A 230,686-nucleotide genomic window follows, 5' to 3' on the forward strand; every position below is an offset into this window, starting at 1 on the left:
CCCCCCGCGTCCCACCCCGGCGGCGCGCCTCCCCTCGGCCGAGGGAAGGCGCGCCGCCGTGCGTCGTGCGGGTCACTGCGCGCCGATCGCCTCCAGCATGTTCAGCCGGGCGGCCCGACGGGCCGGCCAGAGCGCGGCCAGCACGCCCACGACCAGCGCGATCAGCAGGAACAGCCCGAGCCGTCCCCAGGGCAGCACCATCTCGTAGGTCGGGAAGGACGTGCCGGCCATCTTGCCGCCGGACCAGGCGAGGAAGATGCCCACACCGATACCGAGCACCGCCCCGAACAGCGAGATGACCACCGACTCCAGCCGGACCATCTGCTTGATGCCGCTGCGGGCCAGTCCGATCGCCCGCAGCATCCCGATCTCGCGGGTCCGCTCGAAGACCGACATGGCCAGGGTGTTGACGACGCCGACCACCGCGATGACCAGGGCCATGGCCAGCAGTCCCATGACCATGTTCATGATCATGTCGATCTCCCCGGCGGTCTCCCGGCGCAGATCGGCGTGGTCCTGGACCTTCAGCAGCGGACTGTCGCCGAGCGCGTGCCGGATGCCCTCGGCGATCGTCTCGGAGCCGCCGCCGTCGGCCTTCACCAGCAGCGTGTCGTTCTTGGGCCGCGGCAGGTGCGGGGTCACCAGCGACATATCGGCGAAGGACGTACCGACCACCGGGTTGTCCTGGTAGACCGCGGCGACCTTCAGCTTCGTCTCCTTGCCGGTGTCGGACGCCTTTTCGGTGAACTCCACCGTGACCTGGTCACCGGCCTTCCAGTGGTGCTCCTCGGCCTCCTTCTGCGAGACGGCGATACCGCCGGCCCGGACCGCGTCCAGTGAGCCCTGGGTGAAGGTCAGGTCGGTGACGGCCGGGAGCTGCGCGAGGTCGGTGCCGACCAGGTGGCCGAAGCCGTCGCCGGTCTTGAAGAACGCCCCGCGCAGCGGCACCATCACCCGCACGCCCGGCACCTGCGCCACCTTCTTGGACAGCTCGGGGTCCAGACCGGTCATGGAGCTGCTGTTCGCGATCTTGTAGTCGGCCGTCAGGCCGGTCGCCGCCATCTTGTCCATGCCCCGCTGCGCCGACTCCCCGACGACCGTCATACCGGTGATCAGGGTGAGCCCGATCATCAGCGCCGACGCGGTCGCGGCCGTGCGGCGCGGATTGCGCAGCGCGTTCTCCTTGGCCAGCTTGCCGCTGATGCCGAAGAGCCGGGTGGTGATGCGGCCGGCCAGTGAGACCAGCGGACGGGAAAGCAGCGGCGCGAGGATGATCATGCCGATCAGCGTCAGCATCGAGCCGGCCATGGCGATCGACAGATTGTCGCCGATGGCGTCGAGGGTGGAGAGGTAGAGCATCACCGCCACGCCGACGCCGGTGACGAGCAGTCCGAGGGAGTTGCGGAAGACCAGGCTGCGCGGTGCGGGGGGCGCCTCGACGGTGTTCAGCGCCTCCACCGGGGCGATCTTCGCGGCCTTGCGGGACGGCAGCCACGCGGCCAGTACGGTCACCACGACTCCCACCGCCAGCGTGTAGGCCACCGTGGCCGGCCGGACGACGACCGGGCCGTCCGGGAAGTGCGCGCCGTTGGCGTCGAGCACCGCCCGCAGGCCCACCGCGATACCGGCGCCCAGCGCGAAACCGATGGCGGACGAGACGAGCCCCAGCAGCCCCGCCTCGGCCAGCACCGAGCGGACGACCTGCCGGCGCGAGGCACCGATCGCCCGCATCAGCGCGATCTCGCGGCTGCGCTGGGAGATCAGCATGGTGAAGGTGTTGGCGATGAGGAAGACGCCGACGAACAGGGCGATACCGGCGAAGGTCAGCAGGGTCTTGCTCATCGCGCTGTTCTGCGCGGTGACCATCTTGGCCTGCTGGGCGGCCAGTTCGGCGCCGCTGATCGCCCTGGCCCGGTCCTTGGGCAGCAGCGCCCGGACCTGTGCGGTCAGCGCCCGCTGGTCGGTGCCGGGATGCGCCGTCACCACCAGCTCGTCGAACTGGCCGGGGTGCAGGAACAGCCGCTGCGCGGTGGCGGTGTCGAAGAGCGCCAGGTTGCCGCCCGCGGTCACCTCCGGGTCGTCGGTGGTGACGATGCCGACCAGCTTCTTCGTCAGCACCGGGCCGTCGGTGGCGAACCGCACCGTGTCGCCGATCCGGTAGCCGGCGGCCTTCGCGGTGGACTGGGCCAGCGCCATCTCGTCCGCGGCGGCGGGCCCCCGGCCCTGCGCCAGCGGATAGCGGGCGTCCCGGCCGTCCTTGCCCGGCTGGTAGTTGACGGCGCGGTTCCGCCAGTCGTCGCCGACCGGCCGGCCGTCCTTGTCGGCGAGGGTCGCCGATCCGGTGACGTCGGACCGCACGTTCCGCACACCGGGCAGTGCGCGGATGCGGTCGGACAGCTTCTTGTCGAGGGCGGTGGTCCGTTTGCCGTCCGCGTTCTCGTCGGCGACGCCGGTCCGGACGGTCTCGACCGAGACGGCCACGTCCTTGAGGTTCCTGGTGGAGGCGTTCTTGGCGGCCTCGCCGATGGTGTCGCTGAAGATGAGGGTGCCGGCGACGAAAGCGGTGCCCAGCAGGACCGCGAGCGCGGTCATCATCAGGCGGGCCTTGTGCGCGAGGACATTGCGCAGAGCGGTACGCAGCATGGTGGTGGTGTCAGTCCTGGGGTGCGGTTACTCGGGATACGGCAGGGTGGCGGGCGCGGTGCCCGGTGTCTGGGGCGCCGGCGTCAGTTCGTCCGGCCCTTGGCGTCGAACAGCCGCATCCGGTCCAGCACCGCGTCGGCGGTCGGCTCGTACAGCTCCTCGACGATCCGGCCGTCGGCGAGGAAGACCACCCGGTCCGCGTATCCGGCGGCGACCGGGTCGTGGGTGACCATCACCACGGTCTGGTCCATCGCCCGCACCGACTCCCGCAGGAAGCCCAGGACTTCGGAGCCGGAGCGGGAGTCGAGATTGCCGGTCGGCTCGTCGGCGAAGATGATCTCCGGCTGGGCGGCCAGTGCCCGCGCCACGGCCACCCGCTGCTGCTGGCCGCCGGAGAGCTGCGCGGGCCGGTGCGTCAGCCGGCCGGACAGGCCCACGGTCTCGATGACGGCGTCCAGCCACTGCCGGTCGGGCTTGCGGCCGGCGATGTCCATCGGCAGCGTGATGTTCTCCAGAGCGGTCAGCGTGGGCAGCAGATTGAACGCCTGGAAGATGAAACCGATCTTGTCGCGGCGCAGCCGGGTCAGCTGCTTGTCGCCCAGCGACGCCAGCTCGACCTCGCCGATCCGGGCGGAGCCGCCGGATATCGAGTCCAGACCGGCCATGCAGTGCATCAGCGTGGACTTGCCGGACCCGGACGGGCCCATGATCGCCGTGAACCGGGCCTTGCCGAACTCGACGGAGACCGAGTCCAGCGCGACCACCCGGGTCTCGTCCCGGCCGTAGACCTTGCTCAGGTCCGTCGCACGGGCGGCGACGGCCGCGGTGGCTCGGGCGGGGGCGGGCGAGCCGGGGAAGGCGGTCGCGTGGGACACGGGGGACTCCTGGAGGGGGGACGGAAGGTGAGATCCCCATTCTCGGCCGCGCGGGGTGCCGGGCACCTCGGCCGCAGGGACCGAAAGCCGGACCGGCCGAAAGTCCGACCGGGCCCGCCGCCGTCATCCCCTGGGGGGACCCGCGTCCGACCTTTGGCCGACGGGCCGTCATCGGTGCGGCGTACGGGATCAGCCCTTCACCGCGCCGCCGAGCGCGAATCCGCCGCCCAGCCGCCGGGAGATCAGGAGGTACAGCAGGAGCACCGGCGTCGAGTACAGGAGGGAGAAGGCGGCGAGTTCACCGAAGGCGATGCCCTGGTAGTTGCCGAAGAAGGTGAAGATGCTGACGGACGCGGGCAGTTGCTCGGGGGAGAGCAGCAGCATGAAGGGGACGAAGAAATTGCCCCACATCATGATGAACGTGTAGACGGTCACGACCCCGAACCCGGGGCCCATCAGCGGCAGGACGATCCGCAGCAGCGTCTGCGCCCAGGAGGCGCCGTCCGTCCAGGCCGCCTCCTCCAGCGCCCTGGGCACCCCGTCCATGAAGTTCTTCAGCAGCCAGATGGCGAACGGGAGCTGGGCGGTGGCCAGGAAGAGCGCGGTGCCGTACATCGTGTCGATCAGATCGACCTGGACGAACAGTCCGTAGACCGGGACCATGAGCGCGGTGACCGGCAGACAGGTCGAGAACAGGACGGTCAGCAGGTACGGGCGGCTGAAGCGGGCCCGGAAGCGGGACAGCGGATAGGCGGCCAGCGCCGCGCAGACCATCGTGACCGACGTCGCGCCGCCGCACAGCAGCAGGCTGTTGAGCATCGGCGTGAAGGTGATCTCGTCGGTCAGCACCGCCGCGAAGTTGGCCACACCGGGCGCCTCCGGCAGCCGTACCCGCAGCGTCGCACCGGTGTCCAGCGACGACAGCACCAGCCAGGCCAGCGGGACGGCGAAGGCCGCGGCGGTGGTCAGCAGCGCGGCGTCGGCGGCGAGGCGGTGGCGGGTGGCGCGGGACGGGCGGCGGGGCATCAGACCTCCTCGCGCAGCAGCCGCAGCGAGACCACCGAGAACAGCGCGCCCACCACGAGCAGCAGCAGCGCCACCGCGGTGCCGTAGCCGATCAGGGACTTCATGAACGCCTGGTCGTACATGAACACCGGCAGCGTCTGGCTGCGGTCGCCGGGGCCGCCGCGGGTCATCGTCCAGATGAGCCCGAAGACGGAGAGCGTCTGGAGGGTGTTGAGCATCAGATTGGTGCCGATGGAGCGGCGGATCATCGGCAGCGTGATGTGCCACAGCCGCCGCAGCCCGCCCGCGCCGTCGACCTCCGCGGACTCGGTGACCTCCTGGGGGATCCCGGCCAGCGCCGCCGAGTAGATCAGCATCGAGAAGGCGGTGCCGCGCCAGACGTTGGCGAACGACACGGCGAGGATCGGGAGCGTGAACAGCCAGTTCTGGGTGGGCAGATGGAGCCAGGCGAGGAGGGCGTTGAGGGTCCCGCGCCGTTCGAAGAAGGTGTAGAGCAGAAAGCCCGCGACGATCTCCGGGAGCACCCAGGCGGTGATCACCACCGCACCGGTGACCGCGCGTACCGGCCGCGAGGCGCGCCGCAGCAGACCGGCCAGCGCGAGGCCCAGGGTGTTCTGGCCGAGGAGCGAGGAGAGCACGGTGAACACCAGCGTCAGCACCACCGCGTTGCGGAAGGCGGGGTCGGCCACGGCGTGCCGGAAGTTGGCCAGGCCGACGAAGGACGCCGACTCCTGGCCGGTCAGCTGGGTGTCGGTGAGGGCGAGGTAGCAGCAGTAGCCGACCGGCCCGGCGAGGAAGAGCAGCAGCAGGACGGTGGCCGGGGCGAGCGGGGACCAGCGCAGCAGACCCCTGCGGACGGCCGCGGGGCGGGGCGCCGGGGCCGGGCGCGCGGTCCGCGGGACGGCGCCGGTCATGGCCTGGCGACGACGTGGCCGCCGGTGAGGGACGCCAGCCGGCCGTCGTACTCCGCGGCCGCCCGCCGCGGAGTGGCCTCGCCCGCGGTGACCGCCTCCATCGCCTCGCCGATCGCCGCGGACACCTTGGGGTAGTCGGGCAGCGCGGGCCGGTACCGGCTGACCTTGACCAGACCGGTGAAGAAGCCGATGCCCGGTACCGACGACAGATAGCGCGGGTCGGCGGCGACATCCTTGCGTACCGCGATCTGCGCGCCCCGCACGCACCATTCGAGGGCGTTGGACCGCGACTGGAAGGTCTCGATCAGCTGCCAGGCCAGCTCCGGCTGCCGGGCCCTGCTCGGCACCGACCACGTCCAGCCGCCGGCCAGGCTGACGGTGCCGGGCGGGGCGCCGTGCTGGGTGGGGAAGGGGGCCTGGCCGAGCGTCGTGGACCACGCGGGCCAAGGTCTGCCGCCGCCGGCGGGCTGCCACTGCTGGCCCAGCCACGAGCCGTCGAGGTCGATGGCGAGCTTCTCCTCGGGCAGCAGTTCGGCGGCGACCCGGGTCTGGATGCTGGGGCTGAGCGCGTCGGACACCTCGGGGCCCAGGTGCTCCCGGTAGACCGTGTCGAGGAAGGCCAGGCTGTCCCGGAAGCCCTTGGTGCCGGTGACCCAATTGCCGCTGACCGGGTCGTGGAGCTGCTGCCCGCCGGTGCCGTAGAGCAGCATCTCGAAGCCCTGCATGACGGCGGCCTCGCCCGCGCTCTTGCCGGTGAAGACGTTCAGCGGGATGACGCCGGGCACCTTCCGCTTGACCGTCCGGGCCGCGTCCAGCACCTCGTCCCAGGTCCGGGGCCGCCAGTCGGCGGGCAGTCCGGCCCGCCGGAAGATCTTCTTGTTGAACCACAGCCCGCGGGTGTCCGTACCGTCCGGGACGCCGTAGGTGCGGCCGTCCGGCCCCTTCGCCGCGTTCTTCGCGGCCGGTTCGAACTGCCCCCACTGGTCCCAGGCGTTGAGGTGGCCGTCCAGGGGCCGCAGCAGCCCGGCCCGGATGTCGGAGTTGATCAGGAAGGTGTCCTCGTAGACCAGGTCGGGCGCGGTCTTCGGGGAGCGCATCATCTGCTGGATCTTGGTGTAGTAGTCGTTCTCCGCGGCCTGGACCGGGATGAGCCGGACCTTCTTGCCGGGGTGGGACCGCTCGAACTGCCGCGCCATGAGCCGGACGTAGTCGTCCCGGACCGTGACCTTGCCGTTGGTGTCCTTGACGAAGGCGACCTTGACGGTGTCGCGGTCGCTCCCGGACCCGCTGCCGCAGGCGGTGAGCGTACCGGCGGCCAGAATGGCGGCGGTGAGCAGAGTCAGCGGGGCGGTGGGGCGCACGGCACGACCTCCAACTGGCCACGAAGGGCCGCTCGGTGACCGTAGGTCAGCCGTCGGGGCGGGTCAATGGCCCGACCAGCGGTAGCGCAGTTCGGGTCGGCCCACCTGGCCGTACTGCGGGGCGCGGGCGGCCCGGCCGGTCTCCACCAGGTGTTCGAGATAGCGGCGGGCGGTGATCCGGGAGATCCCGACGCCGGCCGCCGCCTCGGCCGCGGTCAGACCGCCGGCGGCGGCGCGCAGTCCGTCGGTCACCACCCGCAGGGTGGCCGCGGTCAGCCCCTTGGGCAGCGCGGCCGGCCGCGGTGAGCGCAGTGCGGCGATCGCCCGGTCCACCTCGTCCTGACCGCTGGCCTCGCCCGCGGTGGCGCGGAAATCGGCGTAGCGGGCGAGCCGTTCGCGCAGGGTGGCGAAGGTGAACGGCTTCAGCACGTACTGCACGACGCCGAGCGAGACACCCTCGCGCACCATCGCCAGATCGCGGGCCGAGGTCACCGCGATGACATCGGCGCTCTGCCCGGCCGCGCGCAGCGTCCGCACCAGGTGCAGTCCGTGGCCGTCGGGCAGGTAGAGGTCGAGCAGCAGCAGATCGACGGGGTGCTGGTCGAGGTGGCGGCGGGCGTCGCCGCCGGAGTGCACGGTGCCGCAGACGGCGAAGCCGGGCACCCGTCTGACGTACAGGGCGTGCGCGTCGGCGGCGACGGGGTCGTCCTCGACGACGAGGACGCGGATGTCGGGAGTGGTCACCGGGCCCATCCTCTCGCAGGGGTCCCGCCACCGGCGCAGGCCGGTCCGGCCGCGCGCGTCATACCGTCACCCGCGCGTGCAGCGGCAGCCGGACGGTGAACCGCGCGCCGCCCTCCGGGGCGCGGTCGAGGGTGACGGTGCCGCCGTTGCGCCGTACGGCCTGCTGGACGAGGGCGAGCCCGAGGCCGCGGTCGCGCGCGGCTCCGGCCGTGGCGGCGCCCGCCGTGGCGGCTGTGGCGTCCCGGGTGCTCGGCTTGGTGCTCCAGCCCCGCCGGAAGACCTCCTCGGCGGCGCCGTCGGCCACCCCCGGCCCGTTGTCCGCGACGCGCAGCAGCAGCTCACCGCCGGCCGCCCGCGCGGTGACCCGCACCTGCGGCGGCGGGGAGGCGGCGGTGTGCTCCTGGGTCGGCGCGGCGGCGTCGATGGCGTTGTCGACGAGGTTGCCCAGCACCGTCACCAGATCGCGGGCGGGCAGACCGGGCGGCAGCAGCCCGTCGTCGATGCGGCTGTCCGGGGTCAGCGTCAGCTCGACGCCGTGCTCGTTGGCCTGTGCGGCCTTGCCGAGCAGCAGCGCGGCGAGCACCGGTTCGGCGACCGCGCCGACGACCTGGTCGGTCAGCGCCTGGGCCAGCTCCAGCTCCGCCGTCGCGAAGTCCACGGCCTCCTCGGCCCGGCCCAGTTCGATCAGCGAGACCACGGTGTGCAGCCGGTTGGCGGCCTCGTGGGCCTGCGAGCGCAGCGCCTCCGCGAAACCGCGTACGGAGTCCAACTCCCCTGACAGGGACTGGAGTTCGGTGTGATCGCGGAGGGTGACGACGCTGCCGCGGTGCTCGCCGCCGCAGACCGGCGCGCTGTTGACGACGAGGACCCGCTCGGCGGTGAGATGGAGTTCGTCGACGCGCGGGCCGGGCGCCGCCAGCGCCTCGGTGAGCGCCTCGGGCAGCCCCAGTCCGGCCACGGAACGGCCCACCACCTCGCCGGAGAGCCCGAGCAGCTCCCGCCCGCCGTCGTTGATCAGGGCCACCCGGCGCCGCCCGTCCAGCATCAGCAGCCCCTCACGCACCGCGTGCAGCGCCGCATGGTGATAGTCGTGCATCCGGCTCAGCTCGGCGGCGTTCATCCCGTGCGTATGCCGCCGCAGCCGCGCGTTGATGACATACGTCCCGGCGCCGCCGAGCACCAGCGCGGCCGCCGCCACCCCGACCAGCGCCAGCACCTGGTCGCGCAGTTCGGCGCTGATCGTCTCGACGGTGATCCCGGAACTGACCAGCGCGATGATCCGGCCGCCCTGCGCCGGGTCGCGGACCGGCGCGACGACCCGTACGGACGGACCGAGCACCCCCCGGTACGTCTCGGCGAAGACCTCACCGCGCAGCGCGGGCCCGGTGTGCCCGAGGTACTTCGCGCCGACCGCGGACGGCTCCGGATGGGTCCAGCGCGTCCCGTCCGGGGCCATCACCACGACGAAGTTGACGCCCGCGTCGCGCTCCAGGCGGGTGGCGTACGGCTGGAGCGCGGCGGCCGGATCCGCCGAGCGGGCCGCCGCCACGACGGCCGGGGAGTCGGCGACGGCGCAGGCGGCCGCGGTCACCTGGCGCCGCGCGGTGGCCGCCGCCTGCCGGTCCGCGCTGACGTACGCGAACACCACACAGCCCGCGACGACCACGGCCACCAGCACGACCTGCATGGCGAAGAGCTGCCCGGCGAGGCTGCGGGGGCCGCGCAGCCGGCGGAGCGGTCGGAGTCGGGGTCGGGCGAGGGGCATGAAGAACAGTCTGCACGGTCACTTTTACGTGAACGAAATGCACGTAAGGGTGACGGGCGCCACAGTGACGTGCATAGTCGCCGGGACTTTGCTGTGCGCCGGAGCCGCTGAGCCGCACACCGTCGCAGAGCCGTAGACCGAGGAGGCAGCCGTGGCTGCACAGACCCCGCCGTCCGGGGAGACCACCGAGGAGACCGCGCCCAGGAAGCGGGACCGCACCCATTACCTGTACCTCGCGGTGATCGGCGCGGTACTGCTCGGCATCGCCGTGGGCTTCGTCGCCCCGGGCGTAGCCGTCGAACTGAAGCCGCTCGGCACCGGGTTCGTGAACCTCATCAAGATGATGATCTCGCCGGTCATCTTCTGCACCATCGTGCTGGGTGTCGGCTCGGTCCGTAAGGCGGCCAAGGTCGGTGCGGTGGGCGGACTGGCCCTCGGCTACTTCATGGTGATGTCCACCGTCGCGCTGGCGATCGGTCTGGTCGTCGGCAACATCCTGGAGCCCGGCTCCGGGCTGCATCTGACCGAGGCCGTCCGGCACGCGGGCCAGGCCCAGACGGCGGGCGGCGGCGAGAGCACCGCGGAGTTCCTGCTCGGCATGATCCCGACCACGCTGGTCTCCGCCTTCACCGGCGGGCAGGTGCTCCAGACGCTGCTGGTGGCGCTGCTGGTCGGCTTCGGTCTCCAGGCCCTGGGCACGGCGGGCGAGCCGGTCCTGCGCGGCATCGGGCACCTCCAGAAGCTGGTCTTCCGGGTGCTCGCGATGATCATGTGGGTGGCGCCGGTGGGTGCCTTCGGCGCGATGGCCGCGGTGGTCGGCGCGACCGGTCTGGACGCGCTGAAGTCCCTGGCCGTCATCATGATCGGCTTCTATGTCACCTGTCTGCTGTTCGTGGTCGTGGTGCTCGGCACGCTGCTGCGGCTGGTCGCCGGCGTCAACGTCTTCCAGCTGCTGAAGTACCTGGGGCGGGAGTTCCTGCTGATCCTGTCCACGTCCTCCTCGGAGTCGGCGCTGCCCCGGCTGATCGCCAAGATGGAACACCTGGGCGTCAGCAAGCCGGTGGTCGGCATCACCGTCCCGACCGGCTACAGCTTCAACCTCGACGGCACCGCCATCTACCTGACGATGTCCTCGCTGTTCGTGGCCGAGGCGATGGGCAAACCGCTGCCGGTCGGCCAGCAGATCTCGCTGCTGGTCTTCATGATCATCGCGTCGAAGGGCGCGGCGGGCGTCACCGGCGCGGGCCTGGCGACGCTGGCCGGCGGTCTGCAGTCGCACCGCCCGGAACTGGTGGACGGCGTCGGCCTGATCGTCGGCATCGACCGCTTCATGAGCGAGGCACGGGCGCTGACCAACTTCGCGGGCAACGCGGTCGCCACGGTCCTGATCGGCACCTGGACCAAGGAGATCGACAAGGCCAGGGTGAGCGAGGTACTCGCCGGCCATCTGCCGTTCGACGAGAAGACGCTCGCCGCGGACGGCCACGGGCCCGCGGAGGCGCCGGCCGCCGAGGTGCCCGCACCGCGCACCGGCGACGCCAAGGCGACCGCCCAGGTCTGACCGCGGGGCCGCACCGCTGACGGCGGGCCGTGCGCGGCGGGCCGGAACGGAACGGCGGGCGAAGGGGCGGGTGCCGGTGGGCGCCCGCCCCTCCGCCGTACCGCGGTGCCCGGCCGGCGCCGGGCACCGCCCTCAGACCGGCCGCAGCCAGAGCGTGGCCAGCGGCGGCAGCACGGGGGTCAGCGAGGCGTCCCGGCCGTGCCAGGGCACCGGCTCGGCCGTCAGCGGGCCGGGGTTGGCGACACCGCTGCCGCCGTAGCGCGGGGCGTCGGTGTTGAGGACCTCGCGCCAGACCGGGAGATGGCCGGGGACGCCGAGCCGGTAGCCGGGGCGTACGACGGGGGAGAAGTTGGCGACCGCGAGCAGCGGGGAGCCGTCGGCGGCGAAGCGGAGGAAGGCGAAGACGTTGTCCTCCCGGGCGTCGCCGTCGAGCCAGCAGAACCCGCCCGGGTCGGTGTCCCGCTCCCACAGCGCGGGCGCGGCGGCGTAGCCGCGGTTCAGATCGCGGACCAGATCGCGCACGCCCCGGTGGTCCGGCTCCGCCCCGTACGAGGGGTCCAGCAGCCACCAGTCCGGGCCGTGGCGCTCCGCCCACTCCGCACCCTGCGCGAACTCCTGCCCCATGAAGAGGAGTTGCTTGCCCGGGTGGGACCACATGTAGCCCAGATAGGCACGGTGGGTGGCCCGCCGCTGCCACCAGTCACCCGGCATCTTCGACACCAGGGAACGCTTGCCGTGCACCACCTCGTCGTGCGAGATCGGCAGCACATAGTTCTCCGAGTACGCGTAGACCATGGAGAAGGTCATCTCGTGGTGGTGGTACTTGCGGTGCACCGGCTCCTTGGCGACATAGCCGAGGGAGTCGTGCATCCAGCCCATGTTCCACTTCAGCCCGAAGCCCAGCCCGCCGAAACCGCCGGGGCCGACGTGGTGCGTGGCCCGGGTGACGCCGTCCCAGGCGGTGGACTCCTCGGCGATGGTGACGACGCCGGGACAGCGGCGGTAGACGGTCGCGTTCATCTCCTGGAGGAAGGCGACCGCGTCGAGGTTCTCCCGCCCGCCGTGCGCGTTCGGCGTCCAGCCGCCCTCCTCGCGCGAGTAGTCGAGGTAGAGCATCGAGGCGACGGCGTCCACCCGCAGCCCGTCGATATGGAACTCCGCGCACCAGTACACCGCGTTGGCGACCAGGAAGTTCCGCACCTCGGCGCGGCCGTAGTCGAACTCCAGCGTGCCCCAGTCCGGATGCGCGGCCCGCGCCGGGTCCGGATGCTCGTACAGCGGCCGTCCGTCGAACTCCGCCAGCGCCCAGTCGTCGCGCGGGAAGTGCGCCGGCACCCAGTCCATCAGCACGCCGATACCGGCCCGGTGCAGCGCCTCCACCAGGAACCGGAAGTCGTCGGGGGTGCCCAGCCTGGCCGTGGGCGCGTAGAACCCGGTCACCTGATAGCCCCAGGAGCCGCCGAAGGGGTGCTCGGCGAGCGGCATCAGCTCGACGTGTGTGAACCCCAAGTCCGTTACATAAGCGGGGAGTTGATCGGCCAGCTGCCGGTAGTTCAGACCGGGCCGCCAGGAGGGCAGGTGCACCTCGTAGACGGAGAACGGCGCCTCGTGCACCGGGCGCGCACCGCGCCGCGCCATCCAGTCCGCGTCCCGCCAGCGGTGGTGCGAAGCGGTCACGACCGAGGCGTTGGCCGGCGGGCACTCCGTACGGCGGGCCATCGGATCGGCGCGCAGGCTCCGTGCACCGTCCGGCCGGACGATCTCGAACTTGTACAGCTCGCCCTCGCCGACGTCCGGGACGAACAGCTCCCAGACACCGGACGAGCCCAGCGACCGCATCGGGAAGGCGGTGCCGTCCCAGTGGTTGAAGTCCCCGACGACCCGGACACCTCGGGCGTTGGGCGCCCAGACGGTGAAACGGGTACCGGTCACGCCCTGGTGGACCATGATCCGCGCGCCGAGCGCCTCCCACAGCTGCTCATGGCGGCCCTCGCCGAGCAGATGCAGATCCAGCTCGCCGAGCGCGGGCAGGAAACGGTACGGGTCCTCCGCCGTGACGGTGGTGTCCGCGTACTCCACCAGCAGCTCGTACTCCGGGATGCCGCGCAGCGGCAGCACCCCGGCGAAGAGCCCGTCGCCCTCGGGGTGCAGGGCGGCGCGCAGCCCCTTCGCCAGGACGGTGACGCTCTTCGCGTACGGCCGCAGGGTCCGCAGGAGCAGCCCGCCGCGTACGGGGTGCGCGCCCAGCAGCGCGTGCGGATCGTGGTGCGTCCCGCCGAGCAGCCGGCGCCGGTCCTCGTCGGCCGGCGGGGCGGCGGTCCGTACACCGTGGCCACTGCCCCGGGATCCGGCCGGGCGGGCGGGCCGGCCGGTGCGGGGGGCCGCGGTGGCCGCGTCCCGCGGCGCGGGCGGCCGGTCGGCCGTCACCGGCTCGGCGGCGGTGGCGGTGGCGGCGGGTTCGGCCGCCGTGGCGGGTGCGGGCGTGCTGCGGCGGGACGGCGGTCGGGCGGTCACGAGAGGTGCCTCCTCGGGCGGTGCGGTGCATCGGTCGGATCGGGCGCGGACGGTGGCGGTCGGGGCGGCGGTGGCGAGACCGGGACGACGGGGTCCGGCGGTGCGACGGCCCGCGGCGGGCCCGTCACCCGCGTCCGTCGGACCGGGTGGACCCCGCGGCTCCCCGGGGCCCGCCGGACCCCGTCGTCCCGGTCGCCTCCGCAGGCCCCACCGTCCCCGCCGCCCCGGTGGCGCCGCCCCGCGCGGCGATGTCGTCCCCGGCCGTCGCCAGCCGCCGGATGGCGGCCATCGGGACGGGCAGCCAGTCCGGCCGGTGCCGGGCCTCGTAGAGCACCTCGTAGACGGCCTTGTCGGTCTCGTAGGCGCGCATCAGCTCGGGGGCGGCGCGGGGATCGTGTCCACCGGCCTCGGCGTACCCCAGGCAGAAGGCCGCGCGGGTGCGCCGCGCCCACTCCAGCGACCAGGCATCGCCGCCGCCCGGCCCGCTGCGCGCCGCGTAGTCGAAGGAGCGCAGCATCGCCGCGACATCGCGCAGCGCCTGCTGGGGCCGGCGCCGCTCGGCCGGCGGCCGGGCCGGTTCGCCCTCGAAGTCGATCAGCGACCAGCGGCCCGCGCCCGCCGAACGCAGCGTCTGGCCCAGATGCAGATCGCCGTGGATGCGCTGGGCGGCCCAGCCGCGCCCGTCGTGGCCGACCGTGGCGAGCGCGTCGAAGGCGGTCCGCAGCCGGGCGCGGTAGGGCGCGAGGACGGGGACCGCGCGGGCGGTGGCGTCCAGCCGCTCGGTCATCTGCGCGGCCATCGCGGCCAGCTGCGGACGGTGCAGTTCGGTGGTCGGCAGCACCTGGGCCAGCGCGGTGTGCACCTCCGCGGTGGCGTGGCCCAGCGCCCGCGCCGAGCCGGTGAAGTCGGCCCGGACGGCCAGCGCGTGCAGGGCCAGCTGCCAGCCGTCCGCGGAGCCCGGCAGGAACGGCTGGAGGACCCCCAGCGTGGTCGTCTCGCCGCACTCCTCCGCGCCCGCCGCCTCGAACCAGGCGGCGGGCGCCGGCACCCGCGCGCAGCGGGCACCGGCGAGCGCCCGCGGCAGCTCCAGATCCGGGTTGACGCCGGGCGCGATCCGCCGGAACACCTTGAGGATGAACGTATCGCCGTAGACGATCGAGGAGTTGGACTGCTCGACGGCGATCGGCCGGGCCGGCAGCCCGGAGGGGATGGCGGCGCCCGGTTCGTGGCAGAACCGCAGTGCGCCGAGCCGGCCGGGCACCCGCAGCCGCTCCAGCAGCAGCCCGCAGAGCCGGTTGTCCAGCAGCGCGTCGTAGACGGTGCGGCCGCGCAGCGGTCCGTCGGCCGGGCGGCCGATCGCCGCGGGCGCCAGCTGCGGCGGCAGCGCGGGGTGCACCCCCAGCAGGAGCTGGTAGCAGTCACCGGCGGCCGGCCGGTCGGGCTGCCCGGACTGCCGGGTGCGGACGAGCAGCTGGAGCAGGCCCGGTGCGCCGCCGTCGCTCACGCACGGCAGCAGTTCGGTGGCGGAGACCAGGGTGAAGCCGGTGAGCTGCTGTCCCTTGCCGGCGAACCAGCGCTGGCGCGGCACCCAGGCGGCGAGCAGCGGGGCGAGCGAGGAGAGCAGATCCGGTGCGAGGACGAGCGGACGATCAGGGGTGTTGCGGGTGGCACGGGTCGAGGCGGTGTCCGACATGGGCGTCGCGTCCTTTCCCCGGGCACACGACAGATAGCGCAAAGTGTCCCGGAATGCGGCCTTGACTGTGCGGCGGCGCGGTGGGGGTACCCCCAGAAGGTGGAGCAGCGGGCGGCGAGCGCCCGGCGGGCGGTGGTGTGTGCGGTGCCCCTACCCGGCCGGCCCGGAGCCGGGGCGGCGGTCGGTGGCCCGCCCGGCTCGTGCGGCGGTAGGGAGACTGCCCGAACGAAAGGTCAAAAAACGCCCGTACGCGCCGCGCGGCCGCGTACGGGCGGATTTCTCGGTGCCCGCGCCCGGTCAGCGCGCGCCGGTGATCTGTCCGGTGTTCTGCCGCAGCCGGAACCAGTAGAACCCGTGGCCCGCCAGGGTCAGCAGATACGGCAGTTCGCCGATCGCCGGAAAGCGCACGCCGCCGATCAGCTCCACCGGATGGCGGCCGCTGAACGCCCGGAGATCGAGTTCCGTCGGCTGCGCGAAGCGCGAGAAGTTGTGCACGCACAGCACCAGGTCGTCGTCCGCGGCCCCGCCGCCCGCCGGAGCCTCCCGCAGGAAGGCCAGTACCGCCGGATTGGTGGAGGGCAGTTCGGTGTAGCTGCCGAGCCCGAACGCCGGGTTCTGCTTACGGATCTCGATCATCCGGCGGGTCCAGTGCAGCAGCGAGGAGGGCGAACTCATCGCGGCCTCGACGTTGGTGACCTGGTAGCCGTAGACGGGATCCATGATGGTCGGCAGGAACAGCCGGCCCGGGTCGCAGGAGGAGAAACCGGCGTTGCGGTCCGGCGTCCACTGCATCGGCGTGCGCACCGCGTCGCGGTCGCCGAGCCAGATGTTGTCACCCATGCCGATCTCGTCGCCGTAATACAGAATCGGCGAGCCCGGGAGCGAGAGCAGCAGGGCCGTGAAGAGTTCGATCTGGTTGCGGTCGTTGTCGAGGAGCGGGGCGAGCCGCCGCCGGATGCCGATATTGGCGCGCATCCGCGGGTCCTTGGCGTATTCCGCGTACATGTAGTCGCGCTCTTCGTCCGTGACCATTTCGAGGGTCAGCTCGTCGTGGTTGCGCAGGAAGATGCCCCACTGGCAGCCGGCCGGGATCGCCGGGGTCTTGGCGAGGACTTCCGAGACCGGGTAACGCGATTCGCGGCGGACCGCCATGAAGATCCGCGGCATGACCGGGAAGTGGAACGCCATATGGCATTCGTCGCCGCCGACGGCGTAATCGCCGAAGTAGTCGACGACGTCCTCCGGCCATTGATTGGCCTCGGCGAGCAGCACCGTGTCCGGATAATGCACGTCGATCTCGGCCCGGACCCGCTTGAGGAAGGCGTGCGAGGCGGGCAGATTCTCGCAGTTGGTGCCCTCCTCGGCGTAGAGGTACGGCACCGCGTCCAGCCGGAAGCCGTCGATGCCCAGGTCGAGCCAGAACCGCAGGGCGGAGATCATCTCCTCCTGGACGGCGGGGTTCTCGTAGTTGAGATCCGGCTGGTGGGAGAAGAACCGGTGCCAGTAGTACTGCTTGCGCACCGGGTCGAAGGTCCAGTTGGACGCCTCGGTGTCGACGAAGATGATCCGGGCGTCGGCGTACTGCTTGTCGTCGTCCGCCCAGACGTAGTAGTCGCCGTACGGACCTTGTGGGTCGGTACGCGACTCCTGGAACCAGGGGTGCTGGTCGCTGGTGTGATTCATCACCATGTCGATGATGACCCGCATACCGCGCTGGTGGGCGGCGTCCACGAATTCCACGAAGTCGGCCAGATCGCCGAATTCGGGCAGGACCGCGGTGTAGTCGGCGACGTCATAGCCGCCGTCCCGCAACGGGGAGGTGAAGAAGGGCGGCAGCCAGAGGCAGTCCACCCCGAGCCATTGCAGATAGTCGAGTTTCGCCGTGATGCCCTTGAGGTCGCCGATGCCGTCGCCATTGCTGTCCTGGAAAGAGCGCACCAGGACTTCGTAGAAGACGGCCCGTTTGAACCAGTCGGGATCGCGGTCCTTCTGCGGAGTGTCCTCGAAGGTATCGGGAACAGGCTCATTGACGATCAATTGGGTGACCCTCCGATCGGTGAGGACGGTCGCAGCGACAGCACATGAGCGGGCGCGAGAGAGCGGCCCGGCTCCAGGCGCACATAGTTGTCCCTGCCCCAGTGGTAGGTGTCGCCGGTGAGCTCGTCGCGCACCGGGACGGACTCGTGCCGGCCGAGGCCGAGTTCCGGCATGTCCAACGACACCGTCGCCTCGTGGGTGTGGTGCGGGTCGAGGTTGACCACGGTGAGGACCGTGTCGGCCGCGGCGCCGTGCCCCTCGCGTTTGGAGAACGCGAGCACGGCGTCGTTGTCGGTCCGGTGGAAGTGCAGGGAGCGCAGTTGCTGGAGCGCGGGGTGCCGGCGGCGGATGCGGTTGAGCGTGGTGATCAGCGGTGCGATGGTCCGCCCCGAGCGGGCCGCCGCCGCCCAGTCACGGGGCCGCAGCTGGTACTTCTCCGAGTCGAGGTACTCCTCGCTGCCGGCCTGCACGGGCGTCGCCTCGCACAGCTCGTACCCGGCGTAGACCCCCCACGTCGGGGAGAGCGTGGCGGCCAGCACGGCGCGCACCTCGAAGGCGGTCCGGCCGCCCTCCTGGAGGTAGGCGTGCAGGATGTCCGGGGTGTTCACGAAGAAGTTCGGCCGCAGATACGCGGCGCAGTCGCCGGACAACTCGGTGAGGTAGTCGGTCAGCTCCTGCTTGGTGGTACGCCAGGTGAAGTACGTGTACGACTGCTGGAAGCCGATCTGCGCGAGGGTGTGCAGCATCGCGGGGCGGGTGAACGCCTCGGCGAGGAAGAGCACATCCGGGTCGGTGCGGTTGATGTCGGCGATCACCTTCTCCCAGAACGGCACCGGTTTGGTGTGCGGATTGTCCACGCGGAAGATCCGGACGCCCCGGGCCATCCAGAAGCGCAGCACCCGCTCCGTCTCGCGGACCAGCCCGCCGAAGTCGGCGTCGAAGGAGAGCGGGTGGATGTCCTGGTACTTCTTCGGCGGGTTCTCGGCGTGGGCGACGGAGCCGTCCGGACGGTGGTGGAACCACTCGGGGTGCCGTGTGACCCAGGGGTGGTCGGGGGAGCACTGGAGCGCGAAGTCCAGGGCCACCTCCATCCGCAGGTCGCGGGCGGTACGGACGAAGTGGCCGAAGTCCTCGAAGGTGCCCAGGTCCGGGTGGAGGGTGTCGTGGCCGCCCGCCGCGGAGCCGATGGCCCAGGGGGAGCCGACGTCGCCGGGCCCGGCGGAGAGCGCGTTGTTGGGGCCCTTGCGAAAGGCGGTGCCGATGGGGTGGACGGGCGGCAGATAGACCACGTCGAAGCCCATGGCGGCGACGGCGGGCAGCCGTTCCGCGGCGGTGCGCAGGGTGCCGCTGACGAGGGTGCCGTCCGGTCCGGCGGCGGCGCCCTCCGAGCGCGGGAAGAGCTCGTACCACGAGCCGTACAGCGCCCGGCGGCGTTCGACGGTCAGCGGCATCGGGCGTGAGGCGGTGAGCAGTTCGCGCAGCGGATGGCGCGCCAGTGCGTCGGTGACCTCGGGGGAGAGCGCCACGGCGAGCCGGGTGGCGGCGGGCAGCCGGCCGTCGCGCAGGGCGTCCGCCGCGCCCAGCACCGCCTCGCGGCCCTCGCTCTTGGGGACGCCGGCGGCGGCCCGCTCGTGGAGCCGCGCGCCCTCGGCGAGTACCAGCTCGGTGTCGAGACCGGCCGGAATCTTGATCCGGGCGTGCCGCTGCCAGGTGGTGACCGGGTCGGACCACGCCTCGACGGTGTACGTCCAGCGGCCCTCGACGCCGGGGACGGCCGTGGCGCACCAGCGGTCGGTACCGGGTGCCGCCTCCCGCATCGGCGTCCAGGGGCCGCAGCGCCCGGCGGGGTCGCGCAGCACCAGGTTCGCGGCGACCGCGTCGTGGCCTTCGCGGAAGACGGTGGCCGAGACGTCGAAGGACTCGCCCACCACCGCCTTCACCGGGCGGCGGCCGCAATCGATCTGCGGGCGGATGTCCAGGACAGGGATGCGACCGATCATGGGCTCACCAGAGGTAAATAGCGCTTTGCCGGGTTTTGTCCTTTGTATCCGCTGTATCCGCTCCACGGCAGGGGGGCGAGGTGCGGGCATGGGGGCTCCTGTCCGCTTTCACTCGGTTGGCGGGTGGGTGCGGCGGGCCGGGCCGGCGCGGGCGGATCGCAGGCGGGAGGCGGCGTACCGGCCGGACCTTCCCGCGGGCGGTACGCCGGGCGATCCGGCGGCGGGTGAACTACCCGTCCGTCGCCGGGGGCCCGCCGGGATCCGTCGGGGGCAGGCCCCGGGGGACGTGCGGGCGGTGAGGGCGCAGCGGTGTCATGGACGACATTCCCCTCCTCAACTCGTGGTGATCACAACGGAGTTGCGGTGTGCGGGTGTCCGTACCGCGCCGGGGCCCGTCGGCGCCACATCGCAGCCTCTCGCCACGACGGAGCCCGTACAAGACCGCATGAGGGGGTGGAATCGGCCATATCGCCGGTGCGGCCGACCCCGGGGCCGGCGGCGGCCCGCCGCCATCGCCGGCTTCCCGCCCGGGTCCGGCAGCACGGCCGTGCTGCCGGACCCGGTACGCCGGCGGCCTCGGGCGGCCGCACGGCGACCACCTCAAGGCCGCCGGCGACCTCGGCGTACCGCTGATCGGCGTGCGGCCGCTCCACCGGCACGGCGCTTCCGCCGGTCGCTGTCCCGGGAGGCCGGCAGCGGGAGCGCTACCCGGTCCTCGACCCGGACGAGCTGCCCCGGCCGACGCCGCGGGAGCTCGACGGCGGGCCCGCGCGCGGCACGCTCGCCCTGCCCGGCGGGCGCCGGCCGCACGCGGCCGTCCGGCAGGCCCTGGTCGGCCGGGTCCCGCTGCCGCTCGACTCCGAGATGGCGGAGAACGGCCCCGCCGGGCGCGGGATCACCGAGGGGCTCCACGGCGGCGGCCGCGCACACCGGCTGCGCCAGGAGATGCCGCTGGGCACCGGCGGCGTCCGAACCGTCCACGCGTACCGCCGGCTCACCGGCCACCCGGCGCCCGAGGTCTTCCGCACCCACGAGGGCCACACCGGATTCCCCGGCCGGGAACGCATCCGCGCACTCCGCCACCGCCTGCCGCTGATGGACCGCCGTGGCCACGGCCGTTCGCCCTGCCGCCCCGGTGTCGCGCGGCGACAACGCGGTGGGCGCCGACGGCATCATCGGTCTGCCCGGCGACGGCGGCCATCTGGCCGGGCTCGCCTGCGACGGGGTGAGCGCGCCGCGCGCCGCCGCCTCCTCGACGGCCGGACGTCCCCGCTGGGCCGCCGGCATCCCGCCGGCGCCGCCGGCCGCCGTGCCCTGGCCGAAGCCGCTGGTCCCCGGTGACCGGGCCGGCGCGCCCGCGCGCTACCGGGAGTGCGCCGGTGAACCGCTCCTCGCCACCGTCGAGTTGCTCGCCGGGGCGCTGGGCGCGGACCCTCTCGTGGCGCCCGGCCGCCACCCGCACACCCGGCCGCCGGCGGTCGTCGGCGCGACGCTACGGGGACTGTGGGTGCGGGTGGCGGAGCGGGCGGGGTGCGGCGCGGGCGGGGCCGTGCTCAGACCCGCTGAAAGCGGAACAGCTGCCGGGCGTTGTCCTTGGTGCGACAGGTGTACTGGACGATGAGCGCGTTGTTGGCCCGGCTGCCCCCGCGTACTTCCAGGCACTTGTCGTTGAATGTCTTGATGCGGTAATTGCCGCCGCCGGCGCTCACGATTTTGAATTTCTCCGTGTAGTTGTCCTGCGAGCGGCAGTTGTACTGGACGATGGGCGTGTTGTCGGCCCTGCTCCGGTTCTGGATCTCCAGGCACTTGTCGTCGAAAACCCTGATCGTGGAGGTGCCGTTCCCGGCCGACCGGACGGTGAATTTCTCGCTGTAGTTGTCGGTCGTGTGGCAGTTGAACTGGATGATGCGCGAGTTGTTGGCCGTGCTGCGGTTGAGCACCTCGAAGCATTTGCCGCTGAACGTCTTGATCAGGTAGGTGCCGTTGGCGATCGCCGCGGCCGTCGCCGTGGGGCGCGCCGCCGGGACTGCCACGGCCTGCGGTACCGCCATGAGCGACGTCGCGACGGTGGCGCCCGCCAGCGCGGCGCCGGTGACGGCCCTGCGGGTCCGGGGTCGAATGCGCATCCGGTGTCCTCCCACTCTCGACGGGTGCGGCCTCCGGTTCTTCCGGCGTTTCCGAAAGGGTGGAGGATCGGCACACTGACTGCCGAAAACGTTCCCACTTCCGTCCGAGTGGCTGACAGTGAGAATTTCTGGATTCGTCCGAAAGGATTATGGTGCGGGGCGGTATGTTCGAAAATGCCGACAGTTGTGGGGTGGCATCCGTAAGGCGGTATCCGTAACGCAACACCCGTAACGCCGATATCCGCAATGCCACATCGGTAACGCCGGTATCGGCAGCGCTGACATCCGTCACGCCAACACCCGGAATGCCGAAAGGCGGTGTCCGGAAGGAGAGGGTGGCGGCCGGGGAAATTCCCTGGCCGCCACCGCTTCCTTCCGGACACCGCCCGTCGCTCGGGGCGGGTCGCCCCGGAGCGCTCACCGCTCGGTCGGACTCGGTTCGGCGCTGCGTCAGTTGACGGCCACGCCGGTCCACGCCGACTCGACGCCCTTGACCTCGGCGCTGTCCGCGCCGTAGAGGTCGGTGGCGGCCTTGACGGTCGCCTCGCGGGCCGCCTTGTAGTCGGTGTTCGAGGTCATGTACTCGGTCAGGGCCTTGAACCAGATCTTCTCGGCCTTGTCGCGGCCGATGCCGGTGACCGTGGAGCCGTCCGCCGTCGGGCTGTCGTAGTGGACGCCGTTGAGGTCCTTCGCGCCGCTGCCCTCGGACAGCAGGTAGAAGAAGTGGTTGGCGACACCCGAGGAGTAGTGCGGGTCGAGGTTGCCGGTGTTGGAGTCCCAGTTGTCCTGCGACTGGCCGTCCTTGCTGGGCTTGTCCATGTAGCGCAGCGGGGTGCCGTCGCCGTTGATGTTGAGCTGCTCCCCGATGAGGTAGTTACCGGGGTGCGCCGGGTTGTTGGCGTAGAACTCGACGGAGGTGCCGAAGATGTCCGAGGTGCCCTCGTTGAGGCCGCCGGACTCGCCGCTGTAGGTGAGGTTGGCGGTGGCCGAGGTCACGCCGTGCGACATCTCGTGGCCCGCCACGTCGAGGGCGGTCAGCGGGGCGGCGTTGCCCGCGCCGTCGCCGTACGTCATGCAGAAGCAGCTGTCGTCCCAGAACGCGTTGACGTAGTTGTCGCCGTAGTGGACGCGCGAGGAGGCGCCGACGCCGTCACCCTTGATGCCGGTGCGGCCGTGCACGTTCTTGTAGTAGTCCCAGGTCTCGGCCGCGCCGTAGTGGGCGTCGACGGCCGCGGTCTGCGGGTTGTCGGGCTTGCCGTTGCCCCAGTTGTCGTCGGGGGAGGTGAAGGGCGTGCCGTTGCCGGACGAGCCGTTCGACAGGTTGGTGGTGATGTGGCCGCCGCGCCCGCCGTCGGTCAGCGTGTAGCCGCTGCCCTGCTTGGTGGTGCCCAGGTCGACGGTGCCGCTGTACTCGCTCTCGCCCTTGCCGGTGTGGATCGCGTCGAACTGGAACAGCTTCTTGCCGCTGTTGGCGTCGGTGATGACGTGCAGCTTGCTGGGCGTGCCGTCCTTCCGGACGCTGTTGACGACGGTCTCGTACGCGAGCACCGGCGTGCCGGAGGCGGCCCAGACGACCTTGCGGGCGGTCTGCGCGGCGGCCTTCTTGGCGCCGATGGTCTTCGTCGCGACGCCCTGCGCGGACTGCTGCGCGGCCTGCGGGGCGATCTTCGGGGTCGTCGACGCCACCTTGACGGACTTCTGGGTCGCCTTGGTGGTGCTCTTGATCGCGCCGCCCTTGGCGGTGTGCACGACCATGTCGCCGCCCAGGACCGGCAGTCCGGCGTAGGTGCGCTCGTAGCGGGTGTGCGTGGTGCCGTCGACGTCCTTGATCACGTCCTTGACGACCAGCTTCTCCTGGGCGCCGAGGCCGAGCTCCTGGGCGGTCTGCGCCTTGGTGGCGGTCGCGTCACGGAGCAGTTCGGCGCGGTGCGAGGCGCTGAGCTTGAGCGGCGAGCCGCCCTTCTCGGCGGGCTGCGCACCGGCGGTGCCGGTGGTGACGCCGGCGGCCAGCAGGGCCGCGGCGGCGACGACGACGGTTCCGGTCACACGGGTCTTGCGGGAAATGCGGGGGGTCACGGTTCTCCTTCAACTTTGCCAAGAGGTGGGGGGTGCAAAGCGATGCGGGTGTGACGTGCGTCGGGAAGACTGCCATTTCGAACGCGTGCATGTCAGGAGGGTGTTCGAAGGTTGGCTGAAAATCGTCCGTAGGATGGAGATCCGTGTCCGTATAACGGAGCTGGGCGCCGCCCCCGGAGATCCGGGAACGACGCCCAACTGGGGTGCTGACCAGCTCAGTTGTGAGCAGTGGCCGATATCTGCCACACGTCGGTGAAGCCTGGGTGACGCCGCACGGTCAGAAGGTCAGCTTCCAGCCGTTGATGTAGCCCGAGTCGCCCGCGTAGACGTCCTGGGCCCGCAGCTTCCAGGTCCCGCTCGCGGCCTTGGCGGACGCGTTGACGGTGTACGTCGCCTTGACGTTGGCCGCGGAGTCGAACGGGCTGGAGTTCTTCAGCAGGTAGGCGGTGCCGTCCGGGGAGACCAGGTGCACGATCAGGTCGCCGCGGTAGGGGTGGACGATGTCCACGGTCACCTTCAGCGCGCTGGGCGCGTTGCCGCTGCGGCTGACGGTGATCGGGGAGGTGACCGCCGCGCCCGCGTCCGGGATCGACACCTTCACGTTGCTCTCGAAGACGTTGCTGCCGCCGGCCGCGTTGACCGTCCAGCTGAAGTCCGCGGAGCCGGTCTTCTTCGCCGCGTCGGTGACCGTGACCTTCACGCTGCTGCTGCCGGCCGTGGTGTGCGTGCCGGAGATCAGACCGGTGTTCGCGTCGATCGAGAGCCCGGCGGGCAGCCCGGTCGCCGCGTACGACAGCGAGCCCGCGGTGCCGCTGCTCGCCTTGATCTGGAGGCTGGCCGCCTGGCCGACCGTGCTGGTCTGGCTGCCGGGGTTGGTGACGGTGACCGCGCCGCCGTCCGGGACGCGCGAGCCGACGTTGACCGCCGCCCAGGTGTTGGCGACCGTGTTGTACGTCGCGCTGCCCTGGCCGAAGAGGTCGGCGGCCGCGGACAGCGTGGCGGTGCGCGCCGCCGCGTAGTTGGTGTTGGCGCTCATGTACTGGCTGAGGGCCTTGAACCAGACCTTCTCGGCGTTGGCCCGCCCGATGCCGGGCACGGGCTGGTTGTCGTAGGTCGGGCTGTCGTAGTGGACGCCGTTGATGTCCTTCGCGCCGCTGCCCTCGGACAGCAGGTAGAAGAAGTGGTTGGCGACACCCGAGGAGTAGTGGACGTCCTTGTTGCCGACGGTGCTCGACCAGTAGTCGGCCGACAGGCCGTCCTTGGAGGGCTTGTCCATGTAGCGCAGCGGGGTGCCGTCGCCGTTGATGTCGATCTTCTCGCCGATGAGGTAGTCACCGGGGTCCGCCGGGTTGTTGGCGTAGAACTCCACGGCCGTACCGAAGATGTCGGACGTCGCCTCGTTCAGACCGCCGGACTCACCGCTGTAGTTGAGGCCCGCGGTGGCCGAGGTCACGCCGTGCGACATCTCGTGGCCCGCCACGTCCAGGGCGGTCAGCGGACGGGCGTTGCCGCTGCCGTCGCCGTACGTCATGCAGAAGCAGCTGTCGTCCCAGAACGCGTTGACGTAGCTGTTGCCGTAGTGGACGCGGGAGTACGCGCCGACGCCGTCACCCTTGATGCCGGTGCGGCCGTGCACGTTCTTGTAGTAGTCCCAGGTCTCCTGCGCGCCGTAGGCCGCGTCGACGCCGGCGGTCTGCGCGTTCTGCGGGGTGCCGTCGCCCCATTCATCGGTGGAGTTGGTGAACAGGCTGCCGGTGCCGGACGAGCCGTGGTTGAGGTTGTACGTCTTGTGGTTGCCGCGCGTGGTGTCGGTCAGCGTGAACGACGGCGCGGAGCCGGAGGTGCCGATCGTCACCTGGCCGCTGTACTCGCTGTGCCCGACGCCGTTCTCGATGCCCTGGTACTCGAAGATCTTGGCACCGGTCGTGGCGTCCGTGATGACGTGCAGCTGGTTGGGCGTGCCGTCGTCCTGGAGCCCGCCGACCACGGTCTCGTACGCGAGCACCGGCTTGCCGTCGGCGGCCCAGATCACCTTGTGCGGCGCCGTGGCGGCCTCGGTCTGCTTCGACCCCTGCGCCTGCGCCGACTTGACGGCCTTCGTCTCGGCGATGGCCGGGGCGATCTTCGCGGTGGTGCCGGTGACCTTGATCTGCGCCTGTACGGACTTGGTGATGCCCTTGACCGCGCCGGTCTTGTTCTCGTGCACGACCAGGTCGCCGCCGAGGACGGGCAGCCCGTCGTAGGTGCGCTCGTAGCGGGTGTGCGTGGTGCCGTCGACGTCCTTCGAGACGTCCTTGACGACCAGCTTTTCCTTGGCACCGAGGTTCAGCCGCTGGGCGGTCTGCGCGGTGGTGGCGCCGGCTTCCCGTATCAGCTCCGCACGCTGGGACGGGGAGAGCTTGGCGGGCAGGGCGCCGGCGGCGGGCGCGGCGTGCGCGGTGCCCGGTGGCGGGGCGGCCGCCGTGCCGGTGCCGGCCTGTACGCCGACGGCCAGCATCGCCGTGGCGGCGACCAGTGCGCTGGTCGCTACGGCGCGTCTATGGGGGGTGCGTCTCACGCTGACTCCTTCTGCGGTGGCCGGCACTGCGGCGCGCGGCCGAGGGGGACCGGGCGGCGAAGCGGCCGTCCGGGCAGAGCGAGGCAGAACACATGGAGCGTGTGGGGGGAGACGGATCCGGTGGAGCGAGTGGGGCAGGAGAATCCGGTGGAACTGGTGGAAACGGCGGAACTGACGGAACCGGTGGAGCGACTGCCGCGAGGAGTGAGGCTGTGGGGGCCGTGCGGCAGTTGCGGGGAAGAGTGCCATCCTTGACGCGTTCTTGTCAGGCACCCTTCAACTATTTGGCCGGAAACTGTCCGTTGACCGGAAGGCGTGTCCGTATGACGGACGGCGTGCGGCCGGGGGCGATGTCGTCAACGGCGCGGTGGGACGGGCCTGGTCACGGGTGCGGTGGGAGCGGCTCCCGTAACGGATGGTGCGCGAGGTGAGGGGTTACGGGAGGGGGCGGCTGTCGTCCGGGCGGTCGAGGCGTTCGCCGTGCCAGGAGCGCCACAGGGCGGCATACGCCCCGTCGGCCGCCACCAGCTCGTCATGGGTGCCGAGTTCGGTCAGCCGGCCGCCCTCCATCACGGCCACCCGGTCCGCATCGTGCGCGGTGTGCAGCCGGTGCGCGATGGCGATGACCGTACGGCCCGCCAGGACGGCGGCCAGCGCGCGCTCCGTACGCCGCGCCGTCCGCGGGTCGAGCAGCGCCGTCGCCTCGTCCAGGATCACGGTGTGCGGATCCGCCAGCACCACGCGGGCCAGCGCCAGTTGCTGGGACTGTGAGCCGTCGGGGTGGTGGCCGTCGGCGCCCAGCTCGGTGTCCAGACCGGCCGGCAGCTCCTCGGCCCAGTCGGCCCCGACGGCGGCGAGCGCGGCGCGCAGCTCCTCGTCACCGGCGCCGGGCGCGGCGATCCGCAGATTGTCCCGGACGGTGCCCAGGAACACGTGGTGCTCCTGGGTGACGAGGACGACCTGCCGGCGCAGCACATCGGGGGCCAGACCGGCGATCGGCACCCGCCCGACCGTCACCGAACCGGTGCGCGGTGCGTCGATGCCCGCGAGCAGCCTGCCGAGGGTGGACTTGCCCGCGCCGGAGGGCCCGACCAGCGCGATCCGCTCGCCGGGGCGCACGGTCAGATCGACGCCGCGCAGGACGTCGCGGGCGGCGGTCCCGGCCGTGGTGTGAGGGGTTGTGCCGCCGATGGTTGTGCCGCCGGTGGCTGCTGTGGTGCCGGTGGTCGCGGTGCCGGCCGGGGGACCGGTGGCCGTGGCGCCGGTGGTGGATTCGGCGGCCGTGGCGCCCGCCGCGTCAAGGGCGCCGGCACCGGCCCGATCGCCGCCGCCCGGGACGTCGTACGCGTAGTGCACACCGGTGACGTCGATGCGGTCGTCGACGGGGGTGGCGGAGGAGGCGCCCGCGGGGGACGCCGCGGCGGGCGCCGGGAGCGGGAGCGCGGCCCCGGGAGCCCCGCCCAGCCCCTCGACCCGGGCGAAGGCGGCACCGCTGCTCTGTATCTGCTCGACCCAGTACAGGATCGAGTCCAGCGGCGCCGACAACTGCCGCAGATACAGCGCCGCGGAGACGACCACGCCCAGGCTCGGCGCGCCCGGCCCGTGCAGGAGCCCGCCCACCAGCAGCGCGCCGACCACCGGCAGGGCGTACGAGGTCTCCACGGCGGGGAAGAGCACGCTGCGCAGGAAGAGCGTGCGCAGACGGGTGCGGCGGAACTCCTCGATCGCCGCCCGGCTCGCCGCGGTCCGGCGCTCCTGCAAGCCGAGGGCCTCGATCGTCCGCGCGCCCGCCGCGTTCGCCGCGAGCATCTCGGCGAGCGCCGAATTGGCCGCGCCCTCGGCCAGGTGCGCGGTGCGCGCACGGCGCAGATACCACCGGGTGGCGAACAGAATGCCCAGCAGCCCCAGACTGCACGCACCGAGGCGCGGATCGAGCACCACGACCGCGCCGAGCACGAACACCACCTGGACCGCGGCGATGAACACCTCGGGCGCGGCATCGCGCAACGTCTGCCCGACCTTCGTGACATCCGTCGTGCCGCGGGCGGCCAGATCGCCCGTACCGGCCCGCTCCACGGTCGCGGCGGGCAGCGCGAGCACCCGGTCGACGAACTGCTCGCGGACCCGCGCCACGGTCCGCTCGCCGAAGCGGTATCCGACATACCGGGCGTAGCGCGCGAGCAGCAGCTGCGCCAGCGCACAGACCAGGATGACCAGCGCCAGCCGGTCCACGGTGGCCACCGTGCCACCGGTCCGCACCACGTCGATGATCCGGCCGAGCAGCCAGGGCCCGACGAGTCCGGCGCCGGCGGCCAGCGCGTTGAGCAGGAGTATGAGGGCGAAGGCACGGCCGTCCAGCCGGATCAGCCGGGCCGCCGCCCGCCGGGTACCGGCCGCATCGGCCACGGGCAGCGCGCCGCCGGTCGGTGAACTCATCGGACACCGTCCCGGGGCGCCGGTGCGCGGGGGGCGGACACGGCGGAGGGGGCGAGGGCGCTGTCCGTCGTGTCCGCCGTGTCCGCCGCGTCCGCGTCGCCTCGGCCCTCGCCCTCGCACCCGCGCTCGCCTCGGCTCCCGCTCTCGCTGTCGTCCTCTCCACGGGACACCAGCCGGCGGTATCCGGGCTCCGCGGTGAGGAGTTCGCGATGGCTGCCGACGGCGGCGACCTGGCCGTCGACCAGGTAGTACACGGTGTCCGCACGGTCCAGCAGGAGCGGCGACGTGCTGGTGACGACGGTCGTACGGCCGGCCCGCGCGGTGTGCAGCCGGGCCGCGACACCCGCCTCCGTGTGCGCGTCCACCGCGGAGGTCGGTTCGACCGCGAGCAGCACCTCGGGGTCGGCCAGCAGTGCCCGTACCAGGCGGAGGCGCTGCCGCTGACCGCCGGAGAGATTGCGGCCCTGCGCCTCGACCGCCGAGTCGAGCCCGCCCGGCAGCCCGCGGACGATGTCCTGGGCCATGGCCGTGTGGAGGGCGCGATGGATTGCCTCCTCCGTCCGGTTCCGCCGTCCGGAAACCACCTCGCGCAGCGTCCCGGCGAACAGGTCCGCCTCGTTGTCCGCGACCAGGATCCGGTCGCGGAGCCGCGCCAGGGCGATCTCGTCGAGGCGTACGGCACCCCAGGTCGCCGCCGACTCCGCGAACCCGCCGAGCCGGTCGAGCACCGCCGCGGACGCCGCGGGCCGGCCGCCGGCCAGCGCGGTCAACGACCCGGGCAACACCTCGACACCGGACACCGGATCGCGCAGCACGGCAGCCATTTCGGGGCCCGCCCCGTCGCGGGTCCCGCCTCCCGGGCCGTCCACGGAATCTGACGTCGCGGAACCGGCGGCTCCGGCATCCGGCTCGCTGGAACCCGAGGTCACAGAGTCTGACGTCACGGAATCCGCGGTCATGGAATCCGCGGTCACGGAACCCGACGTCAGAGGACCCGCGGCCACGGAATTCGGAGCCCCGGAAACGTGCTCCCCGGGGCCCGGGGTCCCGGAAGCCGGTTCCGTGGCTTCCGGCTGTACGGACCCGGGCTTCGCGGAGTCTGGTCGTACGGAGCCGGGCGTCGTGGCTCCTGGCCGCGGAGAGGCCGGCGTCCCGGAACCCGCCCGTGCGGACCCCGGTTCCGTGGCTTCCAGCCGTACGGCCCCCGGCTCCGCGGAATCCGGCCGCATCGAATCCGGCCGCATCGAATCCGGCCGCACCGAATCCGGCCGTACGGCTGCCGGCCGTACCGAATCCGGCTCCAGCCCCAGGAACCGCACCACCCGCCGGGCGGCGACCAGCCCCCGGGTCAGGTCATAGCCGCCCTCGATGAGGAACGTCACCGGCGCCACCAGTTCCGCCGTGTACCCGTAGACCGCGACCAACTCGCCCACGGTGATGGTCCCCTGGGCCGCCATCCGCGCCGCGAGCCAGGTCACCACGGCGAGAAAGAGCGCCGGCAGACCGACCCCGAGCGCCTGGATCCAGCTCGCCACCGCCCCGACCCGGTAGCCCTCCGACCGGAGCGACCGCGAATCGTGCCGGTAACGTGCCGCGAACACGTCTTTGCCGCCGAGCCCGTTGAGGACGCGCAACCCGCCGACCAGGTCCGTGAGCCGGGCGGCGAGCCCGCTCTGTCGCTCCCGGTACCGCGTCTCCACACCCGCCAGCCGGCCCAGCAGCGGCCCCACCAGCACCGCGAGCAACGGCACGCCCAGCAGCACCGTCGCGGCGAGCAGCGGGGAGACGTTCAGCAGCAGGACGGCGACGACCACATACGCGAGGACCGCCCCGACGCCCGGACCGGTGATGGTCAGTGTCTGGCTGATGACCCCGACATCGCCGATGCCGATCGTGACGACCTCCCCGGCCGTCACCTTGCGCGGCAGCGCGGCGCCCAGCCGCATCGTCTGCGCCACCAGGGCCCGCACCGTACGGATGGAGGCGTCCATCCGGATTCTGGTCATCGTGCGATGCCGCATGATCCCCAGCCAGGCGTTCAGCGCACCGACGGCCAGCAGCACCGCGATCCAGCCGAGCAGCGTCGCCGTCCGGCCGGGCGTCAGCCCGTCGTCGATGGCGCGCGACAGCACGTACGGGGGCAGCATCAGCGCGACCATCCACAGACTGCCGAGCGTCGCCCCGCGCCCGACGCGCCACCACTGACTGACAATCAGCCACCACAGATACCGTCCGGCGCTGCGATGGCCGGGTATATCCGGGCCCGTCGACGCGTCTGCCATGCCTGCACCCTAAGGGGGCCGTGCGACAGACAGGGGTGCAGGGTGCCGGGCGCGGATGAGAGTGTGGACACGGGCGGGCCCGCCGCGTGTGCGAGACGCGGCGGGCCCATCCGCACGTCACAGGTCAGCGGACCGTGACGACCTTGCGCCAGGAACCAGTCGTACGGCCTGGTGATATGGCGTAGAGACGGGTCAGCGGACCGTGGCGGTCTGGACGGCCGAGGTCCGCTCCTTCACCGGGTGCTCGTCGTGCGCCCCCTGGTAGCCGTACAGCACGGCGCGGAACTGCAGAGTGCCGCGGTGCTGCGCCTTCACCGAGGTGCTGACCTTGGCGTCTTCTCCGGCGGCGATCAGCTTGCCGCACTCGATGGCGCGCCAGGCCCCCTTGCCGTCGATGCGCTCCTCGACACAGGTCAGCAGGTACGGCGCCGCGTCGTCGCTGCCGGCGGCGGCCACCTTGACCGTCTGGCCGACGGCCACGGTGCGCGGCGTCACGGTGATGTCGATGTTCCCCTTGGCGAAGGCGGGAACCGTGGCCAGGACGACCGCGGCCGCTCCGACGGCGCCGACGGTGGCCAGGCGCAGAGAGCGTCGCTTCGTGTTGAACATGCTGCTCCATCCCTTTCTTCGGGATTGTCAACTTCCATCCTGATTACCGGAGTTGCCCGGCAATCGGTGCACTGTCGACGGAGAAGACGGTACGTCCCGGGAGGGCGTTGCCTCCCCGTTCGTCACGGACTCGTAAAGGCGGCAGGACGGATGCGGGCCCGTCGGGGAACGCATCCGGCCACGGACGCCCGCCGAAGTGACGGGGTAGTGACCGGAAGTCAGGGGTCTGTCTGACCGACAACTACCGCCCCTGACCGGCGACTTCCGACCCTGAACGACAACTACCGACCCTGACGGGCAACTTCCGCCCGTCACCGGTGCTCGTGATCAGTCGGATCGGCGGGGGTTCCGCTCACCGGGCTGCGTCCCGGCGGGCGCGGCCGTGAGGTAACGGGTGAGCATGGCGACGAGTGCGTTCTCGACACGGAGCGATTCCACCCCGCGGTCCGGTCGTTCGCCCCCAACACACCGTTCGAGGCGGTGTGCGCGCGGTCGGCGCAGACGATCCAGGTGCCTGCCGATGAATCGCTGCTGGAGGCCCTGATCCACGCCGGGCACCCTGTGGCATCCGGGTGCCGCGAAGGCGTCTGCGGCAGCTGCGAACTCACCGTCGTCGCCGGCGAACCCGAACACCGGGACGACATCGGCGCCCCCCCCCAGGCCGCATGTACGCCTGTGTATCCAGGGCCCTGTCCCCTCGGCTCGTCCTGGACCTCTGACCTGAACGACACGCCGGCGGAACGGAACGGGCGAAAGCGCTGCCCAAGGTGCAGGCGCCCGCTCCGTACCGACAAGAGCTGCACCTGACAACTGCGGAACTTAACCGCTGCTAGTGATCACCAGGGTTTGCCCGGACGGTGCTCACGGGCACGCGGAATTGCTCACGAAACAGCGGATCCTGGCCCCTCGTTCTCACCTCAGCTCTCACCCCACGCTCTCGCGCCACGCCTGGTGCAGGTCGGCGAAGCGGCCGCGGGCGGTGATCAGTTCGGCCGGCGGGCCGTCCTCGACTATCCGGCCCCCGGACATGACCAGGACCCGGTCGGCGATCTCCACCGTCGACAGCCGGTGGGCGATCACCACGGCCGTACGGCCGCGCAGCACGGTGGTCATGGCGCGCTGCACCGCCCGCTCGCCTGGGATGTCCAGTGAGCTGGTCGCCTCGTCCAGTATGAGGACGGCCGGGTCGGCGAGCAGCGCCCGCGCGAAGCCGACCAACTGCCGCTGACCGGCGGATATGCGGCCACCGCGCTTGCGGACGTCGGTGTCGTAGCCGTCCGGCAGGCCGGCGATGAAGTCATGCGCGCCGATCGCCCGCGCGGCGCGCTCGATCTCCTCGCGGGTGGCGTCCGGACGGCCGATGGCGATGTTCTCGGCGACCGTGCCGGAGAACAGGAACGCCTCCTGGGTGACCATCACCACGCCGCGGCGCAGTTCGGCGGCGGACAGCTCGCGCAGATCGACGCCGTCGAGGAGGACCCGGCCCTCGGTGGGGTCGTAGAACCGGGCCAGCAGTTTGGCGATGGTGGACTTGCCCGCGCCGGTGGCGCCCACCACGGCGACGGTGGTGCCGGCCGCGAGGGTCAGATCGAAGCGCGGCAACACCTCGCCGCCGGTGCGGTAGGCGAACCGGACACCGTGGAAGGCGACCTCACGGCCGGGCCGGGCAGCGGCCACGGCCGGCAGCGCGACCGGTTCGGCGGGCTCCGGGACGGTGGGCCGCTGGGCGAGCAGCCCGGCGATCTTCTCCAGTGAAGCGGCCGCCGCCTGGTAGGAGTTGAGGAACATCCCCAGCCGGTCGATGGGGTCGTACAGGCGGCGCAGATAGAGCACCGAGGCGGCCAGCACACCGAGCGCGAGTCCGCCGGAGGCGACGCGGTACGCGCCCCACAGGACGATCGCCGCGACCGCGATATTGGCCACCAGCCGGGAGGAGACGACATACCGCGCCATCTCCAGGAGCGTGTCGCCGTTGACCCGCTCGTGGTGGCGGTTGAGCCCGGCGAACGCGGCGTCGTTCGGCCGCTCGCGGCGGAACGCCTGCACCGGGCGGATGCCGTTGAGCGTCTCGCCGAACTTCACGATGACGGCGGCGATGGCCGTCGACTTCGTGCTGTACAGCCGCTGCGACCGGCGCTGGTACGAGCGGATCAGGAAGTAGAGCGGTCCGGCGGAGACGACCGCCGCGGCGCCGAAGCCCCAGTCCAGCCAGATCAGGGTCACCGTGATGTAGACGGCCGAGAGGATGACCGTGAGCAGTTCCTGCAATCCCTCGTCGAGGAGTTCGCGCAGCGACTCGACGTCCGTGGTGGCCCGGGATATCAGCCGGCCGGACGTATAGCGCTCGTGGAAGTCCAGGCTGAGGGTCTGCGCATGGCGGAAGATCCGGCCGCGGAGATCGAGCAGGACGTCCTGGCTGACCCGGGCCGCGACCTGGATGAAGGCGAACTGCAACGCGCCGGACGCCGCGGCGCAGAGCGCGGCCACCACCGCCACGGTGATCAGCGGCCCGTAGTCGTCCGCCCGCAGCGCGGGTACCGCGCGGTCGATGGCGTACGCGACCAGCAGAGGACTGGCCTGCACCGCGGCCTGCTGGAGCAGCAGCACGGCGGCCGCCACGCCGACGCGGCGTGAGTGCGGCGCCAGCAACGCCCGCAACAGGGAGCGCGAGGCGCCCTTGGGCGTGGGCAGCAGGTCCTGCTCGAACGCGTCGGAGGTGCGGGACGCGGCAGCGGCGGCGCCGGGTGCGGCGGGCGTGCGGGACCCGTCGATGGGGGAGGGCGGGACCGCGGGCGGGGTGCGGTCCTCGTGGTCGTCGGCCGGCAGACCGGTCGCGGTCGTCGTCATCGGACGCTCTCCCCCTCGCGTCGGCTCGTCCGACAGTGGTCCGGATCGGTACGGGCGGGGCCGGTACGGTCTGTATCGGCAGGGCCCGAACCGGTGCGGCCGGGGCCGGCAGGGCCTGGATCGGTACGGCCGGTAGGGCCTGGACCGCCGCGACCGGGATCGCCGTGGTCGTGGTCGCTGTGGTCCGGATCGCCGTGGCCGGGATCGTGTGCGTCGCGCCGGGCATCGGGGCGCGGGCCGTTCCGGTCCGTGGCCGGGCGCTCCCGGTCGTCGCTCCGGTCCGGCTCGCCGGACATCAGCGTGGCGTACTCGGGGTTGTCCCGCAGCAGTTCGTGATGGGTGCCGACGGCCGTGATCCGGCCGTCGGAGAGCAGCGCCACCCGGTCGGCGAGCAGGACCGTGGACGGCCGGTGGGCGACGACCAGGGCGGTGGTGGTGGCCAGGACCTGGCGCAGGGCCGCCTCCACCAGCGCCTCGGTGTGGACGTCGAGGGCGGAGAGCGGATCGTCGAGGATCAGGAAACGCGGCCGGCCGGCCACGGCGCGGGCCAGTGCGAGCCGCTGCCGCTGCCCGCCGGACAGGCTCATGCCCTGCTCGCCGACCTGGGTGTCGGCGCCCTCGGGCAGCGCTCGGACGAACCCGTCGGCCTGGGCCACCGCCAGCGCCCGCAGCAGATCGGCCTCCTGGAGGTCGTCGCCGCCCATCAGGACGTTCTCCGCGGCGGTGGCGGAGAACAGGGTCGGCTCCTCGAAGGCGACCGCGACCAGCGTCCGCACCTCGTCCCGCGTGAGCGTCGTGAGGTCCTGGCCGTCGAGGACGATCCGGCCGGCGGTGGGGTCGTACAGCCGCGGCACCAGCGCGGTCAGCGTGGTCTTCCCGCTGCCGGTCGCCCCGACCAGCGCCATCGTCTCGCCGGGCCGGATGTGCAGATCGATGCTCCGGAGCGTCGGCGGGGCGTCCGGCGGGGTGTCGGGGTAGCGGAACTCGACGCCTTCGAAGACCATCCCGCCGCGGTACCGGTCAGGGCTGTCGCCTGTGTTGTCGCCGGGGTCGTTGCCGGAGCGAGGGGCGCTGTCCGTGCCAGGGGCGTCATCGGGGGTGTCCGCAGTGGTGCCGGCAGCGCCGCCGGTGGTGACGGGCCGTCCACCGGCACCGTCCGTACGGCCGTCCGGAGCGCCGCCGCGGGCCGGCCGCACGGCCTCGGCCGGACCCGCCGGCTCGGCCGCCCCCTCCGCCGCTGCCCCCTGCGCCGTCTCCTCGGCCGTCCGCTCGTCCAGCACCTCGAAGTACCGGTCGGCGGCCGTCGCCGCCTCGTTGCTCATGGCCAGCAGGAAGCCGATCGATTCGACCGGCCAGCGCAGTGCGAGCGCGGTCGACAGGAACGCGACCAGGGTGCCCGCGGACAGTTCGCCGTCGGCCACCTGGACCGTGCCGAGCACCAGAGCGGCGGCGATCGCGATCTCCGGCAGCAGGGTGACCACGCACCAGATCGAGGCCAGCAGCCGGGCCTTGCGCAGTTCGGTCGTCCGGACGTCGCGGGTCAGCTTCCGGAAGGCGCGGGCCTGGCTGCGGTGCCGTCCGAAGCCCTTGACGATCCGGATGCCGAGCACCGACTCCTCGACCACCGTCGTCAGATCGCCGAGCTGGTCCTGGGCCCGGCGCGTCGCGACCGCGTACTTCGCCTCGAAGACCGAGCACATCACCATCAGCGGCAGCGCCGGTACCAGCAGCACCAGTCCCAGGGACCAGTGCTGGACCAGCAGGAACGCACAACCCACCAGCACCGTCACGCCGTTGACCAGCAGGAACGTCAGCGGGAAGGTGAAGAACATGCGCAGCAGCTGGAGATCCGTGGTGGCGCGCGACAGCAGCTGTCCGGACGCCCAGCGGTCGTGGAAGGCGACCGGCAGTCGCTGGACGCGGCGGTACAGCGCCTCGCGCATCGCCGCCTCGACCCCGGCCAGTGGCCGCGCCACCAGCCAGCGGCGTATCCCGAACAGCACCGCCTCCGCGAGGCCGAGCAGCAGCAGATACCCGCCGCCCAGCCACACCCCGCCCGGATCGCGCGCCGTCACCGGCCCGTCCACCAGCCACTTGAGCACCAGCGGGATGACCAGCCCGATACAGGACGCGACGACCGCCACGAACGCGGCCGTGAAGAACCGCGTCCGCACCGGCCGGAGGAACGGCCACAGCCGCAGCAACGAGCGCACCGCGGAGTGCCGCGGCGGCAACTCGGTCGGACGGGCCGGGCCGGTCGGGCCGGTAGGGGCAGTCGGGTCGGGCAGGTCGGTCTGCGAGGTGGTCCGCGCGGTCTCTGTCATCACCCGCGAGCGTACGGCGCGCCACTGACAATGCCCACGCGATTTCGGCGCCCGCACCACCGCGCTGCGGTCCCCGCACGCTCCGGACCTGGGACGTCCCCCAGGGCGGACGGGCGCCGTAACCCCCGCCGCCCGCCCTGTCGTTGGCGCGTTCCGGGTCAGCCGGGCACGGCCCGGAACAGCTGCACCGACCGGCCGGGGACGGTGATCGCGCCCCCCGCCGCCGACCGCGGGCCCGCCGGTCCCGGCTGCTCCTCCCGCGCGGTGTCGACGACGAGTTCGTACTCCCGGGCCCAGGGCGGACCGGGGAGGGTGACGGTACGGGGCCGGGCGCCGGCGTGCAGGACGGCCAGGAAGCTGTCGTCGACGATGCGGGCGCCCCGGGCGTCGCGCTGGGGGATGTCGTTGCCGGAGAGGTACATGCCCAGCGTGGCGCCGGGGGCGTACCAGTCCTGCTCGGTCATCTCCGTGCCGGCCGCGGTGAACCACGCCAGGTCGCGCAGCCCGCCCTGCCCCTGCGGGCGGCCGGAGAAGAAGGCGCGGCGGCGGAGCACGGGGTGGGCCCGGCGCAGCGCGATCAGACGGGCGGTGAGGCCGGCCAGCGGGCGCCACCGCGGGTCGTCGAGGAGGGACCAGTCCAGCCAACTGGTGGCGTTGTCCTGGCAGTAGGCGTTGTTGTTGCCGTGCTGGGTGCGGCCCATCTCGTCGCCGGCGACGAGCATCGGGACGCCGGTGGACAGCAGGAGGGTGGTGAGGAGGTTGCGCAGCTGGCGGCGGCGCAGGGCGGTGACGGCCGGATCGTCGGTCTCGCCCTCGGCGCCGCAGTTCCAGGCCCGGTTGTCGTCGGTTCCGTCCCGGTTGCCCTCGCCGTTGTCCGCGTTCCGTTTGTGCTCGTAGGAGACCAGGTCGCGGAGGGTGAAGCCATCGTGGGCGGTGATGAAATTGACCGACGCGTACGGGCGGCGGCCGCCCCACGCGTACAGATCGCTCGATCCGGAGAGGCGGTAGCCCAGGTCGCGTACGTCGCGCTGGGCGCCGCGCCAGAAGTCGCGGACCGTGTCGCGGTAGCGGTCGTTCCACTCCGTCCACAGGGGCGGGAAGGCGCCGACCTGGTAGCCGCCGGCGCCCACGTCCCAGGGTTCGGCGATCAGTTTGACGCGGCGCAGCACCGGGTCCTGGGCGATGACGGCGAGGAACGGGGAGAGCATGTCGACGTCGTGCAGGGACCGGGCCAGCGCCGCCGCGAGGTCGAAGCGGAAGCCGTCCACGCCCATGTCGGTCACCCAGTAGCGCAGCGAATCGGTGATCAGGCGGAGGACGTTGGGCTGGACGACGTGCAGGGTGTTGCCGCAGCCGGTGTAGTCGGCGTAGCGCCGGGCGTCCTCCTGGAGGCGGTAGTGGCCGCGGTTGTCGATGCCCCGTAGGGAGAGCGTCGGGCCCCGTTCACCGGCCTCCGCGGTGTGGTTGTAGACCACGTCCAGGATGACCTCGATACCGGCGTCGTGCAGGGCCCGCACCATCCGTTTGAACTCGCCGACCTGCTGGCCGCGGGTGCCGGTGGCGGCGTACCCGGCGTGTGGCGCGAAGTAGCCGATGGAGTTGTAGCCCCAGTAGTTGCGCAGCCCCCGGCGCACCAGATGGTCCTCGTGCGCGAACTGGTGGACGGGCAGCAGCTCGACGGCGGTGATGCCGAGCCCGGTGAGATGGTCCAGCGCGGCGGGGTGGGCCAGCCCCGCGTAGGTGCCGCGCAGCCGCTCCGGGATGCCGGGGTGGCGCATCGTGAAGCCGCGCACATGGAGTTCGTAGAGGACGGAATCCGGCCACGGGGTCTTGGGCCGGTGGTCGTCCCGCCACTCGTCGTCGGCGCCGTCGGCTCCGTCCTCGCCGGGGGCGCCGCCGACCACGACGCCCTTGGGGACGTACGGTGCCGAGTCGCGGTCGTCGCGCACCGTGTCGGCGACCTGCTGCTGCGGCCAGTCGCGGACGTGCCCGTACAGCTCTGCCGGGAGCGCGGGCCGGCCGCCCGTCCGCTCCGGGCGCGCGCCGAAGTCGCCGTCCACGGCCCGTGCGTACGGGTCCAGAAGCAGCTTCGCCGGATTCCAGCGGGCGCCGGTCCACGGGTCCCAGCGGCCGTGCACCCGGTAGCCGTAGCGCTGCCCGGGGCGCACGCCGGGCAGGAAGCCGTGCCAGATCTCGTGCGTCAGCTCGGTCAGCGGATGGCGCGTCTCGTGCGCCGCGTCGTCGAAGAGACAGAGCTCCACGGCCTCGGCGCCGCCCGCCCACAGGGCGAAGTTGGTGCCCGCGACACCGTCCGGGCCGGTGCGGAAACGGGCCCCGAGGGGCGTCGGGCTGCCGGGGCGGACGGTGGCGGGCGGCCCGGTCGACGGGTCCGGCGGGCCGCTGTGCCCCGGTCCGCCGCGCCGCCGGTGGCCGTCCGGCCCGCGCTGCCCGTCCCGCCGGTCCGGTCCGTCCTGTACTGCCTCCTGCTCGGGTGCGCTCGACACGTGCCAGCCTCCCGCGGCTCATGGCTCGGTCGGGCGGCGGCGCGCGCCCGGCGTCCCGGCCCGGCCCGCGCCGCCGCCCTCCCCGTTGTTCTGCCCGCAACCGGCCGTCGCCGCACGCTTCACCGGGGCGGGGCGTCCGCTGCTCCATCCGGGACCCGCTAAAACGTGACATACCATCAAGTGAACGGATGATCCGTCACAATTCGGTCATGACCGGCCATGAGCAGGACCGACCGCAGGACCACCCCGGCGACCGCCCCTGGGGCCATCCCCGTGAGGGCCTCGGCGGCGGCCCGGACGACCGCCCCGGTTCCCGGCCGGCGGCCCGGCCCCCGCGCACGGTGCCGCGCCGCGCCCGTACGGCCGTCGTGCTCGTCATCGCGCTCGTGGGGATGGTGGCGGGCGGCTGCGGGATCGCGGAGGTGGTCGCCGGGGTCCTGGGCTCCCAGGAGGAGATCATCGTCGCCCCGGACGACGGCGCGCAGGGTGTGCGGCGCAGGGAGCGGTTCGAGGTCCGGGTGGCGGACGGGCGGCTGGAGCGGGTCGAGGCCAGGCGGACCGGGGGCGACGGCCAGGAACCCGTCGCGGGCCGGATCTCGCCGGACGGGCGGAGCTGGCGGCCGGCGCCCGGCCCGCTCGACATCGGCGCGCGGTACACCGTCGACGCGGTGGCGGTGAACGGCGAGGGCCGCCGCGTGGCCCGTCACACCACCTTCAGCACCACCATGCCCCCGCACCGCTTCATCGGCTTCTTCAAGCCCGAGAACAACGCCACGGTCGGCACCGGCATGATCGTCTCGCTGGAGTTCAACCGGCGCATCGCCGACCGCGCGGCCGTGGAGCGGGCCATCACGGTCACCGCGGATCCCCGCGTCGAGATCGCCGCCCACTGGTTCGGCGCCCGGCGGCTGGACTTCCGGCCGCGCGAGCCCTGGCGGCCGGGCACCCAGGTCACGGTGGACCTGCGGCTGCGGAACCTCAAGGCCGGGCCGGGCGCCTACGGGACGCAGCGCAAGACGGTCCACTTCCGGATCGGCCGGGACCAGACCAGCGTCGTCGATGTCGCGGCGCACACCCTGACGGTGCGGCGCTCCGGCCGGGTGACGGAGCGGCTGCCGGTCACCGCGGGGGACACCGACAACCCCACCTACAACGGGAAGATGGTGATCCTGGAGCGCCACAAGGTGACGCGGATGGACGGGAAGACCGTGGGCTTCGGCGGTGAGTACGACATCAAGGACGTACCGCACGCGATGCGGCTCAGCTCGTCCGGCACCTTCCTGCACGGCAACTACTGGACGGAGCCGGACGTCTTCGGGGACGACAACACCAGCCACGGCTGTATCGGCCTGCCCGACACCAAGGGCGGCGGCCGGGACACCCCGGCCGGCCGGTTCTTCGGCCAGTCGCTGATCGGCGACATCGTGGAAGTACGCAACTCCGGGGAACGCACGGTCGCGCCGGACAACGGTCTCGGCGGCTGGAACATGCCGTGGCAGCAGTGGCGGGCCGGCACCGCCCTGGGCTGATCCCGGCGCGCCGGGCCCGATGCGCCGGACCGGGCGCGGGAACCGGTCGGTTCCGGTCGGCCCGCGGGCGATTCCGGCTGCCGACCGCACACGCGGGAGTCACTTCACGCGCCGGGGACTGAACGCCGCCCCCGGCGGGGAGTTGAGTGTCAGTGCGGTGTGGTTATCTAACGGCAAGCGCGCGGCCGCAGGTGTCCGCGCGCGGGGGAGTGCGGGCCGTGCGAGGGGAAAAGGGGCCAGGTGTGAACGTGCAGCCGATACCGGGGGAGCAGGCTCGCCGGCGGCGCAGACCGTGGCGGGGCGGGGGTCCGTTGGCGTTGGCGCTGGGCTCCGTGCTGCTGCTGGTGAGCGCGTGCGGCGGCGGTGACGGCGCCGCCGGGAAGCAGCCGGCCGGCAAGGCCGGGGACCGCGCCGCCTCGCAGGCCGCCGTGGTGATAGAGCCCAAGAACGGCGCGGACGGCGTCGCCACCAGCGGCGCGCTCAAGGTGACCGCCCGGCAGGGCCGGCTCACGTCCGTCAAGGTCAAGGACGCCAAGGGCACCGAGATCGAGGGGAAGACGGCCGGCGGCGGCACCCTGTGGCAGCCGAACGGCCACCTCGGCGCCTCGACCACCTACACCGTCGACGCCATAGCGGTGGACGGCCAGGGCCGCGAGGCCGCCGAGCACACCCGCTTCACCACCCTCGTCCCCAAGAACACCTTCATCGGCCAGTACACCCCCGAGAACGGCCAGCGGGTCGGCGTCGGGATGCCGGTCTCGATCCGCTTCACCCGCGGCATCACGGACCCCAAGGCGGTCGAGGACGCCGTCAAGGTCACGGCCGAGCCGCCGGTACCGGTCGAAGGCCACTGGTTCGGCAACGACCGGCTGGACTTCCGCCCCGAGAAGTACTGGGCGGCCGGCACCAAGGTCACGCTCAAGCTCGGCCTCAACGGTGTCGAGGGCCGCCCCGGTGTCTACGGCACCCAGACCAAGGAGGTCTCGTTCACCATCGGCCGCAGCCAGGTGAGCACCGTGGACGCCGCGTCGAAGATGATGACCGTGGTCCGCGACGGCAGGACGGTCAAGACCATCCCGGTCAGCGCGGGCGCGCCGGGCACCGAGACCTACAACGGCCAGATGGTGATCAGCGAGAAGCACGCGGTGACGCGGATGAACGGCGAGACCGTCGGCTTCGGCGGCGAGTACGACATCAAGGACGTACCGCACGCGATGCGGCTCAGCTCGTCCGGCACCTTCATCCACGGCAACTACTGGTCGGGCAAGCAGACGTTCGGCGAGCGGAACGCCAGCCACGGCTGTGTGGGCCTGTTCGACCAGCGCGGCGGCGGCGACAGTGCCACCCCGGCCGCCTGGTTCTACGACAACTCCCTGCTCGGCGACGTCGTCATCGTCAAGAACTCGCACGACAGGACGATCCGGCCGGACAACGGTTTCAGCGGCTGGAACCTCCCCTGGGCACAGTGGAAGGCGGGCCGCTAGGGGAAGGCGGCGGGGAGCGGCGCACTCCGGCCGGAGTGCGCCGCTCCCCGCCGCGTTAACGGGTACTAACCTTCCCTGTATGACTGTGAATTTCGAGGTCGCCGAGGGCGTCGGCACCATCCGCCTGGACCGCCCGCCGATGAACGCACTGGACACCGCCACCCAGGACCGGCTGCGCGAGCTGGCCGCGGAGGCCACCCGCCGCGACGATGTGCGCGCCGTCGTGATCTGGGGCGGCGAGAAGGTGTTCGCGGCCGGCGCGGACATCAAGGAAATGCAGGCCATGGACCATCCGGCCATGGTCCTGCGCTCCTCGGCATTGCAGGAGTCCTTCACCGCCGTCGCCCGGATCCCCAAGCCGGTGGTCGCCGCGATCAACGGCTACGCGCTGGGGGGCGGCTGCGAGTTGGCGCTCTGCGCCGACTTCCGGATCGCCGCCGACACCGCCAAAATCGGCCAACCTGAGATTCTGCTCGGTCTGATCCCGGGTGCCGGCGGCACCCAGCGGCTGGCCCGGCTGGTGGGTCCCGCCAAGGCCAAGGACCTGATCTTCACCGGCCGTCAGGTGAAGGCCGAGGAGGCGCTCGCCCTCGGTCTGGTCGACCGGGTGGTGCCGGCCGCCGAGGTCTACGCGCAGGCGCACGCCTGGGCGGCGCGGCTGGCGGCCGGTCCGGCGCTGGCGCTGCGGGCCGCCAAGGAATGCGTCGACGCGGGCCTGGAGACGGACCTCGACACCGGTCTGACCATCGAACGCACCTGGTTCGCGGGGCTGTTCGCGACCGAGGACCGGGAGACGGGTATGCGCAGCTTCGTCGAGGAAGGGCCCGGTAAGGCCAAGTTCCGCTGAGAAAGCCGGGGTTGACGGTGCGGACGCGGTTTTGGCCGGGATGCGATGCCTCGTGTGGGGGAATTGCGGAAAGCTTAATGGGGCCTTAAGGGAACCTTGTCCGCGCTCGCTGACGATCATTCGAACACGCGAGGTTGTCGCAGGTCAGCGGTCCGCACCGGAAGCCTGAAGCGCCGCTGGCATATGTCCCGAGCGGGTGCGGGTGCCCCTGCTCCGGGGCCGGGCATTCCGTCGGTTCCGCTCCCGTGGGGGCAGGTAGCAGCCATGATGGGGGGCATGGCGGGCCTCGAAGGAATGGAGCGGCCGCGGCCGCGGTGCGGCACGGCCGCTGCACACCGGGAACTCCCCGGAGCGGACAGGGATACGACGCCGACTCGGGGCGGCCCGGTGTCCGCGGCGCTCGATCTGGTCGGCGATCCGACCCTCGACGAGGTCCGGCTGCCCTCACGTCCGGAGTCGGCCGGTACCGCCCGCCGGCTGACCGCCTCCGTCCTCCTGGAACAGTGGTCCCTCTCGCCCCAGCTGGCCGAGCACGCCGTGCTGCTGGTCTCGGAGCTGGTGGGCAACGCCGTGCGGCACACCGGCGCCCGCACCTTCGGGCTGCGGATGCTCCGCCGCCGTGGCTGGATCCGTATCGAGGTGCGCGATCCGTCCCGCGGGCTGCCGTGCCTGATGCCGGTCCACGAGATGGACACGAGCGGGCGCGGCCTCTTCCTCGTCGACAAGCTCTCCGACCGCTGGGGCGTGGATCTGCTGCCGCGCGGCAAGACGACCTGGTTCGAGATGCGGGTCACGGACCGGTAGCGCCCCTCGCCCGTCCGGCGCGGTCCCGGAAACGGGTCCGGGGCCCTCCCGCGGGGTGGCGCGGACGGGGCCCCGGTGCCGACCTCCGGCGGGCGGAAGGGGTGTGCCCGCGGGGTCGTGTACGACTGGCCCGGGTCAAGGGGGTCGCTCGGATCGACTATCGCAGGTCGGCCGCGACCTGGCCAAAGGTGCGATTACGGACACATGTGGCGGTAATGCCAATAATGGGTGCGCGATCCAAGGTGAGCTACGCCACCAGCCTTTCAAATGCCGGTTAGGTAATCGATTCCTTTGATGGTTATGCGGAGGAAGCGCGGGAGGACGGGTCGGTGGGCGGCCGGTGCCCGGCACGTCCGGTGAACGCGGTGACCGCGCCCCTCGCGCAGCGCGCGCTGAATGGCCGGTCCGTGCTCCGGTCGCGCGGTGGCGGTCCGTAGGATGGGCTGTTCATGCTCGCGCGCCGCTTCGGGAGGGAGGAGGGCAGATGCGCCCGGTGTGCCGGTCGGCCGTGCTGACCCCGCTGCTCCTCCTCGCCGTCACCTTCGCACCGCTGCTCTGCCGGATCGGCGGTGACCAGCTGTGGTCGGCGGCGGGCCGGTCGGCCACGGCCGCGTGGACGCAGCCCCCGGCGGCCGGCGCCCCCTCCGGTACGGAGGCCGGCGGGCCGCGCCACGTGGCCGCACCCGTCGCCGTCGCCGAGGCGCCGAAGAAGTGCTCCGGCCGGCATGCGCCGGGGCCCGATGAATCCGTTCCGCTGCCCGCCCAGCACCGCGCCGAGCCGCTCGCCCCCGCCGCCGTCGGCTCGGTGCCGCTCGCCGCGGACGTACCCGCGCAGTTCGCGCTCGCCCGGCCGCCCACGGACGGCGCGCCCGCCACCGACCACCTCGCGCTCCTCCCCGTACTGCGGATATAGGCCGCCGCCCCGACGCACCCGGCTCTGTTTTCCCCTTTCCGTACGTCTGGAGCTTCCGCATGTCCGCTTCCGCCTCTCCCACCCGCAAAATCGCCGCCATCGGCGCGGTGCTCGCGCTCATCGTGGCGGTGATCGCCATCGGCGTCGCCGTCGGCAAGGCCGTCGAGGGAAACCGCGACGATGCCGCGCCGGCCGCCACCGGCACCGGCACACCCGAGGCCGCCGCCTCCGTACCGCCCGAGGAGGACGCCGGTCAGCAGCGGATGTACGAGGAGTACGCCAAGCTGACCAGCCGCCGGGTGGCCGGTGACCCGCTGGCGATCGGCAAGAAGGACGCCCCGGTGGTCCTGGTCGAATACGCCGACTACCAGTGCTCGTTCTGCGGGCGCTTCACCCGCGAGACCCAGCCGGAGCTGGTCAAGAAGTTCGTCGACGCGGGCACGTTGCGCATCGAGTTCCGCAACTTCACCATCTACGGTGCCGACTCCGAGCGGGCCGCCCGCGCCTCCTGGGCCGCCGGGCAGCAGGGCAAGTTCTGGCAGCTGCACGACGAGCTGTACGCCAAGACCCGCAAGGGCGACGCGCTGGCCGAGGACAAGCTCGTCGAGATGGCCCGCACGAGCGGCGTCCCGGACCTCGACAAGTTCCGCAGCGACCTCAAGAGCGCGGACGCCGAGCGCGCCCTGAAGAAGGACCAGGACGAGGGCTACCAGCTCGGTGTCCAGTCCACGCCGTCCTTCCTGGTCAACGGCCGGCCGATCGCCGGCGCCCAGCCCACCGGCACCTTCGAGCAGGTCGTCAAGGAGGCCGCGGCGACCGCGGCGAAGAAGACCGAGGGGGCCGCGAAGTGACCGATATCGGCTACCTCGCCGCCTTTCTCGGCGGCACCCTCGCGCTGCTCAGCCCGTGCAGTGCGCTGCTGCTGCCGGCGTTCTTCGCGTACTCCCTCTCGCACCCGGGCAAACTGCTCGCCCGCACCGGTGTGTTCTACCTGGGGCTGGCCACCACGCTGGTCCCGCTCGGCGCGGCCAGCACGGCGGCCAGCCGGCTGTTCAACGGCCACCGCGATCTGCTGATCGCCGTCGGCGGCTGGGTCGTCATCGCGATGGGCGTCGCCCAGATCCTGGGCCTGGGGTTCGCCTCCCGGCGCGCCCAGGCGGCCGCCGCCAAGATCACCCCGAGGTCGGCCGTCTCCACCTTCCTCCTCGGCTGCGTCTACGGCCTCGCGGGCTTCTGCGCAGGCCCGATCCTCGGCGCGGTGCTGACCGTGACGGCGGTCAGCGGCTCGCCGGTCTACGGCGCCTCGATGCTCGCCGTCTACGCGTTCGGCATGGCGCTGCCGCTGTTCGTGCTCGCGCTGCTGTGGGACCGCTTCAAGCTCGGCACCCGCGGCTGGCTGCGCGGCCGGGAGATCACCCTCGGGAAGCTGCGGCTGCACACCACGTCCACCCTGTCCGGCGTCTTCTTCATCGGTATCGGCGTGCTGTTCCTGCTCTTCAACGGGACCAGCGCCCTGCCCGGGATCCTGGACGCGGACGCCGAAGTCGGTGTCGAGGAGTGGGTACGGGACTTCGGCAACGGCGTACCGGACTTCGTGCTGATCGCGGTGGTCGCGCTCGTCGTCGCCGCGGTGCTCGGCCGTATCGCGCTGCGGCCGCAGAAGAAGCCGCGGGACTGACCGGCCGCGGACGGGGCGCCGTGGGCAGCCGGGCGGGCGCGCCGCCGGACCGGGACGGGGCCGGGGGACGGGACCCCGCCCCGGTGCCCGCGCCCCCGCTACGCGCTCTGCCGCCAGTGGCGCCGGAAGCGTGGATGGGGCTGCGGGCGCGGGCGGTGGGCGTCGGCCCGGCGGCGGCGGTCGTTGCACAGCAGACATCTGCCGTAGCCCGGCGGGAGGGGATCCTCCGGGTCGCCGTACAAGGGGTCCACCGCGCCGTGCGGATGCACGGCGCAGCCCGTCGGGCCGGTCTCGGCGCCCAGCGAACTGGCGGCGGTCAGGGCTCGCCGGAGGACGTCGACGAGCTGGTCGGCGTCGCGCCGGGTGGGCTCGGCTCGGAGGGCCGAGGCGATATCGGATGCGGTGGTCAGCGCGGTCTGGAGTTCGCGCAGGTGTGCGTAACCCATGCCTCGGAGCGTAGGCGGCCCCACTGACAGTTGATCTTCCGATCGCACTTCGCGGCTTCCCATGGCCTCATGCATGCCCGTTCCCACCCACGGTTTAGCACCGAAACGGTGACCGCCCCCTTACCGGCACATGACATGTGGGGATGGTGGCTTCGTTGCCGGCAGTGGCAGTGGCAGTGGCAGTGGCAGTGGCAGTGGCAGTGGCGTGCTCGTGCCTGGCTGCGGCGTCGGAAGTGCGACCAGCGGAGGCGGTGCTCGCCGGGATGGCAGCGGGGCGTGCTGCGAGGCGTACGGGCGCCGCCGCATGAGGGCGCCCCGTACGCCGTCGCCTCACGTCGCGTTCAGGGCCACCGTCGGGTGGCGCGGGAGGCACGGATCGCCGGACAGAGGCCCGCGGCCACGCCGATCGGGAGGGTGGCGGCCAGGCCGCCCGCCAGGGACCGGAGCGGGACGACCGCCGTCCACCCCTGGACGTGCGCGAAGCCGTATGTCGCCGCCGCGCCCGGCAGCGCGCCCGCCGCCCCGCCCAGGCCCGACAGCAGCAGCGACCCGGTCAGGAACTGGAGCCGGATCGCGTTGCGGGTCGCGCCCGGCGAGCGGCGCAGGCCGATCTCCTGGCGGCGCTCCAGGATGGAGATGACCACCGTGTTGGCGACGCCGACACCGCCGACCAGGAGGGCCACCGCGCCCAGGCCGAGCATCAGGGTCGTCAGGCCCTCGTCGGTGGCGGCCTTGGCGGCCGGCGCGCCCGAGGGACGGGAGACCTTGACGCCCGCCTCGTTGCCGGGGCTGATGGTGCGCGCCAGGACGGCCCGTACGTCCTCCACCGAGGCGTCCGTGGAGCGCTCGAAGACGGGTGGTGGGGTGGCCGTCGTACCCGGCGACCCGGACGGTGCCCGTGGTGGGCTTGTCGAGGGTGCCCAGGACGTGGAGCATCGTCGACTTCCCGGAGCCGGACGGGCCGACGACGGCGAGCAGTCCGCCCTCCTCGACGGTGAGGTTCACCCCGCGCAGGGCCTGGATGCCGCCGGGATAGGACTTGGTGGCGTCCCGCAGTTCGATCACCGGAGCCGGCGTCATGACTTCGCCACTCCGACCTGAGGCGGGCCGGCGAGTTCACGGCGGCACCCCACCGCCTCCCCCTCCTCGGCCTACGACCCCGCCGACCGTGCCCCGCAGGTCCGTCAGCACACCGCCAAGGCGGGCATCGAGCCGCAGCTGTTGACGGCCAGGTCAGGCACATGCGGGCCTGGCCGGAGGAGCGGCACGTCGCCCAGGTGCCGGCCACCAAGGTCAACGAGACCGTGACCACCACCGACGGCAGGGACGCCGAGGTCCGCGACCTGGCCGACAGCCTGCCGCGGCAGGCAGGGAAGCGGGTCTCCGCCGGTGCGGGCGCGCACGGCCAGCGGCTCTACGGCTGGGCCCGGACCGCGATCCGTCCGCTCCGGGAGGACGGCTTCGGGCACGGGGTCCCGGCCCGTCGCGGCATCGGCGACCCCACCGAGATCTCCTGCCATGTCTGCTGAGAGGGCGGACAGGGAGCAGGCGCGCGGTCCGGGGCGGCCACGGTGTGGCGGCCCCGGGGGAGCGGGCGGCACCCGGTCCCGGTGCGGTCAGGGCGCGACCGGGAGCGCGCGCTTGTGGTCGGTGAGGCGGTAGCGGCGGACTATCGTCCGGAAGGCGGTGTCGGTGACCGGCCCGCCCTCCAGGAAGTCGTCGATCTCGTCATAGCTCACGCCGAGCGCGTCCTCGTCGGGCTTGCCCGGGTCGAGCGTCTCCAGGTCGGCCGTCGGGACCTTCGTGACCAGCTCGGCCGGGGCGCCGAGGGCCGCCGCCACGGCCCGTACCCGGCGCTTGGTCAGCCCGCCCAGCGGCACCACGTCGGCCGCGCCGTCGCCGAACTTCGTGAAGAAGCCGGAGACCGCCTCGGCCGCGTGGTCGGTGCCCACGACCAGCCCTTCGTGGGCGCCCGCGACCGCGTACTGCGCGATCATGCGCTGGCGGGCCTTGATGTTCCCCTGGACGAAGTCCCGGTGATGGGCGTCGCGGAAGGCGACACCGCCGACCACCGCCGCCTCCAGCGCCGCGTCGCTCGCCGGGCGGATGTCCACGGTCAGCACCCGGTCGGCGCGGATGAAGTCCAGCGCCAGCTGGGCGTCCTTCTCGTCGGCCTGGACGCCGTACGGCAGCCGCATCGCGAAGAACGTGGCCGCGTGCCCGGTGGCGCGGGCCCGCTCCACCGCGAGCTGGCAGAGCCGGCCCGCGGTCGTGGAGTCGACGCCGCCGCTGATGCCCAGGACCAGGGAGCGCAGGCCCGTGGACGTCAGCCGGTCCGTGAGGAAGGCCACCCGGCGCTCGATCTCCCGCTCGGCGTCGAAGGACGCACTCACCTGGAGATCCCGGGCGATCTCCTGTTGCAGGGCCTTGGACGCCGGGTCGGTCACGGCCGCTCCTCCTGGTTCTCGGTCCGCGTGCCGGCGGACCGGGTGGTGCCGGTGGTTCCGTAAGACCTTATGCCGGGTGTGCCCACGACTTGAGGGCGGCCTTGCTCGTGAAGTCCGCCACATTCTTGTCCAGCGGCTGGTCGGTGTACTGGTGGATGCGCCAGTTCGCCTTGATCCGCGGCTTCCCGGCGGTGACGTAGTCGGCGATCCACAGGCCGTCGGCGGCATAGGAGGTGCTGTCGCGGTTGAGCCAGAAGTCGCGGTTGCAGTAGAGCAGGGCGCGGTGCGTGGGCCGCAGCCGCTTGACCTCCTTGAGGAACTGGTCCTTCTCCGCATTGCTCGCCGCCGTCCCCGAGCCGGTGGTCTCCCAGTCGGCGGCCAGGAGGTCGCCCTGGACGGAGGCGCACTTCTCGACGAAGTACGCGGCCTGCGCCGCGATGTTCCCGGGCCACAGGAAATGGTAGAAACCGACCACGCACCCCGCGTTACGGGCCTTCGCGGCCTGGGCGGACTGGTTCGGATTCACATAGGAACGGCCTTCGGTGGCCTTGACGAACACGAAGTCCAACCCCTCCGCGGAATATGAGGTGTTGTACGAGCTGACATCGACACCATGCAGCATGAGCGGCCTCCTGCCGATCGGACCTGCGATTTCGAAGCGTCATCTGCGTCGCAGCAGTTCAGCATGTTCAGGACCGGAGACGCCGGAAAGTGCTGCGGAAGTTCCTTGTATCAGAGGCGGGTTGGGGAATGCGGAGCGATTTTCGGGACTCCGGTGAGCCTCAGGGGACAGCAGTGGCCGCCGGGGCCACAGGGGCCGATGGGAGCTGTGGCCGCGGTGGGGTATGTGCCGTGCGTGGTTCCCGGTGAGGTGTGGTGGCCGCCGCCGCGGGGGCGAGGTAGGCGAGCCAGCCGCCCGTACGGGGGAGCGGGTGTGCGGTCCAGGCGCGGGCGTAGGCGGGTGGCGCGGGCGCGGTGCCGGGGCCCGCGCCCGCGGTGAGGACGGCCGTCGGCTCGTGCGCGGCCCGGCGCAGCAGCGCCCGCGGGGTGATCGACCGGTTGTTGCCCTCGGTGTCGGCGGAGGCGCAGCCCGCGTGGTAGCCGACCGGCTGCGCGTGCGGGCCCACGACCAGGCAGGGCGGGCGCAGCCCGAGCCGGCGGAGGGTGCGGGCGGCCTGCCGGTAGCGGTCGGCGACCACCGCGGCCTGCGCCGAGGTACCGGTCAACACCGCTGCCTGGCTGACCAGATGGAGCGCCAGGACGGCCCCGATCACGAGGCCGGCAGGGGTGAGCGCGCCGATACGTACCGTCCCGGTGGCGCGCCGGTTCCTCGTCCGGCGGCGACCGCGCGCGGCGGGCGCGGGATGCGTGGTGGCGGCGGACCGGCGGGCGTGGGAGTGACGGACCGCGCCCGCCGCCAGCGCTGCGACCGGCGGCGCCAGCAGCGCGTACGCGGGGAGCAGGAAACGCGGCGCCGAGTAGTCGAGGAGCAGCAGATACGGGACCGCGACGGAGGCCGCGCAGACCAGCGGCACGGCCGTGACCGCGAGCGGGCGGCCGCGGCGCACCGCGACCAGCAGCGCGGCCGCGGCGAGCGGCGGCAGCGCCAGCCACCACAGGGCCAGCGCGGGCTGGTGCAGCGTGTAGTGGTCACACGGGCGGCAGAGCAGCGGCCCGTTGAGGCTGCGCAGCGCCGCACCGGCACCCGCGCCGAAACCGTGGTGCAGCCCCATGCCGCCCTCGGTGGCGCTGGAGACGCGCAGCCGCCCGGCGATCCCGCCGAACCGGGCGTATGCCTCCGCCACCCACTGTGCCCCGCCGAGCGCCGGACCGCCGAGCAGCGCGGGCAGCGCCGGGCGCAGGCGCCGTACGCACACCGCCGTCACCAGCAGCGGCAGCGTGACCCAGCCGGTGTCGGGGGTACGCAGCAGGGCGCAGCAGGCGAGCGTGCCGGCCAGCCACCACCGGGCGCGCGGCTCGTCCGGCACCCGCAGGAACCAGCCGACCGCCGCCACCGCGCCCAGCGCCACCCAGAGGTTGGGCATCGCCTGGGAGCCGCTCAGCTCGGTGATCCACAGCCCGGCGAAGAGCAGTGCGGCGAGCGCGGCGGTACGGCGGCCGAGCAGCGGGGCCCAGCCGCGGAACGCGCCGTACAGCGCGGCGGCGGAGGCGACCGCGAGCACACCGCGCAGCAGCGGCACGGAGGGGGAGACGGCGGTGATCGGGGCCACCAGGTAGCTGATGCCGCGCGAACGGGGCGCGCTGAAGAACGCGGCCGGAGTGCGCGGGTCGCTCTGCGACACATACACCGACTCGTCCCAGCCGAGCGCCGGCTGCGTGGGGAGGACCACGAGGAACTGGACGAGGGCGTAGCCGAGCGCGATGAGCGCCGGCCAGGGGACGGTGGTGGGACGTGCGGCCGGCCGGGCGGGGCGTGGTGCGCGGACGGCACGCAGGGCGTGCGGGGCGCACAGCGTACGCAGCGCGTGCCAGGCGTGGACGACCGGTGAGGCGGAAGTGGCGGATCGGATGGATACGGAGGCGGATACGGAGGCGGATACGGCGGCGGATACGGCGGCGGCGGGTGGGATCCGTGCTGAGGTCACTGTCGTCCCTCTGGAGTTCCTGGGATTCCGGTGATTCCGGGAACGTCCGTTGTCCCAGGCATCGGCCGCCGCGTCACGTACCGCCTCGCGCCCTCCACGGGTGCGTACCGGCGGCGGGCCCGGTCCGGTCCTCCCGGCCGGAATGGGCCCGTCGGTCGCGGGGCCGCTCAGCGGGGCGTCGAGGCGGCCTCGGAGTCGTACCGGGGCACCGCGAGATGACGCCGTCCGCACCGCCGCAGCAGACCGCGGACGCGGGCGCGGGCCTGCCCGAGCGCACGCTGCCCGGCCCGGCGGTGGCGCGTCGTCCGCAGCTCCCGGAACAGGAGCCGGTAGCGCTCGACGATCGGTTCCGGGTCGTAGCGACCGGACCCCTCCAGTGCGGCGCGGGCCATCCGGCGGCGGCGTGCCGGGTCCTCGATCAGGTCGATCAGGCCGCCGGCCAGCGCCCGCCCGTCGCCGCGCGGCACCAGCAGCCCGTCCGTACCGTGCCGGATGATCTCGGCCGGACCGAGCGGACAGTCGGTGCTGACGACGGGCACACCGCAGCGCATCGCCTCGACGATCGTCATGCCGAACGATTCGGCGTCCGAGGCCGACGCGACGATGGACGCCTCGGCGAACTCCGTCTCGATCGGCGACCGCGGGCCGGTCAGCTCCGCCCGGCCGGCGAGTCCGAGTCCGTCGATCAGCCCCTGGAGCCGGGTGCGTTCGGCACCGCCGCCGTGGATGCGCAGCCGCCAGTCCGGGTGTTTGACGGTGACCGCGGAGAACGCCTCGATGAGCAGGTCGAAGCGTTTGCCGCGAGCCAGCCGGCCGGCCGCGGCGATCACCTTCGCGGTGCCGTCGGACGGCGGTCCGGCCGGCGCCGGCACGATGTTGGGCACGGCCAGTACGCGTACGCCGGGCAGCGGCATCCGCGCCCGGTAGACGGCGGCATCGGCCTCGGTGGTGGTGACCACGGCGTCCAGCGTCCGGTAGTGGCGGGCGAGTTCGGCCCGCAGCTGCTTGCTGTGCGCGTCGTGCCGCAGGTGCTCCTGGGCGATCCGCAGCGCCCGGCGCGGCCCGAAGCTGGCGAGGTAGACATTGATGCCCGGCCGGGTGCCGATCAGGACGTCCGCGTCGCTGGCCCGCAGATACCGCGCGGCCCGGACGTCGACCAGCCGGCTGTACTGGTGGTGCCGTTTCTCGGCCGCCGGGAAGTCCAGCGCGGGCTCGCTGAAGAGCGGATCCGCCATATCGTCGCTGCCGACCCGGATGTCCACCAGCGGCACCAGCCGCACCCGGGGATCCACGGTGAACCGCGGTACCTCGCGATGCCGCAGCATCGAGACGATCTCGACGTCGTGCCGTCCGGCGAGGGCGGCGGCGAGGTTGAGCGTGGTGCGGATGGTGCCGCCGATGGCATAGGCGTTGTGCAGCAGGAGGGCGATCTTGAGGCGCGGGGCGGTGGCGGGGGTGGTCGCCGTCGCGGGTGCGGGGACGGGGACGGGGACGGGGACAGGGACCGCTGAGTGTGCCGTGTCCGGTGAGTGCGTCGTGTGCGGTGTGCCGGGGGTGCCGGGCGTACCGGGGGTGCCGGGCGTGTGCGGTGTGTGCTGCGTGTGGTCCGTGCTCTTCATGCGGTGTCTTCCCGAGGCGCGCCGAGTCGTTCCGGCCGGCCGGTGCCCATGCCACGACAGGCCGCCGCGGCCGGCCCGGCCGGCACGGGGCAACCGTGACGTCACGGGGTAAGCCCACGGCGTGGCCCGGGTGAGAGCCCGGTAAGAAAGCCATGGCGGTACCGGCCGCCCGGCGCCGCCCGGTCCGGGCCTTGGCAGACTTGCCGGGTGACCTATGCCGTACTGCTCGCCGAGGACGACCGCCCCATCCGCACCGCGCTGGAGCGTGCCCTGACCCTGGAGGGGTACCGGGTCACCGCCGTCGCGGACGGGATCCAGGCGCTCGCCACCGCGCACCTTGAGCGCCCCGATGTGATCCTGCTGGACGTGATGATGCCCGGTATCGACGGGCTCCAGGTGTGCCAGGTGCTGCGGGCGGAACAGGACCGCACCCCGATCCTCATGCTGACCGCCCGCGTCGACACGGCGGACCGGATCGCCGGGCTGGACGCCGGCGCCGACGACTACGTCGTCAAACCGTTCGAGGTGGAGGAGGTGTTCGCCCGGTTGCGGGCGCTGCTGCGGCGTACGGCACCGGCGGGACGGGCGGGCGCCGACGGGCCGGCCGGTACGGCGGACTCGGGTACCGGTGCGGGCGACGGTGCCGGCGCTGGTGCCGGTGCCGGTGGGAAAGGCGGGAACGGCGGGAACGGCGAGGCGTACGACACCAGAGCGGTGGACAGCGGCGTCGTCGAGGCGGCCGATCTGCGGATCGACGGTCTGTCCCGGCGGGCCTGGCGCGGACCGCGCGAACTGGAGCTGACCAGGACCGAGTTCGAGCTGCTCGAACTGCTGGCGCGCAATGCCGGGATCGTCCTGGACCACTCGACGATCTACGACCGGATCTGGGGATACGACTTCGGCCCCGGCTCGAAGAACCTCGCGGTGTACGTGGGCTATCTGCGGCGCAAGGTCGATGTGCCGGGCCGCCGGCCGCTGATCCACACGGTGCGTGGCGTCGGCTACGTCCTGCGGGAGGACTGACGTGCCGGGGAGCGGGGGACGGCTCGCGCACCTCGTCCGCCGGCGGCGCGGCCGGCCGGGCGGCCGGCTGGGCACCTGGCTGCGGACCCGTAGACCCGCCAGCCTGCGGACCGCGTTCGCGGTGGCCTTCGCCTCGATGGCCGCCGCGGTGACCGTACTCGTCGGCTTCCTCAGCTACGACGCGGCGGCCCGGCTGGTGCGGGTGGACGAGCGGTCGGTGTTCTCCGAGGTGGTCGCGGAGCTGCGGACCCAGGTGCAGGAGCAGCCGCACCGGCCGGTGGACTACGTACGCTCCGACCCCGACCACGTCGGGCCGCGCGATGTCCTCGCCCGGCCGCACCGCACCGACGTCCAGGTCCTGGGCCCCGACGGGCGGACCGTGGACCGCGGGCGCCCGGCCCTCCCGGTCGGCGACGAGGACCGGGCGATCGCCGCGGCCGCGGCGGCGGGCCACTGTCTGGAGCGGGAGGCGGACATCGGCGACGAGGCGTACCACGTCGCGACCGTCGCGCTCGGCGGTGGCCGCGGGGCGGTGCAGGTCGCCCAGAAGTTCAGCGAGACCGAGGCCATGCTCTCCGACCTCCAGTGGCGCACCGCCCTGTGGGCGGCGGCCGTCACCGTGCTGGCCGGGACCGCCGGCTGGTGGCTGGCGCGCCGGATCACCCGTCGGCTGGTCCGGCTCACCGCGGTCGCCGAGAACGTGGCGGAGCACGGCCGGCTGGACGTACCGGTCCCGGTCGCGGGCCGGGACGAGGTCGCCCGGCTCGGGCGCGCCTTCGACGACATGCTCGGCCGGCTGGCGAGTTCGGTCCGGGACCAGCAGCGGCTCGTGCAGGACGCGGGGCACGAACTGCGCACCCCGCTGACCTCGCTGCGGACGAACATCTCGCTGCTGAAGCGGTTCGACGAACTGCCCCCGGACGCGCGCGCGGAACTCCTCGCCGACCTGACGGGCGAATCCCGCGCACTGACCGACCTGGTCAACGAACTGGTGGAGCTGGCGGCCGGACAGCGGGACGGCGGCCCGCTGACCGAGGTACGCCTGGCCGATGTGGCGCAGGCCGCGGCGGCACCGGCCCGCCGGCGCACCGGCCGCGAGATCACCGTGCGGACCGAGCGCCCGGCGGTGGTCGGCGGCCGGCCCGTCGCGCTGCACCGGGCGCTCGCCAACCTGCTGGAGAACGCCGCCAAGTTCGACCCGGGCGGGACGGAGCCGATCGAGGTCGTGGTCACCGGTGCCCGGATCGAGGTCCTCGACCGGGGACCGGGCATCGCGGAGTCCGACCGCACCCGCGTCTTCGACCGCTTCTACCGCGCCCCGGCCGCCCGCGGCCTGCCCGGCTCCGGCCTCGGCCTGGCGATCGTCCGCGATATCGCCACCGCCCACGGCGGCCACGCCTTCGCCACCCACCGGCCGGGCGGCGGTGCCACCTTCGGCTTCACGGTGGGGACGGAGACAGCGGCGAGGACGGAACCGGGGTGGGACACGGGACGGGGGAGCAGAACCGGGACGGGGCGGGACGTGGGGGCGGGGCCGAGGTAGCGCGCCGCCCCGTCTCCCTGCCTCCCGTTCTCTGCCCTATCTCCCGGTGTCCCCCTGGGCCGTCTCCACCGAGTTGTGCAGGTCGGCCGCGGCGTCCACGGCGGCGGCCGTGGAGCAGGCGACGCAGGCGAGCACGGCCGCGGCGACCAGGCGAAGGCCGCGGGAGCGGAGGCGTATCGGCGGGTGGCCGGGGGCCGCGGCGGGAGTCAGGAGCGCGGCCACCCGGCGGGGGACCGGACCGGCCGTCGCGGCGAGGGCGGTGCCGGGCCGGTGCCGCGCCGTCTCGTGCGGGCGGGCGGCCAGCGCGGCGCGGCCGATGGCGCGGGCGGTGAGCCGGCGGTCGCCGACCCGGGCGGCGGCCGATTCGTCCGCCCAGCGCTCCAGCGCGTAGGCCAGCGGCGCGCGCAGCCCGCGGAGCAGCGGATGGCAGGCCGAGGCCAGTGCGACGGTGAGCAGGAAGAGGTGGTGGCGGCCCGTGAGATGGGCGCGCTCATGGGCGAAGAGCGCCTCCCGCTCGGCCGGCGGCAGGGCCCGCAGCATCCCGGCGGTGACCACCACCCGGTCCGGGCGGCCCGGCAGGGCGTAGGCGTCGGGGGCGCTGTCCGGGAGCACGCACAGATCACCCGCGGCGGTGTGCGCGTCGGCGGCGCGGCGGGCGGCCCGCAGTTCGGTGCGGTGGCGGCGGGCGCGGCGGCCGACGGCGGCGGCGCAGCCGGCCAGTGCGGCGCCGGCGGCACAGGCCACGGGGACGGTCACGGCCGGTTCGCCGCCGAGCAGCGGCAGCGAGAGATGGCCGAGCGCGGCGACCGGGGGCAGCCGCAGCGCACCGGCGGCCAGCAGCAGGCCGAGCGCCGCGGTCGTGCACGCGGCCAGTGCGGCGGCGCAGCCCGTCAGCAGCCAGGCGGCGGCGCGCGGCGGCAGTGACTCCGCCAGCCGGCGGGCGGCCGGCACGGCGAGCAGCGGCATCAGCAGCGGAATCCAGGCGGCGAAGATCACGGGGCGGCGCCGGGGCCGGGCAGGGGCGCGGCGGCCGGTCCCGCCGCACGGGGCGGCGCCGCGGCGGGCGGTCCGTCCGGTGCGGGGCCGTCCGGTTCGTCCAGGAGGGAGCGGAGCAACTGCTCGTCCTCCGTGGTCAGTTGTGAGACGAAGCGGGCGAGCGCGGTGCCGCGGTCGTCCTGTTTGTCGAGCTCGCTGCGCATCCGGCGGGCGGTGAGCCCGGCGGAGTCGTGTATCGGCGAGTAGACATAGCCGCGGCCGGCCCGGGAGCGGGACACCGCGCCCTTGCCGTGCAGCCGGGTGAGGATCGTCGTGACGGTCGTACGGGCGAGCGGGGTGCCCAGTGCACTCTGCACCCCGGCGGGGCTCAGCGGGCCTTCGGCCGACCAGAGCGCCGCGAGCACGCTCGCCTCCAGCTCGCCGGCGGGGCGCCGCTGCGCGGGTGGTGTCTCCGACACGGAACGCCCGCCACCTTTCTTTCGTCTACAGTTCCGTAGACCGTCTACGCGACTGTAGTCGGCCGGGCCGGTCGTTCGGCAGGCCCGGAACCCATTATGGGAGGGCCCACTGACATGCCCGCAGCCGCAGCGGACCTATCGGTGACAGCCGTCACCCAGGCCGTCAATGTCCTGGACGCCGGCTCGTTGCTCGCGGCGTTCGGCGCGCTCGGCGTCGCCGTCGTGCTGTTCGCCGAGACCGGCCTGCTGGTCGGCTTCTTCCTGCCGGGCGACTCCCTGCTGTTCACCGCGGGACTGCTCTGCGCCCCGGGCGCGGGCGGCGCCGTGCACCTCTCGCTGCCGCAGGTCCTGACGGCCGCCGCCGTCGGCACGCTCGCCGGATCCCAGACCGGCTACTGGATCGGCAGGCGCGGTGGCCGCGCCCTCCTGGCCCGCGGCCGCGCCCACCGGCTGCGGGCGGGACTGACCCGGGCCGAGGAGTATCTGGCGCGCTACGGACATGCCAAGGCCATCGTGCTCGCCCGCTTCGTCCCCGTCGTGCGGACCGTGCTGAACCCGCTGGCGGGCGCCCTCGGCGTGCCCGCCCGCACCTTCGCCCTCTGGCAGACCGCCGGCGGCCTGATCTGGACCTTCGGCCTGACCCTCGCCGGATACGCGCTGGGTGCGTCCATCCCCAACGTCGACCGCTATCTGCTGCCGCTGGTCGCCCTCGTGGTGATCGCGTCGCTGACCCCGCTCGCCGTCGAGGTGCTGCGGTCCCGCCGGCGGCCGGCGGCGCAGCCCGACCCGTCGGCCCCGCCGCCCTCCTGAACCACCGATCCGCCCGTATCCGAAGTCCCCGGAACATCCGTAACACTGGTACCGGCATCAGCACCGACCCGGCACCGTATCCCCACCGATCCGCCAAGGAGACCCCCAGTGACCACCCTCGCCCTCGGCGGAGCCTCGATCGACGGCGGCCTGTACACCTGGATCACCGATCTCGCACAGCGCGCCCCGCACGTCCTGAACACCCTGGTCTCCTACTGGACCGACTACGGACTGGGGCTCTTCGCGGTCCTGATGCTGATCGGCTGGTGGCGGGCCCGGCACGCCGGATCCACCGCCATGGCGATGGCGCTGGCCGCCCCCGTCGCCGTCGTCGTCGCCTATGTCGCCAACGACGTGATCAAGAGCTTCTTCAACGAACAGCGGCCCTGCCAGACGCTCCACACGGTCACCGTCGAAGCGTGTCCGGCGCTCGGTGACTGGTCGTTCCCCAGCAACCACTCGGCCATCGCGGCCGCCGCCGCGGTCGCCATAGTCCTGTGCGGCCGCCGGCTCGGATGGATCGCGGTCCCGGCCGCGCTCCTGATGGCGGCCTCGCGGATCTGGGTCGGCGCGCACTACCCGCACGACGTCGTCGTGGGTCTGCTCATCGGCGCCCTCGTCGCGTGGCCGCTCACCCTGCTCGCCCGCCGTGCGGCGCCCGCCGTCGACCGCCTCTCGGCCACCCGGCTGCGTCCCCTGGTGGCGGCGCGGTGACACCGAAGGGGCGGGCACCGGGGGCGGCGGGCGGCCGGACGCACCGTACCGGCCCGCTCGTAGCCCTCGCGGTGGTCTGCGCGGCGCTGTTCGCCGCCGTGTCCGTCGTCGTCGCCGTACGCGACGGAGCCCCGCTGCCCGCCGAACAGGCCGCCCACGACTGGGCCACGGCGCACCGGGGGCAGCCGTGGCGCTCCCTGGCCCGGGTATTCACGGCGACCGGCACCGGCCTGGTGCCGTACCTGATGGCGGTGCTCGCCGGACTGCTGGCCGGCCGGGGCGCGCTCGGCCGCCTCCACGCGGTGATCTGCGCCGTCGGCGCGCTGGCCGTCGGCCAGGCGATCCGTTACGGCCTGATGGAACTGATCGCCCGCCCGCGCCCGTCGGCCGCCGACTGGGCCGGGCCCGCCTCCGGCTTCTCGTTCCCCTCCGGCCACTCCACCACCGCGGTACTGGCGGCCGGAATCCTGGCCTGGGGCGTCCGGCGGTACGCCCGCCGCGGCACCGCCCGCCTCTGGTGCGCGCTGCTCGCCCTCTGGGCCGTCGCCATCGGCGCCACCCGTGTCTATCTGGGCGTCCACTGGCCGGGCGACGTCCTGGCCGGCTGGCTGCTCGCCACCGCCGTCCTGGCCCTCGCCCTCCTCGCGGAACCCTTCGTGTACTCCCGCCGCGCCACCGCCCGGCACCCGGGCACCCCTTCCCCGTAAAGCGGGCGAGTTCCCCACAAGCCGGGTGCGTGGCGGCCGGCACCGCTCCCACAATTCGAACGCTGATAACACTTATGGCCATGAATCGATGAGGATCGGTCCAGTTCTTTCCCAATGCGGCATGGCAGTGGTCCCTGCCGAGTAGCACTGTCCTGTGTTCCGGCGACCGGCAGCAACGGCCGCCGGCACCCGCACCGACAGCGAGCACGTGAGGCAGCGCCATCTGGGGGACAGCAACGATGGACCATCAGCTCCACGGCCCGATGGACGGGCCCCGCGACCAGCTGGAGCGCCGCGGCCCGGACAGCCGTGACCCGGACCGCCGCGACCCGGACCGTCGTGACGCGGCCGTTTCACCTGGTCCGGCCGGGCCGCGGGTCCCGGCTGACCCGGCCGACCCGGCCGACCCGACTGACCCGACTGACCCGACTGACCCGGCCGAAGCGCCCGTAACGTCCGACCAATCCGTAACGTCCGACCGGCCCGCAACGTGGGACCGGCCCGCGCCACTCACCCCGTCCCTGCCACGAGCCCCGTCCGCGCCGCTCGCTCCGTCCGTGTCACTGGCCCCGGAAGGCCGCTGTGCCGCCGCGGCGGACAAGGACCCGACGCCGTGCGACGGCCCGCCTGACGCCGCCACCATCGTGGACCGGCACGGCCGGGAGGCGGCCGGCTGCGTCCACCACTGCGCCCGCCTCCTGGCCGGCCTCGACGGCGCCCGCGTCCACCCGTTCGTCGCGGCGGCCCGCGCCCTGGACATCTACTCCCGGGCCCGCGAACTCCCGCCGTTCGCCTGGGAGATCGGCCGGTAACCGGCCGCGCGGTACCCGCCCGCCCCCGTACCGCCGCCGCTCCGCGCCGGATTGTCAGTGGGGTCTTCTAGCCTTTCGGCATGACGAGATCCAGCAACGGCCGGAGCGGTGATCGGGACGGCGTCCGGAGCGGCGATCGGGGCGGCATCCGGAACGGCGAGCGGGACGACGGGCAGGGAGGTGTCCGGGCCGACGATCCGCGTGCGCCGGATCCACAGGAAGACGCCGTCTCCGGGGTCCAGAGGTTCTACGCCCGCTCCGCGGCGGTGCTGGCCGAGCGGTACGAGAGCGTGAGCTTCGAGACGGTCCATCGCGACGTCCTGCATCTGCTGCCCGGCGCACCGGCCAGGGCCGCGGACATCGGGGCCGGCACGGGTCGCGACGCCGCGGCGCTGGCCCGGCGCGGCTATGACGTGGTGGCCGTCGAGCCCGTCCGGGAGCTGCGCCAGGTGGCCCGGCGGCTGCACGACGACGTGCCCGTCGCATGGCTGCCGGGAGCACTCCCGGCGCTGACGCCGCTGACCGGGTCGTTCGACCTGATCCTCCTCTCCGCGGTGTGGATGCATCTGGACGAGGCCGAGCGTGAGCCGGCCATGCGCCGGCTGCACGACCTGCTGGCCCCGTCGGGGCGGCTGTTCGTCTCGCTGCGGCACGGGCCGCTGCCCGAGGACCGGCGGATGTTCGACGTGTCCGCCGAGGAAACCGCCGCGACGGCCGGGCGCTGCGGCCTGCGGGTGATCCACACCGGCGCCAACGGCGATGAGCTCGGCCGGGACGAGGTGCACTGGAGCCGGCTGGTCCTGGAGAAGGGGCGGATATGACGGGAAGCGAGTTCTACCGAGTGGAGCCGTCCGCCCGCTCGTCGTGGCGGCTGGCGGTGCTGATGGGCGCCAACTCCCGTACGTACAAGTTCGCGCTGGGCGCCGCCCTCCTGGACCTCGCCCGGCAGGGGCACGCCGAGGTGCCGTTGCGCGATCTCGCGGTCCCCTACGCCATGAGCCTGGTCGAGCACGCCGCGCGGGCCCCGCAGGCGTCCGAGAGGACACCGGTCGGCGCGGCGGATTTCCTGGCCGTCGTCGCCGCCGAGAGCGCGGAGTCACGGCGGCTCGGCACCCCCACCGACCGGCTGCTGGACGCGGCGGTGCGTTCCCTGCCCGGGATGGTGCTGCAGAAGTTCCACAACCTGCGGGGCATCCCCGAACCCCGGCACCGTTTCTACGAAGTGACGGGCAGTGCGGGGAGTGCGGGCGGCTCCCGCGGTCCGGGGCGCCGGATCGTGCGGCTCACCGACGACCTGCACCGGGTGGCGCGGTCGGAGCAGGCCGCGGGACTCCGGGCGGAACTGGGGGCGCGGTGGAGCATCGTCGAGAACTCCTTCGCCACGGGCATCGGCCGCAGCCTCATCGCCGACGGGTTCACCGTCGACCGGGCGGCCTCGGTGCTCACCGACACCCAGCGGCGGCGGTCCGTGGCCGGGGTGACCGAGGCCGTCATCGGCTTTCAGCACGGCCGCTGCCTGACCTGCGGAGATGACATCACGCCGGAGTGCAGGACCGTCGTCGACCATGTCTTTCCGTACGCCCTCATGAAGCGCTACGGCAGCGTTTCGGGCTGGTCCGGCCCCGATCTGGACCAACTGTGGAACCTCGCCCCCGCCCACGAGACGTGCAACAGCGTGAAGAGCGACCGACTGCCCACCGACGACGAACTCCGGCGGCTCGCCCGCCGCAATACGGCGATCATGGAGTCCCCGGTTCCGCTCAAACGGACGCTTCAGCTCAGCCTGGCGGCCCCGGGCAACGGCCGCGGCCCCGGCGGCTGGCCGGAGTTCCTGCGCGAGGTGCGCGGACTGGTCTCCTGACGGCGGGGGCACACACCGCCTCCTACGACGAACCGGACCGCGTCACCCGGCGCGGAGACACCGCCCTCACCCACGGCGGCGGCTCCGACAACCTGCCCGGCGACGGCGCCCTCGGGCCTGCCCCCGGTCAAGGTCACCGGGCTGGGGAGAAGGCGGTGATCAGACGGGCTCATGCGACGCGGCGGACCGGAATCCCCCCTGGCGGGGAGCGGCCCGGAGCGATCGATCCCCTCGGGGACATCCCCACAACCTCACAGGGACGTTTCAGGGACTTCCCCCGCCCATCCCAGGGAGGTTCCAGGGACTCTCCACCGCGTGGGCGGAGCAGGCCCCGACAGCGCTGAAAGAAGCGAAAGCACTGGTCAGGGCCTGTCCCCTCAGCACTCGATGATGTTCACCGCCAGCCCGCCCCGGGCGGTCTCCTTGTATTTGACGCTCATGTCGGCGCCGGTCTCCTTCATGGTCTTGATGACCTTGTCGAGGGAGACGTGATGGCGGCCGTCGCCGCGCAGGGCCATGCGGGCGGCGGTGATGGCCTTGACTGCGGCCATGCCGTTGCGTTCGATGCACGGGATCTGGACGAGGCCGCCGACCGGGTCGCAGGTCAGGCCCAGGTTGTGTTCCATGCCGATCTCGGCGGCGTTCTCGACCTGTTCGGGGGAGCCGCCGAGCACCTCGGCCAGGCCGCCGGCGGCCATCGAGCAGGCGGAGCCGACCTCGCCCTGGCAGCCGACCTCGGCGCCGGAGATGGAGGCGTTCTCCTTGAAGAGCATGCCGATCGCGCCCGCGGCGAGCAGGAAGCGGACGACACCGTCCTCGTCCGCGCCGGGCACGAAGTTGATGTAGTAGTGCAGGACGGCCGGGATGATGCCGGCCGCGCCGTTGGTGGGCGCGGTGACGACCCGGCCACCGGCCGCGTTCTCCTCGTTGACGGCCATGGCGTAGAGGGTGACCCACTCCATCGCGTGCGCCAGCGGGTCGCCCTCGGAGCGCAGCTGGCGGGCGGAGTGCGCGGCCCGCCGGCGGACCTTCAGACCGCCCGGCAGGATGCCCTCCTGGGACATGCCGCGGGCGACGCAGGACTGCATGACCTGCCAGATCTCCAGCAGCCCCGTGCGGATCTCCGCCTCGGTGCGCCACGCCTTCTCGTTCTCCAGCATCAGCGCGGCGATGGACAGACCGGATTCCCGGGAGAGCCGCAGCAGCTCGTCGCCGGTGCGGAAGGGGTGCGTCAGGACGGTGTCGTCGAGTTTGATGCGGTCCTCGCCGACCGCGTCCTCGTCGACGACGAAGCCGCCGCCCACCGAGTAGTACGTCTTCTCCAGCAGCGGGGCGCCGGTCGCGTCGTACGCGTAGAGCGTCATGCCGTTGGCGTGGTACGGCAGGAAGCGGCGGCGGTGCAGGATCAGCTCGGTCGACTCGTCGAAGTCGATCTCGTGGTCGGTGCCTATCTCCGCGCCCAGCAGCCGCAGCCGCTTGGTCGTGCGGATCCGCTCGACCTCCTCGTCGGCGCGCGTCACGTCGACGGTGCGCGGGGAGTGGCCCTCCAGGCCGAGGAGGACGGCCTTGGGGGTGCCGTGGCCGTGGCCGGTGGCGCCGAGCGAACCGAACAGCTCGGCGCGCACCGAGGCCGTCTGGGCGAGCAGACCGTCCTTCTTGAGGCGTCCGACGAACATCCGGGCGGCACGCATCGGGCCGACGGTGTGCGAGCTGGACGGCCCGATGCCGATGGAGAAGAGGTCGAACACGGAGATGGCCACGGTGGCGGACTCCCTTGTCTGCTCGTGGTGGACGGTGGAGCAATGGGGCAGGAAGGTACGTTTCTGCGCCGACTGTCGAGCGTAACCCGGAGACGGCACAGGCCGTCAGACGGAGGTCTTCGGGCGGCCGTCGCCGGGGGAAACGGAGGGTGCCGGCGCGGCCTCGCCGGTCACGGCCGGAGCGGTGGCCCTGCCGTCCGCGGCCGGTGCGGCGTCCGCGCCGTCGATGACCGGGTCCGGGCCCGGCAGACCCGCCTGGTGGGCCTTGACCCCGGCGCGGACCGCCCAGAAGTAGAAGGCCAGGGCCGAGAGGGCGACGAGGGCGATGTCCAGGCCGCCGGGGATGGTGCCCCGGCCGCCGAACTCGGTGCTGCCGAGCGCCGAGAGCAGCGCCATCCACAGCAGGAAGGCGACCATCCACCAGGCGGGGGCGAACTGCCGGCGCAGGTTCCGCTCGCCCTTGCGGCGCAGGACGATCGCGGCGATCGGTACGGAGACCAGCGTGAGCAGCGCGACCTTGCCGGTGTCGGGCCACTTGGACCAGTACAGGGCGCAGGCGGCGAAGGCGAAGGTGACCGGGCAGAGGATCTTGGCGGCGGGCAGCCGGAAGGGGCGCGGGAGCTCCGGTTTGGTCTGCCGGAAGACGCCGACCGCGATCGGGCCGATGAGGTACGAGATGACCATGGCGGCCGAGATCACGCTGGCCAGGGCCTGCCAGCTGTGGCCGACGGTGACCAGCAGAAGGAAGGAGAAGCCGAGGTTGAGCCACATCGCGGGGCGCGCGGTGCCGTACTTGGGGTGCACGGCGGCCAGCTTCTTGGGGAAGAAGCCGGTCTCGGAGAGGTTCTTGACCATGTACGCGGCGGACGCGACGTTGGCGATGTTGGAGCCGGCCGGCGAGATGAACGCGCCGAACTGGAGCATCGTGACGACCCAGTGCAGCATCAGCAGCTTGGCGAGGTCGGCGAAGGGCGAGCTGAAGTTCACGCCCTGCCAGCCGCCGGCCTGGGCGAGCTGCTCGGGCGGTACGGCGCCCAGGAAGGCGGTCTGCAACGCCAGGTAGATCACCAGGCCCAGCGAGAGCGCGCCGACCAGGGCGATCGGGATGGCCCGGCCGGGGTTTTTGGCGGCGCCGCCGAGATTGACCACGGCCTGGAAGCCGTTGAAGGCGAAGACGACACCGGAGGTGGTGACGGCGGTGAGCACCGCGGGCCAGCCGTACGGGGCGAAGCCGCCCTGCGAGGTGAAGTTGGAGGTGTGGAAGCCGGACGCGATCAGGGCGATCACGGCGAGTACCGGGATCGCGAACTTGATCAGGGTGAGGAAGGTGTTGGCGCGGGCCAGCAGCTGTACCGACCAGTAGCAGGTCAGCCAGAGCGCGACGGTCAGGAGCAGCGCGACGCCCACGCCGGCGGTGGTCAGCTGGTGGCCGGCCGGGTCGACCAGGCCCTGGGCCCAGCCGAAGTTCCAGGACGCCATGTACTGGGTGGCGGCGATCGACTCGATCGGGATCAGTGAGGCGACCGCGATCCACACCGCCCAGCCGGTGATGAAGCCGAGCACCGGACCGTGCGAGATATGGCCGTAGCGGGCCATGCCGCCGGGTATCGGATAGGCGGAGCCGACCTCCGCGTAGGACATGGCGATCATGCCGATGAAGACCGCGCCGATCACCCAGGCCGCCAGGGCCGCCGGGCCTGCCACCTGGGCAGCGGCGCCGGCGCCGAAGAGCCAGCCGGAGCCGAAGATCGAGCCGATGCCGATCATGATCAAGGCGAAGAGGCTGAGCCCCTTCCGGTTGCCCGCGCTCATGTCCATGGAGTGCGTGTCCGTCCTGATGTCGTGGAAAAGCCGCTCGTCATTGAGTGGCTACTGCCACCTTATTTGCTGAAAAATCGCAAAAAGCCAGGCAGACGGGCCGCGAGCCCGGGACCAACGGCCCCGGGCCCGCGGCCCGTTCGTCCCGCACCCGCCGGCTTTCCGGCGGGCTCCCGCGGTCACCTCGTGAAACGTGTCACAGTGACGGGTACAGCGGGTGCTTGTCGGCGAGGGCGGTGACCCGGGCCTTGAGCGACTCGGCGTCGTACGCCGGCTTCAGCGCCTCGGCGATGATGTCCGCCACCTCGCGGAAGTCCTCGTCCTGGAAGCCACGGGTGGCCAGCGCCGGGGTGCCGATCCGCAGACCCGAGGTGACCATCGGCGGCCGCGGGTCGTTCGGGATGGCGTTGCGGTTGACGGTGATGCCGACCTCGTGGAGCCGGTCCTCGGCCTGCCGGCCGTCCAGCTCGCTGTTGCGCAGGTCGACCAGGACGAGGTGGACGTCCGTACCGCCGGAGAGGACGGAGACACCGGCCTCCGTCACATCGGACCGCATCAGCCGCTCGGCGAGGATGCGGGCGCCGTCCAGGGTGCGCTGCTGGCGCTCCTTGAACTCCTCGGTCGCCGCGACCTTGAAGGACACCGCCTTCGCCGCGATGACGTGCTCCAGCGGACCGCCCTGCTGGCCCGGGAAGACCGCCGAGTTGATCTTCTTGGCGAGCTCCTGGGTGGAGAGGATCACGCCACCGCGCGGACCGCCGAGGGTCTTGTGCGTGGTGGTCGTGACGACATGCGCGTGCGGTACGGGGGAGGGGTGCAGCCCCGCCGCGACCAGACCGGCGAAGTGCGCCATGTCGACCATCAGGTACGCGCCGACCTCGTCCGCGATCCGGCGGAAGGCGGCGAAGTCCAGCTGGCGCGGGTACGCGGACCAGCCGGCCACGATCAGCTTCGGGCGGTGCTCCTTGGCGAGCCGCTCGACCTCGTCCATGTCGACCAGGTTCGACTTCTCGTCGACGTGGTAGGGCACCACGTTGTAGAGCTTGCCGGAGAAGTTGATCTTCATGCCGTGGGTGAGGTGCCCGCCGTGCGCGAGGTTCAGGCCCAGGATGGTGTCGCCCGGCTTGATCAGCGCGAACATCGCGGCCGCGTTGGCCTGCGCGCCCGAGTGCGGCTGGACATTGGCGGCCTCGGCGCCGAAGAGCGCCTTGATCCGGTCGATGGCGATCTGCTCGACGACGTCGACGTGCTCGCAGCCGCCGTAGTAGCGGCGGCCCGGGTAGCCCTCGGCGTACTTGTTGGTGAGGACGGAGCCCTGGGCCTCCATGACGGCGACCGGAGCGAAGTTCTCCGACGCGATCATTTCGAGGGTGGACTGCTGACGGTGGAGCTCGGCGTCGACGGCGGCGGCGACGTCGGGGTCGAGCTCATGGAGGGAGCTGTTGAGAAGCGACATGAGTCTTTCCTGGAGGGTCAGGGGGCGCGAAGCGCTTCCACGTGGGCGGTGGCGGATGGCCGGCGGAGCGGTCTCAGCCGGCGGTGAAGGCGGTGTACTCGTCGGCCGTGAGCAGATCGTCCGGCTCGCCGGTGAGCTTCACCTTGAACAGCCAGCCGCCCTCGAACGGAGCGGAGTTCACCAGCGAGGGGTCGCCGACGACCTCCTCGTTGACCTCGGTGACCTCGCCGTCGACGGGCGAGTAGAGATCGCTGACCGACTTGGTCGACTCCAGCTCACCGCAGGTCTCGCCCGCCGTGACCGTCGTACCGACCTCGGGAAGGTCCACGTAGACGACGTCGCCGAGCGCGTTGGAGGCGTGCTCGGTGATGCCGACCGTCGAGACGCCCTCCGCGGCGTCCGACAGCCACTCGTGCTCCTTGCTGTAGCGCAGCTGCTGGGGGTTGCTCATGTCTTGATTCTCCTGTACGCGGTGGTGTGATCGTGAAAGGGGTCTTGCCCAGTGAGACGCGTCGGGCGCGCCGGCGCCGCCGCGCACGCGCGCGGGGGTTCGGCGCCGGGCGCTACTTCTGCCGCTTGTAGAAGGGCAGCGCGACGACGTCGTACGCCTCATGGCTGCCGCGGATGTCCACGGCGACGCCCTCGGTGCCCGGTTCGGCGTACGCCGCGTCGACATACGCGATGGCGATCGGCTTCCCGAGGGTGGGGGAGGGGGCCCCGGAGGTGACCTCGCCGATGACGGTGCCGTCGGCCGCGACGACCTCGTAGCCGGCGCGCGGCACCCGGCGGCCCTCCGCGATCAGGCCGACGAGCTTGCGCGGCGGGCTGACCTCGGCGCGCGCGGCGGCCGCCGCCAGCGCGTCCCGGCCCACGAAGGCACCGCCGTTGGTGGTCTTCTCGAACTTCACGACCCGGCCGAGGCCCGCGTCGAACGGCGTGGTCGCGGTGGTCAGCTCGTGCCCGTACAGCGGCATGCCCGCCTCCAGGCGCAGCGTGTCCCGGCAGGACAGGCCGCACGGGACGAGACCGGCGTCCTTGCCCGCCACGGTCAGCGCCGCCCACAGCGCGGCCGCGTCGGCGGGCCGCACGAACAGCTCGAAACCGTCCTCGCCGGTGTATCCGGTACGGGCGATCAGCGCGTCCACCCCGGCGACCGTACCGGGCAGACCCGCGTAGTACTTGAGGCCGTCCAGATCGGCGTCCGTCAGCGACTTGAGGATGCCGGGGGACTCGGGGCCCTGCACCGCGAGCAGCGCGTACGCGTCCCGGTCGTCGCGGATCGCCGCGTCGAAGCCGCCGGCCCGCGCGGTCAGCGCGTCCAGCACCACCTGGGCGTTCGAGGCGTTGGCGACGACCATGAACTCCAGGTCGGCGAGGCGGTAGACGATCAGGTCGTCGAGGATGCCGCCCGCCGCGTCGCAGATCATCGTGTAGCGGGCGCGGCCGGGCCTGACGCCGCCGATGTTGCCCACCAGCGCGTAGTCGAGCAGGTCGGCGGCCTGCGGGCCGGTGACGGTGATCTCGCCCATGTGGGAGAGGTCGAAGAGGCCGGCGCGGGTGCGGACGGCGACATGCTCGTCGCGCTCACTGGCGTAGCGCAGCGGCATGTCCCAGCCCGCGAAGTCGGTCATGGTCGCGCCGAGCGCGCGGTGCGTGGCGTCCAGCGCGGTACGACGGGGGGCATCAGTCATGGTTCCGGGCTCCCAGGCAAGGGTGACAAGACGTTCTCCCCATCTGTCATCGGAACCTGAGAGGTTCACCGGGAGTCCGTGACCGGAACCTGGTTTGCACCTTGGGTGGAGCCGCCCCTTCAGCCGGGCAGTGACTCGCTTTTCAGATCTGCCTCGCCCGCGCGGTATAGGGGCCTGAGAGATTCAAGGGAGGACTTGCTCCTTCGGCGCCCCGCCGTGGCGGCCGGGGACTCTCCCGCGCGGATTCAAGCGGCCGGTATGCAGTTGGCCGTGCACGGATGAGCACTCGTGTGCACGTGGCGCCGACATCATTGCACGGGATCGCCGGATGCAGGAGACCTGGCCGCCACCCCGCCCGGGACGGCGGCGGATCGGTGAATCGCCGTACCGGACATTGCCTTTTCTTTACACTCAGCGGCAGGGGACGGATCCGCTCCGGACCCCACCGGACGGGGAGGGCGAACACGGTGCACCAGGAAGCCGCCTGCGCGACCACGGCGGGAGCCGCGCCACTGCCCCCGGCCCGGCGCGCCCCCGCACCCCCGGCCGCCGGCGGACCCGCGGACGGCGCCGGGGTCCTGGACCTGAGGGGACTGCGCGCGGCCCGGCGCGCGGCCGGACTGCGCTTCCCCGCGGGCGCCCTCGTGGTGTTCTCCGGTCTGCCCGGCAGCGGCAAGAGCACCCTGATGCGCCGCGCCGTACCGCCCCTGGACCGGCGCGGCAGGGCGGTGCACCGCATCGACTCGCAGGACGTCCGCGCCCGCTGGGCGCGCGGCCGGCTGCGCCCGCTGCCGTACGTCCTCTACCGGCCGCTGGTCCGGGCCGCCCACTACCTCGCGCTGCGCCGCGCGCTGCGCTCCGGCGGCAGCGTGGTGGTGCACGACTGCGGGACGCTGGTGTGGGTGCGGCGCTGGATCGCGCGGGCGGCCGGCCGCGGCGGCCGCGGGCTGCATCTGGTGCTGCTCGATGTGCCGCCCGAGGCGGCGCGGTCCGGCCAGCGGGCCCGGGGGCGCGGCGTCTCCCGGTACGCCTTCGCCCGGCACCGCAGGGCGGTGGGCAGGCTGCTCGGCGCGGCGGAGGCGGCCCGGCTGCCGGCCGGCTTCGCCTCGGCGGTGCTGCTGGACCGGCGGGCGGCCCGCGCGCTGGAGACGGTCACCTTCGAATAGCGGCGGCCGCGCGCCGCGGTGTCCGGCTCCGTGACCGCGCGCCCGGCGCGGCCGTCCGCGCCCGTCCGTCGTCGGCGCACCCCGCCACCAGCCGCTAGGGTCGTTGGCCAGACAGCGCGGCCGGGAACGGGTGGATGGACATGAACTTTCAGGAGCAGGGGATACCGCAACTGGCGTGGCCCGCGAACGAGCTCGAAGAGGTGCTCTCGGCATCGCTCGGGCACCCGGGCGCGGGCGGCCGGATCGTCGAGGTGCTGGGCCGCAGCCGGGTGTGGGTGCCGCTGCCCCATGGCGGCGGTCCGGACAGCGCGGGCCCCGGGGCCGCCGGCCTCGATCTGCCGACCCTCGGGATCGACGGCGTGGCGTACGTCCCGGTCTTCAGCTCCGAGCAGGAGTTCCGGCGGGTCGTCGGACCGCAGATGTCCTTCGCCGTCGCGCCCGCCCAGGAGTTCGCCCGCGGGCTGCCGCCGCAGCTCGGTATCGCGGTCAACCCCGACGGCACGGTCGGCGTCCCGCTGCCGCCGCCCGCGGTGGCGGAACTCTGCCGGACGGGGCGCACGGAAGCGGACGGCCCGGCGACCGGCGGGCGGGTGCGGCTCTTCGAACCGGACTGGCAGGACGAGCCGGTGGACTTCCTGGCCGCGGCGGGACTGGAGTTCTCCGCCGCCGGTTTTGTCCTGACTGCCCGGCGTGCCCTGGCCAGCGTCGAGGGCGACACGCCCGCGCTGTTCGTCGGCGTCGAGGTCGAGACGGCCCCTGAGGCGCTGCACGACGGCACCGCCCACCAGGCGGTCCTGACGGCGCTGGGCCGGGCGCTCGGAGCGGTGCCGGTGCCGTGGCCCGTGCAGCTGGTGATGCTGGACATCGCGCAGGGCGACCCGGTCGCCGACCGGATGCTGGAGCGGGTGCGGCCCTTCTACTCCCGGGACCACTCGTAAGCTGGTTGGATGACGGGCGGGCGCACCCCACGTGCCCTGCCGAAGAAGGGACGGACCACGTGAGCGCGGGTGCGCATCAGGGAGCCGCGGCGGCCGGGCAGGTCGAGCAGATGCTGCAACAGGTCGCGCCCGGCCGGTACGACGCCTACGAAGCGCTGCTGCACGCTCTCGCCGCCGGCCGGGTCTGGATGCTCCTGTGGCACGGCCGGGCCGGGATGCCCGACGCGCAGTACGGAAACATGGAGGTCGAAGGGCTCGGCTACGCGCCGTGCGTGACCTCCGAGCCCGAACTCGCCGCCTCCGGCTGGAACCGTGACCACGAACTCGTCACCGGCCCCGACATCGCCGCCGCGCTCTTCCCCGACCGCTGGGGGCTGTGGCTGAACCCGCACGCCCCCGGCGGCGGCGTCGGCATCCCGTGGCTGGATCTGCGCCGGATCGCCGGGGGTCTCGACCGGCTGCCCGCCGGACCGCTGCGGATCACCGAACCAGCCCTTGACATCCCGCAGTTCTATGCCCTCTTGGTCCAAAATGCCCACCGGACGCCCGCTGTGCGGTCGTTGCGCCGGGCTTGGGTGCAGCCTGCCCTCGGTGTCCCATATCTGGCGATCGGGCTGGATCTGTACGACACCGGTCAAGTCGCCGTGGATGCGGTGCGGTTGATGATCCAGCAGTCCATCGGGGCGGTTCCGGACGGTTTGCCCGTATCGACCGTCGCGATGAACGACGAGTACGACCCCGTCGGGATGTGGATGCGGGCCTCGGCGCGCCCGTTCTTCGACCGCGATGACTACGGCCGGCCCGCCGGCCAGGCCCCCGCCCCGTCCTACGGCTACGGATACCCGCGCCCCTACTGACGCGGGCCGCCGCCGCGGCGCGCCGCTTCGGGGTAATTCGCCCCGAGCGCCCAGTGGTTGAGTTTCCCTCCCATGGTCGATACGTCCGCTGAGCCGCCTCAGTTGTCCGGATATCGGAACCCCCGGACCACATCACAGTTGCGCATCCATTCACCGTCAGGTCTGGTGACTGATCGCGAATCCGATGAAGACTCCCGCAAGCACAGGGTTTAAACCCGGAGTGCGAACGCCATGCAGACAGGCGTTGCGGGTATCTGCGAACTTCCGTTGTGCGAACTTTCGTGGTGCCCCGGACGACTTGCCAGAGTGATGTGAACCAGGCCGCTACCGCGGCGGGCATGGGCCGGCCACCGTCGGCCGAGAGGGGTCAAAGGCACCGTGACCGCACCGATCGAGACCACCGGGGCGGCTGCCGAGGCGCAGCCGGAAGCGGTGCTTCAGGGCGTCGAGAAAAAGCGGATCGAGGGGCGCTCGCTCGGCCAGATCGCCTGGCTGCGCTTCCGACGCGACAAGATCGCCGTGGCCGGCGCCGTCGTCGTCGTCCTGCTCATCGCGATCGCCGCACTCTCCCGCCCCCTCCAGGCCCTGCTGGGCCTGGACCCGAACAGCCCGAACCAGGCGCTGATCGACCCCAACACCACACTGCCCAAGGGCGATTTCGGCGGCATGAGCGCCGACCACCCACTGGGCGTGGACCCCAAGTTCGGCCGTGACCTGCTGGCCCGTGTGCTGGAGGGCTCCTGGGTCTCGCTGATCGTCGCCTTCGGGGCGACCCTGCTGTCCGTGGCGATCGGCACCGTCCTCGGTGTGGTCGCGGGCTTCTACCGCGGGCGGGTCGACGCGGTCATCAGCCGGCTGATGGACGTCTTCCTGGCGTTCCCGCTGCTGCTGTTCGCCATTGCGATCTCCGCCTCGCTCCAGGGCGGTGCGTTCGGGCTGAGCGGTCTGCCGCTGCACCTCGGAGTGCTGATCTTCGTGATCGGCTTCTTCAACTGGCCCTATATGGGCCGCATCGTGCGGGCCCAGACGCTGTCGCTGCGCGAGCGGGAGTTCGTGGACGCGGCTCGCGGTATGGGTGCGCGCGGCCCCTTCATTCTCTTCCGGGAACTGCTGCCCAACCTGGTGGGCCCGATCGTCGTCTACTCGACGCTGCTGATCCCCTCCAACATCCTCTTCGAGGCGGCCCTCAGCTTCCTCGGCGTCGGTATCCAGCCGCCCCAGGCATCCTGGGGCGGCATGCTCAACCAGGCGGTCAAGTTCTACGAGGTCGACCCTCAGTACATGATCGTCCCCGGTCTCGCCATCTTTGTCACCGTGCTCGCGTTCAACCTGCTCGGTGACGGTCTGCGGGACGCGCTGGACCCGCGCAGCCGCTGACGCCTGCCGGGCATCTGCCCAGAAGCTTCCACCAGTTTTCAGCTTTTCCGGACTTTTGAACGGTTTCGACGGTTTCAACGGTTCTCGACGAACGAAGGGGACACAGACCATCATGCGAAGGTCAGCTCCGGTCGCGGCGATAGCGGCCATCACCAGTACCGGCCTCTTGCTGGCCGGTTGCAGCGGGGGCGGCGGCTCCAGCAGCGGCGGGTCCGCGAAGGCGAACGCCGCCACCCAGGGGATCGTCAACGTCTCGGACGAGAAGGGCGGCACGCTCAACTACGAGATGAGCGACGCGCCCGAGTCCTTCGACCCGGGCAACACGTACTACGCCTTCGTCTACAACTTCAGCCGCCTCTACGCGCGTTCGCTGACGACCTTCAAGCCGGGCCCCGGTCCGAAGGGCAACGAGCTGACCCCCGACCTCGCCGAGTCGATGGGCAAGCCGAGCGACGGCGGCAAGACCTGGACGTACAAGCTCCGCAAGGGCGTCAAGTACGAGGACGGCTCCGCCGTCACCTCCCAGGACGTCAAGTACGCGATCGAGCGCAGCAACTTCGCCCGCGACACCCTCTCCCTGGGCCCGAACTACTTCCAGCAGTTCCTTGAGGACAACGAGGGCGGCTACAAGGGCCCGTACAAGGACAAGAGCAAGGAGGGCCTGAAGTCCATCGAGACCCCGGACGAGCAGACCCTCATCTTCCACCTGAAGAAGCCGTTCGCGGAGTTCGACTACCTGGTCAGCGCGCCGCAGACCGCCCCCGTCCCGCAGGCCAAGGACAAGGGCGCCGACTACACCAAGTCGGTTGTCTCCTCCGGTTCGTACAAGTTCGAGAGCTACGAAGAGGGCAAGCAGCTCACCCTGGTGCGCAACCCGCAGTGGTCGGCCGCCACGGACCCGCTGCGCAAGCAGCTGCCGGAAAAGATCACCCTGAAGCTGAAGGTGGCCCAGTCCACCATCGACAAGGACCTCAAGTCCGGTGCCACGAACCTGGACCTGGCGGGCAAGGGTGTGGACGCGCAGACCCAGGCGCAGCTCCTGACGAACTCCAAGGACAAGGAAAACACCGACAACGCCCTCGGGCAGCGGCTGTCCTACACGGCGATCAACACCCAGGTGAAGCCGTTCGACAACGTCGAGTGCCGCAAGGCCGTCGAGTACGCCATCGACAAGAAGGCCGTGCAGACGGCGCTGGGCGGCCCGATCCGCGGTGACATCGCCTCCACCGTCCTGCCGACCGACATCGACGGCTACCAGAAGTTCGACCTGTACCCGCAGAAGTACTCCGGTGGCGCGCTGGACCTGACCGAGGCCAAGAAGCACTGGGACAAGTGCGGCGCCGGCAAGATCACCACCGCCATCCTGGCCCGCAGCGACCGCCAGGAAGAGGTGGACGCGGCGACCTCGGTCATCGACTCGCTGAAGAAGATCGGCATCACCGCCAAGATCCAGCAGTACCCCTCCAGCAAGTACTTCTCGGACTACGCCGGTGTGCCGGAGTTCACCAAGCAGAACAACGTCGGCCTGATGATGATGCAGTGGGGCGCGGACTTCCCGACCGGCTACGGCTACCTCCAGCAGATCCTCAACGGCAAGGCCATCGGCACCTCCGGCATCTCCAACCTGTCGCAGCTGGACAACCCGGAGATCAACAACCTCCTGGACACCGCGATCGCCAACACCGACAAGACCGCGCGGGAGAAGGCGTACGCCGAGGTCGACAAGAAGGCGATGGAGCAGGCCGCAATCGTTCCGCTCACCTACTTCAAGGTCCTGAACTACCGCTCTCCCAAGGCCACCAACCTGGTGTCGACCTCCGCGTACAGCGGGCAGTACGACTACCTCAACGTCGGCGTCAAGAAGTAAGCCCCGGAAGGCAGGTGAAGGCATTGGTGCCCGCGGGCCTCCGTGGCTCGCGGGCACCGACGCCGCATCCCCGTGTTCTCGTACATCATCCGCAGGTTGATCAGCGCGGTGATCCTGCTGCTGATCGTCAGCGCGGTCACCTTCGGCATCTTCTTCCTGCTGCCGAAGCTCGCCGGGCAGACCACTGACCAGCTTGCCCAGCAGTACATCGGAAAGGCCCCCACACCCGCGGACATCGCCGCGGTGAAGAAGAACCTCGGCTTGGACAAGCCCGTGTACGAGCAGTACTGGGACTTCCTCAAGGGCATCTTCGTCGGCGTCGACTACAAGTTCGGCCCGGAAGCGGCGCGTTGCAACGTGCCGTGCTTCGGATACTCCTTCAAGACCCATATCGAGGTCTGGCCCGAGATCCAGTCGCGCCTTCCGGTCACCATGTCGCTGGCCTTCGGTGCGGCGGTCGTCTGGCTGGTCTCCGGCATCACCACCGGCGTCATCTCCGCGCTCCGCCCCGGCTCGGTCTTCGACCGGCTCTCCATGGGTGTGGCCCTGGCCGGCGTCTCGCTCCCCATGTTCTTCACCGGCGCCCTGGCGCTGGCCCTGTTCACCTATCAATGGCCGATCTTCGAGCGAAGCGACTACATCCCGCTGTTCGAGAATCCGTTCCTCTGGGCGAGAACCCTGGTTCTGCCCTGGGTCACGCTGGCCTTCCTCTATTCGGCGCTCTACGCCCGCCTCACCAGAGCGGGCATGATGGAGACGCTGGGTGAGGACTACATCCGCACCGCGCGGGCCAAGGGTCTGCACGAGCGCAAGGTCGTCGTACGGCACGGTCTGCGGGCGGCGCTCACCCCGATCATCACGGTCTTCGGTATGGACCTGGGCCTGCTGCTGGGCGGTGCGCTCATCACCGAACAGGTCTTCTCCCTCCAGGGAGTCGGGGCCTTCGCGGTGCAGGCGATCACCGACAACGACCTGCCGAAGGTCCTCGGTGTCACGCTGCTCGCCGCGTTCTTCATCGTCCTTTGCAACCTGGTGGTGGACGTGCTGTACGCCGCCGTAGACCCGCGGGTGAGGCTCTCGTGACCGACTCCTCCGAGAACCAGACCGAGCCGGCCGCGAAGGCCGCGAACACCGAAAAGGCCGCGAAGACCGAGCAGGCCGAGAAGGCGGTAAAGGCCGCCAAGCCAGAAAAGGCTGAAAAGGCCGCGAAGGGGAGCAAGGCGGCGGAGCCGGTGGCGGCCGGGGCCGCCGCGCCGCCCACCGCCTTCCTCGAAGTGCGGGATCTGAAGGTGCACTTCCCGACCGACGACGGCATCGTCAAGTCCGTCGACGGGCTCACCTTCAGCCTGGAGAAGGGCAAGACGCTCGGCGTCGTCGGCGAGTCCGGGTCCGGCAAGTCCGTGACCTCGCTCGCCGTGATGGGCCTGCACCGCGCCTCGCGCCAGCAGCGCAGCAAGGTACGGATGTCCGGCGAGATCTGGCTGGACGGCAAGGAACTGGTCGGCGCGGATCCGGACGAGGTGCGCCGGCTGCGCGGCCGCGAGATGGCGATGATCTTCCAGGACCCGCTGTCCGCGCTGCACCCCTTCTACACGGTCGGCCAGCAGATCGTGGAGGCGTACCGCGTCCACCACGACGTCGACAAGAAGACCGCGCGCAAGCGGGCGATCGAGATGCTCGACCGGGTCGGCATCCCGCAGCCCGACAAGCGGGTGGACGACCATCCGCACCAGTTCTCCGGCGGTATGCGCCAGCGCGCCATGATCGCGATGGCGCTGGTCAACAACCCCGAGCTGCTGATCGCGGACGAGCCGACCACCGCGCTGGACGTCACCGTCCAGGCGCAGATCCTGGACCTGATCCGCGATCTCCAGAAGGAGTTCGGCTCGGCGGTCATCATCATCACCCACGACCTGGGGGTGGTCGCCGAGCTCGCGGACGACCTGCTGGTGATGTACGGCGGGCGGTGCGTCGAGCGCGGACCGGCGGCGGAGGTCTTCTCCGCGCCGCAGCACCCGTACACCTGGGGCCTGCTCGGCTCCATGCCGCGGATCGACCGCGATCAGACCGACCGGCTCATCCCCGTCAAGGGATCGCCGCCCAGCCTGATCAACGTGCCGTCCGGGTGTGCCTTCAACCCCCGTTGCCCGTACGCGGATGTCCCCAAGGACGATGTCACCCGCACGGTGCGCCCCGAACTGCGCCAGGTCGCGGGCGGGCATTTCTCCGCCTGCCACATGACGCAGGAGGAGCGGGAGCGTATCTGGACCGAAGAGATTGCGCCGAGGCTGTGACCGAGACGACTGACGACGAGAGCAAGAAGATCCCGCCGCAGCAGGCGGCCGGGAAGACGGCGGCCGGGGGGCGGAAGGACGGTCCGGACGGGTCCGGCACGCCGCGGCAGCCCGCCGAGGACGCCGAGCCGCTGCTGCGGGTGCGCGGTCTGGTCCGGCACTTCCCGATCACCAAGGGCCTGCTCAAGCGGCAGGTCGGGGCGGTGCAGGCGGTCGACGGCATCGACTTCGACGTCCGGCCCGGGGAGACGCTCGGCGTCGTCGGCGAGTCCGGCTGCGGCAAGTCGACGATGGGCCGGCTGATCACCCGTCTCGACGAGCCCACCGGCGGTGCCATCGAGTTCGAGGGCACGGACATCACCCATCTGTCCACGGGCAAGCTGCGGCCGATGCGCCGCGACATCCAGATGATCTTCCAGGACCCGTACGGTTCGCTGAACCCGCGGCACACCATCGGCGGGATCGTCAGCACCCCCTTCCGCCTCCAGGGCGTCGAGCCCGAGGGCGGGGTCAAGAAGGAGGTGCAGCGGCTGCTGGAGCTGGTGGGCCTGAGCCCGGAGCACTACAACCGCTATCCGCACGAGTTCTCCGGCGGTCAGCGGCAGCGCATCGGCATCGCACGGGCGCTGGCGCTCAAGCCGAAGCTGGTGGTCGCCGACGAGCCGGTCTCCGCGCTGGACGTCTCCATCCAGGCGCAGGTCGTCAACCTCATGGACGACCTCCAGGAGGAGCTGGGCCTGACCTACGTCATCATCGCGCACGACCTCTCGGTCATCCGGCACGTATCGGACCGGATCGCGGTCATGTACCTCGGAAAGATCGTGGAGTTGGGCGACCGGCAGTCGCTCTACGGCGCGCCGATGCACCCGTACACCAAGGCCCTGATGTCCGCGGTGCCGGTGCCCGACCCCAAGCGGCGGACCGACCGTGACCGCATTCTGCTCAAGGGCGATGTGCCGTCGCCGATCAACCCGCCCACCGGCTGCCGGTTCCGTACCCGCTGCTGGAAGGCGACGGAGGAGTGCGCCACGACCGAGCCGCCGCTGGTCGCGCTGCGGACCGGTCACCAGGTGGCCTGCCACCACCCGGAGCTGGAGCCCGGTGAGAGCGTGGCTCCGGCCGGTGCGAAGGCGGCGGGCCAGGCGGCAACTGACGGGTAACGCCTGAGGAATTGGCAAAGTCCCGGGCAGGACGGAGCGGGAGAGTGCAGAGTCGGCGCGGTTGTTCCACGACATCCGTGTGAGAAGGGACGGCTCATGGCACTCTCCCGTTCTGCGCGTCGCTCCACCCGCTGGCTCGCCCTCGTCACGGCGGCGGCCTCGGCCCTCACCATCGCGGCCGGACCGGGCGCCACGCCCGGCGCCCCCGGCATCGGTGACCCCTACTTCCCGAATCTGGGCAACGGCGGCTTCGACGCCCTCCACTACGACCTCGGCGTCAGCTACCACCCCGAGTCCGGCCGCCTCGACGGCCGGACGACCCTGACCGCCAGGGCCACCCAGGACCTCTCCTCCTTCGACCTCGACCTGCAACAGCTGACGGTCGATTCGATCCGGGTGAACGGCAGGCCCGCGGACTTCGGCAGAGCGGGCGACGAACTCATCGTCCGGCCCCGTTCCCCGCTGCGGCGCGGCCGCACCTTCACCGTCACCGTCGTCTACGGCGGCGTCCCCCAGCCGCTGACCGGCCCGATCATCTTCGGCTCCCCGTACGGCTGGATGAAGACCAAGGACGGCGTCTTCGTCGCCTGCGAGCCGAACGCCGCCTCGACGTGGTTCCCCTCCAGCGACCACCCCAGTGAGAAGGCGACGTACGACATCCGCATCGACGCCCCGGCGGGCCTGACCGGCGTCTCCAACGGCCGGCTCATCAGCTCCTGGACGAAGCACGGCCGTTCCTACGCCCACTGGCGCGAGAGCCGGCCGATGGCCACGTACCTCGCCACCGCCACCATCGGCAAGTTCGACGTCCGTACGGGCACCACCCCCGGCGGCACCCCGATCTACGTCGCCACCGACCCCACCCTCCCCGCCGGCAAGGTCGACGTCTACGGCATCACCGCCGAGGCCACCGACTACTGGTCCAAGCTCTTCGGCCCGTACCCCTTCGAGGAGACCGGCGCCATCGTCGACGACATGCCGCAGGCCGGCTTCTCCCTGGAGGTGCAGTCCAAGCCCGCCTACTCGGCCGTACGCAACGAGTCGACCATCGTCCACGAGCTGGCCCACCAGTGGTTCGGCGACTCGGTCTCGGTCGAGCAGTGGAAGGACATCTGGCTCAACGAGGGGTTCGCCACCTACGCGCAGTGGCTGTGGGGCGAGCACCGGGGCACCGCGACCGCGCACGAGGCGTTCCGCAAGGCGTACGACGCGACACCGGCCGACAACGCCTTCTGGAAGCTGCGGGTCGCCGATCCGCAGCGAGACACCATGTTCTCCGACGCGGTCTACGAGCGGGGCGCGATGACGCTCCAGGCGCTGCGTGAGCGGATCGGCGATCCGGCGTTCTTCCGGCTGCTGCCGGCCTGGACCGCCGCGCACCGCTACGGCAACGCGGACACCTCGCAGTTCATCGCGCTCGCCGAGCGGATCTCCGGGCAGCGGCTGGACGGTTTCTTCGACACCTGGCTGAACACCCCCGGCAAGCCGGCGCTGCCGGCGGAGGCGGGGAAGTAGGGGGACGGCCGGACCCGCACCCGCGGCGCGCCCGGCCCGGCGTCAGCCGGCCCCCGGCCCGCCCCGGCCGCCGGAGAGGCGCTGCGGCCGGGGCAGGTGCAGCCCGAGATAGACCGAGCCCATCCGCAGTGCGAAGACCACCCCCGCCGAGATCGCCGCGGCGGGGGTGGCCCCGGCGCCGAGATGGTAGATCCCCAGATAGCAGCAGGCACCGGCCAGCGCGGCGATCGCGTAGACGTCCTCGCGCAGCAGCAGCGGGGGGAACTCCCCGCACAGCACATCGCGGATGACCTCACCGGCCACCCCGGTCAGCACGGCGAGGATGAGCACCGCGAGCGGGGTGACGCCCGCGTCGATGGCGGCGCGCGCCCCGATCACCGTGACGACGGAGAGCCCGATCGCGTCGACGACCAGCAGCGATCTGCGGGGCAGCGACCAGAACCGCAGATAGACGATGGTGCCGACGCCGACGCAGATGATCAGCGTCAGCAGCACCCAGTCGTGGGTCCAGTACAGCGGCCGCCGGTCGAGGATCAGATCACGCAGGGTGCCGCCGGAGATGGACGCGGCGAAGGCGAGGACCAGCCCGCCGAACGGGTCCATGTTGGCGCGGTAGGCGGCCAGCACCCCGCTCGCGGCGAAGGCCGCGATGCCGACCAGGTAGAGCACATGAAGCATGGCGCCATGGTCTCAGGCCCCGGTGCCGCGCCCGTCGCCCGCGGGACGCGCGCTCCGCGGGCGCATCGGCCGCCGGACCCGTAAAGAGCGCAGGGATCGCAGGGACCGCAGAGTTCGCAGGGACCGTGCGGATCGCAGAAATTAATACTACCGGTCGGTAACTGTTCGGTGTAGCGTGCTCGCCATGGCATTGGTGACCACCGGTAACAGTGAGTTCGACCGCGATACGGCGGTCGTCCGCCGCGCACCCGGCGTCTACGACGCGCACCTCTCCGCGGGCTGGACGATCGCCCAGGCGGTCAACGGCGGCTATCTGCTCGCCCTCGCGGGCCGCGCCCTGGGCGACGCGCTGCCGCACCCCGACCCCTTCTCGGTCACCGCGCACTACCTGACCGCCTCCGTCCCCGGCCCGGCCGTCATCCGCACCGAGGTGATCCGCACCGGCCGCACGATGTCGACCGGCACCGCCACGCTCGTCCAGTTCACCGAGGACGGCACCGAGACCGAGCGGCTGCGGGTGCTCGCGGCGTACGGCGATCTCGACGCGCTGCCCGACGACGTCCGGACGTCCGCCAAGCCGCCGGCCATCCCGCCGAGGGAGCACTGCCCGGGGACCGACAGCGCCCCCGGCGGCCGGGCGTCCGTCCCCGGCGGTACGTCCTTCGCCGAGCGGATCGCGGTCCGGCTGGACCCGGCGACCGCGGGCTGGGCGGTCGGCGCGCCGTCCGGCAAGGGCGAGATGCGCGGCTGGTTCGGCCTCGCCGACGGCCGCGAGCCCGATCCGCTCTCCCTCCTGCTGACCGTGGACGCGATGCCGCCGACCGCCTTCGAGCTCGGGCTGTCCGGCTGGGTGCCCACCGTCGAGCTGACCGCCCATGTCCGCCGCCGCCCGGCCCCCGGCTCGCTGCGTGTCGCCGTCACCACGCGCAATCTGGCCGGCGGCTTCCTGGAGGCGGACGCCGAGGTGTGGGACTCCACGGACCATCTCGTCGCCCAGTCCCGCCAACTGGCGCGGGTGCGGCTCACCGGGTGAGGCGGGGGCGCCCACCGGGGCGCCCTCCGGAGCGGGGTGCTCACCGCGGCGGAGTGGTCACCGCAGGAAGTCCGACAGCTCCGCCGTCAGCCGGTCCGGCGCGTCCTCCTGGACGAGATGCCCGGCCCCCTCGATGAGCCGCAGCCGCGCACCGGGAATGGCGGCGGCCAGCTCGTGCCCCTTCGCGGCCGGGATCCAGGCGTCCTGCGCGCCCCAGCAGACCAGCGTCGGCAGCGTCAGTTCGCCGTACCGCCCCTGGATCCCGTCCGTCATCCGCTGGTCGTTCTGCGCGATCTGGCGGTAGAACGCGGCCTGTCCCGCCGCGGTGCACCACGGCTCCACCACCCGGTCGAGGACGGCCGGGGGCAGACCGGGGTGGCTCCCGGAGGCGATGTACTCGCGCACCAGCGCCCGGTGCAGCGCCGGCGGCAGCTGTGCGAACACCTCGGGGTGCGCGCCCAGCAGGCGGTACGCCGGTGAGCCCCAGGGCGCCAGCGCCACCGGGTCCACCAGCGCCAGCCGGTCGTACCGCGCACCGTGCAGCAGATGTGCGCGCAGCGCGACGCAGCCGCCGAAGTCGTGTGCGACGACGGCCGGCGCCGGCAGCTCCCAGTGCGCCAGCAACTCGCCGAACACGACCGCCTGTGCGGCGAGCGAGACGTCCTGTCCGGCGTGCATCGCCGAAGCGCCGTAGCCCGGCATGTCCCAGACGAACACCTGGTGACGGGTGGCGAGGTCGCGGGCGGTACGGCGCCAGACGTAGGACGAGAACGGGGTGCCGTGCAGCAGGACGACCGGCGGGGCACCGGCTGCGCCCGTGCCGAACGACGCCCATCGCACCGCGCCGGAGGAGCTGTGGAATTCCTGGTCCAGAAGCCACTGTGTCATGACCGTAAGGCTAATTGCTCCTTACCATCGTGTCGATGGAGGTGACGGGGCGGTCCGATCCCGTTCCGTCTCCCGATCCGTCGCCGTCTCCCGATCCCGGACCTGTCCCGATCCCGGTCGCGGTGCCATAACGGGACGACGGTGACGGTTCCGGTACATCCCGCGCGCCGCGGCCCCGTGCGCCGGACATGCGCCCCCGGGGCCCGCGACGGCGCCTCGTAGAATCGTGCGCACCATGGTTTACCTCGACCACGCCGCGACCACTCCGATGCTCCCGGAGGCGGTGCAGGCGATGACCGCCCAGCTGACCGTCACCGGCAACGCGTCCTCCCTGCACGCCGCCGGCCGCCGGGCCCGGCGCGCCGTCGAGGAGGCGCGGGAATCCCTCGCCGCCTCGCTCGGCGCGCGCCCCAGCGAGGTCGTCTTCACGGCCGGCGGCACCGAGGCCGACAACCTCGCGGTCAAGGGCCTGTACTGGTCCCGCCGGGACGCCGACCCGGCCCGCACCCGCGTCCTCGCCAGCCCCGTCGAGCACCACGCCGTCCTGGACGCCGTGGAATGGCTCGCCGGACACGAGGGCGCGCGCGTCGAATGGCTGCCGGTCGACACCTACGGCCGGGTGCACCCCGACGCGCTGCGCGAGGCCATCGCCCGCGACCCCGCCGATGTCGCGCTCGTCACCGTCATGTGGGCCAACAACGAGATCGGCACGGTCCAGCCGGTCCATGAACTCGCCCGGGTGGCGGCGGAGTTCGCCATTCCGCTGCACGCGGACGCGGTCCAGGCGTTCGGACAGCTGGAGGTCGATTTTGCCGCCTCCGGACTGGCCGCGATGACGGTCTCCGGCCACAAGATCGGCGGCCCGTACGGCAGCGGCGCGCTGCTGCTGGGCCGCGAGTACGCCCCGGTGCCGGTGCTGCACGGCGGCGGCCAGGAGCGGCACGTACGCTCCGGCACCCTCGACACCCCCGCCGTCGTCGCCTTCGCCGCCGCCGGCCGGCACGCGGCCGCGCACCGCGAGGAATTCGCCCGCGACATCGGCGCCCTCCGCGACCAGCTGGTCAAGGCCGTACACGCGGCGGCCCCCGACGCCGTCCTCGGCGGCGACCCGGACCCCGCCGGCCGCCTCCCCGCCAACGCCCACTTCTCCTTCCCCGGCTGCGAGGGCGACTCCCTCCTGCTGCTGCTGGACGCCCAGGGCATCGCCTGCTCGACCGGTTCCGCCTGCACGGCCGGCGTCGCCCAGCCCAGCCACGTCCTGCTGGCCACCGGTATGGACCGCGATCTGGCCCGCGGCACGCTCCGGTTCTCGCTGGGCCACACCTCCACGGAGCAGGATGTGGCGGCCCTGGCGGCGGCCATCGGCCCGGTGGTGGCCCGCGCCCGCAGCGCGGGGCTCAGCTAGTGCCGTGACCGGCAAAGCCTGCCGGGAGGGGCACTAGCCACGGATCTCTCCGGGGCGCGAGGTACGGGGCGACGGCGCCGGCGCGCGCCGCAGCTCCGCCCGGACGAGCCTGAGGTACCGGTCCCAGTCCCAGTGCGGGCCCGGATCGGTGTGGTCGGTGCCCGGCACCTCCGCATGGCCGACGAGATGCTCACGGTCGGCCGGGAACCCGTAGCGCCGGCAGATCCCGGCCGTCAGCCGCGCCGATGCCGCGTACATGGCGGGGGTGAAGGACTCCGGGCGGTCCACATAGCCCTCGTGCTCGATGCCGATACTGCGCTCGTTGTAGCGGCGGTTTCCGGCGTGGTACGCCACGTCCAGCTCGCGCACCAGCTGCGCCACATGCCCGTCCTTGCGCACGACGTAGTGCGCCGCCGCGCCGTGCGACGGGTCCTGGAAGACCTTCAGCGCCACCGGGAAGCCACCCTGGACGACATGGATCACCACCCGGTCTATGGGGTAGTCGGACGGCCGGTGCGCGCGCCGCAGATTCGCCGGGGACGCCTCGACCCACTCGGCGCCCCGGTGGTCGACCTCGCCGTCCCGGCGGTCCCGTTCCGGTGCCCGGCGCGCGCCGTACGCCATGGCCCCGGCGGCCGCCACTCCGCCACCCAGCCACAGGGCGCGCCGTCTGCTGATCCCCGGCCGGCCGGGACCCTTCTTCCCCATGAGAGGCATAACGCTTACGGCCCGGCCGGCTGTTCCGTCTACTCTGGAGAAGTTATGACTGACGCTCCCCGCCGCCTGCGCGTACTCGCCGCCATGTCCGGCGGTGTCGACTCCGCCGTCGCCGCCGCCCGCGCCGCCGAGGCCGGCCACGATGTGACCGGCGTGCATCTCGCGCTCTCCGAGAACCCCACCTCGTTCCGCACCGGCGCCCGCGGCTGCTGCACGATCGAGGACTCGCACGACGCCCGCCGCGCCGCCGACGTCATCGGCATCCCCTTCTACGTCTGGGACCTCGCCGAACGCTTCCGCGAGGACGTCGTCGACGACTTCATCGCGGAGTACGAGGCCGGCCGCACCCCCAACCCCTGCCTGCGCTGCAACGAGAAGATCAAGTTCGCCGCGCTGCTGGACAAGGCCCTCGCCCTGGGCTTCGACGCCGTGTGCACCGGCCACTACGCCACGGTCGTCCGCAACGACGACGACAGCCGGGAGCTGCACCGCGCCTCCGACATGGCCAAGGACCAGTCCTACGTCCTCGGTGTCCTGGACGACCGGCAGCTGGCGCACGCCATGTTCCCGCTCGGCGACACCCGCACCACCAAGGCCGAGATCCGCGAAGAGGCCGCCCGCCGCGGCCTGTTCGTCGCCAAGAAGCCCGACAGCCACGACATCTGCTTCATCGCCGACGGCGACACCCAGGGCTTCCTCGCCAAGCGGCTGGGCACCGCCGAGGGCGACATCGTCGACGAGTCCGGCAACCGCCTCGGCACGCACGACGGCGCGTACGGCTTCACCATCGGCCAGCGCAAGGGCCTGCGCATCGGCCACCCCGCCGCCGACGGCAAGCCCCGCTACGTCCTGGACATCTCCCCGGTCGACAACACCGTCACCGTCGGCCCCGCCGAGTCCCTCGACGTCACCGCCCTCACCGCCATCCGGCCCCGCTGGTGCGGCCGCCCCCCGCAGGCCGGTCCCGCCGCCTACACCGCACAGCTCCGCGCGCACGGCGGCGAAACGGGCGTCACCGCCGAACTGGTCGACGGCTCCGCGCTCCACGTCACCTTCACCGACCCCGTACGCGGTGTCGCCCCCGGACAGGCCATCGTGCTCTACGACGGCACCCGGGTCGTCGGCTCGGCGACCATCGCCACGACGGAACGCCGCGCACGGACGGCGGTGTAGGCAGGCCGGGGCCGCGGACGCGGCGGGGCCGCGAACACGGCGGAGACGGGGCCGCGAAGGCCGTGCGGGCGCGGCCGTCGCGGCCCGAGGCGGGCGGGTCGGCCGGTCTCCCGTGTCAGTCGGTCTCCCGGTCTCCCGGGCAGTCTCTCGTCAGTCGGTCCGCCTGATCCGCGGAGGGCCGTCGCGGCGAGGTCCTTGCCCCGGATGAGCCGGTGGTCGATGACCTGCCGGGCCCCGTCGCGGGTGTGGACGACGTAGCGGCGCCTGGTGACCGGGCCCGTGGTGAGCATCCAGGGGCGCAGATCCACCCGCGCGACATGCTTCAGCTCCGGCCAACGGGCGGCCCACCGCCGGCTCTTGCGGTCTGGGTCCGGTCGCGGTCGTGGACGATCCCCCGCTCGAAGGCGAGCCCCGCGCAGCGCCGCCGCCCGGCCCCGTGCACCAGCGGGAAGCCGCAGAGGAGCGCGACGGGCACCCGCAGGATCAGCAGCAGCCGGATGTCGGCCCCGCCTCCGTTGCAGCCCCAGGTCACGCCCCTGGTCAGGGCGAGGAAGGCCGGCACGGCCACCGGTATCCCGACCACCGGCGCCACTCCCCACAGCCACACCTGCCGCCGGCAGGACGAGCTGAGCACCGGCCAGGTCGTCGGCCGCGGTACGTCGCCACGTACGCGCCGGGCGTCAGCTCCCGCGCCTTCTCGCGGATCCTCTGCGGTACGCGGCCGGTCCCGGCCCCGCTCTCGGCCCCCCGGCCCTCCATCGCCATCCCGTCCGACAGAGGCTTTCTGTGCGGGGCCGCCCTCGGCGCCACCCGGGAGTTGCCGCATCGCGATCGAGCGGGCACCGGTTCCGCGGGGCCGGTGCGGCGGCCGGCCGCGTGGCGCGTGGGGAGCTCTTCGAAACTGACAAATGTCATGGAGAAGGAAGGACAGACGTGACTGTCGCCGGGCGGGGGCGTGCGTGAAGCTGAATGTGCCGAAAGGGGCGGTAACGCCGCGGTACGGAGCGCGAGTTGGGGGATTCTCGTATGAGCCAGAGCCAGAGCCAGAGCCAGAGCCAGAGCCAGAGCCAGAGCCAGAGTTCAGGCCGGAGCCGGAGTGCAGGTGGGAGTCGTGGGCGGGGGCATGGGCGCGACGAGGACCGCGGTCCGCTGCTGGAGAGTTTCCTCTCGCCGATCGTGGACGCCGGGGTGCCCATGGCCTCGTACTACCTCCTCAGCGGCGGCTTCGGCCTGAGCGAGGTGGCCGCGCTGGGCTGGAGCAGTGTGGTGCCGGTGGTGCGTACGGTCTGGGGGCTCGTCCAGAGCCGCAGGATCAACGGCCTCGCGCTGCTGATACTCGTGGCCAATGCCGTGGGCCTGACGCTGAGTTCGGTCACCGGCGACCCGCGGCTGATGCTCGCCAAGGACAGCGGTGTGACCGGTGCCGTCGGGATGGTGGTCCTCCTCTCCGTGCGCGGGGGACGGCCCCTGATGACCGCCGGTCTCAGGCCATGGGCCACGAAGGGCAGCGCGGCGGGGAACGCGGCCTGGGACCGGCTGTGGGCCGCCTCCGCGCCGTTCCGGCGGGCCGAGCGGAGATTCTCGGTGATCTGGGGGAGTGCGCTGCTGGCCGAGTGCGTGCTGCGGGTGATCGGCGCGTACACCGTGCCGGTGCCCACGATGGTCTGGCTGAGCACGGTGCTGGCGGTGGTGGCCGTCGTGCTGGCGATGCTCGTCGCCGGGGGAGCCGCCGCCGTGCCCATGCGGAACATGGTCGAGGCCGAGCGGACGCGCACCGCCGGCGCCCGTCCGGACGAAGCGGGTGGTGGGGAGCGGGCGCCGGAGTACGCGGGCTCCCCGGAGTGACCTCCAGGAGCTGCGGGCGACGGCGGGCGCGGGTGCGCACCAGGGCCTGTCACGGTGCGGAGCGGGGGGCGGCCGGGGCCGCCCGGTGTGATGTCCGGCACAGATCACCACGGGGGTGGTGTGCGGTCAGGCTCCGGCGGCAGCCCCCCTGAACTGGGGGCACGGGCGCGCCGGGGCGGGGAATTGGGCGGGGCGGAGGAGAGCGGGCAGCCCGGGGGAATCGCGTGCGGCATTGACGTCCGGCGGCCCCCGCGGTCGATTGGCCTGTAGGGGGCCAATAGGGTCGGCGCAACGACGGAACGTCAGAGGCCGCTGCGCCGAGGATTTGCCATGATCCGGACCGCAGGCGGCCTTTCGTCGGCCACGAAGGGAACGGAAGTCATGTCGACTGTTCAATCTGAGGTGAAGCCCGGGGGCATTTCGGCCGGACCGGCAGCCCTGCACGCGGAGCTGGTCCGGCGGAATCCCGGGGAGCCGGAGTTTCATCAGGCCGCCCTCGAAGTGCTGGAGACGCTGGCCCCCGTACTGGCCGTCCGTCCGGAGTTCGGCGAGGCGAAGATCCTGGAGCGGCTCTGCGAGCCCGAGCGGCAGATCATGTTCCGGGTTCCCTGGCAGGACGATTCCGGGGCGATTCACGTCAACCGCGGCTTCCGGGTGGAATTCAACAGCGCGCTCGGTCCGTACAAGGGAGGTCTGCGATTCCACTCGTCCGTGAATCTGGGGATCGTGAAGTTCCTCGGCTTCGAGCAGATTTTCAAGAACTCCCTCACCGGCCTGAACATCGGCGGCGGCAAGGGCGGCAGCGACTTCGATCCGCACGGCAGGTCGGACGCCGAGGTGATGCGGTTCTGCCAGTCGTTCATGACCGAACTGCACCGCCATCTCGGCGAGCACACGGACGTGCCGGCGGGTGACATCGGCGTCGGCGGCCGTGAGATCGGCTATCTCTTCGGGCAGTACCGGCGGGTCACCAACCGCTGGGAGCCCGGTGTGCTCACCGGCAAGGGCCTCGAATGGGGCGGCTCCAAGGCCCGTACGGAAGCCACCGGTTACGGCAATGTGCTCTTCACCGAGGAGATGCTCAAGCGGCGCGGTGAGGAACTCGACGGGCAGCAGGTCGTGGTGTCCGGGTCGGGCAATGTCGCCATCTACACGATCGAGAAGGCCCAGGCGCTCGGCGCCCACGTCCTGACCTGCTCGGACTCCGGCGGCTATGTCGTCGACGAGAAGGGCATCGACCTGGCGCTGCTCAAGCAGATCAAGGAGGTCGAGCGCGGCCGGATCACCGAGTACGCCGAGCGGCGCGGGGCGTCGGCCAGGTATGTGCCGGGCGGGCGGGTGTGGGACGTCCCGTGCGAGGTGGCGCTGCCCTCGGCGACGCAGAACGAGCTGGACGGGGACGCCGCCCGCATCCTGATCCGCAACGGCGTCAAGGCGGTCTCCGAAGGCGCGAACATGCCGGCCACGCCGGAGGCGGTGACCCTCCTGACGTCGGCCGGGGTGGCCTTCGGCCCGGGGAAGGCCGCCAACGCGGGCGGGGTCGCGACCAGCGCGCTGGAGATGCGGCAGAACTCCGCGCGGGAGTCCTGGTCCTTCGACCGGGCGGAGGGCGAACTCGCGATGATCATGCGCGGGATCCACGACACCTGCTACGAGACCGCGGAGCGGTTCGGTCTGCCCGGTGACTATGTCGCGGGTGCGAACATCGCCGGCTTCGAGCGGGTCGCGGACGCGATGCTGGACCAGGGCCTGATCTGACCCGGCCGTCGGCCCGGAGGACCGGTCCGGGGGACTGATCCGGCCGGACGCCCCGGGACGCGTGCCGCGCGTTCCGGGGCCGTTCCCGTTCCGCTCCAGCCTCGCTTCCGGCCCGTTCCCCGCCCGCCCGTACCCGGCCCGCGGGCGGCTCGTAGGGTGAAGCGCATGAACATCTGTGTCTTTTGCTCCGCCGCCGACCTCGACGACCGTTATGTCACCCCCGCCCGGCAGTTCGCCGAGTTGATGGGCAAGGGCGGGCACGCGCTGGTCTGGGGCGGCTCCGACACCGGCCTGATGAAGGTCATGGCCGACGGGGTGCAGGGGGCGGGCGGGAAGCTGATCGGCGTCTCCGTGGAGTTCCTGGCCCACAAGGCGCGGGCCGGCGCGGACGAGATGCTCGTCACCAAGGACCTGGCCGAGCGGAAGGCGCAGCTGCTGGCGCGTGCCGATGCCGTCGTGGTGATGGTCGGCGGTACGGGCACGCTGGACGAGGCCACCGAGATCCTGGAGCTGCGCAAGCACGGGATGCACGCCAAGCCGGTCGTGCTGCTCAACACCGCCGGTTTCTACGACGGGTTGAAGGAGCAGTTCCAGCGGATGGAGACCGAGGGCTTCCTGCCGGTTCCGCTCAAGGACCTGGTCTTCTTCGCGGAGGACGGTGTCAGCGCCCTCACGTATCTGGAGGAGCAGGCCGGCGTCCAGCGCTGAGACGCTCCGCCACGTGCAACCGCGCGCCCCCTGGACGCTTCTGCTCCGCCAGGTTCGGACCGTCACGCTCGTTAGGATCGCCCCATGGGAACGCACTTGATCACGGGCGCAGGGTCGGGCATCGGAGCGGCGGTCGCGCGGCGGCTCGCGGAGCGCGGTGAGCAGCTGTGGCTGCTGGCACGGGACGCGGGCCGGGCGAAAGAGCTGGCAGAACGGTTCCCCGGCGCCCGCACGATCGTCGGCGAACTGGGCAATCCGGAAAAGCTCTCCTGGGCACTGGGACAGCAGCCGCTGCCGGAGCGGATCGATTCGCTCCAGCACATCGCGGGTGTCATCGAACTCGGCGCGGTCGGCGACCTGGGCGCCAAGGCGTGGCAGCGGCAGCTCGCCGTCAACCTCGTCGCGCCCGCCGAGCTCACCCGGCTGCTGCTGCCGCTGGTGCGCGTCGCGCAGGGACATGTCGTCTTCGTCAACTCCGGCGCCGGGCTCGCGGCGCACGCCGAGTGGGGGGCGTACGCCGCGAGCAAACACGGCCTGAGGGCACTGGCCGACTCGCTCCGCGCGGAGGAGCACGACAACGGCGTCCGCGTGACATCGGTCTACCCGGGCCGTACGGCCACGCCCATGCAGGAGAGCACCCACCGGCAGGAGGGCAAGGAGTACGACGCCTCCCGCTGGATCGACCCGGAGTCGGTCGCCACGGCCATCATCACCGCCATCGATCTGCCGCGGGACGCGGAGCTGAACGACGTATCGGTGCGGCCGGGCCGCTGACCCCGCCCCGGGACCGCCCCGGGCCGTCGAACCCCCTGGGACCGCCCCGGGCCGCTGGGCCTCCGGGGCGGTCCCGGCTGTGTACGCCCCCGGCTGCCCACGCTCCCGCTGGGCACGCTCCCGGCGACGCCCACCGCCCACCGCCCGACGCCCGCCGCCCGCCGCGCGCCCGAGCCCCGGAGCGGAGCCGGGCGCGGCGGCGGGGTACGGGGGCCGTGAGATCCGGGGCCCGTGCACGCACCGCCCCGCCAGCCGGGCGTACGCACCCGGCGCGACGTCCTCCGGTCCCGGTGCCCGCCGAGCCGCGCGCCCCTGCCGCCACGCCCCCGCCGCGCCGCCACATACCCTTCCGGGGTGAGCGAGAACAGTACGTACGCGTGGGCCGCGGGCGCGGCGACCGGGATCGGGTCGATGCCGGGCGGTGACGCGCGGGAAGCGGCGAAGACCGTGACCGGGTCGCTGGAGACCTTCCCCCACCTGCCGGAACTGCCGGCCAGAGGGCCGGGTGCCGACATGATCGGGCGGACGGCCGGGATGCTCGTCGAGGTCTACGCCCATGTGGAGCCCAGCGGCTGGCGGATCAGCGACCGCCCGGGGCGGGACACCCGGCGCGCCCGCGCCTGGCTCGGCGAAGACCTGGACGCCCTGGAGGAGTTCACCCAGGGCTATCAGGGGCCCCTGAAGGTCTCGGCCGTCGGCCCGTGGACGCTGGCCGCCGCGCTGGAACTGCGCAACGGCGAGGCCGCCCTCAGCGATCCCGGGGCCTGCCGGGATCTGGCGGAGTCCCTGGCGGAGGGGCTGCGCGGTCATCTCGCGGACGTACGGCGGCGGGTGCCCGGCGCGCAGCTCGTGCTCCAGCTCGACGAGCCCTCGCTGACGGCGGTGCTCCAGGGACGGGTGAAGTCCGCCAGCGGCTACCGCACCCACCGGGCCGTGGACCGGGCCGTCGTCGAGGGGGCGCTGCGCGAACTCGTCGGTGTCGCGGCGGGCGGGCCCGTGATCGTCCACTCGTGTGCGCCGGAGGTGCCGTTCGGGCTGCTGCGGCGGGCCGGGGCCGCGGGCATCTCGTTCGATATCGGTCTGCTCACCGAGCGTGAGGAGGAAGCGATCGGCGAGGCCGTCGAGGGCGGTACGGCGCTGTTCGCGGGCGTGGTGCCCGGCATGGACGGCCGATTGTCAGACCCTGCCGGTAGCGTCATGGGTGTCAGGACGCTGTGGCGCAGGCTGGGGCTGTCGCCGGGGACTCTCGCCGAGTCCGTGGTCGTCACTCCGTCGTGCGGACTCGCGGGCGCTTCGCCCGCATATGCCCGCTCGGTTCTCGCCCACTGCGTCCGGGCGGCGAGGTCGCTCGCAGACAACCCTGAGTGACGGCACTCAAGGATCACGGGAGGACAAGACGGTGGCTGGCGAACAGCACGCAGCGGTACCCGAGGTGCCCGCGGCGGCACGGGAGAAGCATGCGCAGCTCGCTGAGCAGATCGAGGAGCATCGCTTCCGGTACTACGTGAAGGACGCTCCGGTCGTCAGCGACGCGGAGTTCGACAGGCTGCTGCGTTCCCTGGAGGCCCTGGAGGCGGAGCATCCGCAGCTGCGCACCCCGGATTCGCCGACCCAGCAGGTCGCCGGGGCGTACGAGACGGAGTTCACCGAGGTCGAGCACCGCGAGCGGATGCTCTCCCTCGACAACGCCTTCGACAACGACGAGCTGGCGGCCTGGGCCGAGCGGCTGGCGGGAGAGCTGGGCGGCGATCCGCGGAGCGCCGGCTACCACTTCCTGTGCGAGCTGAAGGTGGACGGCCTGGCCGTCAACCTCACCTACGAGCAGGGCCGGCTGACCCGCGCCGCCACCCGCGGCGACGGCCGTACGGGCGAGGACATCACCCCCAACGTCCGGACGATCACCGAGATCCCGCACCGCCTGAAGGGCGAGCGGATCCCCGAGCTGGTCGAGGTCCGCGGGGAGGTCTACTTCCCCATGGAGAAGTTCCTGGAGCTGAACGAACGGCTGGTGGCCGAGGGCAAGCCGCCGTTCGCCAACCCCCGTAACGCCGCGGCCGGTTCGCTGCGCCAGAAGGACCCCCGGGTCACCGCCGGCCGGCCGCTGCACATGGTGGTGCACGGCATCGGCGCCCGCGAGGGCTTCGACATCGACCGCCAGTCGCAGGCGTACGACCTGCTCCGCGAGTGGGGCCTGCCGACGGCCACGCACAACGAGGTCGTCGACTCCCTGGCGGCCGTGCGCGCGTTCATCGACCACTACGGCGACGCGGAGACCCGCCGCACCGCGGTCGAGCACGAGATCGACGGTGTGGTCGTCAAGCTGGACGAGATCCCGCTCCAGGGGCGGCTGGGCTCCACCTCGCGGGCCCCGCGCTGGGCCATCGCCTGGAAGTACCCGCCGGAGGAGGTCAACACCAAGCTGGTGGACATCCGCGTCGGCGTCGGCCGCACGGGCCGGGTCACGCCGTACGCGGTCGTGGCGCCGGTCACGGTCGCCGGCTCCGAGGTGGAGTTCGCGACGCTGCACAACCAGGACGTCGTCAAGGCCAAGGGTGTGTACATCGGGGACACCGTCGTGCTGCGCAAGGCGGGCGATGTCATCCCGGAGATCCTGGGCCCGGTCGTCGATCTGCGGGACGGCAGCGAGCGGGAGTTCGTGATGCCGGCCGACTGCCCCGAGTGCGGTACACCGCTGCAACCCGGCAAAGAGGGCGATATCGACCTGCGGTGTCCCAACGCCCGGTCCTGCCCCGCGCAGATCCGTGAGCGGCTGTTCTATCTGGCCGGCCGCAAGTGCCTGGACATCGAGAACTTCGGCTATGTCGCGGCGACGGCGCTCAGCCAGCCGCTGGAGCCGGCCGAGCCGCCGCTGAAGGACGAGGGCGATCTCTTCAGCCTCTCCATCGAGCAGCTGCTGCCCATCAAGTCGTATGTCCTCGACCCCGATTCGGGACTGCCCAAGCACGACCCCAAGACCGGCGAGGAGAAGGTCGTCACCTTCTTCGCCAACCAGAAGGGCGAGCCGAAGAAGAACGCCCTCGCCATGCTGGAGAACATCCAGGCCGCCAAGGAGCGTCCGCTGGCGCGGATCATCACCGGCCTGTCGATCCGTCATGTGGGTCCGGTCGCGGCCGAGGCGCTGGCCCGGGAGTTCCGTTCGCTGGACCGGATCCGGGACGCGAGCGAGGAGGAGCTGGCCGCCGTGGACGGCGTCGGCGCGACCATCGCCGCCTCCCTGAAGAGCTGGTTCGCCGAGGAGTGGCACCAGCACATCATCGAGCGGTGGCGGGCCGCGGGCGTCCGGATGGAGGAAGAACAGTCGGGTGAGGAAGGCCCGCGTCCGCTGGAAGGCGTCACCGTCGTGGTAACGGGCACACTTCAGTCACACACCAGAGATGGCGCGAAAGAAGCGCTCCAAGGTCTCGGAGCGAAGGTGACCGGTTCTGTTTCGAAGAAGACCGGTTTCGTGGTGGTGGGAGACAACCCAGGTTCGAAGTATGACAAGGCCATGCAGCTGAAGGTCCCAGTGCTGGACGATGACGGCTTCACGGTGCTGCTGGAGCAGGGCCCCGACGCGGCACGAGCGGTAGCTGTCACTCCGCCTGAGGAGGAGTGAGGAGTCACCCCATCGGCGCATACCAGATTGATCCGGGCGGCCGGGTCGCATTCGGGCAACCGCTGCGGATCGCTGCCCGTGACGGCGTTCCGCGGCCTACTGTTGAGATGCGCCTGCCGTGGCGCGGGCTCAGCCGGCTGTGAGAGGTATCGGAATGAAACCGACCGACAGCGCCGCTCCGGCGTCGCGGCTCCGCCGGCTCGTCGTGCCCGCGCTGCCGGCGGCCATCGTCATCGCGGCGGGCGGCGCGCTCGCCATCGGAGTGATCCGCACGCTCGGCGACGGTGCGGCGCTGTTCCCCGCGGGGACCGTCGGCTGGTCGCTGGCGGTCCTCACCGGCGTCATCGTCGGCCATCTGGTCGCGCTCGGCCGCGACCGCTGGTGGGGCGGCACGGGCTCCGGCGCCGCCCTCGCCCTCGCCGTCCTCCTGCTCTACGGCTGGATGCCCGCGGTCCTGGTCAGCCTCGCCGTCGTCGTGTTGGTCGGTGCCGCCCGCCGGCACCGCTGGCGACAGGCCCTGGTGCACGGCGCCGTGGACATCCTCGGCATCGGCGCCGCGGCCCTCGGCCTCACCGCGTTCGGCGTCCGGTCCAGCGTGGGACACCCCTGGGTGCCGGCCGCCTGGGACCTCTCCGTCCTCCCGGAGGTCATCACCGCGGCCGTCGGCTACCTCGTCGTCAGCCGCGCCCTGCTGTGGCTGACCCTGACCCAGCGCAGCGGCGGACTCCCCACCATCGCCCGGACGGCCGTGGTGCGGCAGGCGCTCGTCGGCGTCGCGCTGCTCGGCATCTCCCCGCTGATCGCCATCTGCGCCGTGTACGCCCCCATCCTGCTGCCGCTCTTCGCGGTCCCGCTCATCGCGCTGGACTCCACCCTGTGGATCGCCCGCGCCCGTGCCGAGGAGCAGCTGCGCGACCCGCTCACCGGACTGCCCAACCGCCAGTGGCTGCTGGAGCGCACCTGGACCGCGCTGGACGAGGCGGAGCGGGTCGGCACCCGCTCGGCGCTGGTCCTCATCGACCTGGACCGCTTCCGCGCCGTCAACGACACCCTCGGCCACCTCGCCGGCGACCGGCTGCTGCTCCAGATCGCCGACCGGCTGCGGCACGCCCTGCCACGCGGCGCGGAGGCCGCCCGGCTCGGCGGCGACGAATTCGCCGTCCTGCTGCCGGCCACCGACTCCCTCACGAGTTCCCAGCGGGTGGCCCGCAACCTCGTGGCCGCCCTGGGATCCCCGCTGGATCTCGACGGACTGACCCTCGTGCTGGAAGCCAGCGCGGGGGTCGCAGTCTTTCCCGACCACGCCCTGGACGCCGAAGGACTGCTGCGGCGCGCCGATGTGGCGATGTACCAGGCCAAGCGGGACCGCAGCGGCGTCGACCTCTACGAGGCCAAGCGGGACGGCAACACCCCCGACCGGCTCGGCCTGCTGGGCGATCTGCGCCGCGCCCTGGACGCCGGCGACGTCGAACTGCACTACCAGCCCAAGGTCGGTTTCGACGGGCATGTCGCCGGGCTGGAGGCACTGGTCCGCTGGGTGCACCCGGACCGGGGGAGAGTGCCACCGGACGAGTTCATCGCCATCGCCGAGTCCTCGGGGCTGATGCCGCGGCTGACGGAGTACGTCCTGGAGACCGCCCTCGCCCAAGTGGCACGCTGGCGCGCGATGGGCCTGGAGGTACCGGTCGCCGTCAACGTCTCGCCGCGCGATGTGCACTCGCCGGGCTTCGCCGGAGCCGTCGCGGCCCGGCTCGCCCGGCACGGCGTCCCACCGGGCGCCCTCCAACTGGAGATAACCGAGCACGTCCTGCTGGAGGACCCGCAGCGGGCCGCCGACACACTCGCCGGGCTGACCGCCCACGGTGTGAAGATGTCCCTGGACGACTTCGGCACCGGGTACTCCTCCCTCGTCCATCTGCGGCGCCTCCCGGTCAGCGAGCTCAAGATCGACCGCTCCTTCGTGGCGCGGCTGGCGGTCGACAACGAGGACGCCGAGATCGTCCGCTGCACCCTCGACCTGGCCCACTCCCTCGGCCTCCTGGTCGTCGCCGAGGGCGTCGAGGACGACGAGACCTGGGAGCGGCTGCGCGACCTGGGCTGCGACGCCGTACAGGGCTGGCTGGTGGCCGCCGCGATGCCACCGGACGAAACCACGGCCTGGCTACGGGCCCGAGGTGAGCACGGCTGGCACCGCGCATCGGAGACGGCCGCCCTGGCGGCGGAGAAGGCAGCCAACAGCCCTTCGGGACAGGTCTTGAACTGACCCGGCCACCGGCCGTCCCATGTCCCCGCTCCGATCAGCCAGATCAGCCAGATCAGCCAGATCAGCCAGACCAGACTGATCAGACCGATCAGACCGATCAGCCCGAACGAGCCCCACAGCCCGACCGGGCCGCACCGCTCGACCCGGCCGCACTGCCCGGTCAGCCCGCACCGCCCGCACTGCCCGGTCAGCCCGCACCGCCCGGACGAGCCGTTCGGCCCGATCAGGTACCCGCGGCGCCGGCCGGCGCATCCGGTGCGCCCGCCCCGTCCGGCACGCCCGTCAACCGCGCCGTGCCCGTCCCGTCCGACGCGCCGGACGACGGCCCCGCTGTGTCGCCCGCTCCCCGCGCACCCGCCGCGCCGGCCCCGTCCGCGGCCCCGGAGGCCGTACCGCAGGACGCCGAGCCGCCGTCCGCCGGGCCGACACCGGCCGCTCCGGAGGCGTAGCCCCGGGCCCGGCGGCGCCCCCGTCCGCCGGTGCCCCGGCCGCCCGTCCGCACCGCCGGGCGGGGTGCCGGCCAACGGGTGCCGGCCGCCGGGGACAGGCGGCGGCCACCGAGGGCGGGGGCCGCCGGCCGCCCCGCGCCGGCGGACCCGGAGGCCGTTTCCGGGCCCGCCCCGAGGCGGCTTCCGGGCCCGGCCCCGTAACGGTTTCGCGGGAGCTCTCGCCTACGCCATAGGATTGGGCCGAAAAGTTCATCGGGAACCCATCCGATTCATCGAGAACCCACTCCGCCAAGAACACCAGAGGATCGCTGCATGCCTGGCATCACGCGCGAGGAGGTCGCTCACCTCGCCCGGCTGGCACGTCTGGAGCTGAAGGACGAAGAGCTCGACCACTTCGCCGGACAGCTCGACGACATCATCGGCGCGGTCGCCCGCGTCTCCGAGGTCGCCGACCAAGACGTACCGCCGACCTCCCACCCGCTGCCCCTGACCAATGTCATGCGGGCGGACGAGGTCCGTCCGTCGCTGACCCCCGAGCAGGCGCTCTCCGGCGCCCCGGCCCAGGAGCAGCAGCGTTTCAAGGTGCCGCAGATCCTGGGGGAGGAGTGACCGACATGGCTGACCTGATCAAGCTCACCGCCGCCGAGATCGCCGCGAAGATCGCCTCCGGCGAGGTCACGGCCGTCGAGGTGACCGAGGCCCACCTGGCCCGCATCGAGGCCGTCGACGAGAAGGTGCACGCCTTCCTGCACGTCGACCGCGAGGGCGCGCTCGCCCAGGCCCGCGCCGTGGACGAGAAGAAGGCCCGCGGCGAGAAGCTCGGCCCGCTGGCCGGCGTCCCGCTCGCGCTCAAGGACATCTTCACGACGGAGGGGATGCCCACCACCGTCGGCTCGAAGATCCTGGAGGGCTGGATTCCGCCCTACGACGCGACGCTGACCAAGCGGCTCAAGGCCGCCGACGTCGTCATTCTGGGCAAGACCAACATGGACGAGTTCGCCATGGGGTCCTCGACGGAGAACAGCGCCTACGGCCCGACCGGCAACCCCTGGGACCTCACCCGTATCCCCGGCGGCTCCGGCGGCGGCTCCTCGGCCGCCCTCGCGGCGTACGAGGCCCCGCTCGCCATCGGCACGGACACCGGCGGTTCCATCCGCCAGCCCGCCGCCGTCACCGGCACCGTCGGCGTCAAGCCGACCTACGGCGCGGTCTCCCGCTACGGCATGGTCGCCTTCTCGTCCTCGCTCGACCAGGGCGGGCCGTGCGCCCGTACGGTCCTGGACGCGGCGCTGCTGCACGAGGCCATCGCCGGCCACGACGAGCTGGACTCCACCTCCATCGACGCGCCGGTCCCGGCCGTCGTCGAGGCGGCCCGCAACGGCGATGTGCGCGGTATGCGCATCGGCGTCGTGAAGGAGTTCGCGGGCGAGGGCTACCAGGCCGGCGTCATGCAGCGGTTCAACGAGTCCGTCGAGGTGCTGCGCGAGCTGGGCGCCGAGATCGTCGAGATCTCCTGCCCGTCCTTCGACAAGGCGCTGGCGGCGTACTACCTGATCGCGCCGTCCGAGTGCTCCTCCAACCTGGCCCGCTTCGACGCCATGCGCTACGGCCTGCGGGTCGGCGACGACGGTACGAAGTCCGCCGAGGACGTCACGGCCCTGACCCGTGAGGCCGGTTTCGGCGACGAGGTCAAGCGCCGCATCATCCTCGGTACGTACGCGCTCAGCTCCGGCTACTACGACGCGTACTACGGCTCCGCGCAGAAGGTGCGGACGCTGATCACCCGCGACTTCGAGAAGGCGTTCGAGCAGGTCGAGGTGCTCATCTCGCCGACCACGCCGACCACCGCCTTCCCGATCGGCGAACGCGCCGACGACCCGATGGCGATGTACCTCGCCGACCTGTGCACGATCCCCACCAACCTGGCAGGCAACGCAGCCATGTCGCTGCCCTGTGGACTGGCCCCCGAGGACGGGCTGCCGGTGGGTCTGCAGATCATCGCCCCTGCCATGGCCGACGACCGGCTCTACAAGGTCGGTGCCGCGGTCGAGGCCGCGTTCACCGCCCGGTGGGGTCACCCGCTGCTCGAGGAGGCACCCGCACTATGAGTGGAAAGCTTGCCAAGGCCAAGAACTTCAAGAAGTCCAGGCCCGGCACGTATCTGTCCATCGGGACCACGCTGTTCGGCGCGGTGAGCGTCGTCAAGCAGGCGAAGAAGGCCAAGGGGGAGCACGACACGCTCCAGCTGGTCGACGCCATCGTCTCCGCCGCCGCCATCGCCACCGGCGTCGCCCTGCTCATCCGCGAACTGCGTCGTCTCAGCGACGACGACGTCCTCGCGGACTGATCGGCGCCGGACCTGAGAGGTTAGTTTTCCGTGACCGTCACTGAACTGGTGTCGTACGAGGACGCGTTGGCCACCTATGACCCCGTGATGGGTCTTGAGGTGCACGTCGAACTCGGCACCAAGACCAAGATGTTCTGCGGGTGTGCCACCACCCTGGGCGCAGACGCCAACTCGCAGACCTGCCCCACCTGCCTGGGCCTGCCCGGCTCGCTGCCGGTCGTCAACGCGATCGGCATCGAGTCCGCCATCAAGATCGGCCTGGCCCTGAACTGCTCGATCGCCGAGTGGTGCCGCTTCGCCCGGAAGAACTACTTCTATCCGGACATGCCGAAGAACTTCCAGACCTCCCAGTACGACGAGCCGATCGCCTTCGACGGCTACCTCGACGTACAGCTGGAGGACGGGGAGGTCTTCCGGGTGCACATCGAGCGCGCCCACATGGAGGAGGACACCGGCAAGTCCACGCACGTCGGCGGCGCGACGGGCCGTATCCACGGCGCCTCGCACTCGCTGCTGGACTACAACCGCGCCGGCATCCCGCTCATCGAGATCGTCACCAAGCCGATCGAGGGCGCGGGCGAGCGGGCCCCCGAGGTCGCCAAGGCGTACGTCGCCGAGCTGCGCGAGCTGATCAAGGCGCTGAACGTCTCCGAGGCCCGGATGGAGATGGGCCAGATGCGCTGCGACGTGAACCTGTCGCTGCGGCCCAAGGGCGTCGAGACGTTCGGTACCCGCTCGGAGACCAAGAACGTCAACTCGCTCCGTTCCGTGGAGCGCGCGGCCCGCTTCGAGATCCAGCGCCACGCGGCGGTGCTCTCCGCCGGCGGCACGATCATCCAGGAGACCCGGCACTTCCACGAGGAGGACGGCTCCACCACGGCCGGCCGCATCAAGGACAACGCCGAGGACTACCGCTACTTCCCCGAGCCGGACCTGGTGCCGGTGGCCCCCGCGCGCGAGTGGGTCGAGGAACTGCGGGCGGCCCTGCCCGAGCTGCCGCGCGTCCGCCGTAACCGGCTGCGCGAGGAGTGGGGCATCTCCGCGCACGACATGCAGTCGATCCTCAACGCGGGCGCGGTCGACCTGATCACCGCCACCGTCGACGCCGGCGCGGACTCCGCCTCAGCCCGTAAGTGGTGGATGGGCGAGCTGGCCCGCCGCGCCAACGAGGACGGCGTGGAGTTGGCCGCCCTGCCGATCACCCCCGAGCAGGTCGCCCGGATCACCGCGCTGGTCGCCGAGGGCTCCCTCAACGACAAGCTGGCCCGCCAGACCATCGAGGGCGTGCTCGCGGGCGAGGGCGACCCGGACACCGTCGTCGACAAGCGCGGTCTGAAGGTCGTCTCCGACGAGGGCGCGCTCGGCACGGCCGTCGACGAGGCCATCGCGGCCAACGCCGCCATCGCCGACAAGATCCGCGGCGGCAAGGTCGCGGCGGCCGGTGCGCTGGTCGGCGCGGTCATGAAGGCGACGCGCGGCCAGGCGGACGCGGCGCGGGTGCGTGAGCTGATCCTGGAGAAGCTGGGCGTCGAGGGCTGACGACCAGCCGGCGCAGGTATGCCGTGATGCGGTCCCCGGGATTTCGGGGGGCCGCATCACGGCTTTCCGGGGCTCGGGCCGGGGACTTTCCGGGGTCCGGGCCGGGGAAGGGAGACCGCCGGTACGGATGTGACCGGCACGGACGTGACCGGTACGGCTGTGCGCGTGGGGGAATGTTCCCGCGCCGGAGGTGACAGCGGCCGTCGCTGACCGGCTCGCCGGTGATGTGGCGGCAGGCCGTCGGCGCTCACCGGGTGTGGCAGGCGCATGCGACGGCTGCCCTGTCCGCCGCGGTCCCCGACGGCTGCCGCGACCGCTTGGCCGCCCTGACCGCGGCGCTCGGCGAACTCGCCGACGAGCGGCCCCGGGCCGCCCTCTCCGCCGCCCGCCAGCTGCGGGAGATCGCGGGGCTGATCGAGCCGCTGGCCGTGGCCGAGGCCCTCGCCCACAGCGTCCCGTGGGAGACCATCGGCACCGACCTGGGGCAGACGAAGCAGGCCGTCAACCGCCGCTGCACCAACCCTTCACGCACGCTGTCCGCCCGTGTGGAACAGCTTGTCGGCACCAACGTGGAGACGCTGCTCGCCACCGCCCGTAACCGGGTCCCCGGCACCCGGCCTCCGGGTGTCGATGGGCCTCCGCGGCCCGCCGCGTGGTGGACACCGATACCGACGCCGACGCCGGCCGGGCGAAGTGACGGCTGCGCGCTTCCTGGCCGGGCCGCGTACGAGCACCCGTCGCGGTGGACGCGCGAGGCGGTCCGGGCCCCGGTCGGTGACCGTCGGCGAGTATCCGGCCGCTCTCCCCTCCTGCTCACACTCCTGACCTGCCGTTCTCTCGTCCGGTGCCGCCCTTCCCCAGGGCCGTTCGGGGGCGTTCGGGGCCGTTTGTGGCCCGGTCAGGAATGCCGGGGCCCCGGCCGGTGCTGACGGAAGAAGATCAAGCACAGCGACACGACGCACCCGCCGGACACCGCACAGTGGAGGAACGATGCTGGATGACACTCTCGCCGCACGACTGGGCCGGGTCGGGGTGTGGCACGGCGGACTCGGCATGGTCCCGGCCGCCGTCGGCCGCGAGACGGCGCAGGAGATCGAGGAACTCGGCTACGGCGCCCTCTGGTTCGGCGAAGGCCACGCCTCCAAGGAGGCCCTGAGCCACGCCGGTCTCCTCCTGGCCGCGACCCGCCGCCTCCCCGTAGCCACCGGCATCGCCAACATCTGGGTACGGGACGCCACCGCCATGAACGCCGGGGCCAACACGCTGGCCGAGGCGTACCCGGGCCGTTTCGTTCTCGGCCTGGGCGCCAGCCACGCTCCCCTGGTCGACCACCGCGGCCACGTCTACGCGAAGCCGCTCGCCGCGATGCGTACCTATCTCGACGGGATGGACGCGGCGGGTTACGAGGCGCCGCTGCCGGACGGGCCGCCCGCCCGGGTGCTGGCCGCGCTCGGCCCCAAGATGCTGGAACTCTCCGGGACCCGGGCCGCCGGCGCGCACACGTACTTCGTGACGCCCGAGCACACCGCACAGGCCCGCGAGGTCCTCGGCGACGGCCCGCTCCTCGCCCCCGAACAGGCCGTCCTCCTGGAGACCGACCCCTCGGCGGCCCGCGCACTCGCCCGCGCATACATGGGTCTCTACCTCGCCCTGCCCAACTACGTGAACAACCTGCGCCGACTCGGGTTCGAGGACGGCGACTTCACGGGCGGCGGGAGTGACCGGCTGGTCGACGCGATCGTGGCGTGGGGCGACGCGGACGCGATCCGCGAACGGATCCGCGCCCACCACGACGCCGGTGCCGACCACGTGGCGATCCAGCCGCTCGCGCCGCACTGGGGTCTGGGCCTCGACCAACTGCGCGAACTGGCCCCCGCGTTGCTCGCCGGGTGACCCCCGGGCCGGGTACCGCGGGCGGCCCGGCCCGTGTGCCCACCCGCTGAACTGGTGAATCGCCGGCGAATGCGGCTACGTTGCCGCCATCTCACCCGATGTGCACGAGGGGCGGCAGGCGTGATCCGGCAGCAGAAGACGTTCCGCGCCATCGAGGTCGGCGACGGTGGCGACGGGCGATGGGCCGTCCAGGCGCCGGCGCTCGCGCGGGCCGCGGAGGGGTGGGTGAGCGAGGAGGGGCGGTCGCCGGAGGGCGCGGCCGGGGCGCGGGAGCTGTTCGAGAGGCATCTGCCGGAGCTGGTTCCGGTGCTCGACCGGCTCGCCGGGCAGCTGGACTCGCCCTGGGGCGACACGCTCCTCACCTTCGCGGCGCTGCGGCCGTTCTTCTCCAGCTGTACCCAGACCGGCGCCGCGGGCGCCCTGGTGCGGAACTACGACTTCCGTCCCGACGAGTGCGAAGGCACCCTCGTGTCCTCCTGTTTCCTGCGCCCCGTGATCGGGATGCAGGAGCTGGGGTGGGGGCTGCTGGACGGGATGAACGACGCGGGGCTCGCGGTCTCGCTCACCTTCGGCGGGCGGTTCGTCCACGGGCCGGGTTTCTCCGTCCTCATCGTGCTGCGCTATCTGCTGGAGACCTGCACCACCGTGGACGAGGCGCTCGGCAGGCTGCGGTCGATACCCGTCGCCATCCCGCAGAACGTCACCCTCGTCGATCCCGGCCGGGCCGTGACGGTGTTCGTGGGGCCCGACATCCCGCCGACCGTGGCACCGGACGCCTGCGCCGCCAACCACCAGCATCTGCCGGTGGCCGACGCGCACGAGCGGGCGACCCGGACCCAGGAACGGCTGGCCGCGGTCCGTACGGCGGGCCCGGATGTCGCGGCGATGCTGCGGCCGCCGCTGTATCAGCTCGCCTACGACGAGGGGCTGGGCACCGTCTACACGGCCGACTACCGGCCGGCGGAGGGCCGGGTGACCTGCCACTGGCCCGGCGAGAGGTGGGCGCAGTCCTTCGCCGACTTCGTTCCGGGGGTGCGCACCGTGACCCTCGGCCGGGTCGCGTAGGGGCGGGCCGCCGCCGCGACGACCGTCGGCCGGGGCCGGTTGCCGCCGGGGCCGGCGAACCGGAGTCCGCTGTTCCCATAGATGTCACCCCGATACCTATCGCCCGTCACGGCGCTCTACTAGCGTCCCCGTCGCACCATCTCAATGGGCTGCAAGATGACCATTGACTGACGACTGGGAGGTCGGACGTGGCACCGGAGGTATCTCGTAGGCGGGTACTGGCAGTTGGGGCGGCAGCGGCGGGAGTCGCGGCGACCGGATCGCTGCTGCCGCCGTCGTTGCAGCAGGCGATGGCTGCGGAGGCGGCGCGGCCCGCACAGGGGAGGGGCGGGCTCCGGGACATCAGACATGTCGTCGTGCTGATGCAGGAGAATCGTTCCTTCGATCACTACTTCGGGATGCTGCGCGGCGTCCGCGGCTACGCCGACCGGAACGCGGTGGAGCTGCCCGGCGGCAAGAGCGTCTACGAGCAGCCGGGACCGCTCGGCGTCGGGACCGTCCTGCCGTTCTCGGTCCGCGAGGCCGCCGCGACGCAGAAGAAGGACCTTCAGTACATCGGGGCGCTCGACCACGGGTGGGACGGCGGGTCCAAGGCGTGGAACGGCGGGTGGATGAACAACTGGGTCACCGCCAAGACCGCTGCCACGATGGCGCACTACGACCGGCAGGACGTCCCGCTGCACTACGAGCTGGCCGACACCTTCACCATCTGTGACGCCTACCACTCCTCCATCCACTCCTCCACCAGCCCCAACCGCAACCACCTCGTCAGCGGCTGGACCGGCTTCGAACCGGGCACCGGCAAGCGCGCGGTGGGCAATGACGCGTACGACGAGGACCGGCACACCGGCTACACCTGGACCACGTACCCCGAGCGGCTGGAGAAGGCCGGGCGCAGCTGGCGCGTCTACCAGGAGTGGGACAACTTCACCGACAACAACCTGGAGTTCTACGCGAGCTTCAAGGCGGTCGGGAAGAAGGCCCTGGCCAAGGTCGACGGCGTACAGAACATGACCGCCTTCTACGGGAAGGTGGCGAGCGCGAACGCCGCCGAGCGGAAGCGGTTGCAGGGGCTGCTGGACGAGGGGGTGAAGGGGCTGAGCCGCGCGGAGCGGAGCCTGTTCGAGCGGGCGCTGCGGCGCGGCGAACCGACCACGACGGCCACCGCCTTCGCCGCCGACGTGGCGAGCGGCAAGCTGCCCGAGGTCTCCTACATCGTCCCGTCGGCCGTGGACTCCGAGCACCCCGGCTCGTCCTCACCGGTCGCCAGCGCCACCATCGTCTACAAGGTGCTGGACGCGCTGGGCAAGAACCCGGACGTCTGGCGGCACACCGCGCTCTTCCTCACGTACGACGAGAACGACGGGTTCTTCGACCACGTACCGCCGCCGGTGCCGCCCACCGGGACGGACGGGGAGTTCTGGGACGGCCGGCCGACCGGCCTGGGCATGCGCGTCCCGATGATCGTCATCTCGCCGTGGACGGTCGGCGGCTACGCCTGCTCGCAGGTCTTCGACCACACCTCGATCACCCGCTTCCTGGAGAAGTGGACCGGGATCCGGGAGCCGAACATCAGCGCCTGGCGGCGGACCGTCTGCGGCGATCTGACCGGCGCCTTCGACTTCTCGCGCGGGCGCCGGCAGCCGTCGGTGGAGCGGCCGGGCGCGATACCGGAGTTCAGCGGGCGCTGGGCGCCGCGGCCGCCGGCCCGGCAGGCGCTGCCCCAGCAGGAGAGCGGCAGCCGGCCGGCCCGCCCGCTGCCGTACCAGCCGGACGCCGACGGCGGCTTCGACGCCAGGGCCTCGGTCTTCCGGCTGGCGGTGCGCAACGCGGGCAAGGCGGCGGCGCATCTGGCGCTGTATCCGTACGCCAAGGAGTACGACACCCCGCAGCACCGCGATGTGCTGGGGAAGTCGGAGTGGGACGTACCGGTCAAGGGCGGCGCGTACCGCTTCACGGTGACCGGGCCGAACGGGTTCCGGCGGGAGTTCGCGGGGACGGCGCAGGGCGCGGCGGCGGCCACCAAGGTGCGCACACACCTTGAGGCCGGGCGGCGGGAGCTCCACCTGACGGTCGTCAACGGCGGCCGCACCGACCTCACCATCACGCTCAAACCGCTGGCGTACGCGGACACCGCGCCGCGCACGGTGCGGGTGCGGGCGGGCAGCACCCGCACCCTCGCGCATCCGACGGCCGGTGCGCACGGCTGGTACGACCTCGATCTCACGGCCGCCGAGGACCCCTCCTTCCACCGCCGCCTGATGGGGCACGTGGAGAACGGGCGGGAGTCGGTCACCGGCTGACACCAGGGCGAGTTCCGCAGCAGGGCCCCTTTGCGGGGAAGTCCGCGAAGGGGCCCGTGGATCTTTTCGGGCTGCCATGCCGTACGGAGCCGCCACGCCGTACGAAGGGGGCCGCCGCTCCGTCGCCGGATGACGGGAGGCCCTCCTGATGGCGGGAGGTACTCCTGACGGCGGGCGGCTCACCGGACGGGGCCGGGGCTGGCCCGTCCCGTCCCGGTACGTCCGTGCTCGGTACCACCCGCCTCACCCGCGTGCCGTCCCGTCACCCGGCGGCTCTCATAGGTCTCTCAGACGCGGCCCCTACGGTCGCGGCCATGGGAACGAGCAGCACGAACAGGACCAGCGGCACGAGCACGACGACCGACGAACGGACCGGTGACGAGGCCGCGCCGGTCCGGGCGGCAACGGGGGACACGGGGGGCAAGGGAGACACGGGGCCGGAGACCGCGGCTGCGGCTGCGGATGCGACGGCCGAGGCCAAGGAGAGCGCTGAGCCCAAGGAGCGCGCCGAGGCGGAGGTGAGCGCCAAGGCCAAGGAGGGTGCTGAGTCCGAAGCGACCGGCGAGACCACCCCCGCGGTGGACAAGGAAGCCGCCGCCGCGGATGCCGACGTCGCCGCCGAGGACGGCTCCGACGACCCCGAGGACCTGGACGATCTCGACGAGGACGCCGCCCCGGTACGCGCGGCCACCGGTGTCGCCGCGGGGGCGGGCGCCGTCGTCGCGGCGGGGCTCGGTCTCGCCTCCGTCACCGGCACCTGGCTCGGCACACTGCTGGCCGAGCGGCAGACGCTGGTGGGCCAGATCAAGCTCCAGTCGGGCACGGCCACCGACCAGATCGCCACCGTGTACGGCGCCCCGTGGCACGCCACCGCACTCGTCAACGGCGTCTTCGCGGTGCTCGCCGTGCTCGTCGCCGCGGTGGCCCTGACCAGCCCGCGCGCCACCTGGGTGCGGGCGGTGGCCTGGGGCGGTCTGGCGCTCGGTGTGCTGGGGCTGCTCATTTCCGCGGGCATGTACTTCGATCTGTTCGCGACGCTGCCCAGCATCCCTAAGGGGGCCGGGGCCGGTTCCTGAGCACCCGGTGGGGGCCGGCGCCGGTGCCTAAGGAGCGCGGCGGCGCGGGCGCCGGTTTCTAAGGCCCGCGCGGGCAGGACGATCGGGCACTCTCCCGATGTGACGGACCCCCCTTGGCGAGGAGGCTGGGGTGCCTCGACGGACCGTCGAGGCACCAGTCACCCACACCAGGGGAGAGACCATGTTCGACGCCGAGTTCCCGATCCGGGCCCGCTACGAGCAGCTGCTCCGCGAGGCCGACCACCAGCGCCTGGTGCGCCAGGCGGCCGAGGGGGCGCGCACCGGTGGCCGGGCCGCGGTCCGTTCCGGTGCGGACGCATCCGGCGGTCGGGTGAGCGGACGGCGGGGCCGGCGGGTACGCGTACGCCGCGCCGCCGCCTGACCCCGGGGGATCCCGTGCCGCCCCACGCGCCGGTCTGGACACCGCCCCGGGCGCCCTCCCGGACGCCGGTCCGCAGCCCGGCCCACGGCCCGGCCCACGGCCCGGACGGTGGGCCGTCCGGGCCGCCGTCCGCCCGGCCGCAGGTGTGCTCCGTACCCGGCCGGGCATGTCACGTGCCGGAACTCGGTGCCGGACTGTCAGACCCCTGTGCGATGCTCGGCAGCGTGGAGACCAGGTCAGTGAGTCCCGTGTTCGTCGGCCGCGCGGCCGAGCTCGCCGCGCTGGGCGACGCGCTCGCGCGCATCGCCGTCTCCGGTGCGCCGCAGGCCCTGCTGATCGGGGGCGAGGCCGGTGTCGGCAAGACCCGGCTCATCGAGGAGTTCACCGGGACCGCCCGCGCCCGGGGCGCGTTCGTCTCGCTCGGCGGCTGCATAGAGATCGGCTCCGAGGGCCTGCCCTTCGCCCCCTTCTCCGCGATCCTGCACAGCCTCAACGGGCACCTGCGCGACGAACTCGCCGCCGCCGTCGCGGGTCAGGAAGGGGAGCTCGCCCGCATCCTGCCCGAACTCGGGGAGTCCGCCGGTGAGATGCACGACGAGGAGACCGGCCGCGCGCGCCTCTTCGAGCTGACCGCCCGCCTCCTGGAGCGGCTCGCCGCCCACCGCACCCTCGTCATCGTCATCGAGGACCTCCACTGGGCCGACCGCTCCACCCGCGAACTGCTCGCCTACCTCCTGCGGGCGCTGCACGACGCCGGCATCCTCCTCGTCGCCACCTACCGCTCCGACGACATCCACCGCCGCCACCCGCTGCGCCCCTTCCTCGCCGAGATCGACCGGATGCGCACCGTCCGGCGCGTCGAGCTGGCCCGCTTCAACCGCGCCGAGGTCCGCTCCCAGATCGCCGGGATCAACGGCGCCGACCCCGAGGAAACCACCGTCGACCGGGTCTTCGAGCGCTCCGAGGGCAACGCCTTCTTCGTCGAGGAACTGGCCCGCAGCATCGCCGACGGCTGTGTCCACGGCCTCAGCGACCCGCTGCGCGATCTGCTGCTGGTCCGCGTCGAAGCGCTGCCCGAGGACGCCCAGCGGGTGGTGCGCACGGCCGCCGAAGGCGGCTCCACCGTCGAACACGAACTCCTCGCCGCCGTCTGCCGGATGTCCGAGGACGACCTCATCGAGGCGCTGCGGGCCGCCGTCGGCAGCAACACCCTCGTCCCCACCGAGGACGGCACGGGCTACCGCTTCCGGCACGCCCTGGTCCGCGAGGCCGTCGTCGACGATCTGCTGCCCGGCGAGCGCACCCGCCTCAACCGCCGCTACGCCGAGGCCCTGGAGGCCGACCCGGCACTGGTCCGCTCCGATGTCTGCGCCGCCCGCCTGGCGAGCTACTGGTACAACGCCCACGACGCCGCCAAGGCGCTGCCCGCCGTCCTCGCCGCCTCCGTCCAGGCCCGCCGCCGCCACGCCTACGCCGAACAGCTGCGGCTGCTGGACCGCGCCCTGGAGCTGTGGGACGACGCGCCCAGGGAGGTCCGCCGGACCATCCGCGCGGTCGACTCCGCCGAGGCGTATCCGGCCTGCGGCTCCGAGGACGACGCGCTGCGCTTCATGGACCTGCTCGCCGAGATCGCGGTGGCCGCCCGGCTCTCCGGCGACGGCGAGCGGGCCTTCACGATCACCAAGCGCGCCCTGCGGTCGCTGCGCGACAGCAACGAACCGCTGCGCACCGCGTGGTTCCTGTTGCAGCGCTCCCGGATCGTCCAGGGCACCGGCCGCGGGGACGGCTGGGCGGATCTGGGCGCCGCGCAGGAGCTGATGCGCGGTCTGCCGCCGTCCTCCGTGCACGCCGCCGTGATGGCCGGCGTCGCCGGCTGGGAGGTGCTGCACCGTCCTGGCCCCGGCACGTTCGCGACGGCCGAACGGGCCGTGGAGCTCGCCCGGTTGGTGGGCGACGAAGAAGCCGAGCTGAACTCCCGGGTGACCCTGGCGGGCCTGCGGGTCGACGCCGGGGACGTCGACGACGGCCTCGCCGCGCTCCGCGCGGCGCTGGACCGCGCCGTCGACCGCGGCTACTACGCCGTCATCAGCCGCGGCCATGTCAACCTCCCGTCCGCCCTCGAAGGAGTCGGCCGCTCCCGCGAGGCCGTCGAGGTGACCGAGCAGGGCGTCGAACTGACCACCCACTACGGCCTCATGGACAGCACCAGCTGGGTGACCGGCAACCGCGCCGAATCGCTCCAGTCGCTCGGCCGCTGGGAGGAAGCCGCCCAGGCCGCCGCCGAGGCCCGCCGCCTCGCCCGCAGCCCCCGGTCGATCGTGCTGGCCGCCAGCCGCCTCACCGACCTCGCCCTGGACAAGGGCGAGGCCGCCACCGCCGAGCGGGAACTGGCCGTCGCCACGGAGCACTACGGTGCCCACGACCCGCAGCCGCAGCACGCCGTCCCCATGGCGCGGCACGCCCTGCGGATCGCCGCGGACCAGGGCCGCGTCCTCGACGCCCGCGGCATCCTCCAGCAGGCCCTGGACGCCGGGTTCCCGCCCGGCACCCAGCGCTACGCCTGGCCGCTGCTGTGGTCGGCCACCGCCGCCGAGTCGGACGCCCGCGGCCTGCCCGCCGCCGGGCCGGGCCGCGCCGCGATCCTCGACCGCGTCCGGGCCGCCGCCAAGAAACTGCCCCGCCTCACCCCGGTATGGGAGGCGTACGGCCGCGCGGTCGACGCCGAACTCCGGCGCGCCGAGGGCCATGGGGCACCGGACGCCTGGGCCGATGTGGTCGCGGCCTTCGAGCCGCTCGACCGCCCGCGCGAACTCGCCTGGGCCTGCTACCGCTGGGCCGAAGCGCTGCTGCACGGCAGCGAGCGGGCGAGCGCCGGGCTCGACGGCCGCACGCCCCGGGAGGCCGCCGTGCTGCTCCTGACCCAGGCGCACACCGCCGCCACCCGGATGGGAGCCCGCCCGCTCGCCGAAGAACTCGAACTCCTCGCCCAGCGCGCCCGCATACCGCTCCCGGGCCGGACCGCGGCCCCCGCACCGGACCCGGCCCGCGACGGCGGCCGGGACGCCGCGCCGACCGGCACGGTGCCCGCCGCATCGCTCGGCCTGACGCCCCGTGAACGCGACGTCCTGCGGCTGGTCGCGGACGGCCGCAGCAACCGCCAGATAGCCGACGCCCTGTTCATCTCACCGAAGACCGCCAGCGTCCATGTCTCCAACATCCTCGCCAAACTCGGTGTCTCGGGCCGCGGTGAGGCGGGGGCGCTCGCCCACCGGCTGCGGCTCTTCAGCGAGCCGGCGGCGAGCTGAGCCCCGCCGGTCCGGCGTCAGGGGGTGCTGCCCGGATCCTGCGGGCCCCGCCGGTCCGGGATCTTGACGACGACCTTGCCCGACGAGAGATCTATCGGCCCCTCGCCGGGATCGCCGTTACCCACCTCGTCCAGGACGAGCGCCATCTTCTGCCGCTCCTCCTCGGTGTGCTTGCTGCCAGGTGCGAACAGCTCTTCGACGACGTTGAACACCGTGCCCCCCTTCGACGTGCCCCGCTCCGTGACCCCCGAGTGTAGGCAGCCCGCCACAAAAGGGTCAGGTCACCTTCAGTCGCAGAATCCGGTCATCCCCCTTGCGCGGGGTGCCGCGCCCGTCGGTGTTGCTGGTGACCAGCCACAACCCGCCGTCATCGGTCGCCACGACGGTCCGCAGCCGCCCGTACTCGCCCTTCAGGAACTCCTGCGGGGCCGCCACCGGCTTCGTACCGTTCAGCGGGATCCGCCACAGCCGCTCGCCGCGCAGCGCGGCCATCCACAGGGAGCCCTTGGCGTACGCGAGACCGCTGGGGGAGGCGTCCGCGGGCTTCCACTGGACCACCGGATCGGTGAACCCGGAGCGGGCCGCGCCGCCGTCGCCCTTGCCCTCCACCTCGGGCCAGCCGTAGTTCCGGCCCGACTCGACGAGGTTGAGCTCGTCCCACGTGTCCTGCCCGAACTCCGAGGCCCACAGCCGCTTGTCGCCGTCCCAGGCCAGCCCCTCCACATTGCGGTGGCCGTAGTCGTACACCACCGAATCCGCCTCGGGGTTGCCGTACGCCGGGGCGCCGTCCGGCGTCATCCGCAGGATCTTGCCGGCGAGGGACTTCTTGTCCTGGGCGAGGCTCTTGTCGCCGGTCTCGCCCGTACCGGCGTAGAGCATCTTGTCCGGGCCGAACGCGATCCGCCCGCCGTTGTGGATCTGCCCCTTGGGAATGCCCCGGAGGATCGTGTCCGGCGCGCCCAGCTGATTGCGGGCCGGCCGCTTCTCGTTGTAGATCATGCGTGCGATGCGGTTGTCGGACTCGGTGGTGAAGTACGCGTACACCTGGTGGTCCGTGCCGAACTTCGAGGACACCGCGAGTCCCAGCAGACCGCCCTCGCCGGCCGCCGCCACGCCCGGCACCGAGCCCAGTTCGGTCCGCTTCCCGCCGTCGGCCGCGATACGGAAGATCTTTCCGGTGTCGCGGGAGCCGACCAGCAGATCGCCGCCCGGCAGCGGGGCGAGGCCCCACGGTGAGTTCAGTCCGGTGGCCAGGGTCCCGGTCACCTGGACGGACCCCTTGGCGGGCGGTGCGGACGCCGGGCTCGGATGCGCGGAGGCGGCGGCGCCGGACCCCGGGCGTGGGGCTGTCGCGGCGCCGGAGCCGCCGTCCGCGGCCGGTCCGCCGCCGGGTGAACAGCCCGCGGCCAGCAGCAGCGAGGCGGCGGCCAACACGGTCGGCAGGGAACGGCGTTGCACGGCAGGGTCCTCTCGTCGGCAGGCGTGCACCAGGACACCACATCACCTGCCCGTCCGCCGGGCCTTCCGCCTCCCGGGCGAGCCGGTACGGGGGAAGGGGAGCGGCCGGGCGCGCCGCACGGGGCGGCGGACCGGCCGGGGCCTTCAGTACCAGGACTCCCGGGCCGGCGGCAGCGCGGCGATCTCGGCCAGCTCCTCGCGGCTCAGCACCAGCTCCGCGGCGCGGGCGTTCTGCACGGCCCAGCCCTCCTTCTTCGTACCCGGCACCGGGACCACATGGCGGCCCTGCGCCAGTACCCACGCCAGCGCCACCTGCCCCGGCGTCGCGCCGTGCCGGGCGCCGATCCGCCGCAGCCCCGCCACCACCGGCTGGTTGGCCGCCATCATCTCGGCGGTGAACCGGGGGTGGCGGGCCCGGATGTCCTCCCGTTCGAAGCCCTGCCCCGGGGTGAGGGTGCCGGTCAGGAAGCCGCTGCCCAGCGGCATCGCCGCCAGGAAGCCGACACCGCGTGATTCACACCACGGGAGCAGTGCCTCCAGCGCCTGCACCGACCACACCGACAGCTCGGCCTGCACGCTGCTGACCGGGAACACCTGCTGAATACGCTCCAGTTGGCGCAGTGTGCCGTCGTGCAGCCGGGACCGGGGGACGGCGCGCGCGGCGCCGCCGGCCGCCTGCCGTTCCCGGCGGGCGGCCCGGGTCGGCCGTACCGCCCGCGCGTCCACCGCGCACAGCCCCAGCGACCGCACCTTCCCGGCCGCCACCAGCTCCGCCATCGCCCCCCAGGTCTCCTCGATGGGCACCTCGGGATCGGGCCGGTGCAGCTGGTAGAGGTCGATGCAGTCGGTCTGGAGGCGGCGCAGCGAGGCGTCGCAGGCCCGCTTCACATAGCCGGGCCGCCCGTTGGCGACGATGTGCTGGTCGCCGACGAGCAGTCCGCACTTGGTCGAGACGAAGGCGTCCGCACGCCGCTCCTTCAACGCCCGTCCCACCAGTAGTTCGTTGGTGAACGGTCCGTACATGTCGGCGGTGTCCAGCAGACTGCACCCCCGGTCGAGCGCGGCGTGCACGGTCCGCAGTGAACTCTCCCCGTTCCGCTGCGACGCGGTGTACCCCCAGTTCATCGGCATACAGCCGAGCCCGATAGCACCCACTTCGAGGGCCGCCGCACCGATTGTCCTGCGCTCCACCTGGTCGTGCCTCCGTCCCTCGCCCCCGGTCAAGGGCCAGACCAAACTAACGTCTGAACGGAATGCTGTTTCGCATAGCCTCTGGCCATGGCTACCGCAGACCAGCACACCGGCGCTCACGATGTATGGCTCCCGATTCCGCCCGACGAGATCGACGGCCTCCCCGACGGCCTCGACTACGTCCACTGGGACGCCGGCCCGGACTTTCCGGCCGACCCCGCCCGGTGTGTCTTCTACGCCGTCCCCTACATGAAGGGCGCGGCCGCCGTCCTGCGGCCGCTGCCCCTGATGAGCCGGGTGCGGGTCGTGCAGACGCTGACCGCCGGGATCGAGCACATGCTGCCCGCGCTGTCCGGTCTGCCGGCCGGTGCCCGGCTGTGCAACGCCCGTGGACTGCACGATGCCAGCACCGCTGAGCTCGCGCTCACCCTCACGCTGGCCGCACTGCGCGGCATCCCCGACTTCGTCCGGGGGCAGGACCAAGGGGAATGGCGGCCGAGCGTGCGTCCGGCGCTCGCCGACAAGTCGGTCCTCATCGTGGGTTACGGGTCGATCGGCAGTGCCGTCGAAGACCGGCTCACGCCCTTTGAGTGCGCGCGGGTGGCGCGCATCGCGCGCACCGCGCGTGAAACAGTGCGCGGTCCTGTGCATCCACTCTCCGCTCTGTCCGCCCTCCTGCCCGACGCGGACGTGGTCGTACTGGCCACTCCGCTCACCGAAGACACCCGTGGCCTGGTAGGACGCGATTTCCTGGCGGGCATGAAGGACGGCGCACTCCTCGTGAACGTCGCCCGCGGCGCGATCGTCGACACCGAGGCGCTGCTGGTCGAATTGACGTCCGGCCGGCTGCGCGCGGCGCTCGACGTCACCGATCCGGAGCCCCTGCCCGCCGCTCATCCGTTGTGGCACGCTCCCGGCGTGCTCATCACTCCACATGTCGGTGGCCCCAGCTCTGCCTTCCTGCCCCGCGCGAAGCGGCTTCTGCGGGACCAGTTGACGCTTTTCGCGGCCGGCGAACCCGTGCAGCACGTGGTCGCCACCGCCGGCTGACACCGTTGTGGATCGCTCTACGGGTCCGTACGAATGCACTGGGTATCCATAATCCCGGTGTCAGTCACGCTCCGTAGAGACACTATGTCGCTGAGTGACGGAACTGGTGTATCGTCCCGAGCGGGGACGGCACCGGGGTGAATGCGGCGCGGTGCGAAGGACCGGAACCGAGGGGGGCGACGGGCGATGTACAGCCGACGGACCATCCGCGAGAGGCGCGATCCACGAGCGTCCGCGGGGAAGCTGCTGAAGTCCCGGGTGCGCGGGCCGCGGCGATGTCGCGCACGGTTCAACGGGAGAGTGCGGTGAGCGCCCCGGGGGCGGTGCTCGCCAGGCCGCCGGTGCAGTCCGGCGGCCCGCCGAGCGTGGTGCCCCAGATCCTCCTGTCCGGTGTCTGCGGCGGCTACGCCATCGGCGCCGCCCTCGACTGGGGATCACCCGAAGTGGCCGTGTTCATGGGTGACTTCGGACTCAGCCTCGCCGCCCTGGTGGCGGCCGTCTCCTGCGGTCTGTACGCCCGCAGGTCCCAGAGCCGGTTCCGGCCCGCCTGGATCCTGTTCGCGGTCTCCTCTGCGATGGCCGGCCTCGGCAACGCCATATGGGGCTGGTACGAGGTCGTCGAGGGGGCCAGGGTGCCCAGCCCCTCGCTCGCCGACTTCTGCTTCCTGCTGTTCGCACCGCCCGCCATCATCGGCCTGCTGGTGCTCGCCAAGCGGCCGGTGACCCGGGCCGGGTGGGTCTGCCTGGGCCTGGACGCCTGGCTGATCGGCGGTTCGCTGCTCACCCTCTCCTGGAGCCTCGCACTCGCGCACACCACCCATTTCCAGGGCCGCACGGTGGCCCAGGGTGCGCTGTCGCTGGCCTATCCGCTGCTGGACATCGTGCTGGTGAGCATGGTGCTCGCGCTGCACTTCAAGCGCTCCTCGGTGCAGCGCTCCGCCGTCAACACCGCCGTCGTCGCACTCGCGCTGACGGTCCTGTGCGACGCGCTGTTCAGCTCGCCGCTGCTGCGCGAGCACTACCGCTCCGGGCAGATCCTGGACGCCGGCTGGTTCGCCGGGTCGATACTCCTCGCCTACGCACCGTGGGTCGCCCGGCGCTCGGCCGGTGACGCTGCCGGCGGGGAGCTCCCGCGCGCCGCGCGCTGCGCCCAGCCCCCGATCAGCCGCCCCATCGCGAGCTCGCTGGCCATGCTGACGCCGTATCTCGCCGCCGCCGTCTGCACCCTGGGCATCCTCACCAACGTCCTGGACGGGCGGCGGATCGACCGCGTGGTGCTCTTCACCGGCTGCACGGTCGTCCTCGCGCTGGTCGTCCGCCAGGGCATCATGCTGCTCGACAACATCAGCCTCACCCACGAGCTGGCCCAGAAGGAGAACCACTTCAGGTCCCTGGTCCAGGGATCCAGCGATGTCATCATGATCGCCGCCCCGACCGGTGTGCTCCGCTACGTGAGCCCCGCCGCCTCGGGCGTCTACGGCCGTGACGCGGAGGAGCTGGTCGGCTCCGAACTGGCCTCGCTGATCCATCCGGAAGACCTGGGACGGGTGATGCACGAGGTGCGCAGGTTCCTCGCCGCCGCGCCCGAGGCCGAACCGACCACCCGCATCGAATGCCGCTTCCGCGCCGGCAAGCAGCGGGCCGGCGGCGACGGCTGGCTGAACGTCGAGTCCACGGTCAACCGTCACCACGGCGGCCTGATCTTCAACTCCCGGGACGTCACCGAACGGGTCCGGCTCCAGGCCCAGCTCCAGCACAACGCCTCGCACGACGCACTCACCGACCTGCCCAACCGCGCCCTGTTCACCGAACGGGTCAGCAAGGCCGTCACCGGCCGCCGCGCCAGCGACCACGACACCGCCGTGCTCTACATCGACCTGGACGGCTTCAAGCAGGTCAACGACACCATCGGGCACCAGGCGGGGGACGAGCTGCTGGTGCAGGCCGCCCGTCGGCTCGGTGAATCGGTGCGCTCCGGGGACATAGCGGCGCGGCTGGGCGGCGACGAGTTCGCCGCGCTCATCACGGGCGACGGCACCCGCGACCCCGCCGCCCGCGAGTTCCGCGTCCACGAGATCGCCGACCGGCTGCGCATCAAGCTCTCCGAGCCGTACCGCATCGACGGCCGGGACGTCCGCGTCGCGGCCAGCATCGGGGTCGCCTTCGCCGATCCGGGCATCACCCCCGCGGGACTGCTGCGCAACGCCGACCTCGCGATGTACCGCGCCAAGAAGGCCGGCAAGGGCCGCGTGGAGATGTACGCCCCGCAGATGCAGGCCGAGGTCGTACACCGCGCCGAACTCGCCACGAAACTCCGTACGGCCCTGCACGACGGCGAGTTCACGCTGCTGCACCAGCCGGTGGTGGAGCTGGCCGGCGGCCGGGTCGCCGCCGTCGCCGCACAGGCCCGCTGGCGCTCCGCCCAGGGCATCCTCTTCACCCCCGCCGAGTTCCTGCGGGTCGGCGAGCGCGGCCGGCTCACCGAGGAGGGCGATCGCACCGCGGAGCTGGGCCGCTGGCAGCTGGAGGAGGCCGTCGCGCAGGCCGCGGCGCGGCACCGGGCCGGCCACCCGGTCCCGGTCGTCGTCCGGGTCTCCGCCCGCCGGCTGCTGGACCGCGGGCTGCCCGCCAAGAGCGTCGAGGCCCTGCTCGCCCGGCACGGTCTGCCCTCGGGCGGGCTCATCCTGGAGCTGACCGACGCCGATCCGCGGATGCCGCTGGAGGAGCTGGAGGGCCGGCTGGTCGCGCTGCGGCGGCTGGGTGTACGGATCGGACTGGACGGCTTCGGGGGCGGGCACGCCGCCATCGGCGCGCTGCGCCGGCTCCCCATCGACTTCCTGCGGCTGGACCGCGGCCTGGTCGACGGCGTCGCGGAGTCCGTCCGGCTGCACAAGATCACCGCCGGGATGCTGCGGATCGCCGCCGACCTCGGTCTGCAATGCGTCGCGGACGGCGTCGAGCTGCCCGAGCAGGTCCACGCGCTGCGCGCCATGGGCTGCACGCACGGCCAGGGGCCGGTCTTCTCCGGGCCGCTCGACGAACCGCGGCTGCGGTGCGCGCTGACGCTCGGCGGGTATCCGCTGCCGGACCGTGCGGACCTGCCGGGTGCGGGCCGCGAGGCCGTTCTCACCGGGGGTGGCCTGCCGGTGCGGCGCGGCGGGGCGGCCGGCCCGGACGCGTTCGTCCCTCCGCCATTGCGCTCAAATAGTGAGACGCCCGTCCCACCCACTTGACACTCCCGGCGCGCCGGGGGGAGGGTCTGTTTCATGCGCACCCGAATTCTCGTACTTGGAAAGCGCGTCGGCTGAAGCTGGGCCTCTGACACACCCCAGCGAACCGCACCGACGCGCTCCCCTCGCTTGCCTCACGGCACGAGGGGTTTTTTGTTGCACAGCTACCTCACAAATCCCGTCAAAACCCTCAGCTCCGAGAAGAGACGCAGATGACCGAGCAGGCCGGCGCCCACCATCCGCAGCCGCGGGCCCGTCACTCCGGCGGAACGCAGCAGCCCGCCACCGTCGAGCACGTCACGGGCGCGCAGTCCCTCATCCGTTCGCTGGAGGAGGTCGGGGCCGACACCGTGTTCGGCATTCCCGGCGGTGCGATCCTCCCTGCGTACGACCCGATGATGGACTCGTCGAGGGTCCGGCACGTCCTGGTGCGTCATGAGCAGGGCGCCGGGCATGCCGCCACGGGATACGCGCAGGCCACCGGCAAGGTCGGCGTGTGCATGGCGACCTCGGGCCCGGGGGCCACCAACCTCGTCACGCCGATCGCCGACGCCCATATGGACTCCGTCCCGCTGGTCGCGATCACCGGTCAGGTCGCCTCCCACACCATCGGCACGGACGCCTTCCAGGAGGCGGACATCTGCGGCATCACGATGCCGATCACCAAGCACAACTTCCTGATCACCGACGCGGCCGAGATCCCGCGCACGATCGCCGAGGCGTTCCACATCGCCTCCACCGGCCGCCCGGGGCCCGTCCTGGTGGACATCGCCAAGGACGCCCTCCAGGCGAAGACCACCTTCGCCTGGCCGCCGCACACCGAACTCCCCGGCTACCGCCCGGTGACCAAGCCGCACGCCAAGCAGATCCGCGAGGCCGCCCGGCTGATCGTCGAGTCGAAGCGCCCGGTGCTCTACGTCGGCGGCGGTGTGCTGAAGGCCGGCGCCACCGCCGAGCTGAAGGTGCTGGCGGAGCTGACCGGCGCCCCGGTCACCACGACCCTGATGGCCCTGGGCGCGTTCCCCGACAGCCACCCGCAGCACGTCGGTATGCCGGGTATGCACGGCGCGGTCACGGCTGTCACCGCCCTCCAGAAGTCGGACCTGCTGATCACCCTCGGCGCCCGCTTCGACGACCGCGTCACCGGCAAGCTGGACTCCTTCGCGCCGTACGCCAAGGTCGTGCACGCGGACATCGACCCGGCGGAGATCGGCAAGAACCGGATGGCGGATGTGCCGATCGTCGGCGACGCCCGCGAGGTCATCGCGGATCTGATCGTCGCCGTCCAGGCCGAGCACGCGGCGGGGCACAAGGGCGACCACAGCGCCTGGTGGCGGGACCTCGACCGCTGGCGCGAAACGTACCCGCTGGGCTACGACCTGCCCGACGACGGCAGCCTCTCCCCGCAGCAGGTCATCGAGCGGATCGGCCAGCTCGCCCCCGCCGACACCATCTACGCCGCGGGCGTCGGCCAGCACCAGATGTGGGCCGCCCACTTCATCCACTACGACCAGCCCGCGACCTGGCTGAACTCCGGCGGCGCCGGCACGATGGGCTACGCGGTGCCGGCCGCGATGGGCGCCAAGGCCGGCCGGCCGGACCGTACGGTCTGGGCGATCGACGGTGACGGCTGCTTCCAGATGACCAACCAGGAGCTGGTCACCTGCGCGCTGAACAACATCCCGATCAAGGTCGCGATCATCAACAACGGCGCGCTGGGCATGGTCCGCCAGTGGCAGACCCTCTTCTACAACCAGCGCTACTCCAACACCGTGCTGCACAGCGGCCCCGAGGACGGCGTCGCGGTGGACGGCAAGGGCAGCGGCGGCACCCGCGTCCCGGACTTCGTGAAGCTGGCCGAGGCGATGGGCTGTGTCGCGATGCGCTGCGAGGACCCGGCCGACCTGGACGCCGTCATCGCCCAGGCCAACGCCATCAACGACCGCCCGGTCGTGGTCGACTTCATCGTCCACGAGGACGCGCAGGTCTGGCCGATGGTCGCCGCCGGCACCTCCAACGACGAGGTCATGGCCGCCCGGGGCGTGCGTCCCGACTTCGGCGACAACGAAGACGACTGAGCCCAGGACGTCACGGACGCACGGAAGAAGAGAGAAGACCGACCATGTCCAAGCACACCCTCTCCGTCCTGGTGGAGAACACCCCCGGCATCCTGGCCCGGATCGCCGCCCTGTTCTCCCGCCGCGGCTTCAACATCGACTCCCTCGCGGTCGGCGTCACCGAGCACGCCGACATCTCCCGCATCACCATCGTGGTGAGCGTCGAGTCGCTCCCCCTCGAACAGGTCACCAAGCAGCTCAACAAGCTCGTCAACGTCCTGAAGATCGTCGAGCTGGAGCCCGGCTCCGCGATCCAGCGCGAACTGGTCCTCGTCAAGGTCCGCGCCGACAACGAGACCCGCTCGCAGGTCGTCGAGATCGTGCAGCTCTTCCGCGCCAAGACCGTGGACGTCTCCCCGGAGGCCGTCACCATCGAAGCCACCGGATCCAGCGACAAGCTGGAGGCGATGCTCAAGATGCTGGAGCCGTTCGGCATCAAGGAGTTGGTGCAGTCCGGCACCATCGCCATCGGCCGCGGCGCCCGGTCCATCACGGACCGCTCGCTGCGCGCACTGGACCGTACGGCCTGATCCCGCGCGGTCTCCCCGGACCGCGCGCCGTACCCGCCCGGTACGGCACCGCCCCCCGCCGCTCGCATCGCGAGACCCGCGGACCCGCCCCGCCCCGCCCGACGTACTGTGTGGGCAACCAGCTAGATCCAAGGAGATACCCGAAGTGGCCGAGCTGTTCTACGACGACGATGCCGACCTGTCCCTCATCCAGAACCGCAAGGTCGCGGTCATCGGCTACGGAAGCCAGGGCCACGCCCACGCGCTGTCCCTGCGCGACTCGGGCGTCGACGTGCGCGTCGGTCTGCACGAGGGCTCCACGTCCAAGGCCAAGGCCGAGGAGCAGGGCCTGCGCGTGGTGACCCCCGCCGAGGCGGCCGCCGAGGCCGACGTCATCATGATCCTGGTGCCGGACCCGATCCAGGCCAAGGTCTACGAGGAGTCCATCAAGGACAACCTCAAGGACGGCGACGCGCTGTTCTTCGGCCACGGCCTCAACATCCGCTACGGCTTCATCAAGGCCCCGGCCGGTGTGGACGTCTGCATGGTCGCCCCCAAGGGCCCCGGCCACCTCGTGCGCCGTCAGTACGAGGAAGGCCGCGGCGTGCCCTGTATCGCGGCCGTCGAGCAGGACGCCTCCGGCGCGGCGTTCGCGCTGACGCTCTCGTACGCCAAGGCCATCGGCGGCACCCGGGCCGGCGTCATCAAGACCACCTTCACCGAGGAGACCGAGACCGACCTGTTCGGTGAGCAGGCCGTCCTGTGCGGTGGCGCCTCGGCGCTGGTCAAGGCCGGTTTCGAGACCCTGGTCGAGGCGGGCTACCAGCCCGAGATCGCCTACTTCGAGTGCCTGCACGAGCTGAAGCTGATCGTGGACCTCATGTACGAGGGCGGCCTGGAGAAGATGCGCTGGTCGGTCTCCGAGACCGCCGAGTGGGGCGACTACATCACCGGCCCGCGGATCGTGAACGAGAACACCAAGGCCGAGATGAAGAAGGTGCTCGCCGAGATCCAGGACGGCACCTTCGCCAACAACTGGATGGCGGAGTACAACGCCGGTCTGCCGAAGTACAACGAGTACAAGAAGGCCGACGAGGACCACCTCCTGGAGACCACGGGCAAGAAGCTGCGCAAGCTGATGAGCTGGGTCGACGACGAGGCGTAAGCCCATGGGGCAAGGGGGTCGCGACGCCGGTCGCGGCCCCCTCGTCCGTGCGGCGCGGCCCGGCCGCCCAGCCGGCGGGACCGCTTTGGCCACCGCGTCGAAGTGCGCATAGGCGACCTTTCCGCTTTGGCTCCCGGCGCGCCGTAAACCGCCACTACACTGCCAACCACAAGCGCGTCAGGCTCACAACGTCGTGCGTCTTCCACGCGGCTGCCCCCTTCACCGCCTTCGGCCGTCGGGACGGCCGTCCGCGAAGGACTAGTGAGGATGAAGACCACGTGAGCCCGAAACCTGTCGTACTGATCGCCGAAGAACTGTCGCCCGCCACCGTCGACGCGCTGGGGCCGGACTTCGAGATCCGGCACTGCAACGGCGCGGACCGCGCCGAACTGCTCCCCGCCATCGCCGATGTCGACGCCGTCCTCGTGCGCAGCGCGACGAAGGTCGACGCCGAGGCCATCGCCGCCGCGAAGAAGCTGCGGGTCGTCGCCCGCGCGGGCGTGGGCCTGGACAACGTCGACGTCTCCGCCGCCACCAAGGCCGGCGTGATGGTCGTCAACGCGCCGACCTCCAACATCGTCACCGCCGCCGAGCTCGCCTGCGGTCTGCTGGTCGCCACCGCCCGCAACATCCCGCAGGCCAACACCGCGCTCAAGAACGGCGAGTGGAAGCGGAGCAAGTACACCGGCGTCGAGCTCAGCGAGAAGACCCTCGGCGTGGTCGGCCTCGGCCGGATCGGCGTGCTGGTCGCCCAGCGCATGTCGGCCTTCGGCATGAAGATCGTCGCCTACGACCCCTATGTGCAGCCGGCCCGCGCCGCGCAGATGGGCGTCAAGCTCCTCACCCTGGACGAACTGCTGGAGGTCGCGGACTTCATCACCGTCCACCTCCCCAAGACGCCCGAGACGGTCGGCCTGATCGGCGACGACGCGCTGCACAAGGTCAAGCCGACGGTCCGGATCGTGAACGCCGCGCGCGGCGGGATCGTGGACGAGGCGGCGCTGGCCACCGCGCTCCAGGAGGGCCGGGTGGCCGGTGCGGGCCTGGACGTCTACTCCTCCGAGCCGTGCACCGACTCCCCGCTCTTCGCGTACGACCAGGTCGTCGCCACTCCGCACCTCGGTGCCTCGACGGGCGAGGCGCAGGAGAAGGCCGGTATCTCGGTCGCCCGGTCGGTGCGGCTCGCGCTCGCCGGTGAGCTGGTGCCGGACGCGGTCAACGTCCAGGGCGGGGTGATCGCCGAGGACGTCAAGCCGGGGCTGCCGCTGGCCGAGCGGCTGGGCCGGATCTTCACCGCGCTGGCCGGCGAGGTCGCGCTGCGGCTCGATGTCGAGGTGTACGGCGAGATCACCCAGTACGACGTCAAGGTGCTCGAACTCTCCGCGCTCAAGGGCGTGTTCGAGGATGTCGTGGCCGAGACGGTGTCGTACGTCAACGCCCCGCTCTTCGCGCAGGAGCGCGGTGTCGAGGTGCGGCTGACGACCAGCAGCGAGTCGCCCGAGCACCGCAATGTGGTGACCGTGCGCGGCACCCTCGCGGGCGGCGCCGAGATCTCGATCTCCGGCACCCTGGCCGGCAACAAGAACACCCAGAAGATCGTCGCGGTCGGTGAGCACTCCATCGACCTCGCGCTCGCCGACCACATGGCGTTCCTGCGCTACGGCGACCGCCCCGGAGTCGTCGGCACCGTCGGCCGGATCCTGGGCGAGGCCGGTATCAACATCGGCAATATGCAGGTCTCGCGGGCCGACGTCGGTGGCGAGGCGCTGGTCGCGCTCACCGTCGACGACACGATCCCGCCGGGCGTGCTGGCCGAGATCGGCGAGGAGATCGGAGCGACGTCCGTGCGCGCGGTCGACCTCAGCGACTGAGCGGCGGACGGCCGGACCGTACGGCACACCGGGCCCGGACCCTCGCTTCGGCGGGGTCCGGGCCCGGTCGCGTCCGCAGCGCGTGCGTACGCGCGGTGTGCACGGACAGCCCGGGTGCGTACGGCCCGCCGAGCCGTCCGGCCATGCCCCGTCTGCGCCGACTACGCCTGATGCGTCAACCATTCACCCGAATGGCGTATCGGGTGGGGAAGGCGCGGGGCCGCTCACCACGGTCCCGGTGCCACCGCGGCCCGGTACGCCTGGTCTCCCCGACTCGCAGCGCGGGTGTTCGCGACGCGCAATGGGAAGTGCGCGTGCCCCTGCCGGCGCGTGCGGAAGGAGACGAGACGCCATGAATGCACCCCTGGGTGACAACCCTCAGGCTCTGACCGGGCTGACCGTGGTCGACGCGGCGGGCGCCAAGGTGGGCGTGGTCCAGCAGGTCTACCGGGACGATGCCACCAATGCCCCCGAGTGGATCACCGTACGTACCGGGCTGTTCGGAATGAAGGAGACGTTCGTGCCGCTCGCCGGGGCCCGGCAGCAGGGCGGCGAACTGCATGTGCCGCACACCAAGGAAACGATCAAGGATGCTCCGCGGATCGATGCCGACGGCCATCTCGAACCGCTGGAGGAGGACGAGCTCTACCGCCACTACGGACTGACCCGGCCGGGGGCCGCGACCCGGATGACGACCGGTACGGCGGGTTCCGGCAGGGCCGCGGGCGCGGCTGCGACCGGCACCGCCGCGGCCGCCGCGGCGGGCCGCCCGACGGGCGACACCGCGCGGGGGAACCGGATGCCGGACGCCGGCCGGGAGCAGGCGACGGGCGGCCGTCCGGAGCCCCGGACCCGCGCGGAGCGGCAGCCGGCCGGTGCGGGCGCCGGGGCCGGTGCGATGGCCATGTCCCGCGGCCGGGACGAGGGGGACACCGCGCGTACCAAGGAGCAGATCCCCGAGATCCTCCTCTCCGAGGAGCAGTTGCAGATCGCCACCGAGGAGCGTGTGAGCGGCCGGGCCCATCTGCGCAAGCACGTGGTCACCGAGGACGTGCACCGGACGGTCCCGGTGAGCCACGAGGAAGTGCGGCTGGTCCGGGAGAAGATCACCGACGACGAGCGCGCGCTGGGCCGGACCGCCCCGCGGATCGGCGACGGCCAGGTCGAGGTCATCCTGCACGAGGAGCGGGCGGTGGTCAGCAAGAAGACCGTGCCCGTCGAGCGGGTGCGGCTGGAGACCGAGCGGGTCACCGAGCAGCGGGAGGTCGACGCCGAAGTCCGCAAGGAGCAGCTGGAGTTCGACGACGGCCGGGGATTCAAGGGCGACCGGAAGGGACCCGGGCCGGAACGGCGCCGGTGACGGTGCGGGGGCCGGTGCAGAGAGGCGCAGGTGAGGCAGCCGAGGGACGTACGGCGTCCGGTGCGGCTGCCCCGGCTCACAGCCGCGCCGCCTTCAGCGCCATGTGCAGGAGCAGCCGGTCCTCGCCCTCGTCGAGGTCGAGGCCGGTCAGTTTCTCCACCCGGCCGAGCCGGTAGTAGAGCGTCTGGCGGTGGATGCCCAGGACCTGGGCGGTACGGCTCGCCTGGCCGGCGCAGTCGAGGAACGCCTCGGCGGTACGGACCAGTTCGGCGTGGGCGGGGGCCAGCAGGGGGCGGACGGCCGGGTCGGTGCCGGTGTCCGGCAGGGTGGTGAGCAGGCGGTAGGCGCCGATGGTGTCCCACTGGGCGATCCGGCCGAGGCGGGGTTCGGCGCGGGCCGCGCGGGCCGCGTCCAGCGCTTCGTGCCAGGCGGCCGGCAGCTCGGTCAACTCCCTTGTCCCGGTGGCTATTCCGGCGGCGGCGACCGGTCCGGTGCCGTGGGCCGGGCCGTGCGGCGCCCGCGGCGGCCGCCCCGCGCCGACCCCCGTGGCGGCCGGAACGGCGCCCGCCCGGGGGGAGCGCAGCAGGTGCTCGGCCGCCGTGTGCGCCGGGCCGAGCGAGCCGGCCGAGCGGAGTCGGACGAGGGCGGCCAGGGACGGGGGCGCGGACGGTGCGGGATACGGGCGGACGGTCGGCAGGCGTGCTCCGCGGTCCCGGGCGGCGGCGTCGTGGGCCGTGGCCGGGTGCGGCGCCGCGGCGGTGCCGGGCGGGCCGCCGCCACCGGGCAGCGCACAGGCCGCGAGGAGTCCGGGCAGGTTCGGCAGCGGCACCGCGTCGGTGTCCGTGGTGTCCCAGGGCAGCACCGCGACGAGGGTGAGCGGGCCGCCCGGTGTGAAGCGCAGGGTGTCCCGCAGCGCGACCCGCAGCACGGACGCCGCGGCCGGCCGGTCCGCGGGCCCGCAGAGCAGCAACTCCCGCAGCAGATCGCCCAGTTCGGACCCGGCGCGGGTCTCGTCCGCCAGCAGCGCGCCGATCCGGGCGGCGGTCTCCATGGCCTGCGCTATCCGGGGGTCGGGCGGCTCGCCGTGGCCGCCCAGTGCGAGGTCGGTCAGATGCCCGTCGTCCAGCAGCCAGACATAGCCGTGCGCGATACCGCGGTGGCGTACGGGCAGGCAGATCCGGCCTCGGAAGACGCCGGCCGCCGGGTCCGGGGGGATGCGCAGCGCCGCCTTGGCGCGGGCGATGCCGAACGCCTCGAACCAGGCCCGGACCGCCGCCGACGACCGGCGCTGGAGGATCGACCGGGTGCGGACCGGGTCCATGACCTCGTCGTCGTCGCCCTCGTGCGCACCGAACGCGATCAGCCCGAAATCGCGGTCCTCCAGGGTCGCCGGTGCCCCGAGCGCCGCCGAGATCTCGTCCACGAGCTGCTGGTAGTCGCCCCGCATCCGTCGCCCGGCCCCTCTTCCGTCGCCACTGCCACCACGGCCGTGGACCGTGGTCGCTCGCGTTACTTCCGTAACGCCTTCCTTCACCATTCTCATACAAGTGTCTGAGATCCCGGCCACGAAGGTGTGGCAGCTGTCGATGGCCGGAAGATGGCGCGATCCTTAAGTTTCAGGTGGCTCATCTTGCCGCCGCGCCCGCCTGTCCGGCGCCCGCCCGGCATTTGTCATCCTGAATCGTGGAGGTGCCCCCATGCTGGGTCCCGTGCTCCTCGCCGCAGCGCGCAGCGACAGCATCCGCCGTGTCGTCGCGTCCGCTCCGGTCACCCGTCCCGTGGTGGACCGTTTCATCGCCGGTGAACGGCTGGACGAGTCCATGGCGGCGGTGCGGTCGCTGGCCGCGCGCGGTATGGAGGTCACCCTCGACCACCTCGGCGAGGACATCACCGATCCGGCCGAGGCGCTGCGCAACCGCGACGCCTACCTCCAGCTTGCCGAGGCCCTCAAGGAGCAGCGGCTCGGCGCCAGGGCCGAGATGTCGGTCAAGCTCTCCGCCTTCGGGCAGGCGCTGTCCGGCGGCCACGAGCTGGCGCTGAAGAACGTCACCCCGGTGGTCGAGGCCGCCGCCGAGGCCGGTACGACGGTGACCCTCGACATGGAGGACCACACCACGGTCGACTCCACCCTCGCGATCCTCGCCGAGCTGCGCACGCGCTTTCCCCAGACGGGCGCGGTGGTGCAGTCCTATCTCTTCCGCACCGAGGACGACTGCCACACGCTCGCCGGTGAGGGCTCCCGGGTCCGGCTGGTCAAGGGCGCGTACAAGGAGCCCGCGACCGTCGCCTTCCAGGACAAGCGGGAGGTCGACAAGGCGTATGTCCGCTGCCTGAAGATCCTGATGGCCGGGAAGGGCTACCCCATGATCGGGTCGCACGACCCGCGGATGGTCGCCATCGGCCAGGAGCTCGCGCACCGCTACGGCCGCAAGCCGGCCGAGTTCGAGTTCCAGATGCTGTACGGCATCCGCGAGGCCGAGCAGGAGCGGCTGGTCACCGAGGGCCACCGGATGCGCGTGTACATCCCGTACGGCACCGACTGGTACGGATACTTCATGCGACGCCTCGCCGAGCGCCCCGCCAACCTGGGGTTCTTCCTGCGGTCGCTGGCCGGCCGGGGCTGACGGCCCCGGGGCGGACGGGTCGCCGGCCCCACGGCGGCCGGCGCGGGTGGATGCTGGAAGCCCGGGGTGATGCCCGGACGGCACCCTCCGCGCCCGCCCACCACCCGCGGCCGCGGCCGCCGCTTCACCACGTACGACAACCGACGATTGAAGGAGACACGGCCACCATGGACGCTGTGACCCAGGTCCCCGTGCCGGTTAACGAGCCGGTCCACACCTACGCACCGGGCTCCCCGGAGCGCACCCGCCTGGAGGCCAAGCTCAAGGAGCTGGCCGACAACCCGATCGACCTGCCGATGACCATCGGCGGCGAGCGGCGGCTGGGCGGCGGCGCGCGCTTCGACGTCGTGCAGCCCCACCGCCACGCCGCCAAGCTCGGCACCTACGCCAACGCCACGGTCCAGGACGCCCAGGACGCGGTGGACGCCGCGCTGGCCGCCGCCCCGGCCTGGCGCGCGATGTCCTTCGACGACCGCGCCGCGATCATCCTCAAGGCCGCCGACCTGCTCTCCGGCCCCTGGCGCGAGACCCTGGCCGCCGCCACCATGCTCGGCCAGTCCAAGACCGTGCAGCAGGCCGAGATCGACACCCCCTGCGAACTCGTCGACTTCTGGCGCTTCAACGTGCACTTCGCGCGCCAGATCCTGGCCGAGCAGCCCCCGGTGAACTCGCCCGGCGTGTGGAACCGCTCGGACCACCGGCCTCTCGAAGGCTTCGTCTACGCGATCACGCCCTTCAACTTCACCGCCATCGCCGGCAACCTGCCGACCGCGCCCGCGCTGATGGGCAATGTCGTCGTCTGGAAGCCGTCCCCGACCCAGACGCTGGCCGCCGTGCTGCTGATGCAGCTGCTGGAGGAGGCCGGGCTGCCCAAGGGCGTCATCAACCTCGTCACCGGCGACGGCAAGGACGTCTCCGAGGTGGCCCTGAACCACCCCGAGCTGGCGGGCATCCACTTCACCGGTTCGACCAAGACCTTCCAGTACCTGTGGAAGACCGTCGGCACCAACATCGAGAAGTACAAGACCTACCCGCGGCTGGTCGGCGAGACCGGCGGCAAGGACTTCATCGTCGCCCACCCCACGGCCGACCGCGCCGTGCTGAAGACCGCCATGACCCGTGGCGCCTTCGAGTTCCAGGGCCAGAAGTGTTCCGCCGCCTCGCGCGCCTACGTCCCGGCGTCGCTGTGGAACTCCGGCTTCAAGGAGGAGTTCGCGGCCGAGGTCGACGGGCTGACCATGGGCGACCCGGCCGACCTGACGCACTTCATGTCCGCCGTCATCGACGACCGCTCCTTCGCCAAGAACAAGGCGGCCATCGAGCGCGCCAAGGCCGACCCGACCGTCGAGGTGGTGGCCGGCGGCACGTGCGACGACAGCGAGGGCTTCTTCGTCCGCCCGACGGTCCTGGTCTCCACCGACCCGGAGAACGAGATCTTCAAGGACGAGTACTTCGGCCCGATCCTGGGCGTGTACGTCTACGAGGACGCCGAGTACGACGCGATGCTGGACCAGATGGAGTCGGCGTCGGCCTACGGTCTGACCGGCTGCGTCATCGCCCAGGACCGTGCCGCGGCCGCCGCGACGGCGGAGAAGCTGCGCTTCGCGGCGGGCAACTTCTACATCAACGACAAGCCCACCGGCGCCGTCGTCGGCCAGCAGCCCTTCGGCGGCGGCCGCGCCTCCGGCACCAACGACAAGGCCGGTGCCAAGCAGAACCTGATGCGCTGGACCTCCACCCGCTCCATCAAGGAGACGCTGGTCCCGCCGACGGACTACCGCTACCCGCACATGGGCTGACCACCCCCGCGGACGGGCCGCCGTCCGCCGCCGCACCACACGGACCGCCCCCGGCTCACCGGCCGGGGGCGGTCCGTCGTCCGCGCGGCAGGCGCCGCCGTCACCCGGGTACGCGGGCGGTCACCGCGTACAGCATGAAGCTCGCCGAGAAGTGCGGTCCGGCCAGTCCGGCCAGCCAGCTGCGGGCCGCTTCGGCGTCCAGCTCCCCGGCGTTCACCGCCCGCTCGGCGTTCCGGCGCAGCCCCAGAACCCGGTCGGCGGTGGCGAAGTCATGCAGCGTCGGCGCCTGCACCCGCGCCGCGACGACCTCCAGCCCCGCCTCGGCGGCCAGCCGTGCCAGCCGTCGGCCGATCGTCGCGTGCCGGACCATGGAGCCGCAGACGAACCGGTTGAAGGCCCGCCCGGTCTCCACCTCACCCGGGTCCACGGTCAGGGTGTCCCAGTCCGGTTCGGTGAGCGCCACCAGCCCGCCGGGCCGCACGACCCGCCGCAGCTCGGCCACCACCCGCGCCGGTTCGGCCACATGCATCAGGACCCGGTCCGCCCGCGCCCGGTCCGCCGCGTCGTCCGCGACCGGCAGCGCCTGCGCTTCCCCCGCCAGCACCTCGACGCCCGCCCGCCCGGCGGTCCGCCGCCGCGCCTCGCCCAGCATCACCGGATCGTGATCGACCCCGATCACCGACCCGGTCCTGGTCACCGCGTCCGCCAGCGCCCCCAGATCCGTCCCCGGCCCGCAGCCGGCATCCACCACCGTCAGCCCCGGCCGTAACTCCAGCGCCGCCAGCGCATACGCCTTGTAGGCCCGTCCGGGCCCGGTCGCCGCCACCTGGCCGAGATAGCCGATCGGATCGGGGCGGGGCACTCCATACATCGTCTGCACCATGCGGGCAGCCAAGCACAGGCGATGGTGCGGTGGGGAGGGGTCAGTCCCGTTGTGCGGCGGGACGCAGCGGGCCGGTGAGGGACTCGGTGATCGTGAAGCCCTTCGCGGGGCCCTCGGGGAGGGTGATCTCCGTGCCGTAGGGCACCCGGACCTCGGCGGCGTAGACCCCTTCGTCAGGATCCGGGGAGGTGAGCACGGTCACGGTGCCGTGGCCGTCGTGGTCGTCGACGAGGACGTAGACGGGGATACCGGCGCGGGCGTAGGCGCGGCGCTTGCGGACGCGGTCGCGGTGGGTGCTGTCGTGACCGGGGGAGACGACTTCTGCGATCAGCGCCACGGCGGACGCCTTGATGCCGATGCCGTCGTCGGTGACGTGGTCCTCGGCGTCCTCCGGTGCGAGGAAAACATCGGGAATCCAGACCTGGCGGCCGTCCACGATGTTGATGTCCTGATGGGCGGCGTACTCGCCGTCGGCCAGGAATGTGTCCAAGGCGCGGCGGAGCCGGTTGGCGGTCTGACCGTGCGCGTAGCGACCCGTGGGTGACACCTCGATGAACCCCTCGATGATCTCGGCGTGGAAGCCCTCGGGGAGTTCCATTGCTTTCCACGCCTGCCACAGGACCTCGTCCAGATGTGGTTCGGGCGAGGTCTCAGGCATCTCAGGCGTCTCGGTCATCTCGGGCGCCTCATGGGCGAGAGCGGTCATGGCGCAGCACCTCCTCCTCAAGTGTGGGCGGGCTCGGCCTGGTGGCACAAGCGACGTCGTCAAGCTATGGCCGGGTCACTCGTATGGCCTGCGGAACCGAGTGGGTTCACGAGGTCGTATGACTATCGGCTCCGGCTGTTGACGGGCGGGGCCGACCGGTCGGGAAGCCGCTGGTCGGTGGGGAGGGCGGGCCGGGGGAGGGGGGGACGTGGTGTCCGTCTCAGATAGTAGGAAGCCCAAGTAATTGTGCAGACAGCACGGCGAGGCTGACCTAGCGTTGGAGGAGCCGAACGTATCGCTCCATCGAGCGACGGCGGATGCGGTCCGGTGCGTGAGCGCAGGTGATCCCTGTCGCGCCAAGGCCCCCGCCCCTTCCGGCCGTTTCTGGATGCGCCGCGGAACGACGCATCTTCATCTCGGGGCTTTGGCATTGGAGACGTGAATCATGGCTGAGACCGCCACCGTCCGCAGGACCCGTCACTCCGCCGGCAAGGCCGGCGAAGCCGACCGCAGGAACGCCGCGGCCGCCCTCCAGCGGGCGCTCGACCGCCGCGACAACGGCGGCTCCACCGGGCACTGACCGGGGCGGCCGGCGCGGCCGCCGCACGCCCGGGAGCGCAGGGGGCGCCCCTGCGCCCGCGAGAACAACCCTCCACACCGCGTCCCGTCGAGGCGGCCGTCTCGACGGGACGCGATGGCTGTACCGTGCATGTATATACGGGGGTGGGCCGGGCGGGCCCCTGCGGTGAGCGCGGGGCGCGAGTGAGGGAAGTGCAGCGAGATGAAGGCAGTCCAGTACCGCGAAATCGGCGGCGCGCCGCAGGTCGTCACCGTCCCCGACCCCGAAGCGGGCCCCGGACAGGTGCTGTTGAAGGTGACCGCGGCCGGGGTGTGCCACTCCGATATCGCGGTGATGGACATGCCCGCCGAGGCGCTCCGCTTCCCGCTGCCGCTCACCCTCGGTCACGAGGGCGTCGGCACGGTCGCCGCGCTCGGCGCCGGGGTGACCGGTCTCGCGGTCGGCGACGCGGTCGCGGTCTACGGTCCGTGGGGCTGCGGCTCCTGCCCCAAGTGCGCCGAGGGCAAGGAGAACTACTGTCTGCGCGCCACCGAGCTGGGCATCTTCCCGCCCGGCCTCGGCGCCCCCGGCGCGATGGCCGAGTATCTGGTCGTCGACGACCCCCGGCATCTGGTGCCGCTCGGCGGACTCGACCCGGTCGCGGCGGTGCCGCTGACCGATGCCGGGCTGACGCCGTATCACGCCATCAAGCGCTCGCTGCCCAAGCTGGTGCCCGGCGCGACCGTGGTCGTCATCGGGACCGGCGGTCTCGGGCATGTGGCGATCCAGTTGCTGCGCGCCATGACCGCGGTCCGCGTCATCGCCCTGGACGTGACCGAGGAGAAGCTGGCGCTGGCCCGCGAGGTCGGCGCCCATGACGTGGTGCTCTCGGACGGGCGGGCGGCCGCCGCGGTCCGGGAGCTGACCGGCGGCACCGGCGCACAGCTGGTCCTGGACTTCGTGGGCGCCCCGCCGACCGTCGCCACGGCCGGTGCGGTGGCCGCCGTCGAGGCGGATGTCACCATCGTCGGCCTCGGTGGCGGCCGGCTGCCCGTCGGTTTCGGCTCGCCGGCGTACGAGGTCTCGGTCTCCGCGCCGTACTGGGGCAGCCGGTCCGAGCTCGCCGAGGTGCTGGCGCTGGCCCGGACCGGGGCGCTGGAGGTGCATGTCGAGACGTACGCCATCGATGACGCGCCGCTGGCGTACGAGCGGCTGCACGCCGGGAAGATCAACGGCCGGGCCGTGATCCTCCCCCACGGCTGACGCCGCGTCGGGCGGCGCCCTCAAGGCGGGTGGCCGGACCGGCAGGCGTCGGGGGCCGGGCCGTGGAAGCCGGTCTGTGACGTGTGGTGGTGTCCGGTGCCGGAGTGCCGGGTGAGCTCTGAGGGCTCGGAGGTGCAACCGGTGGACTGCCGGAAATCGTCGCGTGAAGGAAGTGTGACCGACACGAGGAGGCAGAAGGCCGTGACATCGATCAGGAGGGTGCGCCCATCGCGCCGTGGAGTGCTCGCCGGCGGTCTCGGAGTGGCGCTGGCCGCCGTGGCCATGACGTCCGACGCGTACGCCGTCGGGCCGAAGAGCGAGGCGGCGCAGCAACTGCGGGACCTGGAGCGGGAACACGGCGCCCGGCTGGGGGTGTTCGGCTGGAACACGGTGACGGGCGCGAGCGTCAGCCACCGGGGGGACGAGCGCTTCCCCCTGTGCTCGACGTCCAAGACACCCGCCGTCGGGGCCGTTCTGCGGGACCTCGACCATGACGGGACGTTCCTGTCGAAGATCATTCACTACACCGAGCGGGACATCGAGAGGGCCGGGGGCGCCCCCGTCACCGGCCGGCCCGAGAACCTCGCCCAGGGGATGAGCGTCGCGGATCTGTGCGGCGCGGCCATCTCGTACAGCGACAACACCGCGGTCAATCTGCTGCTGACGGAACTCGGCGGGCCGACGGCCGTCACCCGTTTCTGCCGGTCCATCAAGGACACCGTGACCCGGCTCGACCGGTGGGAGCCGGAGCTGAACTCGGCGGAACCGGGGCGGGTGACCGACACCACCAGCCCCCGCGCCATCGGCAGGACCTACGCACGCCTCGCCCTGGGGAACGCGCTGGCGTCGGCGGACCGGAAGCGGCTGACCGGGTGGCTGCTGGCCAACACGACCGGCGACAAACGGCTGCGCGCCGGCCTGCCCGACAACTGGCGCGTCGCCGACAAGACCGGCACCGGCCGCTACGGCACCGCCAACGACGTGGGCATCGCCTGGCCGCCCGGCCGGGGGCCGATCGTGCTGTCCGTCCTGACCACCCGGCCCGACGCCGACGCCGAGGCGGACGATCTGCTGATCGCCCGCACCGCCACCGTCCTGGCCGCCGCCCTCGCCTGACACCCGGCGGGCCCGGCCGCGCGCGCGTCCAGTGCCGTGACCGGCGATGTCTGCCCCGTGCGGAGCGTGCGTGCCGGGCGGCGCGACGGGGCAGAGCCTGCCGGGAGGGGCGCTAGTGACCGCGCCCGCGGGTCACCTCGAAGTGGTCGATGCGCTCGCCGGATTCGGCGAGCGCGGTGACCTTCATCCGCGGACGGTGCCCCGGCTCGACCTCGACGGCGAGGAACGAGTAGCCGGTGTAACGCACCCGGGACCACTCCACCGTCTCCTTCTCCTTCACCTTGCCCTTGGCCCAGTGATAGGTGTCGACATGGTCGAGGTCCTTGACATGGCCCTCGTAGCTGTCCGGCACCGGGAAGCTGTACAGCGACTTGCCCGCGCCGCCCGCGGTGACGTACACGATGCCCTCGCGCGAGGAGTCGACGCTCTCGCCGACCGGCATCCGCTTGGCGACCCGGCCGCCCTTGAGGGCGTCGGTCCGCTCGTAGACGTGGTTGTGGCCGTTGACGACCAGGTCCACCTGGTGCTTCTCGAACAGCGGCAGCCACGCGTCGCGCACCCCGCCCTCCGAGGCGTGCGAACTCGTGGTGGAGAACGCGCAGTGGTGGAAGAAGACCACGATGAAGTCGATGCCGCGGGTGGCCCGCAGCTCGGCCAGCCTGCGGTCCAGCCAGCGGGTCTGCTTGCCGCCGGTGTAGCCCTGGTTGGCGGGGATCTCGTACGAGACGTCGTTGGCGTCCAGGGCGACGACCGCGACATTGCCGTAGGTGAAGGAGTAGACGCCGGGGGCGTTGCGGGCGTCCGGGCCGTTGCCCGGCAGCGTCCAGCGGGCCGACTGGCCGCCGTAGCCGTGGGGGGAGTACCAGGCTTCCATGTCGTGGTTGCCGGTCGTCACCATCCACGGCACGGACTTGGCCACCGACTCGGTCTGGGCCAGGAACTGGTCCCACACCCGCGCGTCATAGGTGTCGTGCTCGGAGCCCTGGCCGTCCGGGTCCGCGTAGCAGATGTCGCCCGCGTGCAGGTGGAAGGAGGGGTTCTGGCCCAGGATCAGCTGGTCGTTGGCGAGCGCGTGGTAGCTGACGCCCTGGTCGCCGAAGGCGGTGAAGACGAACTTCTCGGCGCGCGCCGGAGCGGTACGGAAGGTGCCGACGGTCGAGAAGTGCCGGGGGTCGGCCGGGTCGAAGCCGTCGTGCCCGACGCCGTAGTAGTAGGTGGTGCCCGGCCGCAGCCCGTCCAGCGCGGCGTGCAGGTAGTACTGCTGCACCGCCGGCAGCTTCGCGGAGAGCGAGGGGGTGTGCAGATCGCGCACCTCCGCCTGGACCTTGCGCCCCAGGTCCCACGGCTTGAGGCCCACCCGCAGATACGGCCGCCGGACCGCGAGCGGCACCTGCCAGCCGACGCGCATCTGGGTCCTGGGGTCGGCGCCGAAGGCCAGGTGGCGGCCGAACGGTGCGACCAGCGAGCCGTCCACGGCGGTCGCGGCGTGCGAGGTCAGCAGCGTGGGCGAGGCGGCGGGGGCGGCGGCCTGGGCCGTACCGGTCAGCAGACCGGTGCCCGCGACGACTCCCGCGGTGGCGGCCGAGCTGCGCAGCAGACCGCGGCGGGTGAGCTTGGTGCGGAGGTACTCGTGCTGCTCGGGCATGGTCATCCGGGCGGCGAGCCGCTCCGGGATGCCGACGCGGGGGGTGTGCGAGGGCAGGGGGCCGTCCCCCCGGGGGGTTCCAGTCATGTTGCCGAATCTCGCAGGGTGAGGGGGCCGCGGTGGGGCGTGCGGGTGAACGGTAGTTGACCGAAGGGTCATCTGTCCGTATGCCGGACACGGCGTGTCAAAAAATGGGACGAAGCGTAGGGTCCCAGCATGTCTCGCAGCATTCGCCTCGCAGTGATCCCCGGTGACGGTATCGGCCAGGAAGTCGTGGCCCAGGGCCTCAAGGTCCTGACCGCGGTCCTCCCGCAGGACGTCAAGCTGGAAACCAAGGAATACGACCTCGGTGCCAAGCGCTGGCACGCGACCGGCGACACGCTGCCGGACGCGGAGCTGGCCGCGCTCAAGCAGCACGACGCCATCCTGCTCGGCGCCATCGGCGACCCCTCCGTACCGTCCGGTGTGCTGGAGCGCAATCTGCTGCTCAAGCTCCGCTTCGCCTTCGACCACTACGTCAACCTGCGCCCGTCGAAGCTCTTCCCGAACACGGCCACCCCGCTCGCCGGCCGCCCCGAGATCGACTTCATCGTCGTCCGCGAGGGCACCGAAGGCCCGTACACCGGCAACGGCGGCAGCCTGCGCACCGGCACCCCCGCCGAGGTCGCCACCGAGGTCAGCGTCAACACCGCCTACGGCGTGGAGCGGGTGGTCCGGGACGCGTACGAGCGGGCCGACGCCCGCCCCCGCAAGAAGCTGACGCTGGTCCACAAGAACAACGTCCTGGTGTACGCCGGCCACCTGTGGAAGAACATCTTCGACCGGGTCGGCCAGGAGTACCCCGAGGTCACCACCGACTATCTGCACGTCGACGCCGCGACGATCTTCTTCGTCACCCAGCCCGAGCGGTTCGACGTGATCGTCACCGACAACCTCTTCGGCGACATCCTCACCGACCTCGCCGCGGCCGTCACCGGCGGCATCGGCCTGGCCGCCTCCGGGAACATCAACCCGACCGGCGAGTTCCCCTCGATGTTCGAGCCGGTGCACGGCTCCGCGCCGGACATCGCGGGCACCGGCAAGGCCGACCCGACGGCGACGGTCCTCTCCGTCTCGCTGCTCCTGCGCCACCTCGGCTTCGAGGCGCAGGCCGTCCGCATCGAGGAGGCCGTCGCGGCCGACCTGACCGAGCGGGGCGACGCGGTCCGCAGCACGGACGAGATCGGCGACGCGCTCGCCGCCCGCGTGGCGGACTGAGCCCCGCGCCGCGACGCCTCCGGCGATCGGCGCGCACACCACGCACACGCAGCGCGCACCGCACACGCAGCACGTACCGCACACGCAGCACGTACCGCACACGCAGCACGTACCGCACACGCGGCACGTACCGCACACGCGACACACACAGCGCCGGGCCGGTCACGGTCCCGGCGCTGTGTCCGTCTGCCCGGCTGTGCCGCCGCCCGGCGGGGTGCGACCATCGGACCCGGGCCGCGCACACGGTTCCGGGCGCGAAGACCCACGAGCGATAATCGAACGTGGGGTCGCCGCCCGCGAGCCGACCTGGACGTCCCGGTAGCACCCGGTATGTCCGGGCGTCGTGAGCGCGGCCGCCATGACCGCACCGGTGCCGCATCTCCGGGGGACGAGCCCCGGACCCCCGGCCGGAGGGCTGGGCCGGTGACCCGCGGCACCGGAAGACGCAGTGAAGGACACGGATTCATGACGACGCCCACGATCGAGCTCAAGCCCTCCTCGCACCCGCTGTCCGACGCGGAGCGGGAGCAGATCCTGGCCCGCCCCGGCTTCGGCCGCCACTTCACCGACCACATGGTGACGGTCAAGTGGACCGAGGGCCGCGGCTGGCACGACGCCCAGCTCGTGCCGTACGCGCCGCTCTCCATCGACCCGGCGAACATGACGCTGCACTACGCGCAGACGATCTTCGAGGGGCTGAAGGCGTACCGCCGGCCCGACGGCACCGTCGCCACCTTCCGGCCGGACGCCAACGCCCGCCGTTTCCAGTACTCCGCGCAGCGCCTGGGGATGCCCGAGCTGCCCGTCGAGACCTTCATCGCGGCCTGCGACGCGCTGGTCACGCAGGACAAGGCGTGGGTGCCGGCCAGTGGTGAGGAGTCGCTGTACCTGCGCCCCTTCATGTTCGCCACCGAGGTCGGCCTGGGCGTCAAGCCGGCCAACGAGTACCTCTTCATCGTCATCGCCTCGCCGGCCGGCGCGTACTTCCCCGGCGGGGTGAAGCCGGTCTCGGTGTGGCTGTCGGAGGAGTACGTCCGGGCCACCCCCGGCGGCACCGGCGCGGCCAAGACCGGCGGCAACTACGCCGCGTCCCTGGTCGCCCAGGCCCAGGCCGCCGAGCGCGGCTGCGACCAGGTGGTCTGGCTGGACGCGATCGAGCGCCGCTGGATCGAGGAGATGGGCGGGATGAACCTGTACTTCGTGTACGGCAACCGCGTCGTCACCCCCGAGCTGACCGGTTCGCTGCTGCCCGGCATCACCCGTGCCTCGCTGCTGACCATCGCCGCCGACCTGGGCTACGAGGTCGCCGAGGGCCGGATCTCGGTCGAGGACTGGAAGGCGGCGGCCGAGGACGGCTCGCTGACCGAGGTGTTCGCCTGCGGCACCGCCGCGGTCATCACGCCGGTCGGCTCGGTGAAGTCCACCCGCGCCGACTGGACGATCGGCGACGGGCAGCCGGGCGAGGTCACCATGAGGCTCCGCAAGGCGCTGCTGGACATCCAGACCGGCGCCGGCAACGACACCCACGGGTGGATGCACCCGCTGGGCTAGGACCCGGTCTCGCGGCATATCCCATATCCCATACTCCATACCCCGAGGTCCGCGACCTCCCCGAGGGCCGTCCGGCGCGCACACGGTGCGCAGCGGGCGGCCCTCGGCGTTGGCGGGGTGCGGCCGGGGCCGCCGGGGCAGTCATAGAGCGGCACTCAATCATTTCTTTCCCCACCGTTCCCGCGATTCCCTGTGGCGCAGATCAATGCCCGTTCCCCCTCGTGCGCGGTCGAATGTCGAGTTAGAGTGACGCTCAAATCGATCGTCGATCGTGGAGGTGTGGCGGATGCGGCTGACCCCGACGGAACGCGACCGGCTGCTGCTGTTCGGCGCCGCCGAGCTGGCGCGGGCGCGCCGGGCCCGCGGGCTGCGGCTCAACGTGCCCGAGGCGACCGCGCTGATCGCGGACACCGTCTGTGAGGCGGCGCGGGACGGCCGCCGGCTCGCCGAGGCCATCGCGGCGGCCCGCGGTGTGCTGGGCCCGGACGACGTACTGCCGGGCGTCGCCGACATCGTCACCGAGGTGCAGGTGGAGGCGGTCTTCGACGACGGCTCCCGGCTCGCGGTGGTCGCCGACCCGATCCGCCACGGCGCGGCGCCGGCCGACGGCGACGGCGCCGCGGCCGGGCGGCCCGCGCCCGGTGCCGTGCTCCCGGGGCCGGCCGGTCCCGAGGCCGAGCCCGCGCTCCTGCTGACCGTGCGCAACACCGCGACCGTCCCGGTCAGCGTCACCTCCCACTTCCACTTCTTCGAGGCCAACCCGCGGCTGGACTTCGACCGCGGCGCCGCGTACGGCATGCGGCTGTGCGTACCGGCCGGCTCCTCGGTGCGGTTCGATCCCGGCGGCACGGTGGAGGTCGGCCTGGTGCCGATCGGCGGCGCGCGGGTGGCGATCGGCTTCGCCGGTCTCGTCGACGGCCCGCTGGACGCGCCGGGCGCGCGGGCGGAAGCGCTGCGACGGGCGGCCGCCTGCGGCTATCTGGGAGCGGAGGAGCGGGCATGAGCGGCGGCGGTATCGATCCCCACGAGTACGCGTCGGTCCACGGCCCGCGCGCCGGCGACCGGGTCGTCCTCGGCGACTCGGGGCTGGTCGTCCGCGTCGAGTCCGACGCACAGCGGCCCGGCGACGAGTTCCTGGCCGGCTTCGGCAAGACCGCCCGCGACGGGCTGCACCTCAAGGCCGCCGCGGTCCGCGAGACCTGCGACATCGTGATCAGCAACGTCCTGGTCATCGACGCCGTCCAGGGCATCCGCAAGGTGTCCGTCGGCATCCGCGCGGGCCGGATCCACGCCATCGGCCGGGCCGGTAACCCCGACACCCTCGACGGCGTCGATGTCGTGGTCGGCACCGGGACGACGATCGTCTCCGGCGAGGGCCTGATCGCCACCGCGGGCGCCGTCGACACCCACGTCCACCTGCTCTCGCCGCGCGTCATGGAAGCGTCGCTCGCCTCCGGCGTGACCACCGTCATCGGGCAGGAGTTCGGCCCGGTGTGGGGTGTCGGCGTCAACTCGCCCTGGGCGCTCGGCCACGCCTTCAGCGCCTTCGACGCCTGGCCGGTCAACATCGGCTTCCTCGGCCGCGGCTCCTCCTCCGGGGACGCGCCGCTGGTCGAGGCGCTGGCCGAGGGCGGCGCCTGCGGCTTCAAGGTGCACGAGGACATGGGCGCGCACGCCCGCGCACTGGACACCGCCCTGCGCGTCGCCGAGGAACACGACGTCCAGGTCGCCCTGCACAGCGACGGGCTGAACGAATCCCTCTCCGTCGAGGACACCCTGCGGGTGCTGGACGGCCGGACCGTCCACGCCTTCCACATCGAGGGCTGCGGCGGCGGACACGTCCCCAACGTCCTCAAGATGGCCGGGGTCCGCAACGTCATCGGCTCCTCCACCAACCCCACCCTCCCCTTCGGGCGGGACGCGGTCGCCGAGCACTACGGCATGATCGTCTCCGTCCACGACCTGAAGACCGACCTGCCGGGCGACGCCGCGATGGCCCGCGACCGCATCCGGGCCGGGACGATGGGCGCCGAGGACGTACTGCACGACCTCGGGGCGATCGGCATCACCTCGTCCGACGCGCAGGGGATGGGCCGCGCGGGCGAGACGGTGCGGCGCACTTTCGCGATGGCCGGGAAGATGAAGGCGGAGCTGGGCCCGCTGGCGGGGGACGGCGCGCACGACGACAACGCGCGCGTACTGCGCTACGTCGCCAAACTCACCATCAACCCCGCCATCGCGCACGGCCTGTCCCACGAGATCGGTTCGATCGAGGTCGGCAAGATGGCCGACATCGTGCTGTGGCGGCCGGAGTTCTTCGGCGCCAAACCGCAGCTGGTGCTGAAGTCCGGCTTCCCGGCGTACGGCGTGACCGGCGACCCGAACGCCGCCACCGACACCTGCGAACCCCTGGTGCTCGGCCCGCAGTTCGGGGCGTACGGCGCGGCCCCCGCGGAGCTCTCCGTCGCCTTCGTCGCGCGCGCCGCGGCCGAACAGGGCGGCGACGGTCTGCCGACGCGCCGCCGCCGGGTCGCCGTCCGCGGCACCCGCGGCATCGGCCCCGCCGACCTCGTCCACAACTCCCGTATCGGGCAGGTCCAGGTCGACGGGCGCAGCGGTCTGGTCACCCTCGACGGCGACCCGATGCGCTCGGCACCCGCCGACACCGTCTCGCTCTCCCGGCTGTACTTCCTGTGACGCCGTGACGCTCCGTCCCGCCCCGCCGCCCGCTCGCCACGCCCGCCGTCCCCGCCACCGCGCAACCGTGAGGACCCCCGTATGAACACCCCCGCCGCCGACGGCTTCCGCATGCCCCCCGAGTGGGCCCGGCACGCGCGCACCTGGATGGCCTGGCCCGGCGCCAACCACACGTTCGGCGAGGAGGGCGGCGAGACGCTGGCCGCGGCCCGCCGCGCCTGGGCCGCGGTCGCCCGCGCGGTCCGCCGCTTCGAGCCGGTCACCGTCGTCGCCGGACCGGGGCAGACCGCGGCCGCCCGCGCGCTCCTCGGCGCGGACATCGACCTCGTCGAACGGCCGCTGGACGACGCCTGGATGCGCGATATCGGCCCCACCTTCCTCACCGACGCAACGGGCCGGCTCGCCGCCACGGACTGGGTGTTCAACGGCTGGGGCGCCCAGGACTGGGCCCGCTGGGAGCACGACGCCGGGATAGCCGCCCACGTCAGCGAGCTGGCCGGGGCCCGCCGCTACGCCTCCGGGCTGGTCAACGAGGGCGGTGGCATCCATGTCGACGGCGAGGGCACCGTGCTGCTCACCGAGACCGTGCAGCTCGACCCGGACCGCAACCCCGGCCGCACCGCCGCGGAGGCCGAGGCCGAGATCCACGCCCACCTGGGCACCACCAAGGCGATCTGGCTGCCGCGCGGACTCACCGCCGACTACGGGGAGTTCGGCACCCGCGGCCATGTCGACATCGTCGCCGCGTTCGCCCGCCCCGGCACCGTCCTCGTGCACACCCAGCCCGACCCCGGCCACCCCGACCACGCGGTCGGCGCCGAGACGGCGGCGCTGCTGCGCGCCGCCACGGACGCCCGCGGCCGGCGACTGGAGGTCGTGGAGGTCCCCGCGCCCACCGTCACCGAGGCGGACGGCGAACCGGTCGACTACTCCTACATCAACCACTACCTCTGCAACGACGGTGTGGTGCTCTGCGCCTTCGACGACCCGCGCGACGAGCACGCGGCCGGGATCTTCCGCCGGCTCTTCCCCGGCCGGACGGTGACCCTGGTCGACGCCCGTACGATCTTCGCTGCGGGTGGCGGTATCCACTGCATCACCCAGCAGCAGCCCGAGGTCTGATCCCGCAGGCCCCGCCGACCCCGGAGGTCACCGTGCCCGGTCCCGCCCGCAGCCCCCGGCGGCGGCTCACCCGGCCCCGCGAGCAGGTCCTCGCCGCGGCGATGGCCACCATCGCCGCGGCGGGACTGGACCGGCTGACCATGGCCGGACTGGGCCGCGAGGTCGGTATGAGCAGCGGCCACATCCTCTACTACTTCGGTACCAAGGACGAGCTGCTGCTCCAGACCCTCCAGTGGAGCGAGGAGCAGCTCGGCGCCGAGCGCCGGGCCGCCCTCGCCCGCCGCGTCCCGGCCCGCGAACGGATGGACGCGCTGGTCGGCCTCTACCTCCCCGACGGCCACCGCGATCCGCGCTGGACCCTGTGGCTGGAGGTCTGGAACCGCTCGCAGAGCGCCGACGACGCGGCCCGCGAGCGCCAGCTCGACCTGGAACTCGCCTGGCACCGCGATCTGGTGGCCCTCCTCGTCGAGGGCGTCTCCCGCGGCGAGTTCCGCCCCGTGGACGCCGAACGCCTCGCCACCCGCACCCGGGCCCTCCTCGACGGCTTCGGCACCCATCTCGTCGTCGGCCTGCCCGGCACGGACCGCGGGCAGGTCCTGGCGCATGTGCGGGAGTTCCTGGACGAGTCGCTGGCCGTACCGGGGAGCCGGCCGCCGGCCGCCCCGGAGCGCTGACCGCCGCCCGTCCCGGACGGCCGCCCCGCCCGCCCGTCGCGCTCCGCCCATGACCGCAAGGCACGCAAATACGCGCGATCGTTGCCACTGTGGCTCTTGCCGCGGGCCGCGCCGTCCGCGACCGTGAGCGGCTATGGGACGAGAGCAGTGGAAGAAGATATGGGTCGGCTCGGCCGGCAACATGGTCGAGTGGTTCGACTGGTTCGTGTACGCCAGTTTCGCGGTCTACTTCGCGGACTCGTTCTTCCCGAAGGGGAACGACACCGCGAACCTCATGAACACCATGGGGATCTTCGCCGTCGGGTTCTTCATGCGCCCGGTGGGCGGCTGGGTGCTCGGCCGGGTCGGCGACCGCCGGGGCCGTAAGGCCGCGCTCACCCTGACCGTCACCCTGATGTCCGCCTCGGCGATCCTGATCGCCGTCGCGCCCACCTACGGTGTCGCGGGCTACGGCGGTGTGGCCGTCCTGCTCCTCGCCCGGATGCTGCAAGGGCTCTCCGTCGGCGGGGAGTACGCGGCCAGCGCGACCTACCTCACCGAGGCGTCCGCGCCCGGCCGGCGCGGCTTCGCCTCCAGCTTCCAGTACGTGTCCATGACCGCGGGGCAGCTGCTCGGGCTCGGCCTCCAGATCGTGCTCCAGCGGACCATGTCCGAGGAGGCGCTGCACAGCTGGGCCTGGCGCATCCCGTTCATCATCGGCGCGCTCGGCGCCGCGGTCGTCTTCTACCTGCGCCGCAACATGCTGGAGACCGAGGTCTACGCCGAGGACGACGGCGCCCACGCCGACCCGGCCCGCGGCACGATCAAGGCGCTGCTGGCCCATAAGCGCGAGGCGTTCCTGGTCATGGCGCTGACCATGGGCGGCACCGTCGCGTACTACACCTACACGACCTACCTCACCAAGTACCTCTCCCAGAGCGCCGGCATGGACAAGCCGACCGCCTCGCTGGTCAGCTTCTGCGCGCTGTTCCTCTTCATGTGCCTCCAGCCGCTGGCCGGCCGGCTCTCCGACCGGATCGGCCGCCGCCCGCTGCTCATCACCTTCGCGGTCGGCTCGACGTTCCTGACCGTGCCGATCATGACGCTGCTCCAGCACGCCGGCAGCTTCTGGCCGGCCCTCGGACTCTCGGTGCTGGCGCTGGTCATCGTCACCGGCTACACCTCGATCAACGCCTGTGTGAAGGCCGAGCTCTTCCCGACCGGTATCCGCGCGCTGGGCGTCGCGCTGCCGTACGCCATCGCCAACGCGCTGTTCGGCGGCACGGCGGAGTACGTCGCGCTCTGGTTCAAACAGGGCGGCATCGAGTCCGGCTACTACTGGTACGTGGCCGGCTGCGCCGCCGTCTCGCTGCTCGTCTACATCACCATGCGCGAGACCCGCACCATCGACCTGCACCGGGTCGGCAAGGGGGACGGGGACCACGACGGCGGACGGGGCGCCACGGCCGGCGCCGCGGCGCCCGGCGGGGCGCGGGCCTGAGACGCCGGCGACCCGGTCCGGCGGCGGCTCCCGTGGGCCGTCGCCGGACCGCCGCGCCGGGAGGTCCGCCTTCGGACGCCGCCGCCCGCATCGTGAGACTCGCTGTCCCGCACCGCGCCGCCGTGCCAGACTGCCCCCGTGCTCTCGTTCGCCATGATTATTGGCAGCAGGCGCGCCGGTCCGCAGTGACCGCCCCGTACGAACCGAGTACGGCGCGGCCACCGTCGTCCCAGACCCGCGCGCAGACCTCTCGCACCCGCGAGAGGTTTTTTCGTTTCCGGCCCACCCGTCGCCGGCGGCGGAGCGCGGGGGATCATGGAGGGACGGTGGAGCCGGTCATTCCGGTAGACCGAGATCCCGACAGGAGCCAGACCAGCATGACGGACGCACTCCCCTCCGAACCCTCCCAGGCCCCGCCCAGCTCTGCCCAGGGCCGGGTGTCCGACGACTTCCATGTGTTCGACACGACGCTGCGCGACGGCGCGCAGCGCGAGGGCATCAACCTGACCGTCGCCGACAAGCTGACCATCGCCCGGCACCTGGACGACTTCGGGGTGGGCTTCATCGAGGGCGGCTGGCCCGGCGCCAACCCCCGGGACACCGAGTTCTTCGCGCGGGCCCGCACGGAGACGGACTTCCGCCACGCCCAGCTGGTCGCCTTCGGCGCCACCCGCAAGGCGGGCGTCCGGGTCGAGGACGATCCGCAGGTCGCCGCGCTCCTGGAGTCGCAGGCCCCGGTGGTCACGCTGGTCGCCAAGTCCCATGTCCGGCATGTGGAACTGGCGCTGCGCACCACACCGGAGGAGAACCTCGCGATGGTGCGGGACACCGTCGCGTATCTGCGCGCCCACGGCCGCCGGGTGTTCCTGGACTGCGAGCACTTCTTCGACGGCTATGTGCGGGACCCGGACTACGCCAAGCAGGTCGTACGGACCGCGAGCGAGGCCGGGGCCGATGTCGTGGTGCTCTGCGACACCAACGGCGGCATGCTTCCCGCGCAGGTCACCGCGGTGGTGCGGACCGTGCTCGCGGACACCGGGGCGCGGCTGGGCATCCACGCGCAGGACGACACGGGCTGCGCCGTCGCCAACACCCTGGCCGCGGTCGACGCGGGCGCCACCCACGTCCAGTGCACCGCGAACGGCTACGGCGAGCGGGTCGGCAACGCCAACCTCTTCCCGGTCGTCGCCGCCCTGGAGCTCAAGTACGACCGCCGGGTGCTGCCCGCCGGCAAGCTCGCCGAGACCACCCGGATCTCGCACGCCATCGCCGAGGTCGTCAACCTCACGCCCGCCACCCACCAGCCCTACGTCGGCGTCTCCGCCTTCGCGCACAAGGCGGGGCTGCACGCCTCCGCCATCAAGATCGACCCGGACCTCTACCAGCACATCGACCCGGCGCGGGTCGGCAACACCATGCGGATGCTGGTCTCCGACATGGCGGGCCGCGCCTCCATCGAGCTGAAGGGCAAGGAACTCGGCATCGACCTCGGCGGCGACCGCGAGCTGGTCGGCCGGGTCGTCGAGCGGGTCAAGGAGCGCGAGCTGGCGGGCTACACCTACGAGGCCGCGGACGCCTCGTTCGAGCTGCTGCTGCGCGCCGAGCTCCAGCGGGCCGCGGCGGGGGAGCCGCGCCGCTACTTCCGCGTCGAGTCCTGGCGGGCGATCGTCGAGGACCGGCCGGACGGTACGCACGCCAACGAGGCGACCGTGAAGCTGTGGGCCAAGGGCGAGCGGATCGTCACCACCGCCGAGGGCAACGGCCCGGTCAACGCGCTGGACCGGGCGCTGCGCATCGCCCTGGAGCGGATCTACCCGCAGCTCGCCAAGATCGAGCTGGTGGACTACAAGGTCCGCATCCTGGAGGGCCGCCAGGGCACCGGCTCCATCACCCGCGTCCTGGTCTCCACCACCGACGGCCACGGCGAATGGTCCACGGTCGGCGTCGCGGAGAACGTCATCGCCGCCTCCTGGCAGGCGCTGGACGACGCCTACGCGTACGGGCTGCTGCGGGCCGGGGTGGAGCCGCGGGAGTAACCCCGGGGCCGGCAGGCCCCACGGCGACAGCCGGCAGGCCCCATGACGACAGCCGGCAGGCCCTACGGCGACAGCCGGCAGGCCCCATGGCGACAGCCGGCAGGCCGCAGGCTTCACGGCGACAGGCACGGCTCCACGGCGACGGCCGCGGCCCCGCGTACGGCCCTCGGGGGAGGGGCCGGCGCGGGGCCGCGGGGATTTCGGGGGCGGTGCGCCCGTCGGGTCAGGCCGCCTGCGGGGCCGCCTTGACCGCGGAGATGTCGAAGGTGAGCTTGACCTTGTCGCTGACCATCACACCGCCGGTCTCCAGCGCGGCGTTCCAGGTCAGGCCCCACGCGGAGCGCAGGATCTCGGCGCTGCCCTCGAAGCCGACCCGCTCGGCGCCGTAGACGTCGGTGGCCGAGCCGTTGAACTCCAGGTCGATGGTGAGCGGCCGGGTGACGTCCTTGATGGTCAGGTCGCCGGTGATGCGGTAGCGGTCGCCGGCCACCTGCTCGGCGGCGGTGGAGCGGAAGGTCATCAGCGGGAAGGTCTCGGCGTCGAAGAAGTCGGCACCGCGCAGATGGGCGTCGCGGTCGGCGATGCCGGTGTCGACACTGGCGATCGTGATGTCGAGGGCGGCGGTGGAGCGGGCCGGGTCGGTGCCGTCCAGGTGGAGCGTGCCCTGGTGCTCGCCGAACGCGCCGCGGACGTTGGTGACCATCGCGTGCCGGACGGTGAAGCCGATGCTGCTGTGTGCCGGGTCGATGGTGTAGTCGCCGGTCAGCGCGGCCAGCGCGGGGTCCGCCGGGAGGGTGGCGGTGGCGGTGCGGGCGGCGGTCTCGGTGCGCTTGCGGGTGAACAGAGCCATGGCTCCTCCTCAAAGACGGTTTGTTTAACCTTCAACGAGATGAACCATAGCGAGATCTAGTTCAATGTTCAACCTTGCTGTCGCTCGTCGTCCCCTTGGGCGCTCCTTTCGCCGGTCATGCCTCGGATCGCCACAACATCACGGCGGCGTCGTTTGTCGGGCCCATACAGACGATGGACGTCCTGTCCACCCGTACGGAGGCCCCCGCGCAGGCCGCGTACAGGACGCTTCTGTGCTGCCTGCCCACCAAAACGCACCTGACGTTGTACGAAACCGACATCGGTACGAGGCGCCCCGCCCACGTACCGTCGATACATGACCACTGTCGAAGAGGTGCCCGCCGGCGCGACCGACGCCCGCGGGCGCGTTGCCGAGCTGCACGCCATCCGCGAGCAGGCCCGGCGAGGCCCCAGTGAGCGTGCCACCGAAGCTCAGCGCGCCAAGGGCAAGCTGACCGCGCGGGAGCGGATCGAGCTGCTGCTGGACGAGGGTTCGTTCAACGAGGTGGAGCCGCTGCGGCGGCACCGGGCGGTCGGCTTCGGCCTGGAGGCGAAGAAGCCCTATACCGACGGCGTGATCACCGGCTGGGGCACCGTCCACGGCCGGACCGTGTTCGTCTACGCGCACGACTTCCGGATCTTCGGCGGTGCGCTGGGCGAGGCGCACGCCACCAAGATCCACAAGATCATGGACATGGCCCTCCAGGCCGGTGCGCCGCTCGTCTCGCTCAACGACGGCGCGGGCGCCCGTATCCAGGAGGGCGTCTCGGCGCTCGCCGGCTACGGCGGCATCTTCCAGCGCAACACCAAGGCGTCCGGCGTCATCCCGCAGATCTCGGTGATGCTCGGTCCGTGCGCGGGCGGCGCCGCCTACAGCCCGGCGCTGACGGACTTCGTCTTCATGGTCCGCGAGACCTCGCAGATGTTCATCACCGGACCCGACGTGGTCCGCGCGGTGACCGGTGAGGAGATCACCCAGAACGGCCTGGGCGGCGCGGACGTGCACGCCGAGACCTCCGGCGTCGCGCACTTCGCCTACGACGACGAGACCACCTGCCTCGAAGAGGTCCGCTACCTCCTCTCCCTCCTGCCGGCCAACAACCGGGAGAACCCCCCGACGGTGGCCTGCGAGGACCCCGCCGACCGCTCCGGCGACGCGCTGCTCGACCTCGTCCCGGCCGACGGCAACCGCCCGTACGACATGCGCAAGGTCATCGAGGAGATCGTCGACGACGGCGAACACCTCGAAGTCCACGAGCGCTGGGCGACCAACATCATCTGCGCGCTGGCCCGCCTGGACGGCCGGGTGGTGGGCATCGTCGCCAACCAGCCGCAGTCGCTGGCCGGTGTGCTGGACATCGAGGCGTCCGAGAAGGCCGCCCGCTTCGTCCAGATGTGCGACGCCTTCAACATCCCGATCATCACCCTCCTGGACGTCCCCGGCTTCCTGCCCGGCGTCGACCAGGAGCACGGCGGCATCATCCGCCACGGCGCCAAGCTGCTGTACGCGTACTGCAACGCCACCGTGCCGCGCATCTCCGTCGTCCTGCGCAAGGCGTACGGCGGCGCGTACATCGTCATGGACTCGCAGTCCATCGGCGCCGACCTGACCTACGCCTGGCCCACCAACGAGATCGCCGTGATGGGCGCCGAGGGCGCGGCCAACGTCATCTTCCGCAAGCAGATCGCCGACGCGGACGACCCCGAGGCGATGCGGGTGCGCATGGTCAAGGAGTACAAGTCCGAGCTGATGCATCCGTACTACGCGGCCGAGCGCGGTCTGGTCGACGACGTCATCGACCCCGCCGAGACCCGCCAGACGCTGATCCGTTCCCTGGACATGCTGCGCACCAAGCACGCGGACCTGCCCGCCCGCAAGCACGGCAACCCCCCGCAGTAACCGAGCCCGCACCGGTACTGCGCCCACCACCGTGAACGACGGAGAAGAACTCACGTGAATCCTGCCGACCGCACCACCGCCCTCACCGACCCCATCCGCGTGGAGAAGGGCCGGGCCAGTGAGGAAGAGCTCGCCGCCCTGACCGCCGTCCTCCTGGCCCGCGCCGCCCACCGGCCGGCCACCGCCCAGGCCCACCCGCGCGCCACCGCCGCCCGCTGGCGCCGCCTGGAGCGTCAGATGGGCTTCCACGGCGCGACCAGCTGGCAGCGCTGAGCTTCTCCGCGGCCGCTTCCGTACCGGGTACCCCGACGGGGCCGGCCGCGGGCACGCACTCCACCCGAGTGCGCGCCCGCGGCCGGCCCCGTCCGTGGTTCTCCCGGGCCCCGTACCCGCTCCGGCGCAGCGGCCGAATCAAGGCGTAGGTTCGCCCCAACCCTGCGGGGGACAGCTGGTCAGCCGAAGATCCCCGTGCTGGCATTCGCTCGTCATTCCCTCCTTCCTGGCGCCGCCCCGGCGGACCCCAGGACGACCGGAAGGAAGAGCCCATGCTCAGCACCCTGAGTGCCGGTGCCGCGGTGGCATCGCTGCTGTTCGCCGGAGCGGTGTCCCCCACCGCGCCGGCGCGGGCCGGTACGGAACCGCCGGCCGGTCAGATCACCATCGACGTCGCGACCGTCAACGGTTCGGGCTGCCGGCCGGGCAGCGCCGCGGTGGCCATCGCACCGGACAACACGGCCTTCACGGTCACCTACAGCGAATACCTCGCCCAGGCCGGAAAGGACACCAAACCGACCGACTCCCGCAAGAACTGCCAGATCGCGCTGAACGTCCACGTCCCCCAGGGCTTCACCTACGCCGTCGCCAAGGCCGACTACCGCGGCTACGCCGCCCTCGCGCCCGGCGCCAACGGCCTGGAGCAGGCGAGCTACTACTTCCAGGGCGACTCCGACACGGGCCGCAAGAGCCACACCTTCACCGGTCCGGCCGACACCAACTGGCAGACGTCGGACGAGACCGACGTCAGCGCGCTGGTCTACGCCCCCTGCGGCGAGGAGCGCTACTTCAACATCAACACCGAACTACGGGTGAACGCCGGCACATCGGACCCCAAGACCACCAGCTACATGGCGATGGACTCCACCGACGGCAGCATCAACACGACCTACCACTTCGCGTGGAAGCAGTGCCCGGCCACGCGCTGACCGGCCCCCGGACGGTGCCTGCGGGCCCGGCCGGGCCGTAGGCGCCGTCCTCCCGGACCGCGATCCGCGGTGCCGGGGCGCGGTGGGCACGGTGGCACACCGCGCCCGACGGCGGCCCCGCGGGCCGAGCGTCCCCGGAGTGCCCTGAGGGGCCCGCGCGCGACGCGGGCCCCTCGGCCGTACCGGGACGTCCCCGTCGGCGGCGTACGACCCGAGCGCAGGCGAGGCGCTCCGCCGGACCCGGGCGGCGCGCCGGCCTGCCGGCCCCCCACCGGGCCCGGCCACGCCCGGACGTCCGTCGGCCGGGTGTCCCAACACGCCGCATAAGCAGGCGAGTTGGAGCCGAAACGCCGGCTGTCCTCGGCGCTGACCGCCGGCAGCGAGGCGGCCGCGTTTGACGGCGGCGGCGCGGGCCGGTGTGGCGCTGGGCGGGTGCCCCGCACCTCACGCGGCGCGGGCACCCGGCTGCCGGGCGCGTACGTCGCTGGGGCGCCGAGTGGGGGAGCGAAGCCGCGAGCCCAGGGCGGGCAGGCGGTCGCCAGGGGAGTGGCTCCGGCGGACGGCGCCCTCACGCGGCTCGGGGGAGCGCGCCGCCGTTGGAGCGATTGCGGCCGGAGGGGAGGGAGCAAAGCGCCGGGCGGCGGGGTCCGGGTGGTGGAATGCCGAGGCGGTCCGGTGACGGCAGCGGCGGTGGTGACGACAGCGGCGGCGGTTTCGTGAGGGATATGTGCGATCCCACAGGGATGAGACAAAGGAGTGCGCGCTGATGACCACCACCCCCGCCGGCCTCGGACACCACGCCGAGACCTTCCGTGAGGACTGGCTGGAAGGACTGGCCGACGCCTACGCGCGCACGGTCCGCCGGGTGCCGGACGCCTGTGGCGTCATCAGCCGCCACACACCCCGCCCCGGCAAGGTCGCGGTCGTCATCGGCGGCGGCTCCGGCCACTACCCGGCCTTCGCCGGTCTGGTCGGCCCCGGTCTCGCCGACGCCGCCGCGATCGGCGACGTCTTCGCCAGCCCCAGCGCCGAACAGGTCTACCGCACCGCACGGGCCGCGGACGGCGGCGCCGGCATCCTGCTGGCCTGCGGCAACTACGCGGGCGATGTCATGCACTTCGGCCTCGCCGCCCGCCGGCTGGCCGCCGCGGGCATCGACACCCGTACGGTGCTGATCACCGACGATGTCGCCAGCGGCCCGCCGCCGGTCGACGGCCGGCAGATCGACCCGTCCCGCGACCGCCGCGGCGTGGCCGGTGACTTCTTCGTCTTCAAGGCGGCCGGCGCGGCCGCCGAGCGCGGCGACGACCTCGCGGGCGTCACCCGGATCGCCGCCCACGCCAACGCCATGACCCGCACCTTCGGCGCCGCCTTCGCCGGCTGCACCCTCCCCGGTGCCACCGAACCGCTGTTCACCGTCAACGCCGGCACCACCGAGCTGGGCATGGGCATCCACGGTGAGCCGGGCCTGCGCACGACCCGGAACCTGACCGCCGCCGAACTGGCCGACGAACTGGTGGACAACCTGCTGCCGGAACTGCCGGACCTGCCCGCCGGCGGCGACGGCCGGGTCGCGGTCCTCCTCAACGGCCTGGGCCGGACCAAGTACGAGGAGATGTTCGTCGTCTACCGGCAGGTCAACCGGCGCCTGCGGGCGGCCGGACTGCGCCCCTACCGGCCCGAGGTCGGCGAGTTCGTCACCTCCTTCGACACGGCCGGCGTCTCGCTGTCGCTGATGGTCCTCGACGACGAACTGACCGGGCTGTACGACGCCCCGTGCGACACCCCGGCCTTCCGCAGCCTGCCGGGCACCCATCCGGCCGGGAGCGACGACCGGACGGACGCACCGGCGGCCGCGGCGGTGACGGCGGTCACGGTGGTGACGGCGGCGTCAGATACGCAGCGGGATACGGCGGTGGCCACGGCGGCGGCCACCGGGTCCACGGCCGATCGCGCCACCGCCGCCGACCTGCCCGCGACCGCCGCGCTCCAGGCCGCGTTCGACCTGGTCGCCGCGCACGAGGCGGAACTGGGACGGCTGGACGCGGTCGCCGGCGACGGCGACCACGGCATCGGCATCGTCCGCGGTCTGCGCGCCGCCGTCGCGGCCGCCCGCGCCGCCGAGCCGGGCCCGGCCGGCGATCCGCGCTCGGCTGGCGCCGCCCTGCTCACCGCGGGCCTCGCCCTCGCCGACGCGTCGGGCGGCGCCTCGGGCGCCCTGTACGGCGTCCTGCTGGCCGAGACCGGCGCCGTCCTGGCCCGCACCGCGAGGGGCGGCACCACCGCGGACGGCGCGGGCGCGGTCTGCGACACCGAACTGTTCGCGGACGCCGCGGACGCCGCCCAGCGGGCCATCGGCGAACTCGGCGGCGCGCGGGTGGGGGAGAAGACGATGCTGGACGCCCTCGACCCGTTCCGCCGCGAACTGCGCACCCGCGCGGGGGAGGAGCTGGCAAAGGCGTGGCGGGCCGCCGCCGAGGCCGCCACCCGGGCCGCCGCCGACACCGCGGAACTCACCCCGGCCCGCGGCCGGGCGGCCCGGATGGGCGCGCTGGGCCACGGCCATCCGGACGCCGGCGCCGTCTCCCTCGCCCTGATCCTCACCGCCGTCGGCGACACCCTGCGCTGAGCCCCGCGGGACGTACCGGAACCCCGCCCCGCACATGGCGAAGGCCCCCGCACCTGGCAGGTGTGCGGGGGCCTTCCGTCGTACGGCGCGCGCCGGGAACCGGAACCGTCCGGGGCCGGACCAAGTGCCTCTCCCGGCAAGCTCCGCCCCGTCGTGCGGGGCAGACATCGCCGGTCACGGCACTAGCGCAGCCGGGCCATCAGCGCGTGCTCCACGAGCGTGATGAGTGCGCTCTTGGCTTCGGAGCGGTGTCGCGCGTCGGTGATGATGATCGGCGCGTCCGGTCCGATCTGCAGTGCCTCGCGGACCTCGTCCGGTGTGTACGGCTGATGGCCGTCGAAGCCGTTGAGGGCGATGACGAAGGGCAGTCCGCTGTTCTCGAAGTAGTCGACGGCGGGGAAGCAGTCGGCGAGGCGGCGGGTGTCGACGAGGACGACGGCGCCGATGGCGCCGCGTACGAGGTCGTCCCACATGAACCAGAAGCGGTCCTGTCCGGGGGTACCGAAGAGGTACAGGATCAGGTCCTGGTCCAGGGTGATGCGGCCGAAGTCCATCGCGACCGTCGTGGTCGTCTTGTCCGGCGCGTGCGTGAGGTCGTCGATGCCCGCCGACGCGGAGGTCATCACGGCTTCGGTGCGCAGCGGGTTGATCTCTGAGACGGCCCCGACGAACGTGGTCTTACCCACGCCGAAGCCGCCCGCCACCACGATTTTCGCGGAGGTGGTGGAGCGGGCTGCACCGCTAGAGCTTGCGAAGTCCACTGAGCACCCTTTCGAGCAGTGTCACATCTGGCTGTCCGCCGGCGGTCTCGTCCCCGCCGGGCTGATGGATGGCGACGAGTCCGGCCTCCGCCAGGTCGGCGACGAGGATCCGGGCGACGCCGAGGGGAATGGAAAGAAGCGCGGAGATCTCGGCAACTGACTTGATCTCGCGGCAGAGGTGGCAGATGCGCTGGTGCTCCGGCAGCTGCCCCTGCAACTGGGCAGGGTCGGCGGTCGTACTGACCAGCGCCTCTATGGCGAGCTGGTAGCGCGGCCTGGTCCGGCCTCCGGTCATGGCGTACGGACGCACGAGCGGGTTGTGCATGCCCCCGGCGGGGGCGTAGGACTCGGGCTCGTGCCACGACGGCTGCGCCTGCTGGCTGCGGGCCGCCGATGGCTGGTCGTACGCCGAGGGCTCGTACGGCTGGGTGTCGTACGGCCAGGGCTGCTGCTGGTGCTGCTCGGGGCGCGGCGGCTGGTGCTGCTGCGCCCGGTGGCTCGGCGCGGACGGGAAGTTGAAGTGGTGGTGCGGGGTCTCGCCCTGGGAACCGGACTGCTGTCCGGACCCGTACGGGTATCCGCTCGGGGGCGTTGCCACGTCTCCTCCTCCAACTTGCCTGTCTGACGCCGGTCTCGCTCCGAACCTTATGGCGCGGTGGCGGGAAACGCACTGCCTCTCTGTCAGTTGAGCAGGCTGCCCTGCAACTCTGCGCGCAGGTCGGGCGTCAGGACGGTGCCTGCGCGGTCGACCAGCAGGGCCATTTCGTAACCGACGAGGCCGATGTCGCACTCGGGGTGTGCGAGGACGGCCAGGGATGATCCGTCGGAGACGGACATGATGAAGAGGAAGCCGCGTTCCATCTCCACCACGGTCTGGTTGACGCTTCCGCCTTCGAAGATGCGGGAGGCGCCGGAGGTCAGCGAGGTGAGGCCGGAGGCCACCGCCGCCAACTGATCGGCACGGTCGCGAGGGAAACCCTCGGACATGGCGAGGAGAAGACCGTCCGCGGAGACCACGACCGTGTGGGACACACCGGGGGTGTTGTCCACGAAGTTGGTGATCAACCAGTTCAGGTTCTGCGCCGCCTGGCTCATCGGGCTCACACTAACGCTCCTGATCGTAGGTGCTGCCGGGGCCGAAGCCCTGTTGGTCATTGTGGGGGACCCCCGGGTGGTCCGTGCCCGCATTGCGCCCCTGCTGGACACCGCGGCGCAGATTGCTCAGCCTGCCGCGGACATCCTCCGGGGCGCGGGAGACCTGTGGGCCACCCCGCGGGGTCTGCTCCGCCGTGCCCTCGACCAGGTTGGCCTTGGGCACCCGCCGGGGGAGGCCGGAGGGAGTGACCCCGCCCGCCTTCGGCTCACGCAGTCGCTCCGCGCGTTCCCAGCGCTCATCGTTGGACGTGCGCCACTCGGAGCCGTCCGGACCGCCCTCCGGCGCGCTCCGCTGCTGCGGGGGCGCCACCGGCTCCGCGAGCTGCTGCCACTGCTGCTGAGCCTGCGGCGAGCCGCCCTGGCGGCGCGGAAGGCCGGCATCGGTCAGCGAGCGGGAGTCGCTCGGGACAGCGCCCGGACGGTCGAATGCTACGCGCTCGGACGCGTCGGCGGGAGCGTCGGAACCATTCCGGTCAGATACCGATTCGGTCCCGAAGTGGCCGTCGTGCGCCGGGCGTTCGGGCCACTCCTCCGGCCGTGCGGGCTCGTGCGCGGGGAACGGCTGCGGGCCGGCGGGCTGCCCGGGGTCCGGCTGCCCGAACGCCCGGCCGCCGTAGGAGCGGTCGTCGTACAGCGGCTGTCCGGCCGCCTGCCCGGGGTGGCCCTGGTGGGCGGCACCGGGCGGCGCCTCGGCGGCGAACGGCGGAACACCGTCCTGCGGCACGGCGCCGGTCCGGGCCTCCCGTGCCGCCCGGCGCTCCTCGCGCAGCAGCGAACGGCCCACCGGGTCCGGCGCGGGCGACTCGCCGGACGGCTGGTAGCCGGTCTCGTCGAAGCCCAGCTCGGCGGCGGTGCGGTGGTCGCTCTCGTACGCGGCCTGCCGGTGCTCGGGCACGATCTTGGAGACCGTGAAGTCGTCGTCGAACTGCTCCTCGCCGCCACCGCCGTGGGTGATCGCCTCGGGCAGCATGACGAGCGAGGTGGTGCCGGCCTGCTCGCCGGAGGGGCGCAGCTGGACCCGGATACCGTGCCGGTCGGCCAGCCGGCCGACCACGAACAGGCCCATCCGCTGGGAGACCGCGGCGTCCACGCTCGGCGGGTTGGCCAGCTTGTGGTTGATGTCCGCGAAGTCCTCGGGGGTGAGCCCGATGCCCTTGTCGTGGATCTCGATCATCATCCGGCCGTCCGGCAGCCGGGTCGCGGCCACCCGCACCTTGGTCTGCGGCGAGGAGAACGTGGTGGCGTTCTCCAGCAGTTCGGACAGCAGGTGCACCAGGTCGGTCACGGCGGTGCCGTGGATCTCGCTCTCGGGGACGCCGGTGAGCTCCACCCGTTCGTAGGACTCGACCTCGGAGGCGGCCGCCCGCAGCACGTCGACCAGCGGCACCGGCTGGTTCCAGCGGCGGCCCGGCTCTTCACCCGCGAGGATGAGGAGATTCTCGCCGTTGCGCCGCATACGGGTGGCGAGATGGTCCATCCGGAAGAGGCTCTCCAGCTGGTCCGGGTCCGCCTCGTTGTTCTCCAGCCCGGTGATCAGCGCCAGCTGACGCTCGATGAGGCCCTGGTTGCGGCGCGAGAGGTTGGTGAAGATCGCGTTGACGTTCCCGCGCAGCAGCGCCTGCTCGGCGGCGAGCCGGACGGCCTCGCGGTGCACCTGGTCGAAGGCGCGGGCCACCTCGCCGATCTCGTCGGTGGTGGCGATCGGGATGGGCTGGACGCGGGTGTCGACCCGGCCCGGGTCCGTCCGCGAGAGCTGGTCGACCAGCATCGGCAGCCGCTGCTCGGCGATCCCGAAGGCGGCGGTGCGCAGCCGGCGCATGTTGTGGCTCATCCGACGGGCCATCAGACCCGCCACGAGGAACGCGGCCACCAGGGCGGCCAGCACGATCGCGGCGTCGACGAAGGCCGACCGCCGGGCATCGGCGGAGATCTGCGCCGCCTCGTCCACGGCCCGGTCCGACAGGTCCTTCTCGATGGCGCGGTACATGTCGAACTTGCCGGTCGCCGCGGTGAACCAGGCGTCGGGGGTGGTGCCCTTGGCGGCCGGCTCCCCGGGTGCGGTGCCGGAGGCGATGGCGGTGGCCATGGCGTCCATCGACGGCGGGGCGTGGAACTGCCGCCCGGCCGCCAGGTCCCGCTCCCTGGCCTGCGCGGTCTTCTCCTGTGCGGACTTCTTCAGCGCGGCGGCGTCCCGGGTCAGCCGCGCGACGTCCTCGGGCGTGCCGCCGGAGGTGTACTCGCCGATGGCGATGGTCTCCAGATAGCGGTACGACGCGAAGGCGGTCAGCTGGAGTGTGTGGTCCTTGCCGCCGTGCGGGGCGGCCGGTTCGACCAGGAGGTGGGTGCCGATCGAGCGCTGAAGCGATTCTGCGGCCTTGGCCAGCGACACCGCGTAGACGGTGCGGCCGTAGGAGGTGATGTTGCCGGTGCCCAGCCCGAGTTCGTTCGCGAACTCCATCAGCGGATGCTGGATCTCGACGTACTCCTCTTCGGTCCGCACGCCCGGCAGCCTGGCGGTGTAGGCGTCCGCACGCAGCTGCTCCAGCCGGGGCTCGACCTTCTCGAACGCGGCGAGCCGGCGCTTGAGCCCCGCCTTGTCCGGCATGTCGGCGGCGGCCCGGCGGAACTCCTGGCCCGCGGTGGTGGTGGCGTTCCGCGCCTCCTGGACGGCGGGGTCGTCCTTCTTGCCGGCCAGCAGGGGAACGGCGGTGCGGTCCCGCTCGTTGATGAGGGCGTTGCTGTAGGAGAGAGCGGCGCGCACGAGCTTCGCGGTCCGCTCCGCGTCCTGTGCGTCCCGCCAGGTGGCGAGCGAGCTGTTCACCCGCAGCCCGCCGAAGACCAGGGCGACCAGGACGGGGATCAGCATGATGGCGTTCAGCCGGACGGCCACCCGCCAGTTGCGCGGGGAGTATCTGCCGCCGCTGACCGGCGGTCGGGCGGCCGGGATGTCGGATGCGTCGGAAGCCGGTGCCGCACTGCGCGGCGGCGGCGTGAAGTTGCCCCGCCGCTGCTCCTGCGGCGCGGGGCTCGACTTTCTTCGCCTCACTCGACCAACAACCTCTCGCCGACGGCACGGATCCGTCGCGCCGCTTCTCCTGGGCGTTCGCACTCCGAAGTTGAAGGAATTTCAGCACGTCAGGGCAGTGCCTTCCAAACACCGGACGGAGCTGGGGCACAGGCGAGGGTGCGTCAGATAAAAGGGGCGTTAAGGACGAGCCCCGGCAAATGGCGGGAGAAGTGTGCGCACAGCGAAGTTGTGCGTACGCGAGGGGTGTTGCCCGCGGAGCAATTCACTGTCGAAACGTTATGAACACCACCGGTGGGCGTGGCAAAGGACACAGTTCCGATCGGCGGTCGCCGGGAACCGATCCGTGAGGTGCGGAACCTGTCGCCGTCCGGCCCGCCGCCGTACGTGGCGGGCCGGAAACCGCCCGGCTACTTCAGCCGCGCCATCAGCGCGTGCTCGACCAGCGTGATGAGTGCGCTCTTGGCTTCGGAGCGGTGTCGCGCGTCGGTCGTGATGATCGGGGTGCCCGGTCCGATCTGCAGTGCCTCGCGGACCTCGTCCGGTGTGTACGGCTGGTGCCCCTCGAAGCCGTTGAGGGCGATGACGAAGGGCAGTCCGCTGTTCTCGAAGTAGTCGACGGCGGGGAAGCAGTCGGCGAGGCGGCGGGTGTCGACGAGGACGACGGCGCCGATGGCGCCGCGTACGAGGTCGTCCCACATGAACCAGAAGCGGTCCTGTCCGGGTGTCCCGAAGAGGTACAGGATCAGGTCCTGGTCCAGGGTGATGCGGCCGAAGTCCATCGCGACCGTCGTGGTCGTCTTGTCCTGCACATGGCTCAGATCGTCGATCCCGGCCGACGCGGAGGTCATCACGGCTTCGGTGCGCAGCGGGTTGATCTCCGAGACGGCCCCGACGAACGTGGTCTTGCCCACGCCGAAGCCGCCCGCCACCACGATCTTGGCGGAGGTCGTCGAACGGCCCGGGGCCCCGCCGAAATCGCCGTCAGAGCTTGCGAAGTCCACTGAGCACCCTCTCCAGCAAGGTCACGTCGGGCGTGCCGCCGGCCTCGCCGCTGCCGCCCGGCTGGTGGATCGCCACCATCCCGGCCTCGGCCAGGTCCGCGACCAGAATCCGCGCCACACCCAGCGGTATGTGCAGCAGCGCCGAGATCTCCGCCACCGACTTCACCTCGCGGCAGAGGTGGCAGATGCGCTGGTGCTCGGGCAGCAGTCCGGGCAGCTGGGCGGGGTCGGCGGTCGTGCTGACCAGCGCCTCGATGGCGAGCTGGTAGCGCGGCCGGGTGCGGCCGCCGGTCATGGCGTACGGACGTACCAGCGGCTGGTCACCTTCACCCCCGTACGACGCCTGGCTGTAGGCGCCGTACGGGCCGGAAGTGGCAGGTGGCGGGGTCATGTGTCCTCCGGGCTGGACGACTGACAGTCGTCGGGTCGGGCCGGTGGGGGTGCGGCGCGGTGGGCGGTGGGCTACTCGGCGGTGTACGGGCGGTGCCTGGACGGCACCTCAGTGCAGCAGGCTGCCCTGCAACTCTGCGCGCAGGTCGGGCGTCAGGACGGTGCCTGCGCGGTCGACCAGCAGGGCCATTTCGTAACCGACGAGGCCGATGTCGCACTCGGGGTGTGCGAGGACGGCCAGGGATGATCCGTCGGAGACGGACATGATGAAGAGGAAGCCGCGTTCCATCTCCACCACGGTCTGGTTGACGCTTCCGCCTTCGAAGATGCGGGAGGCGCCGGAGGTCAGCGAGGTGAGGCCGGAGGCCACCGCCGCCAACTGATCGGCACGGTCGCGAGGGAATCCCTCGGACATGGCGAGGAGAAGACCGTCCGCGGAGACCACGACCGTGTGGGACACACCGGGGGTGTTGTCCACGAAGTTGGTGATCAACCAGTTCAGGTTCTGCGCCGCCTGGCTCATCGGACTCAACTAACGCTCCTGCTGGTGAGTGGGGTCAACAATGCCGTGGTTGCCGGTGGACGAGGTCCCTCCGGCCTGCCGGCCCTGCTGGATTCCCCGACGAAGATTGGTCAGCCGGCCGCGTACGTCACTGGGCGCACGCGAGACCTGCGGACCGGTCTGGGTGGACTGCTGCTGGGCGGTGCCCGCCACGAGATTCGCGCGGGGCACCCGGCGGGGCAGTCCGGACGTGGTCACACCCCCGGCGGCGGGCTGGCGGATCTGCTCCGCCTGCCGCCACTGCTCGTCGTTCGGCGAGGCACGCCACTTCGACGCGCTCTGGGCCGGCGTGCCGGGCTCCTCGGCGGCCGGGCGGGTGCGCGCGCCGTCGGCCGGTGCCCCGCCGTCCGGCGCGGATGCGCGGCGCGGCATCAGCGGGACGTCGGGTTCCTCGGCCGGCTGCTGCGGCGGCACGCCGGCAGCGGCGGCCGCCGGCGTGGTGAACCAGTCCGACTCGATGGTGTCGAAGATCGGCGTACGGCCGTCGCCGGGACCCGCGTCCGCACCGCCGAGCACATCGGCGGACGGCAGCCCGTCCTGCGGCTGCGGCGCCGGGAACTGACCGGTGCTCTGTGCCGCATCGCCGTACGCGGCGCGCTCGGCGTCCGGGTGCGGGAACTGGCCGGTGGTGTGGTCGAGTGCGGGGAACTGCCCGGTACCGCCGGCCTGGGGGAACTGTCCGGTGTCGTACTGCCCGGTGTTGCTGTCGGGCCGTGGGTACTGTCCGGTGTCGAACCGGCCGGTGTCGGTGTCGGGCTGGGGGAACTGTCCGGTGTCGTACTGGCCGGTGTTGCTGTCGGCCTGGGGGAACTGTCCGGTGTCGTACTGGCCGGTGTTGCTGTCGGCCTGGGGGAACTGCCCGGTGTCGAACTGACCCGTGCCGCCGTTCGGCCGCGCGAACTGTCCGGTGTCACCGGGCCCGTTGCCGATGCCCTGACCGGCCGCCTGCCCGTCGCCCGGCCGCGCGAACTCGCCGGTGTCGCCGGGACCGCCCGCGTATCCGCCCTGCGGAACACGGTGGCCCCCGGCGGGCCGGGCGAACTCGCCGGTGCCCTGGCCGCCGTGGCGCGGTGCGCCGCCGAAGGCGCCGCCCTCGAACGCGCCGCGCTCGCCGGCCGGCAGCGCGAAGCCGCCGGTGTCACCGGGGCCGCGGCCGTCCTGCCGCGCGCCGCGGCCGGTCTGCGAGCCGTCCGCGCCGGGCGGCGGGCCGTTGAAGTCCGGGCGGGCGAACGCCGCGGTGTCACCGGGGCCGCCACCGGGCGCCGGGCGCTCGAAGCTGCCCGTGGACTCCGGCTCCTCATGGCCACGCGGCCGGTCCTGGGTGTCACGGGAGGCCACCGGCCAGTCGTCCCCGGAGCCGCCGCGCTCGCGGCGCGCGCCCCAGCTCGTGGTGCCCGGCTGCTGACCCGCCGGACCGGCCTGACCCGCCTGATCACGCCGGCCGTCCAGGTCGCCCTGGGCACTCCGGCCGCCCTGCGTACCCTGACCGCCGAATCCGCTCCGGCCGCCGAACCCGTCCTGGCCGCCGAATCCGTCCTGGCCCGGCTGACCGGTCCGGCCGCTCTGGCTCTCCTGGCCGCCCTGGCCGCCGAACAGTCCGGCACCGCCGGCACCGCTGGTCCCCCCAGCACCGCCCGGCAGCTCGGCCGGGGCTCCCCGGGAGGGCAGCTGCGGACGCTCGTCGCGCCGGGGCGCGCCGGTGGGCGGCGCCACGGTTCCCGGGGCGGAGGTGTCGTTGTCGGCGCCACGGGTGGGCAGCGCGGGACGGCTGTCGTCGGGCCGCGGGGCGGCCGGGCGCGCGTCGCCCGGTGCGGGCGCGCCGGGCGGGGTCGTCCGGCCGGCCGGCGCCGGGGCACCGAACGTGTTCGCCGCACCGCCGCCACCGGGACCGCCGCGGCCGGGCAGCGCGGGGCGCGCGCCCGCCGCCGGGCCCGAGCCGACCTGGCCGCGCGGCTGGAGCCCCGCGAGCCGGCTGGTCTGTCCGCCGCCCATCTCACCGGGCGCCTTGACGCTCGGCGCGGGCTTCTTGCCGCCCTGTGCGAGATCGACCGGCAGCATGACCAGCGCGGTGGTGCCACCGGAGTCGGAGGGCCGCAGCTGGATACGGATGCCGTGGCGCAGCGACAGCCGGCCGACCACGAACAGACCCATCCGCCGGGACACCGACACGTCCACGGTCGGCGGGCTGGCGAGCCGCTCGTTGATCGCCGACAGATCCTCGGGGGACAGTCCGATACCGGTGTCGTGGATCTCGACCAGCACCCGCCCGTCGGGCAGCGCGTGACCGGTCACCTTGACCTTGGTCTGCGGTGAGGAGAACGAGGTGGCGTTCTCCAGCAGCTCCGCGAGGAGGTGGACGAGGTCGTTGACGACCCGGCCCGCGACCTCGGTCTGCGGCACGGAGCTGAGCTCGATCCGCTCGTACTGCTCCACCTCGGAGGCGGCCGCGCGCAACACGTCGACCAGCGGCACCGGCCGCGTCCACCGGCGGCCCGGCTCCTCGCCCGCGAGGACGAGGAGGTTCTCACCGTTACGGCGCATACGGGTGGCGAGGTGGTCGAGCTTGAAGAGGGAGGACAGCTGGTCCGGGTCGGCCTCGCGGGACTCCAGCTCGGAGATCAGCGACAGCTGCCGCTGGATCAGACCCTGGCTGCGGCGCGAGAGGTTGGTGAACATCGCGTTGACGTTGCCCCGCAGCAGCGCCTGCTCGGACGCCAGCCGGACGGCCTCGCGGTGCACGTCGTCGAAGGCCGCGGCCACCTTGCCGATCTCGTCCCGGCTGTGCACACCGACCGACTCGACGGAGGTGTCCACGTCCTGCGGGTCGGCCTCGGACAGCTGCTTGACCAGCTCGGGCAGCCGGTCCTGGGCGACCCGCTGCGCGGTGGTCTGGAGGCGGCGCAGCGAGAGCACCATGGAGCGGGCCACGACGAACGCGCCGACCAGCGAGACGCCGAGGACGAGCAGGACCACCGCACCGTTGATGATCGCGTCCTGCGTGGCGTCGTTGCGCAGCTCGCGGGAGGTCTGCTGCATCTCGCTGAGCAGCGACGTCTCGATACGCGACATCTCGTCGATCTTGACGGAGTCGGTGTCGTACCAGTCGAGGTACTTGTAGTCCTGGCTGCGGATGCCGCTGTCGGTCGCGAAGGCGCGGTGCGCGAAGGCGACCGCCGACTTGATCTGGTTGTCGGTGCCGTCCAGGCCGCGGGTCAGCGCGCTGGCGTTGTTGGCGTAGATCTGCGAGAAGCGTTCCCGGGCGGCCTTCTCGTCGTTCTCGGCGGTACGGCCGGCGAGCCGGTCGTTGGCGGAGAGCTCGGCGCCGCCCTTGTGCGCGAGACCGGCGCTGATCAGCGCGCGCTGCATCGACGCGTATTCCTTGGCGGAGGAGAACGCCGCCAGCGCACGGGTGCTCTGGATCATCTCCGGGTTGCTGGTCGCCTGCGCCATGTCCTGGGAGAGCGAGAGCAGCGAGGTGATCAGCTGGTTGTAGCCGTTGACCGTCTGCGAGAGGTTGCCGGCGTCCTGGTACGCGGTGCCGCGGATCTCGTTGAGGGTGTTGAGCTGGCGCCCGATCTCCAGGACGGTCGCCCGGACACCGACCATCGTGGCGTTGTCGCCCTGGATGTTCGTGGTGGCCTTGTTGAAGGAGTCACGGGCGTTGTCGGTGGCCTGGCGCGGGGCGACGACGTTGGTGTCGTCCTTGGTGTCACCGGAGCCGGCGAGCGGACCGGCCGACCGGTCCCGCTCCGCCTGGAGCGCGTCGGCGAGCGCGGTCGCCCGCTGCGTCATCTCGGTGAGCAGCTGCATCTTGTCGAGCTGGTCGATGTTGTCCAGCGAGTAGTTGATGCGCAGTGCGCCCAGTGAGGTCGCGGCGATGACGGGCAGCGCGAGCAGGGAGACCAGGCGGGTACTGATGCGCATGTTGCGCAGCGATATTCGCGATCCGGAGCCCTTGGGCGCCTCGGGCTCGCCGCCGTCCGGGGCGTCACCGCCCGGCGCCTGGCCGTCACGGTCGGACGGCGCGCTGCCGCCGCCCGCCGGGCCGTTGCCCTGGGCGTGCGGGGGCGGGGAGGCGTGGTCGGTCCCGCCACGCAGCTCCGGGTCCGCCGCAGCTTCCCCTCGACCTTTGCGGGCCTGGGCAGACCCCATGCCATCCCTCTTGAAACGTCCCTGCACTAGCGTCGCAACCTCTGGACCAGGCGTCCCGCCGCGCTAACGGTCGGGACGGTGTCGAGTCTTAGGGGACCGCAAGTCCCCCCTTGGCGGTCGTGAGTGACCGGCGGGCTGCCCTCTCCGGCCGAGAGAGCGGCACCACCGCGCGGCGCTGTCTGCGCCCTGCGCGCCGGCTGAAACGTGCGGCGGTCCGTGGAATTCCAGCACAGTGCCGGATCTCCAACAAGGGCGGACTCGCCCTCTGTGACATGGGTGACGCAATGTGCGGACGGTGTCACGACACGTAGAGGACGCCATTGCCGATAACGGACTTATGCCCGCGAGTCGCTCGGGTTCGGCCCTTGTCCCAGGTGCGGTGATCGGGAGCGGAACATGCGCTTCAATCCGCCAATGTCCGTTTCGCCCATGGATGTTGATCACGGGAAATGTGGCATTTGCCACACAGTTCGTGAGGAAACTCACAAGCAGATCGCCGACTTCCCCACCGCATCGGAGGGAATAGCGCGCTTAGCCTGACGCTTTACAGAGTCGCCCCGTACGACAAGGGCACCTCTTTTTTCCGGCACCCCGTCCACCCATTTCCCCATCACCTCGCGAGGCGTGAAGCAGTGAAGACCACGATGATGTTCCGCAACATAGCCAACCCGCGGCGCACCACGCTGGCGCACCTCAAGGACGTCGACGAGCTCAGCACCGCGCCGGCCGAGGCGCCGGAGCACCCCGTCGAGCTGCCCACCCAGACCGCGAACCCCCGCCGCACGGTCCTGATGAAGGCCCCCCAGCAGGACATTCCGGCGTAATTCCGCAACGGATCCGCCGCGCCCCCGCGATAGCCTGGAGTGTCAACTCCGGCCAGTGATCAATGAGGGGCAGCGGCAACCCGTGCGCATCGCCAGATTCTCCATCGACGGCAACGTCGGCTTCGGTGTCCTCGAAGGCGACGAACTCGACGTCATCAAGGGACACCCCTTCGCGGAATTCGAGCGCTCGGGCCACAAGGTCCCCCTCGACAAGGTCCGCCTGCTGCCGCCGGTGCTGCCCAACAAGGTCGTGGCGATCGGCCGCAACTACGCCGAACACGCCGCCGAGCTGGGCAACGCCGTCCCGGACGTGCCGGTCACCTTCTTCAAGCCGTCCACCTCCGTGATCGGCCCCGGCGACCCCGTGGTGTACCCCTCCTTCTCCCAGGAGGTGCACCACGAAGCGGAGCTCGCCGTCGTCATCGGCCGGATGTGCCGCGAGGTGCCCCGCGACCGCGTCAAGGACGTCATCCTCGGCTACACCTGCGCCAACGACATCACCGCGCGCGACGTCCAGCAGCGCGAGAAGCAGTGGGCGCGGGCCAAGGGCTTCGACTCCTCCTGCCCGCTCGGACCCTGGGTCGAGACCGGGCTGGACCCGGCGGCGATCGCCGAGGGCCTCGCCATCCAGTGCACGGTCAACGGCGAACAGCGCCAGCTCGGGCGCACCAGCGAGATGATCCGCCCCGTCGAGGACCTCATCGTGCACATCACCGAGGCGATGACGCTGCTCCCCGGCGACGTCGTCCTCACGGGCACCCCGGCCGGGGTCGGCCCGCTCAACGTCGGCGACGAGGTCGCCGTCACCATCGAAGGCATCGGCACTCTCACCAACAAGGTGATCAAGCGTGACTAACGCGACCCCCGTCCGCGTCCGTTTCTGTCCCTCCCCGACCGGCAACCCCCATGTGGGCCTGGTCCGTACCGCCCTGTTCAACTGGGCCTTCGCCCGGCACCACAAGGGCACCCTGGTCTTCCGTATCGAGGACACCGACGCGGCCCGTGACTCCGAGGAGTCCTACCAGCAGCTGCTGGACTCCATGCGCTGGCTGGGCTTCGACTGGGACGAGGGACCCGAGGTCGGCGGCCCGCACGCCCCCTACCGCCAGTCCCAGCGGATGGACCTCTACCGGGACGTCGCCGAAAAGCTCCTCGCCGCCGGTCACGCGTACCGCTGCTACTGCACCACCGAAGAGCTGGACGCCCGCCGCGACGCCGCCCGCAAGGCCGGCAGGCCCTCCGGTTACGACGGCAAGTGCCGCACGGTGACCGCCGAGCAGAAGGCCGCGTACGAGGCCGAGGGCCGCACCTCCATCGTCCGCTTCCGGATGCCCGACGAGCCGGTCACCTTCACCGACCTGGTGCGCGGCGAGCTGACCTTCACCCCGGAGAACGTCCCGGACTACGGCATCGTCCGGGCCAACGGCGCGCCCCTCTACACCCTCGTCAACCCCGTAGACGACGCCCTGATGGAGATCACCCACGTCCTGCGCGGCGAGGACCTGCTCTCCTCCACCCCGCGCCAGGTCGCCCTCTACCGGGCGCTGGCCGACATCGGCGTCGGCAACGGCACCATCCCGTCCTTCGGCCACCTGCCGTACGTCATGGGGGAGGGCAACAAGAAGCTCTCCAAGCGCGACCCGCAGGCGTCCCTCAACCTCTACCGCGAGCGCGGCTTCCTCCCCGCGGGCCTGCTCAACTACCTCTCCCTGCTGGGCTGGTCGCTCGCCGAGGACCGCGACATCTTCTCCATGGACGAGATGGTCGCCGCCTTCGACATCGCGGACGTCAACGCCAACCCGGCGCGCTTCGACCTCAAGAAGTGCGAGGCCATCAACGCCACGCATCTGCGCCAGCTGGAGGTCAAGGACTTCATCGCCGCCTGCGAGCCGTGGCTGAACGCCCCGCACGCCCCCTGGGCGCCCGAGGCGTTCGACCGCGCCGCGTTCGAGGCCATCGCCCCGTACGCGCAGACCCGCGTCACGGTCCTCTCCGACATCACCGACAACGTCGACTTCCTCTTCCTCGACACCCCGGTGGCGGACGAGGCGTCCTGGAACAAGGCCATGAAGGAAGGCTCCGACGCCCTCCTCCGTACGGCCCGCGGCAAGCTCGCCGATGCCGACTGGTCCAGCCCCGAGGCCCTCAAGGAGGCCGTCCTGGCCGCCGGCGAGGAGCACGGCCTCAAGCTCGGCAAGGCCCAGGCCCCGGTCCGCGTGGCCGTCACCGGCCGCACGGTCGGCCTGCCGCTCTTCGAGTCCCTGGAGATCCTCGGCCGGGACCGCACCCTGGCCCGCATCGACGCGGCCCTGGCCAAGCTGGCCGGCTGACAGCCGCAAACGCGTAACGGGCCCGGAAGCCAGCCGATCGGCTTCCGGGCCCTTCGCGTACCGCCATCCGGACGGCGGCCGCCGCATACCGGCACGACGGCCTCAGCGGCCCTGACGAGACCATCGGGCGGCTGCCGGGCCTGCGCCGGGAGACCCGACCCGACCTGCGTCTGCACGCCGGGCGAGGGCTCCGGGCCCAGGGGTGCCGCGAGGGCCGTACGCGCCCCGGCGCCCCGCCCGGCTCCGTCGCTGGGCAGGGGCGGGCGGGGACGGCGCCACAACCGTCCTGACGGCCGCCGGAGTCGCCTCGTACGACGCCGGCACCGACGCCCGGCGCTGCCGGGATCCGGCCCTGGCCGGGGCGGCAATACCCGTTTTGGAGCCCCGTCCACGATCAGGTAATGTTCTTCCTGCGCCGCCCGAGAGGGCCGAGAGGTCCGGCCGGAAAGCGCAAGCCAAACAAACCCCCTACCGGGGGTTGAGTTTTGGTGGGCTATGGTGTAATTGGCAGCACGACGGTTTCTGGTTCCGTTAGTCTAGGTTCGAGTCCTGGTAGCCCAGCAAGAAGTCTTCTTCACTCATGGTGAAGGTTTCTTGATCGCAGTATCAGGCCCCCGTTGTGTAGCGGCCTAGCACGCCGCCCTCTCAAGGCGGTAGCGCCGGTTCGAATCCGGTCGGGGGTACAGATCCTTTCTCTCCGTTTCCTTCGGGTCGCTCCCGGATGCGACGATGCAAGGATCGCTAGGGCCCCCGTTGTGTAGCGGCCTAGCACGCCGCCCTCTCAAGGCGGTAGCGCCGGTTCGAATCCGGTCGGGGGTACTGGTCTAAACCACCATGGGCTATGGTGTAATTGGCAGCACGACGGTTTCTGGTTCCGTTAGTCTAGGTTCGAGTCCTGGTAGCCCAGCGCAGAGTGTCTTCACGGCACGGTTCAACTGCAAGAAAACAAGCCCCCGTTGTGTAGCGGCCTAGCACGCCGCCCTCTCAAGGCGGTAGCGCCGGTTCGAATCCGGTCGGGGGTACATCGATAAACAAAGGCTCCTGCTTCGGCAGGGGCCTTTGTCGTGCGGTGGGAAAAGTGGCCGTGTTGTGACGGGGAAAGCCGTCGCGTATGTCACCGGCCGATCGCCATCTGCCGTGCGTACGGGGCGAGTTCGGCCCTCCCCGGGTCCGCGGCAGGATGATCCGCCGTCCCCGTGACGGGAGTTGGCGCCGCGTGCGGCGGCCTGTCCGGCAGGTCCGGGTGGGACCGCAGGACAGGCCGCGGTGGTCTCAGCCGTTGCGACGCAGGCCCTCGGACAGGCGGGCGGCCGCGTCGATGACTGCCTGGGCGTGCATCCGGCCCGGGTGCCGGGTCAGCCGCTCGATCGGGCCGGAGACCGAGACGGAGGCCACGACGCGGTTCGAGGGGCCGCGTACGGGCGCGGAGACGGAGGCGACGCCGGGCTCCCGCTCACCGATCGACTGGGCCCAGCCGCGGCGCCGGACGCCGGACAGCGCGGTGGCCGTGAAGCGCGCGCCCTGGAGCCCGCGGTGCAGTCGCTCCGGCTCTTCCCAGGCCATCAGGATCTGCGCGGCGGAGCCCGCCTTCATGGGGAGCGTGGAGCCGACCGGGACGGTGTCCCGCAGGCCGGACAGCCGCTCCGCCGCGGCCACACAGATCCGCATATCGCCCTGCCGGCGATAGAGCTGGGCGCTCTCGCCCGTGACGTCGCGCAGATGCGCGAGCACCGGCCCCGCCGTCGCCAGCAGGCGGTCCTCACCGGCCGCGGCCGCGAGCTCGGAGAGCCGTGGGCCCAGGATGAACCGGCCCTGCATGTCCCTCGCCACCATCCGGTGGTGTTCCAGAGCCACGGCCAGCCGGTGGGCCGTGGGTCGTGCGAGCCCGGTCGCCGCGACCAGCCCGGCGAGGGTGGCCGGACCGGACTCCAGAGCGCTCAATACGAGAGCCGCCTTGTCGAGAACGCCGACGCCGCTAGAGTTGTCCATGCAACGATACTCGCGTCTCACAGTGTGAAACGCAAGTTCAATTTTCCAGGAAAGTCGTCAATCTGTAGGTGTGGCCCTCGACCAGGGCCCGGCGGGCGGTCCGGTGTGGGGGCACGGGCGGCGCGCGCACAGTCGAGTTGGGCCGGCAATGCGGCCGGCCGGAGGGAAAGCGATGGGACGGACACTCGCGGAGAAGGTCTGGGACGACCATGTCGTCCGGCGCGCGGAAGGCGAGCCCGACCTGCTCTTCATCGATCTGCACCTGCTGCACGAGGTGACCAGCCCACAGGCGTTCGACGGCCTCCGCAAGGCCGGCCGCCGGGTGCGCCGCACGGACCTGACCATCGCCACCGAGGACCACAACACCCCGACCCTCGACATCGACAAGCCGATCGCCGACCCGGTCTCGCGCACCCAGCTGGAGACGCTGCGCAAGAACTGCGCGGAGTTCGGCGTGCGGCTGCACCCGCTCGGCGACGTCGAGCAGGGCGTTGTCCACGTGGTGGGACCGCAGTTGGGACTGACCCAGCCCGGTATGACCGTGGTCTGCGGTGACAGCCACACCTCCACCCACGGCGCCTTCGGCGCGCTGGCGTTCGGCATCGGCACCAGCCAGGTCGAGCATGTGCTCGCCACCCAGACGCTGCCGCTCGCGCCCTTCAGGACCATGGCCATCACCGTCGACGGCGAACTGCCCGACGGTGTGACGGCCAAGGACCTGATCCTGGCGATCATCGCCAAGATCGGCACCGGCGGTGGTCAGGGCTACGTCCTGGAGTACCGCGGCTCCGCCATCGAGAAGCTGTCGATGGAGGCCCGGATGACCGTCTGCAACATGTCCATCGAGGCAGGCGCGCGGGCCGGCATGGTCGCACCCGACAAGACCACCTTCGACTACCTCCAGGGACGCGACCACGCTCCCCGGGGCGAGGACTGGGACGCCGCGGTCGCGTACTGGAAGACGCTGCGCACCGACGACGACGCGGTCTTCGACGCCGAGGTCGTCATCGACGCCGCCGCGCTGACGCCGTTCGTCACCTGGGGGACCAACCCGGGCCAGGGTGCGCCGCTTTCCTCGCAGGTCCCCGACCCCGCTTCGTACGACGACGCCTCGGAGCGCCTCGCCGCCGAAAAGGCCCTGGAATACATGGGGTTGACGGCAGGACAGCCGCTGCGCGAGATCGGCGTGGACACCGTCTTCGTAGGTTCGTGCACCAACGGCCGCATCGAGGACCTGCGCTCCGCGGCCTCGATCCTGGACGGCCGTTCGGTCGCCGACGGGGTGCGGATGCTGGTCGTTCCCGGCTCGGTCCGGGTCGCCCTCCAGGCCGTCGCGGAGGGGCTGGACAAGGTCTTCACCGCGGCGGGCGCCGAGTGGCGGCACGCCGGCTGCTCGATGTGCCTGGGCATGAACCCCGATCAGCTCGCGCCCGGTGAGCGCTCCGCGTCCACCTCCAACCGCAACTTCGAGGGGCGGCAGGGCAAGGGCGGCCGGACGCACCTGGTCTCGCCGCAGGTCGCCGCCGCGACGGCGGTTCTCGGCCATCTGGCCTCACCGGCCGACCTGTCCGATGCCGCCGTCGCCACGCCCGCAGGAGTCTGAACCATGGAAGCTTTCACCACCCACACCGGCCGGGCCGTCCCGCTGCGCCGCGGCAATGTCGACACCGACCAGATCATCCCGGCGCACTGGCTGAAGAAGGTCACCCGCGACGGTTTCGAGGACGGGCTGTTCGAGGCGTGGCGCAAGGACCCCGAGTTCGTCCTCAACCAGGAGCGCCACAAGGGTGCCACCGTGCTGGTGGCCGGCCCCGACTTCGGCACCGGCTCCTCGCGTGAGCACGCCGTCTGGGCGCTCCAGAACTACGGCTTCAAGGCCGTCATCTCCTCGCGGTTCGCCGACATCTTCCGCGGAAACTCCCTCAAGAACGGGCTGCTGACGGTGGTCCTGCCGCAGGAGACCGTCGAGGAGCTCCAGCGGCTCGCCGAGACCGACCCGACGGCCGAGGTGACCGTCGACCTGGTCGCCCGGCAGGTCCGCGCGGAAGGCGTCACGGCCGACTTCGAGTTGGACGAGAACGCTCGCTGGCGGCTGCTGGAGGGCCTGGACGACATCAGTCTCACCCTTCGGGAGGAGCCCGCCATCGCGGCGTTCGAGGCGAACAGGCCGTCCTTCACACCGCGTACTGTAGAGGTCTGACCTCGGGTTTTATGGCTCAAAGCCTTATTGCGTACGATGCGCCCCCTGTGCAGTTGGCAGGGGGCGCATCGGCTTGTCCGGGTGGCTGTTGAGGCCCCGTGAAGCGACAACTCGCCGCAGATGGCACAATTAGCGCATGGAACGCGACGGCCAACTTGAGCTCTACGGTTACGTCGCCGACCGGCTCAAGGTCGCACACGCAAGAGTGCGGTCACTGCAAGTCCCGGAGGGCGTACGGATGGCGCTGACCCGGAAGCTGCTCGTCATCACGGCCGCGGCAAAACACGATCTTGCGGACGCGGCAAGGCGTCTGGAGTGGTTCATGGACGACCTCGACGCAGGTCGCTTTCCCGAAGACGCGCGTGCCGATGGAAGTCCGTGAAGGTCGAGTTCGTTGCGGCACAAGGGTGATTAGCCCGTTTCGTGTTTGATTTGCGGTATATATCTGCCTAACGTGCGAAAAAGCTTGGACACTTTCGTTCCAGCAATGTCTCCGAAGGGGAAGACGTGAACAAGGCGCAGCTCGTAGAAGCCATTGCCGACAAGCTCGGCGGCCGTCAGAACGCCGCGGACGCGGTGGACGCGGTACTGGACGCAATCGTCCGTGCAGTTGTCTCCGGCGACCGCGTTTCGGTCACCGGATTCGGTTCGTTCGAGAAGGTCGACCGGCCGGCCCGATACGCCCGTAACCCGCAGACGGGTGAGCGGGTGCGGGTCAAGAAGACCTCGGTGCCGCGTTTCCGTGCGGGCCAGGGTTTCAAGGACCTGGTGAGCGGCTCGAAGAAGCTCCCCAAGAATGAGGTCGCGGTCAAGAAGGCCCCCAAGGGCAGCCTCTCGGGCGGCGCTTCCACCCGTACGACGGTGAAGAAGGCCGCCGCGAAGAAGGCCGTCACCGCCAAGAAGGCCGCCGCGAAGAAGGCGACGCCGGCGAAGAAGACCACTGCTGTGGCGAAGAAGACCACCGCCAAGAAGACCACGGCGGCGGCGAAGAAGGCCACCACGGCGAAGAAGGCCGCACCGGCGAAGAAGGCCGTCACCGCCAAGAAGGCGGCCCCGGCCAAGAAGGCCACCGCCACCGCGAAGAAGGCCGTGGCGAAGAAGACCGCTCCCGCCAAGAAGGCGGTGGCGAAGAAGGCCCCGGCCAAGAAGGCCACGGCGCGCAAGACCACCGCCAAGAAGACCACCGCCCGCAAGCGGTAATCCACCAGCAGCGGCGACGCCACACGTCGGGCCGGACTCCCTTCGGGGAGCCCGGCCCGCGGTGCGTGGTACCGGCGCCCCGCCGTCTAGGCTTCGGCCCATGCAGGCCACCGTCTACACCTTTGATCCCCGGACCCGCGCCGGCAGTGTGCTGCTGGACGACGGGACGCCGCTGCCCTTCGATGCGGCGGCCTTCGACGCGGGCGGTCTGCGGCTGCTGCGGTCCGGGCAGCGGGTCCGTATCGATATCGAAGGCGAGAGCGGGGACGAGGGAGACGGCCGACGGGTCGTTCTCGTCACACTCCATACGCTCTGAGCCCCGGGGGCGGCTGCCCGGCTGCCCCGGCTACCTCATCCGCCGCTGCCGCCCCGTCCGGGCGCCGCGGCGCCTGCCGTGCCGTGTGGGGGCCGACACCAAGGGCCAGGGCGGCGCGCAGATCCTCGCCGGTGTCCACGTCCCGGCGCACCGACGCCACCCGCGCCACCGTGATCTCCCGGGCTCCCGATGCCAGGTGACGGGCCCGCGAAGGGCCGCCGAATGCCGGGGCCAATTCCACTCCGGAAGCCGCGGTCAGAAGTGTTGTCCCGATATCCGCCGCATCCGCGAGAAATGCGCGCGGGAATTGCGCGGCGGAATGGAGCACCCGGCCCAGCTCGGCCGGGCGCAGCGCCGGCAGATCGGCGTTCAGCGCGGCGACGGCCGCACCGGGACGCCGCGCCCGCACCGCGTCCGCGCCGTGCGCCAGCGCCGCGTTCAGGCCGCGGGCCGGAATATCGGGCACGATGCGCGCCCCCAGGGCCGCCAACCGCTCACCGGCCAGCGGATCATCCGTGACAACCGCCACATCCCGTACGTCCGCGCAGGCCAGCGCCGCGGCCACGGTGTCCAGCGCGAACGCCAGCGCCAGCCGGGGCCGGAACTCCTCGCCGGTGGCCGCGGAGAGCCTGCTCTTGGCCCGCACCAGCGGCTTCAGCGGCACCACCAGGCTCCAGCCCACATCCGCTCCGTCTCTTCGCATCGGCATCATTCTCACCTGCTGCCGCCGCATTCCGGCAGCGGCGGGGTTACGGTGTTCTCGACATAGCGGGTACCTGGGGCGACACTTGTGCGGCTGCCGGCTCGCAGCAGCTCAGCAGGTCCCACAAGGAGGGTGTCCCAGTGTCCCGCCGCAGAATCGGCTTCTGGTACCGCTTGGCCGCGGTCATCTGCAAACCGCCGCTCTTGGTTCTGTTCAAGCGGGACTGGCAGGGAATGGAGCACATTCCGGCCGACGGCGGATTTATCACCGCGGTCAACCACAACTCGTATCTTGATCCGCTGTCCTATGCGCACTATCAGTACAACACCGGACGCGTTCCCCGATTCCTCGCGAAGGCCGGGCTCTTCAAGGGCGGCTTTGTCGGCCTGATGATGCGCGGCACCGGACAGATCCCCGTCTACCGGGAATCCACCGACGCCGCCGTCGCCTTCCGCGCCGCCGTGGACGCCATCGACAAGGGCGAATGCGTCGCCTTCTACCCCGAGGGCACCCTGACCCGCGACCCCGAGATGTGGCCCATGCAGGGCAAGACCGGTGCCGCGCGAGTGGCGTTGCTCACCAAGGCGCCGGTCATTCCCGTCGCGCAGTGGGGCGCCAACGACGTGATGCCGCCGTACGCCAAGGAGAAGAAGCTGCGGCTGTTCCCGCGCAGGACGCTGCGGGTGAAGGCGGGGCCGCCGGTCGACCTGAGCGCGTTCCACGACCAGGAGCCCACCGCCGAGGTGCTGCGCGCCGTCACGGACACCATCATGGCCGCCGTCACCGCCCAGCTGGCCGAGGTCCGCGGCGAGCCCGCGCCGGCCGAACCGTACGACCACCGCAAGGTCATCGCCCGGGAGCGGCGGGTGGCCCGGGAGGCCGCCAGGGCGGTCCGCGCCGCGGCCGGCCCGCAGCCCGCCGCCGGACCGGCCGCCGCTGCCGGCCCGGTCATCGGTACGCAGCAGGCCCGAAGCAACCGGCAGACACAGGAGGATGAAGGCAAGTGACGCGCTGCGCCGTCTACGGCACGGGGTCCTGGGGCACCGCATTCGCGATGGTGCTCGCCGACGCGGGATGCGAGGTGACCCTGTGGGGGCGCCGCGCCGACGTCGCCGAGGCCATCAACAACGGCCACACCAACCCCGACTACCTGCCGGGGGTCGAGCTCCCCGGGTCCGTACGGGCCACCACCGACCCGGCACAGGCGGCGCGCGGCGCGGAGTTCGCCTTTCTCGTCATCCCCTCGCAGACGCTGCGGGCCAACCTCGCCGAGTGGGCGCCGCTGCTGCCCGCCGACACGGTCCTGGTCTCCCTGATGAAGGGCGTCGAACTGGGCACCGCCAAGCGGATGAGCGAGGTCATCGGAGAGGTCGCCAAGGCCCCGGCGGAGCGCGTCGCGGTGCTGACCGGCCCCAACCTCGCCAAGGAGGTCGCCGCCCGGCAGCCCGCCGCGGCCGTCGTCGCCTGCGCCGACGAAGCGGTCGCCCGGCGCCTTCAGACCGCCTGCCACACCCCGTACTTCCGCCCGTACACCAACACCGACGTGGTCGGCTGCGAACTGGGCGGCGCGGTCAAGAACGTCATCGCGCTGGCCGTCGGCATCGCGGACGGCATGGGCCTGGGCGACAACGCCAAGGCGTCGCTGATCACCCGCGGTCTCGCCGAGACCACCCGCCTCGGCCTCGCCATGGGCGCCGACGCGCACACCTTCGCGGGCCTGGCCGGTATGGGCGACCTCGTCGCCACCTGCTCCTCGCCGCTGTCGCGCAACAACACCTTCGGCCACAACCTCGGCCGCGGGATGACGCTCGCGGAGACCATCGCGGTCACCAAGCAGACCGCCGAGGGCGTCAAGTCCTGCGAATCCGTGCTGGATCTGGCCCGCCTGCACGGCGTCGAGATGCCGCTGACCGAGACGGTCGTGGACATCGTCCACGGGGGCAAGCCGCCGCTGGTGGCCCTCAAGGACCTGATGTCGCGCAGCGCCAAGGCCGAACGGCACTGATCCGGCGGGACCCGTAGGGGCACCGCCGGGTGGTCCGTACGGCACCCGCACGGACCACCCGGCATCCCAACGGCCGCCGCAGCACTGACTCCGCGGCGGTCAGCAGGTACCCTCGACCCGATATGAGCAGCGAGACCTCCTCCCAGAAGCCCCGCGTCGCCGTCGTGTTCGGCGGCCGCAGCTCCGAGCACGCCATCTCCGTGGTCACCGCCGGAGCCGTGCTGAGCGCCATCGACCGCGAGAAGTACGACGTGCTGCCCATCGGCATCACGACCGACGGCCGCTGGGCGCTGACCGCCGACGACCCCGAGCGGATGGCCATCACGGAGCGCCGCCTGCCCAGCGTGGCCGAACTCGCCGAGTCCACCGACGGCACCGTCGTGCTCCCGGTCGACCCGGTCAACCGCGAGGTCGTCTACAGCGAACCGGGCTCGGTCCCCAAGGCGCTCGGCGAGGTCGACGTCGTCTTCCCCGTCCTGCACGGCCCCTACGGCGAGGACGGCACCCTCCAGGGCCTGCTGGAACTCTCCGGCGTCCCCTATGTCGGCTCGGGCGTGCTCGCCTCGGCCGTCGGCCAGGACAAGGACTACATGAAGCGGGTGTTCACCTCCTTCGGGCTGCCGGTCGGCCCGTACGAGGTCGTCCGGCCGCGCGAGTGGGAGCAGGACCCCGCGGCCGCCCGTAAGAAGATCGTGGACTTCGCCGGTGAACACGGCTGGCCGCTCTTCGTGAAGCCCGCACGGGCCGGCTCGTCCATGGGCATCACCAAGGTCGACGCCCTCGACGGCCTGGACGCGGCGATCGAGGAGGCCCGGCGGCACGACCCCAAGATCCTGGTGGAGTCGCTGCTGCGCGGCCGGGAGATCGAGTGCGGGGTGCTGGAGTTCGAGGACGGCCCGCGGGCCAGCCTGCCGGCCGAGATCCCGCCGGTCACCGCCCACGACTTCTACGACTTCGAGGCCAAGTACATCGACTCGGCCGACGGGATCGTCCCGGCGCCGCTGAGCCCCGAGCAGACGGCGAAGGTGCAGGAGCTGGCTGTCGCGGCCTTCGAGGCGGCGTCCTGCGAGGGCCTGGTCCGCGCGGACTTCTTCCTCCAGGACAACGGCGAGTTCGTGATCAACGAGATCAACACGCTCCCCGGTTTCACCCCCATCTCGATGTACCCGCGGATGTGGCGGGAGAGCGGTGTGAGCTATCCGGAGCTGATCGACCGGCTCATCCAGGCGGCGCTGCGCCGCTCCACCGGGCTGCGTTAGCCCGGGGGCTGTCCGAGGCGCCGGGTCCCGGCGCCTCAGACCCCGGCGGGGACGGCCTTGCGCACCGCGCCCGCGAGGCCGGTGAGCACATCGATCTCGGGGGCGTACCGCCCCGGAACGGTCACCTCGACATAGGACTTCCGCAGCACCGTGGTGAAGCGGTATCCGTCCCGCTGCTTCTCGAAGAGCCAGGTGACGCCGTTGACTTCCGCCGCGTCGGCGTAGGGGTTGTAATGTTCACTCCCGAACGTCAGCACCTCGGGTTTTGGCACCCCACAGCGCAGTTGCACGGCAGGATCGCCCCAGAGAGCAGTGAAGTCGGAGGCTGGTACGGTGGCACGCCGCTCCAGCCCTTTCACGGTCTGCGGCAGTGCCTTCTGGAGCGCCCGGCAGTGCCGCGCCGCCTCGCCCGTCGGGGCGGGAATCGCCGGCCCTGCCGCGCTGTCCGATGACGAACAGCTCACCGCGACGAGAAACGCGGCGAGCACGGGCAGGGCCAGGCGCAGCGGCCGGCGACGCGAAGAAATCACCCGGCCGAGGATACGGGGGTGCTAGAGATGGACGACCGGGCAGGTGAGGGTCCGCGTGATGCCGTCCACTTGCTGGACCTTGGCGACCACCATGCGACCCAGCTCATCGACCGTGTCGGCCTGCGCGCGCACGATGACGTCGTAGGGACCGGTCACATCCTCGGCTTGCAGCACACCGGGGATCTTCGCGATCACTTCCGCTACCGCCGAGGACTTGCCGACCTCGGTCTGGATCAGGATGTACGCCTGTACCACGGGACCTCCAGGGCGGCTACGAGGATCATGTGGGAAGAAGGGACGCCACGGTACCGCGTCACCGGGCGGCGCGGGGAGACCCGCGCGGTGAACGCGGCACGTGCGGCGCAGTCGCAGCGGAGTACGGACCGTCCGTACGCATCAGAAGGGCAACAGCATGAAGGGCACCGTGGGCGAGCTGGGGGAATTCGGGCTGATCAGGGAGCTCACCTCCCGGCTCACCTCCACCCCGGCCGTACGGATCGGGCCGGGTGACGACGCCGCGGTGGTCACCGCGCCCGACCGGAGGGTCGTGGCCAGTACGGACGTTCTCCTGGAGGGCCGGCACTTCCGCCGTGACTGGTCCACCGCCTATGACGTGGGCCGCAAGGCCGCCGCGCAGAACCTCGCCGACATCGCGGCGATGGGCGCGGTGCCGACCGCGATCCTGCTCGGCCTGGTCGTCCCCGCGGAACTCCCCGCGACCTGGGCGACCGAGCTGATGGACGGGCTGCGCGACGAGTGCCAGGTGGCCGGCGCCGCGGTGGTCGGCGGCGATGTCGTCCGCGGCGACGTCATCACCGTCGCCATCACCGCCCTCGGCGACCTGCGCAACCAGGAACCGGTCACCCGCGGGGGCGCGCAGCCCGGCGACGTCGTCGCGGTGACGGGCTGGCTCGGCTGGTCCGCCGCCGGTTACGCCGTCCTCACCCGCGGCTTCCGCTCGCCGCGCGCCTTCGTCGAGGCGCACCGCCGCCCCGAACCGCCGTACCACGCGGGCCCGGCGGCCGCCGGACTGGGCGCCACCGCGATGACGGACGTCAGCGACGGCCTCGTCGCCGACCTGCGGCACATCGCCGAGGCCAGCAAGGTCCGCATCGACCTGCGCTCCGCCGCGATCGACATCCCCTCGCAGATGGCCGACATCGGTACGGCCGTCGGCGTGGACCCGATGCAGTGGGTGCTCAACGGCGGTGAGGACCACGCGATCGTGGCCACCTTCCCGCCGGATGTGAAGCTGCCCGCCCGCTGGAAGGTGATCGGCGAGGTGCTCCACCCCTCCGCGCTGCCGCAGGTGACGGTGGACGGCGCCTCCTGGACCAAGACCGGCTGGGACCACTTCGGGGACAACGGGGACGCCGAGTAGATTCGGCGGTATGCGCACACCTCCACGCGTCCTGACCGTCGCCGGGTCCGACTCCGGCGGCGGCGCGGGTATCCAGGCCGATCTCAAGACGATGCTGGCGCTGGGCACTCACGGCATGAGCGTGCTCACCGCCGTCACCGCGCAGAACTCGCTCGGTGTGCACGGCGTGTGGGAACTGCCGGTCGAGGCCGTCCGGGCCCAGTTCCGCAGCGTCGTCGACGACATCGGCGTCCAGGCGGTGAAGACCGGGATGCTCTCCTCGCCCGCTCTCGTCACGACCGTCGCGGAACTGCTGGCCGAACTGCGGGTGCCGGTCGTCGTCGACCCGGTCGGGGTCTCCAAGCACGGCGACACCCTGCTGGCCGCCACCGCCCTGGACGCGGTCCGCACCAAGCTGCTGCCGACCGCGACGGTCGCCACCCCCAACCTGGACGAGGTCGCCCAGCTGACCGGGGTACGGGTCCGGGAAACGGCCGATATGCGGCGGGCCGCCGACGCGATCCTGGCCCTCGGGCCGCGCTGGGCGCTGATCAAGGGCGGTCATCTGCCGGCGGACCCGGGGCGCGCGATTCCTGTAGAGGCCGTCGACCTGCTCACCGACGGCACCGACGAACACTGGCTGCGCGCCCCCCGGCACGGCAACCGGCACACCCACGGCACCGGTTGCACCCTCGCCAGCGCCATCGCCGCACAGCTCGCCAAGGGCGACACCGTCCCGCGGGCCGTCGCGGCGGCGAAGGAGTACGTCACCGGCGCCCTCGCGGCCGGTTTCCGGCTGGGTGCGGGCATCGGCCCCGTGGACCACGGCTGGCGGCTGCGCCGGGACGGCTGAGGGCCGCCCGGAGAGGCGGCGCCGCACCGGGAGAGCCTCTCAGGGAGCGGCGGTCGTCCTGCGGACACGCGAAAGCCGGCCCACCTTTCGGTGGACCGGCTTCACAAAGCAACCGGCTGGGCTGCGCTACGGCTAAGACGTCAGCGCGAGACCTTGCCGGCCTTGATGCACGAGGTGCAGACGTTGAGCCGCTTCGGCGTGCGCCCGATCACTGCACGGACCGTCTGGATGTTGGGATTCCAACGACGGTTGGTGCGGCGATGCGAGTGCGAGACACTCTTGCCGAAGCCCGGCCCCTTGCCGCAGACGTCGCAGTTGGCAGCCACGGGTCACTCCAAAGACTTCAGATGCACTTACGGTGAATCCCAACGGGCCGAGTGCATTGACCGACCGGCGCCGCCAGGAGAGGAATGGCCCGATTCGCATCGGGCAACCGGAGCAGCATACAACGGCCGCTCCCGTAGAACGAAACTACCACGGGCGCCCCGGGCCCCCGCCCCGGCCTCCCCACCGGACCGCCGCTACTGTGCGGTGCATCCCGTGACCCAGGAGGACGACGTGCCGTACCCGCTCGACGCCGCAGCGGTACGTGCCTGGTGCGGGCTGGCCCTGGAGGCACTCGGCCGGGAGCGTGCGCGGATCGACGCGATCAACGTTTACCCGGTGGCCGACGGCGACACCGGCACCAACCTCTATCTGACCCTCGAATCCGCCGCCCGCGCCGTCGAAGCGGCTTTCGACGGGCACGCCGCAGCCGGCACCGCGCCCCGCCTCGCCGACGCCCTCGGCGCCATGGCGCACGGCGCCCTCATAGGGGCCCGCGGCAACTCCGGCACGATCCTCGCGCAGCTGCTCCGCGGCATGACCGAGGTGCTGGCGGCCACGGACCGGCCCGGCGGCGCGGTCGCCGACGCGCTGCGGCGGGCGCTGCGCCGGGCCGCCGAGTCGGCGTACGCGGCCGTCGAGCACCCGGTGGAAGGCACCGTCTTGACGGTGGCGACCGCCGCCGCGCAGGGCGCGGAGCGGGCCCGCGGCGAGGTCTTCGAGGTCGCGCGGGCCGCCCACGCGCAGGCGCGCACCGCTCTGCGGGCGACTCCCGGGCAGCTCGCGGTCCTCGGCCGGGCGGGCGTCGTGGATGCGGGCGGCTGCGGACTGGTCGCACTGCTCGGCGCGCTCGCCGACGTGCTGTCCGGCGAGGTCTCGGCGGCCCCCGTCGCCGTACGGGCCGACGCCCCGCTCCCCGTGGCGGCCGGCCCCGCGGCGGCGGCGCACGGGGCGGCGGCCGGCTGCGGCGCCGGGGACCCGCCGGACGACGAGGGGCCCGCCTTCGAAGTGATCTATCTCCTGGAGGCGGGCGACGCCGCCGTGGCGCGGCTGCGGACCCGGCTCGACGGGCTCGGTGACTCCCTGGTGGTGGTCGGCGGGGACGGCCTGTGGAACGTCCACGTCCATGTCGACGACGCGGGAGCCGCCGTCGAGGCCGGGATCGAGGCGGGCCGCCCGTACCGGATCCGCATCACCCACTTCGGCGGCACCGCCCGTACGAAGGAGCCCGAGATGGCGGCGCGGGCCGTCGTCGCGGTGGTGCCGGGCGACGGGCTGGCCGGGCTGTGCGCCGAGGCGGGCGCGACCGCGGTGACCACCCGCCCCGGGGAGCCGCCCGCCAGCGGCGAGCTGGTGCAGGCGATCCGGCAGGCGCACGCCCGCGAGGTGATGCTGCTGCCCAACGACCCCGGACTGCGGCACACCGCGGCGGCCGCCGCGGAAGAGGCCCGTACCGAAGGTGTCCGGGTCGCGCTCATCCCCACCCGGTCCGCCGTCCAGGGCCTCGCGGCGCTGGCCGTCCACGAACCGGCCCGCAGCTTCGACGAGGACGTGGTGGCGATGACCTCGGCCGCGGGCGCCACCCGCTACGCCGAGCTGGCCGTCGCCGAGCGGCAGTCCTGGACGATGGCCGGCATCTGTCAGGCCGGGGACGTACTCGGCCTGATCGACGGCGATGTCGCGGTGATCGGCGCCGACCTGGCGCGGACCGCGATGACGGTCCTGGACCGGATGCTCTCCGCGGGCGGGGAACTGGTCACCCTCGTACTGGGCGCGGACGCCCCCGGCGCCCTGGGCCGGCGGCTGGAGCGGTACGTACGCGAGCGCCATCTCGCCGTCGACACCGTGGTCTACGAGGGCGGGCAGCACGCCGCACCGCTGCTCATCGGCGTCGAATAGGGCGGAACAGAGCGGAACAGAGCGGTGCCCGGGGCGGAAAAGGAGGGCGGACCGGAAGTAGCGGCAGCCCGAAAGGCGGTGATTCTGGTCCGTTGTCAGTGGTGTGGTGTGCAATGGACCGCGTGGCCGCGCTCGACGAACCCCTGAAAAAAATCCTCGGTGGCACCACCGCGAAGGTGCTGGCCGAACATCTCGACCTGCATACGGTCGGCGATCTGTTGCATCACTATCCCCGGCGCTATGCCGAGCGCGGCGAACTCACCCGCCTCGCCGATCTGCCGCTGGACGAACATGTCACGGTCGTCGCGCAGGTCGCCGACGCCCGCGTCATGAAATTCAACGGCGGCCGCGGACAGCGGCTGGAAGTGACGCTCACCGACGGCAGCGGCCGGCTACAGCTGGTCTTTTTCGGTAAGGGCATCCACAAACCGCACAAAGACCTGCTGCCGGGGAGCCGCGCGATGTTCGCGGGAAAGGTCTCCGTCTTCAACCGCAAACTCCAGCTCGCGCACCCCGAATACCAACTTCTCGACCGCGATGACGACACCGGCGCGGTCGACGCCTTCGCCGGCCGGCTCCTGCCGATCTATCCGGCCTGCCAGCAGATGGCGTCGTGGAAACTCGCCAAGGCGGTCGACGCGGTGCTCCCCAGCGCCCAGGACGCCGTCGATCCGCTGCCCGAGGCGCTGCGCGCGGGCCGTGGGCTGGTGCCGCTGCCGGAGGCGCTGCTGAAGATCCACCGGCCGGCGACGAAGGCCGATATCGCCGATGCGCGGGCCCGGCTGAAGTGGGACGAGGCGTTCGTCCTCCAGGTCGCGCTCGCCAGACGGCGGCTGGCCGAAACCCAACTCCCGGCCGTACCGAGGACGTTGGTCGCGGACGGCATTCTCGACGCCTTCGACGCCAAGCTGCCGTTCACCCTCACCGAGGGACAGCAGAAGGTCAGCCGGGAGATCTTCGACGACCTGGCGACGGACCACCCCATGCACCGCCTCCTCCAGGGCGAGGTGGGTTCTGGCAAGGCGCAGCCGCTGGACGCGCTGGTGCTGACGCCCCGGGGGTTCCGTCCCATGGGGGAGCTGGCCGTGGGCGCCGAGGTGGTGGTGCCGACGGGCGGGACCGCCGTCGTGGACGGGGTCTTCCCGCAGGGCGAGCGGGAGGTCTGGCGGCTGGTGCTGTCCGACGGCAGCCGTGTCGAGTGCGACGACGAACACCTCTGGATCGTCACGGCCACCGGCACCGGGGAGCAGGAGCAGGGCGCGTCGCGGGTCCTCACGACCCGCGAGCTGCGGGCCGGGCTCCGGGACGCCGACGGCCGGCCCAGGTGGTCCATCGCGCCGGCGACCCCGGTGGATCTCGACGGCGGCGAGGACCGGTCGCTCGACCCGTACCGGCTGGGGCTGCTGCTGGGCGGTGGCGACCCGGACCCCGGGGCACGGCCGGACCCCGGCGCGCCGGTGGACGTACCGCACGAGCGGTACGTACCCGCCGCCTACCGGAACGCGCCGGTCAAGGACCGGCTGGCGGTGCTCCAGGGCCTGATGGACGCGGCGGGCACGGTCGGGCCGGGAGAGCCGGACGAGCACGACGAGCCGCTTGTGCCGGACGGCGTGGGCGAGCCGGCCGCGGGGTCCCGGTCCGGGGCGAGCGCGCGGTTCCGTACGGAGTCGGCACGGCTGGCCGACGACCTCGCCTGGCTCGTGCGGTCCCTGGGCGGCCGGGCGCAGGTGTGCCCCGCGCGGGAGCGGGACGCCCGCCCCGCACCCGGGGCGGGCGCCGCCCACGACGTCTCGGTGGCGCTGCCCGCGGAGTACCCGCCCTTCCGGCGGGCGGAGCCGGGCCGCCTCGTCCCGCGGCCCGCGGGCGACCCCGGCTTCCGGCGGGCCGTCCACGCCGTCGAGTACGTCGGCCGCAAGCCCGTCCAGTGCATCAGCGTCGCGCATCGGGACCACGCCTATGTGACCGACCACTTCACGGTCACGCACAACACCATGGTCGCGCTCCGCGCCATGCTCGGGGTGGTGGACAGCGGCGGCCAGGCGGCGATGCTCGCGCCGACCGAGGTCCTGGCGCAGCAGCACCACCGCTCGGTCACCGAGATGATGGGGGAGCTGGCCCAGGGCGGCATGCTGGGCGGCGCCGAACACGGCACGAAGGTGGTGCTGCTGACGGGCTCCATGGGCGCCGCGGCCCGGCGCCAGGCGCTGCTGGACCTGGTCACCGGCGAGGCCGGGATCGTCATCGGCACGCACGCCCTGATCGAGGACAAGGTGCAGTTCCACGACCTGGGCCTGGTCGTGGTCGACGAGCAGCACCGCTTCGGCGTCGAGCAGCGGGACGCGCTGCGCGGCAAGGGCAAACAGCCGCCGCACCTCCTGGTGATGACCGCGACCCCCATTCCGCGCACGGTCGCGATGACCGTCTTCGGCGATCTGGAGACCTCCGTACTGGACCAGCTCCCCGCCGGACGTTCCCCGATCGCCACCCATGTGGTGCCCGCCAAGGACAAACCGCACTTCCTCACGCGGGCCTGGGAGAGGGTCCGCGAAGAGGTCGGGGCCGGGCACCAGGGGTATGTGGTGTGCCCCCGGATCGGCGACGAGGAGGACGCCCCCAAGGGCGCCGGGAAGGGCGCCGGCAAGGGCGCGAAGGGCGCGGCGGCGGCGGAGGTCTCACCGGAGGACGCGGCGGAGAAGCGGCCGCCGCTGGCGGTGCTGGACATCGCCGAGCAGCTCACCAAGGGCCCCCTCGCGGGCCTGCGGGTGGCGGTGCTGCACGGCAGGATGGCCCCGGACGACAAGGACGACGTGATGCGCCGGTTCGCCGCCGGCGAGGTGGACGTCCTGGTCGCGACGACCGTCATCGAGGTCGGGGTGAACGTCCCGAACGCCACCGCCATGGTGATCATGGACGCGGACCGTTTCGGCGTCTCCCAGCTGCACCAGCTGCGCGGCCGGGTCGGCCGCGGCGCGGCGCCCGGCCTGTGCCTGCTGGTCAGCGAGATGCCCGAGGCCAGCCCGGCCCGCGCCCGGCTCGCCGCCGTCGCCGGCACCCTCGACGGCTTCGCGCTCTCGCGTATCGACCTGGAGCAGCGCCGCGAGGGCGATGTCCTCGGACAGGCGCAGTCCGGCGTCCGCTCCTCGCTGCGGGTGCTCACCGTCATCGACGACGAGGAGGTGATCGCGGCCGCCCGCGAGGAGGCCACCGCGGTGGTCGCCGCGGACCCGGGCCTGACCGGCCATCCGGAGCTGCGGACCGCGCTGTCCGCCCTGCTGGACGACACCCGCGAGCAGTATCTGGACAAGGGCTGACGGCCCCGGCGGGGCGAGGGGCGCACCGACCGCCGGGCGGCGCCGGTGATCCCCGGCCACCGGGCCACGTGAGATCCCTCACCGCACCGCCCGGCGGCCCGGCCGGGCGCTGCCCGGTACCCGACGGAATATCGTGGGGGAGTGGGGCCTGCCCGGCTCCCGCACCGCCACTGACCACGTACGACGTAAGGACGGGCCCATGACCCGCGTGATCGCCGGTACCGCCGGCGGCCGCCGCCTGGCCGTACCACCGGGAACGGGTACCCGCCCGACCTCCGACCGGGCGCGCGAGGGCCTCTTCTCCACCTGGGAGTCGCTCGACGGCCCGCTGGCCGGCGCCCGCGTCCTGGACCTGTACGGCGGCTCCGGCGCGGTCGGCCTGGAGGCGCTCTCCCGTGGCGCCGCCCATGTCCTGCTCGTCGAGGCCGACGCCCGCGCTGCCCGCACCATCCGCGAGAACGTCCGGGCCGTGGGCCTGCCGGGCGCCGAAGTGCGGGCCGGCAAGGCCGAGCAGACCGCGGCGTCCCCGGCCCCGGCCGACCCGTACGACATCGTGTTCCTGGACCCGCCGTACGCCGTCACCGACGAGGAACTCCGCGAGATCCTGCTCACACTCCGGGGGCAGGGGTGGCTTGCGGAAGAGGCACTCGTCACCGTGGAACGCAGCACCAGAGGCGGCACGTTCCCATGGCCGGACGGTTTCGAAGCGATCAGGGCCCGTCGTTACGGCGAGGGGACGCTTTGGTACGGTCGCGCCGCTTCGACGTCCGCCGAATCGACGTCAGCAAGCGTGTCATGACCGGATCGGAGAGCGAGGAACCCGAGTTGCGCCGCGCCGTCTGTCCGGGGTCGTTCGACCCCATCACCAACGGGCACCTGGACATCATCGCCCGTGCCTCCAAGCTGTACGACGTCGTCCACGTCGCCGTGATGATCAACAAGTCCAAGCAGGGGCTGTTCACGGTCGAGGAGCGGATCGAGCTGATCCGCAGGGCCACCGCCGAGTACGGCAACGTCGAGGTCGAGTCCTTCCACGGCCTCCTCGTCGACTTCTGCAAACAGCGCGACATCCCCGCCATCGTCAAGGGGCTGCGCGCGGTCAGCGACTTCGACTACGAACTCCAGATGGCCCAGATGAACAACGGGCTCTCCGGAGTGGAGACCCTCTTCGTCCCCACCAACCCCACCTACAGTTTTCTCTCCTCCAGCCTCGTCAAGGAGGTCGCGGCGTGGGGCGGCGATGTCGCCCACCTGGTGCCGCCGTTCGTCCTCGAAGCCCTCACCGAACGCCTGCGGAACAAGCACTGACGCGGTGCGCGGCCCGGCGCGCACAGTAGAGCTGACGACCCGTCAGCAGGTGTCGGGGCCGGGTCCGATGGCCGTAGAGTCGTCCCGTTCCCTCGTTCCAACCCTTCAGAGAGTGGCGAGTCCAAGGTGGACGTGCAGAAGAAGCTCGACGACATCGTCCAGGCCATCGGCAGCGCCCGGTCGGTACCCATGTCGGCCTCGTGCGTGGTCAACCGCGCCGAGCTGCTCGCCATGCTCGACGAGGTGCGCGCGGCACTGCCCGACTCCCTCGCCCAGGCGCAGGAGCTGCTCGGCGGACGCCAGCAGATGGTCGAGCAGGCGCAGGCCGAGGCGGAGCGGATCATCGAGTCCGCGCACGCCCACCGCGGTTCGCTGATCTCCGACACCGAGGTCGCCCGGCAGTCCCAGGACGAGGCGGACCGGATCCTCGGCGACGCCCGCCGGGAGGCGGAGGAGATCCGGGCCGAGGCGGACGACTACGTCGACAGCAAGCTCGCCAACTTCGAGGTGGTCCTCACCAAGACCATCGGATCGGTGGACCGCGGCCGCGAGAAGCTGCTCGGCCGCGGCCCCGGCCTCGACGAGCAGGGCTACGAGGACGCCGAGGCCCCCGAGCGCAGCGCCGACCCGGAGACCCTCAAGCAGCGCGCCGACGTCTATGTCGACGCCAAGTTCGGCGCGTTCCAGGCCGTGCTGACCAAGACCCTGGAAGCGGTCGGCCGCGGCCGCGACAAGCTCCAGGGCGCACGGCCCGTCGACGAGCTCGCCGCGCATCTGGCGGCACAGGACGAGCTCCAGGCCGGTGCGCCGCAGGCCGACGCCGACTATCTGGCCGGTCTCGCGGGCATCGGCGACGACCGGCCCCCGCAGACACCCCGGACGACCCAGGCGCCCCAGTCGCAGCCCCAGAACCACCAGCCGCACGAGCACCACCAGCAGCCTTACTACGCGGACCCGGCCTACCAGCAGCAGGACGCCTACGGCTATCAGCAGCCTCAGCAGGCCCAGCAGGACCAGTACGTCCAGCAGCAGGATCCGTACGGCTACGGCTGGCAGCAGCAGGCCCAGCAGCAGGGCTACGACCCGAACGCCGGCTACCTCCCGCAGCAGCAGGTGCCACAGCAGCCCCGGCACGCCCCGCAGGACCAGGCCGGTGCGCTCGACGAGACCAGTCTCTTCGACACCAGCATGATCAATCTGGACCAGCTCCGGCAGTACGAAGAGGGCCGTCCGTAGGCACCGGCCGGGGCCGCCGGTGAGCGGCCGGAAGCGGATTGGGCCTATCGGGGCCCGTCCAGTATCCTGGCTCTTCGGTCGCGTGTACGTCCGCGATCTCTGCTGCCCGACCGCCGATCCGGTGACGGGCGGCTCGTACCGCAGTACAGAAAGCAGGAAGCCATCAACGCCCGCCTCGACCATCGTTCCCCGCTCGTGTTCGACACACGCGAGCTGGGTCGTCGTCCCGGCACGCTCAAGCGGCTCTCCCGCACCGTCGAGGCCCCCCGGGACCTCGGCAACGAGGTCATCGGAGTGCCCGAGGGCGCGCCGGTCGGACTCGACCTCCGCCTGGAATCGGTCATGGACGGGGTGCTTGTCACAGGCACCGCCCGTGCAACCGTGAAGGGGGAGTGCGTAAGGTGTCTGGAGCCGCTGGAGCGAGAGTTCCACGCGGACTTCCAGGAGATGTTCTCCTACCCCGACGCCGACGCCCGGACCCGCCCCGCGGAATCCGGCGACGACGCCGAGGACGAGGAGGACACCCTCTTCGTCGAGGACGATTTGTTCGACCTCGAACCCGTGCTGCGGGACGCGGTGGTGCTCGCACTTCCGTTGCAGCCGGTGTGCCAGGACGACTGCCCCGGTCTGTGCTCCGAATGCGGAGTGCGGCTCGCGGACGACCCGGACCACCATCACGATGCCGTCGACGCTCGTTGGGCGGCTTTGCAGGAACTCGCCGGTGCCAACCAGGACGGCGAGATGGACAACGCCCCCCGCCTCGGCGGGGATGAACCTCAGGAGAAGTAGCCGTGGCTGTTCCGAAGCGGAAGATGTCGCGCAGCAACACGCGCCACCGCCGGTCGCAGTGGAAGGCTGCGGTCCCCACCCTGGTGGCGTGCGAGCGCTGCCATGAGCCGAAGCAGCAGCACATCGCGTGCCCGAGCTGCGGCACCTACAACAAGCGCCAGGTCCTCGAGGTCTGAGCGGCTGGTGACGGGCTCCATGTCAGAAGCCAATTCGGCTCCCCGCCAGCGCGGGGGTGAGCCGCGCGACGGTGAACCGGCGCCGGCAGACACAGCCTCGTCCCACACGCTTCTGGAAGGGCGGCTCGGGTACCAGCTCGAGTCCGCCCTTCTGGTGCGTGCGCTGACGCACCGCTCGTACGCATACGAGAACGGCGGTCTGCCCACCAACGAGCGGCTCGAATTCCTCGGGGATTCGGTGCTCGGCCTGGTGGTCACGGACACGCTGTACAAGATCCACCCCGATCTGCCGGAAGGCCAGCTGGCCAAACTGCGGGCCGCGGTGGTCAACTCGCGTGCACTCGCCGAGGTGGGGCGCGGCCTCGACCTCGGTGCCTTCATCCGCCTCGGCCGAGGCGAAGAGGGCACGGGCGGCCGGGACAAGGCATCCATCCTCGCCGACACCCTGGAAGCGGTGATCGGCGCGGTCTATCTCGACCAGGGCCTCGACGCGGCGGGCGAGCTGGTACACCGGCTCTTCGACCCGCTCATCGAGAAGTCCTCCCGTCTGGGCGCGGGCCTCGACTGGAAGACAAGCCTCCAGGAACTCACCGCGACCCAAGGTCTCGGTGTCCCGGAGTACCTGGTCAGCGAGACCGGTCCCGACCACGAGAAGACCTTCACTGCTGCTGCCCGCGTCGGTGGTGTCTCGTACGGCACCGGCACCGGCCGCAGCAAGAAGGAAGCCGAGCAGCAGGCGGCGGAGTCCGCGTGGCGTGCGATCAGCGCCGCGGCGGACTCGGCGGCCGAGGAAGCGGCTTCCGGCGACGACACGTCGCAGGCGGCCGAGGACGTGCCGTCGGCCGACGGCACCACGTCGCAGGCATCCTGAATTCCCTCTTCTGACCCTGTCCGGGCGGTCCCGCCGCCCGGACAGGGTCAGAAGTCTTTCCCGAGGAGTCCCTTTGCCCGAGCTGCCCGAGGTCGAGGTCGTCCGCCGCGGACTGGCGCGCTGGGTCAGCGGCCGTACGGTCGACACCGTCGAGGTCCTGCACCCGCGCGCGATCCGCCGGCACGCGGCGGGCGCGGCCGATTTCGCGGCCCGGCTCAAGGGACTGCGCATCGGCGAGGCACGCCGCCGCGGCAAATACCTCTGGCTCCCGGTGGCCGGCGGCGAGATACGGTCCTCCGTTCCGGAGGGGGCTCCGGCTGCCCTGGTGCCGTCCGAGGGCCACGGCCTCGCGGTCCTCGCGCACCTCGGCATGAGCGGTCAGCTGCTGGTCCAGCCGCAGGACGCCCCCGACGAGAAGCATCTGCGCGTCCGGATCCGCTTCGACGACGCCGAGGACACCGAGCTCCGCTTCGTCGACCAGCGCACCTTCGGCGGTCTCTCGCTGCACGACACCGTCCCGGGCGACGCCGACGACCTCCCCGACGTCATCGCGCACATCGCGCGCGACCCGCTCGACGCGGCCTTCGACGACGCCGCCTTCCACGACGCGCTGCGCCGCCGCCGGACCACCGTCAAACGCGCCTTGCTCGACCAGTCGCTGATCAGCGGCGTCGGCAACATCTACGCCGACGAGGCGCTGTGGCGCTCCCGGCTGCACTACGAGCGGCCGACCGCCGGCTTCACCCGGCCCCGCACCGCCGAGCTGCTCGGCCACGTCCGGGAGGTGATGAACGCCGCGCTCGCCGTCGGCGGCACCAGCTTCGACAGTCTCTACGTCAACGTGAACGGCGAATCCGGCTACTTCGCGCGGTCCCTGGACGCCTACGGCCGCGCGGACGAACCCTGCCGTCGCTGCGGAACCCCCATCCGCCGCCGGCCCTGGATGAACCGCTCCAGCTACTTCTGCCCCCGCTGCCAGCGCCCGCCCCGGCCCACCCACGGCGGCTGAGGCGCGGGCCGGGGACTGTCACCGGCCCGCGCGTGACGTACCGGGGGTCAGAAGCCGAATTCCTGGGTCCACCAGGGGCCGCCGGGGCCGAAGTGGGCTCCGACGCCGAGGGTCCGGTACTCGCAGTTCAGGATGTTGGCGCGGTGGCCGGGGCTGTTCATCCAGGTCTCCATCACCGACCGGGCATCGGCCTGGCCGCGGGCGATGTTCTCGCCGCCCAGGTCGCTGATGCCCCGGTGCCGGGCGCGGTCCCAGGGGCTCGCACCGTCCGGGTCGGTGTGGCCGAAGAACTGGCGCCGGGCCATATCGTCGCTGAACTGCTGGGCCAGACCGCCCAGTTCATGGTTCGCGGTCACCGGGGAACAGCCGGCCTGGGCGCGCTCCTGGTTCACGAGGGACAGCACCTGGGCCTCTGCGGACGACCCGCTGTCCGCGGCCTTCGGCGGAACCGAGGCGCGATGCGGCGCCGCAGGGGCCGCGGGGGCCGCGGGGGTGGTGGGGCGGTGCGCACTGGACGTTCCGGCGGGGGGCTGGGACGGCTGCCGGGGCGACGGGGTCGTCGAGGGCGCCGCGGCCGAGGAGGGCCGGCCGGTCTCCGGGGCCGCCGGGCGGCCGGCGCCGCGGTCCGCCGGGGCCGCGGTGGGCCCGGCCGACGGTGTGGCGCGGCCGTTCTGCGGTGCGGCGTCCGGCAGCGAGTCGGCGCGTACCCGCTCGCCGAGGCCGCCGCCCGGCTCGAACCGGTCCCCGCCGGGCAGCAGTCCGGAGGCGACCGCCACGGTGCCCATGGCCACGGCGGCGGAGGCGCCGAGCAGCCCCGTGCGCAGCGGCACCGTCCGGCGGCCGCGCGCCGTGCGCCGGCCGCGGGGCCGGGTGGTGGCCTCCGCGACGGGCGGCGCGGCCGGTCGTACGTCACCGGGCGGCGCGCCTATGGATTCCGGCGCCGGGGGAGCGGAGCGTCGATGGCGGCCCATCCGCTGTCTTCCTTCCGTCAGTGTGAACGTCCCTCACCCGTATGGGTGAGGGACGCTGTCGGCGGACTGTACGCCATGACGCAAGAGGCCGAAGTGCCCGTTTGTGCAATTGTCCGGTTAACGTGCACGCATGAATGAAGATGTCCGGGTGACCGCGTGGGTGCGCGGCCAGGTCCAAGGGGTCGGATTCCGCTGGTTCGCGCGGGCCAACGCGCTGCGCATCGGCGCGCTCGTCGGGTTCGCCCTCAACCTTGAGGACGGCCGCGTCCAGGTCGTCGCCGAGGGGCCGAAGGATCACTGCGAGCAGCTGCTGGAGTGGCTGCGCACCGGAGACACGCCCGGCCGGGTCGATGGCGTCACTGAGATCTGGGCCACTCCGCGCGGTGGTTACGACGGCTTCGCGATCCGCTGAGGGGGCTCCCGGAAACCGGCCGGACGGCCGGTCGAGGTGATCTTGGCGCTCCGCGCGTGTCGCCTGCTCACGGGAGATATCGGCTGGTGGTTGCCAACTCGGCCGACCCGTGCAAGGCTGCCGCTGTAGGCATGATCTCCACGCCCCCGCGGGGCCTTTCTGGAGAGTCCGCGCAGCGCCCGTACGGCCGCGCACTCTCAGGCACCCGAGGATACGGGGCGTGATCGTGTTGACCCTCAAACCGTTTGGTGAGACGCTGGAATCCCCGCGCACCTTAGCTGTTTGCCATTGAGCGCACCAGGTAATGACAAGCACCGCGGGTGCGAATCCCTCACGACCCACACCGCTTCGGTCGGTCACTCATTGTGGAGGACCATCCATCATGGCAAAGGCGCTTCTCGGTTACGTCGGCGGCTCCGACCCCCGAGTCCACTCCGAGATGCGACGGCTTCAGCAGCGTGTCCAGGACCTGGAGTCCGAACTGATTCGGATGCAGGCCGAGAACGACATGCTGTCCGCTGCCGCACGTCGCGACGGCTCGATGCTCGACATCGACGTACCCCAGGCGGAGCCTGCGCTCACCTGACCCCAACCCCCGGACGGTGGACTGCTCGCCAGTCGCTCGAGGCACCGTTCTTCTACAAGATCTGCAAGGGACGCTTCGGCGTCCCTTCGTCGTTTCCCCGTCATTTCCGCTTCGGCTTTTCGGCGCTTTCCTTACCGCATGGTGTGCCCTGCGCTTTCCTTGGTGAAACCGAAAACAACAGCGGTCCCGCTCCGCCGATACGCCCCGGAGCGCAGGCCACGGCCCGTGCCCGGACCGCCGCGGGCGACGGGAATGTTGCGGCCGGGCCGCCGCCGGACGGGCGGTAAAGTCCAAAGACGTGCATCTCAAGAGTCTGACCCTGCGAGGCTTCAAGTCCTTCGCCTCCGCCACGACGCTCCGATTCGAACCCGGCATCACCTGTGTCGTGGGCCCCAATGGTTCCGGCAAGTCCAATGTCGTGGACGCGCTGTCCTGGGTCATGGGCGAGCAGGGCGCCAAATCGCTGCGCGGCGGCAAGATGGAGGACGTCATCTTCGCCGGGACGACCGGCCGGCCGCCGCTGGGCCGCGCCGAGGTCGCGCTCACCATCGACAACTCCGACGGCGCGCTGCCCATCGAGTACGCCGAAGTCACCCTCACCCGGACCATGTTCCGCAACGGCGGCAGCGAATACCAGATCAACGGTGACGCCTGCCGGCTGCTGGACATCCAGGAGCTGCTCTCGGACTCCGGTATCGGCCGCGAGATGCACGTCATCGTCGGCCAGGGCCAGCTCGACTCCGTACTGCACGCCGACCCCATGGGGCGCCGGGCGTTCATCGAGGAGGCGGCCGGCGTCCTCAAGCACCGCAAGCGCAAGGAGAAGGCGCTGCGGAAGCTGGACGCGATGCGGGCCAATCTCGCCCGCGTCCAGGATCTGACCGATGAGCTGCGGCGGCAGCTCAAGCCGCTGGGGCGGCAGGCCGCCGTGGCCCGGCGGGCCGCCGTCATCCAGGCCGAGCTGCGCGACGCCCGGCTGCGGCTGCTCGCCGACGACCTCGTCACCCTGCGCCGGGCGCTGCGCGCCGAGATCGCCGATGAGGCGGCGCTGCGGGAACGCCGGGAGGCGGCCCAGGCGCGGCTGCGCACCGCCCAGCAGCGCGAGGCGGTGCTGGAGGAGGAGGTGCGCACGCTGACGCCACGGGTGCAGCGCGCGCAGCAGACCTGGTACGAGCTGTCGCAGCTCGCTGAGCGGGTGCGCGGTACGGTCTCGCTCGCCGAGGCGCGGGTCAGGAGCGCCGCGGCGGCCCCGCCGGACGAGGGGCGCGGGCGTGACCCCGAGGAGCTGGAGCGCGAGGCGGCCCGGATCCGCGAGCAGGAGGCGGAGCTGGCGGCCGCGCTGGAGGCGGCGAACCGGGCGCTGGAGGACACCGTCGAACACCGCGCCGGGCTGGAGCGGCAGTTGGCGGACGAGGAGCGGCGGCTGCGCGACCTGGCCCGTGCGATCGCCGACCGGCGCGAGGGGCTCGCGCGGCTGAGCGGACAGGTCACCGCCGCGCGCGGCCGGGCGGCCTCGGCCCAGGCGGAGATCGGCCGGCTCGCCGAGGCCCGGGACGGCGCCCGGCAGCGCGCGACGGCGGCCCAGGAGGCGTACGACCAGCTCAGGGCCGAGGTGGACGGGCTGGACGCGGATGACGAGGCGACCGCGGCCCGGCACGGCGCGGCCCGGCGGGAACTGGCTGCGGCGGAGGCCGCGCTGACCGTCGCCCGGGAGGCGCTGACCGCGGCCGAGCGCAAGCGCGCCGCGACCGCCGCCCGGCACGACGCGCTGGCGCTCGGGCTGCGCCGCAAGGACGGTACGGGGGCGCTGCTGGCCGCCGCGGACCAGCTCACCGGTCTGCTGGGCCCGGCGGCGGAGCTGCTGACCGTCACGCCCGGCTTCGAGATCCCGGTCGCGGCGGCGCTCGGTGCGGCCGCGGACGCCCTCGCGGTCACCGATCCGGCCACCGCCGCCGACGCCATCCGCCTGCTGCGCAAACAGGACGCGGGGCGGGCGGCGATGGTGCTGGGCGCCGTGAGCGGGGGCGGCGCAGGCCGGGCGGCCGGTGAGGTGACGGGTGGCGCGGGTGCGGTGCGGGTGCCGGGCCCCGCGCGGGCGGCCGGGGCGGCGGACCCGGGGGGTGCCGGCGGTGCGGGGCGGGCGGTGATCGGTCCTCAGGGGGCGGGTGTGCCCGATGCGGCTGAGGTGACGGAGGCTGTCTGTGCGAGCGGTGTGACGGGGCGGCCGCGTGCGGCGGTCGGCTCGGCGGACGCGTCCGGTGCGGAAGGTGTGGCCGGTGTGGCCGGTGTGGCGGTCGGTTCCGGCCGTCCTTCCGGTGTGGGGGACGCGACCGGAGTGCCGGACGGGGCCGGTTCCGCGGAGCGGGCCGGTCTGTCCGCCGGGGCGGCGGGCGGCGTAGGCATCCCCGCGCCCGCCGGACCCCGGGTGCCCGACAGCTCCGTCGAGCCGGTCAGGGCCGGCGAACTGGTGTGCGGGCCGCCGGGGTTGACGGCCGCGGTGGCGCGGCTGCTGCGGGACGTGGTGGTCGTCGGGACGCTGGAGGACGCCGAGGATCTGGTGGCCGCGCGACCGGAGCTGACGGCGGTGACCGGGGAGGGCGATCTGCTCGGGGCGTATTTCGCGCAGGGCGGGTCGGCCGGTGCGCCGAGTCTGCTGGAGGTGCAGGCGTCCGTCGACGAGGCGGCGGCGGAGCTGGTGGCGCTGGCGGCGCGCTGCCAGGAGCTGACGCAGGCACAGCGGGCCGCGGAGGAGCGGCGCGCCGCGTGTGCCGCGCTGGTCGAGGAGTGGGATGAGCGGCGGCGCGCGGCGGACCGGGAGAAGTCCAGGGTCGCGGGGGACCTGGGGCGGCTCGGCGGGCAGGCGCGGGCGGCCGCGGGCGAGGCGGAGCGGTCCGGCGCGGCGGCCGCCAGGGCCGAGGAGGCGCTGCTGCGGGCCACCGAGGAGGCCGAGGAGCTGGCCGAGCGGCTGGCGGCGGCCGAGGAGGACCCGGGCGCGGGCGAGGCGGAGCCCGATACGGCGGTACGGGACCGGCTGGCCGCCGACGGGGCCAACGCCCGGCAGACGGAGATGGAGGCCAGGCTCCAGGCGCGTACGCACGAGGAGCGGGTGAAGGCGCTCGCGGGGCGGGCGGACGCGCTGGACCGGGGGGCGCGGGCCGAGCGCGAGGCGCGGGCGCGGGCCGCCCGGCGACGGGCCCGGCTGCGCCACGAGGCGGCGGTGGCCGGGGCGGTCGCGGCCGGTGCGCGGCAGCTGCTGGCGCATATCGAGGTGTCGGTCGTACGGGCCGAGGAGGAGCGCGCGGCCGGCGAGCGGGCCAAGGCCGAGCGCGAACAGGCGCTGGCCGCCGAGCGGAACACGGGCCGGGAGCTGAAGTCGGAGCTGGACAAGCTGACGGACTCGGTGCACCGGGGCGAGGTGCTGGGCGCGGAGAAGCGGCTGCGGATCGAGCAGTTGGAGGCCAGGGCGCTGGAGGAGCTGGGGATGGAGCCGGCCGGGCTGGTGTCCGAGTACGGCCCCGATCAGCTCGTACCGCCGGCGCCGCCCGCCGAGGGCGAGGAGCTGCCGGCGGATCCGGAGCATCCGCGCCACCTGCCGGTGCCGTACGAGCGGGCCGGGCAGGAGAAGCGGCTCAAGGCGGCCGAGCGGGCGTACCAGCAGCTCGGGAAGGTGAACCCGCTGGCGCTGGAGGAGTTCGCGGCGCTGGAGGAGCGGCACAAGTTCCTCAGCGAACAGCTTGAAGACCTGAAGAAGACCAGGACCGACCTGATGCGGGTGGTCAAGGAGGTCGACGTACGGGTGGAGCAGGTCTTCACCGAGGCGTACCACGACACCGCGCGGGAGTTCGAGGGCGTCTTCGCGCGGCTCTTCCCGGGGGGCGAGGGGCGGCTGGTCCTGACGAACCCGGACGACATGCTGGCGACCGGGGTGGACGTGGAGGCGCGGCCGCCGGGGAAGAAGGTCAAGCGGCTGTCCCTGCTGTCGGGCGGCGAGCGGTCGCTGACGGCGGTGGCGCTGCTGGTGTCGATCTTCAAGGCGCGGCCCAGTCCGTTCTATGTGATGGACGAGGTCGAGGCGGCGCTGGACGACACCAATCTGCAACGGCTGATCGGGATCATGGAGGAACTCCAGGAGAGCTCCCAGCTGATCGTGATCACCCATCAGAAGCGGACGATGGAGGTCGCCGACGCCCTGTACGGGGTCTCCATGCAGGGCGACGGCGTCTCGAAGGTCATCAGCCAGCGGCTGCACTGATCCCGCAAGGGAAGTCCGTGAAGTCTGTTCAAGTTTTGAACAAAGGACCTTCTTGTTGATCCAATAAAGAAGTTCTCTCCGCCTATTGACTTCGAAACTTGAAGGCATAGTCTCGGCAGCGTTGTTTTTACCTTCAAGTGGTGGGTGTCCCCAACCTGTGCGCCACTGGAAGGGCCAGTCCACCTACGCCCGGCAGCGCAGCCGGGCCACTGGAGTACACGTTGACCAGCACCGCGCCGCCGACCGTTCCGGAGGGCCGCAAGGCCCAGCCGGATCACCTCGGCCATGTCATCTTCATCACGGCGGCCGCCGCCATGGGCGGTTTCCTCTTCGGCTATGACAGCTCCGTCATCAACGGCGCGGTGGAGGCGATCCGCAGCCGCTACGACGTCGGGTCGGCCGTTCTCGCCCAGGTGATCGCGATCGCGCTGATCGGCTGTGCCATCGGCGCCGCGACGGCCGGGCGGATCGCGGACCGTATCGGCCGTATCCGGGTGATGCAGATCGCCGCCGTGCTGTTCACCGTCAGCGCCGTCGGGTCGGCGCTGCCGTTCGCCCTCTGGGACCTGGCCATGTGGCGCGTCCTGGGCGGTATCGCCATCGGTATGGCCTCGGTGATCGGCCCGGCCTATATCGCCGAGGTCTCGCCCCCGGCCTACCGCGGCCGGCTCGGCTCCTTCCAGCAGGCCGCGATCGTCGTCGGTATCGCCATCTCCCAGCTCGTCAACTGGGGCATCCTCAACCTCGCCGGCGGCGACCAGCGCGGCACGCTCGGCGGTCTGGAAGCGTGGCAGTGGATGCTCGGCGTGATGGTCGTGCCGGCCATCCTCTACGGGCTGCTCTCCTTCGCGATTCCCGAGTCACCGCGGTTCCTGATCTCCGTCGGCAGGATCACCCGCGCCAAGGAGGTGCTCGCCGACGTCGAGGGCCGCACCGTCGATCTCGACGCCCGGGTCGTCGAGATCCAGGACGCCATGCGCCGTGAGCACAAGTCGACCTTCCGGGACCTGCTCGGCGGCAAGCGGGGCTTCCTGCCGATCGTCTGGGTCGGTATCGGGCTCTCCGTCTTCCAGCAGCTGGTAGGCATCAACGTCGCCTTCTACTACTCCTCGACGCTGTGGCAGTCCGTCGGCATCGACCCGAGCAGCTCGTTCCTCTACAGCTTCACGACCTCGATCATCAACATCATCGGCACCGTGATCGCGATGATCTTCGTCGACCGGATCGGCCGCCGACCGCTGGCCCTGATCGGCTCGGCCGGTATGGCCGTCGCCCTCGCCCTGGAAGCCTGGGCCTTCTCCGCCAAGACCGCGGCCGGCACGCTGCCGGCCACCGAAGGCGCCGTCGCCCTGATCGCCGCGCACGCCTTCGTCCTCTTCTTCGCCCTCTCGTGGGGTGTCGTGGTCTGGGTCTTCCTCGGCGAGATGTTCCCGAACCGGATCCGGGCCGCCGCCCTCGGCGTCGCCGCCTCCGCGCAGTGGATCGCCAACTGGGCCATCACGGCCAGCTTCCCGAGCCTGGCGGACTGGAACCTCTCGGGTACGTACCTCATCTACATGTTCTTCGCCCTGCTCTCGATCCCCTTCGTGCTGAAGTTCGTGAAGGAGACGAAGGGCAAGGCGTTGGAGGAGATGGGCTGACCCACCCCGCCCGCCTCTCTCCTCAGTGGGTACTGCCCCGGCTCATTCGGCGAGCCGGGGCAGTGCCTTGTCCGCGGTGGCGTCCGCGTTCTCGACCGCGTTCCCGACTGCGTTCCCGACTGCGTTCTCGTCCGTGCCCCGGCCCGTGTTTCCGCCCGCGCTCCGTGCCCCGGCGGTCCGCGCCGGTTCCTGCGAGGTGAGCCGGAACGCGCGGCGGTAGCGGGCGGGAGTGGTGTGCAGCGCCTGATGGAAGCGCCGGCGGAGGTTGGTGGCGGAGGACAGCCCGACGCGCAGAGCGACCGCCTCCACGGGCAGATCGGTCTCCTCCAGGAGCGTCCGGGCCGCGCCGATCCGGAGCCCGAGCAGCCACTGGCCGGGGCTGGTGCCCAGCTGGTCGGCGAACCGGCGGGCGAGGGTGCGTGACGAGATCCGCAGCCGCGCCGCCATGTCCTCGACCGTGACCGGCTCGGCCAGCCGCTCGCTCACCCAGCCCAGCAGCGGGGCGAGCGACTGCGCCATCCGCGCCCCGTCCGTACGGTCCGCCGAGAGCGGCGCCGCGTACTGGGCCTGGCCCCCTTCGCGATGCGGCGGCATCACCATGTGGCGGGCGATCCCCGCGGCATGGGCCGCGCCGTGGTCGCCGCGTACCAGGTGGAGACAGAGATCGACACCGGCCGCCGCCCCGGCGCTGGTCGCGAGGTCGCCGTGGTCGATGTACAGCACATCGGCGTCCACCTCGACGCGGGGGAACCGGGCCGCCAGGTCGGCGGCCCGGCTCCAGTGCGTGGTCGCCCGGCGGCCGTCCAGCAGCCCGGTCTGCGCCAGTGCGAACGCGCCGGAACAGATGCTGACCAGCCGGACGCCCCGCCGGTGCGCGTGCCGCAGCGCCCGGTGGACGGCGGGGTCCAGCGGCGCGTCGTCCGGGGTCCAGCCCGGGATGACGACGGTGTCCGCGGTGTCCAGGGCCGCCAGCCCCTCGGTGACCAGCATGTCGTAGCCCGCCGTCGTACGGACCGGCCCCGGACGCGGCGCGCAGACCCGGAAGTCGTAGTAGGCGGGCAGGGCGGGGCGGCGGGTGCCGAACACCTCGGCGGCCAGGCCGAGTTCGAAGGTGGACTGGGGCGCGTGCACCAGCGCGACGACCTGGTGCCGTCGGGGTGGTGGCGGGCCGGCCGCCGCGGGCCGGGCGGCGGGCCCGTGCGCGGACGCCGGGCCGGGGACGAGCGCGGATACGGCGGGGTCGGCAGGCATGGCAGAAAAGTACCCGAGGACGTCTTTTCTGACACTGGGGGAGCGCGGCACGCCGGGCCAGGGTGGAGACATGAGCGAGCAGACACAGCAGCGGAAGCAGACGCAGGCACCGGAGCGGGATCGGGGGACGGACGGGCGGAGCGCGCCCGGGGTGGGCGGGACGGCCGGGTACGTGTGGACCGCGGTGGGCGACGCCCCCGTGCGGGAAGTGTTTCCCGGGATCCGGGTCCGGCCGCTGTGGACCGGGGACAACGGCGCGTCGGCCCAGGTCCTGGAAATGGACCCGGGCAGCTGCTGGGAGGGCATCGATGTGCACGCGCCCGGTCCCGAGGAGGTCTTCGTGGTCGCGGGCACCTTCAACGACGGGGACCGGGACCACCCGGCGGGCACCTTCCTGCACGCGCCGGCCGGGTCCTGGCACGTCCCGCAGACGACCGAGGGCTGCACCCTGTTCGTCTTCTATCCGGAGGGCTGAGCCGGCCCGCCCCGCCGTCAGTCCGCGAGGCGGGGCAGCACCCGCTCGGCGAACAGGTGCAGCGAGCGCCAGCCCTCGTCGACGGGCATCCCGCCGCAGAGCGGATGCAGGATCAGCGAGCCCCGCGGCCCCGCCTCCGCCGCCAGCCGCAGGCACTCGTCCGGGGTGACGACGCGGTAGACGCCCTCCGTGCGCAGCGCCTCGGCGTCCTCGGCGGCGGAGTGCACCGCGGAGCGGCTGCCGGGGGTCTGCCAGGACGCGTAGGTGCGCGCCTCGTGCAGCAGATGTCCGCCGTACTCGGCCCAGGTGCGGTCCGGGTCCTCGGACAGATGCAGCAGACAGGTGCGCTCGGGCGGCAGCAGCACCCAGCCGTCGGTGCCGTGCGCGGCGCGCTGCGCGTCGTAGTACGCCGCCAGCTCCGGCAGATGGGCGCTGGGGAAGAGGGGCAGCCCCAGCCGCGCGGCGCGCCGGGCCGCGGCCCGTGAGCTGCCGCCGATCAGCAGCGGCGGATGCGGCCGGGTGTACGGGCGCGGGGTGACGCGGACCGTACGGCCCCGGTAGTCGAACGGTTCGCCCGTCCAGGCGGCCAGCAGGGTCCGGAGCACCTCGTCCTGGAGCGCGCCGCGGCCCTCCCAGTCCCGGCCGTGCGCCGCGTACTCCTGCGGCCGGTAGCCGAGGCCGGCGACGGTCACCAGGCGGCCGCCGCTGAGGAGATCGAGCACGGCGATGTCCTCGGCCAGCCGCAGCGGATCGTGCAGCGGGGTGATCAGCGCCGAGACGGTGACGCCGATGCGGCGGGTGGCGCCGAAGACGGCGCCCGCGAAGGCGAGCGGGGAGGGCAGCCAGCCGTTGGCGGTGGCGTGGTGCTCCTCGGTCTGGACCGTGGTCAGGCCGCGGTCGTCGGCGAAGGCCGCCATCTCGACGGCGGCCCGGTAGCGCGCGGAGAGGGTGTCGGGGGTGGGTGCGGGGTCGACGAGGTTGAGGCGCAGGACCGTGACGGGCATGGCGGACGTCCCCTTCGCCGGGGTGGTGGGCGAAGGGGACGTTAGCTGACGTTGCGTCAGATCTCTAGCGGGCGGCGGGATCCGTCGGCGCGGTCCGGTGGGGGACCGGTGCGGCGGTCAGCCGACCGGGGCCGGCTGCGGGGCCGCGGCCGGCCGGCCGGTGGCGGGATCGGTCTCCCGGGGTGTCGGCAGCACCGCGAAGATCACCGCGGCGATCAGGATCGTGGCCGCCCAGCCCAGGCCGTTCCGGCCGACCCAGGTGGTGGCCAGCGGGCCGGTGAACCACTGGACCTTGGTGAAGCACAGACCCGCGGCGAGCGCGACCGCCCACGCCGTCATGGCCTGCCAGCAGAAGCCGCCGGTGTACCAGTAGCGGCTGCCGCGGCCGGTGTTCATCAGGCTGTCCGCGTCATAGCGGACGGCCATCCGCCGCCGCCGGGCCATATCGACGCCGTAGACGCCGATCCAGGCGGAGAAGGAGACCGCGAGCAGCGTCAGGAAGGTGATGAACTGGCCGATGAAGTCCTTGGCCACCAGCATCATGAACAGCCCGCCGACGAGGCTGATGGCGGCGTTGATGCTGACCGCCAGGGCGCGCGGCAGCTTGACGCCCATCGTCTGGGCGGTGAAGCCCGCCGAGTACATCGAGAGGCTGTTGATCAGCACCATCCCGACCAGCGCGGTGATCAGGTACGGCACCGCCAGCCAGATCGGCAGGGCGCCGCCCAGGAACGACATCGGGTCGGTGTTCCCGGCCGCCAGCGCCGGCTCGGACACCGCCAGCACACCGCCCATCAGCACCATCGGCACCAGCACCAGGGCCGCGCCGGAGACGGTCGTGCCGACGATCTTGCGGCCGGACGCGGAGTGCGGAAGGTAGCGGGTGAAGTCGGGGCCGGTGGGCACCCAGCTGATGCCGCCGGCCGCGATCGTGCCGATGCCCGCGATCACCATCGCGGTGGTACCGGCCTTCTTGGCGAAGACCGCGTGCCAGTCCAAGGTGGCGACCAGGTAGACGAGCACCATGATGCTGAACAGGCCGAACAGATACGTCGAGTACTTGTTGCAGACGTTCAGCGCCTTGCGCCCCAGACCGCTCACCAGGAACGTGCAGGCCACGAAGGCGAGCAGGGTGACCACGACCAGGACGTTGTTGCTCTTGACGCCGAACAGCAGGTTCAGCACGGTCAGCACGGCGTACGCACCGGTGACCGCGTTGATCGTCTCCCAGCCGAAGCGGGCGACCCACAGGATCGCGCCGGGGAAGTAGTTGCCGCGGACCCCGAAGGCGGCCCGGGAGAGCAGCGCGCCGGGCGCACCGCCCCACTTCCCGGACACCGACAGCACGCCGACCATCCCGAAGGCGATGGTGGCGGCGATGGCCGCCACCAGCAGGACCTGCCAGAAGTTCAGCCCGTTGGTGACCACCAGCGCCGCACCCATGGTGAGCAACAACACGCTGATGTTGGCGGCGACCCAGGTGGGGAAGAGCTCGCGGACGCGGCCCTGACGTTCGTGGTCGGGAACCGGCTCGATGCCTCGGGTCTCGACGGCGCCGTCGGTTTCAGGAGCGGACGTGGTGCCCATGGTGCAGGTGTCTCCGTGCGCGGGGGTCTGGGAGGCACCCCCGGGAGGGAGGTGCAGGCAGCGGCTGTGGTGCCTGGCCAGAGTGGATGCCAGGACTCTACGCGCGTTGCGTGGCCGTCCACCATCGTACTTTGATCCAACTTCTTCCTGTACGTCCGGTTGGATCCCTCAACGAGGGTACGTCCCTTCCGTCCTCGTCGAAGGGTCCAGAGGAGGCCCCGTCCGGCGGTCCGCAGGGGGCCGGAGCCGCGGCAGGACGCCGTATCTCCGGGTTCGGCGCGTGCGGCCTGCCGCGGCGGTGCGTGACGGATACTGGACGGGTTATGGAATTCGTCATCCTTGCTGTAGTCATCGCCGTGGTCGTGCTCGGCGCGATCAGCGGGCTCGTCGTCAGCGGCCGCAAGAAGAAGCAGCTGCCGCCGTCCCCGCCGGCCACCCCGTCAGTTACCGCGCCCCCCGCCGAACCGCAGGTCGGTGAGGAGGCCGAGACCCCCCGCGACGAAGCCCGTCGCACCATCGAAGAAGTCGGGCTGCCGACCGCCGAGGCCCCCGAGGCCGCGGCACCGGTCGCCGAGCCCGAGGCGCCCGCGGCGCCCCCCGTGCCGGAGATCGAGGTCCCCGAGCCGGCCGCCGGCCGGCTGGTCCGGCTGCGCGCCCGGCTCTCCCGCTCGCAGAACTCCCTCGGCAAGGGCCTGCTGACCCTGCTCTCCCGCGAACACCTCGACGAGGACACCTGGGAGGAGATCGAGGACACTCTGCTGACCGCCGATGTCGGCGTCGCCCCCACCCAGGAACTGGTCGACCGGTTGCGCGAGCGCGTCAAGGTCCTCGGCACCCGTACGCCCGAGGGCCTGCGCGAGCTGCTGCGCGAGGAACTGCTCACCCTGATCGGCACCGACGCCGACCGCTCCGTGCACACCGGCAACGGCCTGGGCAAGGACGGCCAGGAGATCCCGGGCGTCGTCATGGTCGTCGGCGTCAACGGCACCGGCAAGACCACGACCACCGGCAAGCTCGCCCGGGTGCTGGTCGCCGACGGCAAGTCCGTCGTGCTGGGCGCGGCCGACACCTTCCGTGCCGCCGCCGCCGACCAGTTGCAGACCTGGGGCGAGCGGGTCGGCGCCCGGACGGTCCGCGGGCCCGAGGGCGGCGACCCCGCCTCCATCGCCTTCGACGCCGTGAAGGAAGGCATCGCCGAGACCGCTGATGTCGTCCTCATCGACACCGCGGGCCGGCTGCACACCAAGACCGGGCTGATGGACGAGCTCGGCAAGGTCAAGCGGGTCGTCGAGAAGCACGGCCCGGTCGGCGAGGTGCTGCTGGTCCTGGATGCCACCACCGGCCAGAACGGTCTGGTGCAGGCGCGGGTGTTCGCCGAGGTCGTGGACATCACCGGCGTGGTGCTGACCAAGCTGGACGGCACCGCCAAGGGCGGCATCATCGTCGCCGTCCAGCGCGAGCTGGGCGTGCCGGTCAAGCTGGTCGGCCTGGGCGAGGGCGCCGACGACCTGGCACCGTTCGAGCCCGAGGCGTTCGTCGACGCCCTGATCGGCGACTGACCCGCCGGGGCCACCGCGCCCCGCCCGTCACCGGCCCCCGGTACCCGCCGCCAGCGGGAGCCGGGGGCCGATGCTGTGCCACGCGGCGGGCGACGGGCCCAGCGGTGTCGGTCCGGGGGTGTCAGGCCGGCGACGGCCAGGCGATCAGCTCCTCGACCGGCGCGCGGTCACCGTCGACGCGTATGCCGTCCAGGGTGCGGCGGCCGTACAGCGTCAGCAGGAGATCGCTCGCCGGGCCGTACACGGCGGCGGTGGGCGCCGGCGCCGCGGTGGCGGGCCCGGACATGCCGGAGATGACGGCCCCCTCGGCGGTCAGGCCGACACTCCAGGACGGGCCCTCCGCCGTGTACCAGGCGACCCGGGCGGGCCGGTGCGGCCACCGGCCCGCGGTGCCGAACGACACGGCGAGGAACTCGGCGACGCCGTCCACGGCCACCGCCTCCGGGAGCGGCCGCGGCCGCCCGGCGGCCGCCTGGGCGTCGTACGCGTGCACCGCCGCCTCCTGCACCTGGTGACGGGCGACCGCCCCCGCGGTGAGCGGCACGCCGGACGCGCCCCACCAGGCCCAGCAGCCCCGCTCCGGCCCGGCCTCCCGCAGCGCGGTCAGCAGCCGGCCGGTTCCCTCGGCCGACCAGGCGAGGAGGGCGTCACGTGGGGCGGCGGAGCCGGCGGCCTCGTCTGCCGGGGGACGGGTGGCGGGGCCCGCGGCCACCACGGCGGCCCAGAAGCGCTGGACCTTGCCGACATGCGCGACGAGGTCGAAGAGCGACCAGCCGGGGCAGCCGGGCACCCGGGCGTCGAGCCCGGTGGCGCCCGCGACGGCGGTGCGCAGCGCGGCGGAGCGGCCCGCCACGAGGGCGAGGAGGCCGGAGAAGGGCGGCGTGGTGGTCATGAGCGCGTGGTGGTCGGGGACATGGCCGAGTTGTAGCAGTGGCCACTGACAACGCCGCCGGCGCTCGCCCCCGGCCGTCGCCGCGCCGTGCGCCGCCGTCAGGCCGCGGAGCGGTGGCAGGCGTACGCGAGGGTGCCCAGCAGCAGGCGGGCCTGCGGCGGGCGGCCCGCGGTGTCCAGCGTCGGGGGGCGCAGCCAGCGCATCGGGCCGTGGCCGCCGAGGTCGGACGGGGGTGCGGTGATGTGGTCGCCGGCGCCCAGCGGGCGCAGGTCGAGACGGGCGTCGTCCCAGCCTGTCCGGTAGAGCAGGCCGGGCAGGCCGGCGGCCGCGCCGGGGGCGACGAAGAACAGCGCGCGGCCGGTCGGGGTGGCGGCCACCGGGCCGAGCGGCAGCCCCATCCGCTCCAGGCGCGCCAGGGCGCCGCGGCCCGCGGGCCCCGGTACGTCGAGGATGTCGAACGACCGGCCCACCGGCAGCAGCACCGCCGCGCCCGGGGTCCGTGCCCACGCCGCGGCGGCCTCCTCCAGCGTCGCGCCGGCCGCCAGCTCCCGGCCGGCGGCCAGTGGGTGGGCGCCGGGGGCGGCGCAGCCGGCGGCGCCGCACGAGCAGTCCGGGCGGCCGCTGCCGCCGCGGACCGCGCGGGCGCCGGGGGCGACGTCCCAGCCCCACAGCCCGGTGTACTCCGCCACCGCCGTGCTCGCGGCCGGGCGGACACGGCGCCGCGAGCCGGTCCGGATCTCCCGCATACCGGCGATCGTGAAGCCCATGCCCCCTCCAACGGGTGATGCGTGCCTGTGATGACGGGCCGGTGCCGGTGGGCCGGCGAGGCGGGGTGACGCTCCGTCGCCGGACCACGGGGCCGATGGTGCGCGCGTGGTGCGCCGGGTGGTGCGGTGCGGAGCATGCGCCCTCACGCACTGCACTCCGCCCGGCCCTTCTCGACCCGTTTCGACCGGTGTCAAGTCAATCGCGTGGAGCGGCCCGGGAGTTCACGCGAAGGGGTGGCGAATGGTGGCGTTTGCGCGACCCGCCTCGCGACCGGCGTGATCGTACGATTACTTTCGGTGCGTGAACCCTCAAGGGGCAACGTTCGCACGGGTATGCCAGCGGCAACGCGCCCGTCGTGCGGCGCCCGGAGGTGTGGCCGGAACCCGTGCTCGGGTAGGGCTACCGCGCACAGGCGCCGCAACAGGCGGCATCCTGTGGGTGGTTCGCAACGAGGCGACGATCGGGATGGGGGTACTCCAGTGGGCGGCAACGGCACCGCGGACTCCGGTGGCGCGGGTGGCAGCGAGACCGCCAAGCGCCCCAACGCACAACTGGGTTCGTGGTTCGTGCGCAGCGGCTGGTCCAAGGGTGAGCTGGCGCGGCAGGTCAACCGCCGGGCCCGCCAGATGGGCGCCCACCACATCAGCACCGACACCTCGCGGGTACGCCGCTGGCTGGACGGCGAACAGCCGCGCGAGCCCATTCCGCGGATCCTGTCCGAGCTGTTCTCGGAGCGCTTCGGCTGCGTCGTCGGCGTCGAGGAGCTGGGACTGCGCAGCGCCCACCGCTCCCCGTCCGTCTCCGGGGTGGACCTGCCCTGGGCCGGGCCCCAAACGGTCAGCCTGATCAGCGAGTTCTCCCGCAGCGACCTGATGCTGGCACGCCGCGGCTTCCTCGGCACCTCGCTGACGCTGGCCGCCGGGCCCACCCTCATCGAGCCGATGCAGCGCTGGCTGGTGCCGGTGCCCGCCGCGCCGGGCGGCGGGGAGCCGCACCAGGACCGCGCCAAGCGGCCCTCCCGGCTCTCCGGGCCGGAGCTGGAACTGCTGGAGTCGACCACCGCGATGTTCCGGCAGTGGGACGCGCAGTGCGGCGGCGGACTGCGCCGCAAGGCAGTGGTCGGCCAATTGCACGAGGTCACCGACCTCCTCCAGGAGCCGCAGCCCGCGGACGCCGCCAGGCGGCTGTTCCGGGTCGCCGCCGAGCTCGCCGAACTGGCCGGCTGGATGAGCTACGACATCGGGCTCCAGCCCACCGCCCAGAAGTACTTCGTCCTCGCGCTGCACGCCGCCAAGGAGGCCGGCGACCGCCCCCTGGGCTCGTACGTCCTCTCCAGCATGAGCCGGCAGATGATCCACCTCGGCCGGCCGGACGACGCGCTGGAACTGATCCATCTCGCGCAGTACGGCAGCCGCGAGACGGCCACCGCCCGCACCCAGGCCATGCTGTATGCGATGGAGGCGCGCGCGTACGCCGGGATGGGCCAGCCGAGCAAGGTCAAGCGGGCGGTGCGGATGGCCGAGGACACCTTCTCCGACGTGCTGCCCGGCGAGCCCGAGCCGGACTGGATCCGGTTCTTCTCCGAGGCCGAACTGAACGCCGAGAACGCCCACTCCTACCGCGATCTCGCCTATGTCGCGGGCCGCAGCCCCACCTACGCCTCGCTCGCCGAACCCGTCATGGCGCGCGCGGTGGAGCTCTTCGGCGAGGACCCCGAACACCAGCGGTCCTACGCGCTCAACCTCATCGGGATGGCCACCGTGCATCTGCTGCAAAAGGAGCCGGAGCGCGGTGCGGCGCTGGTGCAGGAGGCGATCCCGTTCGCCCAGAAGGTCCGCTCGGAACGGGTCAACACCCGGCTGCGCAAGACCGTCGACACCGCGCTGCGCGAGTTCGAAGACGTCGCCGAGGTGGTCCGGCTGAGCGACGAACTCTGCCGTCAGCTGCCGGAGACCGCGGCGGAGGCCGTCTGACGGCACACCCCCGAACACCGGCCGCGGCCACCACCCCGGACAGCCCGACTCGGCTCCCCCATGCCAGGTCACCCGGGTGACGGCCGCGGCCGGGCTGTCGTCCCGCGCCGTGGTGGGGCCGCCCGCCGCGGGATTGCGCCGTTGGGGCTGTCAGGGGGCCGGACTCCGTGCGGCGCGCCGCACGCGGAGTTCACCGGGGCGTAACACTGGCGAAGGCTTCGTCACCGCGGTGAAACACCGGCGGGTTTCGGCCGAAATGGTGCTGGGACACCCTCATGGCGACAGCCGGCCCACCCGCGATCGCACCCGTACGGGCCGCATCGACGACGAGGAGACGCCGATGGCCCCAGGCAGCATGACGACCGCAGCGGACCTCGCGGCGCAGCGGATCTCCCTGAGCCCGGCCAACACCGGGTTCGTGCTGATCTGCTCCGCACTGGTGATGATCATGACCCCCGGGCTCGCCTTCTTCTACGGCGGCATGGTCCGGGTCAAGAGCGTGCTCAACATGCTGATGATGAGCTTCATCAGCCTGGGCATCGTCACGACCCTGTGGGTCCTGTACGGCTTCGGGCTCGCCTTCGGCACCGACCGCGGCGGTTTCATCGGCTGGCAGGGCCGCTTCGCCGGCCTCAGCGGTATCGGCCTGACCGAGCTGTGGGGCACCAGCACCGTCCCCGTCCACGTCTTCGCGGTCTTCCAGCTGATGTTCGCGGTCATCACGCCCGCGCTGATCAGCGGTGCGCTCGCGGACCGGGTGAAGTTCACCGCCTGGGCGCTGTTCATCGCGCTGTGGGTCACCCTTGTCTACTTCCCCGTCGCCCACTGGGTGTGGGCCGCGGGCGGCTGGCTCTCCGGCCTGGGCGTCATCGACTTCGCCGGCGGCACGGCCGTCCACATCAACGCCGGTGCCGCGGCGCTCGGCGTGCTCCTCGTCGTCGGCAGACGTATCGGCTTCACGAAGGACCCGATGCGGCCGCACAGCCTGCCCCTGGTGATGCTCGGCGCCGGTCTGCTGTGGTTCGGCTGGTTCGGCTTCAACGCCGGCTCCTGGCTCGGCAACGACGACGGTGTCGGCGCGGTCGCCTTCGTCAACACCCAGGCCGCCACCGCCGCCGCGATGCTCGGCTGGCTCGCGTACGAACGGATCCGGCACGGCTCGTTCACCACGCTCGGCGCCGCCTCCGGCGCGGTCGCCGGACTCGTCGCGATCACCCCGGCCTGCGGCGCGGTCAGCCCGCTGGGCGCCCTCGCGATCGGTGTGATCGCCGGGGTGCTGTGCGCGGCGGCCGTCGGCCTGAAGTACCGGTTCGGCTACGACGACTCGCTCGACGTCATCGGCGTCCACCTCGTCGGCGGGATCGCGGGCTCGTTGCTGGTCGGCCTGTTCGCCACCGGCGGCGTACAGAGCGACGCCAGGGGCCTCTTGTACGGCGGCGGTTTCGCGCAGCTCGGCAAGCAGACGGTCGGTGTGGTCTGCGTGCTGCTGTACTCCCTGGCCGCCTCCTTCGTCCTCGCCAAGGTCATCGACCTGGTGCTGGGCTTCCGGGTCGGCGAGGACGAGGAGCTCACCGGCGTCGACCAGAGCGCACACGCCGAGACGGCATACGACTTCACCGGGGCGGGCGGTGGCACGGTGGCCCGTACGGCCCCGGCACCGGGTGCGGCCGCCGCATCCCACGCGGCCACGGCGCCGGGCACGACGAGAAGGGTGAACGGGTGAAGCTCATCACGGCAGTGATCAAACCGCACCGGCTGGACGAGGTGAAGGAGGCATTGCAGGCGTTCGGCGTACACGGCCTGACCGTCACCGAGGCCAGCGGCTACGGCAGGCAGCACGGGCACACGGAGGTGTACCGGGGCGCCGAGTACACCGTGGACCTGGTGCCCAAGATCCGCATCGAGGTGCTGGTGTCGGACGTGGACGCCGCGCGGGTGGTGGAGGTCGTCGTCCAGGCGGCCCGCACCGGCAAGATCGGCGACGGGAAGGTGTGGAGCGTCCCCGTCGACGAAGCGGTGCGGGTGCGGACCGGCGAGCGGGGGCCCGACGCGCTGTGACGGCGGCGCGGTCCGCGGCGGCCGCGGCGGTCCCGGCGGTGCGGCGGGGCGCCGGGAAACCGCCCCGCCGCACCGGGCGCGCGGGACGCCCGTGCGGCGGACGGCCGCCCCCGCCGCCGCGGCCCAGACCGAAACCCGGGGGCGACAGTGCCGGGGACAACACGACCGAGGAGCACCCGAGTTGACCGACAGCGCCGAGGACATCAAGGAAACCGGGGACGCCGGGGACGCCGGGGACGCCGCGGACACGGCGGAACCGGACCGCCTGCCGGGTGAGCACACCACCCCGGGGACCGGCCCCGCGCCCGCCCCCGACGGCGGCTATGCCGCGGCCCGGCTGCGGCTCCTCCAGGACGCCGCACCGGCGGGCCCGGCCCGCCGCGCCGCCCTCGCCCGGCTGACCGACGACTGGCTCGCCGCCCTGCTGACCGGCGCCGCCGCCGAGACCGGCGTACCCGGCGTCGCCCTCGTCGCCGTCGGCGGCTACGGCCGCGGCGAACTCTCCCCGCGCAGCGACCTCGACCTCCTGCTGCTGCACGACGGCCGGGCCGCCGCCGGCGCCCTCGCCGCGCTCGCCGACCGCCTCTGGTACCCCGTCTGGGACCTCGGCCTGGACCTCGACCACGCCGTCCGCACCCCCGCCGAGGCCCGCAAGGTCGGCCGCGCGGACCTCAAGGTGCAACTGGGTCTGCTCGACGCCCGCCACCTGGCCGGCGACCCGGCGCTCACCGCCGCCCTGCGGACCACCGCCTACGCCGACTGGCGCGCGAGCGCCCCCGCCCGGCTGCCCGAACTCCACGACCTGTGCCGGGAACGCGCCGGCCGGCAGGGCGAGCTCCAGTACCTCCTCGAACCGGACCTCAAGGAGGCCAGGGGAGGGCTGCGGGACGCCACCGCGCTGCGCGCGGTCGCCGCCTCCTGGCTCGCCGACGCCCCGCGCGGCGGCCTGGAAACCGCCCGCGCCCGGCTGCTCGACACCCGGGACGCACTGCACCTCGTCACCGGCCGCGCCACCGACCGGCTCGCCCTCCAGGAACAGGACCAGGTCGCCCACGTCCTCGGCATGCTGGACGCCGACGTCCTGCTGCGGCAGACCTACGAATCCGCCCGCACCATCTCGTACGCCACCGACGTCACCTGGCGTGAGGTCGCCCGGGTGCTGCGGGCCCGCTCCGGCAGACCGGTGCTGCGCGGGCTGCTGCACGGCCGCGGTGCGGGCCGGCTGCCGCTCGCCGAGGGCGTCGTCGTGCACGACGACGAGGCGGTGCTGGCCCGCACCGCGCGCCCCGAACGGGACCCGGTACTGGTGCTGCGCGCCGCAGCCGCCGCCGCACGGGCCGGACTGCCGCTCGCGATGCACACGATCCGCCGGTGCGGCCGGGCCATGGCCGCCCACCCGCTGCCCGTGCCCTGGCCCGCCGAGGCCCGCGAACAGCTGGTGACCCTGCTCGGCGCGGGCCCGCACACCGTGCCCGTATGGGAGTCCCTGGAGGCCGAGGGCATCGTGACGCGGCTGCTGCCCGACTGGGAACGCGTCCGCTGCCGGCCGCAGCGCAACCCCGTACACACCTGGACCGTGGACCGCCACCTGGTCGAGACCGCCGTCCGGGCCGCCGCCCTGACCCGCCGGGTGCACCGCCCCGACCTGCTGCTGATCGCCGCCCTGCTGCACGACATCGGCAAGGGCTGGCCCGGCGACCACGCGGTGGCCGGCGAGACCATCGCCCGCGACGTGGCGGCCCGGCTCGGCCTCGACGCCCGCGACGCCACGGTGATCGCCACCCTCGTCCGGCACCACCTGCTGCTCACCGAGACCGCCACCCGCCGCGACCTGGACGACCCGGCGACGGTCGCCGCGGTCGCCGAGGCCGTCGGCACCACCGGCACCCTGGAACTGCTGCACGCCCTGACCGAGGCCGACGCCCTCGCCACCGGGCCCGCCGCCTGGAGCGCCTGGCGCGCCGGGCTCGTCGCCGATCTGGCCGACCGCGTCGCCGCCCACCTGGCGGGCCGGGACCGGCCCGCCCGCGCCGCGGCCGGGCCGACGCCGGAGCAGGAGCGGCTGGCCGTCGTGGCACGGCGCACCGGCGGGCCCGTACTGGCCCTGCACACCCCCGCCGGCTCCTCGGCCGCGACGGCACCCCGCACCCCCGGCGCCGCCCCGGAACCCGTCGGCGTCGAACTGCTCATCGCCGTCCCCGACCAGCCGGGCGTACTGCCCGCCGCGGCCGGCGTACTGGCCCTGCACCGCCTCACCGTGCACGCCGCCGACCTGCGCACCCTCGACCCGGCCGGTGACGGCCCGGTCCTGCTGCTGCGCTGGCGGGTGGCCGCCGAATACGGCGCGCTGCCGGAGGCCGACCGGCTGCGCGCGGATCTGGTGCGCGCCCTGGACGGCTCCCTCGACATCCCCGCCCGCCTCGCGGAGCGCGAGCGCGCCTACGCCCGGCACCAGCACGCGGCCCTCCTCGCCCCGCCGCCCACCGTCACCGTCGCCCCCGGCGGCTCCCGCGCCGCCACCGTGATCGAGGTCCGCGCCCAGGACGCCCACGGTCTGCTGCACCGCATCGGCCGCGCCCTGGAGGCGGCCAAGGTCACCGTCCGCAGCGCGCACATCAGCACCCTGGGGGCGAACGCGGTGGACGCCTTCTACGTGACCGACACCGCGGGCGCCCCGCTGACCGCCGAGCGGGCCGCGGCCGTCGCCCGCGACGTACAGGGCGCCCTGGAGTGACCCGCGCCACCTCGCCCGCGCCCGCCCGGCCGTCCCGGTACCGGCGGTCCGCGGTGGCTTGCCCGGCGGGCCGGATACCCTAGGAGGCGATTGCCTCTGCCCCCGACCCCGAGGATCGACGACCGCCGTGTTCGATACGCTTTCCGACCGCTTGGCGAGTACTTTCAAAAACCTCCGGGGCAAGGGCCGCCTGAGCGAGGCCGATATCGATGCCACGGCACGCGAGATCCGTATCGCCCTGCTGGAGGCCGACGTCGCGCTGCCCGTCGTACGGGCCTTCATCGCGGCGGTCAAGGAGCGGGCCCGCGGGGAAGAGGTCTCCCGGGCCCTCAACCCGGCACAGCAGATCGTCAAGATCGTCAACGAGGAGCTCGTCGGCATCCTCGGCGGCGAGACCCGCCGGCTGCGCTTCGCCAAGACCGCGCCGACCGTCATCATGCTGGCCGGCCTCCAGGGTGCCGGTAAGACCACCCTCGCCGGGAAGCTCGGCCGCTGGCTCACCTCCCAGGGCCACACCCCGCTGCTCGTCGCCTGTGACCTCCAGCGCCCCAACGCCGTCAACCAGCTCTCCGTCGTCGCCGAGCGCGCCGGGGTCGCCGTCTACGCGCCCGAGCCGGGCAACGGCGTCGGCGACCCGGTCCAGGTCGCCAAGGACTCCATCGAGTACGCCCGCAGCAAGCAGTACGACGTCGTCGTCGTCGACACCGCCGGCCGGCTGGGCATCGACCAGGAACTGATGCAGCAGGCCGCGGACATCCGCGACGCGGTCAGCCCCGACGAGGTCCTCTTCGTCGTCGACGCGATGATCGGCCAGGACGCCGTCAACACCGCCGAGGCGTTCCGCGACGGCGTCGGCTTCGACGGCGTGGTGCTCTCCAAGCTCGACGGTGACGCCCGCGGCGGTGCCGCGCTGTCCATCGCGCACGTCACCGGCAAGCAGATCATTTTCGCCTCCAACGGCGAGAAGCTGGACGAGTTCGACGCGTTCCACCCGGACCGCATGGCGTCCCGCATCCTCGGCATGGGCGACATGCTCTCGCTCATCGAGAAGGCCGAGCAGACCTTCAGCCAGGCCGAGGCCGAGAAGATGGCGGCCAAGCTCCAGAAGGGCCCCAAGGAGTTCACGCTCGACGACTTCCTGGCCCAGATGGAGCAGGTCCGCAAGATGGGCTCCATCTCCAAGCTGCTCGGCATGCTGCCCGGCATGGGGCAGATGAAGGAACAGATCAACAACCTCGACGAGCGCGAGGTGGACCGCACGGCCGCCATCATCAAGTCGATGACGCCGGCCGAGCGCCAGGAGCCGACGATCATCAACGGCTCGCGCCGCGCCCGGATCGCCAAGGGCTCCGGCGTCGACGTCAGCGCGGTGAAGAACCTCGTCGAGCGGTTCTTCGACGCCCGCAAGATGATGTCGAAGATGGCCCAGGGCGGCGGGATGCCGGGCATGCCGGGGATGCCGGGCATGGGCGGTGGCCCCGGCCGCCAGAAGAAGCAGCAGAAGCAGGCCAAGGGCAAGCGCAAGAGCGGTAACCCGATGAAGCGCAAGGCCGAGGAAGAGGCCGCGGTCGCCCGCCGCGAGGCCGCCCAGGCCGGCAACCCGCTGGGCCTGCCGCAGGGCGGCGACCAGCCGCAGAACTTCGAACTCCCCGAGGAGTTCAAGAAGTTCATGGGCTGACCCCGGGGTCACCGTGCTCCGTGAGCCCCCGGCCGCCGGACGGCCGGGGGCTCACGCGCGCTCCGGTCCCGCCGGTCGCATCGGCGTCCCGCGTGCGAACGCTGCCGGATCCGGACGGGGAGGCGACGGGGGCATGTCCGTGTGCGTCCGGCAGCCGTACCGGGCCGGGCGGTCCGGGGCAGGAGCGGCCGATGACAGGGCCGTCGCCGTGGCCGCCGGTGACGATCAGCCGGCCGCTGGGCGCGCCCAGCGGCTCCGTCGGCTTCCCCGCCGCCGCACCGGCCCGCTCCCGCGCGCACACGTCCCGCAGCCGCATCGACGAGCACTCCGCCCAGGTCCCCTCCGGGGGCCCGCGAGCACCGGTCCGCTCGGTCGGCCCGGCCCGGAAAGGTGCCCGGACAGCCACGGTCCACGGTCCCGCTCGCGCCGGGCTCCGCCGGCAGCGACAGCGCCGCCCGCACGGTCCCGCCGCCGGCCCTGAGCCGCTCGGCGACGTCACACGCCCGCGGCCGCCGGATGACTCCGCCCGCCGCGCCCCGCCCCCGGACCGGCAGCACCGCCAACTGCCGAGCGGCGTCTCCGCCACGGGTCAGGAACCGCTCGTCCACGGCGGTCACGGAGGGCGTTCACGGAGGGCGTTCACACAGACAACGGCCCGCAGGATCCCGGATGCTGACGAGATGTCAGGCGACCCGCCCCACCCGGCCCGCGGGGACACCTGCGCACCGCCCCACCCGGGCTCCGGTCCGCCGCCGAACCCGTCCCGCGTACGGTTCCCCGTCCCGCGTACGGTCCCGCCGGGTACGTCCCCACCGCGTCCGCCGTTCCGCCGCGTCCCCCTACCGCGTCCGCGCGATCAGATACCGGAACACATTCGGCATCCAGACCGTCCCGTCCGCCCGCAGATACGGATGCAGCGCCTCGCGGAGCTCCTTTTCCACCTGCGCCTGCCCGGCCGCCTCCAGCGCCGCGTCGAACGCACCCGTCGACAGCAGCCCGCGCACCGCGCTCGCCGCGTCCGCGTACCCGAACGGGCAGGCCACCCGGCCCGATCCGTCCGGCCGCAGCCCGGCCGTCTCCGCCAGTTCCTCCAGATCGTCCCGGCCGCCGGGCCGCCAGCCGCCCGCCGTCCGCAGCGGATCGGCCAGCCGCTGCGCCACCCGCAGCACCCCGGCCGTCGCACACCGCTCCACCGGGCCCCAGCCGCCCAGCACCACCGCGCTGCCGCGCTCCGCCAGGCCCGCCGCCGCCGTCAGGGCGGCCACCGGCCCCTCGGCGAAACCCGCGCCACCCACCGGAGGGAACGCGGTCACCACGGTGAACGGGCCGCCGCCGGCCACCTCGTCGAGCCGGCCGCCGACCGGCCGGGCGGCCCCGGTCCGGCCGTCCGGCGTGAGCCGCTCCCGCGCCAGCTCCAGCCGGTACTCGTCCGTGTCCACGCCGCCGACCCGCGCCCCGCGCCCCGCCGCGAGCAGCAGCGCCAGCCCGGAACCGCAGCCCAGCCCCAGCAGCCGGGTGCCGGGCCCGACGCCCAGCCGGGTGTACGCGGCTTCGTACAGCGGGACCAGCATCCGCTCCTGTATCTCGGCCCAGTCACGGGCGCGCGCCCGCGGGCCGGCGGGCGCGCACAGGCCGTCCGAAGCCGCCGCCGCGGGATCCGGACGATCCGTGGACCCGGAGTCCGGAAGCTGGTGCCGTACGAGCGTGGGTGACATCGCAAGCGCCCCTATTCGCCGAGAACCCGAAGCTGTTCAGTGCCGATCCGCCCCCGTGTCCGCGCGTTGTGCGCCCCCGCGAACCAGACAACTGCGCATCCGTCCAGGCGTCCAGAGGATGCGCCGGGGTTGTCTCCCGCGCGCCCCCGGATGCGCCGGGCACGCGCCGTGACGTGCCGTTCCAGAGTGCCCCGCCCCGCGCCGTTCCGCCACGGCAGCGCCCGCCGTCCGGCCCGCACGACGCTGCCCGCCGAGGCCGGTCGCCGGTGCTGGCCGATGCCGGACGGTCCGGCCGCGGGGCCGGTGTCGGGGACCTGCGATACCCGCAGTAACATCGCCGCGTCGGCGATCGTCGCCCCGGCGCCCGGCCCCGTCCGGCCGGTGTGCGTCCGGCCGGCTGCGCCATGCGGCGTACGCGTGGGTACGCGCCAACTTGATGGCTGATGGGCGCCTTCTTCGCAGATCAGCGCACCCGGCCCGCGGCATGACCCATGACCGGAAACTGACTGGTACGTGCAAATTATTTGGGATGCCCCGGAATCGGAACACTGGGCGACCCCGGCTCGTTGTCACGACGTGAGCACGACACCGCCTGTTCTCGCCGCCGAGCTGGCGCTCGCCTGGGCCGATATTCAACGGCACCACTCCGAGCTGCCGGACCTGGCCGCCCCCGAGTCCCTGATCGGAGAATCCTCGTCCGCCTGTGGCGCCGAGCTCTCCTTCGAACGGCTGCTCCACGAGGCCGTCCACGGCATCGCCGCCGCCCGCGGCATCCGCGACACCTCCCGCGCAGGCCGCTACCACAACCGACGTTTCCTGGCGATCGCCGAGGAGCTGGGCCTGGACCACGCCGACGAGCCGCATCCCAGCAGCGGCTTCTCCCTGGTCACACTCAACCCCGAGGCCAGGAGGCGCTACCGCCCCACCATCGAGCGACTGGCCAGAGCGCTCAAGGCGCACACCGCCGCGACGGCCACCGACACCACGCGCAGCTTCCGCGGCCCGGCCGCCCGGCACGGCTCCTCCGGGGGCGGTGTCCGCGTCAAGGCCGTCTGCGACTGCGGGCGCAACGTCCGGGTCGTCCCGTCGGTGCTGGCCCAGGCCCCGATCGTCTGCGGCGGCTGCGGTAAGCCGTTCCGGATCCCTGAGGTGGCCGCGGTCGGGTGATCCCGGGGCGTGTGGCACAATGGCTAGCTGTACTCGACAGTCGCATAGGACCCCTCTCTCCTCCGGCTGACGCGTCCATCGGGCACCCCGAGTACCGCAACCCCACGTGGCATCCCGTTGTGCCCCACCACGTCAAGACCAGGAGACACCACTTCCGTGGCAGTCAAGATCAAGCTGAAGCGTCTGGGCAAGATCCGCGCGCCTCACTACCGCATCGTCATCGCCGACTCCCGTACCCGCCGTGACGGCCGGGCCATCGAGGAGATCGGCCTGTACCACCCGGTGCAGAACCCGTCGCGCATCGAGGTCAACTCCGAGCGTGTCCAGTACTGGCTGGGTGTCGGCGCGCAGCCGACCGAGCCCGTCATGGCCATCCTCAAGGTGACCGGCGACTGGCAGAAGTTCAAGGGCCTGCCGGCCCCGGCGCCGATGAAGGTCGCCGAGCCGAAGGCCGACAAGCGCGATCTCTTCGAGGCCGCCGCCAAGGCGTCCGGCAACGAGCCCAAGGGTGAGGCCATCACCCCGAAGGCGAAGAAGGCTGACAAGAAGGCGGACGAGGCTGCTGAGGCCGAGTCCACCTCCGAGTCGACCGAGGCCTGAGCATGCTCGAGGAAGTCCTTGAGCACCTCGTCAAGGGCATCGTCGACAACCCCGACGACGTGCAGGTAGCCTCGCGCACCCTGCGCCGCGGGCGCGTGCTTGAGGTACGGGTGCACCCCGACGACCTCGGCAAGGTGATCGGCCGTAACGGCCGTACCGCCCGCGCGCTGCGGACCGTCGTGGGCGCTCTCGGCGGGCGGGGCATCCGCGTCGACCTCGTCGACGTGGACCAGGTCCGCTGAACAAAGAGAACACCGGCTCGGGCCGGGGAGGGCTTTCGAGCCGTCCCCGGCCTTTGTCGTCCGCGGCCACGGCGTCCGCCACCGGCGGCGTTTAGCCGCCCCTCCGCACCACCCATTCCGCACCATCGTTTGAGGAACCACGACGGTCCTCGGCCACCCGGCGAGAGCGGTGGCAGTTCAGTCGCAAAGAGGAGCACAGCGTGCAGCTGGTAGTCGCACGGATCGGCCGGGCCCACGGCATCAAGGGCGAGGTCACGGTAGAGGTGCGGACCGACGAGCCCGAGCTGCGGCTCGCGCCCGGCGCCGTGCTGGCCACGGAGCCGTCCGCCACCGGACCGCTGACCATCGCGACCGGCCGGGTACACAGCGGCCGGCTGCTGCTGCGCTTCGAAGGCGTCCAGGACCGTACGGGCGCCGAGGCGCTGCGCAACACCCTGCTGATCGCGGAGGTGGACCCCGAGGAGGTCCCCGAGGACCCCGAGGAGTTCTACGACCACCAGCTGATCGACCTCGACGTCGTCACCCGCGACGGCACCACCGTCGGCCGGATCGCCGAGATCTCCCACCTGCCCTACCAGGACCTGCTGGTCGTCAAGCGGCCCGACGGCAGCGAAGTCATGATCCCGTTCGTCGGCGAGATCGTCCCGGAGATCGACCTCCAGGAGCAGCGCGCGGTCATCGACCCGCCCCCCGGCCTCCTCGACGAGAGCCAGGCCGAGATCGCCGCCGAACGGGAGGACAGCTGATGCGCCTCGACGTCGTCACGATCTTCCCCGAATACCTCGAACCGCTGAATGTCTCCCTCGTCGGCAAGGCACGCGCCCGCGGACAGCTCGATGTGCGCATCCACGACCTGCGGGAATGGACCCACGACAAGCACCACACTGTCGACGACACCCCCTACGGCGGCGGCCCCGGCATGGTCATGAAGCCCGAGCCGTGGGGCGCGGCACTGGACGAGATCCTGGCCTCCGGCGACGGCGCCCCGGTCGTCGTCGTCCCCACCCCCAGTGGCGAACCCTTCACCCAGCAGCTCGCCGTCGAACTCTCCGCCAAGCCCTGGCTGGTGTTCACCCCCGCCCGCTACGAAGGCATCGACCGCCGTGTCATCGAGGAGTACGGCGACCGCCTGGACGTGCGCGAGGTCTCCATCGGGGATTACGTCCTGGCCGGCGGCGAGGCCCCCGTCCTGGTCATGGTCGAGGCCGTCGCCCGCCTGCTGCCCGGCGTCCTCGGCAACGCCGCCTCCCACCAGGACGACTCCTTCGCCCCCGGAGCGATGGCCGACCTCCTGGAGGGCCCCGTCTACACCAAGCCCCCCGAGTGGCGCGGCCGCGGCATCCCCGAGGTTCTGCTCAGCGGCCACCACGGCAAGATCGCCCGCTGGCGCCGCGACGAAGCCTTCCGCCGCACCGACCGCAACCGCCCCGATCTGATCGAGCGCGCCGACCCCGCCGCCTTCGACAAACACGACCGCGCGATCCTCGCCGCGCTGGGCTGGTCCCTGGGCGAGGACGGCCGATTTGGGCGTACGTGCGAGGCCGTGGAAGAATAGGCCGCTGCTGTGTGCGTCCGGCGCGCGCCCCTGCCACAGGGGGAACGACGCCCGTCCGACGGAACGGCTTCCGGAACATCATCCCGATATCCCGTTGATGACCTGTGGCATCAACGAAGAAAGCAGTAGGTCATGCACCTTCTCGACAACGTCGACGCCGCGTCGCTGCGCAGCGACATCCCGGCCTTCCGCCCGGGTGACACCGTCAACGTCCACGTCCGCGTCATCGAGGGCAGCCGCTCCCGTGTGCAGCAGTTCAAGGGCGTCGTCATCCGCCGTCAGGGCGCCGGCGTGCGCGAGACCTTCACGGTCCGCAAGGTCAGCTTCTCCGTCGGCGTCGAGCGCACCTTCCCGGTGCACACCCCGATCGTCGAGAAGATCGAGGTCGTGACCCGCGGTGACGTCCGTCGCGCCAAGCTGTACTTCCTCCGTGAGCTCCGCGGCAAGGCCGCGAAGATCAAGGAGAAGCGCGACAGGTGAGCCACGCCGCCCCGGACCGCGGATTCCCGCACCGAGGCACCGCGTAGCGACGCTCGCGTCAGGTGTCCGGACCCGGCCGGATAGGCTCAGGGCCCGATGGACACCGATGCACAGCTCTCGGAGCGCGACCGCTCTCCGGACCCCGACCAGGGGCCGGAGCAGCGGTCGCGCTCCGCGCGTTTTCTCACCCGGTTGGCCGGCCTGCGGTACCGGCCGGCCACCCTCCTCGCCCTCTGCCTGGCCTTCCTCCTGCTGCTCAGCACCTTCGTCGCGCAGCCCTTTCTGATCCCCAGCTCCTCCATGGAGAACACCCTGCGGATCGGGGACCGGGTGCTGGTCAACAAGCTGGCGTACCGGTTCGGCGGCGAACCGCGGCGGGGCGATGTCGTGGTGTTCGACGGGAGAGGGTCTTTCGTCCAGAGCGAACCGGAGGAGAATCCCGTCACGGGACTGCTGCGCGGAGCCGGCGCGGCGCTGGGCCTGGCCCGGCCCGCCGAGACCGACTACGTCAAACGCGTGATCGGGATCGGCGGTGACCGTGTGACCTGCTGCGACAAACGGGGGCGGATCGAAGTGAACGGCGAGCCCGTGACCGAGGACTATCTCTATCCGGGGGACGCGCCGTCCTCGGTGGAGTTCGACATCGTGGTGCCGGAGGGAAAGCTGTGGGTCATGGGGGACCACCGGTCGAAATCCCGGGATTCCCGTGACCACCTCGGGGAACCGGGCGGCGGGGTGGTCCCGGTCGGCAAGGTGATCGGCCGGGCGGACTGGATCAGCTGGCCGGTGAGCCGCTGGACCACCATCGACCGGCCGCCGTCCTTCGACGCCGTACCCGCCCCGGCGCGCCACCATGGGTAGTCGCGGGCGCGCCTCCCGCGGCCATCAGGACACCGCGGAGCCCGGCGGGCCCGGCCCGGAGGCGGGCAGTCACCAGGGGAGCGGCGAGGGAGCCGCCCCGGACTCCAGCCCGCCGGCCGCCGGCGGGCGGGCCGAGCGACGGCGTCAGGAGCGGCGCGTCACCCGCCGCAGACGCCGCTCCTACCTCAAGGAAATACCCCTCCTCATCGGCGTGGCGCTCGTCATCGCCCTCGTCCTGAAGACCTTCCTGGTGCAGGCGTTCGTGATTCCGTCCGGCTCCATGGAGCAGACGATCCGGATCGGCGACCGGGTGCTGGTGGACAAGCTCACCCCCTGGTTCGGCGCGAAGCCGGCGCGCGGTGACGTCGTCGTCTTCAAGGACCCCGGTGGCTGGCTCAAGGGCGAGCAGACCGCACCCGCCGACGACCCGGCGGGCGTCAGACAGGTCAAGCAGTTCCTGACCTTCATCGGGCTGCTCCCGTCGGCCGATGAACAAGACCTGATCAAGCGGGTCGTGGCGGTCGGCGGCGACACCGTCCGCTGCTGCGACACCCAGAACCGGATCACCGTCAACGGCACCCCGCTGACCGAGCCGTACGTCCACCCCGGAAACCCGCCCTCGCGGATCAGGTTCACGGTCAACGTCCCCACCGGACGGATCTTCGTCCTTGGCGACCACCGCTCGAACTCCGCGGATTCGAGGTTCCACTTGAACGAGCCGTACCGTGGCACGGTCTCGGAGGAGAACGTCGTGGGCCGGGCCGTGGTGATCGCCTGGCCGATCGGCCACTGGCGGCGTCTCGAAGAGCCCGGCACCTATGCGACCGTGCGCGACGCGCCGGGCGCGAAGGCCGCGGCCGCACGAACGCCGCATAGGGTGTCCTCCGAGACATTGGACGACCTCCCGACCCCTGCGGAACTCCCGCTCGTTATGGGAGTGGTGGGCCTGCACCGGTTGACGGGCGGGCGTGAGCGCGGAATAAGGAGCAGATGTGGGGGACTTGGCGGTCGGTGCGCGGTCCGGAACCGAAGAGCCCGAAGAGCCGGCGGGGCACGGTGAGTCCCCGCAGGCGGCGACGCGTTCCGTGCATCCGTCACAGCCGCGGTCACAGCGGTCAGCACAGTCAGAACAGCCGGCGGCCGAGGAGGAGAGCGGCAGAGTGACGAAGGGCAAGAAGCCGCGCGCCTTCTGGAAAGAGCTGCCGATCCTCATCGGCATCGCCCTGCTCCTCGCGCTGTTGATCAAGACCTTCCTGGTGCAGGCGTTCTCCATCCCGTCCGACTCCATGCAGAACACCTTGCAGCGTGGAGACCGGGTGCTGGTGGACAAGCTGACGCCGTGGTTCGGCTCGAAGCCCGAGCGCGGCGAGGTCGTCGTCTTCCACGACCCGGGCGGCTGGCTCAACGAAGCCCCGACACCCGAGCCCAACCCCGTCCAGAAGGTCCTCAGCTTCATCGGCCTGATGCCCTCGGCCGAGGAGAAGGACCTGATCAAGCGGGTCATCGCGGTCGGCGGCGACACCGTGGAGTGCCAGGGCACCGGACCGGTGAAGGTCAACGGCAAGGCCCTCAAGGAGGACTCGTACGTCTTCCCCAGCGCCACCCCGTGCGGCGACCGGCCGTTCGGCCCGATCCACGTCCCGAAGGACCGGATCTGGGTGATGGGCGACCACCGCGACGACTCGCTGGACTCCCGCTACCACCAGAACCTCAAGGGCAACGGCACGGTCTCGGTCAACGAGGTCGTCGGCCGCGCCTTCACCATCGCCTGGCCGATCAACCGCTGGTCCACGCTGCCGGTGCCCGACACCTTCGACCAGCCCGGCATCAACAAGGCGATGGCCGCGGCGCCGGCCGCGCTGGGCCTCGCGGGTGCGGTGCCGGTCGTGCTGTGGCGCCGCAGGAGGCTGACCAAGGAACGTACCCCCAGGTAGGGTGCCGTCCCAGATCTTCGACGCGGGCCGTGCCCGCGGGGTGGGAGCGCTGGGATGAGCGGCAGTACCGGACGCAGTACCGACGGCCGCGGCCGGACCAAGGGCAGTGTGCTGTCCGGTCTGGCCGTGGCCGTCGGCTGTGTGCTGTTCCTGGGCGGCTTCGTATGGGCGGCACTGCTCTACCGCCCGTACACGGTGCCGACCGATTCGATGTCACCGACGATCGCGGCCGGCGGCCGGGTGCTGGCCGAGCGGGTGCCGGACTCCGAGATACGCCGCGGCGACGTCGTCGTCTTCAAGGACTCGGTCTGGGGTGACCAGCCCATGCTCAAGCGCGTCGTCGGCATCGGCGGGGACAAGGTCTCCTGCTGCACCAAGGCCGGCCTGCTGACGGTCAACGGAACCCCCGTCGAGGAACCGTATCTGCACGGCAGCGGACCCGCCTCACCGGCCGTCTTCCAGGCCACCGTCCCCGCCGGCCACTTCTTCCTCCTCGGCGACCATCGCAGCGGCTCCCTCGACTCCCGCGTCCACCTCACCGACGGCGCCCAGGGCTCCGTTCCGCGCAGCGCGGTCCACGCCCGGGTGGACGCCCGCGCCTGGCCGCTGGACAGTATCGGCATGATGCAGCGTCCCACCGGCTTCGCGGGGCTCCCCGGCGGTATCTCGCAGCCCGGACCGATCCGGCCCCTCACCTTCGCCGTCGCCGTCGGCGCGGTCCTCATCCTCGGCGGCGCGGCCCACGGCCCGATCGCCCGGCGCCTGGCGCGCAGGCATGGCTGAGGACCGGGCGGTGACGGCCGCCGACCGGCCCGCCGAGGTGCGCCCGGTCTCCCGCGTCGTGCTGCTCGACCCCGACGACCGGATCCTGCTGCTGCACGGCTTCGAACCAGGCCGTCCCTCCGATACCTGGTGGTTCACGCCGGGCGGCGGCCTGGAGGGCACCGAGACCCGCGAGGCGGCGGCCCGCCGCGAACTGGCCGAGGAGACCGGGATCACGGACGTGGTCCTCGGCCCCCTCCTGTGGCGGCGCCGCTGCTCCTTCCCGTTCGACGGGCGACGCTGGGAGCAGGACGAGTGGTATTACCTGGGACGAACCGACCGGACCGCGACCGACACCGGCGGCCATACGGACCTGGAACGACGCAGCGTCTCGGGTCTGAGGTGGTGGACCGCGGAGGAACTGTCGGCGTCGCATGAGACGGTGTACCCGACCAGACTCGCCGGGCTGCTGCGCACGCTGCTCGACGAAGGCCCCCCGCGTGCGCCGGTGCTCCTGGAGACCGAAAGGGTCTGACGCACAATAGGGGAACGCACGGCTGAAGGGGATCTGCCATGAGCGCCGAGGACCTCGAGAAGTACGAGACCGAGATGGAGCTGAAGCTCTACCGGGAGTACCGCGACGTCGTCGGGCTGTTCAAGTACGTGATCGAGACCGAACGACGGTTCTACCTCACCAACGACTACGAAATGCAGGTGCACTCGGTTCAGGGAGAGGTTTTCTTCGAGGTCTCGATGGCCGACGCATGGGTGTGGGACATGTACCGCCCGGCCCGCTTCGTCAAGCAGGTGAGAGTGCTGACGTTCAAGGACGTGAACATCGAAGAGCTCAACAAGAGCGATCTCGACCTGCCGGGGAGCTGACGAGCGGGCGCGGCGGGGGAGGGGCGCCGGGGCGGGGCTTCGCCGTTCGGACGAGGGAGTGAGACCGGCCGATCGGCTCGGGCTCCGGGCGCCATGCGCGGACGGTGACGAGCGCGGCCGACCGGTTCTCCCCCAACGAGGGTGACCGGGTTGTCCCCAACCGGTCCGTTGTCCACCAAGATCCAACAGGTCTGGACGAGGGCGTCACAGTCGGTGCCGGAGGTGGTGCCGCATGAACGCCATGCAGACCGGCCGACAGGCCACGGACGACGTACGGAGCGAGGACCGCAAGAAGCGCCCCGGGGGCACAGCACCGGGGAACGGACTGCGGCGCGGCGAGCGCACCGGCCGCCGCCGGCAGCCGGACAGGACCACGGAGCGCCGTCCCGCCGATACGCCGGCGACCGACGCCCGGCGCGCGCTCGGACGCTACGGGGAGGACCTGGCGGCCCGGCGGCTCACCGAGGCCGGGATGCGGATCCTGGACCGTAACTGGCGCTGCCGCGACGGAGAGATCGACATCGTGGCTGCCGATGGCGACGCCCTGGTCATCTGCGAGGTCAAAACCCGCCGCGCGGGATGGTACGAACACCCCATGGCGGCGGTGCGGGCCGAGAAGACCGCACGGCTGCGCCTCCTGGCGGAACGCTGGCTGGAGCGACACGGCGGCCCGCCACCCGGCGGCGTACGGATCGACGTGATCGGCGTACTCCTGCCGGCCCGCGGCGCCCCGGTCGTCGAACACGCGCGGGGGGTGGCGTGATGGCCTTCGCCCGCACCTGCTCCGTCGCCCTGGTCGGCGTCGAAGGCGTGGTCGTCGAGGTCCAGGCCGACCTGGAACCCGGCGTCGCGGCCTTCACCCTGGTCGGACTGCCCGACAAGAGCCTGGTCGAATCGAAGGACCGGGTGCGCGCGGCGGTGGCGAACTCCGGCGCCGAATGGCCGCAGAAAAAGCTCACCGTCGGGCTCAGCCCCGCATCCGTCCCCAAAGGCGGCAGCGGCTTCGATCTCGCCGTGGCCTGCGCCGTCCTCGGCGCCGCCGAACGCCTCGACCCCCGCGAACTCACCGACCTCGTGATGATCGGCGAACTGGGCCTGGACGGCCGGGTACGGCCCGTACGCGGAGTGCTGCCCGCCGTCCTGGCCGCGGCCGAGGCCGGATACCGCCAGGTCGTCGTGCCGGAACGCACCGCCGCCGAGGCATCACTCGTACCCGGTGTCTCCGTCCTCGGCGTCCGCAGCCTGCGCCAGCTGATCGCCGTGCTCACGGATGAACCGGTGCCCGACGAGGACGACACCCTGGAAGAGGGCCGCCCCGACCCGCTGCTCGCCGGGCTGGTCGTGCCCGGCACCGGCATCGGCATCGGCGCGGGCCTGCCGCCCGGGGACCGCTCACCCGACCTGTCCGATGTCGCAGGCCAGCACGGTGCTCGCCGCGCCCTGGAGGTGGCCGCCGCAGGACGCCACCACATCTTCTTCAAAGGCCCGCCCGGAGCCGGCAAGACGATGCTCGCCGAACGCCTCCCCGGGCTGCTGCCGCCTCTGTCACCCAAGGAATCGCTGGAGGTCACCGCCGTCCACTCGGTGGCCGGCACCCTCCCGCCGGGACAGCCACTCGTCGACCGCCCGCCCTACTGCGCACCGCACCACTCCGCGACCATGGCGTCCCTCGTCGGCGGCGGCAGCGGACTGCCTCGCCCCGGAGCCGTATCGCTGGCTCACCACGGCGTACTTTTTCTGGACGAGGCGGCAGAGTGCAGCGCACGCGTCCTGGACGCACTGCGCCAGCCGCTCGAATCCGGACACGTGGTCGTCGCGCGGGCCGCCGGCATGATGCGGCTGCCCGCCCGCTTCCTCCTGGCCCTGGCCGCCAACCCCTGCCCATGTGGCAGGCACGGCACGACCGGCGGAGGCTGCGAATGCCGGCCCTCCTCCATCCGCCGCTACCGGGCCCGGCTCTCCGGCCCCCTGATGGACCGCGTCGACCTGCGGATCACTGTGGAACCCGTCGCCCGCTCCGAACTGGTCGCATTCGGCCGAGGCGCCGAGTCCACCGCGCAGGTCGCCGAACGCGTACGGGCCGCCCGCGAACGCGCCGCGGCACGCTTCGCCGGCACACCGTGGAGCACCAACAGCGAGGTGCCCGGCCACGAACTCAGGACCCGTTGGCAGGTCGGCCCTGGCGCCCTGGCCCTTGCTGAACGCGACTTGGAGTGTGGCCTGCTGACGGCTCGTGGACTGGACCGCGTACTGCGCGTCGCCTGGACCGCCGCCGACCTCGCGGGCCATGACCGTCCTACAAAGGAAGACGTCAACTGGGCTCTGGAGCTACGGACCGGGGTGCGACGGGGAGCGGTGGCGGTGACAGAGGGGAGTGCGGGGAATTCTGGGATTTCGTGACTTTAGTGGCTTCTGTAGCTTCAGTCGCTTGTGTGGCTTCTGTGGATTGAGTGGCTCTGGTGAGAATGAGCTGAGCTGAGCCGGGGTGGGGTGGGGTGGGTGGGGGAGCGTGAGGGGGAGGGAAAGAGCGGCGTCCGGGGGTGAGCGGGCATCTCTGAGCGGCTTGGGGTGCCGGGTGGCCCAGGCCCGGTGTTCGAGCCGGGTCCCCGCTGCTCGGTACCGGCCCGGGGCTGTGGCCAGGCGTAGGCCGCGGGCTCGATATCCGGCTCGCCCTGGTGGGGACTCGGTACGACCCCGCGCTCGGCTCACCCGGGTGCCGGGACGACCTGGAACGTACAGCGCGGCCGGGTGGAGTGGAGCGGGGTCGCCGGGCCCTGCAGTGGCCGCATCGATCAGGAGGCAGACCGCCATCGGGCGGTCGCCAGGCGAGCAACCACGAGCAAGGGGGAAGCGCAATGAACGGGACGGACGGATGGGAGCGGACGGCCGGAGCCGTGGGCCGGCCGGTCCGTACGCCGCAGCCGGCAATCGCGCCGGAGTCCGCGCCGCGCGACCCGGACGACCCGAGGCGCACGGCCTGCGCCGCGCTCACCCGCGTCATCGAACCGGGTGACGAAACCGCCGGCCGCTGGCTGCGTGAGATGGGCCCGGTGGCGCTGTGGCGCGCACTGTCGGGCGACGCGGACCCGCCCGAAGGCGCGGGCCGGGACAAGATCGCCGGCCTGCGGCAGCGCGCGGCGCGGGCGGACCCCGCAGCGGACCTCGCGGCCGTCGCCGCACTCGGCGGCCGGTTCATCTGTCCGGGGGAAGAAGAATGGCCCGGCCAACTCGACGACCTCGGCGACGGCCGTCCCATCGGCCTGTGGGTGCGCGGGACGGCGAACCTCCGGCTGTGGGCACTGCGCTCGGTCGCCATTGTCGGTGCACGAGCCTGCACCGAGTACGGCGCCCACCTCGCCGCCACCCTCGGCGCCGGCCTCGCCGACCGCGGCTGGACGGTCGTATCCGGGGCCGCCTACGGCGTGGACGGCGCGGCCCATCGTGGCGCGCTGGCCGCGGACGGCGCGACCGTCGCCGTACTCGCCTCCGGCGTCGATCACGCCTACCCGCGCGGACACACCGAGTTGATCGGAAGGATGGCGCAACAGGGCCTGGTGGTAGCCGAGTTACCGCCCGGCGACCACCCCACCCGCAGCCGGTTCATCCAGCGGAACCGCGTCATCGCGGCGCTCACCAGAGGCACCGTCGTCGTGGAGGCCGAACTCCGCAGCGGTTCGCTGGTCACGGCCCGGCGCGCACTGGACCTGGGGCGGTTCACGATGGGCGTGCCGGGACCTGTCACCAGCGGGCTTTCCGCGGGCGTGCACCAACTGCTGCGGGGCGAGGCCGCGGTGGTCACCGACGCCGACGAAGTCATCGAACTCGTCGGCAGCATCGGCGACCTCGCCCCCGAGCGCCGTGGACCGATACTCGCCCGCGATCTCCTGGACCCCGTCGCAGCCCGGGTGCTGGAAGCGCTGCCCGCGCGCGGCGGCACGGATACAGCCCACCTGGCGCGCGAATCGGGCACGTCCCGCGACGTCACGCAGGGCAAGCTCTTCGAGCTCCAGACCCTCGGATTCGCTCAAAGGTGCGGCGATCGCTGGGAGTTGGTGCGACGTGCCGAACCGACCCGCGGTTCCCGGCGAGGCGGTGCTTGACCTGGAGCGAACGGGTGAAAGGGTGAGGGGAATGACCGCAGAATCCAGGTTTGCCTTGCTTCGGCACGCAAAGCCGACCCGTTGGGAGACGGTGATGTGGCGCCATGGACGCACGGGATCCCGCCCGTCACGTCGCCACGTCCGGCCGCACGACCCTCCGGAGCCTCGCGTCCGGCACGGCGGTCACCTGCCGCCACGCCGTACGAGGTAACCCTGAGGTGCGGGCAGCGGAACGTATCTGCGCACACCCGGACCCCCCTTCCTCGCACAACGCGACGCTTTGATCACGCTACGCTCACAGGCAATTCAACCCTCACCCACCCATCCCCCCACCAGTGTCTCGGCAGAACGGCTCAAGGCGACGAATGCCCCAGCACACCTCCGGGTCTGACCGTGCGGCAGTACCACCCGCCGCGCGCGGCAGCGGGCATCCCGCCGCGCCCGCCTCACTCGACGAGCTGTGGCGCACCTACAAGGCGTCGGGCGACAGTCGACTGCGGGAGCAGCTGATCCTGCACTACTCGCCGCTGGTCAAGTACGTCGCCGGCCGGGTCAGCGTTGGCCTGCCGCCCAATGTCGAGCAGGCCGACTTCGTCTCCTCGGGGGTCTTCGGACTGATCGACGCCATCGAGAAGTTCGAGCCGGAACGCTCCATCAAATTCGAGACCTACGCGATCACCCGGATCCGCGGCGCGATGATCGACGAACTGCGTGCTCTGGACTGGATTCCCCGCTCAGTACGCCAGAAGGCCCGAGCCGTCGAGCGCGCCTACGCCACCCTTGAAGCGCAGCTGCGCCGCACCCCGTCCGAGGCGGAGGTCGCCGACGAGATGGGTATCGCGCTGGAGGAACTCCACGGCGTGTTCAGCCAGCTGTCCCTGGCGAACGTGGTGGCGCTCGAAGAACTCCTGCACGTCGGTGGCGAGGGCGGCGAGCGGCTCAGCCTGATGGACACCCTGGAGGACACGGCGGCCGACAACCCCGTCGAGATCGCCGAGGGCCGGGAAGTGCGCCGACTGCTCGCGCGCGCCATCAACACCCTCCCCGAGCGCGAGAAGACCGTGGTCACGCTCTACTACTACGAGGGCCTCACGCTCGCCGAGATCGGCAATGTCCTGGGTGTCACGGAGAGCCGGGTGAGCCAGATCCACACCAAGTCCGTACTCCAGCTCAGAGCGAAGCTCGCCGACGTCGGACGCTGACCCTCGTACCGACCGGTCGCCATGCGGAGTGCCGCAACGGGCACGGCATCCGTACAGTGGTGGTGTGCCCAGGATTCGAGCGGCCTCCGTGGCCGAGCACCGGACGATGCAGCGTGGCGCCCTCTTGGACGCCGCCCGCACCCTGCTGTCCGAAGGCGGAACGGAAGCGCTGACCTTCCCCGCCCTCGCCGAGCGCACGGGACTCGCGCGCTCCTCCGTATACGAGTACTTCCGCTCCCGCGCGGCCGTCGTCGAAGAGCTGTGCGTCGTCGACTTCCCGGTCTGGGCCGCGGAGGTCGAGGCGGCGATGGAGCGCGTCGATACGGCCGAGCAGAAGATCGAGGCGTATGTGCGCAGGCAACTGGCACTGGTCGGCGACCGGCGGCACCGCGCCGTCGTCGCCATCTCGGCCGGTGAACTGGATGCCGGAGCACGCGAGAAGATCCGGGCGGCGCACGGCGGACTCATCGCCATGATCGTGGAAGCACTCGCGGACCTCGGCCACGAACAGCCCCGGCTCGCGGCCATGCTCCTGCAAGGCGTCGTCGACGCCGC

188 protein-coding genes, 5 tRNA genes, 2 pseudogenes and 1 riboswitch (1 of these 196 cut by a window edge) are annotated in these 230,686 nt (G+C 72.3%); of the genes and pseudogenes, 128 read left to right on the forward strand and 67 right to left on the reverse strand.

Features of this window, described 5'->3' with window-relative positions:
* Nucleotides 1-72 precede the first annotated feature (72 nt).
* From ACLJWH_RS22455 to ACLJWH_RS22485, 7 genes are all read right to left on the reverse strand, one after another.
* Complete coding sequence (locus ACLJWH_RS22455; protein WP_411143535.1) at nucleotides 73-2,643, reverse strand: ABC transporter permease; 2,571 nt, start codon at nucleotides 2,641-2,643, stop codon at nucleotides 73-75.
* Between the two features lie 83 nt (nucleotides 2,644-2,726).
* The gene (locus ACLJWH_RS22460) at nucleotides 2,727-3,518 is read right to left on the reverse strand and encodes an ABC transporter ATP-binding protein (protein ID WP_411143536.1); all 792 of its coding nucleotides are present in this window, start codon (nucleotides 3,516-3,518) and stop codon (nucleotides 2,727-2,729) included.
* Nucleotides 3,519-3,707: 189 nt separating this feature from the next.
* On the reverse strand, nucleotides 3,708-4,544 hold the full coding sequence (locus ACLJWH_RS22465; protein ID WP_411143537.1) for a carbohydrate ABC transporter permease: 837 nt from the start codon (nucleotides 4,542-4,544) through the stop codon (nucleotides 3,708-3,710).
* Nucleotides 4,544-5,458 carry a carbohydrate ABC transporter permease gene (locus ACLJWH_RS22470; RefSeq protein WP_411143538.1) on the reverse strand — a complete coding sequence of 305 codons (915 nt, stop codon included), beginning with the start codon at nucleotides 5,456-5,458 and terminating at the stop codon, nucleotides 4,544-4,546. Before ACLJWH_RS22470 ends, ACLJWH_RS22465 begins: the two co-directional genes overlap by 1 nt.
* Nucleotides 5,455-6,819 (reverse strand): extracellular solute-binding protein, encoded by a 1,365-nt coding sequence (locus ACLJWH_RS22475; protein WP_411143539.1) that lies wholly within the window; start codon nucleotides 6,817-6,819, stop codon nucleotides 5,455-5,457. Before ACLJWH_RS22475 ends, ACLJWH_RS22470 begins: the two co-directional genes overlap by 4 nt.
* 63 nt (nucleotides 6,820-6,882) lie before the next feature.
* Nucleotides 6,883-7,563 carry a response regulator gene (locus ACLJWH_RS22480; RefSeq protein ID WP_411143540.1) on the reverse strand — a complete coding sequence of 227 codons (681 nt, stop codon included), beginning with the start codon at nucleotides 7,561-7,563 and terminating at the stop codon, nucleotides 6,883-6,885.
* Between the two features lie 58 nt (nucleotides 7,564-7,621).
* Nucleotides 7,622-9,328 (reverse strand): ATP-binding protein, encoded by a 1,707-nt coding sequence (locus ACLJWH_RS22485; RefSeq protein WP_411143541.1) that lies wholly within the window; start codon nucleotides 9,326-9,328, stop codon nucleotides 7,622-7,624.
* A gap of 151 nt (nucleotides 9,329-9,479) precedes the next feature.
* Here ACLJWH_RS22485 and ACLJWH_RS22490 point away from each other — a divergent pair, with 151 nt between their 5' ends.
* On the forward strand, nucleotides 9,480-10,889 hold the full coding sequence (locus tag ACLJWH_RS22490; RefSeq protein ID WP_411143542.1) for a cation:dicarboxylate symporter family transporter: 1,410 nt from the start codon (nucleotides 9,480-9,482) through the stop codon (nucleotides 10,887-10,889).
* Between the two features lie 132 nt (nucleotides 10,890-11,021).
* Here the strand turns inward: ACLJWH_RS22490 and glgB are convergent, their stop codons facing one another.
* The 5 genes from glgB to ACLJWH_RS22515 all read right to left on the reverse strand — a co-directional run bounded on the left by glgB (nucleotide 11,022) and on the right by ACLJWH_RS22515 (nucleotide 20,246).
* Complete coding sequence (gene glgB / locus ACLJWH_RS22495) at nucleotides 11,022-13,316, reverse strand: 1,4-alpha-glucan branching enzyme (protein WP_411143767.1); 2,295 nt, start codon at nucleotides 13,314-13,316, stop codon at nucleotides 11,022-11,024.
* Between the two features lie 211 nt (nucleotides 13,317-13,527).
* Complete coding sequence (locus ACLJWH_RS22500) at nucleotides 13,528-15,096, reverse strand: maltokinase N-terminal cap-like domain-containing protein (RefSeq protein ID WP_411143543.1); 1,569 nt, start codon at nucleotides 15,094-15,096, stop codon at nucleotides 13,528-13,530.
* A gap of 297 nt (nucleotides 15,097-15,393) precedes the next feature.
* Nucleotides 15,394-17,133, reverse strand: coding sequence for a maltose alpha-D-glucosyltransferase (gene treS, locus ACLJWH_RS22505; RefSeq protein ID WP_411143544.1), 1,740 nt, complete (start codon nucleotides 17,131-17,133; stop codon nucleotides 15,394-15,396).
* Nucleotides 17,130-19,133 carry an alpha-1,4-glucan--maltose-1-phosphate maltosyltransferase gene (locus ACLJWH_RS22510; protein WP_411143545.1) on the reverse strand — a complete coding sequence of 668 codons (2,004 nt, stop codon included), beginning with the start codon at nucleotides 19,131-19,133 and terminating at the stop codon, nucleotides 17,130-17,132. Before ACLJWH_RS22510 ends, treS begins: the two co-directional genes overlap by 4 nt.
* A 600-nt stretch (nucleotides 19,134-19,733) precedes the next feature.
* A complete protein-coding gene (locus ACLJWH_RS22515) occupies nucleotides 19,734-20,246 on the reverse strand; it encodes a hypothetical protein (RefSeq protein WP_411143546.1) in 513 nt (170 codons plus the stop codon).
* Between ACLJWH_RS22515 and ACLJWH_RS22520 the strand changes: the two genes are divergently transcribed.
* Nucleotides 20,239-20,754 (forward strand): hypothetical protein, encoded by a 516-nt coding sequence (locus ACLJWH_RS22520; protein ID WP_411143547.1) that lies wholly within the window; start codon nucleotides 20,239-20,241, stop codon nucleotides 20,752-20,754. The two genes, ACLJWH_RS22515 and ACLJWH_RS22520, sit on opposite strands and share 8 nt — an antisense overlap.
* Here the strand turns inward: ACLJWH_RS22520 and ACLJWH_RS22525 are convergent.
* The 6 genes from ACLJWH_RS22525 to ACLJWH_RS22550 all read right to left on the reverse strand — a co-directional run bounded on the left by ACLJWH_RS22525 (nucleotide 20,687) and on the right by ACLJWH_RS22550 (nucleotide 31,219).
* Entirely contained in the window at nucleotides 20,687-21,259 is a 573-nt protein-coding gene (locus tag ACLJWH_RS22525; RefSeq protein WP_411143548.1) for an RICIN domain-containing protein, read from the reverse strand. The two genes, ACLJWH_RS22520 and ACLJWH_RS22525, sit on opposite strands and share 68 nt — an antisense overlap.
* A 450-nt stretch (nucleotides 21,260-21,709) precedes the next feature.
* The gene (locus ACLJWH_RS22530; RefSeq protein ID WP_411143549.1) at nucleotides 21,710-23,335 is read right to left on the reverse strand and encodes a M4 family metallopeptidase; all 1,626 of its coding nucleotides are present in this window, start codon (nucleotides 23,333-23,335) and stop codon (nucleotides 21,710-21,712) included.
* Nucleotides 23,336-23,612: 277 nt separating this feature from the next.
* Nucleotides 23,613-25,832 carry a M4 family metallopeptidase gene (locus ACLJWH_RS22535; protein ID WP_411143550.1) on the reverse strand — a complete coding sequence of 740 codons (2,220 nt, stop codon included), beginning with the start codon at nucleotides 25,830-25,832 and terminating at the stop codon, nucleotides 23,613-23,615.
* 495 nt (nucleotides 25,833-26,327) lie between these two features.
* Complete coding sequence (locus ACLJWH_RS22540) at nucleotides 26,328-28,328, reverse strand: ABC transporter ATP-binding protein (RefSeq protein ID WP_411143551.1); 2,001 nt, start codon at nucleotides 28,326-28,328, stop codon at nucleotides 26,328-26,330.
* A complete protein-coding gene (locus ACLJWH_RS22545) occupies nucleotides 28,325-30,610 on the reverse strand; it encodes an ABC transporter transmembrane domain-containing protein (protein ID WP_411143552.1) in 2,286 nt (761 codons plus the stop codon). The genes ACLJWH_RS22540 and ACLJWH_RS22545 overlap by 4 nt, the downstream gene beginning before the upstream one ends.
* Nucleotides 30,611-30,802: 192 nt before the next feature.
* Complete coding sequence (locus tag ACLJWH_RS22550) at nucleotides 30,803-31,219, reverse strand: hypothetical protein (RefSeq protein WP_411143553.1); 417 nt, start codon at nucleotides 31,217-31,219, stop codon at nucleotides 30,803-30,805.
* A 417-nt stretch (nucleotides 31,220-31,636) separates the two neighbouring features.
* Between ACLJWH_RS22550 and ACLJWH_RS22555 the strand changes: the two are divergent.
* Nucleotides 31,637-31,938: pseudogene (locus ACLJWH_RS22555) on the forward strand (2Fe-2S iron-sulfur cluster-binding protein); the annotation flags it as partial.
* Nucleotides 31,939-32,143: 205 nt separating this feature from the next.
* Here the strand turns inward: ACLJWH_RS22555 and ACLJWH_RS22560 are convergent.
* The 3 genes from ACLJWH_RS22560 to glgX form a co-directional block, all read right to left on the reverse strand.
* Entirely contained in the window at nucleotides 32,144-34,066 is a 1,923-nt protein-coding gene (locus tag ACLJWH_RS22560; RefSeq protein ID WP_411143554.1) for an ABC transporter ATP-binding protein, read from the reverse strand.
* On the reverse strand, nucleotides 34,063-36,390 hold the full coding sequence (locus ACLJWH_RS22565; protein ID WP_411143555.1) for an ABC transporter ATP-binding protein: 2,328 nt from the start codon (nucleotides 36,388-36,390) through the stop codon (nucleotides 34,063-34,065). Before ACLJWH_RS22565 ends, ACLJWH_RS22560 begins: the two co-directional genes overlap by 4 nt.
* 158 nt (nucleotides 36,391-36,548) lie before the next feature.
* Nucleotides 36,549-38,894: a glycogen debranching protein GlgX gene (glgX, locus tag ACLJWH_RS22570; RefSeq protein ID WP_411143556.1), complete on the reverse strand. Its 2,346-nt coding sequence runs from the start codon at nucleotides 38,892-38,894 to the stop codon at nucleotides 36,549-36,551.
* A 209-nt stretch (nucleotides 38,895-39,103) separates the two neighbouring features.
* Here glgX and ACLJWH_RS22575 point away from each other — a divergent pair, with 209 nt between their 5' ends.
* The 7 genes from ACLJWH_RS22575 to ACLJWH_RS22605 all read left to right on the forward strand — a co-directional run bounded on the left by ACLJWH_RS22575 (nucleotide 39,104) and on the right by ACLJWH_RS22605 (nucleotide 46,149).
* Complete coding sequence (locus tag ACLJWH_RS22575) at nucleotides 39,104-40,423, forward strand: Ig-like domain-containing protein (protein WP_411143557.1); 1,320 nt, start codon at nucleotides 39,104-39,106, stop codon at nucleotides 40,421-40,423.
* A gap of 242 nt (nucleotides 40,424-40,665) precedes the next feature.
* Nucleotides 40,666-41,907 (forward strand): L,D-transpeptidase, encoded by a 1,242-nt coding sequence (locus ACLJWH_RS22580; protein WP_411143558.1) that lies wholly within the window; start codon nucleotides 40,666-40,668, stop codon nucleotides 41,905-41,907.
* A 79-nt stretch (nucleotides 41,908-41,986) separates the two neighbouring features.
* The gene (locus tag ACLJWH_RS22585) at nucleotides 41,987-42,754 is read left to right on the forward strand and encodes an enoyl-CoA hydratase/isomerase family protein (RefSeq protein WP_411143559.1); all 768 of its coding nucleotides are present in this window, start codon (nucleotides 41,987-41,989) and stop codon (nucleotides 42,752-42,754) included.
* Nucleotides 42,755-43,030: 276 nt separating this feature from the next.
* On the forward strand, nucleotides 43,031-43,558 hold the full coding sequence (locus tag ACLJWH_RS22590; RefSeq protein ID WP_387809767.1) for an ATP-binding protein: 528 nt from the start codon (nucleotides 43,031-43,033) through the stop codon (nucleotides 43,556-43,558).
* 484 nt (nucleotides 43,559-44,042) lie between these two features.
* The gene (locus ACLJWH_RS22595; RefSeq protein WP_411143560.1) at nucleotides 44,043-44,471 is read left to right on the forward strand and encodes a hypothetical protein; all 429 of its coding nucleotides are present in this window, start codon (nucleotides 44,043-44,045) and stop codon (nucleotides 44,469-44,471) included.
* A 59-nt stretch (nucleotides 44,472-44,530) separates the two neighbouring features.
* Complete coding sequence (locus tag ACLJWH_RS22600; protein WP_411143561.1) at nucleotides 44,531-45,322, forward strand: DsbA family protein; 792 nt, start codon at nucleotides 44,531-44,533, stop codon at nucleotides 45,320-45,322.
* Nucleotides 45,319-46,149, forward strand: coding sequence for a cytochrome c biogenesis CcdA family protein (locus ACLJWH_RS22605; protein ID WP_411143562.1), 831 nt, complete (start codon nucleotides 45,319-45,321; stop codon nucleotides 46,147-46,149). The genes ACLJWH_RS22600 and ACLJWH_RS22605 overlap by 4 nt, the downstream gene beginning before the upstream one ends.
* Before the next feature lie 98 nt (nucleotides 46,150-46,247).
* On the opposite strand, the gene ACLJWH_RS22610 is transcribed toward ACLJWH_RS22605, so the two are convergent.
* Both ACLJWH_RS22610 and ACLJWH_RS22615 read right to left on the reverse strand, forming a co-directional pair.
* Complete coding sequence (locus tag ACLJWH_RS22610) at nucleotides 46,248-46,595, reverse strand: hypothetical protein (protein WP_411143563.1); 348 nt, start codon at nucleotides 46,593-46,595, stop codon at nucleotides 46,248-46,250.
* 330 nt (nucleotides 46,596-46,925) lie between these two features.
* A pseudogene (locus ACLJWH_RS22615) lies at nucleotides 46,926-47,669 on the reverse strand (FtsX-like permease family protein); the annotation flags it as partial.
* A 167-nt stretch (nucleotides 47,670-47,836) separates the two neighbouring features.
* On the opposite strand from ACLJWH_RS22615, the gene ACLJWH_RS22620 reads away from it, so the two are divergent.
* Nucleotides 47,837-48,124, forward strand: coding sequence for a hypothetical protein (locus tag ACLJWH_RS22620; RefSeq protein WP_411143564.1), 288 nt, complete (start codon nucleotides 47,837-47,839; stop codon nucleotides 48,122-48,124).
* A gap of 87 nt (nucleotides 48,125-48,211) precedes the next feature.
* Here the strand turns inward: ACLJWH_RS22620 and nadE are convergent, their stop codons facing one another.
* From nadE to ACLJWH_RS22640, 4 genes are all read right to left on the reverse strand, one after another.
* Nucleotides 48,212-49,042 (reverse strand): ammonia-dependent NAD(+) synthetase, encoded by an 831-nt coding sequence (gene nadE, locus ACLJWH_RS22625; RefSeq protein WP_411143565.1) that lies wholly within the window; start codon nucleotides 49,040-49,042, stop codon nucleotides 48,212-48,214.
* A gap of 67 nt (nucleotides 49,043-49,109) precedes the next feature.
* Nucleotides 49,110-49,664 (reverse strand): GH25 family lysozyme, encoded by a 555-nt coding sequence (locus ACLJWH_RS22630; protein ID WP_411143566.1) that lies wholly within the window; start codon nucleotides 49,662-49,664, stop codon nucleotides 49,110-49,112.
* A 160-nt stretch (nucleotides 49,665-49,824) separates the two neighbouring features.
* Complete coding sequence (locus tag ACLJWH_RS22635) at nucleotides 49,825-51,648, reverse strand: hypothetical protein (protein WP_411143567.1); 1,824 nt, start codon at nucleotides 51,646-51,648, stop codon at nucleotides 49,825-49,827.
* Between the two features lie 167 nt (nucleotides 51,649-51,815).
* Entirely contained in the window at nucleotides 51,816-53,267 is a 1,452-nt protein-coding gene (locus ACLJWH_RS22640; RefSeq protein ID WP_411143568.1) for a glycosyltransferase family 4 protein, read from the reverse strand.
* A 207-nt stretch (nucleotides 53,268-53,474) separates the two neighbouring features.
* Between ACLJWH_RS22640 and ACLJWH_RS22645 the strand changes: the two genes are divergently transcribed.
* The gene (locus ACLJWH_RS22645; RefSeq protein WP_411143569.1) at nucleotides 53,475-54,290 is read left to right on the forward strand and encodes a response regulator transcription factor; all 816 of its coding nucleotides are present in this window, start codon (nucleotides 53,475-53,477) and stop codon (nucleotides 54,288-54,290) included.
* A gap of 136 nt (nucleotides 54,291-54,426) precedes the next feature.
* Entirely contained in the window at nucleotides 54,427-55,833 is a 1,407-nt protein-coding gene (locus tag ACLJWH_RS22650; RefSeq protein WP_411143768.1) for an ATP-binding protein, read from the forward strand.
* A 36-nt stretch (nucleotides 55,834-55,869) separates the two neighbouring features.
* Here the strand turns inward: ACLJWH_RS22650 and ACLJWH_RS22655 are convergent, their stop codons facing one another.
* Both ACLJWH_RS22655 and ACLJWH_RS22660 read right to left on the reverse strand, forming a co-directional pair.
* Nucleotides 55,870-56,829, reverse strand: coding sequence for a M56 family metallopeptidase (locus tag ACLJWH_RS22655; RefSeq protein ID WP_411143570.1), 960 nt, complete (start codon nucleotides 56,827-56,829; stop codon nucleotides 55,870-55,872).
* Nucleotides 56,826-57,287 (reverse strand): BlaI/MecI/CopY family transcriptional regulator, encoded by a 462-nt coding sequence (locus ACLJWH_RS22660; protein ID WP_411143571.1) that lies wholly within the window; start codon nucleotides 57,285-57,287, stop codon nucleotides 56,826-56,828. Before ACLJWH_RS22660 ends, ACLJWH_RS22655 begins: the two co-directional genes overlap by 4 nt.
* 114 nt (nucleotides 57,288-57,401) lie before the next feature.
* Here ACLJWH_RS22660 and ACLJWH_RS22665 point away from each other — a divergent pair, with 114 nt between their 5' ends.
* The 6 genes from ACLJWH_RS22665 to ACLJWH_RS22690 all read left to right on the forward strand — a co-directional run bounded on the left by ACLJWH_RS22665 (nucleotide 57,402) and on the right by ACLJWH_RS22690 (nucleotide 62,191).
* Entirely contained in the window at nucleotides 57,402-58,097 is a 696-nt protein-coding gene (locus ACLJWH_RS22665; protein ID WP_411143572.1) for a DedA family protein, read from the forward strand.
* A gap of 108 nt (nucleotides 58,098-58,205) precedes the next feature.
* Nucleotides 58,206-58,811 (forward strand): phosphatase PAP2 family protein, encoded by a 606-nt coding sequence (locus ACLJWH_RS22670; protein ID WP_411143573.1) that lies wholly within the window; start codon nucleotides 58,206-58,208, stop codon nucleotides 58,809-58,811.
* The gene (locus ACLJWH_RS22675) at nucleotides 58,808-59,518 is read left to right on the forward strand and encodes a phosphatase PAP2 family protein (RefSeq protein ID WP_411143574.1); all 711 of its coding nucleotides are present in this window, start codon (nucleotides 58,808-58,810) and stop codon (nucleotides 59,516-59,518) included. The genes ACLJWH_RS22670 and ACLJWH_RS22675 overlap by 4 nt, the downstream gene beginning before the upstream one ends.
* A gap of 557 nt (nucleotides 59,519-60,075) precedes the next feature.
* On the forward strand, nucleotides 60,076-60,330 hold the full coding sequence (locus ACLJWH_RS22680; RefSeq protein WP_411143575.1) for a hypothetical protein: 255 nt from the start codon (nucleotides 60,076-60,078) through the stop codon (nucleotides 60,328-60,330).
* An 80-nt stretch (nucleotides 60,331-60,410) separates the two neighbouring features.
* Nucleotides 60,411-61,151, forward strand: a complete 741-nt coding sequence (locus ACLJWH_RS22685; RefSeq protein WP_411143576.1) for a class I SAM-dependent methyltransferase — start codon at nucleotides 60,411-60,413, stop codon at nucleotides 61,149-61,151.
* Entirely contained in the window at nucleotides 61,148-62,191 is a 1,044-nt protein-coding gene (locus ACLJWH_RS22690) for an HNH endonuclease (RefSeq protein WP_411143577.1), read from the forward strand. The genes ACLJWH_RS22685 and ACLJWH_RS22690 overlap by 4 nt, the downstream gene beginning before the upstream one ends.
* Nucleotides 62,192-62,568: 377 nt before the next feature.
* On the opposite strand, the gene ACLJWH_RS22695 is transcribed toward ACLJWH_RS22690, so the two are convergent.
* From ACLJWH_RS22695 to gcvT, 5 genes are all read right to left on the reverse strand, one after another.
* Nucleotides 62,569-63,951 (reverse strand): L-serine ammonia-lyase, encoded by a 1,383-nt coding sequence (locus ACLJWH_RS22695; protein WP_411143578.1) that lies wholly within the window; start codon nucleotides 63,949-63,951, stop codon nucleotides 62,569-62,571.
* Between the two features lie 105 nt (nucleotides 63,952-64,056).
* Nucleotides 64,057-65,769, reverse strand: coding sequence for an APC family permease (locus tag ACLJWH_RS22700; protein ID WP_411143579.1), 1,713 nt, complete (start codon nucleotides 65,767-65,769; stop codon nucleotides 64,057-64,059).
* Between the two features lie 196 nt (nucleotides 65,770-65,965).
* Entirely contained in the window at nucleotides 65,966-67,225 is a 1,260-nt protein-coding gene (gene glyA / locus ACLJWH_RS22705) for a serine hydroxymethyltransferase (RefSeq protein ID WP_411143580.1), read from the reverse strand.
* A gap of 73 nt (nucleotides 67,226-67,298) precedes the next feature.
* The gene (gene gcvH, locus ACLJWH_RS22710; RefSeq protein ID WP_052856354.1) at nucleotides 67,299-67,676 is read right to left on the reverse strand and encodes a glycine cleavage system protein GcvH; all 378 of its coding nucleotides are present in this window, start codon (nucleotides 67,674-67,676) and stop codon (nucleotides 67,299-67,301) included.
* 112 nt (nucleotides 67,677-67,788) lie between these two features.
* A complete protein-coding gene (gcvT, locus tag ACLJWH_RS22715; protein ID WP_411143581.1) occupies nucleotides 67,789-68,916 on the reverse strand; it encodes a glycine cleavage system aminomethyltransferase GcvT in 1,128 nt (375 codons plus the stop codon).
* A 152-nt stretch (nucleotides 68,917-69,068) separates the two neighbouring features.
* A riboswitch (glycine riboswitch) is annotated at nucleotides 69,069-69,164 on the reverse strand.
* Nucleotides 69,165-69,383: 219 nt separating this feature from the next.
* Here gcvT and ACLJWH_RS22720 point away from each other — a divergent pair.
* From ACLJWH_RS22720 to ACLJWH_RS22760, 9 genes are all read left to right on the forward strand, one after another.
* Complete coding sequence (locus ACLJWH_RS22720; RefSeq protein ID WP_411143582.1) at nucleotides 69,384-70,082, forward strand: AAA family ATPase; 699 nt, start codon at nucleotides 69,384-69,386, stop codon at nucleotides 70,080-70,082.
* Nucleotides 70,083-70,222: 140 nt separating this feature from the next.
* Nucleotides 70,223-71,020 carry an enhanced serine sensitivity protein SseB gene (locus tag ACLJWH_RS22725; protein WP_411143583.1) on the forward strand — a complete coding sequence of 266 codons (798 nt, stop codon included), beginning with the start codon at nucleotides 70,223-70,225 and terminating at the stop codon, nucleotides 71,018-71,020.
* Nucleotides 71,021-71,079: 59 nt separating this feature from the next.
* Nucleotides 71,080-71,877: an enhanced serine sensitivity protein SseB C-terminal domain-containing protein gene (locus ACLJWH_RS22730; RefSeq protein WP_411143584.1), complete on the forward strand. Its 798-nt coding sequence runs from the start codon at nucleotides 71,080-71,082 to the stop codon at nucleotides 71,875-71,877.
* Nucleotides 71,878-72,255: 378 nt separating this feature from the next.
* Nucleotides 72,256-73,254, forward strand: a complete 999-nt coding sequence (locus ACLJWH_RS22735; protein WP_052856349.1) for an ABC transporter permease — start codon at nucleotides 72,256-72,258, stop codon at nucleotides 73,252-73,254.
* A gap of 112 nt (nucleotides 73,255-73,366) precedes the next feature.
* Nucleotides 73,367-75,121, forward strand: coding sequence for an ABC transporter substrate-binding protein (locus ACLJWH_RS22740; RefSeq protein WP_411143585.1), 1,755 nt, complete (start codon nucleotides 73,367-73,369; stop codon nucleotides 75,119-75,121).
* Nucleotides 75,122-75,193: 72 nt separating this feature from the next.
* Nucleotides 75,194-76,204 (forward strand): ABC transporter permease, encoded by a 1,011-nt coding sequence (locus tag ACLJWH_RS22745; RefSeq protein WP_411143586.1) that lies wholly within the window; start codon nucleotides 75,194-75,196, stop codon nucleotides 76,202-76,204.
* A 149-nt stretch (nucleotides 76,205-76,353) separates the two neighbouring features.
* On the forward strand, nucleotides 76,354-77,415 hold the full coding sequence (locus ACLJWH_RS22750) for an ABC transporter ATP-binding protein (RefSeq protein WP_411143769.1): 1,062 nt from the start codon (nucleotides 76,354-76,356) through the stop codon (nucleotides 77,413-77,415).
* Entirely contained in the window at nucleotides 77,412-78,575 is a 1,164-nt protein-coding gene (locus ACLJWH_RS22755; RefSeq protein ID WP_411143587.1) for an ABC transporter ATP-binding protein, read from the forward strand. The genes ACLJWH_RS22750 and ACLJWH_RS22755 overlap by 4 nt, the downstream gene beginning before the upstream one ends.
* Before the next feature lie 96 nt (nucleotides 78,576-78,671).
* Nucleotides 78,672-80,090: a M1 family metallopeptidase gene (locus ACLJWH_RS22760; RefSeq protein ID WP_411143588.1), complete on the forward strand. Its 1,419-nt coding sequence runs from the start codon at nucleotides 78,672-78,674 to the stop codon at nucleotides 80,088-80,090.
* 42 nt (nucleotides 80,091-80,132) lie between these two features.
* Here the strand turns inward: ACLJWH_RS22760 and ACLJWH_RS22765 are convergent, their stop codons facing one another.
* On the reverse strand, nucleotides 80,133-80,768 hold the full coding sequence (locus ACLJWH_RS22765; RefSeq protein ID WP_411143589.1) for a trimeric intracellular cation channel family protein: 636 nt from the start codon (nucleotides 80,766-80,768) through the stop codon (nucleotides 80,133-80,135).
* Nucleotides 80,769-80,952: 184 nt separating this feature from the next.
* Between ACLJWH_RS22765 and ACLJWH_RS22770 the strand changes: the two genes are divergently transcribed.
* On the forward strand, nucleotides 80,953-81,801 hold the full coding sequence (locus ACLJWH_RS22770; RefSeq protein ID WP_411143590.1) for a thioesterase family protein: 849 nt from the start codon (nucleotides 80,953-80,955) through the stop codon (nucleotides 81,799-81,801).
* 57 nt (nucleotides 81,802-81,858) lie between these two features.
* Here ACLJWH_RS22770 and ACLJWH_RS22775 read toward each other — a convergent pair whose 3' ends face one another.
* Entirely contained in the window at nucleotides 81,859-82,689 is an 831-nt protein-coding gene (locus tag ACLJWH_RS22775) for an alpha/beta fold hydrolase (RefSeq protein WP_411143591.1), read from the reverse strand.
* A gap of 235 nt (nucleotides 82,690-82,924) precedes the next feature.
* Here ACLJWH_RS22775 and ACLJWH_RS22780 point away from each other — a divergent pair, with 235 nt between their 5' ends.
* Complete coding sequence (locus ACLJWH_RS22780) at nucleotides 82,925-84,094, forward strand: cysteine desulfurase family protein (RefSeq protein WP_411143770.1); 1,170 nt, start codon at nucleotides 82,925-82,927, stop codon at nucleotides 84,092-84,094.
* Nucleotides 84,095-84,127: 33 nt separating this feature from the next.
* On the opposite strand, the gene ACLJWH_RS22785 is transcribed toward ACLJWH_RS22780, so the two are convergent.
* Nucleotides 84,128-84,802, reverse strand: a complete 675-nt coding sequence (locus ACLJWH_RS22785) for an N-acetylmuramoyl-L-alanine amidase (protein ID WP_411143592.1) — start codon at nucleotides 84,800-84,802, stop codon at nucleotides 84,128-84,130.
* 54 nt (nucleotides 84,803-84,856) lie between these two features.
* Between ACLJWH_RS22785 and mnmA the strand changes: the two genes are divergently transcribed.
* Nucleotides 84,857-85,984 (forward strand): tRNA 2-thiouridine(34) synthase MnmA, encoded by a 1,128-nt coding sequence (gene mnmA, locus ACLJWH_RS22790; RefSeq protein WP_411143593.1) that lies wholly within the window; start codon nucleotides 84,857-84,859, stop codon nucleotides 85,982-85,984.
* 322 nt (nucleotides 85,985-86,306) lie between these two features.
* Here mnmA and ACLJWH_RS22795 read toward each other — a convergent pair whose 3' ends face one another.
* Nucleotides 86,307-86,618 carry a hypothetical protein gene (locus ACLJWH_RS22795; RefSeq protein ID WP_411143594.1) on the reverse strand — a complete coding sequence of 104 codons (312 nt, stop codon included), beginning with the start codon at nucleotides 86,616-86,618 and terminating at the stop codon, nucleotides 86,307-86,309.
* Nucleotides 86,619-87,010: 392 nt separating this feature from the next.
* On the opposite strand from ACLJWH_RS22795, the gene ACLJWH_RS22800 reads away from it, so the two are divergent.
* The 18 genes from ACLJWH_RS22800 to ACLJWH_RS22885 all read left to right on the forward strand — a co-directional run bounded on the left by ACLJWH_RS22800 (nucleotide 87,011) and on the right by ACLJWH_RS22885 (nucleotide 111,307).
* Nucleotides 87,011-87,829, forward strand: a complete 819-nt coding sequence (locus tag ACLJWH_RS22800; RefSeq protein ID WP_411143595.1) for a VC0807 family protein — start codon at nucleotides 87,011-87,013, stop codon at nucleotides 87,827-87,829.
* A gap of 381 nt (nucleotides 87,830-88,210) precedes the next feature.
* Complete coding sequence (gene gdhA, locus ACLJWH_RS22805) at nucleotides 88,211-89,587, forward strand: NADP-specific glutamate dehydrogenase (RefSeq protein ID WP_411143596.1); 1,377 nt, start codon at nucleotides 88,211-88,213, stop codon at nucleotides 89,585-89,587.
* A gap of 165 nt (nucleotides 89,588-89,752) precedes the next feature.
* A complete protein-coding gene (locus ACLJWH_RS22810; RefSeq protein ID WP_411143597.1) occupies nucleotides 89,753-90,295 on the forward strand; it encodes a TIGR00730 family Rossman fold protein in 543 nt (180 codons plus the stop codon).
* A gap of 84 nt (nucleotides 90,296-90,379) precedes the next feature.
* Entirely contained in the window at nucleotides 90,380-91,069 is a 690-nt protein-coding gene (locus ACLJWH_RS22815; RefSeq protein ID WP_052856335.1) for an SDR family oxidoreductase, read from the forward strand.
* 354 nt (nucleotides 91,070-91,423) lie between these two features.
* Nucleotides 91,424-92,437: a methionine synthase gene (locus ACLJWH_RS22820; RefSeq protein ID WP_411143598.1), complete on the forward strand. Its 1,014-nt coding sequence runs from the start codon at nucleotides 91,424-91,426 to the stop codon at nucleotides 92,435-92,437.
* Nucleotides 92,438-92,468: 31 nt separating this feature from the next.
* Complete coding sequence (ligA, locus tag ACLJWH_RS22825) at nucleotides 92,469-94,685, forward strand: NAD-dependent DNA ligase LigA (RefSeq protein ID WP_411143599.1); 2,217 nt, start codon at nucleotides 92,469-92,471, stop codon at nucleotides 94,683-94,685.
* Between the two features lie 154 nt (nucleotides 94,686-94,839).
* On the forward strand, nucleotides 94,840-96,948 hold the full coding sequence (locus tag ACLJWH_RS22830) for a putative bifunctional diguanylate cyclase/phosphodiesterase (protein ID WP_411143600.1): 2,109 nt from the start codon (nucleotides 94,840-94,842) through the stop codon (nucleotides 96,946-96,948).
* A gap of 761 nt (nucleotides 96,949-97,709) precedes the next feature.
* The gene (gene gatC / locus ACLJWH_RS22835) at nucleotides 97,710-98,006 is read left to right on the forward strand and encodes an Asp-tRNA(Asn)/Glu-tRNA(Gln) amidotransferase subunit GatC (RefSeq protein ID WP_030258164.1); all 297 of its coding nucleotides are present in this window, start codon (nucleotides 97,710-97,712) and stop codon (nucleotides 98,004-98,006) included.
* Nucleotides 98,007-98,011: 5 nt separating this feature from the next.
* Nucleotides 98,012-99,505 carry an Asp-tRNA(Asn)/Glu-tRNA(Gln) amidotransferase subunit GatA gene (gene gatA, locus ACLJWH_RS22840; protein WP_052856330.1) on the forward strand — a complete coding sequence of 498 codons (1,494 nt, stop codon included), beginning with the start codon at nucleotides 98,012-98,014 and terminating at the stop codon, nucleotides 99,503-99,505.
* Nucleotides 99,502-99,744 carry a hypothetical protein gene (locus ACLJWH_RS22845; RefSeq protein WP_411143601.1) on the forward strand — a complete coding sequence of 81 codons (243 nt, stop codon included), beginning with the start codon at nucleotides 99,502-99,504 and terminating at the stop codon, nucleotides 99,742-99,744. The genes gatA and ACLJWH_RS22845 overlap by 4 nt, the downstream gene beginning before the upstream one ends.
* 30 nt (nucleotides 99,745-99,774) lie before the next feature.
* Nucleotides 99,775-101,283, forward strand: coding sequence for an Asp-tRNA(Asn)/Glu-tRNA(Gln) amidotransferase subunit GatB (gatB, locus tag ACLJWH_RS22850; RefSeq protein ID WP_411143602.1), 1,509 nt, complete (start codon nucleotides 99,775-99,777; stop codon nucleotides 101,281-101,283).
* Between the two features lie 221 nt (nucleotides 101,284-101,504).
* Complete coding sequence (locus ACLJWH_RS22855) at nucleotides 101,505-102,212, forward strand: hypothetical protein (protein ID WP_411143603.1); 708 nt, start codon at nucleotides 101,505-101,507, stop codon at nucleotides 102,210-102,212.
* 61 nt (nucleotides 102,213-102,273) lie between these two features.
* Complete coding sequence (locus tag ACLJWH_RS22860; RefSeq protein WP_411143604.1) at nucleotides 102,274-103,176, forward strand: LLM class F420-dependent oxidoreductase; 903 nt, start codon at nucleotides 102,274-102,276, stop codon at nucleotides 103,174-103,176.
* A gap of 120 nt (nucleotides 103,177-103,296) precedes the next feature.
* A complete protein-coding gene (locus ACLJWH_RS22865; RefSeq protein WP_411143605.1) occupies nucleotides 103,297-104,241 on the forward strand; it encodes a C45 family autoproteolytic acyltransferase/hydolase in 945 nt (314 codons plus the stop codon).
* A gap of 188 nt (nucleotides 104,242-104,429) precedes the next feature.
* Nucleotides 104,430-106,544, forward strand: a complete 2,115-nt coding sequence (locus ACLJWH_RS22870; RefSeq protein WP_411143606.1) for a phosphocholine-specific phospholipase C — start codon at nucleotides 104,430-104,432, stop codon at nucleotides 106,542-106,544.
* Nucleotides 106,545-106,858: 314 nt separating this feature from the next.
* Complete coding sequence (locus ACLJWH_RS22875) at nucleotides 106,859-107,620, forward strand: hypothetical protein (RefSeq protein WP_411143607.1); 762 nt, start codon at nucleotides 106,859-106,861, stop codon at nucleotides 107,618-107,620.
* Nucleotides 107,621-107,750: 130 nt separating this feature from the next.
* The gene (locus ACLJWH_RS22880) at nucleotides 107,751-108,002 is read left to right on the forward strand and encodes a hypothetical protein (protein ID WP_411143608.1); all 252 of its coding nucleotides are present in this window, start codon (nucleotides 107,751-107,753) and stop codon (nucleotides 108,000-108,002) included.
* Nucleotides 108,003-108,214: 212 nt separating this feature from the next.
* The gene (locus tag ACLJWH_RS22885; protein WP_411143609.1) at nucleotides 108,215-111,307 is read left to right on the forward strand and encodes a helix-turn-helix transcriptional regulator; all 3,093 of its coding nucleotides are present in this window, start codon (nucleotides 108,215-108,217) and stop codon (nucleotides 111,305-111,307) included.
* Between the two features lie 17 nt (nucleotides 111,308-111,324).
* Here ACLJWH_RS22885 and ACLJWH_RS22890 read toward each other — a convergent pair whose 3' ends face one another.
* The 3 genes from ACLJWH_RS22890 to ACLJWH_RS22900 all read right to left on the reverse strand — a co-directional run bounded on the left by ACLJWH_RS22890 (nucleotide 111,325) and on the right by ACLJWH_RS22900 (nucleotide 113,956).
* Nucleotides 111,325-111,519, reverse strand: a complete 195-nt coding sequence (locus ACLJWH_RS22890; protein WP_411143610.1) for a DUF6191 domain-containing protein — start codon at nucleotides 111,517-111,519, stop codon at nucleotides 111,325-111,327.
* A gap of 64 nt (nucleotides 111,520-111,583) precedes the next feature.
* The gene (locus tag ACLJWH_RS22895) at nucleotides 111,584-112,765 is read right to left on the reverse strand and encodes a PQQ-dependent sugar dehydrogenase (RefSeq protein WP_411143611.1); all 1,182 of its coding nucleotides are present in this window, start codon (nucleotides 112,763-112,765) and stop codon (nucleotides 111,584-111,586) included.
* A 144-nt stretch (nucleotides 112,766-112,909) separates the two neighbouring features.
* Nucleotides 112,910-113,956: an aldo/keto reductase gene (locus ACLJWH_RS22900; RefSeq protein ID WP_411143612.1), complete on the reverse strand. Its 1,047-nt coding sequence runs from the start codon at nucleotides 113,954-113,956 to the stop codon at nucleotides 112,910-112,912.
* An 87-nt stretch (nucleotides 113,957-114,043) separates the two neighbouring features.
* On the opposite strand from ACLJWH_RS22900, the gene ACLJWH_RS22905 reads away from it, so the two are divergent.
* From ACLJWH_RS22905 to ACLJWH_RS22935, 7 genes are all read left to right on the forward strand, one after another.
* Nucleotides 114,044-115,006, forward strand: a complete 963-nt coding sequence (locus ACLJWH_RS22905; RefSeq protein ID WP_411143613.1) for a 2-hydroxyacid dehydrogenase — start codon at nucleotides 114,044-114,046, stop codon at nucleotides 115,004-115,006.
* Nucleotides 115,007-115,311: 305 nt separating this feature from the next.
* On the forward strand, nucleotides 115,312-118,239 hold the full coding sequence (locus ACLJWH_RS22910; RefSeq protein WP_411143614.1) for a putative bifunctional diguanylate cyclase/phosphodiesterase: 2,928 nt from the start codon (nucleotides 115,312-115,314) through the stop codon (nucleotides 118,237-118,239).
* Nucleotides 118,240-118,448: 209 nt separating this feature from the next.
* Nucleotides 118,449-120,314: an acetolactate synthase large subunit gene (locus ACLJWH_RS22915; RefSeq protein WP_411143615.1), complete on the forward strand. Its 1,866-nt coding sequence runs from the start codon at nucleotides 118,449-118,451 to the stop codon at nucleotides 120,312-120,314.
* 44 nt (nucleotides 120,315-120,358) lie between these two features.
* A complete protein-coding gene (ilvN, locus tag ACLJWH_RS22920; protein ID WP_411143616.1) occupies nucleotides 120,359-120,883 on the forward strand; it encodes an acetolactate synthase small subunit in 525 nt (174 codons plus the stop codon).
* 145 nt (nucleotides 120,884-121,028) lie between these two features.
* Nucleotides 121,029-122,027 carry a ketol-acid reductoisomerase gene (ilvC, locus tag ACLJWH_RS22925; protein ID WP_381712664.1) on the forward strand — a complete coding sequence of 333 codons (999 nt, stop codon included), beginning with the start codon at nucleotides 121,029-121,031 and terminating at the stop codon, nucleotides 122,025-122,027.
* 278 nt (nucleotides 122,028-122,305) lie between these two features.
* Nucleotides 122,306-123,898: a phosphoglycerate dehydrogenase gene (gene serA, locus ACLJWH_RS22930; protein ID WP_411143617.1), complete on the forward strand. Its 1,593-nt coding sequence runs from the start codon at nucleotides 122,306-122,308 to the stop codon at nucleotides 123,896-123,898.
* A 352-nt stretch (nucleotides 123,899-124,250) separates the two neighbouring features.
* Nucleotides 124,251-125,258, forward strand: coding sequence for a PRC and DUF2382 domain-containing protein (locus ACLJWH_RS22935; RefSeq protein WP_411143618.1), 1,008 nt, complete (start codon nucleotides 124,251-124,253; stop codon nucleotides 125,256-125,258).
* A 76-nt stretch (nucleotides 125,259-125,334) separates the two neighbouring features.
* Here ACLJWH_RS22935 and ACLJWH_RS22940 read toward each other — a convergent pair whose 3' ends face one another.
* Complete coding sequence (locus tag ACLJWH_RS22940) at nucleotides 125,335-126,705, reverse strand: PucR family transcriptional regulator (RefSeq protein WP_411143619.1); 1,371 nt, start codon at nucleotides 126,703-126,705, stop codon at nucleotides 125,335-125,337.
* Between the two features lie 250 nt (nucleotides 126,706-126,955).
* Here ACLJWH_RS22940 and ACLJWH_RS22945 point away from each other — a divergent pair, with 250 nt between their 5' ends.
* The gene (locus tag ACLJWH_RS22945) at nucleotides 126,956-127,882 is read left to right on the forward strand and encodes a proline dehydrogenase family protein (protein ID WP_411143620.1); all 927 of its coding nucleotides are present in this window, start codon (nucleotides 126,956-126,958) and stop codon (nucleotides 127,880-127,882) included.
* A 167-nt stretch (nucleotides 127,883-128,049) separates the two neighbouring features.
* Nucleotides 128,050-129,681, forward strand: a complete 1,632-nt coding sequence (pruA, locus tag ACLJWH_RS22950) for an L-glutamate gamma-semialdehyde dehydrogenase (protein WP_411143621.1) — start codon at nucleotides 128,050-128,052, stop codon at nucleotides 129,679-129,681.
* 100 nt (nucleotides 129,682-129,781) lie between these two features.
* Here pruA and ACLJWH_RS22955 read toward each other — a convergent pair whose 3' ends face one another.
* Both ACLJWH_RS22955 and ACLJWH_RS22960 read right to left on the reverse strand, forming a co-directional pair.
* Nucleotides 129,782-130,564 carry a methyltransferase domain-containing protein gene (locus ACLJWH_RS22955; RefSeq protein WP_411143622.1) on the reverse strand — a complete coding sequence of 261 codons (783 nt, stop codon included), beginning with the start codon at nucleotides 130,562-130,564 and terminating at the stop codon, nucleotides 129,782-129,784.
* Between the two features lie 40 nt (nucleotides 130,565-130,604).
* A complete protein-coding gene (locus tag ACLJWH_RS22960) occupies nucleotides 130,605-131,270 on the reverse strand; it encodes a Uma2 family endonuclease (protein ID WP_411143623.1) in 666 nt (221 codons plus the stop codon).
* Nucleotides 131,271-131,715: 445 nt separating this feature from the next.
* On the opposite strand from ACLJWH_RS22960, the gene ACLJWH_RS22965 reads away from it, so the two are divergent.
* From ACLJWH_RS22965 to bla, 3 genes are all read left to right on the forward strand, one after another.
* On the forward strand, nucleotides 131,716-131,850 hold the full coding sequence (locus tag ACLJWH_RS22965) for a hypothetical protein (protein WP_411143624.1): 135 nt from the start codon (nucleotides 131,716-131,718) through the stop codon (nucleotides 131,848-131,850).
* A gap of 201 nt (nucleotides 131,851-132,051) precedes the next feature.
* Entirely contained in the window at nucleotides 132,052-133,092 is a 1,041-nt protein-coding gene (locus ACLJWH_RS22970; protein WP_411143625.1) for an NAD(P)-dependent alcohol dehydrogenase, read from the forward strand.
* 282 nt (nucleotides 133,093-133,374) lie between these two features.
* The gene (bla, locus tag ACLJWH_RS22975) at nucleotides 133,375-134,208 is read left to right on the forward strand and encodes a class A beta-lactamase (RefSeq protein WP_411143771.1); all 834 of its coding nucleotides are present in this window, start codon (nucleotides 133,375-133,377) and stop codon (nucleotides 134,206-134,208) included.
* A 112-nt stretch (nucleotides 134,209-134,320) separates the two neighbouring features.
* Here the strand turns inward: bla and ACLJWH_RS22980 are convergent, their stop codons facing one another.
* Nucleotides 134,321-135,940, reverse strand: a complete 1,620-nt coding sequence (locus tag ACLJWH_RS22980; RefSeq protein WP_411143626.1) for a purple acid phosphatase family protein — start codon at nucleotides 135,938-135,940, stop codon at nucleotides 134,321-134,323.
* Between the two features lie 129 nt (nucleotides 135,941-136,069).
* On the opposite strand from ACLJWH_RS22980, the gene ACLJWH_RS22985 reads away from it, so the two are divergent.
* From ACLJWH_RS22985 to cimA, 8 genes are all read left to right on the forward strand, one after another.
* On the forward strand, nucleotides 136,070-137,110 hold the full coding sequence (locus ACLJWH_RS22985) for a 3-isopropylmalate dehydrogenase (protein WP_411143627.1): 1,041 nt from the start codon (nucleotides 136,070-136,072) through the stop codon (nucleotides 137,108-137,110).
* Nucleotides 137,111-137,575: 465 nt separating this feature from the next.
* Complete coding sequence (locus ACLJWH_RS22990) at nucleotides 137,576-138,661, forward strand: branched-chain amino acid aminotransferase (RefSeq protein WP_411143628.1); 1,086 nt, start codon at nucleotides 137,576-137,578, stop codon at nucleotides 138,659-138,661.
* 286 nt (nucleotides 138,662-138,947) lie between these two features.
* Nucleotides 138,948-139,664 (forward strand): urease subunit gamma, encoded by a 717-nt coding sequence (ureA, locus tag ACLJWH_RS22995; RefSeq protein WP_411143629.1) that lies wholly within the window; start codon nucleotides 138,948-138,950, stop codon nucleotides 139,662-139,664.
* Nucleotides 139,661-141,358, forward strand: a complete 1,698-nt coding sequence (locus tag ACLJWH_RS23000; protein WP_411143630.1) for an urease subunit alpha — start codon at nucleotides 139,661-139,663, stop codon at nucleotides 141,356-141,358. Before ureA ends, ACLJWH_RS23000 begins: the two co-directional genes overlap by 4 nt.
* Nucleotides 141,359-141,439: 81 nt before the next feature.
* Nucleotides 141,440-142,480, forward strand: coding sequence for an agmatine/peptidylarginine deiminase (locus tag ACLJWH_RS23005; protein ID WP_411143631.1), 1,041 nt, complete (start codon nucleotides 141,440-141,442; stop codon nucleotides 142,478-142,480).
* A 32-nt stretch (nucleotides 142,481-142,512) separates the two neighbouring features.
* A complete protein-coding gene (locus ACLJWH_RS23010) occupies nucleotides 142,513-143,154 on the forward strand; it encodes a TetR/AcrR family transcriptional regulator (RefSeq protein WP_411143632.1) in 642 nt (213 codons plus the stop codon).
* Nucleotides 143,155-143,287: 133 nt separating this feature from the next.
* Nucleotides 143,288-144,634, forward strand: coding sequence for an MFS transporter (locus ACLJWH_RS23015; RefSeq protein ID WP_411143633.1), 1,347 nt, complete (start codon nucleotides 143,288-143,290; stop codon nucleotides 144,632-144,634).
* 377 nt (nucleotides 144,635-145,011) lie between these two features.
* A complete protein-coding gene (gene cimA / locus ACLJWH_RS23020) occupies nucleotides 145,012-146,670 on the forward strand; it encodes a citramalate synthase (RefSeq protein ID WP_411143634.1) in 1,659 nt (552 codons plus the stop codon).
* Nucleotides 146,671-146,893: 223 nt separating this feature from the next.
* Here cimA and ACLJWH_RS23025 read toward each other — a convergent pair whose 3' ends face one another.
* Entirely contained in the window at nucleotides 146,894-147,520 is a 627-nt protein-coding gene (locus ACLJWH_RS23025; RefSeq protein WP_411143635.1) for a YceI family protein, read from the reverse strand.
* A 315-nt stretch (nucleotides 147,521-147,835) separates the two neighbouring features.
* On the opposite strand from ACLJWH_RS23025, the gene ACLJWH_RS23030 reads away from it, so the two are divergent.
* The 4 genes from ACLJWH_RS23030 to ACLJWH_RS23045 all read left to right on the forward strand — a co-directional run bounded on the left by ACLJWH_RS23030 (nucleotide 147,836) and on the right by ACLJWH_RS23045 (nucleotide 153,250).
* Complete coding sequence (locus ACLJWH_RS23030; RefSeq protein ID WP_411143636.1) at nucleotides 147,836-149,419, forward strand: acyl-CoA carboxylase subunit beta; 1,584 nt, start codon at nucleotides 147,836-147,838, stop codon at nucleotides 149,417-149,419.
* A gap of 54 nt (nucleotides 149,420-149,473) precedes the next feature.
* A complete protein-coding gene (locus ACLJWH_RS23035; RefSeq protein ID WP_411143637.1) occupies nucleotides 149,474-149,692 on the forward strand; it encodes an acyl-CoA carboxylase epsilon subunit in 219 nt (72 codons plus the stop codon).
* 272 nt (nucleotides 149,693-149,964) lie between these two features.
* A complete protein-coding gene (locus ACLJWH_RS23040; protein WP_411143638.1) occupies nucleotides 149,965-150,621 on the forward strand; it encodes a DUF4360 domain-containing protein in 657 nt (218 codons plus the stop codon).
* A gap of 766 nt (nucleotides 150,622-151,387) precedes the next feature.
* Complete coding sequence (locus ACLJWH_RS23045; protein ID WP_411143639.1) at nucleotides 151,388-153,250, forward strand: dihydroxyacetone kinase family protein; 1,863 nt, start codon at nucleotides 151,388-151,390, stop codon at nucleotides 153,248-153,250.
* 182 nt (nucleotides 153,251-153,432) lie between these two features.
* On the opposite strand, the gene ACLJWH_RS23050 is transcribed toward ACLJWH_RS23045, so the two are convergent.
* From ACLJWH_RS23050 to ACLJWH_RS23085, 8 genes are all read right to left on the reverse strand, one after another.
* Complete coding sequence (locus ACLJWH_RS23050) at nucleotides 153,433-154,011, reverse strand: GTP-binding protein (RefSeq protein WP_073760799.1); 579 nt, start codon at nucleotides 154,009-154,011, stop codon at nucleotides 153,433-153,435.
* Nucleotides 153,992-154,609, reverse strand: coding sequence for a DUF742 domain-containing protein (locus ACLJWH_RS23055; RefSeq protein ID WP_411143640.1), 618 nt, complete (start codon nucleotides 154,607-154,609; stop codon nucleotides 153,992-153,994). Before ACLJWH_RS23055 ends, ACLJWH_RS23050 begins: the two co-directional genes overlap by 20 nt.
* An 83-nt stretch (nucleotides 154,610-154,692) precedes the next feature.
* Nucleotides 154,693-155,106: a roadblock/LC7 domain-containing protein gene (locus ACLJWH_RS23060; RefSeq protein WP_018087204.1), complete on the reverse strand. Its 414-nt coding sequence runs from the start codon at nucleotides 155,104-155,106 to the stop codon at nucleotides 154,693-154,695.
* A gap of 10 nt (nucleotides 155,107-155,116) precedes the next feature.
* On the reverse strand, nucleotides 155,117-158,212 hold the full coding sequence (locus tag ACLJWH_RS23065) for a nitrate- and nitrite sensing domain-containing protein (protein WP_411143641.1): 3,096 nt from the start codon (nucleotides 158,210-158,212) through the stop codon (nucleotides 155,117-155,119).
* A 389-nt stretch (nucleotides 158,213-158,601) separates the two neighbouring features.
* Complete coding sequence (locus ACLJWH_RS23070) at nucleotides 158,602-159,195, reverse strand: GTP-binding protein (protein ID WP_411143642.1); 594 nt, start codon at nucleotides 159,193-159,195, stop codon at nucleotides 158,602-158,604.
* Entirely contained in the window at nucleotides 159,176-159,586 is a 411-nt protein-coding gene (locus tag ACLJWH_RS23075; protein ID WP_381684335.1) for a DUF742 domain-containing protein, read from the reverse strand. The genes ACLJWH_RS23070 and ACLJWH_RS23075 overlap by 20 nt, the downstream gene beginning before the upstream one ends.
* A 108-nt stretch (nucleotides 159,587-159,694) precedes the next feature.
* Nucleotides 159,695-160,108, reverse strand: coding sequence for a roadblock/LC7 domain-containing protein (locus ACLJWH_RS23080; RefSeq protein ID WP_093485348.1), 414 nt, complete (start codon nucleotides 160,106-160,108; stop codon nucleotides 159,695-159,697).
* A gap of 9 nt (nucleotides 160,109-160,117) precedes the next feature.
* Complete coding sequence (locus ACLJWH_RS23085; RefSeq protein WP_411143643.1) at nucleotides 160,118-164,326, reverse strand: nitrate- and nitrite sensing domain-containing protein; 4,209 nt, start codon at nucleotides 164,324-164,326, stop codon at nucleotides 160,118-160,120.
* 605 nt (nucleotides 164,327-164,931) lie between these two features.
* On the opposite strand from ACLJWH_RS23085, the gene ACLJWH_RS23090 reads away from it, so the two are divergent.
* The 8 genes from ACLJWH_RS23090 (at nucleotide 164,932) to ACLJWH_RS23125 (ending at nucleotide 168,475) form a co-directional block, all read left to right on the forward strand.
* Complete coding sequence (locus ACLJWH_RS23090) at nucleotides 164,932-165,123, forward strand: hypothetical protein (RefSeq protein ID WP_411143644.1); 192 nt, start codon at nucleotides 164,932-164,934, stop codon at nucleotides 165,121-165,123.
* An 82-nt stretch (nucleotides 165,124-165,205) separates the two neighbouring features.
* Nucleotides 165,206-165,979: a fumarylacetoacetate hydrolase family protein gene (locus ACLJWH_RS23095; RefSeq protein ID WP_411143645.1), complete on the forward strand. Its 774-nt coding sequence runs from the start codon at nucleotides 165,206-165,208 to the stop codon at nucleotides 165,977-165,979.
* A complete protein-coding gene (gene gltX, locus ACLJWH_RS23100; protein WP_411143646.1) occupies nucleotides 165,972-167,453 on the forward strand; it encodes a glutamate--tRNA ligase in 1,482 nt (493 codons plus the stop codon). Before ACLJWH_RS23095 ends, gltX begins: the two co-directional genes overlap by 8 nt.
* A 489-nt stretch (nucleotides 167,454-167,942) precedes the next feature.
* Nucleotides 167,943-168,014, forward strand: a tRNA-Gln gene (locus ACLJWH_RS23105).
* Between the two features lie 49 nt (nucleotides 168,015-168,063).
* Nucleotides 168,064-168,136: transfer RNA gene (locus ACLJWH_RS23110), tRNA-Glu, on the forward strand.
* Between the two features lie 63 nt (nucleotides 168,137-168,199).
* Nucleotides 168,200-168,272: transfer RNA gene (locus ACLJWH_RS23115), tRNA-Glu, on the forward strand.
* 16 nt (nucleotides 168,273-168,288) lie between these two features.
* A tRNA-Gln gene (locus tag ACLJWH_RS23120) sits at nucleotides 168,289-168,360 on the forward strand.
* Nucleotides 168,361-168,402: 42 nt separating this feature from the next.
* Nucleotides 168,403-168,475: transfer RNA gene (locus ACLJWH_RS23125), tRNA-Glu, on the forward strand.
* 250 nt (nucleotides 168,476-168,725) lie between these two features.
* Here the strand turns inward: ACLJWH_RS23125 and ndgR are convergent.
* Nucleotides 168,726-169,442, reverse strand: a complete 717-nt coding sequence (ndgR, locus tag ACLJWH_RS23130) for an IclR family transcriptional regulator NdgR (RefSeq protein ID WP_052859937.1) — start codon at nucleotides 169,440-169,442, stop codon at nucleotides 168,726-168,728.
* A gap of 172 nt (nucleotides 169,443-169,614) precedes the next feature.
* On the opposite strand from ndgR, the gene leuC reads away from it, so the two are divergent.
* The 5 genes from leuC to ACLJWH_RS23155 all read left to right on the forward strand — a co-directional run bounded on the left by leuC (nucleotide 169,615) and on the right by ACLJWH_RS23155 (nucleotide 173,158).
* Entirely contained in the window at nucleotides 169,615-171,045 is a 1,431-nt protein-coding gene (gene leuC, locus ACLJWH_RS23135; protein ID WP_411143647.1) for a 3-isopropylmalate dehydratase large subunit, read from the forward strand.
* Nucleotides 171,046-171,048: 3 nt separating this feature from the next.
* Nucleotides 171,049-171,642 (forward strand): 3-isopropylmalate dehydratase small subunit, encoded by a 594-nt coding sequence (leuD, locus tag ACLJWH_RS23140; protein WP_411143648.1) that lies wholly within the window; start codon nucleotides 171,049-171,051, stop codon nucleotides 171,640-171,642.
* Nucleotides 171,643-171,778: 136 nt separating this feature from the next.
* Nucleotides 171,779-172,024: a hypothetical protein gene (locus ACLJWH_RS23145; protein ID WP_052859934.1), complete on the forward strand. Its 246-nt coding sequence runs from the start codon at nucleotides 171,779-171,781 to the stop codon at nucleotides 172,022-172,024.
* 125 nt (nucleotides 172,025-172,149) lie between these two features.
* Nucleotides 172,150-172,842 (forward strand): HU family DNA-binding protein, encoded by a 693-nt coding sequence (locus tag ACLJWH_RS23150; protein ID WP_052859933.1) that lies wholly within the window; start codon nucleotides 172,150-172,152, stop codon nucleotides 172,840-172,842.
* A gap of 100 nt (nucleotides 172,843-172,942) precedes the next feature.
* The gene (locus tag ACLJWH_RS23155; protein WP_411143649.1) at nucleotides 172,943-173,158 is read left to right on the forward strand and encodes a hypothetical protein; all 216 of its coding nucleotides are present in this window, start codon (nucleotides 172,943-172,945) and stop codon (nucleotides 173,156-173,158) included.
* Here the strand turns inward: ACLJWH_RS23155 and cofC are convergent.
* Entirely contained in the window at nucleotides 173,139-173,861 is a 723-nt protein-coding gene (cofC, locus tag ACLJWH_RS23160) for a 2-phospho-L-lactate guanylyltransferase (RefSeq protein WP_411143650.1), read from the reverse strand. The genes ACLJWH_RS23155 and cofC overlap by 20 nt on opposite strands.
* Nucleotides 173,862-174,001: 140 nt before the next feature.
* Between cofC and ACLJWH_RS23165 the strand changes: the two genes are divergently transcribed.
* The 3 genes from ACLJWH_RS23165 (at nucleotide 174,002) to ACLJWH_RS23175 (ending at nucleotide 177,125) form a co-directional block, all read left to right on the forward strand.
* Complete coding sequence (locus tag ACLJWH_RS23165) at nucleotides 174,002-174,868, forward strand: lysophospholipid acyltransferase family protein (protein ID WP_411143651.1); 867 nt, start codon at nucleotides 174,002-174,004, stop codon at nucleotides 174,866-174,868.
* Nucleotides 174,865-175,866 carry an NAD(P)H-dependent glycerol-3-phosphate dehydrogenase gene (locus ACLJWH_RS23170; protein WP_411143652.1) on the forward strand — a complete coding sequence of 334 codons (1,002 nt, stop codon included), beginning with the start codon at nucleotides 174,865-174,867 and terminating at the stop codon, nucleotides 175,864-175,866. Before ACLJWH_RS23165 ends, ACLJWH_RS23170 begins: the two co-directional genes overlap by 4 nt.
* A gap of 122 nt (nucleotides 175,867-175,988) precedes the next feature.
* Nucleotides 175,989-177,125: a D-alanine--D-alanine ligase family protein gene (locus tag ACLJWH_RS23175; protein WP_411143653.1), complete on the forward strand. Its 1,137-nt coding sequence runs from the start codon at nucleotides 175,989-175,991 to the stop codon at nucleotides 177,123-177,125.
* Nucleotides 177,126-177,160: 35 nt separating this feature from the next.
* Here ACLJWH_RS23175 and ACLJWH_RS23180 read toward each other — a convergent pair whose 3' ends face one another.
* Nucleotides 177,161-177,655, reverse strand: coding sequence for a DUF3515 domain-containing protein (locus ACLJWH_RS23180; RefSeq protein ID WP_411143654.1), 495 nt, complete (start codon nucleotides 177,653-177,655; stop codon nucleotides 177,161-177,163).
* A gap of 21 nt (nucleotides 177,656-177,676) precedes the next feature.
* Nucleotides 177,677-177,910 carry an Lrp/AsnC family transcriptional regulator gene (locus ACLJWH_RS23185; protein WP_381683033.1) on the reverse strand — a complete coding sequence of 78 codons (234 nt, stop codon included), beginning with the start codon at nucleotides 177,908-177,910 and terminating at the stop codon, nucleotides 177,677-177,679.
* Nucleotides 177,911-178,067: 157 nt separating this feature from the next.
* Here ACLJWH_RS23185 and ACLJWH_RS23190 point away from each other — a divergent pair, with 157 nt between their 5' ends.
* Together ACLJWH_RS23190 and thiD are read left to right on the forward strand one after the other, a co-directional pair.
* On the forward strand, nucleotides 178,068-179,036 hold the full coding sequence (locus tag ACLJWH_RS23190; RefSeq protein WP_052859925.1) for a thiamine-phosphate kinase: 969 nt from the start codon (nucleotides 178,068-178,070) through the stop codon (nucleotides 179,034-179,036).
* Between the two features lie 10 nt (nucleotides 179,037-179,046).
* Complete coding sequence (gene thiD, locus ACLJWH_RS23195; RefSeq protein WP_411143655.1) at nucleotides 179,047-179,868, forward strand: bifunctional hydroxymethylpyrimidine kinase/phosphomethylpyrimidine kinase; 822 nt, start codon at nucleotides 179,047-179,049, stop codon at nucleotides 179,866-179,868.
* 140 nt (nucleotides 179,869-180,008) lie between these two features.
* Here thiD and rpmB read toward each other — a convergent pair whose 3' ends face one another.
* Nucleotides 180,009-180,194 (reverse strand): 50S ribosomal protein L28, encoded by a 186-nt coding sequence (gene rpmB, locus ACLJWH_RS23200; protein WP_003984695.1) that lies wholly within the window; start codon nucleotides 180,192-180,194, stop codon nucleotides 180,009-180,011.
* Nucleotides 180,195-180,426: 232 nt separating this feature from the next.
* Here rpmB and ACLJWH_RS23205 point away from each other — a divergent pair, with 232 nt between their 5' ends.
* From ACLJWH_RS23205 to mutM, 9 genes are all read left to right on the forward strand, one after another.
* Nucleotides 180,427-182,091 carry a DAK2 domain-containing protein gene (locus tag ACLJWH_RS23205; protein WP_411143772.1) on the forward strand — a complete coding sequence of 555 codons (1,665 nt, stop codon included), beginning with the start codon at nucleotides 180,427-180,429 and terminating at the stop codon, nucleotides 182,089-182,091.
* Nucleotides 182,092-182,204: 113 nt separating this feature from the next.
* Nucleotides 182,205-185,402 carry a helicase-related protein gene (locus ACLJWH_RS23210; protein ID WP_411143656.1) on the forward strand — a complete coding sequence of 1,066 codons (3,198 nt, stop codon included), beginning with the start codon at nucleotides 182,205-182,207 and terminating at the stop codon, nucleotides 185,400-185,402.
* 199 nt (nucleotides 185,403-185,601) lie between these two features.
* The gene (rsmD, locus tag ACLJWH_RS23215; RefSeq protein ID WP_411143657.1) at nucleotides 185,602-186,201 is read left to right on the forward strand and encodes a 16S rRNA (guanine(966)-N(2))-methyltransferase RsmD; all 600 of its coding nucleotides are present in this window, start codon (nucleotides 185,602-185,604) and stop codon (nucleotides 186,199-186,201) included.
* A gap of 26 nt (nucleotides 186,202-186,227) precedes the next feature.
* Nucleotides 186,228-186,710, forward strand: coding sequence for a pantetheine-phosphate adenylyltransferase (gene coaD, locus ACLJWH_RS23220; RefSeq protein ID WP_275126141.1), 483 nt, complete (start codon nucleotides 186,228-186,230; stop codon nucleotides 186,708-186,710).
* Nucleotides 186,711-186,836: 126 nt separating this feature from the next.
* Entirely contained in the window at nucleotides 186,837-187,946 is a 1,110-nt protein-coding gene (locus tag ACLJWH_RS23225) for a cell division initiation protein (protein ID WP_411143658.1), read from the forward strand.
* A 195-nt stretch (nucleotides 187,947-188,141) separates the two neighbouring features.
* Nucleotides 188,142-188,735: a YceD family protein gene (locus tag ACLJWH_RS23230; RefSeq protein WP_411143659.1), complete on the forward strand. Its 594-nt coding sequence runs from the start codon at nucleotides 188,142-188,144 to the stop codon at nucleotides 188,733-188,735.
* Between the two features lie 2 nt (nucleotides 188,736-188,737).
* Nucleotides 188,738-188,911: a 50S ribosomal protein L32 gene (gene rpmF / locus ACLJWH_RS23235; protein ID WP_003951102.1), complete on the forward strand. Its 174-nt coding sequence runs from the start codon at nucleotides 188,738-188,740 to the stop codon at nucleotides 188,909-188,911.
* Between the two features lie 19 nt (nucleotides 188,912-188,930).
* Nucleotides 188,931-189,782: a ribonuclease III gene (rnc, locus tag ACLJWH_RS23240; RefSeq protein ID WP_411143660.1), complete on the forward strand. Its 852-nt coding sequence runs from the start codon at nucleotides 188,931-188,933 to the stop codon at nucleotides 189,780-189,782.
* Nucleotides 189,783-189,855: 73 nt separating this feature from the next.
* Nucleotides 189,856-190,791 (forward strand): bifunctional DNA-formamidopyrimidine glycosylase/DNA-(apurinic or apyrimidinic site) lyase, encoded by a 936-nt coding sequence (gene mutM, locus ACLJWH_RS23245; protein WP_411143661.1) that lies wholly within the window; start codon nucleotides 189,856-189,858, stop codon nucleotides 190,789-190,791.
* Between the two features lie 47 nt (nucleotides 190,792-190,838).
* Here mutM and ACLJWH_RS23250 read toward each other — a convergent pair whose 3' ends face one another.
* Complete coding sequence (locus ACLJWH_RS23250; RefSeq protein ID WP_411143662.1) at nucleotides 190,839-191,762, reverse strand: CAP domain-containing protein; 924 nt, start codon at nucleotides 191,760-191,762, stop codon at nucleotides 190,839-190,841.
* Between the two features lie 130 nt (nucleotides 191,763-191,892).
* Between ACLJWH_RS23250 and ACLJWH_RS23255 the strand changes: the two genes are divergently transcribed.
* The 4 genes from ACLJWH_RS23255 (at nucleotide 191,893) to ACLJWH_RS23270 (ending at nucleotide 198,652) form a co-directional block, all read left to right on the forward strand.
* Nucleotides 191,893-192,174 carry an acylphosphatase gene (locus tag ACLJWH_RS23255; protein WP_411143663.1) on the forward strand — a complete coding sequence of 94 codons (282 nt, stop codon included), beginning with the start codon at nucleotides 191,893-191,895 and terminating at the stop codon, nucleotides 192,172-192,174.
* Nucleotides 192,175-192,556: 382 nt separating this feature from the next.
* Nucleotides 192,557-192,760: a hypothetical protein gene (locus tag ACLJWH_RS23260; RefSeq protein ID WP_052859913.1), complete on the forward strand. Its 204-nt coding sequence runs from the start codon at nucleotides 192,557-192,559 to the stop codon at nucleotides 192,758-192,760.
* A gap of 298 nt (nucleotides 192,761-193,058) precedes the next feature.
* A complete protein-coding gene (locus tag ACLJWH_RS23265) occupies nucleotides 193,059-197,012 on the forward strand; it encodes an AAA family ATPase (protein ID WP_411143664.1) in 3,954 nt (1,317 codons plus the stop codon).
* Nucleotides 197,013-197,233: 221 nt separating this feature from the next.
* Nucleotides 197,234-198,652, forward strand: coding sequence for a sugar porter family MFS transporter (locus ACLJWH_RS23270; RefSeq protein WP_411143665.1), 1,419 nt, complete (start codon nucleotides 197,234-197,236; stop codon nucleotides 198,650-198,652).
* Between the two features lie 42 nt (nucleotides 198,653-198,694).
* Here the strand turns inward: ACLJWH_RS23270 and ACLJWH_RS23275 are convergent, their stop codons facing one another.
* Complete coding sequence (locus ACLJWH_RS23275; protein ID WP_411143666.1) at nucleotides 198,695-199,903, reverse strand: GlxA family transcriptional regulator; 1,209 nt, start codon at nucleotides 199,901-199,903, stop codon at nucleotides 198,695-198,697.
* Nucleotides 199,904-199,973: 70 nt separating this feature from the next.
* On the opposite strand from ACLJWH_RS23275, the gene ACLJWH_RS23280 reads away from it, so the two are divergent.
* Nucleotides 199,974-200,378 (forward strand): cupin domain-containing protein, encoded by a 405-nt coding sequence (locus ACLJWH_RS23280; RefSeq protein ID WP_411143667.1) that lies wholly within the window; start codon nucleotides 199,974-199,976, stop codon nucleotides 200,376-200,378.
* 17 nt (nucleotides 200,379-200,395) lie between these two features.
* Here the strand turns inward: ACLJWH_RS23280 and ACLJWH_RS23285 are convergent, their stop codons facing one another.
* Together ACLJWH_RS23285 and ACLJWH_RS23290 are read right to left on the reverse strand one after the other, a co-directional pair.
* Entirely contained in the window at nucleotides 200,396-201,382 is a 987-nt protein-coding gene (locus tag ACLJWH_RS23285) for an LLM class flavin-dependent oxidoreductase (protein ID WP_411143668.1), read from the reverse strand.
* Between the two features lie 117 nt (nucleotides 201,383-201,499).
* Nucleotides 201,500-202,969 (reverse strand): purine-cytosine permease family protein, encoded by a 1,470-nt coding sequence (locus tag ACLJWH_RS23290; RefSeq protein ID WP_411143669.1) that lies wholly within the window; start codon nucleotides 202,967-202,969, stop codon nucleotides 201,500-201,502.
* Between the two features lie 323 nt (nucleotides 202,970-203,292).
* On the opposite strand from ACLJWH_RS23290, the gene ftsY reads away from it, so the two are divergent.
* Nucleotides 203,293-204,528 carry a signal recognition particle-docking protein FtsY gene (ftsY, locus tag ACLJWH_RS23295; protein ID WP_411143670.1) on the forward strand — a complete coding sequence of 412 codons (1,236 nt, stop codon included), beginning with the start codon at nucleotides 203,293-203,295 and terminating at the stop codon, nucleotides 204,526-204,528.
* Between the two features lie 121 nt (nucleotides 204,529-204,649).
* Here ftsY and ACLJWH_RS23300 read toward each other — a convergent pair whose 3' ends face one another.
* Nucleotides 204,650-205,420 (reverse strand): maleylpyruvate isomerase family mycothiol-dependent enzyme, encoded by a 771-nt coding sequence (locus tag ACLJWH_RS23300; RefSeq protein WP_411143671.1) that lies wholly within the window; start codon nucleotides 205,418-205,420, stop codon nucleotides 204,650-204,652.
* A 98-nt stretch (nucleotides 205,421-205,518) separates the two neighbouring features.
* A complete protein-coding gene (locus ACLJWH_RS23305; protein ID WP_411143672.1) occupies nucleotides 205,519-206,187 on the reverse strand; it encodes a bifunctional DNA primase/polymerase in 669 nt (222 codons plus the stop codon).
* Nucleotides 206,188-206,667: 480 nt separating this feature from the next.
* On the opposite strand from ACLJWH_RS23305, the gene ACLJWH_RS23310 reads away from it, so the two are divergent.
* The 5 genes from ACLJWH_RS23310 to ffh all read left to right on the forward strand — a co-directional run bounded on the left by ACLJWH_RS23310 (nucleotide 206,668) and on the right by ffh (nucleotide 214,631).
* Nucleotides 206,668-208,161 (forward strand): hypothetical protein, encoded by a 1,494-nt coding sequence (locus tag ACLJWH_RS23310; protein WP_411143673.1) that lies wholly within the window; start codon nucleotides 206,668-206,670, stop codon nucleotides 208,159-208,161.
* A 340-nt stretch (nucleotides 208,162-208,501) separates the two neighbouring features.
* Nucleotides 208,502-209,884: an ammonium transporter gene (locus tag ACLJWH_RS23315; protein ID WP_411143675.1), complete on the forward strand. Its 1,383-nt coding sequence runs from the start codon at nucleotides 208,502-208,504 to the stop codon at nucleotides 209,882-209,884.
* Nucleotides 209,881-210,219 (forward strand): P-II family nitrogen regulator, encoded by a 339-nt coding sequence (locus ACLJWH_RS23320; RefSeq protein ID WP_411143676.1) that lies wholly within the window; start codon nucleotides 209,881-209,883, stop codon nucleotides 210,217-210,219. The genes ACLJWH_RS23315 and ACLJWH_RS23320 overlap by 4 nt, the downstream gene beginning before the upstream one ends.
* Before the next feature lie 265 nt (nucleotides 210,220-210,484).
* Nucleotides 210,485-212,953 (forward strand): [protein-PII] uridylyltransferase, encoded by a 2,469-nt coding sequence (locus ACLJWH_RS23325; RefSeq protein WP_411143773.1) that lies wholly within the window; start codon nucleotides 210,485-210,487, stop codon nucleotides 212,951-212,953.
* Nucleotides 212,954-213,080: 127 nt separating this feature from the next.
* Complete coding sequence (gene ffh, locus ACLJWH_RS23330) at nucleotides 213,081-214,631, forward strand: signal recognition particle protein (protein WP_411143677.1); 1,551 nt, start codon at nucleotides 213,081-213,083, stop codon at nucleotides 214,629-214,631.
* On the opposite strand, the gene ACLJWH_RS23335 is transcribed toward ffh, so the two are convergent.
* Nucleotides 214,621-214,947 (reverse strand): hypothetical protein, encoded by a 327-nt coding sequence (locus tag ACLJWH_RS23335; protein ID WP_411143678.1) that lies wholly within the window; start codon nucleotides 214,945-214,947, stop codon nucleotides 214,621-214,623. The genes ffh and ACLJWH_RS23335 overlap by 11 nt on opposite strands.
* 523 nt (nucleotides 214,948-215,470) lie before the next feature.
* Entirely contained in the window at nucleotides 215,471-216,346 is an 876-nt protein-coding gene (locus ACLJWH_RS23340) for a methyltransferase domain-containing protein (protein WP_411143679.1), read from the reverse strand.
* 576 nt (nucleotides 216,347-216,922) lie between these two features.
* Here ACLJWH_RS23340 and ACLJWH_RS23345 point away from each other — a divergent pair.
* The 17 genes from ACLJWH_RS23345 to ACLJWH_RS23425 all read left to right on the forward strand — a co-directional run.
* Nucleotides 216,923-217,513, forward strand: a complete 591-nt coding sequence (locus ACLJWH_RS23345) for a hypothetical protein (protein WP_052859901.1) — start codon at nucleotides 216,923-216,925, stop codon at nucleotides 217,511-217,513.
* Nucleotides 217,514-217,669: 156 nt separating this feature from the next.
* Nucleotides 217,670-218,113, forward strand: a complete 444-nt coding sequence (gene rpsP, locus ACLJWH_RS23350; protein WP_411143680.1) for a 30S ribosomal protein S16 — start codon at nucleotides 217,670-217,672, stop codon at nucleotides 218,111-218,113.
* Nucleotides 218,114-218,115: 2 nt separating this feature from the next.
* Nucleotides 218,116-218,355 (forward strand): RNA-binding protein, encoded by a 240-nt coding sequence (locus ACLJWH_RS23355; RefSeq protein WP_411143681.1) that lies wholly within the window; start codon nucleotides 218,116-218,118, stop codon nucleotides 218,353-218,355.
* 200 nt (nucleotides 218,356-218,555) lie between these two features.
* On the forward strand, nucleotides 218,556-219,101 hold the full coding sequence (gene rimM, locus ACLJWH_RS23360; RefSeq protein WP_411143682.1) for a ribosome maturation factor RimM: 546 nt from the start codon (nucleotides 218,556-218,558) through the stop codon (nucleotides 219,099-219,101).
* A complete protein-coding gene (trmD, locus tag ACLJWH_RS23365; protein ID WP_411143683.1) occupies nucleotides 219,101-219,910 on the forward strand; it encodes a tRNA (guanosine(37)-N1)-methyltransferase TrmD in 810 nt (269 codons plus the stop codon). Before rimM ends, trmD begins: the two co-directional genes overlap by 1 nt.
* 132 nt (nucleotides 219,911-220,042) lie before the next feature.
* Nucleotides 220,043-220,390, forward strand: coding sequence for a 50S ribosomal protein L19 (rplS, locus tag ACLJWH_RS23370; protein WP_411143684.1), 348 nt, complete (start codon nucleotides 220,043-220,045; stop codon nucleotides 220,388-220,390).
* A gap of 96 nt (nucleotides 220,391-220,486) precedes the next feature.
* A complete protein-coding gene (lepB, locus tag ACLJWH_RS23375) occupies nucleotides 220,487-221,251 on the forward strand; it encodes a signal peptidase I (protein ID WP_411143685.1) in 765 nt (254 codons plus the stop codon).
* Complete coding sequence (gene lepB / locus ACLJWH_RS23380; RefSeq protein ID WP_411143686.1) at nucleotides 221,244-222,311, forward strand: signal peptidase I; 1,068 nt, start codon at nucleotides 221,244-221,246, stop codon at nucleotides 222,309-222,311. Before lepB (ACLJWH_RS23375) ends, lepB (ACLJWH_RS23380) begins: the two co-directional genes overlap by 8 nt.
* A complete protein-coding gene (gene lepB, locus ACLJWH_RS23385) occupies nucleotides 222,253-223,185 on the forward strand; it encodes a signal peptidase I (protein ID WP_411143774.1) in 933 nt (310 codons plus the stop codon). The genes lepB (ACLJWH_RS23380) and lepB (ACLJWH_RS23385) overlap by 59 nt, the downstream gene beginning before the upstream one ends.
* A 54-nt stretch (nucleotides 223,186-223,239) precedes the next feature.
* Complete coding sequence (gene lepB, locus ACLJWH_RS23390) at nucleotides 223,240-223,968, forward strand: signal peptidase I (protein ID WP_411143687.1); 729 nt, start codon at nucleotides 223,240-223,242, stop codon at nucleotides 223,966-223,968.
* Nucleotides 223,961-224,482 carry an NUDIX hydrolase gene (locus tag ACLJWH_RS23395; protein WP_411143688.1) on the forward strand — a complete coding sequence of 174 codons (522 nt, stop codon included), beginning with the start codon at nucleotides 223,961-223,963 and terminating at the stop codon, nucleotides 224,480-224,482. The genes lepB (ACLJWH_RS23390) and ACLJWH_RS23395 overlap by 8 nt, the downstream gene beginning before the upstream one ends.
* Before the next feature lie 38 nt (nucleotides 224,483-224,520).
* Entirely contained in the window at nucleotides 224,521-224,829 is a 309-nt protein-coding gene (locus ACLJWH_RS23400; RefSeq protein WP_003980220.1) for a DUF2469 domain-containing protein, read from the forward strand.
* Between the two features lie 442 nt (nucleotides 224,830-225,271).
* A complete protein-coding gene (locus ACLJWH_RS23405; RefSeq protein WP_411143775.1) occupies nucleotides 225,272-225,592 on the forward strand; it encodes a YraN family protein in 321 nt (106 codons plus the stop codon).
* The gene (locus ACLJWH_RS23410) at nucleotides 225,592-227,229 is read left to right on the forward strand and encodes a YifB family Mg chelatase-like AAA ATPase (protein ID WP_411143689.1); all 1,638 of its coding nucleotides are present in this window, start codon (nucleotides 225,592-225,594) and stop codon (nucleotides 227,227-227,229) included. The genes ACLJWH_RS23405 and ACLJWH_RS23410 overlap by 1 nt, the downstream gene beginning before the upstream one ends.
* A gap of 455 nt (nucleotides 227,230-227,684) precedes the next feature.
* Entirely contained in the window at nucleotides 227,685-228,929 is a 1,245-nt protein-coding gene (gene dprA, locus ACLJWH_RS23415; RefSeq protein WP_411143690.1) for a DNA-processing protein DprA, read from the forward strand.
* Nucleotides 228,930-229,294: 365 nt separating this feature from the next.
* Complete coding sequence (gene whiG, locus ACLJWH_RS23420; protein ID WP_052861965.1) at nucleotides 229,295-230,131, forward strand: RNA polymerase sigma factor WhiG; 837 nt, start codon at nucleotides 229,295-229,297, stop codon at nucleotides 230,129-230,131.
* Nucleotides 230,132-230,237: 106 nt separating this feature from the next.
* Nucleotides 230,238-230,686, forward strand: the 5' portion of a protein-coding gene (locus tag ACLJWH_RS23425; protein WP_411143776.1) for a TetR/AcrR family transcriptional regulator. The gene runs 91 nt beyond the window's last position; the window shows 449 of its 540 coding nt (coding positions 1-449); it begins with the start codon at nucleotides 230,238-230,240; the stop codon falls past the right edge of the window.

This window comes from Streptomyces sp. x-80 (genome assembly GCF_046549095.1).
Lineage (GTDB): Bacteria > Actinomycetota > Actinomycetes > Streptomycetales > Streptomycetaceae > Streptomyces > Streptomyces celluloflavus.

Coding starts and splice junctions, on each gene's coding strand:
- ACLJWH_RS22455 (WP_411143535.1), bottom strand. CDS start 2,643: ATGCTGCGTACCGCTCTGCGCAATGTCCTCGCGCACAAGGCCCGCCTG.
- ACLJWH_RS22465 (WP_411143537.1), bottom strand. CDS start 4,544: ATGCCCCGCCGCCCGTCCCGCGCCACCCGCCACCGCCTCGCCGCCGAC.
- ACLJWH_RS22470 (WP_411143538.1), bottom strand. CDS start 5,458: ATGACCGGCGCCGTCCCGCGGACCGCGCGCCCGGCCCCGGCGCCCCGC.
- ACLJWH_RS22485 (WP_411143541.1), bottom strand. CDS start 9,328: ATGCCCCTCGCCCGACCCCGACTCCGACCGCTCCGCCGGCTGCGCGGC.
- ACLJWH_RS22500 (WP_411143543.1), bottom strand. CDS start 15,096: ATGTCGGACACCGCCTCGACCCGTGCCACCCGCAACACCCCTGATCGT.
- ACLJWH_RS22510 (WP_411143545.1), bottom strand. CDS start 19,133: ATGATCGGTCGCATCCCTGTCCTGGACATCCGCCCGCAGATCGATTGC.
- ACLJWH_RS22525 (WP_411143548.1), bottom strand. CDS start 21,259: ATGCGCATTCGACCCCGGACCCGCAGGGCCGTCACCGGCGCCGCGCTG.
- ACLJWH_RS22535 (WP_411143550.1), bottom strand. CDS start 25,832: ATGCTGGCCGTCGGCGTACAGGCCGGCACCGGCACGGCGGCCGCCCCG.
- ACLJWH_RS22540 (WP_411143551.1), bottom strand. CDS start 28,328: ATGAGTTCACCGACCGGCGGCGCGCTGCCCGTGGCCGATGCGGCCGGT.
- ACLJWH_RS22545 (WP_411143552.1), bottom strand. CDS start 30,610: ATGGCAGACGCGTCGACGGGCCCGGATATACCCGGCCATCGCAGCGCC.
- ACLJWH_RS22550 (WP_411143553.1), bottom strand. CDS start 31,219: ATGTTCAACACGAAGCGACGCTCTCTGCGCCTGGCCACCGTCGGCGCC.
- ACLJWH_RS22560 (WP_411143554.1), bottom strand. CDS start 34,066: ATGACGACGACCGCGACCGGTCTGCCGGCCGACGACCACGAGGACCGC.
- ACLJWH_RS22565 (WP_411143555.1), bottom strand. CDS start 36,390: ATGACAGAGACCGCGCGGACCACCTCGCAGACCGACCTGCCCGACCCG.
- ACLJWH_RS22575 (WP_411143557.1), top strand. CDS start 39,104: ATGACCGGCCATGAGCAGGACCGACCGCAGGACCACCCCGGCGACCGC.
- ACLJWH_RS22585 (WP_411143559.1), top strand. CDS start 41,987: ATGACTGTGAATTTCGAGGTCGCCGAGGGCGTCGGCACCATCCGCCTG.
- ACLJWH_RS22590 (WP_387809767.1), top strand. CDS start 43,031: ATGGCGGGCCTCGAAGGAATGGAGCGGCCGCGGCCGCGGTGCGGCACG.
- ACLJWH_RS22595 (WP_411143560.1), top strand. CDS start 44,043: ATGCGCCCGGTGTGCCGGTCGGCCGTGCTGACCCCGCTGCTCCTCCTC.
- ACLJWH_RS22600 (WP_411143561.1), top strand. CDS start 44,531: ATGTCCGCTTCCGCCTCTCCCACCCGCAAAATCGCCGCCATCGGCGCG.
- ACLJWH_RS22610 (WP_411143563.1), bottom strand. CDS start 46,595: ATGGGTTACGCACACCTGCGCGAACTCCAGACCGCGCTGACCACCGCA.
- ACLJWH_RS22620 (WP_411143564.1), top strand. CDS start 47,837: ATGCGGGCCTGGCCGGAGGAGCGGCACGTCGCCCAGGTGCCGGCCACC.
- ACLJWH_RS22630 (WP_411143566.1), bottom strand. CDS start 49,664: ATGCTGCATGGTGTCGATGTCAGCTCGTACAACACCTCATATTCCGCG.
- ACLJWH_RS22640 (WP_411143568.1), bottom strand. CDS start 53,267: ATGAAGAGCACGGACCACACGCAGCACACACCGCACACGCCCGGCACC.
- ACLJWH_RS22650 (WP_411143768.1), top strand. CDS start 54,427: ATGGCCGCCGCGGTGACCGTACTCGTCGGCTTCCTCAGCTACGACGCG.
- ACLJWH_RS22665 (WP_411143572.1), top strand. CDS start 57,402: ATGCCCGCAGCCGCAGCGGACCTATCGGTGACAGCCGTCACCCAGGCC.
- ACLJWH_RS22685 (WP_411143576.1), top strand. CDS start 60,411: ATGACGAGATCCAGCAACGGCCGGAGCGGTGATCGGGACGGCGTCCGG.
- ACLJWH_RS22690 (WP_411143577.1), top strand. CDS start 61,148: ATGACGGGAAGCGAGTTCTACCGAGTGGAGCCGTCCGCCCGCTCGTCG.
- ACLJWH_RS22700 (WP_411143579.1), bottom strand. CDS start 65,769: ATGGACATGAGCGCGGGCAACCGGAAGGGGCTCAGCCTCTTCGCCTTG.
- glyA (WP_411143580.1), bottom strand. CDS start 67,225: ATGTCGCTTCTCAACAGCTCCCTCCATGAGCTCGACCCCGACGTCGCC.
- gcvH (WP_052856354.1), bottom strand. CDS start 67,676: ATGAGCAACCCCCAGCAGCTGCGCTACAGCAAGGAGCACGAGTGGCTG.
- gcvT (WP_411143581.1), bottom strand. CDS start 68,916: ATGACTGATGCCCCCCGTCGTACCGCGCTGGACGCCACGCACCGCGCG.
- ACLJWH_RS22725 (WP_411143583.1), top strand. CDS start 70,223: ATGAACTTTCAGGAGCAGGGGATACCGCAACTGGCGTGGCCCGCGAAC.
- ACLJWH_RS22740 (WP_411143585.1), top strand. CDS start 73,367: ATGCGAAGGTCAGCTCCGGTCGCGGCGATAGCGGCCATCACCAGTACC.
- ACLJWH_RS22760 (WP_411143588.1), top strand. CDS start 78,672: ATGGCACTCTCCCGTTCTGCGCGTCGCTCCACCCGCTGGCTCGCCCTC.
- ACLJWH_RS22765 (WP_411143589.1), bottom strand. CDS start 80,768: ATGCTTCATGTGCTCTACCTGGTCGGCATCGCGGCCTTCGCCGCGAGC.
- ACLJWH_RS22770 (WP_411143590.1), top strand. CDS start 80,953: ATGGCATTGGTGACCACCGGTAACAGTGAGTTCGACCGCGATACGGCG.
- ACLJWH_RS22775 (WP_411143591.1), bottom strand. CDS start 82,689: ATGACACAGTGGCTTCTGGACCAGGAATTCCACAGCTCCTCCGGCGCG.
- ACLJWH_RS22780 (WP_411143770.1), top strand. CDS start 82,925: ATGGTTTACCTCGACCACGCCGCGACCACTCCGATGCTCCCGGAGGCG.
- ACLJWH_RS22785 (WP_411143592.1), bottom strand. CDS start 84,802: ATGGGGAAGAAGGGTCCCGGCCGGCCGGGGATCAGCAGACGGCGCGCC.
- mnmA (WP_411143593.1), top strand. CDS start 84,857: ATGACTGACGCTCCCCGCCGCCTGCGCGTACTCGCCGCCATGTCCGGC.
- ACLJWH_RS22800 (WP_411143595.1), top strand. CDS start 87,011: ATGAGCCAGAGCCAGAGCCAGAGCCAGAGCCAGAGCCAGAGCCAGAGC.
- gdhA (WP_411143596.1), top strand. CDS start 88,211: ATGTCGACTGTTCAATCTGAGGTGAAGCCCGGGGGCATTTCGGCCGGA.
- ACLJWH_RS22810 (WP_411143597.1), top strand. CDS start 89,753: ATGAACATCTGTGTCTTTTGCTCCGCCGCCGACCTCGACGACCGTTAT.
- ACLJWH_RS22815 (WP_052856335.1), top strand. CDS start 90,380: ATGGGAACGCACTTGATCACGGGCGCAGGGTCGGGCATCGGAGCGGCG.
- ACLJWH_RS22830 (WP_411143600.1), top strand. CDS start 94,840: ATGAAACCGACCGACAGCGCCGCTCCGGCGTCGCGGCTCCGCCGGCTC.
- gatC (WP_030258164.1), top strand. CDS start 97,710: ATGCCTGGCATCACGCGCGAGGAGGTCGCTCACCTCGCCCGGCTGGCA.
- gatA (WP_052856330.1), top strand. CDS start 98,012: ATGGCTGACCTGATCAAGCTCACCGCCGCCGAGATCGCCGCGAAGATC.
- ACLJWH_RS22845 (WP_411143601.1), top strand. CDS start 99,502: ATGAGTGGAAAGCTTGCCAAGGCCAAGAACTTCAAGAAGTCCAGGCCC.
- ACLJWH_RS22860 (WP_411143604.1), top strand. CDS start 102,274: ATGCTGGATGACACTCTCGCCGCACGACTGGGCCGGGTCGGGGTGTGG.
- ACLJWH_RS22875 (WP_411143607.1), top strand. CDS start 106,859: ATGGGAACGAGCAGCACGAACAGGACCAGCGGCACGAGCACGACGACC.
- ACLJWH_RS22885 (WP_411143609.1), top strand. CDS start 108,215: ATGCTCGGCAGCGTGGAGACCAGGTCAGTGAGTCCCGTGTTCGTCGGC.
- ACLJWH_RS22905 (WP_411143613.1), top strand. CDS start 114,044: ATGGCTACCGCAGACCAGCACACCGGCGCTCACGATGTATGGCTCCCG.
- ACLJWH_RS22915 (WP_411143615.1), top strand. CDS start 118,449: ATGACCGAGCAGGCCGGCGCCCACCATCCGCAGCCGCGGGCCCGTCAC.
- ilvN (WP_411143616.1), top strand. CDS start 120,359: ATGTCCAAGCACACCCTCTCCGTCCTGGTGGAGAACACCCCCGGCATC.
- ACLJWH_RS22935 (WP_411143618.1), top strand. CDS start 124,251: ATGAATGCACCCCTGGGTGACAACCCTCAGGCTCTGACCGGGCTGACC.
- ACLJWH_RS22940 (WP_411143619.1), bottom strand. CDS start 126,705: ATGCGGGGCGACTACCAGCAGCTCGTGGACGAGATCTCGGCGGCGCTC.
- ACLJWH_RS22945 (WP_411143620.1), top strand. CDS start 126,956: ATGCTGGGTCCCGTGCTCCTCGCCGCAGCGCGCAGCGACAGCATCCGC.
- pruA (WP_411143621.1), top strand. CDS start 128,050: ATGGACGCTGTGACCCAGGTCCCCGTGCCGGTTAACGAGCCGGTCCAC.
- ACLJWH_RS22955 (WP_411143622.1), bottom strand. CDS start 130,564: ATGGTGCAGACGATGTATGGAGTGCCCCGCCCCGATCCGATCGGCTAT.
- ACLJWH_RS22960 (WP_411143623.1), bottom strand. CDS start 131,270: ATGACCGCTCTCGCCCATGAGGCGCCCGAGATGACCGAGACGCCTGAG.
- ACLJWH_RS22965 (WP_411143624.1), top strand. CDS start 131,716: ATGGCTGAGACCGCCACCGTCCGCAGGACCCGTCACTCCGCCGGCAAG.
- ACLJWH_RS22970 (WP_411143625.1), top strand. CDS start 132,052: ATGAAGGCAGTCCAGTACCGCGAAATCGGCGGCGCGCCGCAGGTCGTC.
- bla (WP_411143771.1), top strand. CDS start 133,375: ATGACGTCCGACGCGTACGCCGTCGGGCCGAAGAGCGAGGCGGCGCAG.
- ACLJWH_RS22980 (WP_411143626.1), bottom strand. CDS start 135,940: ATGACTGGAACCCCCCGGGGGGACGGCCCCCTGCCCTCGCACACCCCC.
- ACLJWH_RS22985 (WP_411143627.1), top strand. CDS start 136,070: ATGTCTCGCAGCATTCGCCTCGCAGTGATCCCCGGTGACGGTATCGGC.
- ACLJWH_RS22990 (WP_411143628.1), top strand. CDS start 137,576: ATGACGACGCCCACGATCGAGCTCAAGCCCTCCTCGCACCCGCTGTCC.
- ureA (WP_411143629.1), top strand. CDS start 138,948: ATGCGGCTGACCCCGACGGAACGCGACCGGCTGCTGCTGTTCGGCGCC.
- ACLJWH_RS23000 (WP_411143630.1), top strand. CDS start 139,661: ATGAGCGGCGGCGGTATCGATCCCCACGAGTACGCGTCGGTCCACGGC.
- ACLJWH_RS23005 (WP_411143631.1), top strand. CDS start 141,440: ATGAACACCCCCGCCGCCGACGGCTTCCGCATGCCCCCCGAGTGGGCC.
- ACLJWH_RS23015 (WP_411143633.1), top strand. CDS start 143,288: ATGGGACGAGAGCAGTGGAAGAAGATATGGGTCGGCTCGGCCGGCAAC.
- cimA (WP_411143634.1), top strand. CDS start 145,012: ATGACGGACGCACTCCCCTCCGAACCCTCCCAGGCCCCGCCCAGCTCT.
- ACLJWH_RS23025 (WP_411143635.1), bottom strand. CDS start 147,520: ATGGCTCTGTTCACCCGCAAGCGCACCGAGACCGCCGCCCGCACCGCC.
- ACLJWH_RS23030 (WP_411143636.1), top strand. CDS start 147,836: ATGACCACTGTCGAAGAGGTGCCCGCCGGCGCGACCGACGCCCGCGGG.
- ACLJWH_RS23040 (WP_411143638.1), top strand. CDS start 149,965: ATGCTCAGCACCCTGAGTGCCGGTGCCGCGGTGGCATCGCTGCTGTTC.
- ACLJWH_RS23045 (WP_411143639.1), top strand. CDS start 151,388: ATGACCACCACCCCCGCCGGCCTCGGACACCACGCCGAGACCTTCCGT.
- ACLJWH_RS23060 (WP_018087204.1), bottom strand. CDS start 155,106: ATGAGCCAGGCGGCGCAGAACCTGAACTGGTTGATCACCAACTTCGTG.
- ACLJWH_RS23075 (WP_381684335.1), bottom strand. CDS start 159,586: ATGACCCCGCCACCTGCCACTTCCGGCCCGTACGGCGCCTACAGCCAG.
- ACLJWH_RS23080 (WP_093485348.1), bottom strand. CDS start 160,108: ATGAGCCAGGCGGCGCAGAACCTGAACTGGTTGATCACCAACTTCGTG.
- ndgR (WP_052859937.1), bottom strand. CDS start 169,442: ATGGACAACTCTAGCGGCGTCGGCGTTCTCGACAAGGCGGCTCTCGTA.
- leuC (WP_411143647.1), top strand. CDS start 169,615: ATGGGACGGACACTCGCGGAGAAGGTCTGGGACGACCATGTCGTCCGG.
- leuD (WP_411143648.1), top strand. CDS start 171,049: ATGGAAGCTTTCACCACCCACACCGGCCGGGCCGTCCCGCTGCGCCGC.
- ACLJWH_RS23145 (WP_052859934.1), top strand. CDS start 171,779: ATGGAACGCGACGGCCAACTTGAGCTCTACGGTTACGTCGCCGACCGG.
- ACLJWH_RS23155 (WP_411143649.1), top strand. CDS start 172,943: ATGCAGGCCACCGTCTACACCTTTGATCCCCGGACCCGCGCCGGCAGT.
- cofC (WP_411143650.1), bottom strand. CDS start 173,861: ATGCGAAGAGACGGAGCGGATGTGGGCTGGAGCCTGGTGGTGCCGCTG.
- ACLJWH_RS23175 (WP_411143653.1), top strand. CDS start 175,989: ATGAGCAGCGAGACCTCCTCCCAGAAGCCCCGCGTCGCCGTCGTGTTC.
- ACLJWH_RS23190 (WP_052859925.1), top strand. CDS start 178,068: ATGAAGGGCACCGTGGGCGAGCTGGGGGAATTCGGGCTGATCAGGGAG.
- thiD (WP_411143655.1), top strand. CDS start 179,047: ATGCGCACACCTCCACGCGTCCTGACCGTCGCCGGGTCCGACTCCGGC.
- ACLJWH_RS23210 (WP_411143656.1), top strand. CDS start 182,205: ATGGACCGCGTGGCCGCGCTCGACGAACCCCTGAAAAAAATCCTCGGT.
- rsmD (WP_411143657.1), top strand. CDS start 185,602: ATGACCCGCGTGATCGCCGGTACCGCCGGCGGCCGCCGCCTGGCCGTA.
- rnc (WP_411143660.1), top strand. CDS start 188,931: ATGTCAGAAGCCAATTCGGCTCCCCGCCAGCGCGGGGGTGAGCCGCGC.
- ACLJWH_RS23250 (WP_411143662.1), bottom strand. CDS start 191,762: ATGGGCCGCCATCGACGCTCCGCTCCCCCGGCGCCGGAATCCATAGGC.
- ACLJWH_RS23255 (WP_411143663.1), top strand. CDS start 191,893: ATGAATGAAGATGTCCGGGTGACCGCGTGGGTGCGCGGCCAGGTCCAA.
- ACLJWH_RS23260 (WP_052859913.1), top strand. CDS start 192,557: ATGGCAAAGGCGCTTCTCGGTTACGTCGGCGGCTCCGACCCCCGAGTC.
- ACLJWH_RS23275 (WP_411143666.1), bottom strand. CDS start 199,903: ATGCCTGCCGACCCCGCCGTATCCGCGCTCGTCCCCGGCCCGGCGTCC.
- ACLJWH_RS23280 (WP_411143667.1), top strand. CDS start 199,974: ATGAGCGAGCAGACACAGCAGCGGAAGCAGACGCAGGCACCGGAGCGG.
- ACLJWH_RS23285 (WP_411143668.1), bottom strand. CDS start 201,382: ATGCCCGTCACGGTCCTGCGCCTCAACCTCGTCGACCCCGCACCCACC.
- ACLJWH_RS23290 (WP_411143669.1), bottom strand. CDS start 202,969: ATGGGCACCACGTCCGCTCCTGAAACCGACGGCGCCGTCGAGACCCGA.
- ftsY (WP_411143670.1), top strand. CDS start 203,293: ATGGAATTCGTCATCCTTGCTGTAGTCATCGCCGTGGTCGTGCTCGGC.
- ACLJWH_RS23300 (WP_411143671.1), bottom strand. CDS start 205,420: ATGACCACCACGCCGCCCTTCTCCGGCCTCCTCGCCCTCGTGGCGGGC.
- ACLJWH_RS23305 (WP_411143672.1), bottom strand. CDS start 206,187: ATGGGCTTCACGATCGCCGGTATGCGGGAGATCCGGACCGGCTCGCGG.
- ACLJWH_RS23315 (WP_411143675.1), top strand. CDS start 208,502: ATGGCCCCAGGCAGCATGACGACCGCAGCGGACCTCGCGGCGCAGCGG.
- ACLJWH_RS23335 (WP_411143678.1), bottom strand. CDS start 214,947: ATGCGGCTGCGGGACGTGTGCGCGCGGGAGCGGGCCGGTGCGGCGGCG.
- ACLJWH_RS23340 (WP_411143679.1), bottom strand. CDS start 216,346: ATGTCACCCACGCTCGTACGGCACCAGCTTCCGGACTCCGGGTCCACG.
- ACLJWH_RS23355 (WP_411143681.1), top strand. CDS start 218,116: ATGCTCGAGGAAGTCCTTGAGCACCTCGTCAAGGGCATCGTCGACAAC.
- trmD (WP_411143683.1), top strand. CDS start 219,101: ATGCGCCTCGACGTCGTCACGATCTTCCCCGAATACCTCGAACCGCTG.
- rplS (WP_411143684.1), top strand. CDS start 220,043: ATGCACCTTCTCGACAACGTCGACGCCGCGTCGCTGCGCAGCGACATC.
- lepB (WP_411143685.1), top strand. CDS start 220,487: ATGGACACCGATGCACAGCTCTCGGAGCGCGACCGCTCTCCGGACCCC.
- lepB (WP_411143686.1), top strand. CDS start 221,244: ATGGGTAGTCGCGGGCGCGCCTCCCGCGGCCATCAGGACACCGCGGAG.
- lepB (WP_411143687.1), top strand. CDS start 223,240: ATGAGCGGCAGTACCGGACGCAGTACCGACGGCCGCGGCCGGACCAAG.
- ACLJWH_RS23395 (WP_411143688.1), top strand. CDS start 223,961: ATGGCTGAGGACCGGGCGGTGACGGCCGCCGACCGGCCCGCCGAGGTG.
- ACLJWH_RS23400 (WP_003980220.1), top strand. CDS start 224,521: ATGAGCGCCGAGGACCTCGAGAAGTACGAGACCGAGATGGAGCTGAAG.
- ACLJWH_RS23410 (WP_411143689.1), top strand. CDS start 225,592: ATGGCCTTCGCCCGCACCTGCTCCGTCGCCCTGGTCGGCGTCGAAGGC.
- dprA (WP_411143690.1), top strand. CDS start 227,685: ATGAACGGGACGGACGGATGGGAGCGGACGGCCGGAGCCGTGGGCCGG.
- whiG (WP_052861965.1), top strand. CDS start 229,295: ATGCCCCAGCACACCTCCGGGTCTGACCGTGCGGCAGTACCACCCGCC.